We start from the raw sequence: 178,938 nt of genomic DNA on the forward strand, positions 1-178,938 counted from the left end.
AAGTTTTACTACCGTATGCGCAATGCGGGTCATCATTTCAATCATAAGCGAGTGCATCGGGTGTATGTTCAGATGGGACTTTCTATTCGTAGAAAGGCTAAAAAACGTCTTGTGGCTAGAGTAAAAGAGCCCTTAGAAGTTCCCCAAAGCTTTACTCAAACTTGGAGCATAGATTTCATGAGTGATGTTTTGAGCAATGGGCGTTCATTCCGAAGCTTTAATGTGATAGATGATTACAATCGAGAAGTACTTTTCATAGAGACAGACTACTCGCTCAAGAGTAGTAGGGTGATTTATATTCTTCGTCATTTGGTGAACAAATATGGCAAGCCTACTAAGATTCGAATGGATAACGGACCAGAATTTGTAGCAAAGCTATCGCAAGAATGGAGTCAGATGAATGACATCGTTTTTCACTATATTCAGCCAGGGAAACCAACGCAAAACGCCTACATTGAGCGATTTAACCAAACTTACCGCAGACATGTATTAGATGCTTATGTGTTTGATTCTTTGGAGGAAGTACGCCAAGAAACAGATCTATGGCTGAGGGACTATAATTTCGTTCGCCCGCATGTCTCTTTAGGTGGTATGAGCCCAGTAGATTATAGAATGAAAAAACAGAACACCCTTCTTGGGCTTCGTTCCGCTACGCTACACTCAGCCCAAGAAGGGTTAAAAACATAATCAAAGTAGACAGATTATGTATATTTTTAAACTGTACTAAAAATGGGAAGCCGACAAATCCTCTAAGTCCAGAACTGAAATGTCTCCATTCAGATATTTGTAAAATTGAATTTTATTGTTGTCTGAAATTATACTCATAGTATGGATGCCAACGAGCGTATAATTACCATACACTCCTTTTTTAAATTATTTATGGCAGTTATATTTCATGTGTATGAACCTATTTTAGCTTTTCGTTTCAGTATATTTCTAAGAATAAGTATTTTTCTAAATGTCCAATTTACCTAAAGGGCTTCTATTTGATTAAAACAGGTAATCTCATCGAAGTGAATAAGTATAAACAAGCAAAGTTGTTTTAAAAGATATGAGTTTAGCTTTTGTGAAAAATGAAACAGCTTGACTAAATGTGACCTAGGTTAATAACCTACTTTTATTGATTCTTGATTCTCAAAATACTATATCTTATGGCTTCTTCATCGTTTTGAATATAGTTTTCTTTTATCATAAGTGTGTTATTATTGATCCATTTGGCGTCTTCTATTCCTTTGGTTTTGAGCGCAACTTCTGCATGTTTAATAATTTTATGATCTTTGATTTCGAATAACATAAAACCATTGTAATTGTATTGGGCAATTAAATCGGAAGATACACTTATAAGCCACTTTTGGTCTGGCGAAATAATTGGAGTGCTTACCAAATCTACTTTTTCTCCCGTATTTTTATTTACTAGAGTAAACATTCCTCCTTCATAAAAATTTACCTTAAATACCCAATAGGGCAGATTTTTAACAGAACCTACATATTCATAAATGACAAAATTGTCAGAATTTTCATTGTCATTGCCAGAAAGCACAAGCTTCTCATTGCCATCTATATCTTTAGCATACCAATTCAAACCCTCGTGCCGAAGTCCAGAACTGTCAACAACATGAAAGGATTTAGTTGGGTACTGATTGTAATTTTTTTTAGTAGATGGCTCAAAAGTAAATGTAAATTGCCCTGATTGAATTTGACGCTCGTTGGTATCGGTTGATGCTAAAACTTGGGCTAGGACTTTAGAAGAATGATTTACTGTTGAATCGGTATTTGTATCAATAGTATCATTCTTTCGAGGTCCGCAATTCCAAATAAAAAATAGAGGAAATGATATAACTAGCAGGTTGAGTAAAATCGGTTTTGAACGCATGAGATAGATATAGAATAAGTTTTTGAGGTAACTATTAAAAATATTTCAAAGATATAGGTTTACACAGTATTTCAAAGCTTATACATAAAATTAGCCACAAGCTTTTATAGATTATTCATTCTATAAGAGCTTGTGGCTAAATAACGAATCGTATAAGCTAACCCCTAATGCCTTACCCCTCAAGCCTCTTTCCTAAATCTGTTCGGAGTCATACACAATTACCTTCTCCCAAAGGTGTGAATAGTCCTCTACAAATTTGAGGTGAATAGGGTGTTTTTGATAGATTTCTTCTTCTTCCAAATTATCAAAAAATAACATCCAAGATACCGAATACCCTCGCTCAATTACACTGCGGTTGGTACTTGCAGGTGTACCGATATGATGAAAACGAATGGTTGGAACTTTCGATAATCCTGTCAAACCTTCAATGAGTTTGTTTTTGTCGGCCTCACTTGAGGGGTTTTTTAACCAAAAATAAACATGATGGATAAAGATTTTTTTCTTGGGTTTAGCTTCTGTATGTAGGGCAACTGCTGTTAATGCCGAAGCTGTTGCAGCTTTGGTTAAGAATGAACGTCTTTCTAATTTTTTCATGATTGTGTAATGTTTTGAAGTGATGAGCTAATAAAATGTATATTTCCATTATGCTCTTTATTGATAGATTAAGCTTTTTGTTTACTATTTAATGTTGATTATAAGTAGTTTATCGTAATTTTTATGCTGAAATACTAAAACTTTGATACAAAACTACAAATGATTTTTTCTAGATAATGGTAAAAATCCATTATATCTTGGTAGATAATAAGTAAAATTTCAACAATTCATGAAACGCTATATTTTACATACTTCTTTCAATATTTATCGTTTTGAGGTCTTGCAATGGGAACATTCAGTGCATAAGCATACGTATTTTGAAATTATTTTTATTCTGCGAGGCGAGGGCGTTCATAATCTCAATGGCAACTCTTTTGCCTATAGTGAAGGAGATGTGTTTTTAGTAGGACCAGAAGATTTTCATGATTTTGAAATAGCGACTCTGACTGAGTTTTGTTTTATTAGGTTTAATGAATCTTTTTTGAAACAGCAAGCTCATGATGGCAATACTTGGCAACAGATTGTAGAAACCTTGCTTTACACCTCCTCGCAAAGCCGTGGCTCGATTGTCCATGATTTAGTGGAAAAACAAAAACTCCATCATTTATTACAGGTACTTGAAAGCGAATATCAAAACCCTGAATCTTCGTATTTTGAAATTATTCGAGATAACCTTATGCGAAGTATGATGATGATTTTAGCGAGAAATTTATTAGGACAAAGTTCTGCCTCAATTGCCTCAAACGATTCGGTGGAGGCAATTTTACGCTATATTAAACAGCATATCTATCAACCCGATTTTTTGACAATCGAGCATTTGGCTGAGGTTTTTCATTATTCTCCAGCCTATATCAGCATTTTCTTCAAAAGACATACAGGCGAGCCATTGAAGCAATATATTACTAAGCTAAAAATGAGTTTAATAGAAGCACGGCTACAATTTAGCCAGCACTCTTTGACCGAAATAGCAGATGAATTTGGGTTTACAGATGAAAGCCATTTTTGTAAACAATTCAGGAAATATACAGGGAAAACCCCGACCGCCTTTCGGAAAAAACGCCTAATCTCGTCTTGAAATAAAGCTATTTATCCAGACTTTACCCCATAGAATTGGAGTATAAAAATAGGTTTTCCTCTTAAATTTAAGACGGAAGAGCATTTACTTACCCCTTGTGCTTGTTCTCTGTTTTCGGATTTACCCAATTTTCACTCTTAAAATCAATTCTAAAACTTTGAAAAAAATCGTTTCTATTCCCTGTATTCTTTTAAGTTTAGCCAGTTCTAGCTTTGCTCAAACAGGAAGTGTGGCAGAACCTGTGCGTTTTGTCGGTGCTCAAACCGTAGATCCTAGTGTGCACGAAGGTCGATTACGATATGCCATTGGTACCGAAAACCGTCAGACAATGCGTGCAAACCGTACTCATCCCGAATATGCAGATGGCTTTGGCTGGACATACAACCATGCTTCAAATCTTTGTTACTGGAATAATACGTTTTATCAGCAGTATTTGAGTAACCCAGCCGACGAGCATGTAGCTCCTGGTCAAACCTTAATCATTAAATCCAAAGATGGGCGCCATTGGGAAAAACCTGAAGTGGTATTTCCTCCTTATAAAGCTCCAGAAGGCGTGAAAATTCCTGCGGGTTATCATGGCTATATGATGCACCAACGTATGGGGTTTTATGTTGCTCCTGATGGTCGTTTGTTGGTATTGGCGTTTTATGGTCATACCGACGATCCCTTCGGAAAGGGTGGTATTGGTCGTGTAGTGCGTGAAGCCTACAAAGATGGTTCTTATGGACCAATCTATTTTATTCGTTACGAAAGTGAGGCTAACTGGAATGAAAGTAATACATCTTATCCATTTTATAAAAAATCTACCGACATAGGTTTTGTGACCGCCTGCGATGCTTTACTGAAAGATAAACTAAAGACTTTTCAATGGTATGACGAAGACCACGGGATAGATGGTTTTTATAATGGAAACAAGTCTGGACAAGCTTTATCATACTATCATCGTAAGGATGGCAAGGTGGTTGCTCTTTGGAAAAAATCCTTAGTTGCACTTTCGGAAGATGAAGGCAAAACATTCTCTGAACCAATAAAAGTACCTACTTTTTTGATGTCAGGTGGTAAACAATGGGGGCAAAAGACTGAAGATGGTCGTTATGCGATTAGTTATAACCCTATCGAACAAACTCAGTATCGTTTTCCATTGGTAGTAGTTACGGGCGAGGACGGGATTTTGTATGACAATATGCTTCTGATTCAAGGCGAAGTGCCTGTGCGTAGATTTACGGGTCGTTGGAAAGATTTTGGTCCATGTTATATGCGTGGTATTGCAGAAGGAAATGGTAACCCTCCTGGCAATGATATGTGGATGACTTATACGGTAAACAAAGAAGACGTATGGGTGAGTCGTACCCCTGTGCCTGTACAATATGCGGTAAAGGGTCTTGTCTCAGATAATTTTGATATATTAGACTCAGAAGGAGCTATTCCTAATTGGAATATTTATGCACCTAAATGGGCTCCAATTGAGGTAGTAAAAGCTCCCAATAGAACAGGAAAAGCCTTACAGCTGTCGGATACCGATTTGTATGATTATGCTCGTGCGATTAGGGTATTTCAGGAGGGTACCAAAGCACATACTAGCTTAGATATATTTGCAGATGCTACCAATACAGGAAGACTAGAAATAGATTTGACGGATCGATATGGGAATCGTCCTGTAAGAGTACGTTTCCATGAAAATGGACAAATAGTTGCTACTGATGGGAGTACTGAAAAAGTCCTTTTGGCGTATCAGAAGGGACAGTGGTATAAAGTAGAGATTTTGACAGAAGCCAACCTACATGGTAAATATACCCTGTTGATTAATGGAAAAAAGGTTTTAGAAAATGCTCAGTTGGCAGAGTCAGTGAAGTCGATTGAAAGATTATCGTTACGCACAGGAACTTATCGTAATTTTCCAACTCGTCAGACTCCAAATGAAACTAATGAACCACCGCTGAAAGATGCCGACGAACCATGTTCGCCAACAGTATTTTATGTAGATAATGTAATTTTAAAAGGAAATTAAGACATATATTCATCAAAAAGGCTACCAAATTTTGGTAGCCTTTTTGATGAATATATGAATGGAATAATCAGATAAACTCTTATGACCTAGAATTTTACTGCGCGTTTGGCAGGGAAATACGAGGCACATAGTGTCATAATGATTACAACGATTGCAGTAAAAAAGAAATCATTAAAGCGCATTTCTACAGGATAGGCATCTACCAAAGAACCCACAATACCCATTGACACAAAACCATAAACTTCCTGAAGCCAACATATCGTAAAGCCTAAAATCAAGCCTACCAATGCACCACTAAATGCTACAATAGCACCTTCGTACAAGAAAATACGTTTGATTACATTTCTCGAAGCCCCCATAGCACGAAGAGTTTTGACATCTGGTTTTTTCTCAATAGCCAGCATCGAAAGTGAGAAAAAGATGTTAAAGCTGGCAATACCAATAATAAATGAAAGTGTAAGGAATACAAATAGCTTTTCGATTTTGATGGCACGCAATAAACTGGCGTGTTGCTCGTCTTGGTTTTGCACAACAAAATCCTCTCCCAACAAGTCCTGAATTTCACTTTGAATTTGAGGAATTTGTTTAGGGTCTTTCACTTGTATTTCCAATGAAGTGCGCTTGTTGCCATATTCAAATAGCTCTTGAGCAAAACTAAGAGGCACAAACACAAAATTATTGTCATATTCTTGTTCAATAGCAAAAATACCCGTCGGTAATAGGTTCAAACGATTGAAAGCATCTGTCGAATTAAAATCGATAGTTTTACTATGATTGTTACGAGGATACCACGTTTCGAGGGGATAAAAAGCATCTACATCAATACCAAGGGTAAAAGCTACACCAGAGCCAACAACTGCATAAGAAATGCCTTGACCGCCTAATTTTAGCTCACCGTCAATAATACTTGATTTGAGGCGTTGTTGCTTGAGAAAATTGTCATCAACTCCTTTTAAAGTTACCACCATTTGGGCTTCTTTATATCTAATTAAAGCACTTTCTTGGATTACTTGCGTAATGGTATTTACGCCATTTACAGCTTGAAGTTTGGCAAGAAAGGCAGGAGTGCATATAAAGTTTTTCCCTTTTTTAGCACTGATTTTCAATTCGGCATCGAAAGTACGAAAAAGTCCTTTTTGGAAAGCCTCTAGTCCATTGAACACCGACAAAACAATCACCAACGCCATTGTACCAACGCAAACGCCGAGCATTGAAATCCAAGAAATAAGAGAAATAAAGGAAGTCTTTTTTCGAGCAATGAAATATCGTTTCGCAACAAAGAAAGGCAAATTCATGATAGAGTGCTCTTAGAGATAAAATAAACAAATAGAGAAGAAAATTTGAATAAAAAGAGGTGGAAGTGCTAAAACGTAAATTTCATTTCTTAAAATTCACGTTTTAGTCTTGTGATTGTACTTTCAAAATTAGTAATCCATCATTCCACATAATATTGTTTAAAACCCAATATTAATCCTCAATCTCTTCACCTTCTTTCAAAGGTGGAATGTCTAAGCTCGAAATCAAGCGATCCATTTTGGCAGCATATTCGGCGGTGTCGTCCAAAAAGAATTCTAAATCAGGAATAATACGAGCTTGGTGACGAATTCTTTGTCCCAAAACGCCTCTGATTTGTTTAGTTTTTTCACGAATCTCCTGCATCAAACCTTGTTTGTCGTTGGCAAGCATAAAGCTTAGGTAGATACGTGCAATAGATAAATCTGGAGTTACTTTTACATCAGTAATAGTGATAAAAGCATTACCAAAAGCATTACGCATATCTTTTTGAAAAATCTCACTCAAATCTTTTTGAATCTGACGAGAAAATTTTTGTTGTCTTTTCGAATCCATTTCCGCTAGTCTTTACAAATTGGCATATTTTGCCTTCTATGAATAAATAAACCAATAGCACTGGTTATCATAGCGATTTTCTGAATGTGCTATTGTAATATTACTGCAAATTTCGGGAATTTAATTTGATTAACCGTAATTTCGTGGAAAATACCTTTCAATTAAAGTAGCAGTTATGTTAAGTTTTTTCAGGGTAAATGCCCTCTACCAAATATTTAGTTTATTAATATTATTAATTGTTTCTCGCTTACCTATCTTTCTTAATGGGGCGCCAGAGCTAATTCCCGAATTGCAATGGATGCTTGTTGGGGAGCAAATCAACAAGGGTTTTGTGATGTATTCTGATATTTGGGATAATACTGCACCTTTGTCTGCGATGGTATATGCTGGTATCGATAGCATTGTTGGGCGTTCGCCAATTGCTTATCAATTTTTGGCATTTTTTGTAGCCGCTTTTCAGGTAATTTATTTCAATGTTGTGATTAATAACAGGGATATTTTTCCGAAAAGAACCTATTTGCCTGGTTTAATGTATGTTATCTTTTTGAACATTTCGATTGACTGTGCCACGCTTTCGCCTGTGCTTATGGGTACAAGCTTTTTGCTTTTGGCTTTTGGAACAATTGTCAAACAGGTTAATCGACTTGAAGCTACCGACGAAGTGTTTGAATTAGGCTTTTTGATTGGGGTTGCTACACTGTTTTATCCTCCAGCGTGCGTTTTTATTTTGTGGGCAATCGCTTCATTATTATTCTTTAGTGGTGCTACTTTGAGACAGCATTCATTGGCTATATTTGGTTTCTTGTTTCCTTTATTTTTGACTGGGCTTTTCTTTTATTTGGATGGTACTTATGATGACTTTTTCCAAATCTTTATCTCATCGGTATTCCAAATTCGTCAGTATAACCTCAATGATTTTCGTACTCTGATTGCTACCTTATTCTTGCCCTTTACTTTTGCTATTTTTGGTTTTTTGAGATTAGTTAATGCTACAGGGTTTGTCAATTTTCAGCTACGTTGCCAGCAAGTAATGATGCTTTGGGGGGTGACAGGATTTCTTTCGATTGGTTTAATGCCCTTTTTGGCTCCAATGCAGTTTATTATTTTTGTGCCAGCTTTGGCATTTTTTGCGACAAACTTTTTTAGTAGTTTCAAAAAACAATGGATGGCCGAAATGCTGTTTATGGGTAGTCTTGCTGTAATGACTTTCTTTTATTTTCAAGGAGCCAACGATAGTGATGAGTCTTTTGCGAAACTAAATAATTTGAAAATTAAGAGAAATAGCTCTTTTCCCTTCAAAAGTAAAAAAGTGTTGGTTTTAGGAAATGGAATGGAGGAGTACTTAGATAACTATGCTGCCACGCCTTATCTCAACTGGAATTTGGCCAAATATGAATTAGAAAACTTAGATAATTACGAAAATGTGATAAGTATCTTAAGAAATTTTGAAAAAGATACGCCAGAAGTCATTATTGATAAAGCGAATTTAGTGCCTAAACTTTTTAAAAGAATCCCCGCACTGGCCCGTCGCTATCATGCCGATGGCAAAGGAGTATATCTATTGAATTCGTGAAAAATAGCGTTGTTTTATTTATTTTAGTTAAATTGATATTACAGTTTCAACGATAAAAGCATTTGCTGTACGAAAATGTCGAAATATATCAATCCATACACTGATTTTGGATTCAAAAAAATATTTGGAGAAGAGGCAAACAAAGACCTTCTAATTGACTTTTTGAATCAACTGTTACCTCCGCATCATCAAATTGCAAATTTGCAATTTCGAAATGGGGAAGTTATGGGAGAACTATCTCAGGATAGGAAAGCTATTTTTGATATTCATTGCCAGTCTACAGAAGGAGAAAGGTTTATCGTTGAAATGCAAAAAGCAAAAGTTAATTTCTTGAAAGATAGGTCTTTATTTTACGCAACTATTCCTATTCGAGAACAAGCTAAAAGAGGTGATTGGAATTTTAAATTGACACCTATCTACATGATTGCTATTTTGGACTTTCAGTATGATGAACAGGAAGAAATACAAAAGTTTTTAAGATCTGTGAAATTGAAAGATCAAGATGGAGATGTATTTTATGATAATTTGACTTTTAAGTTTATCCAAATGCCTCTGTTTGATAAGGACGCTTCGGAATTAGAAACACATTTTGACAAGTGGATTTACTTTTTGAAAAACTTAGAAACATTCGATTCTATTCCTCATATTTTAGAAGAAGATATTTTTGAAAAAGCCTTTAGTGTTGCTGAATTAGCCAAAATGACTCCTGAACAATACGAGCAATATCAAGAAAGTTTACTGACTTACATTGAAGTGAAAGAGGTAGTGAAAACTGCTGAAGAAGAAGGTCGGAAAAAAGAAAAAATATTAGTCGCTCAAAAAATGAAACAAATAGGCTTATCTATTGAGCAGATTTGTAATATAACTGGCTTAAGTGAAAAAGAAATAAAACACATAATAAGCTAGGTTATTTCTTCTTAAGCATGAGTCATCTTGAATTTTAGAATTTGGGTTATTCTTCAAATTTTCATCAAAAAAGCGTTCGGAAATTATTTTCCGAACGCTTTTTTGATAATATATTTCAAAATGACACCTCTTTAGACGCAATGCATTGCATCTCTACTAATATTTAAAAAGAATAATCACTCAATCAATCACAAATCACTAAATTAAGGATACCACTACCTTTTTCTACCTCTCAAATACTCTTCCATTTCAGATAGACTCAAAGCATTAAAAGTCATATCTGCTGTTAAGCCACCTTTGCGTGCATTGGCTACACCAAAGTGCATATCAAAATAACCTTCTTTTTCGTGGGCATCAGGATTAATAGACAGCTTGACGTTTTTCTCTAACGCATATTGAATATATCTCCAATCCAAATCCAAACGATATGGACTTGCATTGATTTCAATTACTACGCCATTGGCAGCACAAGCGTCAATCAGCTTGTAGTGGTCGACAGGGTAGCCTGCTCTGGATAATAATAACCTTCCAGTTGGATGTCCCAAAATTGTTGTATAGGGATTTTCGATGGCTTTTATCAAACGATACATGGCCTTTTCTTCGGTCATTTTCAGGTTTTGATGCACGGACGCTACGATATAATCAAAGCTCTTTAAAACCTCCTCATCATAATCCAAAGAGCCGTCTCCCAGAATATCTGATTCAATTCCTTTCAAAATCTTAAAAGGTTTGTCGCCTTGTGCGTATTGCGCATTAAGCAGATCTATTTCGGCATGTTGTTCAGCAACACGGATTTCGTTCAGCCCTCTGGCATAGGATGCAGTTTTTGAGTGGTCTGCAATACCTAGATATTCAAAACCCAATTCACGGCAATAATTGGCCATTTCTGCCAACGTATTTTTACCATCAGAATAAGTGGAGTGATTGTGTAAAATACCTTTTAGCGAATCCCAAGTTACTAATTGGTCGTTACTATGTTTTTTTATCCAGTCAAACTCAAATTCTCCCTCACGCATTTCTGGAATAATATACGGAATACCTACTTTAGCATAAATAGCCTCCTCAGAGTCAAAAGTTTGACTTTGAACGGTTTGATAAATATGATGTTTGGCTAAATGCTTTGGCGAAGCACTGAATATAAAGCCTTGATTAACAAATTGTTTTTCAGGGCAAATAATCACTTCGATAGGAATCTGTTTGCCTTCGATATTGCCACGCCAAGTAAATGGTGACGAATCTTTTTCGTTTTGTTGTAGGGTAGGAGTAGCGTTGAGTAATTGTTGTACCTCCCAAGGCTGGTCGTGTCCTACCACCAATTGAATAGACTCAACCACTTCATTTTTACGACGAATATCTCCAACAATTTGAACGTGCTCAAAAACGGGCTCAATAATATCTAGGATAAAATCGGCAATTTCTTGCCCTTTTTCCATTCTTAGTTTACCCGAATTGGACTGATTATAAAGAATAGATTGTTTGATACTTTCTTGAATTTTGTCTCCAAAACCTTTGAGTTTGGCTACTTCGCCATTTTCGCAAGCTAGTAGTAGTTCACGAGTATCGGTAATCCCCAATTCCTGCCAAATCATGCGCACTTTTTTGGGGCCTATTCCTTTGATTTTGAACATCTCCAAAATACCCTCTGGAGTTTTGTTCAAAAGGTCGTTCAACTCAGAAAGTTGTCCTGTGGTACGAATTTCTTCGATTTTTGAAGCAGTACTTTTTCCTACCCCTTGAATAGCCGCCAATTGAGCTATAGGAGTAGTGATAAAGTCCTCAGTAGCTTTGTCTAATGCTCGGATAGCAAAGCCTAGGTTCTTTATTTTAAATTCATTCTCATCATGAAGTTCTAACAACTTAACTGTCAGTTCGAGAATATCCAGAATATCTTGATTGTTCATATCGTAAAAATTAAAACGCAAGGATACTATAAAGTTATGAGGTTTAAATTTTGAATGGCGAGTTTACACTACTTCTTAATACATGTATTGGTTAGATAATTGCTTTTATTCAAAAATAACAAAAGGGTACAAAACAGCGATTGTGTATGTACCCTTTTATTAGAATTTCTCAAGCAATTAAGCTTGTTGATTTGCTTCTTGTTCAGCTAGTACCTCTGCTACTGGACGAAAGTTACCTTTTTTGAGCATTTCATTTTCGGGCTCATAAGGGCATACTTCTAAGATAGTCGTAAGGTTGATATCGGTAATCTGGTAATCGTTAAGATTTCCCAGATTCTTTTTTAGTAAAGTATATACCTCACCTGGGTCATTAGCATTGATAAGCATCATGTGTGCTGTTTTCTTCTCCTTCTGTGATTTTTCATCAAAAGAAATATACTGCACTTTTGCTTTAAACCAAGTTTCGGCATTGTTATCCTCAAAAAACACCTCGCTCAATTTCATTTTAGTAAGGTTGGTAATTTGAAATTCAGGTGTGTTGCTAGCTACAATCTCGAAAACTCTAGCCTCTGCATCGGTGTAAGATACTGCATCAATCAAATACGCTTCGTTGATGGTTTTTAATGAGCCTGCCTCGTCCTCACGCTGGTAACGAATTTTGGCCAAATACCAAGTTGCCATAATTTAATCTGTTTTATTTTTATGCTTGCAAAACTATCAAGACTTTCTTAATATTCCGCTAAGCACGCCACAAACATTTTCGAATGAATCCCACATGTTTAGCTAAGAAGTTATTTTTTTCTTCTACTTCGAACCAATGTCGATTGATGTAGCGTAAATTTGGATATTGGGCTGGGAAATTATTTCAGATTTGCTCATTTTTCATCTCAACTAAGAATCTTATGAAAAAAATAGTACTCGTACTTACCTGCTTATGCGAATTATTTTTGGGGTTTTCACAAAAGAAATCTACAGCAGTTACCTCAACGCTTTACTATCCTGAGGCAAAAGAGTGGCAAATAAAATCTCCTGAGAGCTTGGGTTTGAAACCTGATAAAATTCAGGCTGCAATTGAGTTTGCAAAGTCTCATGAAATCAAAAATCCTCGAAATATGGAGGTTAGCCATTATCAAACTTTTGGTAAAGAGCCTTATGGAATAGGCATAGGACCTTTTGCCGAAAGAGGCGAACCCACAGGCGTAATTATTTATAAAGGATATGTGGTGGCGACTTGGGGTGAGCCCTTGCGATGTGATATGACACATTCAGTAACCAAAAGTTTTTTGTCGACAGTGGTAGGCTTAGCTGTAGAGAATGGACTTATTGGTTCTGTCAATGATACGGTGTATAAATATGTTCCTCCGATTGAGATTTATGGAAGTCCAGTTGCTAGACCAGCCGAGGATTATGGTAAGCCCGAATTACTCAAGCCATTTGATACGCCACACAATCGTAAAATTACTTGGGATCATTTGTTGCGTCAGACGAGCGATTGGGAAGGAACACTTTGGGGTAAACCCGAGTGGGCAGATCGCCCAAGTGCTAATCCAGCAGAATGGACTACTCGACCACGTAATACGCCAGGTGCAGTATATGAGTATAACGACGTACGAGTAAATGCCTTGGCATTGGCGGCTACTAGTGTTTGGCGAAAACCGTTGCCACAGGTACTCAAAGCTATGGTTATGGATCCAATTGGTGCTTCGAATACATGGCGCTGGACGGGATATCGTAATTCTTGGATTGTACTAGACGGACAGCCTGTACAATCGGTAAGTGGAGGCGGACATTGGGGTGGAGGTATGTTTATCAATGCCTATGATATGGCCAGATTTGGGTTACTTTGTTTAAGAAAAGGTCGTTGGAAAGACCAACAACTTATTTCGGAAAATTGGATTAAACAAGCTTTAACTCCAACATCGGCCGAACCAACGTATGGATATATGAACTGGTTTTTGAATACAAATCAAAAGCTTTTACCTAGTGCATCATCCAATGTGTATTATCATTTGGGCAATGGCACCAATATGGTCTATGTTGACCCAGATCACGACTTGGTGATGGTGGTAAGGTGGATTGATAATAAATCTTTAGATGGAATAGTAAAGGCAGTATTGGAAGCTTTTTAAGACTATAAAAAGTTTGTTTAGAAAATACTCAAAAAAATATAGTGAGTAAAAATACTTATTTTTAAAAGAGATTCTTTTTTATTTATAATCTCCCATTTAAAAAGTACTATAAAATTGCTATTTTCAAAATATTGTTTGGTAAATCAATTTTGAAACAAAATATAATTTTAATAAATTAGGTTTTGCGTTCTGAACAAAACACTAAAAGAAAGCCTATGAACTTTAGCTTCAACAATTACAATACAGAAGGATTTTACGATGAAATGTTCGATGCAGAAGGAAATGTACGAATCGGATATGAGGCCTTCAAAGAACGTGCCGAGCAATTGGGCGTAGAAGAGTTTCTTCGTCGTCATCAGGCGGCCGAGCGGTCATTGATGGCCTTGGGCATTACTTTTAACGTGTATTCTGAAAACGAAGGTACTGAGCGCATTATGCCAGTGGATATTATTCCACGTGTAGTGGCGGCCGATGATTGGGCAAAAACTGAAAAAGGCTTAATACAGCGTATCACAGCATTAAATTTGTTTTTGGACGATATTTATAACGACCAAAAAATCCTAAATGATGGTGTTGTGCCTCGTGAACTAATCGAGTCTTCCAAAAACTTCTTGAAACCTTGTATTGGGCTAAAACCACCCAAAGGTATTTGGATTCATATTACTGGTACCGATTTGATTAGAGGTGACGATGGACAGTTTATGGTTTTGGAGGATAACCTTCGTTGTCCTTCGGGGGTAAGCTATATGCTCGAAAACCGTGAACTCCTCAAACGTACTTTTCCTGAGGTGCTAGGTAAAACAAGAGTTCAGCCTATTTCGGATTACCCAACGCGCTTGTTGCAAATGTTACAATACATCAGCGACCGCCCAAATCCAACGATTGTGGTACTTACGCCTGGGATTTATAACTCAGCGTATTTTGAGCATTCATATTTGGCACAGCAAATGGGAGTGGAGTTGGTTGATACTCGTGACTTGGTAGTACACGATGGTTATGTAAAAATGCGCACAACTAAGGGCTTCCAGATTGTTGATGTGATTTACCGTCGTATCGATGATACCTTTTTAGACCCACAAACTTTTAATCCTCATTCATTAATCGGTATTCCAGGCTTGATGGATGTGTACAAGGCAGGGCGTGTTGCTTTGGCTAACGCACCAGGAACAGGAGTTGCCGATGATAAGGTTATATATGCTTATGTGCCTCGTATTATCAAATACTATTTAGGCGAAGACCCAATTATTCCAAATGTTGAAACATACATTTGTGGCGAGGACGATGATTGTAAATACGTTTTAGAAAATATTGAAAAATTAGTAGTTAAAGAAGCTAACGAAGCAGGTGGTTATGGTATGTTGATTGGACCGAAATCTACTAAGGAAGAGCAAGAGTTGTTTAAGAAACGTATCAAGGAAAATCCAAGAAATTATATTGCACAACCAACAATTTCATTGTCGCGTGTGCCTTGTTTTATCGATGATCATACCGAAGGTCGCCATGTAGACTTACGTCCGTATATTCTCTATGGAAATGGTGTACAGGTAATTCCAGGAGGTTTGACTCGTGTGGCATTGCGCAAAGGTTCATTGGTTGTTAACTCTTCGCAAGGAGGAGGCTCGAAAGATACGTGGGTGCTTTACTAAAATAGTGAGTTGTAATAAGTATAAATTTAGGGTGTGTATGGAATAAAATTAACTTTGATTTTGCCCAATACAAACCCTAAATTCTAAATAATTAATAAAAATATAATACGCCTTTTACCTTAAGTCTGTATTTTTTGTGTAGTATTTACTACTTGAATCTATACTATTACTTCCCCTGAAAGTTAGCAGGTCTTTTCTGTAAAAATGCTGATACTCCTTCTATAAAATCATGGCTTTGTACCGCTTGATCTTGGTGAATTGCCTCAAGTTCCAACATTTGTTCTAGCGAAGAGTGTGAAGACTGATTCAACACTTTTTTGATTAAACCAATCGCCTTGGTTGGTGCTTTGGCATATTGTTGCGCTACCCCTTCTAAGATTGCTCTAAACTCATCTGCTGGTACTACTTTTGATACCAAACCTAAATCCAAACACTCCTGAGCGCTCAAACGTCTGCCTGTAGAACACAATTCAAAAGCCCGCTGTGAGCCTACTATTCGTGGTAAGAAATATGATGACCCTGCATCAATAATCAACCCAATACTGACAAAAATCTCTGACATAGCTGCATTTTCTGAAGCTATCAATATATCACAAGCCAAAGCTAGCGAACATCCTGCGCCTGCGGCAATTCCATTTAATCCACCAATGATAGGTTTGGGTGAATTGCGCATAGCTAGCACCATCGGATTATAGTTTTTACGAAGAGATTCACTTGGTAATTTTATATCACCTAAACCTTCTTTTAAGTCTGCTCCAGAGCAGAAAGCCTTTGTTCCTTCTGCCGTTAATACAATCACACGAACGATAGTGTCTTCGGAAGCGGTATTGACAGCTTTGGTGATTTCTTGAATCAAGGCAGGATTTAAGGCATGATATACCTCTGGGCGATTGAGTGTGATGAATGCAATGGCATTTTTTACTTCGTATTTTAGTAATTCAAACATAAATTTTCTGTTAAAAAGGTTTTACAATCAATGTTTGAAGTTCTAAAAAAATAATTTGTTATGCAAGCATACTATTTGATTTTAGTTTTGACATAAATATAGTAATTAGTCTCAGTAGTATGTTTTCTATAACAGCAGTAAAGTGGCAGATAAGCTAATAGCTAAGCCTAATGCTACTCCTGCAATAATTTGAGAGAGTGTATGTGCTGCTAATTGTAATCGAGCAGAGAGTAAAAAACCCGCTAAAAGGATTAGAACGGTGAGTGTTATAAACAAATGTGCTTCTGGAAAATGGATGGAGATTCCTAAAATGGCACCTATTGTACCCGATATACCAACAGCATGAGCGGATATTTTCCAATACAAACTAATAAAAGATACTATTGCTATAGAAAATGTAATACTGCTCATAAGCACAGCAACTTCAGGAAATTGTCTAATGGATTTTGTATAAAATGCGGTGATAATGGTATAAATAATCACAGTGAGCAAATAGGGCAAGCGTCTGTCACGAAGTGTTTGCATATCAAGTGTTTTGATATAGCCTAAACGATAAACGAAATAAATAGTGAGAGCAGGTACAAGAAAAGTTTGAAGAAATATGAGAATCAGAAGTCCCAATTTTAGACTGAGCATTCCAACTTTTGCCGCACCGTTAAAAAGTTCTAAGTTGGCGATGGCAGTAGGTGCTTGATAAAAAACAATCCCAAACAACAAGGTTGGCATAACTAAGGGATGGAGTACAACTGAAAGGATATATGCGAGACGAGAGTTCAAAGTCGAAAAAAATAAAAGTGAATGATAAATAATTTTCTTGCAATAGCAAATTTAAAACTATTCATCATTCACTTATGATAGATTCGAAATTAAAGTTGTTTACGAAGGCGGGCCACTGGTATATTTAATTGTTCTCGATACTTAGCTACCGTTCTACGGGCAATATTATAACCTTTTTCGTTTAAGTATTTTTCTAGTTTATCATCCGAAAGTGGGTTTTTCTTTGGTTCATTTTCAATCAACTCTCTCAAGATATTTTTCACTTCACGACTTGAAGCATCTTCGCCAGATTCGGTCGAAATACCTTCTGAGAAAAAGTATTTTAATAAATATAAGCCAAATTCTGTTTGTACAGATTTGCTACTAGCTACCCTCGATACAGTAGAAATATCCATCTCGATTTCGTTTGCAATATCTTTCAAAATCATTGGCTTGAGTTTGGATTCATCGCCTGAGAGAAAAAACTCTTTTTGATAATCCACAATTGCCTGCATGGTTTTTAGAAGTGTTTGCTGGCGTTGTTTAATAGCGTCAATAAACCATTTAGCCGAATCTAGCTTTTGTTTAATAAAAGTTACAGTTTCTTTAATGGATTTATTGTTTTTATCGCTTTTATCATAGGTTTCGAGCATCTCGTGAAATGAAGTACTCACACGCAATTCAGGTGCATTTTTTGAATTCAAGAAAATTTCCAACTTCCCATTGTTATTCGTCAGGATAAAGTCGGGCATTAAGAACTGCGTCACACTCGAATCATCATCCGAAGCTCCAGGTTTGGGATTCAATTTAGTAATCAACGAAATGGCGTCCTTCATTGCTTCATCGCTGATATTGAGTCGTTTCTGTATTTTTTCGTAGTGCTTTTTTGAAAATTCCTCAAAGTACTCATCTATTATACGTATAGCATCTTGTACACGCGATTCACTTTGTGATTTACGGTCTAGTTGAAGAAGTAAACATTCTTTTAGGTCTCTGGCTGCTATACCGGCAGGGTCAAATGTCTGTATGGCACGCAGAACCTCCTCGACTTCTTCAATGCTGGTATAAACACCTTGTGTAAAAGCAAGGTCGTTTACGATGGCCTGCAAAGGACGTCGAATATAGCCATCGGCTTCAATAGAACCGATGATTTGTTTGCCAATAGTTTCTTTTGTTTCGTCTAACCGAAGAAAACCGAGTTGAGTATTGAGATGGTCTGTCAAGCTCTCCATCATCATAATGGGCATTTCTTTATCTTCTTCCTCACCACCGTTTCCATCACCCTGCATTTTGTAGCCATTGTAATCATCATGAAGATAAGAGTCTATATCTAAATCTCTATCTTCATAATCGGCAAACTCATCCTCGTTAAAATCATCGAATTCTTCGTCAAACTCATCCTTCTGCTCTTGAACATCATTGTCCATCTCCATGCCTTCTTCTAAAGCTGGATTTATCTCAAGCTCCTCTTCAATTCTAGCCGCTAGCTCAAACGTTGGGATTTGTAAGAGCTTTATAAACTGAATCTGTTGTGGTGATAGTCGCTGCTGAAGCGACTGGTTTAAGGATAGTTTTTGCATATTTTATGAGTTGTAAGGATTACTGTAGAAACATCCATCAAGATTGGTATGAGGTTTGATGACGGTCTTTCGCTTCACCCTCTATCAACAATCTTGCCAAATTGTTGTATAAAAATAATTAAGATGTTTGATAAATCCCAAACACAAATAATCATTTAGAGTAAATGGTTAAAAAACAAATACTTATATTTTAATTTTTTTTTCACCCTTTTATGAAAAACTTATGAAAAGTAATTCTTCATTCGGTATTTGACAGAATTGTAAGTAATTTTGAATAGTAGGTAACCAAAATGGCAATCCTATTTACTAAAATACCTCCGTATTGAAGTATAAAGAAGATTTATTCAAATACATTTTGTAAAACTAGACAATGCAAATCAAACAAATCTTAGCAGAAGCGGCTGTAGGCTCAGAAATTACAGTAAAAGGCTGGGTAAGAACCAAGCGTGAATCTAAAAACGTTACTTTCATTAATATAAATGATGGTTCGGTTATTCACAATATCCAGGCTGTGGCTGAGGCAGGTGTTTTGAATGAGGAAACTCAAAAACTCATTACTACGGGTGCATGTGTAGCCATTACAGGAACTTTAATCGAGTCACAAGGTTCAGGTCAAAAGGTAGAATTACAAGTAAAATCAGCACTTGTATATGGTACTGCTGACCCTGAGAAATATCCATTACAACCTAAAAAACACTCATTGGAGTTTTTGAGAGAAATTGGTCACTTGCGTCCTCGTACAAATACATTCTCAGCAATACTTCGTGTTCGTCATACTTTGGCTTATGCTATTCATAAATACTTCAACGACAATGGTTTCTTCTATCTTCATACTCCAATCATTACTGGTTCGGATGCTGAAGGTGCAGGCGAAATGTTTCGTGTTACTACGCTCGACCCTAAGAATCCGCCATTGAACGAAGATGGTTCTGTAAACTATAAAGAAGACTTCTTTGGTCGTGAAACAAACCTAACGGTTTCGGGTCAGTTGGAAGGTGAATTAGGCGCTATGGCTTTATCAAAAGTTTATACTTTTGGCCCTACGTTCCGTGCTGAAAACTCAAACACTGCTCGTCACTTAGCTGAGTTCTGGATGATTGAGCCAGAAGTGGCGTTCTATGAATTAGAAGATAACATGGCTTTGGCAGAAGATTTCACTAAATATGTTATCAGATATGCCCTTGAAAACTGCTATGATGACTTGGTATTCTTGGAAGGTCGCTTGAAAGAAGAAGAGAAAAACAAGAAACAAGAAGAGCGTTCTGAATTAGCGCTTATCGAAAAATTGAAATTTGTGATTGACAACGACTATGTCAAGTTGACATATACCGAAGCAATTCAAATTTTGTTGAGCTCAAAACGTCATAAAGAAGGTAAATTCCAATATCCTGTAGCTTGGGGTATCGACTTGCAATCTGAGCATGAGCGTTATTTGGTAGAAAAACACTTCAAAAAACCAGTTATCTTAACCAACTATCCGAAAGACATCAAGGCTTTCTATATGAAACTAGATGAAGTTTCTGATGATGTTCCAGGGCAAACTGTACGTGCTATGGACGTATTATTCCCAGGTATTGGTGAAATCATTGGTGGTTCACAACGTGAAGATAACTACGAAAAATTGGCACAACGTTGTCAAGAAGTAGGTATCCCTATCGAATCTATTTGGTGGTATTTGGAAACTCGTCAGTTTGGTACAGCACCACACGCTGGTTTCGGTATTGGTTTCGAACGTTTGGTGATGTTTGTTACAGGTATGACTAATATTCGTGACGTAATTCCTTTCCCTCGTACGCCAAAAACTGCTGAGTTCTAGGAAATAGTTAGTAGTTATACGTATATCTGTTATTAGAAGATAATCAGAATGATATATCTTGTATGCTACAGAAATAAACAATTTTAAAGGTTGTGTTGATATTTGTAAAAATGTCGACACAACCTTTTTTATTATTCTACATTGGTATTGTATTTCTACCTTTATGGTAAAATGATTGAAAATGAATATCTTTATTTGAGAATACACTTCAAAATCAACATACGCATTTAAACTCTTTTTTGATATGAAAAAAATTATATTAACCTTCTCCATCATCCTAGGTATTACGGCATCTCTATCTGCTCAGTCGGCTGATGAAACTGCTGTGAAAGCGGTAATCGACCAGCTATTTACGGGTATGCAAAAACATGATACCACTATGATTAAAGCGGTTTTTCACTCATCTATCCGAATGCAGTCGATAGGAATGAGTCGTAAAACCCAGCAAATAGAGCTTACAACCGAACACGGAATTGCCGATTTTGTCAAACAAATTGGCTCGCTACCTGCCAGTTTGGCAATTGAAGAAAGATTATTGAGCTATGAAATCAGAATCGATGGGCAGATGGCAACTGCTTGGACGCCTTATGAGTTTTATGCCAATGGAAAATTCAGTCATTGTGGCGTCGATGCCTTCCAGCTTTTCAAAACCCCAGAAGGTTGGAAAATCATCGCACTAGCTGATACTCGTAGAAAAGATTGTGGCAAGTAATATTGAGTGATTGGTGATTTAGTGATTAAAAAATCTAATTCCTTTTTACTAGCTATTAGTCCAGCTTTAAAAAATAAGTTCAAGACTAAGCCTTGAACTAGGCATTTGCCATTTAGGCATGTTAAAGCATTAATTTAGTAGGTCAGTTCAAGGGACTGGCCTTTTTTTAGTTATTTTGCGAGGAAAATATCCATTACCATGAAGCTAACAGAACTACATATCAAAGACTATAATCAATTTGAAGATTTCAAATTAGACCTCACCTATCCTGAAGGACACCGAAAAGCAGGTCAAGCCTTAGATAAAGTATGTTTTATTGGTCAAAGTGGTACTGGGAAGACGAGTTTGATAGAGTTGATAGGAAAAACCCTTGACTCTATAATATCGACATCTCAAAAGGGGAATGAATTTTCCTATACTAAAATAAGTACAGAGTTACAGATTAAATTTGATAATGGTATTGTTGCAACAATTAAACTAGATCATCAACAACCACTTATCTCCTTCATAGGTGAGAAAACATACATGCTATATCTCAGTAAAGCAAATAATCCTCTATCAAACATTAATACTAATAAATTTTACTTATCCAAAATATATTATTTTCCTGATTATGTACCATTACAAAAACAAGTTCTTGATGAAAAAACTTCTTTCAACAAAGATGCTAACTTCATTAATTTCGGAGAGGTAGATTTTAAAGAGAATTGGTCACTAATCAACGACGCCATTATAAAAGACCGTGAACTAGAAATAAAAAATAGTCTTGAAACATCCAAAGCGCTGCAAAATTCAGAATTATCAAATGATGACATTCTTAAAATAAGACAAAACTATATAAACTGGCGTAAAAGCTCACCAAATCCAATTGTCGACCTTGCAGAAAACTTTCTAGATAAAATATTAAATCGCTTTAATCTAAAGGTAAAGACCGAGCTTGATTTTGAGAGGAAAGAAGATATAGAAACTATCAAAATTCAAACTCGTCAAGGCGAGGATATACCTTTTGATGCCCTCAGTACAGGTACAAAACAAGTGATACTTACGGCATTGCCTCTTTATGGTCTAAAACCTGAAAAAGCAATTATTCTTTTTGATGAGCCTGAAAGGTCATTATATCCTGACATTCAAAAAGAAATTGTTGATTTTTATACGAGTATGGCAAAAGATAGTCAATTCTTTTTTGCTACGCACTCACCACTTATTGCCTCCTCATTTGAACCGTGGGAAATTATAGAATTAAAATTTAACGAGAAAGGTAAGGTATATCAAGAGAAATATTATGAAGGAGAGAAACATGTCGATAACTACACTATTAATCCTCAGTATTTGACATGGACAGGTATTTTACAAAAGGTTTTTGACTTAGAACAAGAAAGTAATCCACTAAGAGATAGACAATTGATAGAGTTAGCAACCTTGGAAAGTAAGTTAAAGCATAACTCATTGACCCCTGAAAAGAAAAAGGAAACCTTTGAGAAATATCAAAAACTAGCTACACTATTAAATTGGGAATTGAAATAAGATGAAAAGAATAGACAAATCAGTCATACTATCTACTGCCTATAAAAAATGGGAAGAAAATCTGGAAGCTCATCAGTGTCCACATCCTGCATATAATTCATCAAAAGGAATGTTCTATCATGACATAATCATGAATCTATATCATTGTCAAAATGGATTATGTGCATACACAGAAAAATCACTCATTCTAACAGGTTTAGAAAACCATTGTTGGAATCAACAAGGACGCTATTCAGCAGATTTACCATCTCATTTTGGAGAATTAGAGCACTTTGATGAAAGGTTAAAATCCAATAAAGGTTGGCTATGGGATAATTTATTTATGGTTGATGGAAAAGTTAATCGTAAAAAAAGTTCGAGGGGAGTAAATAATATTTTAAAGCCTGATTTACCAGAATATGACCCCTTTTTATTACTTTCTTATGACCACAAAAAACATATCTTTTTTGCCAATACACAGAATACAGATTTAACAGAAGAAGATATCAATAGCATCAATGATATGATAGATATTCTTGGTATAAACTACGTCAAAGATTGGAGACGAAAGGAAATAACCTCAAGAATAAAAGCCTTAGAATTTGGTCTTGAACCTGCTCCACTTACTGAATATCATACGGCATTCGAAATGACCAAACGAAATTTAGGTTTAGTATAATTGTTAAACCAATACCATTAGACATTATCCCATGATTCAATTCCCTAAATTTTTTAAAAGCCTCAGTTATGCTTTTCAGGGCTTAGGAATGTTGCTGAAAGAAAATAACTTTCGGATACATCTGCTTATCTTCGGTTTTGGGCTTTTATTTGGTTGGTTTTTCGATATTACCGTTACGGAGTGGCTATTTGTGGTATTGGGTAATGGACTAGCTATTGCATCGGAAGGGTTTAATTCTGCCATTGAAGCGGTTGTAGATTTGGCTTCTCCAGACTTTCATCCTTTGGCCAAAAAAGCTAAAGATATTGCTGCTGGCTCAGTTTGGATTACAGCGATGGCTTCTATGATTTGTCATATTATTATCTTTTTGCCTAAAATTATTACTTTTGTAGAAAACCTATTATAGAAGAGGGAGCATAAAATACGCCCCCTTTCTTTATCGCTCATTCATTTATCCATAAAATGCTTATTTCTTCTTTCTCACATTTTTCCAAATAAAAAATCCTCCTAAAAGCACCATTATCACAATTGCTCCTATGGCTAACTTTGTCCAAACTAACGGATTTACATGTTCTTCTTCGGTTATGACTATTAGTTGATTGGCTTTCTGATTTTTGAGTACTTGCTTATATCCTCCCGTCCAATGCACAATGATTTCATCGACCTGAGTTGCATTTCCGAGCCCGAAATGAGCAAAAGTGGCATTTTGTGATAAATGGCTTGACCCTCCTCCGTCTATTTCACGAATTTGATGCTTGCCATTAACAACTATCTCTACTTTAGAACCCAAACCATGCGTTTCGGCTTGAATACCTTTCAAGGCAATTTTTATCCAATTCCCTTTTGCCCCATCATTTCGGTATAAATGAGTGACCGATTCTGCTGGAAAATTGGGTAATACAGGCTTCTGATTAACTACTAATAAATCCAAGTCGCCATCATTGTCATAATCTAACACGACAGAACCACGTCCAAGTCCATAATCATTTACGCCTTTGAGTCCTGCCAAGTCGGTAAACTTACCATTGTTATTTTCGAAATAGAAATCGGCCATTGGTACACAATTGGGATTCAAATCGCCATTGACCACAAACAAATCTAGGTCACCATCGTGGTCAAAATCGGCAAAATTTGCGCCCCAGCTAATTGTAATTGTATTAAGACCCACCTCCGCAGTTTTGTCAGAAAAAGGCTTGCCTGCCCCATTATTGACCATGAACTTATTAAAACGAATATTGGTGAAAAAGTAATCCAACAATCCGTCATCGTTATAATCGCCAATGGCAGTTCCCATCGAATTAATTTTCAAGTCCATCCCTAATTTAGGTGCTACGTCATTGAAATAACTCATAGGATATTGGTTGTCCAATAATAGGTTAGGGGTTTTTTTATACCCAAAATCATGGTTGACTATCAAATCTTGGTCACCATCGTTGTCATAATCTGTAAAAACGCCTCCAAAACCAAAGCCTTTGTGCGAAAGTCCATAGTTTTTATATTCATCTTTAAAACCCTTTCCTTGTTGGTTAATCAGTAAATTTCCTTCTCCAATTTGATTAGCTCCAACAATCATCGAAGCATTGATAGTACTCAAATCGCCAGGGTATTGAGTAAAATAATTTCCTACATATAAATCTGGATAACCATCGGCATTGACATCGCCAAAATTGGCTCCTGTACTAAAAGTGTGTAGTTTACCCAACCCATATTCTTTGGTAGCATCTCTGAAAGTATTGTTTTGGTTATTCAAAAAAAGCAGATTGATTTCTCGCGGAATCACTTTTTTTGTTCCTTTTGACGTAATAGTTGTGATATATAAATCTACCCAGCCATCACGATTTACGTCGGCTGCTACGGCTCCTTGTGTTAAGAACTTTCGGGTTTTGATAAGTCCTGAGCTTAAATAGATATTCGTAAAAGTGCCATTTCGATTATTGAGATACAAAACGTCATTAGCTTTTCCGCCTGCGATAAAAATATCGTCAAACCCATCGTTATTAATGTCTAACACACATGCACCTCCTCCCAAAAAGCCTTCGAATACTTCGAATTGGTGATTGATGCCTGCTTGTATTGAAACATCAGTAAACATTTTTTGCGCTTGCATAATAGTAGTGCTCGCAAGAAACACTAGTCCTAATTTTAGTAAAGGGTTAATCATAGAAATTTGCTTAAAGAGATAAAAGAGAATAGTCACTTGAACGTTGATATGGCTAATGATGCAACTCATCATCAGGCGTATTTCGTCCAGTAGGACACAAAAAGAAAACCCTTGCAATTGTATAACTGCAAAACATAATCTATCCTTAAAATCAGTAGAGCGCCAAAGCTGGCCAATTGAGCATCATGAATGAGCGCAAAAGTCTCATTCAAATATCAAGTAGTATAACAATAGCTCATAGGGATATAGTGGTAGGTGTCAAACTTGAGCTATGTTAGATATTTTAGTATTAATACTTGTAGGTTTTAGTAGTAAAATGACTTAAAATTGGTGAGTTTTACATTGATTTACTATCTGTAAAGTCAATTATAAGGCACACTCTTTCCAGTTTCTATTATTCTTTTTTATAGAGGCTTTTTTGCCAAACTAGGCTATTGATATTTTCTCCTATTTCTTTTCCTTTTTGCAAGCCTGCGTTGTTGTCCATTGGTGTGTGAATACCTCCGTAAAAGCGTGAGTTGGCAACTTCGTTGGCAATATCCCAAAGGGCATTAAATGTACGAGCTTTAAACTCTACATGTCTCAGACCATCGGGTTTGCGCCCTACATGCAAATCGTCTACGATCGTAATCGAATTGCCATACAAGTTACCTAAAACTGTTGCTGTTGCAGCCGCTTGAATGGCATGCCCAGATGGAAAAGCAGGAAATGGGGGATCTGGCCAAAATGACTCCCAAAACTTATCTATATATTTAGGAATAAAGGTATTGGGACGTTCTGTAAAAAACTGATATTTCCATTTCCAACAATTAGTAAAAGCGTCAGCCACTCCCATACCGACCCGAGCATAGGTTTCGGCACATTTAATGAGTGGAGGATTGATTTTCTTAATCACTAAGGTGGCTATGTAATAAGAGTGTCCAGGAGGTGTAACTGTTTCGTCTGGGTCATCGCCCCACCATACAGCAGCTTCTTTCTGTTGTTGACTCAAAGCATTTCTTTGACGATAGACTGCCAAAAATTGCTGATAATATTCGGATTGAGGCACCGAGTCAAAAGGAATTGGTTTTGGGGCTACAATTTTATGATTTGCCAGTAAGAAAGTTCGGTTTTTGCCCCAATCAGGGTGTAATGGCGAACGACTAAATGATTGGCTGTAAAGCGGGGGTTGCCATCCTCCTAATTTTTGAGGATAGACTCTTTTTTTATCAAAATTATTAAAATAACCTTCATTACCACCATCGGTTTTTGCCCACTCTATAATTTTTTCGGCTACTGCACGACCATAAGCGATAGATCGTTTTGTTATTTGAGAATCAGTAGTATTGACCGAGCGTGCTTCTAATAAAGCATTTTCAAGTGAATCTATTTTTGTTTTATTGTCATCAGAAGTTTGCTTGTAAAGAGCTTTGATAATATATGCCTGTGAGGCATTGAGCGAAATTAACCAATCATAAGACTGATTAGACTCAGGCATAGGCAAGCTACTTAGACTATCTAGCTGACCTGCCATTGAGGCATACGTTTCGTCGCTATGTACAACGGATTCGTACATCGTAAGGCCAATATAACCAAGACATCTGGAGGCATAAGTTGGCGAATTGCCAGGGGTGTTTTTGGTAATGTACAGAGCCATATCTGACCAGCGAGTGGCATAGTCTTGCTCTGTAATTTTTTTTTGAAAAAACTGACAACTTATACAAAAGCCAACCAAAGCAACCGCTACTATCCCGTTGAGAATACCCAAGCTTTTAATGGAAGATTTCATGTTTTATAAATTTATGTTGAAAGAGGAAAAGTCAATCGCTTTCTACCTAATTGTACAACTCTGATATTATCTGATTAGTGCACAATATATGTATATTTTATATAGGTAAAGTTACAAAATAAAATAAATCATTTAATTAGTGGTCAAGTACATCCAGAGATACAAAACGATTTAACCAAATTAGGCAGTCATTTCTGACTGCCTAAAAGGTATTTGATTAGGGATAGGATTAATTCGTATGCCCAGGGTTTTGCACCAATTTGGTATTACGCAACACCTCGTTACGACTCAAAGCACGATAGTACATTTTGTCGTTCCAAGTACGAGTCTCGTTAGAAGTATTATCCTCCACTGTGTAATTATAGTTATAACGATTTTTGTCATATTTATAAACAGCAGGAGCGGTCATACCTGATTTAAGTTTAGCCTCCACATGGATAGATTTTACTCCACGTCCTACTGTAGAAGCAGCAATCATCCAACGACGAGCATCGTGATAGCGGTGTTCTTCATAAGACAATTCGATACGTCTTTCATTTCTCAAACGATCACGCAAAGCAGTTCCTTTATCATTTACGGCAGGCATACCTGAGCGGAAACGAATTTTGTTAATCCATTTCAATGCTTCGGCTTCATCACCTGTTTCGATACTTGCTTCTGCATAACTCAAGGCCATTTCGGTATAACGAATAAATGGCCAAGGAATCACCTGTGCTGAAGATTGGTTATCAGCCAATGCTGGGTTTGGATCAATAAACTTACGAGTATAGTAGTGCGTACGGCTACCATTCCAGTTTTCAACGGCTGACTCACGAGTGTCGATACCATTTATCATTCCACCTTTACCATCGTCATAATAACCTGTTTGAATTTGGTTAGCAGGGTCTAATGCAGTAACGTCCGCAGGGCGAGGCTTCCAAGGGGCACCATCGTACAATACAGAAGCATAGAAACGAGGGTCACGGTTTTCGTAAGGAGCGGCTTTATGAGTAGGATTGCTCCAATCAAATTTTGTACCATCCATCATTTCGTAATCATCTACCAATTGTTGGATTGGTGTATTACCTGCCCAGTTGTGATAACCGTTTGGTCCATTGTTGATACCATAGTGGATACCACCCAAAGGCCAGTTATCTTCCTGTGTGTACAAGGCAGTATGCGTACGCTGGAACAATAATTCTGATGCAGCAGCAGGATCAGCTACGGCACTTTGACCGCCCATTGCAATGGCATTGTAGTTGCTTTTCCCTTCTTCAACAGATACTGGTGCTGTCAAATTCAACTTGTAACCTGTAGTAGCATCCAAAACTGCTTTTGCAGCAGCTTTAGCTGCTTGCCAACGAGCCGCACGGTCACCAGAAGGATACGCCAACAAATCAATGTTTTGATATGAGGCTAATACTGGAGATTTTGCTTTTGCCGTAGGTCCATCATGTAAATCACTAGCTGCATACAACAATACACGTGCTTTTAATGCCATAGCCGATAATTTAGTAGCACGACCTGGTGTTGCAGGTTTTCCATCCAAGAACTTGATAGCATTGTCTAGGTCACTCACAATAAACTTTACACATTCATCATAAGAGCTTCTAGCAATGGTATAATCTTCATTCAAACCATAAGACTTGCTGATAAGAGGTACACCACCATAGAAGCGTAATAGTTGCTGATAGTAGTAAGCACGCAAGAAATATGATTCGCCCAACAAGCGATCTTTCAATGTAGCATTGGTAAACGTTGCAGTTGGTAGATTTTCAAGGGCTACGTTTGCTTCACGGATAGCTAAGTACATTCTATCCCAACCATAAGTATCACTTGTCCATGCTATGTTGTTTGGACTTTCGGTACCTTCTGTAAAAGTGTTGATATTACGACCAGCGTGTGTAAACATCGCTTCGTCGGTATAGGCAGCCAAAGCTTGCTCTTCAAAACCACCATATCCTAAGAACGAGTACACATTAAACACAAAAGCTTCCGAAAGTGGTCCATCGGCCCATGTTGCTGCACTCGATATTTTATCTAAGGGTTTGGTATTCAAAAATTCTTGATCACAAGATAAAGTAAGCCCCATCAGAGCAGCGAATAAGCCTACTTTTATACTAAATTTCTTCATGTTAAATTACGTTTTTAGAAGGTTAGACTCAAACCTGCATTTATCACACGTGATTGTGGGTAGTACACACCACCTTGAGCAGTCGCCTCTGGGTCAAAGATTTTGTTTTTATCAATTGTCAACAAATTCAACGCATTGACATAAACTCTCAAACTTCCTAATTTTAACTTCTCAGTAATATTACTTGGAAAATTATAGCCTAATTCGATGTTCTTCAAACGAACATAGTTTTTACTAAATAGATAATAGGTGTTGTTACCATAGTTACCACCAGTAAAGTAGGTATCACCTCTACTTGCTAAACGTGGATCTACGCTACTTGGATTATCTACCGACCATCTGTGGTCATACGAGTATTTCAAATAGTTACCGATGTCACCTGATTCTGTTTGAATACGGATAGAAGCTCCCATAGCACCTTGGAAAAGCGCACTTACATCAAATCCTTTGTAGCGAATATCAATAGTAGCACCAAAGTTGAAGGTTGGCGTAGAGTTTTGGTCTAATCTTACTTGGTCATCACCATTGATTTTACCATCACCATTAACGTCTTTAAACTTCATGTCGCCCGGTATCAATTTTGATGTTACCGATGAGTAATCCAATTTGTTGGCATCAATTTCTGCTGTGTTTTTGAATACACCATCATATTCATATACCAAATATCCATTGATTGGTTTACCTTCTTGCAATTGGTAGCTTGGAGCACCTGGCACTTCGTCCATAAAGATTACCTTGTTTTTAGCATAACCTCCGTTTACTGAAGCTCTGAAAGTCAAATCTTTCGATGCTTTTCCGTTGTAAGCTACGTTGAATTCAAAACCACGGTTGTCAACAATACCTGCGTTTACAGGAGGCAACAATGAATTGATACCTGAAGATGCTGGCGTTGAACCTGTTTTTTGAATCAAGATTTGATCTCTTCTATTGTAGAAATACTCCAATGTTAGGTTGATTTTGTTGTTCAAGAATGAACCATCGATACCTACGTTGTAGTTATTAGCACGTTCCCAAGTAAAGTTAGGGTTAGCCAAAACAGTTTCTCTCAAAGTCGTTACAACTTGATTGTTGATTGGGTACTGACCAAAGCCAAATGTAGACAAGTAAGCATATTCTTGAAGTTGGTTATTGAAGAATACTTGGTCGTTACCCATTTGACCATAAGAAGCACGAAGTTTCAAATTGTCAATACCTTTTACTTTGAAGAAATCTTCGTTAGAAATATTCCAACCTACCAATACACCTGGGAAGAATCCAAAACGATGCGCCTCAGGGAAGATATAAGAACCATCATAACGCCAGATATATTCTAACAAATATCTCTCTTTGTAGTTATACTGAACACGACCATAATAACCCAAACGAGCACGGTTGTAAGCACTACCACCTGTATTTTGTTGTAATGAACCACCTGCAAACAATTGGTCAACTGCTGATGAAATATAGTTACGTCTATAAGCAAAGAAGTTGTCACCATCGAATGTCTCGCGAGTTACACCAGCCAAGAAACTCAAGTTATGATCTGCACCAAATTTCTTGTCGTAGTTGATCATCGCTGTCAAGTTGGTATTCAAGACATTGCTATAAGATTGAGTCAAACGTGGGTCTGTAAAGTTTGAGCGAATCGCTCCAACCAATTGAGGTGTTACACCATCAGATTGATAGGTCTGTTTGTCCCAATAGTACAACATCCAAGGTGTTTGCCAAGTCTTACTTGTTTGGCTATTTTTATCGATAGCTCCCGACAAAGTTACTTTCAAACCATCCACCCAAGGGTTAGTCAAAATTACTGAACCGTTTGATTGCACATAGTCAGTTGGGTTATCTACATACCCTGTAGCATTGGTTGTAATCACATAAGGGTTTTGACCATTTTCAATATCTGGACCTGGCATTCCGTTTGGCCAAACCTCTGGCTCAGTCGGACGACCACGCATCAACATACGGAAGATAGAACCCGCACTTTCAGTCGGATATCTACGTTGTTCACGACGCACCATGATACCCAAGTTAGCACTGATGTACTTATTGATTTTGGCATCAAGGTTTGTTCTGAAGTTATATTGGTGATAATTAGTCGCAGAGTTTTTGTAGTATGCATCTTGTGAAACATAGCCCAATGAAGCCATATAACGCATATTTTCAGAACCACCCGATAATTGCAAGTTGTGACGTGTTTGAGGCGTCCAAGTTTTAAAGGCATCACCAAACCAGTCAGTATTAGGATAACGCCAAGGGTCTGAACCATCAGCATATTTCTTCACAGCATCTGGGCTATAGTTTGCGTTGATTGTACCTATACCTGCGGTTGGAGACTTGTAAGTACCAGTACTTTGGATACTTTGCCATGCGGCGCCCCATTCTCCTGCTGGAATATTTTTATAGATAGGTAGCTCATTCATAATTTGAGCATATTCTGCAGCACTAGACATTTGAGGTACTCTTGTTGGCTGAGCCCAACCAAGGTTCATGTCATAAGTAATAGTTGGCTTACCAGTTTTACCTCTTTTGGTAGTTACCAAAATGGCACCATTTGCAGCACGAGCACCATAAATCGCAGCCGAAGCATCTTTCAATACCGAAATCGATTCGATATCACGTGGGTTCAAACGACCCAAACCACCATCACGGTCAGGAATACCATCGATTACAACAAGTGGACTACTGTTTCCGAGTGTATTTGTACCACGAATCGAGATACTTGCACCGTCGTTTCCAGGCTCACCACTTTGTTGGATAACCACCAACCCTGGCAAGCGACCTGCCAATGAGTTTGATAAGTCCACTGCTGGAGATTTCAAAATTTTCTCTCCTTGTACTGCAACAACAGCACCTGTTACAGTTACTTTTTTCTGAGTACCATAACCTACTACAACAACCTCTTCAAGAGATTTCACATCTGTAGCAAGTGAGACGTCAACAACAGAACGACTATTCACAGATACTTCTTGGGAAATAAACCCAACTGAGGTAATGACCAACGTAGCAGATTTACCAGCATTGACTGAATAGACACCATTTACGTCGGAAGTAGTACCAACGCTAGTGCCTTTCACCAAAATGTTGACTCCTGGTAAACCTTGACCTTTGTCATCAGTGATTTTTCCTTTTACACTTTGGGCAAGTGTATTAGCAAAAATCATAAAAATGAACCCCAAAGTCAGAAAACAAATTCTCCGACTCTGATGCTTCCACTGAGTAGAATTAATCATAATTTTTTATGTTATGGAATTGTAATGGGATTGGAATAAATACACGTAGGTATTGAGGCAATGCTCAATCTTGAACACGCAGTCGTCCGAAATTTTCATAGTTATAATTACTTTAGATAGAATATGGTCAAGCCATCATGTACAAGCTCGCCTGTTGTATGACAGTGGGGTCTAAGCACAGCCATACTTTTAACAAATTAAGAAATAGTTGTACTTTTTATACCCATACGATTCTGTATAAAACTGAGAATAATTTTGTTTTTTCTGGTTTTTTAAAGAAATACGCCTGTGCAAACATTTGCACAAAAAGAATAAAATTTATCACAAAATACTCAATCAGTCTGCATACTTATTGATTAGTGTTAATATTTTACGATAAAAGAAGAATATATCTGAAAATTGCAGTAAGAAAAAGTATGTTATTCTTTGTGTGAAAACCATGATTTATGGAGTAAAATAATGAATTGTTGAAATTTTAAATTATTTTACTAAATAATCCTCCAATACCTTTTGAAGAAGTCTCAATACTCACTTCAACCGAAAAAAAATCTTAGTGCAAGTACTTTTCAACTCTCATTAGTGCACTACCAACAAAGTATGAAAAGACCAGATATTTTCCTTTTTTTTATCTCTGTCTTCTTTAAAATATTCGAGAAAATTGGGTAGTTTTCAGTAGTTATAACTCTTAAGCAATAAAGAACATGTCAATCCAAAGTGGCAAAATGGCTCATTAATTCACAAAATCTAAATCAAGCAGACCCTTTAAAATTGTCTATTTAACAAGCATGAAAATTATTTCCTATTCAACTCTTCTTATACTCTGTACAAGTATTCTCCTTAGTTGTACAGATACCTCTAAAGCTCCCTCGGAAGATGAATCTCCTGAAGGACTTTTTACGTTACTTCCTTCCGAAAAAACTCATGTTGATTTCCAAAATGTGATAGAAGAAGGTCTCAACACCAATGTACTTATGTATGAATACTTCTATAATGGTGGAGGTGTTGCTGTGGGTGATGTCAATGGAGATGGATACGATGATTTGTATTTTACAAGTAATATGAAAGAAAACAAACTCTATTTGAATAAAACCCAAATGGAGTTTCAAGATATTACAGCTCAAGCTGGAGTAACTGGTCGTCAAGGACCTTGGAAGACTGGCGTAACAATGGTAGATATCAATGGCGATGGTAAACTGGACATTTACGTTTGTCATTCGGGAAATCTTCGTCCAGACAAAAAGGCTAATGAGCTTTTTATTAATCAAGGAAATGATGCCAATGGTATTCCTACATTTTTGGAGGAGGCTGCAAAATATGGTTTAGATAGCCCTGCTTCAAGTACAAATGCCTATTTCTTCGATGCCGACAAAGATGGTGACCTCGACCTTTTTCTCCTAAATCATAATATCAAGTCCCTTCCAGTACTCAATCTGGCTGATACTGCCGAATTACTCAAGGTAGATGACTCAGTGAGTGGTTCAAGATTTTATACCAATGATAAGGGATATTTTAAAGATATCACGGGTCAGGCGGGTATTCAAAGCTCAGCACTTTCGTATGGCTTAGGAGCTGGAATCGCAGATTTTAACCAAGATGGTTGGCCAGATATTTATGTAAGCAATGACTATGCTGTACCAGATAGGTTGTATCTCAATAATCAAAAAGGTGGGTTCAAGGAGGTAAGTCTTGAACAATTGGGACATACATCTAACTTTTCAATGGGCAATGATGTAGCCGATATTAACAATGATTTGCTGCCAGATATTTTTACCTTGGATATGTTGCCAGAGGATAATCGTCGTCAAAAATTATTGATGGCTCCTGACAACTATTACAAGTTTGATTTGAGCGTACAATCGGGTTTTCACCATCAGTATATGCGCAATATGTTGCACCTAAACAATGGTAATGGCTCTTTTAGTGAAATCGGGCAGGTATCAGGTATTTCAAATACTGACTGGAGTTGGTCGGCATTATTTGCTGATTATGATAACGATGGCTGGAAAGACCTTTATGTAACAAACGGCTATTTGCATGATTATACCAATTTGGACTTTTTGAAATATATGGATGATTTTATTAAGACCAAACAAGGTGGTTTTCAGCGTGAAGATGTATTAGAATTAGTCAAAAAAATGCCTTCTTCTAATGTCAGTAACTATATGTTCCGTAATAAAGGCAATCTACAATTTGCCAATTTGTCTGACAAATGGGGCTTAAGCCGACCTTCTAATAGTAGTGGTGCTGCCTACAGCGACCTCGATAAAGATGGTGATTTGGATTTAGTGGTCAATAATATAAATCTCCCAGCATTTATTTATCAAAACGAAAGTAAGCAGAAGTCTGAAAATCACTACCTCAACATACAATTCAAAGGAAATGCGCCTAACACTATGGGAATCGGAGCAACTGTTGAGATATACGCTTCGGGGAATTCGCAACATCAAGAGCAAATGCCAACTCGTGGTTTTCAATCAAATGTGAGTTTTGAGCTACACTTCGGCTTAGGAAAATCACAAACAATTGATTATCTGAAAGTTACTTGGGCAAGTGGTAGGATTCAAGTTTTGAAAAATCTTAAAGCAGATCAAGCGTTAGTTTTGGAAGAAAAAAATGCGATAGATATTACCCCAAAACAATCGGAGGTTAATACCTATTTGGTAGAAGTCAATTCTCCTATTCAAAGCACACCAGCTACGATTATTCAAAATGATTTTAAACGTCAGTCATTACTTACACAGTCTATGTCTTTTGTAGGACCAGTAATGATTAAAGCCGATGTTAATCAAGATGGATTGGAAGATGTATTTGTGGGAGGTTGTTTTGGAAAAAGTAGCGAGTTATTTATCCAAAATAAATCCAATGGCTTCAGCAAACAAAGTATTGCTACCAAAGCCAATGCAGATATAAGCGATGCTGTTTTCTTCGATGCCAATGGTGATGGTAAAGTCGACTTGTATGTAGCGTATGGAGGTTATCGCAATTTCACCGAAAATGATCTATTGCTTCAAGATCAGCTATTTATCAATAATGGTAAAGGTGTATTTTCGTTGAGTAGTGTTGCTTTACCTACTATGCTTGTAAGTACGGGTTGTGTACGTGTGGGCGATGTCAATCAAGATGGCAAACCTGATTTGTTTGTAGGAGGTAGAGTGATTCCTGGCAGATACCCAGAAACTCCTCGAAGCTACGTTCTTATCAATCAGGGCAATGGTACATTTAAAGATCAAACGCCAGTAGAACTACAAAAAATTGGCATGGTTACAGATGCTGCTTTTGTGGATTTGAATCAAGATAAAAAATCAGAATTACTTGTAGTTGGCGAATGGATGCCCATTTCAGCATTTTCGATTCAGGGTAATACTGTTGAAAACCAGACTAATAAGTACTTTGATAAAAACTATCAAGGTTGGTGGAACAAACTTGTGGTAGAAGACTTAAATGACGATGGTAAACCTGAGATTTTAGTGGGAAATCAAGGGCTGAATAGCCAATGTAAAGTGAGTTTCAAAGAACCAGCAGAGTTATATTTTAAAGATTTTGACCAAAATGGTACCGTTGAGCCAATTTTGTGTACTTATATTCAAGGTAAATCTTATCCATATCTTACACGTGACGAATTGCTTGAACAGCTTACCATCAAGCGTAAAAAATTTACGAGCTATGATAGCTACGGAGATGCAACTTTGAAAGATATTTTTGATGAAAAGGAACTAGAAGGTGCCGAAAAATTGACGGCTAATTATCTCAAGACAGGCTATTTTGCTTTAAATGCACAAGGTAAATTTGAAGAAAAAGCTTTACCTATTGAAGCTCAATTTGCACCAATCTACAATCTTTTGGTATTTGACTACAACAAAGATGGTAAAAAGGATTTATTGCTAGCGGGTAACCAAAATATTACTAGACTCAAATTTGGTAAAGCCGATGCTAACTATGGCTTACTTTTACAAGGTGATGGAAAAGGTAACTTTGTAACGATTTCACAAAAAAAATCTGGACTCAAAATCAAAGGCGATGTTCGATCAGTAATACAGCTAAATCAAACAGTAGTTTTTGGTATCAACCAGCAAGCACCAAAAGCTTATAAGATTCAGTAACAAACATGAGTTATTCCGAATTTAGTGATTGGAGATTTAGTGCATGAGTGATTATGCTAAAATTTGTATTCTAGTTGTAGAGACGAAAGGCATAGTAGTATCAAAAAAAGCGGTCGAAAATTGTTTTTCGACCGCTTTTTAATGAAATTTATAGAATCTCCCTAGTTCCCAAATTCAGGATGACTCATCATTGAGAAATAAACTATTTCCAACGCACTGCAACTCCTTTAATATTAAAGTCTGTTACATCAAGCCGAATAACGGCATTAGCCCCATAATTTGCTGCCATTTTTTTCAGAATAACTAGGTTTTTATTCTCTGCCTCAGAATTATTATTTCTTGTTCTTACATATAGAATGCCTATTTCCTGATAAGGTCTTGATGGTAATTGAGTAATATATAACTGCACAGAATCAGTTGGAGTAGGGCTAAAGTGTTCCTTTGGGTTTAATGAGATAAAGGAATCTGGAAACAATTGATTGTTGCAACCGAATCCTAAAAAAGACAGAAAAGCAAATAATAATACCGCTTTATAAAATCTTGATTTTCGATGATACTGATGAGCCTTTAACATGTAGTCCTATTTTTATCGTAATATGAATAGTGTAACTTATAATAAATACGTTGAATGACTTGTGATATTATATCCATTGGAGGTACAATCATCTGGGAAGGGTTAAATAATGCAAAATTAACTCTATCAATTATACAACGTAGCTATGCCTGATTATTAGGTTTTTTTAGAATCCCATCTTTTCATCAGCTTTGTAGGAGCTTTTATAAAGGAAATTTAATCAATCTCAAGTGTAAAATATTGATAATTAGTCTTTAGAGAAAGAGAGTCAATAGAAAGAAATAGGTATAAAATTAGAAAAGTCAAGAGCATCACTCTTGACTTTTTCTGTAACCCGAACCCATAAAAAAATAATCTAATAAAAGATTACTTAGTTAGTATTTTGAATGCTTACGCAATTGAATATCTATGTTAATTGTTGATTAAAATCTTGGTCAAGTGATGCCTTTAATGCTTATTGGACGCAATGAGGATGAGCCGAGCTTATAACTCAGAAACAAGTATGAAGAAATTAGCTTTAAATTAAGTAAGGTTATAATTTACACTAATTATATCATATCGTCATCACATTTAGCGGTATGTTTTGAAGACATCTATAACAACAGCAATTTGCATTAGAATTGTTGAAATAGCAATAGTTTTTTTAAATATTTTTCATGAAAAATCTGTATTTTTTTGAAAGTTTATATTTTCACCGTTGAAAAAACATGATTTTCGAAAAAATAAAGTGATTGAATTTGGATTAATCCCGAATATTCATTCATTTTATAATGGTTTCAAAGAGTTGTTATTCAACATATTTGGAGGATAGTTTTATTTGCCTAATTTTCAAGATAATGTTATTTATTATTCTACTTACGTTTTCTTTAGCTTCCCAGATTGCTTATATATTTATTAGAGAATAATACTTTAACTCAAACATAAAGGACAGTGTTGTCACTAATATTGAACCTGACTTTATTGTGGCAATAAATGAAGTAAGAGCTCGTTGCTCAAATGAACTTTTCTCAAAAGAGCTTCTTTATACAATAAAGCTGCGCACTTTTACAAGGATTTGAAGAATATACCCCGATGTTTTAACATTTATTGAGTAATTTGCAGAGTAAATAGAAATAGCAATCAAGTTCTTTAGTTTACGATAGCTTTTGTGTGAAAATAAGGACTTGTATGGTGTTGAAAAACTCTCAAAATAATTAAATCAATGTGGTATATTGGATTAAAGTTTAGCAATCCTTCCGCATAGCGCTTACACGGTAATGAATAGAAACCTTACTGACGGTCTGAATTTTATCTCAAAACTTACATGGAAGCGTTTCTGGAATGCTACTCAGGTGTTGGCGAGCTACTATTTTTCTAAATTTACAGGCAACGTTCATCATTGGGGTCTTCCTATTAGTATTTCATTTGAACCAACTACTTCTTGTAATCTAAGATGCCCCGAATGCCCAAGTGGACTTCGTTCTTTTACCAGACCAACAGGGATGCTTTCTGACGAAATGTTTCGTCAAACAATCGACGAGCTTTCGGATACTTTATCGTATCTGATTTTTTATTTTCAAGGAGAGCCCTATCTTCATCCACAATTTTTGGAATTGGTGCAGTATGCTGCTCATAAGAAGATTTATACGGCTACTTCGACCAACGCTCATTATTTGAGTGATGCCCAAGCCCAAAAAACCGTAGAGTCAGGGCTTGATAGACTGATTATTTCGATTGATGGAACTACGCAAGAGGTATACGAACAATATCGAGTTGGTGGAAAGCTACATAAAGTGATTGAAGGCACAAAGAATATTGTCAAATGGAAAAAAACGCTTAAGTCTTCCACGCCACATATCGTATTTCAGTTTTTGGTGGTACGTCCCAACGAGCACCAAATCGAGGAAGTAAAGCAATTGGCGAAAGAGTTAGAGGTAGATGAAGTTGCTTTAAAGACAGCTCAAATTTATGATTATGAGCAAGGTTCGGACTTGATACCGACGATAGAAAAATATGCTCGCTATCAACAGCAAGCAGACGGTAGTTATCAAATCAAGAATCATTTGCTCAATCACTGTTGGAAAATGTGGCATTCGTGCGTGATTACTTGGGATGGACTGGTAGTGCCATGTTGTTTTGATAAAGATGCTGAGCACAGACTGGGTGATTTGACTCAAACGACATTTAAAACTCTCTGGAAAGCAGAATCTTATCAAAACTTTAGAAAAGTTGTTTTGAAATCTAGGAGTGAGATTGAAATGTGTAAAAATTGTACTGAAGGTACACAAGTATGGGCTTAAAGCCTTTATATAAACAAGATTTTGAGACCAAAATGTTATTAGAAGGAATATTAAGAAAATATGATTTTGCCTCAGTTGTGCCTTTTGATTTGTCGAAAGATACACTGCTAAAAATCGACCTTACCGCTGAAAATACTGACTTAGAAAAAATAGACTTAGCCGATACTGCTGTTTTTACAGAATATGTATTTGCCAAAATTCAAGAGGCTCAGGCTGTTTGTGCGATAGGAGGGTACTTCGAAAATAGGTATATTTATCGCAGAAGTGAGCATTTTCAACAGACTGAAGAACCTCGTTCTATCCATTTGGGGGTGGATATTTGGGCTGCCACTGGTACGGCAGTATTTGCACCACTATCAGGAAAGATTCATAGTTTTGCCAATAATGATAACTTTGGAGATTATGGCCCAACCATAATTTTAGAACACGAACTTGAAGGACATATTTTTTATACTTTATATGGACATTTGAGTGTTCCTTCCTTAGAGGGGCTAGCTGTTAATCAAGTAATCAATAAGGGGCAGCGTATAGCAGAATTCGGCAATTTTCCTGAGAATGGTAACTGGCCTCCACATTTACATTTTCAGGTGATGACTGATATGTTGGGTAAACAAGGAGATTTTCCTGGGGTATGTGAACCATCCAAAATTGATTTTTATCGAGCTATTTGTCCTAATGCTCATATCTTACTAAAAACCGACACTTTATATTAATACTTTAATCGCAAAAACCTTAAAACTGTATGCACATTGGCTTTTTAAATATTGATTTTATAGATGTAGTTGATGTATTACTGGTAGCTTTCTTGCTCTATCAGATATACCGACTTATTCAGGGGAGTATTGCGAATAAGATATTTTTTGGCTTTATCATCGTATATGTTGTTTATCTGTTGGCAACAGCCTTTGGAATGGAGTTACTTTCTGCCATTCTGGGGCAATTTATGAATGTTGGGGTATTGGCACTTTTGATTATTTTCCAACAAGAAATTCGTCGTTTTTTATTGATGTTAGGGCGTTCGACTTCTGTTCAGGAAAATGCTATTTTGAAAAGATTTTATACACCAAAAATTTCCAAAGATAAAGTATCCAATCTTCAAGCTATCGTAGAAGCAACTCGTACAATGGCGGCTACCCATACAGGTGCGCTGATTGTTATTGAAAAAGAAGATGATTTGAAAAAATTCATCGAATCTGGCGACGAAATAGACTCTCAGGTATCCAAAAGATTATTATTGACCATTTTTCATAAAAACTCACCATTACACGATGGCGCCGTTATTATCAAAAATAGTCGTTTGGCTGCGGCCCGCTGTATGCTTCCTATCTCAGAAAGTGGTACGATTTCGCCAACTTTGGGTTTCAGACACCGTGCTGCATTTGGGATGAGTGAGCAAACCGATGCGGCAGTGATTGTGGTTTCTGAGGAAAAAGGAGAGGTTTCATTTGTATCTCATGGTGGAATTTTTAGAAATATGTCTACCAAAGATTTAGAAGCAAAATTGAGTGAGTACTTATTGAATTAGCTAGTTACTAGTTAATCGTATATCCGTTATTTGAAGGTGCTCACAACTCATAATTCGGCATTAATAGTGATACATAAAAACAAAAAGGCTGTTTCAAATTTGAAACAGCCTTTTTGTTTTTATGATGAGTAAAAAGCCTTAACTGGTTAATAATAGGAGAACATCTATTGTTGAAGTAGATAATCTCTGATAACAATTATACTAATAACCAATAACTTTTACTTACAAGATAAATCTAGTTGACAAGAAGTTAGATTCTTGATTTTCAACAATTTGGTTTACCAAAGCTTTGTTCTCAGCAGTTTGTTTTGTTGCTACAACCGTACGTATCGAGAACGAACGAAGGGCAGCTGTTACAGACAAAGTACCTTCAGCAGAGTCTTTACGACCTGTGAATGGGAATGTATCTGGTCCACGTTGACATTGAGCATTGATATTCACACGAGAAACTTGGTTTACTGCTGCATCAATCAATTCAGAAATCTGATTTACATCCGTTCCGAAAATAGATACTTGCTGACCGTGTGATGAATTGGTAATATATTCGATTGGTTCTTCAATGTTGTTGAAAGGTACCACCGGAACTACAGGACCAAATTGTTCTTCATGCCAGATTTTCATTTGGCTAGTTACTGGTGAAAGTAAAGCAGGGAATACGAATGATTTGAAGCTTTCGCCACCGTTTTCGTTAATCACTTTAGCACCGTGCAATTTAGCATCTTCGATAAGTTCTTTCAAATAAGCAGGCTTATTTGGCTCAGGAAGTGGCGTAATGTTTACACCTTTTTCCCACATCAAACCTAATTTCAATTTGCCAATTTCTTCAGCCATACGTTGGTTAAACTTCTCAATCAATGTGTCGTGAACGAACATGATTTTGAGTGCAGTACAACGCTGACCATTGAATGACAATGAGCCTAGCATACATTCTTTAACGGCTAATTCAAGGTCTGAACTTTCTGTCACGATAGCTGCATTTTTAGCATCCAAACCTAAGATTGCTCTCAAACGGTTTACTTTAGGGTGCATTTTTTTCAACTTATCGGCTACTTTCGATGAACCAATTAACGTCAATACATCGATTTTACCTGACTCCATCAAGCTAGGAATAACCGAGTTTCCACGACCATAAACAGTGTTGATTACACCAGCTGGGAATGAATCACGGAATGCCTCTAACAATGGGTAGTGCAATAAAGTACCGTGTTTCGGAGGCTTAAACAACAACGTATTTCCCATAATCAAAGCAGGAATCAATGTTGTGAAAGTTTCATTCAATGGATAGTTGAATGGTCCCATACACAATACAACTCCTAGTGGCGAGCGACGTACCTGACCAATAATGCCTTCTTCAATCAAGAAAGTAGAAGAGTTACGGTCGATATCCTTAAGCGCATCAATTGTATCGTAGATATATTGAACGGTACGGTCAAATTCTTTTTGAGAATCACCTAAAGACTTACCGATTTCCCACATCAACAATTTAACAACCTCGTCACGTTTCTGGATCATTTTTTGAGTGAAACGCTCAACACATTCGATACGTTGTTTTACACTCATCGATGGCCATTCGCCACGACCGTTGTTGTAAGCTTTCACAGCTGCATACAACACTTCAATGGCATCTGGGGCATCAGTGATAGGGTAAGAACCAATACGTTTTTGTTCTAAACCTTTCTCAGTTTTTACATAAACAGGAGACCATACATCTTGGGTTTTACCAGTCCATTGACGCATCTCGCCATTTACCAAGTATTCACGTTGCTCAATCGGCTCAGTGATATTATATTCTGCTGGAATATCAACCTCCGCAGGAAACAAATTTTCGAGTTGGGATGTGTTCATAATACGCTAAAAAATAATTGGCTTGAGATTAATTTTTGTTTCAGTTAACAGTTTTACTATAGTGTTTGAATATGCTACGAATTGTACAATTTTCGCTGATTGATTTCTTGTCAAAGTTCAATAAAAAGCTAATTTCATCCGTCAAGCTTCGTTGATTTATTGAAATTTTACAATGTTGGATTAGTTTTATTCAAAAAAAATCTTTTCAGCTTTGATAAATGGCCTTATTATTATAAGCTATTTTATCTACTCTGAGTTCCTGTTTTGTTGACTTTGTATATTGTTTTTGGGTAGATATAAAGCAAAAAAAATACCTTCAACACTTACTATCACAAAGTCGTGTTGAAGGTATTTTTACTCTATTGAAAGATATATTCGTGTGACTAAATGCTCAAAATTAGTATGTCACTACTGGAGCTAAAGTTTTTGCGTGCTCGATAAATCCTTCTACTTGAGACAAGCTTGGAACGCGTCCACTTAAGCCTTTTGCTTCATTTGTTTCTAACATTTTAGCATGCAAGTTAGCTGCATTACGAGTTGCTAATTCTTTTACAGTATCTACACCAGCAGCTTCCAAAAGGTCTGATGTTTCTTCTGCTACTCCTTTGATTCTGAACAAATCAGCCATGTTTACCCAACGAAGGATGCGTTTTTCATCGATTCCTGTTTCATTTGCTAATGAAGAGCGACCTTTTTTAGTAGCACCCACTTCTAAAAGTTGTTCAACAGTTTTGATATTTACTGCACCTAATTTTTCAGCGTAAACTGGACCAATTCCTTCGATGTCTAAGATGTTATAAGCCATTTTTTTCTAAAAGTTAAATAATTGATTATTAGATTGTTGTTTTGATTTTACTCCAATCCTCAATCGATTAAAGAAAGAGAGTTATTGAGTAAAGATTATTTTAAATTTATGACAAAAACTTCGTGCAAGCACAAATACAAGTCTTTTACACAAACTTAATAGACAAGAAAAGCTAGATAGAATTTTGATGCTAAGCTACAATCAAGCTATTGATTTTGAAAGTAAATTTTCGAGGAGTCAGAAACTCAACTATCCAAAGTTATAGCAAGATGATACAAATGAAAAAGGGGCAAAAAAACAGCTACCAAGGTTATATCTTTTTGTGAGTAAATTTAGAAATATATCTATAAAAAAAACAAGGATTATTAAGCTTTTTTCTATTCTAATGGCTTAAAATCCTTGTTTTGTGAAATATGAATCAAAATGACTCAATGATCTATTTGAGGAAAATCAATAAAATTATTTGAGTATTTAGAAAAATCGTTACCCGAACAAATAACACTCTCATTTTTGAAGGCAAAATAGAAAATTATGTTACCATTACTTTCGGTCCCTACATGGCTATTTTCAAAATAATCGAGTAAATAGTCTTGTCTAATAACCAAAGGCTTCGACCAATTATGATTGTGCCTAACCAAAAAGATATAGTGAACTAATACATTTGAAATATTTCTTAAATTTTTAAGAGGAACACTAAACTGGGCACTGAATCCATCTTTACGAATTTTTGAGGTAGATGTTTTTACTTGTACTCTTCTTAATGTCCCACTATCATCCTGAACCACGAAGATATCATCGCCAATATCAACCTCTGGGATGGCGACATTCCACCCTAACATTAAAAACTCTGACATGATAAATAGGTGTCCGGCTTTGCCGAGATATTGATTAAATTTTTTCGTCACGAGGTGTTACTTTGTGTAAAACATTTCCTGTCTTGTTATCTACAAACTCAATTTCATCCAGCATTTTGAGGTCACTATTTTTATCAACTCCTAAAAGTGCAGGGTAAATGTAATTTTCTAAGGTACCAAAATATATTTCAAAATCACTTTTGGTATCGTATCCTACAAAAATATTATTAGCAGGATGTGCATTGGGAAATAGCTTTTTGATAAAATCCCTTATCGAAGGGGCTATACTGAAAGAATACCCATCTATCTGTTTATTTACATTGATTCTAACAGTGTTCATAATGAGTCGGTTATAACTTATATAATATTTTGAGAATGAAGTATAAACAGCACTCTATCTACACATTACGCAAACTGCTTCAGCATATACTTACGACGAAGTTGGTTTATTAAAAACTTCTTCTGCGCTGTAAAGCCATCAGGGTGCATTTCATTAAAAATCTTTTTCAATTCTGCGAAATGCTTTGGATTGTCCCATAAAAACATTTCAGCATTGATATTTTTTTCTTCGAGATATTGCTCAAATACCATGATTTTGTGATTTAAACTTTAAGCAGCAAGGTGCTTTTTCTGATTCTTACGTAATATTACTAAATACACCAAACTTACCAAAGACAATACCGCTGCAATGATGTACGAATAGGGGAGGTTTTCAACTTTACCTTGGTAAAGTTTTCCTGCCACAACTGCTCCTATACCAATGCCTGCTTCAAGGGCAATATACATGGTTGCCATCGCACGACCTCGGTATCGCTCGTCAGACAAATCTACAGTCCAAGCTGTTAGGGTAGGAGTGTTAAAGCCCCATGAGAAACCAAACAGAATAGAAGCTAACATCAAGGCTGTAAAGTTATTGGCATATCCTAAAATCAGCATAGCTACAGCCAATAAGACACTTGAAATAATAAGTACAGGAATTCGTCCGTATTTATCTGAGCTTTTGGCAAAAAACATCCTAACCACTAAAGATGCAATCGTATAAACTGTAAAGAATATTCCTTTGTTGCTCATGCCGAGCATCTTGGTTTGATCGGGAATGAGTGTTAAGATTACGCCCGACGAAAACGAAACTAATAACATGACCAAAAAAGTAGGAATTACTCTCGGTTCGAAGACGTCGACCCAGCCTATTTTGAAAAGTTTTAGAGAAAAAGGCTGTTTTTGTTCTTTGGGAAGGGTTTCTTTCATATTTACCAAAATCAAAATCGATAATAAGGCAAATGAAGAAGAAGTATAAAACATGGTATTTATCGAGAATAACTCAGTGAGATAGCCTCCAATGGTCGGTCCCATCGACATACCTGTGGCGGTAAAAATGCCTAACATTCCTTGTGCCTCGCCACGACGATCTTCGGGAATAATATCGGCAACATAAGCTGAGGTAGCCGTAGGTTTAGTTCCTGTAGACATCCCATGAATAAATCTTAGGAAAAGGAATGTTGCTACGCCACTTACCCAAGGGTAAATACCACCACAGATAAAACATACCACAGAACCGAATGCCATAATTGGTACACGGCCAATAGTATCAGTAAGCTTGCCTGAAAATGGTCGAGAAATACCAGCGGTTAGTGTAAATAAAGCAATGATATAGCCAATATACTCTTTGCCACCCATAGATGCCAAATAGTCGGGCAACTCTGGAATCATCATTTGGAAACTGGCTGAAAAAAGAAAATTACTTAAACATAAAAGCCAAAATTGAAGGGTGTAAATGGAATTTGTTTTTGTCATGTTACTAAATGGATTGTGTCAAAAACTCATAAGTCACAGAAATACAACTTATGAGAGTGTATTAGGAATATATCGACTTTTCAAAAAGCTTTAATAGCTCAAGAGCCGCCTTGATGGGTAATTTTTGTCCTTCTGTTACCGCCGATTCTATACTCGAAAGCTCTTGTTGAATCTGTGGGTTTTGGTAAAACCTTTCTTCTAGTGTCTGCTTGATAAAATCGTGCATCCAAGCTAGATTTTGTTGCTTGCGGTTATTAAAGAAATATCCATTTTGTTGTAAAAGTTCACGATGAGAAAGGATAGTTTTCCAAATGTCATCTATGCCTGTTTGTGTCACAGCTGAACACGTCAACACTTTTGGATACCAGCCGCTACCACTAGCTGGGAATAAATGTAAAGCATTTTCATACGAAACTTTCGCCTGACGAGCTTGTAGTTCATTGCCCGAATCAGACTTGGTAATTGCCACCAAATCAGCCATTTCCATAATGCCTTTTTTGATGCCTTGAAGCTCGTCGCCAGCACCAGCTAACATTAGCAATAGGAAAAAATCTACCATACCATGAACAAACGTTTCTGATTGCCCAACTCCAACAGTTTCTATAATAATCACTTCAAAACCCGCTGCTTCGCAAAGCAACATCGTTTCTCTTGTTTTATGTGTTACGCCTCCCAATGAGATACCCGCTGGCGAAGGTCGTATATATGCCAAAGGGTCTCTCGAAAGTTCTTCCATACGTGTCTTATCGCCAAGAATACTGCCTTTCGAAATTTGACTACTTGGGTCGATCGCCAGCACAGCAATCTTTTTCCCTTGATTGGTCAAGTGTTTTCCAAAGGTCTCAATAAAAGTACTTTTGCCAACGCCAGGGACGCCTGTAATGCCTAAACGGACTGAGTTTCCTGTATGTGGCAAGAGTGTTTCGAGTACTTCTCTGGCTAGTGCCTTATCTGTATCGAGCTGACTTTCGATTAAGGTAATTGCTCTGCTCAGTATCATTCGGTTGCCTTCTAATACTCCAGCAACGTATTCTTCCTTGCTAAGTCGTTTTCTCATTTGGTTTTTATATGGGGTTTTGTTTTGTTTTTTGTTAGTGAACAGGGGCAGAGGCACAGAGGCACAAAGTGTTTTTAGGGGATAGGGGTGAGGGTATAGTTTTTTTGAAAAAAGAGGGGAAAAGTAGGTTAGAAGTGAGTAGATGGCGTGTGGGATTTTATTTACCCTAATCCCTAATCCCTAATCCCTAATCCCTAATCCCTAATCCCTAATCCCTAATCCCTAATCCCTAATCCCTAATCCCTAATCCCTAATCCCTAATCCCTAATCCCTAATCCCTGTATTTCTCTAAAAGCATATTTGCAAACAACAAATCTTCTGGAGTTGTAATTTTGATATTTTCGTAGGAACCGTCTATCAAATGAATCGGAAAGCCTGCTGCTTCTACTACACTAGCATCGTCGGTAAATGTGCTTAGTTCTTCTGTTTCAAAAGCTTTTTTCAATATACTTACTTGAAATGTCTGTGGTGTCTGAATCAAACGTACTGTGGCACGGTCCACGGCGACTCCATTGACTCTCACCGAATCTTTGGATGGAACGCTTACCACGGCACTACCCAATGTCTGTGCTGTTTGGTAACTATTTTGAATAACTGTTGCCTCTACAAACGGACGAACACCGTCATGAATGCTGACCAACCCATCGCCTTCGATGCGAGCAAGACCGTTTTGAGAAGATTGAAAACGAGTTTGACCGCCATCCACCAACCAATGAGGAACTTGCTGGGCTACAGCTGCATGTTTTTCACAAAGAGATTGCCAGTATGCTTGATGTGCTTTGGGTAATACCAAAATCAATTGGATACTTTCGTCTGCTTTTTTGAAGCGTAAAAGGGTATGAAAAAGTATTGGTAAACCATCTAACTCAATAAATTGCTTAGGAAGCTGACTTTGCATGCGACTACCACTTCCGCCTGCAACAACGATGGCATATTTGTTTGAAGACATAATGATGATATAAATTAGGAAACAGCCTTTAAACAAGAAGTCGTAAGAAATTTGTGTTGAAACAAACTCTTACGACTTCTCAAAGTATTGCTAATTCTTATGCTGGAAAGAAATGGATTAGATAATCAACATTGCATCGCCGTAGCTGAAGAATTTGTATTTTTCTTTAATCGCAATTTCGTATGCTTCTTTGATTAATTCATAACCACCAAATGCACTTGTCATCATAATAAGAATAGACTCAGGCAAGTGGAAATTAGTTAAAAGAGCATTTGGAATACGGAAATCGTAAGGAGGGAAGATAAATTTATCTGTCCAACCTTCAATTGGTTTTAAGTGACCATCTGCCGATACAGAAGATTCTAACGCTTTCAAGGCTGTTGTACCAATAGCACAAATACGCTTGTTGGTATCAATACCGTTATTGACCAACTTACAAGTATCTTCAGGAATAAAGAAATTCTCTGAATCTGTTTTGTGCTTGGTAAGGTCTTCTACATCTACCTGACGGAAAGTTCCTAAACCTACGTGCAAAGTCAGCGGTGTAAATGCTACGCCTTTCAACTCCATACGTTTCATGATGATTTTGTTGAAGTGCAAACCTGCCGTTGGAGCAGCCACAGCACCTACATGCTCAGCATAAATGGTTTGATAACGTTCTTCGTCACTTGTTTCTACCTTACGTTTAAAACGAATTTCGTCAGGAAGTGGCGTTTCTCCTAGCTCATGAATCGCTTTCATTAAGGCATCATGATCGCCATCATACAAGAAACGAATTGTACGACCACGAGAAGTAGTGTTGTCAATTACCTCAGCTACTAAGTCACTGTCACCAAAATATAATTTGTTACCAACACGAATTTTACGAGCTGGGTCTACCAAGACGTCCCACAAGCGGTGCTCACGGTTCAATTCACGAAGTAAGAAAACTTCAATTTTAGCACCTGTTTTTTCTTTTTGTCCAAACAAACGTGCAGGAAATACTTTTGTATTGTTAGTTACCATTACATCACCATCTTCAAAGTAGTGGATGATGTCGGAAAACATCTTATGTTCAATTTGTTTTGTCTTGCGATTTACAACCATCAAGCGAGACTCTCCACGGTTTTCTGATGGATAAAGTGCAATCAAGCTCTGTGGCAGGTCAAATCTAAATTCCGAAAGTTTCATTATGCTATTTATTGCTGTTTATGTTCTATCAAAAGACAACAAATGACCTATGCTAATACTCTATTAGTACGGGCAAAGTTGTCTGTTTGAAAGCGATTCTTGCAAATATACAATTTTACTATAGGCCTTGTCAATACATTTTCTATTGTAATATGGTAATTTTTGTTAGTTTATTAGATTTTTCTAACGCTTGTGCCCAAGTTATTTACTCCAAAAAGTACAAAAAAGTGCTTTTAAAGCTTTGAGATGATATGTTCTGAAATTTCTCATTGAATTAATGAGTGGATAAAGAAAAAAAGTTTTACAGATATAAAATCTTCATTGTTTCAAAAATAAATAGCAAGTTTTACTGGAGATACTGTGGTGGGGCACAAATGTATTACTTAAAATGTTTTGAAATCCTGTAGTTGAGGCACTTGTGAGATGAGAAAATGTACAAAGGTAAGTAAGGTGGTGCATGGATAAGGCTTTGGTTCATAGTTGAAGGTTTTAAATTATATCTTGAGAAAATTACATTTTTTTTAGCCCATTCCCCAAATTTTCTTAAGGTAATCTTCAAACAATTTTAGCAAGTGGTGAGTTTAGTTAAGATAATCAAATTTTACTATGTCAAAATACACCCTTTTTTGGTTTAGAAGAGACCTACGTTTACATGATAATGCAGGCTTGTACCGAGCTTTGCGTAACCACTCGAACGTATTGCCCATTTTTATTTTTGATAAAAACATTCTTGATAAACTTGATGATAAAAAAGACCGAAGAGTAGAGTTTATACATCAAACAATCACCGATTTGGATATACAACTCAAAGCACTTGGAAGTGGTTTGTTGGTAAAATATGGTACGCCTGAAACGGTGTTTCCTGAGCTTTTATTAAATTACGATATTGAGGCTGTTTATACCAATCATGACTTTGAAAGTTATGCCATCGAGCGTGATAATATGGTACATGAATACTTGCAATCGGAAGGGATTGACTTTCGTACCTTTAAAGATCATGTAATTTTTGAAAAAAATGAAGTCCTTTCAGGGAGTAAAACACCTTACACGGTATTTACGCCTTACAGCCGTAAGTGGAAAGAAACCCTCAATGATTTCTATGTAAAGTCATATCCAACGGAAAAATATTTTTCTAATTTCTCCAAAATAAATTTACCTAATCCTCCAAGTCTTGAGTCGATGGGATTTCAGCCTATTGGTATGAATTTTCCTGTCAAAGAAGTGAAGGACTTACTCGTCAAAAATTATGCAGAAAAACGGGATTTTCCTGCGATTTTAGGTACTTCTCGATTATCTGTACATTTGCGTTTTGGGACTGTAAGTATTCGAGAATTGGTGAAAAAAGCGCAAAATTTATCAGAAACGTGGTTGAATGAGTTAATTTGGCGTGATTTTTATTTTAATGTTGTCTATCATTTTCCTCACATTTGTCAGGGGCATTCTTTCCGAAAAGAGTATGATTTGATTCAGTGGCGAAACAACCAGCAGGAGTTTGAAGCATGGTGCAAAGGCCAAACGGGGTATCCGATTGTAGATGCGGGTATGCGAGAATTGAATGCGACAGGCTTTATGCACAACCGTGTGAGGATGATTGTGGCAAGCTTTTTGACGAAGCATTTGTTGATAGATTGGCGATGGGGAGAGGCGTATTTTGCTAAAAAGCTATTAGATTTCGATTTTGCGGCAAACAATGGAGGATGGCAGTGGGCTTCGGGTAGTGGTTGTGATGCTGCGCCCTATTTTAGGGTATTTAATCCGACGCTTCAAACTCAAAAGTTCGATAAGCAATTAGAATATACTAAAAGGTGGGTGCCTGAGCTAAATTCATTAGATTATCCTCAACCGATAGTAAATCATGAAATAGCTCGTAAAAGAGTATTGGAAGTGTATAAAAATGCTTTACAAAAGTAAATCTTCAAAAAAAAACGATTCATTTTATGACTTTTTTATAGAATATATGTCATAACATCACTTGCGTTGAAATTAGGTAGCCATTGTTAATGGTGATTAAGATTATATAATGTTGTGTAGATTTCGAGAAAGGTGAGAGGCAGTTGCTCTCACCTTCTTTGTTTTATGAGTGTTATCTTTTAGTTATTATCAAACTTCAAATCTTGCTTTAAGCCACTATAACTTCGTAAGTCGAGAGCCAATGCGCCAATTTTTAAGCCTATTTCTACACGGATTGGAATTTTGTTTGCATCGTTCGATACCCAAATAATCACCGATTCTTCGTCTACAAAGAAATTGTTTTTAGGTAGCATTGGGATAATTTTATATGTTTCAATCTTTCCAAATTTGGTTTTAATAGTTTCTTTTCCTTTAAATTTTAATCTCATATTATAGATTTTATTATCAAAGAAAAAAGAAAGTGGATAGCTTTCGCCAGGTTTCGTTTTATTGAAATCCATTGCTCTAACATAATAATAGCTACTTACCACATCTTGAATACCGTCGGGGATACTTAGCGTTTTCTTTTCTTTGTCATCAATCAACTCAAAGGTTTTGGCTACATTTTGTTGATGGTCGAATATGACTTTTTCTTCAGCTTTATAATTGCCTTCTTGCTTTTTCATATAAAACTGATGAGGCATAATTTTCTCACTGTCGATATGCGACGCCCATGTATCACGTACTCTCGTTACCCAATCGGTTACGCCTGTGGTACGTCCATTGACAACCACTTTATAGCAAGGTCGACCATTAGCCATTTGAAATTTGTCGTCTACATCTACCACAGCTTCTGCAGCATTTACAAATCCATAATGTACTCTATATTCGATATGTTCGCCTTTAACCAAGCTTGTGGAGTCAACAATTTTATTGTTTTCCTGAAAAAAGCTAAAAGCTGTCAAGGATAGCAAGATTGTTACTCCAATAAGAATTTTTTTCATGTTACTTGAGAAGTTTGTGGTTGTTGGCTGATTGGTTTCGCTATCTGAGATTTTGAAAGATTGTTAGATTTTAATCTATTTTATTATCAACAATCCATTTATCTAAAGTGATATTTATTCAAATCGTTTCTTTAAATACTCTAAAAATTTACGAAAGTCACCACGAAATTGTTTTTCAAAAATCTGCTCAAATTCATTTTGCTTTGAATGGTAGGTTTTAAAGCTTACAAAATACGCATTGTTGGGTAAATCTTCATTTTTTAACTTACTGGAAAGTAATGGTTTATGTGATAACTGTGCATAAAGACTATCTTCTTTTGCTACTATTTTTCTGATAAACGTATATTTTAAAGAATCCTTGTATTTATTAGAGTATTCTGGTTTGAAAGTTTTGTATAAACTATCCAACGCTAAGGTAGATTTGTTAAGATGTGTCACCAAAGTTTTGCGCCATTCTTTTCCACGAGTAAACTTTTGATATTCTTCAGATTCACTTCCATATTTAGCTTTGAGATATCGTTTAGCACCATATTCTCCGATGAAATTGGCTAAGTTCTCGCTGGTTTCATGCTCATTTTTGACAAAAATTGTTCCGTGAGTCATTTCATGAATGATAAGACTTGCCAGTTTGCCTTCCGAATAAAATAGCATACTCGACAAGATAGGTTCAGGAAGCCATCCCAACGTTGAATAGGCAATACCTTGTCCCAAATCGGTATCATAACCCTTTTGTTGCCAAATTTTTAGCTCTTGAGTAGCCATCGTAGAATCAAAAAAACCTTTGTAAGTAAAATTACCAATAATTGGAAAATGAAATTCTACGGCTTCCATTTTGTAGGGCTCTGCTGCCGTAACGAGATAGACCAGTGGTTTGCCCTGTTGGTCGAATAGCGTTTGATATACGTCTGGATTATCTTTGAGCCCTAGCGAGTCGATAGCATATTGTTTTATTTCACCAATTAAACGAATGCGAGCTTTGAGTGAGTCGGGGACTGTGGGGTCGTCTAAGACTTTGCTGAGAGGGCGAGTGTTAAAGGCAACATTCAATCCGCCTTTGGCTTGGGCGTATAAGTAAATTGTCCAATCCCATTGCCACAGCGAAATACCAAATAGAACGGCAACTGATATGAGCAACCAATATCTTTTTTTCTTAAATGTGTTTTTCATTTTATAGATTGTCAGAGTTTAAAGGTACGAATTTTCTGAAAACAGATACTTTAGACCCGATAGCCAAGCGTTTTTAAATTCCATTTTGTGTACATTTTTTATTTTTATATAAAAATAATAGCCAATTTGGTAGAAAATATTTTTATGAAGATTACTTTTTTTGCACAAAAGCTTGTAAATTCACATTCCGAAATTGTAGTAGTCTTGTACTTTGGTAGATATCAATTGCGATAACCATCAATCAGAAAAAAAACTATTATGTTGTAACTCATTGAAGTTTTTTGTGTAAATTTTGCCCCGAATCTCTAGGTAAATAAAATAGATAAGTCTATTTGATTAACCTAAGTCATAAAAATAACAAAATCTGTTACCTACGTTAATTTTTACGTAACAACCCTAGAATTATTCTTAAATAGTACCATTTATTAGTTCTTTTATAGATAATTCATTCAAATAAAGTCATTCTTTTTTATCTTATATTTATACAACATGGCAAAGCAACAAGCTGAAGCAAGTAATCCTGCAGCAGAGAAACTCAAAGCCCTACAAACTACGCTTGAGCGTTTGGATAAAACTTACGGTAAAGGTACTGTAATGCGTTTGTCTGACAGTAAAGTTATAGACGTTCCAGTGATTTCTACAGGCTCATTGGGCTTAGATTTGGCACTAGGTATTGGTGGTGTACCTCGTGGAAGAATTGTAGAAGTTTACGGACCAGAATCTTCTGGTAAAACAACCTTGGCAATGCACTGTATTGCAGAGGCACAAAAAGGAGGAGGTTTGGCCGCATTTGTTGATGCCGAGCACGCCTTTGACCGTGCGTATGCCGAAAAACTTGGTATTGACACTAGCCAACTGTTGATTTCTCAACCTGATAATGGTGAGCAAGCCCTCGAAATCGCAGAACAATTAATTAGCTCAGGAGCTATCGATATTTGTGTAATTGACTCCGTAGCAGCTCTAGTGCCCAAAGCCGAACTTGAAGGTGATATGGGTGATTCAAAAATGGGTCTACAGGCTCGTTTGATGTCTCAAGCACTTCGTAAGTTAACGGGGGTTATTAACAAAACAGGTTGTTGCTGTATCTTTATCAACCAGCTTCGTGATAAAATCGGGGTGATGTTTGGTAACCCAGAAACAACAACGGGTGGTAATGCCTTGAAATTCTACGCTTCTGTACGTTTGGATATTCGTCGTATTGGACAAATCAAAGAAGGTGCTGATAATATTATCGGTAACCGTACAAAAGTGAAGGTGGTGAAAAACAAATTGGCACCTCCATTCAAAGTAATCGAGTTTGATATTATGTATGGCGAAGGTATCTCAAAATCTGGTGAGGTGCTTGACTTAGCGGTGGAACTCGACATCGTAAAAAAATCAGGTTCTTGGTTTAGCTACGATGGCAACCGTTTAGGACAAGGTCGTGACGCTGTAAAAGAGATGATTCGCGATAATCCTGAATTGTTGGATGAGCTTGAACGCAAAATTAAGGATAAAGTAAAAGGTGATGATGGCGCATTGTTAGACCCAGAAGGTGGTGTAGCAGATGACGGTGAGCCGGACGAAAGCTTATAATTCTCTCTTTAATAAAGTGACAAAAGAGAATGCCGAAAGGTATTCTCTTTTTTTGTGAAAAAACATCAATAATCCTAAAAGTGGACTTATTCTACTCCTAAAAGCATTGATACTCTATGCAATATTTGAAAAAATGAGTATTTTGAGAAAGTTTTATTTAACACCCTAAACCGTTTGGAGTTTTGTCCCCTTTTCCTGTTGATTTCCTCTCAACGGTACATCACAAACCTTTAACTTATTCAAAATGTCGATACACAAAAATCGTCGTAAAGTAGAAGTCTGCCATAACTGCCATCATATCCTAAAACCAGAAGATAATTTCTGCGCAAATTGTGGTCAAGAAAACCATGATTTAAAAGTGGGCGTTGGACAATTATTATATGATGTTTTTGAAGGCATCACCAATTTTGATACAAAATTTTATAACACAGCAAAATCAATTTTTTCACAACCTGGCAAAATCACCAAAGACTTTTTGGAGGGAAGAAGGGCGCGCTATGTGCCACCCATTCGTCTATATTTTATTGTATCTTTTGTGTTTTTTATTGCTTTTGATGAGCTAGTTGAAATGGGCTTAAATTCTACAAATGGTTTTGCTTCTGGTATCATAGATGGATTGAAAGGAGATTCGAAACGTACTGATAAAAGTGGAGATGAGGAACAAGATAGTAACAAAAAAGAGGATAAATCTATACAAAATCAAGCCCTGAAAGCCGTAATACAAAAACGAGAGGAGAAGAGTAAGGAAATCGCAAATCTGAATATAGAACTTGATTCGGCTATTGCTAGAGAAGATACAACTTTACGACATACCTTAGAAAAGAAGATTGCCAGAGACGAAAAGCAATTAAAAGCGCTGGACAAACAAACCAAATTAGCTTCTCAGGCAAAAGGGTTTATTGACTATGTATCGAATTTTGATATTTCGACTGATGAGATTTTGGACGAAATGAATATAGAAAGAGAGGATACTTTAAGGACTATCATTGATTCTTTACCTGAGTATAAGCAACGTCCCGTATTAATTGAAATACAAAAGCAACTAGCTTTAGACTCGATACATACCGAGGCTATCAGCGAACCCGCTGAAGACTTAAAGGCATATTTTACAGAAAGAATGGGGAAAAAGGGAAAGATTGAGTACACCCTAATTTTACATTCATTGAAGAACAATGTAAAAGTACCTGTATGGATTGAGGGGGTAAAGGTATTCACTAAAAGTAGTGATGGAAGTCTTCAAAATAGAACGTATAAAAAACGTTTACTTGATATGAGTAATGAAGATTTAGACAGTTTGATAGTAAAAGAGGAGGGTAGTAAAAGTGCTCTTGCTTTTTTGAAAAGGGGTTTACGTCGTAACGTCACCTATTATGAATTGGCATTTGACGAAGATGCCGAAAAGGCGATTGGAGAAATGGTTCACTTTGGTGTAAATGTAATCTCTTTCATGATGTTTATCTTGATGCCATTGGTAGCGCTGATGCTTAAAATTAGCTACAGTAAGCGTGTTCATAGCATAATGTGGTACCCTTTCAAATGGTTATCTTACAGCTTTCGATTATTGAAATATACCTTGACAGGTGGTTTTATGCGCCAGAAGCCTTTCCCTGCTCTTCCAAAGCTTTTTGACGGACAGACTAGATTTTATTATGAGCACTTGATTTTTTCAATACATATTCATTCAATTTTCATGCTCATGCTCATGATATTTGTTGGAATAGGCTTGCTGGTGGGTCATTGGAATATCTCATTGAGCGTTGCGATGATAGTTTTTATGATTTATTTCGCCATGTCACTCAAAGTAGTGTATCGACAATCTTGGCTAAAAACTATTTGGAAGTCTATGGTCTTATTTTGTATGTACTGCTTTACGTTTACTATGGTACTCGGAATTACAGGCGCTATTAAATTTGCCTTGCAATAAAACAATAGTTGAGTGATTATATTAAAAATCTATATTGAGCTTAAGATGCAATACTTTTCGCCTTAAGCAGAGTTATATCTAGCTTAGTAGCATCAAAAAAAGCGGTCAGAAATTATTTTCCGACCGCTTTTTTGTAATATTTGATGACTAAGCTTTTAAAATAATCACTCATTCGCTCAATCACAAATCACTAAATTTGTTTATTAGTTGTCTTTTTTGATGTAAGACTTGTTACCGTTTGAGTTGATATAATAACGACCACCTTTTGGTCCTTCATAAACAGTACGGCCTTTATCGTCTTTACCTACAACTTTATCATCGCCAGCAGCAGCTTTTTCAGTTTTCTTGTCAACTTTTTTCAGCTCAGGCTTTACTGTAGGGTTTTTATCATCAGCTTTTTTAGCTTCTTTTTCTTTTTTCTTAGCGTCTTTCTCTGCTTTTTTATCTTCTTTCGCAGCCTTATCTTCATTTACTTTTTTGTCTTCTTTCGCAGCTTTATCTTCTTTAGCTTTTTTGTCTTCTTTTACAGCTTTTTCGTCCTTAGCTTTCTTGTCCTTTTTATCGGTTTTGTCAGCTTTTTCTTCTTTATCCTTTTTGTCTTTCTTTTCTTTTTTCTCTTTTTTAGCGTCTTTAGTTTCGTCTTTAGGTTTTTGAGCATTAGCATCCCAAACTAATACATTAGCCAACAAAAGGGCAAGGGCAAGTAACTTCTTCATTTTTTTACGATTGTTGAAATGGTTAAAACTGGTTTTTGTTAAGCAGGTCTATGTTGCTAGACTTGTAATCTTGCGTAAGATAGCAAAATTTTCTATTCCGACTATATATACGAATTAAGTCACTTTTTATTGAAGAAAAAACCAAGCATTTTCTTCAATAAATGGACAGGAAAAAGAAGCTAATCATCAATCATAAATACTCATTAAAGCACCTCCGAAAACGGGATATATAGATATGTTGCCATATCCCAAATGTAGATATTAGATAGGATTCGGGATAGAATCCTGTTTGATGTAAGACAGATGAATAACAAAAATCATATAATTCTTATGCCATTCGTTGTACCTTTGTAATCACTTTTGAGTACAACTAATGGCAATTCAATACAACTATAGGGCACTTTTTCTTTTCATCATTTTGACTTTCAGAATGTTGTCCTTTCTATTAGTGTATCTCGACTATAACTTAAGAAAGGATTACATTGCCAAAAACCTTTGCCAAAATCGTAATCGCCCTAGTATGCACTGTAATGGCAAATGCTATCTTTCTAAGCAACTAGCCAAAGCTGCCGAACAAAAAGAAGCGCAACAAAAGTATGCTAGTCAATCTGTGGATTTGTATTGTTCCACTATGCCACAGATTACGGCGAGTATGTTTAATACGTACTTCTATATTGTTTCAAAATATTTTTTTATTGGCAACGGCTATCTACAAAACTTCTACTCCAAGGTTTTTAAGCCTCCAACCTTTTCTTCTGTGCATTGATTGATGGTTTTGGCATAATTGTAAACTTAGCGTATTTCTTAAGAATAGGCTAAGAGTGTTTTGCTATGTGTCAAAATCAAGTTTTAAAGATTCTATATACTTTGGAAGTATTGACGACTTCCTTTTCTAATGATAAACACATGAAGAAGATAATTTTTCTCACCATATTTTTTAGCAATATTTTTGACTCTCAAGCACAACAAAAAGACTCAACTATATTAAAAAACACAGACCTGCACGAAGTAATTGTTCATGGTGTGAATAGCTCAGCTGATGTTGCAAGTGAATATTCGTCAAGAATACCTTTGAAGAATTTAGAAAACGCACAGATTACGCATTCAGTAAATAGCAAATTGATAATGAACCGTAATTATTTTGTGCAATACAACATGTTATCAAATGTAACGGGAGTATCGCCAAGTTGGGCTGGTGTTTCGCCCTATTATACAGTAAGAGGATTTCGCACTCGTTCTAACTTCAGAAATGGTATATTAGGATATGTAGCCTCAGATATTGATCCAGTAAATGTTGCTCAATTGGATGTGGTAAAGGGGCCAAGCGGAACCTTGTTTGGAAGTTCAATGACAGTATTTGGAGGTGTAATCAACCGTGTGACGGTCAAACCACAAGATGATACTTTTACAAGTATTACTTTGGCAGGAGGTAATAACAATTTTCAACGGGCTACTTTTGATGTCAATGCAAAGTTAGACGTACAATCAAAAGGTTTGATGCGTGTAACTGGTGCTTATACCAACAAAGAAAGTTTTCAAGACCAAGGAATTTATCAAAACTTATTTTTAGCACCGAGCTTTACTTATAAAGCATCGGATAAATTAAGAATTGATGCTGAGGCAGAAATTTTGAGAAGAGTTTCGACAAATAATTTGTTATTGACTCCTATGAACCCACTCAAAAGTGGTGTGTTGACTTATGCCGAAAGTCCAAGTGGATTGAATTTAGATTATTATAAATCTTATACAGACAATAGTGTTTTGTATAAAACAACGGCGGTGAACTTGTACGGAAAGATTAGCTATATTCTGTCGAACCGATGGAAATCTGAGACAAATTTGATGAGTTCTAATAGTGAATCTTATGGCAATTATCAGACGATGATAATGACTAATAGTAATGCTTCGATTGTGCGTAGAATTGTCAATTATGCACCTGAAACTATTATTAACCAACAAATCCAACAAAACTTTATTGGAGATATAACCACTGCTTCAGTACGCCACAGAGTATTATTAGGCGCAGATTATTATCGCTATGTATATGGTACTACTGCCAATGGTTTGGATGGCTCAAAGGCTAATGCTGCCAATGGTGTGGCACGACCAACTTTTGATACAGTTGCAGTTGCTACAAAAAATGTTAATTATGGGCTACTAAATGAAAGCGAAATCAACAGTAGGTTGTTAGGTAAAGTACCAGCTATTACTAAAACCATACTTACGACCTATTCGATATATGCTTCAGATGTGATTAACCCTACTAAAAACTTGACTTTGATGTTAAGTGCTAGAGTAGATTTCTTACAAAATTCAGGTACTTATAATAAAACAACAGATACTTGGATAGGTGCATACAACCAAACTGCATTTTCGCCAAAGGTAGGTTTGACGTATCAGCTATTACCTGAACAATTAGCATTTTTTGCCAGTTATATGAACGGTTTCCAAAACGTGGCACCAGTAAGTCAGGTAGATGGAACAGTAGCGAACTTTAAACCTCAGTATGGAAATCAGTTTGAAACAGGGTTTAAATATGCTCACGAAAAACATTTGTTAGATGCGAGCTTGAGTTTGTATGATATTCAAATTAGCAATACTGTGCGTTCAAATCCTGAAAATATTTCTATGTTTATTCAAAATGGGAAGCAGTATAGTCGTGGAGTAGAATTAGACTTGCAAAGTCGCCCTGTAGAAGGTCTATACATACATGCTGGTTTGGCTTATAATGATAGTAAATTAACTGCCGCCGATACCAATACCGAAGGTTTACGACCTATAAATTCTGGTCCAGAATGGATGAGCAATTGGTATGCTAATTATTGTTTTCAGCAAGGTGGTTTAAAAGGGTTTGCTCTTGGTTTGGGAGGAAATTATTATGGGAAAGACAATATTATCAACAGTAAATCAGCAGGAACTTTTGCTACGGATGCGTACACTTTATTCAATGCGGTGGTGAGTTATTCTCAAAAAGCATATACGTTGTCATTGAGTGGAGATAACATTTTTGATACAAAGTATTATTACGGAGGTCGAGGGTTTATTACACCCGGTAATTTGCGTCAAGTGATTCTTTCATTGAAATTGAATTTATAAGCTGATTAATCCTGAAACAAATTTTTATCATTGCTTGTGTACAATTGATGATGAATATTACGCTTAGAATTTTTATATTGAGATATTTATATCGTTAAACCAATTTCGAATAAAATATGGAAGAGCAACATTTGGAGAGTTCAGATTTTTTGAAAGATATAGTAATTGGCATGTCCGACGGACTGACAGTCCCCTTTGCTTTAGCAGCGGGTTTGTCAGGAGCAGTAGCTGATACATCAATTGTGACTACGGCGGGTATTGCCGAAATTGTAGCAGGTGCTATTGCTATGGGCTTGGGAGGGTATTTGGCTGGGCAAACCGAGGTAGAACATTACGAAGCTGAATTGAAACGTGAATACGAAGAAGTAGAAAGAGTACCCGAACGAGAAAAAGAAGAAGTGCGAGAAGTATTTGCAGATTATGGTCTTGATGCCAATATGCAAGAAGCGATTGTGGAGGCATTAGCAAAAGACAAAGACAAATGGGTGCACTTCATGATGAAATTTGAATTGGGCTTAGAAAAACCAGATATCAATCGTGCTAGGAATTCTGCTGTAACAATTGGTATATCTTATGCAATAGGTGGAATTATTCCTTTGAGCCCTTATTTTTTTGTGGATGATGCTATTTTAGGCTTGAAGATTTCTGTAGTTATCACATTATTAGCCTTATTTGTTTTCGGTTTCTTCAAAAGCAAAATCACAGGACAACACCCTTGGATGGGAGCTATAAAGGTTACATCTATTGGTGCAGCCGCGGCAGCAGCAGCTTTTGGAGTAGCTAAATTGTTTGGATAAATTACCTAATGTTATTGGTTACTAGTATAACTGTTATTAGAGGGGTATTTAGAAACTTTACAGCTGTTTAATGATAAAAAAGAAGATTTGAAAATGAGTAAAATCTAGTACACATTTTCAAATCTTCAAATCTCTTCATCTTCAAATCTCAAATCTAATATCCTATCGCAGTGTCGTCTGCTCTTACATCAGCACCACCTTCATATTGGCCATTGGGCAAAAGCAATATACAATCCATACGACCAATCGTGTTCTTTTGTGATTCTATTTTATAACCACGACCTAATAATTTTTGTAGAGTTTGTGGTGTAAAAGCACCTTCCTCAAATGTTGTGCGGTCGGGAAGCCACTGATGATGAAAGCGTAAAGCATCTACCGCCTGTTGCATATTCATACCATGCTCTACCACATTTAAGAATACTTGGAATACCGAAGTAATAATAGTTGAGCCTCCTGGTGTACCAAGAATCATAAACAATTTTCCATTTTTTTCTACGATTGTAGGAGTCATTGATGACAACATACGCTTATTTGGAGCAATGGCGTTAGCTTCGTTACCTACCAACCCATACGAATTGGGATGGCCAGGTTTGATAGAAAAATCATCCATTTCGTCATTAAGTAAAAAACCTCCGCCAGCTACTATGACTTTGCTACCGTACGAGTTATTCAAAGTGGTAGTAATAGACACCGCATTACCTTCTTTGTCAGCAAAAGAAGAGTGGGTTGTCTCCATGCTTTCGTAGCCAGGAATAGCGCCACCTGAAACCTTTTTACTATCTGTAGCCGCATCAAAACTAAAGTCATTCCAACGTTGCTTTAAAAAATCCTGACTTAGCAATTCTTTTTGAGGAACTTTTACAAAATCTGGGTCTCCTAGCCACTTAGCACGGTCGGCAAATACACGGCGTTCGGCTTCAATCATTACTTGAGTAGTAGAATCAGTGTGCCATCCCCATTTTTTTAGAGGATAATTCTCTACATATTTCAATAGCTGCATCAATGCAATACCGCCTGAAGAGGGAGGAGGCATAGTTATTACTTTCAAATCTTTGTACGTTTCTACAATTGCGTCACGCCAAACGGCATGGTAATTATCCAAATCTTTTTGTGTGATGATACCACCACCTTTATTCATTTCGGCTAATAAAAGTTTTGCTGTTTCGCCTTCATAAAAACCCTTACGACCTTCTGCTTGGATACGACGAAGGGTTTTTGCTAAATCTTTTTGGATTAATAGCTCACCTTCTTTCCATTCAGAACCATCAGGCTTTAAAAAGTATGTTTTGCCAGGATTATATTTCAATAAGTCATCCTTAATTCTATTCAATCCTCGAGCTTCACGTGCTGTAAGTGCTACGCCATTTTCAGCTAAATCAATAGCGGGTTGAAGGATTTGTTTCCAAGATAATTTACCAAAACGCTTGTGAGCTTGTTCGAGACCGTCGACAGCACCTGGTGTTCCGCTCGCCAAATGACCATACCAGCTTGGCTGACCTGCTTTTACATCCCCTTTTTCGTCAAGATACATATCTCTACTAGCTTTTTCAGGGGCTTTTTCACGATAGTCTAAAGTGTAGGTATTTCCTTTTTTATCACGAAATACCAAAAAACCTCCACCACCAATATTACCAGCGGCAGGGTGAACCACTGCTAAGGCAAATTGTGTTGCAATTGCTGCATCGATAGCATTTCCTCCCTTTTTCATGATTTCAACTCCCACCTTTGAAGCTTCTGGGTGAGTAGCTGCTACCATACCATTTTGTGCATAGACAGGTTCTTTTTTAGCTACAAAAGGAGAGGCGTTGGGGTCGTCATTTAAAAATTGATAAAAACCCTTATTTTCTTTGGCGTTGCTGATAGGGGAGGGCGTATTGCTAACTTGTACAGCAGGAGTTTTGCAGCTCCAGATAAGTCCTAAGGTTATCGATGAGAGTAAGATAATGTGTTTAAATTTCATCATGATGAAGATTGGTTTTTTAATTAACAAGGAGTAAGTACTAAGATGTTATACGTTTTCGGAGAGTAGTCAAAAGACCAGACTGTTTTGTTCACATGCTATTTATTTCCTGAAAAATAAATTATACCGAATCCGATAAATCATAGACTTTCTGTTTAGTTAAGGTATCATAAAATCTCTTTTTAAAAGATTCCTATATATCCTTCAAATATACAAAAAGCCCAAACTCTTTGAAGAAGTTTGGGCTTTAATTTCAATACAAAAGTGTTTTGATTGCTATTACAGAATTTTATAAATATCAACAGAGTCAATTTTGTCTTTCAACTCTTTGATATTGATACTCGATTTGATTGCGGCATCCTTCTTTTTCTTTTTAGAAGTCAAATCTTTAATCAAGTCATCATAAACCATTTGGGCATTTTTTTCGCCAACGGCTTCGATAATATTATTGCCTTTAGCCACATTAATAGCCTGCTTTACTTGGTCAAAATAACGAGTTTCGAGGTCGAAATAATTATCATGAATACCTACAAAACGATTACAAAGTGATTGCAAATAATCTAGATTGTTATTGACATGTCGTACATCTAACTCTGACTGCAACAACTCCCCAAGATTCACTTTACCGTCTTTCCCTACATACTTCTTCTCAATTTCTGTAGTTTTTTTACGCATCAATTCTGGCGTAAATTCCCCCATTACATAATTGAAATAGTCATCAATTGTTTCATCTCCACGAATCTCTCTTGGGTTGAAGCCTATCTTCTGACCGTCTTTTTTGAATTTTTCCAAGACATCAAGTTGTAGGGTTTCCAATAGGGTAACCGTTTGTGAACTCGAAGTTGCGTTGGTTAGGTTAGCTTTGTCCAAAGCATTATAAAAACCTGTATAACGTTGAAGTTCTTTTTCAAACTCCTTGATTTTATCAAAGTTTACTTTTTTGTCTTGCACACCTGCTGCGTAAGCCACATTTACAGCCGCTGTCGAAAGATTCACCGCTTGCGAAGCATACGGAATCAAACCCACGATAGGGCTATCCTTCAAGCTTTTTAAAACAGTGACAAAGCGCTCATTTTTTTCTTTTTTATCAAAAATCGCTTTGTTTTGAGCTGTTTTCAAAATAACCTCCTCAAAAGAAAAGCCTAAGGGACCTTTTTCAACACTACTGAGTTTTTTGATATAACCTTGATAATCTTGATTGATTACCTGCGACTTTAGGTCAATAATATCATCGCTTAAAATTTTATATACCTCAGCACTTTTGACCAAGTTAGTACGGATTTTTTCCCACTTTGTACGGTCAGTAAGTGATTGATTTTTAGAAATATCGTTCAAAGAAACACTTTGTAACTCGATACGTCCTTTGAGGTTTTCATTTTCGTTTTGCAGCTTAACCAGATTATTCTGAATGTTGACAATCAAGGAATCAGAATAAATTTGAGCGTTAATAGTTGTTGTTAAGCCAAAGAGGATCAAAAAAAGGAATGAGAATGTTTTCATCGTGCTTTACCAGAAATAGTTTTGGAATTTTCCCATCAAGAACGGAATGCCTATTAATTAATTGTCAAAGGTCTAAATTCCCTAGTAATTTTTATCTTGCTTTATCAAGTATTCTTATATTGATTATAAGATAAAATGGAAAAATTATATTTTGTGGCTGTTCTAATACTTTATAAATGATAATTGTTTGAAAGACATATTCCTTAAAACAAGGTCATAATTTGGCAATTTCCAAATTCCAAATGGGAGAGAAATATCTCTTTATACTTAACGATTAGATAAACGTTTTTTGTTCACTCTATAAGAATGTTTTAGTAAATGGATTCTAAAATAAGGATAGTTAGAGCTAATGTCGCATTCGTCGCATCTATTTTGAGTATAATTAAGTGACTGTTATTTAACCATTTCCTTAAAAATAAAATATTTTTAGGCATTAAATAGAAAGTAGAATGCCTAGGAAAAAGTAATAATATATTTGGGCAAAGTTATTATTGGTAAAATAAAATTTGTCCAAAAGGAGAATTGATTAATTTCTTGAAGGTAAAGGTATAAAATTACCCCGACAGAAATTAAAAAGCAGTACTGCCCCTCAAAAATGATTCTAAATAAAATACAATTATATTTGTTTATGCAAAAAACTTGGAATACCTTTGTGCCTGTTATACAAAAACATCCGCACGTCTCTGTGTTCGCTTCTTGGCATGAAGCAATTTCCAATCTCGAACTGTTATCAGTTTAAATCGGTTTCTCCAGAGCTTTAACGGATGTTTCGGGCATCATTAAAGCAAATTTTAACAATCACAATTTTGTCGTTTTTGACCAAGCCATAGATAGGGATTCTTACCATTCTGTTCGGGACGAATGAATGGATGACATCTCTGATGCCTTGTAACTAAGGTTACGTCAATTACCGACATTTCGAAAAACAATGAGTCAATTATTAAGATTCGACGAACTTTCATTATCACAAGAAGTTCAACAAGCGGTAGCAGATATGGGTTTTGAGACAGCGTCTCCAATTCAATCTGAGGCAATTCCATTTATTCTTGAAGGTCGCGATGTAATCGGGCAGGCACAAACAGGTACAGGTAAAACAGCTGCTTTTGGTATTCCAATTGTAGAAAAAGTGGTTCCTTTCGAAAAAGTAGTTCAAGGTTTGGTTCTTTGTCCTACTCGTGAGTTGGCGGTTCAAGTAACAGAAGAATTAAAGAAACTTGCAAAGCATAAAAAAGGTGTTTGGGTAACTACTGTTTATGGTGGTGACTCTATCGAACGCCAAATCAAATCTTTGAAGGCTGGTGCAAACATTGTTGTTGGTACTCCTGGTCGTGTAATTGACTTGATTGAGCGTCGTGCCTTAAAACTAGAAAATGTAAGTAAAGTAGTTCTTGACGAAGCTGATGAAATGTTAGACATGGGCTTTAGAGAGGACATTGAAAGCATTTTACAAGAAACTCCAGAAGAACGTCAAACTATTTTCTTCTCAGCAACTATGTCGAAGCCTATTATGGCCTTGACTTCTCGTTATCAAAACGATCCTAAATTGGTGAAAGTTGTGAAGAACGAAATTACTAACGCCAATATCGAACAACTTTACTATGATGTAAAAGGGAAAGCGAAAATGGAAGTTATGACTCGTTTGATGGATTTCTATTCAGTAAAATTAGCATTGGTATTCTGTAATCAGAAGAAAAGAGTTGACGAAGTAGTAGAAGAGTTGCAATTGCGTGGTTACGCTGCTGAAGGTCTTCATGGTGACTTGCGTCAAGCTCAACGTACTAATGTAATGTCTAAATTCCGTTCGGGTGTTGTAAACGTATTGGTTGCAACAGACGTAGCGGCTCGTGGTTTGGACGTAGATGACGTAGATGCAGTATTTAACTATGATGTACCTTTAGACGAAGAGTATTATGTACACCGTATTGGTCGTACAGGTCGTGCTGGTAAATCTGGTAAGGCATTTACAATGATTGTTGGTGCTGAGCGTAACCGTCTTCGTGAAATCATGAATTACACTAAAGTGAAAATTGACAAAGGTGTAATTCCTTCATTCTCGGATGTAGTAGGAGTGAAAAAAGGAATGTTTATCGATCGTGTACGTGGCGCTATTGCTGATGGTGATTTAGAATTATTCGAAGATGTATTACAGGCATTGCACCATGCAGGTTATTCTACTGAACAAGTAGTTTCTGCTTTGGTAAAAATGAATATGGGTGTCTCGAAAAATGAATTTGCTGACGAAAATCTAAGCGGTGAATTTGATCGTCGTGATCGTTTTAACAATAAAGATAGAGACAATAGTGGTCGTCGTGGTGAAGGACGTTTTGAAAGAGGTGGTCGTGATGATCGCCGTGGCGGACGTCCAGAGCGTGGTGACAGCAGAGATAGAGGTAGTCGTTCTGAAGACAGAGGGCCGCGTTCAGACAAACAAGGTCGTCCTTACCGTCGCGATGCAAACATGGTAAGAATGTTTGTTAATATTGGTTTTAACGAGAAAATCTCTCCAGCGAATATCGTAGGTGCATTTGCAGGTGAATCTGGAATTCCAGGTAACGTATTGGGTCAAATTGACATCTTTGACAAATACTCTTTTGTTGACGTTCCGAAAGAATTTGCAAACACTGTATTGAACCGTATGGAAGGAGCTTCTATCAAAGGTAAAAAAGTGAATGTAGAGATTGCGAAGCCTAATAACTAAGCATTCAATTCATATCAATTAAAGGCCGCTGTGTAAACAGCGGCCTTTTTTATTTTCTATACTTTTAGCTATACTTCTTAAAGAAAAAAAATGAAGTAAAATATGGTTATTTTGTTTAAAATTATGATTATTTTTATTGAAATATTCGCCTATTGCCTTTTTTGAACTATTGTAGGCTCAATAAAATAAAGTTTTATTTTAGCTAAATATGACTCTGTTTTTTATTTGGTAAAAATAGATACTTGTAAAATATACCATTGATTTTATTGAACTGAGTAGAATTATATTTTGAATTAAGTATAAATGCTTATGCTTGGAGAATTGTTCTTGAGTACACCAAATGTCGACAAAGAAGTGATAATTATCGATTTGTTTCAGCTAATTATATATCTGACTACTAAAAATAGAGTCAAAAATATAATAAAAGTTATTTTTCATTGCATTTTTAGAACAATTTTAAATAAGTGGCATATAAATAATTGTTAAACTAATTGTTAATGTATAATTTCACCTCAGTTTAGAAAATCAAACACATACAGAATCAAACTAAAGTCAGTTTCAATCATCAACAAATTATATTCCGTTTACTGCATGAAAGAGAGAATTCTATAACATGCTCCTACAAATCTTTGAGCATGTTAAAAATGCTTCAAAGTAGGCTTAATGTATCACCTTAACTGTTACAAAAGCTTCTCAATTGTTTTGATACTATATTCCAGATAAGTTCGGTCTTTGTTGACACAATCAAAGATACCTTAACCTGTACTTATTATTCCTTAGTATCAATTCCCCAAGTCATAAAAACTGGCAAAGCTATTTCATTCACCATTTGATGTAGCATTGATTACTCGTTGGTGTCAACGTAGTGTTTTTTGCCTCTCTTTACATTTTGGATTTAGTTTTAATAAATATAAATCAACAATTGTCAGGTAAAAACGTCAACAAGTAAAACCCTTTTATTGCATGAAAAAGAGACTTCTACTTACCATGCTGTTAGTGTTTTCTGCGAGCATAATCTTTGCTCAAAGCAAAATAACAGGTAAAGTCACAATGGCCGAAAATGGCTCAGATCTTCCAGGAGTTAGTGTATCTGTGAAAGGTACAACTCGTGGTACAACCTCAGCTGGAAATGGTAATTATACCATCAATGCTTCTCCAAACGAGACCTTGGTATTTACTTTTGTAGGTTTCAAGCCACTCTCAATCAAAGTTGGTAACCGTTCTGTCATCGATGTTCAGTTAGAATCAGATGTTTCTGAGTTGAGCGAAGTAGTAGTAATGGGTTACGGTTCACAAAGTAAAAAAGTGATTACTGGTGCTGTAACATCCGTTTCTGGTAAAGAAATTGCTACTCAACCAGTTCAATCATTTGACCAAGGTTTACAAGGTCGTGTTTCTGGTGTGAATATCACAACACCAAACGGTGTATTAAATAACGCTCCAGTTATTCGTGTACGCGGTACATCTTCAATCAACCAAAGCTCGTCGCCTTTGATTGTAATTGATGGTATGCCAATCAACTCTGGTGATGTTTCGGCAGGTGGTTATACTGTGAACAACCCTCTAGGTGATATTAACCCATCTGATATTGAATCAGTTGAAATTTTGAAAGATGCTTCAGCTACTGCTATCTACGGTTCAAGAGCTGCTGCAGGTGTAATGTTGATTACTACGAAAAAAGGTAAAGAAGGTAAAGCTAAATTGACTTACGATGCTTGGGTTGGTGCTACAGAAACATTCAGAAGATTCAAAATGTTAGATGCTCAACAATTTATGGATATCAAGAATGAAGCCTCTAGAAATGCTGGCTTGGCTGATCAATTCTTCCCTTCTTACAATGCAGATGGTAGCTTGGTAAATACAAACTGGTACGACTATATCTATCAAACTGGTTATTCGCAAAGCCACAACTTGAGCTTGAATGGTGGTAACAAAGATACGAAATACTCGTTCTCAGTAGGTTACACAGATCAAAACGGTATGTTGAAGAAAAACACATTTAGCCGTATGACTGGTCGTATGAATATTTCTCACCGTTTGACAGACTTTATCACAATTGGTTCGAATATTACTTATGCTAATTCATTCAACCAAGCACCTAACACTGGTACTACTGGGGCATTCTCAACAGGTGGTTTAGGTCGTTTGCCATTGGTATTGGCGCCAAACGTAGCACCATACAATGCTGATGGTTCATATAACATCAACAGATCAGCTAACAATTTAGGACTTGGAGCAAACAAAGTTGGTCCTGGTGGTTATTATAACCCGCTTCCAGATTTGGATTTGAGTAAATTTACTTCGGAAAATGCTCACTTGATTGCTAACATTTTTGCTGATTTCAAATTGTACAAAGGTTTGGTATTCAGAACGTCTTACGGTATGGATAACACTCAAATTGAAGATATTCAATTCTCAAACCCAATCCATGGTGAGGCAGGTACTACAAACGGTTCTGCTTATAACACATACACTAATATCAAGCAGTGGAACTGGCAAAACTATTTGACGTATGATTTCAACGTTGATAAAAACAACTTTACTGTTGTAGTTGGTACTGAAGCACAAAAATTCACTATCAACCGTTGGGGTGCTGGTCGTACAGGAGTATCTGATCCATTCTTTACTTCATTCCAAGGTAGCTTTGTAAACAACGTAGTAGGTAGCAACTACCAATCACAAAACGGTCTGTTGTCTTACTTCGGTCGTTTGAACTATGACTTCGACAAGAAATACTTAGCTTCGTTTACATTACGTAGTGATGGTTACTCTGCTTATGCAGTAGGTAACAAATGGGGTAGTTTCCCTGGAGCATCATTAGGATGGCGTTTATCAGAAGAAGCTTTCTGGAAAGGTTCTTCAATCAGCAATACAATCAATGAATTGAAATTGCGTGGTAGCTGGGGTCGTGTAGGTAATACAGGTGTAAGTGATTTCGCTTCTTTGAGTTTATTTGGTTCTGGTTTATATGGTTCTACTCCAACATGGGCATTTGCACAAGCAGGTAACCCTAACTTGAGATGGGAACAAAGTACTAAAGTTGACGTAGGTATTAGCTATGGTTTGTTTAAAGATCGTATCACTGGTGAATTGAACTACTACCAAAACAATATCACAGACCTAGTATTGGCTGAGCCACAAGCTCCTTCACGTGGTGTACCAAACAACTCAATTAACACAAACGTTGGTTCGATGGTGAATAAAGGTTTCGAATTTACGATGAACGCTTTAGTGTTAGAGAAGAAAGACTTTACTTGGAATGCTAACTTCAATATCTCAACAAACTCAAACGAAGTATCAGCCTTAGCAAACAACAATGCAGATATTATTGCATCAACTGGTGGTTTGGAAAGTTCTAACATCGTTCGTGTAGGTTATCCTGTTGGTAGTATTTTCGTAATCGAAACAAGAGGAGTTAACCCTGCAAACGGTCAACGTATTTTTGTAAATGCTAAAGGTGAGGAAGTACAATATAACCATGCTGCAAACAGTAGTAATAGATGGACTTATGTAAAAGACGGTTCTGTAGCACCAGCAATTACTGGTTCTGACAGAGTAGTTTGGGGTACTGGTATGCCTACTTTCTTCGGTGGTTTGGATAATACATTTAAGTATAAGCAATTTGATTTGGGCATTTTCATGCAATTCTCAGGTGGTAATTATATCTATAATGGTACTAAAGCTGGTTTGCGTGATCAACGTGCATGGAACAACCACGCAGAAATCTTGAATCGTTGGCAAAAAGCTGGAGATGTTACTAACATCCCACGTTTAGTATTTGGTGATAACATTTCTAACGGTTCTGCAAACCCTATTTCTGAGAACGTAGAAAAAGGAGACTTCCTTCGTATGCGTAACATCTCTTTGGGTTATACTTTCAAGAAAGGTTTGTTAGAAAAAGCAAAAATTTCAAGTGCTAGATTGTATGCTCAAGTACAAAATGCTTTCTTGATTACTGGCTACACTGGTGCTGACCCTGAAATTTCAACTAACCGTGGTTCTAATATTGCTCCAGGTGTTGACCGTAACTCTACGCCTCAAGCGCGTACTTACACAGTAGGTCTTTCGGTTAATTTCTAATTTTAAATTGATTATACGATGAAAAAATATATAAACGTAGCTTTTAAAAATGCAGGGAAGACACTCAAAGTATCGGTGGCTGCTCTCATGATGTTGACGGTAACGGTCTCTTGTACTGAAAAAGAATTGCTAGAACCAACTCCAATTACATCTCTTTCTGATTTACAGGCATTTTCTACTCCAGACCGTATTGTAGCTCAAGTATATGGCTTATATGCAAGTGCAAAATCTGGTCAGTTGTATGGTGGTCGTTATTTAATATATAACGAAATCCGTGGCGAAAACTGGTTGAACGTTACATCAAATGGTGTAACAGGTTTACAAACTTGGAACCACACCAACAACTCGTCTTCGAATGAACCAACTAACATGTGGAATACTGCCTATCTAGCCATAAACCGTGCTAATTTGTTTATGGAAGGGTTGGACAAAAATCCAAATGTTGTTGATGCAACTACTGCATCTCAATACAAAGCTGAAGCTCGTTTTGTAAGAGCATTGACTTACTTTGCTTTAGTAAATACGTATGCACAGCCTTTCAACAAAGACGCAGGTGCTAGCCTTGGTGTGCCATTGCGTTTGAAGGGGGAAGTAGGTAGTGGTAACAACAACTTGAAAAGAAGTACGGTAGCTGAAGTATATGCTCAAATCTTAGATGATTTGAATTTTGCAGAACAAAATTTGCCAGCTTCGTATTCATCACCATTGTTGAATACAACCCGTGCTCATAAAAACGCAGCTATTGCTCTAAAAACTCGTATTTACTTACAAATGAGCAGATGGAGTGATGTAGTAACAGAAGCAAACAAAATTGTTTCGACAACTGCCCCTTTCAAAGCTTCGACTGGTGTAGCAAATGCGCTTCAAGCAAATATCGCTTCGGTTTTTGCAGCTCCTTATACAACAACTGAGTCTATATTCTCATTCCCAATGGGTGATAATGACCTTCCAGGTACTCAAAATGGTTTGCATAGTTACTATGTTCCTGTAACTGGTATTGGTGACTATTCATTGAATCCAGCTGGTGTTGTAGGAAACCCTGCATTTACAGCAACTGATGCTCGTAGAACTAATTTTATCAAAAATGATATTGCTGGTGATGGTGGCCGTATCCGTTTGCTTAAATTTCCTACTGGTCCTGTTCACAAAGATTTTGTTCCAGTGATTCGTTACTCAGAGGTATTGTTGAACTTGGCTGAAGCAAAAGCTCGTTTGGCTGGTTCTGCTGTTGATGCTTCTGCGTTAGCATTGTTAAATGCAGTACGTAGCCGTTCTACTACAGCTTATGCTGCAGTAGATATTGCAACAGGTACAGCTTTAGTAAATGCAATCTTGACAGAAAGAAACATCGAGTTTTTGGGTGAAGGATTCCGTTCAATAGATTTGCAACGTAATTTGTTAGCTCTTCCTGCCAAGCCGACTGTTGTTGCGATTCCAACAACTTCGCCAGCGTATATTTGGCCAATTCCTCAGACGGAGATTAACGTTAACAAAGACTGCGTACCTAACCCATAATTAGTACCACAATTGACTCAGAAGAGGTTATTCGAAAGGATAACCTCTTTTGTTTTATAGCCTGAAAAGGTGATTTTGAATGAATCTTAGAGCCAATCGTCATAAATTCTTTTTTTCCTACTAATATTTGCGTAAAATTCGCCCTTTAAAAATAAAATCAACTTTTATGCAACAACTTCATCGATTATTGAGTGCTCTTGCGCTCCTATGTTTATTTTTTCCTGCTACAGCTCAACAGGGTATCAATTGGAATAAAGGTGGAAGTGATTATACTACCTTAGAAGCGAATCAGATTGTTCGTGTGAATCCAATTACTGGTCAAAAAGATGTAGTAATTGCCAAAAATTTACTCACCCCAAAAGGCGCTAATGACGAACTACAAGTGCGTAGCTACAGCTTTTCGGAGGACAACCAAAAAGTACTCATTTACACCAATACCAAAAGAGTATGGCGTTTGGATACCAAAGGAGACTACTGGATTTTAGACCTCAAAACCAACCAACTTTCACAACTAGGAAAAGGATTTGATGCCTCTTCTTTGATGTTTGCCAAAATTTCTCCAGATAGTAAATCAGTCGCATTTGTTTACAAAAACAATATTTATGTTGAGAATATTGCCACTCATAAAATCTCAGCATTGACCAAAGATGGTACAAAAAAACTTATCAATGGGACATTTGATTGGGCTTATGAAGAAGAGTTTTCATGTAGAGATGGTTTCCGTTGGAGTCCTGATAGTAAGTCTATTGCTTACTGGCAAATAGATGCAAATACCATCAGAGATTTTTATATGATTAATAATACGGATTCTGTTTATTCAAAAATTGTTCCAGTCGAATATCCAAAGGCTGGTCAAACACCTTCTTCATGTCGTATAGGCGTAGTGTTATTGGCAACAGCCCAAACAAAATGGATGAAACTTCCAGGAGCTACCAACAACAATTATATTCCTAAAATGGAGTGGGTACCTAATACTAATAAGCTGATTATTCAACAATTGAATCGTAAACAAAATGTATCTACTTTGTTTATTGCTGAAACACAAACTGCTGTTACTAAAGCTATCTATAAAGAAACTGATGAAGCTTGGGTTGAGTTTAACAATCGTTCAGGTGAAAGTGTAGGTTGGGATTGGCTTGAGAATGGTAAGTCATTTTTGTGGATTTCAGAAAAAGATGGTTGGAATCATGCTTACAAAATTACTTTGGATGGAAATGAACAATTATTGACTCCTGGAGACTTTGATGTGATTGACATCTTAAGTTATAGTGAACAGAACAACAAAGTGTATTACACGGCATCTCCTGATAATCCTCGTCAACGTTATCTATATAGTACAACTTTGGATGGACAAGGTAAAAGTGTACGTGTTACACCTCAAACACAAAATGGTACGCACTCATACGAAATCTCACCTGACCAAAAAATGGCTTTTCACTCCTTTAATTCAAGCCAAATTAGCCGTATGAGCGAAGTAGTAAATCTACCTGATCATAGTGTAGCAGGCGGAAAAGAAGGTATCGAAGCTAAACTATCAAAGGTACGTTTGGCTCAACGTCCTATCGAATTTTTTGATATTCCTATAGAAGGTGGCGTAAAATTGAGTGCTTGGATGGTAAAGCCTGCCAACTTTGATTCTACTAAAAAATATCCAGTTGTTTTTTATGTATATACCGAACCAGCGGGTGCTACTACCAAAGATGAATATTATACAGGTCGCAACAATTTGTATCAAGGTGATATGGGTAAAGATGGTTATATCTATGTGTCTATCGACGGACGTGGAACGCCACTTCCTAAAGGACGTGCATGGCGTAAAGGTATTTATCGTAAGATTGGTCAAATCAATATTGCTGACCAAGCAGCAGGGGCAAGTTATTTGTTGAAAAGACCTTATATGGATAGCTCACGTGTAGCCGTATGGGGATGGAGTGGTGGAGGGTCTACCACGCTAAACTTATTGTTTCAATACCCACAAATATACAAAACGGGTATTGCCGTAGCCGCTGTAGGAAACCAGTTGACTTATGACAATATTTATCAAGAAAGATACATGGGTTTACCACAAGAAAATAAAGAAGATTTTGTGAATGGTTCGCCTATTACTCATGCCAAAAATTTGCAAGGACACTTATTGTACATTCACGGAACCGGCGACGATAATGTACATTATCAAAATGCAGAAATGCTATTGAATGAATTGATTAAGTACAATAAACAATTCGAGTTTATGGCTTATCCAAACCGTTCACATGGTATTAGTGAAGGCGAAGGAACGAGCAAACACCTTTCAACACTTTACACTAATTATCTGAGAAAATATTGTCCTCCGGGCGGAAAATAAGGGCTAAGTGCATGAATATGTTAACAATAAATACGTTCTACACCTATGTAAAGTTAGTTTTTTACCAAAAAAAGCTCAAAAACTACAGTTTATCGAAATTATTGGTTGAATCCACTTAGATTAAGTAAGTTTGTTCAATTAAGGTAAAACCATTATTCTACATGGTTTCTTCATGATAAGTAAATGGGATTATCTATTTAATATTATTTAGAGATAATGGAGGTATTTAGTTTATGAATGACTTCCTAATAGGAAAGATATTATTAACCTACTGAGTTTAGATTACAATAGATATAGATAAGCAACCTAACCACTTTATAAAAAATATTGGTATTGCCAGCACTACCTAACCACTCTTAAAGTACAAGTAATAAAACAAAACCACAAAAACTTTTACCTACCAACGAAAATTGGCATTTAAGTTGTGGTATTTTAAGAAATCACAATAGTATGTATAGAATTAATTGTACAAATTTGTGAAGTGTAGCTTATTTTGATATGACCATTATTGTACCAATACTAATACAAGTAGTAACAGCAAAGTGTAGTAATGCTCCTCGCCAATTCATTAAACTGCATTATCTAATCTCTCTAATACAATGAAAATTTGTCAAAGTACCTATCGCTCAGACGCTTGGGAGAGTATAAGAATCGATGAAGGATTTTCTTCAGAAAAAGCACAATTAGTCATCGTATTTGGAGAACGTAAGTTATTCGAAAAAATGCAAGTTTATTCGAAAATGCGTGAGGATTTTCCACATGCTGAAATAGTAATAAACTCAACTGCAGGAGAAATTTTTAATACAGGAGTAGAAACACAAACAATTGTAGTTACTGCCTTGCAATTTGAGGATACTCAAATCAAAACAACACAAATAGATATTAGCGATACAAGTGAAAGTTATCAAGCCGCTTGTCAGTTAGTAGAGGCGTTACAGGCTGATGATTTGGTACATATCATCGTTATATCTGATGGTAGCGTAGTAAATGGTAGTGCGTTAGTACGTGCACTCAACGAACATACATCTCCACACGTTACTGTTACAGGTGGATTGGCTGGTGATGATGATAGATTTGAGAAAACCTTAGTAGGCCTCAATGCCGAACCTTCCGAAGGAAAAATTATTGGCATTGGTTTTTATGGTAATCATTTGCGTATAGGACACGGAACTATGGGTGGTTGGGATGTTTTTGGGCCTGAACGTGAAATTACTCAATCTCAATATAATGTCTTGTATTCTATTGGAGGAAAACCCGCTTTGGAGCTTTACAAAGAATATTTAGGTAAATATGCAAAAGATCTTCCTGGAGCAGCTTTGTTATTCCCATTATCTATGCGAGTAGACGCAGACTCTGCACCAGTAGTTCGAACAATTCTTTCGATTGACGAAAAACAACAAAGCATGACTTTTGCTGGAGAAATACCTAAGGGCGCTTTGATTCGTTTTATGAAAGCAAATTTTGATAACCTACTCGATGCCTCTTCAGAAGCTGCCGAAAATGCACTTCAATCGCTTTCATTTAAGCCCGAATTAGCGATACTAATTAGTTGTGTCGGGCGTAGGCTAGTATTAGGATATAGAACTGAAGAGGAGCTAGAAGCTGCTCGTGAAGTGTTTGGACCTGATACTTGTATTACTGGATTTTATTCGTATGGAGAAATTTCTCCGTTGATGGCCGAAGCCAAATGCGACCTTCACAACCAAACCATGACTATTACGACATTTACAGAGATTTGATTTATATGCAAAACGATCAATTACATAAACTTCTTTCAAAACAGGTAAATCGCTTCCTAAATACAGAATCACAAGTAAGAGAGGACGTGGTGAAATTTTTGAAAGTGGTTAGTGACTCCTACGTAAACTTTGATAGAGATAAAGAGCTTTTTGAGCATTCTTCGTCTCTTAATGAAAAAGAATACGCTGAAATAAATATTCGACTTAAGGATGAAATAGGTCAACGTAGACGCTCGATTGAGAAACTGATAGAGGCGATTCACTCACTTGAAACAGATAATTCTTTACCTTCGTTTGATGCAGATAATTTATTGCTTTTAGTGGATTATTTACAAAAGCAAATTGATAATCGTAAAAAAATGGAGTCAGAACTTCGCCAAGCAAAAGACGCTGCCGAAAAAGCTACACAAGCTAAGTCTGAGTTTTTGTCAATGATGAGCCACGAAATCAGAACACCACTTAATGCAATTGTCGGAATGACCTATCTGATGCAACAAGAAGAGTGTTCGCCAACGATGGCTGATAATTTAAAAACACTACAGTTTTCTACAGATAATCTACATGTGCTTATCAACGATATTCTTGACTTTAGTAAAATTGAAGCAGGTAAGGTTGATTTAGAAGCTACTCCATTCGATTTTAAACAATTAGTTTCTAATATCAAAAGAGCTAATCAGGTAAAAGCTGAGGAAAAAGGGAATAGAATTCGCCTAATGGTAGACGATGATATACCTGATTCATTAATTGGGGATCCTCTCCGTTTGGGTCAAATTTTATCTAATTTGGTTTCTAACGCAGTAAAGTTTACTATTAATGGGAATATTTCGTTAGAAATTTCTTTGGTTAGTAAGACCGACGAAGAAGCTCAAATTTATGTTTCGGTAAAGGATTCAGGTATTGGTATTCCTGTAGAAAAACAAGAATTAATTTTTGAACAGTTTACACAGGCCAATTCTGAAACAACTCGTAAGTTTGGGGGTACTGGCTTGGGATTAGTAATTACCAAAAAGCTACTTGAGTTACATGGCAGTAGGATTCAATTAGAAAGTGAAGAAGCAAAAGGTGCAAAATTTTATTTCACCCTAAAACTTAAGATTGGTAATGGTATTAAAACCATTCAAACGCCTGTTGCCGAAAGTATCAATGAGGTAAGTCTAAAAGGTGTAAAGGTTTTATTGGTAGAGGATTACCCAGTCAATGTTAAAGTTGCGTCTAAATTTTTAACACGTTGGGAGATAGATTTTGATGTTGCCGAAAATGGACTAGTGGCCGTTGAAAAATATAAAAATGGCAATTATGATGTAATTCTAATGGACTTATTGATGCCAGAAATGGATGGCTACACGGCTACTTTGCGTATTCGCGAACTTAATCCTGATATTCCAATTATTGCACTTACGGCTTCAGCAACGCTCAATAACCAAGATAGAGCCTTTGAGGTAGGAATGAATGATTATGTAACAAAACCATTTAATCCGAAGGAGTTATTCCAGAAAATTGGTAAATATAGCCGTCGTGGCTCATGATACTGGTAGGTTTTTATAAAAAAGAAGGGATAAGGTTTTATAGAACCTTATCCCTTTTATATTTTTAAGAAGGAGTTTTTGGGGCGTTGTGTCTTGATTTATAGCATATTAAGTCGATTCATTAATTCTGACTTATTAGCTCTGCTAATAGGAATAACTTTATTGGCAATCACTAAATTATTTTCTTCGATATCTACAATTTTATCAAGGTGAACAATGTAAGAGCGATGTACCCGTAAAAACTGTTTTCCTAATTTTTCTTCTAAAGACTTCATTGTAGTATGAATCACGTATGATTGCTTGCTGGTATAGATTTTTACATAGTCACCTACATTTTCTACAAACTGGATATCAGAATAAGGAAGTCGAATATATCTACCTTCATGCTTGATATAAATTTCGTTATGCTGTTGTAGAGGGCTATCTTTTTTCTGGCGTAGGTCCAAGACTTTTTCTACAGCAAGATTGAATCTTGGTCCTGTAATCGGTTTTTTTAGATAATCTGTTACTTGATATTGAAAAGCATCATAAGCATATTCAATTTTTGAAGTTGTTAAAATTACCTGAGTGGTAGTGGTGGTTATTTTTTCTAACAAATCAAAACCTGTCATTTCGGGCATTTCAACGTCAAGCCATATCAAATCAATCTCGTTTTGTTCTAGTACTTTAAGGGCTTGCTGGACGTTTTCACAAATGGCCACCAACTCTAGAGCACTATGTTGTTCGCATAGTTTTTGCAGGGATTTCCTGGCCATTATTTCATCGTCAACAATGATACATCGTAACTTCATTTTATTGGAGGTTTTGTAAGCGTTGCAACTCTTTTTCTAAAATTGGATGAATTTGGCTCAACGCTTTTTGCAATTGATCAACTCTGGCTTTTAGGTCATAGTACTCAGGCTTGTCCAAGGCTCTACGTTCGATTTCGACAAGCTGTTGTTCGAGCTGAGTCAAACCTACCATGCCTAAAGTTGGCTTGAGCTTGTGAGCTAATTTTTTCAATTCTGGAAAATTTTGTTGCTCCACGAATGGCGCCAAATCTTTAAATTCAGGATAAACATCAGATAAAAAAGTATCAAACATATCAGCTTGATATTCGATATCTCCCTCATACATTTCGTCTAGGCGCTCATAGTCAATAGGGTTTTCCACGGTATTGGTTTGCTGTGTTTTTGATTCGGTAATAGGGGCTATTTTGATTTCTTCAAAATCATCTGCTGTTTCTTCACTAGAGAGTTTTCGATATTTCTGTAGCATTTCAAACAATTGATTTGGAGCAAATGGTTTTGGCAAAAAATCGCTCATACCAACAGCCATAGCTTTTACTTTTTGGTCGAGCATTGCCGATGCAGTAAGGGCAATAATAGGTACATGCTGACTGGGTGTTTGGGTACTTCTAATAGCAATGGTAGCTTCATAGCCATCCATGTGTGGCATCTGAAGATCCATAAAAATGATATCAAACTTGTGCTTATGGATTTGTTCGACGGCTTGTCGGCCGTCAGATACAACAGTAAAATGGCGATTCCATTTATTTAAAAGACTTGAAATATATTTTTGGTTCATCAGATTGTCTTCAACTACCAAGATATGTCCATTTTCAAAATCTTTTGTTTCTGAAAGTTTGCGGCTTGAAGTAGGAGCCGTAATGATGATATTATCACTTCTTTTGTATGGCAATGAGAAGATAAAGTTGGTGCCTTTACCTTCGACACTAGTAGCGTGAATGTGCCCACCTTGAAGCTCAATAAGCTCTTTGGTGATAGCTAATCCCAAGCCTGTACCTTTGTGTTTATGTCCTTGTTGGTTGATTTGTTTGAATTTTTGGAAAATCAATTCTAGTTTTTCTGGAGAAATACCAATGCCTGTGTCTGCAATTTGAAACTCAAGCAATACCTCATCTTTGGCAATCTCTTTAACCTGACGAACTGTGATATTGATTTCGCCTTTTTCGGTAAATTTCTCAGCATTTCCAATGATATTCAAAAGAATCTGATTGAGTAATAAATCATCACCGATGTAAGTACCATGAATTTTTGAATCAATCATGACATTTACTTCAAGCGGACGGTTACCAATTTTTATTTCGAATACTTTTTGAACTGTTTTCAGCAAGCCAACTAGATCGAACTCTTTGTGGTTAACTTCAATTTTTCCTGCCTCAATTTTAGCCATATCTAACAAGTCAGAGATAAGACTATGTAAGAAATCGGCAGAGCTTCTCAAGATTTCTAGGTATTCGACTTGTTGCGATGTAGGATGGGTATCAAACAACAGGTGAGCCATACCAATGATAGCGTTCAAAGGTGTACGGATTTCGTGACTCATATTAGCCAAAAATTGTTTTTCGGCTTGTCGTGCGTCCTCAGCTATCTGTTTAGCTAAACTTAATTCCTGCTCTAGTGTTTTACGTTCTGTGAGATCATAGTGGATGCCTATTGAGCCTACAGTTACAGCATGTTCGTCAATAATCGGGGCACCACTAATGAGCGTCCATAGGATTTCTCCATCTTTTTTGAGTATGGGTAGTTCATAAGAGCTACTTCCTCCAATTTTACGAAGATTTTGTTGCTCTTCGATAACCTTGATGTATTCTTTTGGGAGAAATAGTTCTTGTGCATTTTTTCCTAAAAGTTCAGCTTCTGTATATCCAACCATTTTACAGAACTTATCGTATGCCCTTATGATAGTCTGGTCATTGTCTACTTCCAATAGCCCCAGCTCCATATTGTTCATAATACCACGATACTTTTCCTCGCTCTTACGAATGGTCTCTTGGGTATTGAAGTTTTCGGTAACATCATTATATCTCCAAAGATGACCTGTATAGTGCTCATCAATAAAAATAGGGATATAATCACGCTCTAAAATTCGCCCGTCGGCAGTTCGAACCTTTTCGTTTACGACTAATTTCTGTTCTTCAACTAAGGTATTGACGTGGCTAGCAAATTCCTCGGGATCACTAAAATAGTTTTTAAGATCATGTAATGCACTTTTACAATCAATTCCTATTAGTGATTCAGGAGGGGTAGTTAAGCCAAGTGTATCACAAAGAAACTGATTGACTAAAATAATACGACGGCTTTCGTCTTCAACCAAAATTCCTGATTGCATATTCGAAATCAGTGTCGAAAGACGGATTTGAGTGCTTTTGAGAATTTCTTCTGTTGATTTGCGGTCAGTAATATCACGTGCTACCGCTACTAGCTCGTTTATTTCACTGTTTTCTTGCATCAATCGAACAGTCTGACCAATCCAGACGATATGTCCGTTTTTGTGAAATACAGGAAACTCGTTGTAAGTACTTTCTTTTTTCGATTCTATCATCTCGTAATAAAAATTCACAAGAGACTCTCGATATTCAGGGTGTACTAATTCGGTAAAATGTCGTCCTACTATTTCACTTTCCAAATATCCCAGTCTTTGTTCAATTGTAGGGTTGACAAAGGTAAAATATCCATCAGGTGAAATTTTATAAATAATGTCTTGAACAGATTCAATAAGTTGTTTGTAACGGATTTCACTTTTACTGAGTTCAGAAACTTTTTCATTGATTTGAGCCTCTAAGCGCTGATTAAGGCGAATCAAATTTTGATTCGACTCAAATAGCTCCATAGCCTTTTCGTCCAAGATTGTTTCGGCTTGAATACGAGCAGCTCTTTCACGCTCAAGTTTAGTTTTTAGTAGCTCTATTTCGTTAGTATTCATTTATTTAGCTATAATTTCAAAACGCCCCCACAGCTATCTTTATTAAATTGTGAGGTTGGAATACCTGTTTTGGGGCTATAGTTCTCAAAGCAGTTTAGTAATTATCCTTGTGCAAAGTCTCCTTTTTGGCGGTTTGAATGATAAATTAGCACGAAATGCGCATCAGTAATATGTTGATTATCAAAATGAGATGATTATATATCAGGGACTAGTGCCTGAGCAAAGTGATGATTTTATCCAAAGCGTGCTTGAGCTTTTTCGAGAAAATTCATAAAAACTATATCTTTCATAAGTGGATGAAATATAATGGGTTATAATATGGTTAAGTAATCTATATTTGATTAGTGTTCAATATTAAGCAAGAGTTGGCGGAGGCGACTGTCTTACAACCTGGTTCTTTGCCATTAAACGAATGGTTCACTTGCAAAGATTGCCAGAAAGGTAAAGCTATGATATATTTAGCAAATTATATTAAGCAATACCAGCCTCTTTTATGGAACTTTGTTCGAACAAAATTTAGTTACATTTCCTCAAGATTATATTAGTGTGATTAGATACTCGTGTATGGGTGACTGTTATTTTATGGGTTCCTGAATTGAGGGTTTGGGCGTCAGCCGTACAGAAGTACTGTCTACTTAGAGATTGATTCCCCCTTGATTTCTCGTATGAAGAGCACATAGAGAAAACAGTTCTGGTTGAAAAATCAGAATATACATGTTGATTCAAGGGTTTCAATAATTTGGCAATAGTCTTTAAGAAAATCATTAGCAAAAATCGTGCATCTTCTTTCAATATTACACTATTTCTATTTTTTTGCTAATAATTTTATCGTTTTTTGACAATGAAAGTATTCAAATTAAATGTATATACAAATATTTATTTTGAAATACTTTTATAACGACTTAAGTGAGCCACAGACAAAAATAGTAAAGATGTGAATAGAACACATCAGGCATGAATATTCCTAGAAGTATCACGATTTTACATAACATCTATAAAAATAATATCTTCAAAATTTTTTAAGCAAATAGATGTTGCAACAGTAGAAATGTTCAATGGTTTTATGGATGGGTATGAGTGCTAAATTACAAGTTTTTAAAATAATTTTTACGCTTTTTGATAATTTTCTTAAGCCATGTACAAAATTTTTCGTATATCCTGAACGATGAAAAAAAATGTAGAATACACGATTTCCTATGCTTTGTTATTGATTACTCTCGCAGTGAATGTTTCGATGCCACTTTTTAGAGTTTACGCCCAAAATGAAGGCTTGAACAATGGACAAACAGCTTTAGTGTTGGCTTCATACATAGTTGGAATGCTTCCTTGCTATATTTTTTTGGGTGGAGTTTCCGATAAGATAGGACGTAAAAAAATCATGATAGTGAGTGTGTTATTTTCTTTGTTATCTACAACAGTGATAACTTTCTATCCAGAAGTATATGCCTTGGTCATTGCTCGCTTTTGTCAAGGAATAGCACTTGGATTGAGTATGGGTACAGGTACAGCTTATTTGACCGAAATATTGAACCTCAAACAAGAAAAGCATGCAGCCACTCAAGCGGCCAATATGGCTTCTTTTTCTACTGCCATTGGTTTTAGTGGAGGTGCTCTTACTACTACCTTACTGATTATTCATGAGTTTACTTTAGTTCCATTAAGCTATCCTATTTTGATTGGGTTAACTATTATTGGTTTGCTATTGATGTTGTTTCTGCCTGATTTGCCCCCTATTGGAGGAAAAGTGATGCGTTTACCTTTTTTTCCAGAAAATTCGCTTCCAGTCAATATTGGTATTGGAGTGTGTTGGGCGGTTACAGGCATTGTGATAGCTATTATACCTGGACAGTTGGCCGCAATTGGTTTGACTAGCTATGCGGGTTTTTGCTTGGTGTTAGTCAATTGGACTGGAGCATTTTTACAGCCATTTATCCGAAATTATAACCCTAAAAAGTCTGTACAAATCGGATATCTCTTAATTCCATTAGGTTTTGGCTTAGTAATTTTAGGATGCCACTTATCTACTTTATTCATTATTTTGATAGGGGCTTCTATTATTGGTATGGCAGCTTACGGATTTTCATATCTAGGAGGGTTGGCTATTATTTCTAATATTGGGGGAGAACAACGGGCAAGGGCGATTGCTGGATTTATGTTTGTGGGATATATTGGTTTTGGGATTCCAGCTATTTTTTTAGGATATCTGTCCGATGCCTTGGGTATTGTTCGAGCTTTAGTGATTTTTGAAGCAATTATCGTTTTAATAGGGCTCTATTTTATTCCAAAAGTAAAATATAAATAAAATGGAGTGTTAGGTAAATTTTGGTCAAATATTTATGGAGTATTGATGTTGCTAGTTGTCAGTTAATCAATTGATTGAGTGCGCAAATCATAACTTAGTATTTTAATACAAAATGCTGTTTTGCTTGTGTTTTTCTGAAAAGTATTATCCCAAATTGAAATAAATCAATGCTTATGCCTACGCTAGGGTGTTGTTTGATTTGCTCCCAAGCATCTGTCATATCCTTAGACCAATAAATATCATCAAAAATCATAATAGAATTTTCATGAACTTTTGATAAACAAATCTCAAAATAAGCTAAGGTAGGAGCTTTTCGGTGGTTGGCATCTACAAAAACAAAATCGATTGACGAAAGCCCACTCACAATTTCTTGAAGTGTAATGTCGATATTTCCTTTGATAATTGAAACATTCTTGATGCCCAACTTGCTCAGATTTTCTTGTGCAATCAAGGCCGTTTGTGGACATCCTTCAAAGCTATACACTTGTGCATTGTGACCACTTAGTGCCATATAGGCGGTGGTTAGTCCAAGCGAAGTACCTAAATCTAAAATATTAGATGGCTGAAAATAAGCCACTAAACGTGCCAAAAGTTGAGCGTATTTAGCAGGCTTTTGAGCTGTGTTATTTAAGTCTGATACTTTACGCTGATTACCAGTATAGATTTTTGAACCAGCGCCTAGTTCTGTAATTTCAATAGTCCTAGAGTCTGACTTTAACGTTTTACGAAGGGATTCGATAGTTAAAATATGGTGAGGCTTATTTTGAATACGAACTGGGGTATTGGCGTCTGGGGGTTCAACACGCACCCATTGCAAATAACGACCATCACGAGGCTTGATGGCACGATAATATAAATCAAATACAAATGGTGAATGAACCGAATGCTCATCACCTGCTTTTAGGAGGTATTTTAGGTATGGTACAATCAAAATAAATAAAAATTAATTCAAACGATAGGGTACAGTCATCGTAAAGTCAGGAATGGCAACATTAAACTTTTTTCCATCAAATACACGCTCCATGGTATAACTACCTTTCATTTTGCCGATAGAAGTATCGAAATTACAACCACTCGAATATTCATGAGATTGCCCAGGTTCTATGATGGGTTGCTGACCTACTACGCCTTCGCCAGATACTTGGCGTTCTAGCCCATTAGCATCTACAATAATCCAGTGACGATGGAGTAATTTGACGGTATATTCGCTTTCGTTTTCGATTTTTATACGATAAGAAAAAACAAAATGGGCATGAGATGGATTAGAGTATTGTGGTAGATACTCTGTTTCTACAGTTACTTTAATGCCATGTGTAATTGCCGAGACCATGCTTTTAATAATTTGGGTACGATAGAATTTACAAGTGGTGCAAAATTCTTTATCTTTTAACAGTGTAAAAATAAATATAATTCCGATTTTGCTATTGTATTAACAAATACAAAGTTAGGTTTGAAAATGTGAAAATGTGTAGTTTTGTCAAAAAAGCGCATATCAAATTTTAGAAAAATTAAATACTTTCTATAAAAACACCAAGAATGTATGGATGTAAAGATAGGGTCTTCATGGAAGACTAGACTGGCGGGCGAATTCGAAAAGCCTTATTTTACTCAATTAGTGTCGTTTGTAAAAGAAGAATACCAATCTCAAAAAATATATCCTCCTGGGAAATTGATTTTTAACGCCTTTGATAAATGCCCTTTTGATCAAACAAAAGTGGTTATTTTGGGGCAAGACCCCTATCATGGACTTAATCAGGCCATGGGTTTGTCATTTTCTGTCAACGATGGGATTGCTTTTCCTCCTTCTTTAATCAATATTTTTAAAGAAATAAAAGATGATTTAGGTACAGAAATGCCTGCTTCTGGAAATTTGGAGCGTTGGGCTACACAAGGTGTGTTATTGTTGAATGCCACCCTGACGGTAAGAGCTAATAGTGCTGGCTCGCATCAAAAAAAAGGATGGGAGCAGTTTACTGATGCTGTTATTAAGTGCTTATCTGACGAGAAAGAAGGAGTTGTTTTTTTGCTTTGGGGCAAATATGCCCAAGACAAAGGTGCTGTTATAGACACGAAAAAACATTTGGTTTTGAAATGTAAACACCCTTCGCCAATGTCGGCCAACCAAGGTGGATGGTTTGGCAATAAACATTTTTCACAAACTAATACTTATCTGACCAATAGGGGACAAAAACCAATTGAGTGGTAACAAGTGTTAGAGTATAATCGTCGCTCTTTTTGTAAAATTGTTGTAAGTAATTTATAAATGGGTAATACGCTCAAAAAGCTCTAGTTGTTCATAAAATATGCAACATATTTTAATCTGACCTAACCAAATTTTTGCTTCAATAGTTAACTATTCAATACTGATTAAAAATTAATGAGGGTTTTTGAAATTGCTAATTATTTGATTTAACTACAATCTATACTCTCACTGATATCGTTTATTATGAAAAAAATCTTGATTGTTTTGATCCTATTATGTTGTTCGATAGGTATTTGGGCACAGCAATCTGTTGTATCTTTGGACCTTATCAATACAGGAAAAGATACCTTAACTCTTACGTACGACCCGCTGTTTCTTGGTGCAAAAGCGCAAAAAGGCTTTTTTGTGGCAGCTTCAGGGATATCTGATGCTTTTCAGTTTGGCATAGCTGACGAAGGGATTGTGGATGTTATTTTCAGAGGAAAAACCTTTCATATATATTTGGAAAGAGGCAATCAGATAATAATCAAAATTGATGGAAAAAACTGGACAAAAGCCCTTCAAATAGAAGGCTCATTGAGTACCGAAAATATGTTTTTACAACAGTTTAATGAAAAATTTGCAGATAGTTTTAATACCGCAAAAGTATTTGAACAAATGAAAGACATTCCGATAGACTCATGGGAAATGACTTTGTTTGACGCTAAAAAAGCGCAATCCGATTTTTATAAAAAGACTCCAAATCTAGAGAAGTTTTCACCAAAGTTTAAACAATATATCGAAAATCAAATTCGCTGGAATTATTGGAATTACCTATTGGCATATCCTATTGTCAAAGGTAATACCAATACTGCCCTCACCAAGGTAATGGCTTTGCCCAATACTTTGATTACTGATTTGGATACTAAAAAACTACAAGACGAAGCTTTGTTGTCGGATTCATATCGAAGCTTTTTGAGCTATTATGTTACTTATTTTAATTCTAAGGCACATGATTATGAAAAATATAAGGATCAAAGTAAGTCAATGACCGATAAGCATAATTTTGCCAGAGAACATTTGCCATTACTTAGCTACCAGTATTATTTGGCATATTTACTTTATAATAATTGTGATAAAGTTTTGCCTTCTGTTGCACGGAATACCTTTGCTGCCTTGTCTGTTTCATCAACAGCCGATGCTTGGTCAAAAATTATTAAAGAAAAATGTGGTGCTGTTTTAGGATCCAAAGACGTCGAAATTTCGAAAGTGCTGGAAGCAAAAGATGGCTCATTTAGAGCTGTAAACCTGAAAGGAGATAGCATTTCTCTATCGAGTTTGAAAGGTAAAATTTTGTATATCGATTTTTGGGCTACTTGGTGTAAGCCATGTATTGAAGAGTTTCCTTATTCGAAAAAACTCATGCAGGCTATTCCGAACAAATTTAAAAAGGATATAGAATTCTTATATATATCGGTCGACGAAACAGAAGGCTTATGGAAAAGAGGTGTAGAAAAGCATGGGTTACAGGATGGACTCAATTTGTTTTCGCAAGGGGGGTGGTTTTCTGATGCTGCCAAGCGCTTTAAACTTCAGGCAATTCCAAGATATTTGATTATTAATAAGAAAGGTGAAATTTTATACGAAAATGCCAAGCGTCCTAGCGACCCTCGAACTTTAGGGGAGTTGATACAATTACTGGAAGAGAAATAAAATTCTCAATTAAGTGATTGGTGGTTGAGTGAATGAGTGGTTTTAAATTTACACTTCGCAAGTAGAGACACAAGGCCTTGTGTCTTGAGATGTGTCAAACTGAATGTTAAAATTAGGATGATGCTATAAATTTCATTAAAAAAGCGCTCGAAAAACAATTTTCGAGCGCTTTTTTGATACTACTATGCTATGTCTGACTCTGCTTGAGACGCAATGCTTTGCGTCTATACTAGAGAACAATCGCTCATTCGCTAAATTTGCAATTAAGCATCTATTTCTTGAAGCAAACTTGCAAAGAAAACATATTTTCCTCTGTAACGTGCATCAACTTTGGCTATGAGCTCATCAAAATGGATCGCCTCATAAATATCATAGTGTTGTTTGGTTTCGAAGGCATACTGAAAAGAATAGGTAGCCCCACCATTATGTACTTCTGTCAACAATTTTAAAACTTTGAAGTTAGTTGGCAAGCCTGTCGCCATGATTTCTGGAATATGTTGAGATTTCATCCATGACAAAAACTCTACCTCGGCTTGTGTATCGATATTGAAAGTTACATTTTGCAAATACATGATTCTTCTGACCTTTTACAAAGATTGACTATTGATAAAAACAAAATCCATTATCGTGGAGGATAATGGATTTTGCAAAATTACAGTAAAAAATCTTATTGGTTTGCCATTTTTCGGATTTCATCAAACTTCGTACAGTTGGTAACACAATCACCACTGCTGTTGAGTATAAACTTTCCTCCTGCGGAATCTATTAGCTCGAACTGCTTAGTAGCAGGTAAAATATTGATTTCATTGAATGAGCATGGAGCAATTTTGGCATTGAATTTATTGATAATTCCAAGCTTCCCATTACCTTTTGATACAACAGCCAAGCCATTATTGAAAGGCCGTATTTCATCATAGTCGAAGGCTATTTGAACTTTTCCTTTTTTATCGATAAAACCATATTTACCATTATCAAATTTTACTCCGTATAAACCTTCTGTCGAATATAACATTTCTTTGTAGGCTGGTTTTGCAACTACACGACCCGAAGTATCAATAAGTCCCCATTTGCCTTCTTTTAATACTGGAAACAACTGATTGGCATCAAATTTACGAATAGACTTGTATCCCTGTGCTGTTATACGACGAGCATTGGCACGTTCTACTAAATTAAATTCCATTTCGTCATCACCATCTTTGTTAGGAGTGAAGGTTTTTACTACAACATAGTTTCCATTGAAAATAGTATCTGTTGTCGCATATCGAATTCCAATTGGAGCTACCTCATTCGTTTTTCCAATAACCACAGTTCCATTTTTATCATAAACCATATCTACTTTACAGTTACCAGATGGAATGCTACAGTTTTTGGCGTTCTCTCGTACAACTACCAATCCAAATTTATTGAAATTGGCCACTTCATCATAAGCCAATGGAATTACCTCTGTTCCATCATGTTTGATATATCCACAACGAATAGCATTATTTACGTCTTTACAAGCTGAAATCAAACCATATTGGTTAAAACTCCCTAAACTACGATAAATAGGGTCAATAACCACTTTAAGGTCAGTGTTGATAAAACCGAAATACTTTCCATCTTTAATAGGAGATAAACCAAAACGGTTGAATTCTCCAATCGAAATATAAGATTTACTTGTACGAAGGTCTTTGAAATCAACTAATTTAAAGCCTGTTTCATCTTTGGCTAAGCCTAAATTTACGTTAGCAATACTTGGATCAACTGGCATTGGAATGATACTTTCAAAAATAGGTTTCAGGCGAATATTCCCTTCGGTGTCCATCAAACCCATTTTTTTATTTTGTTCAATAATCATCCATTTGCCTTGCTCGGTAGTAGCACTGAGATTATCGTAGATAGGGTCGATTTTGACAGTACCATCGTATTTGATAAGCCCAAAGAACTTCCCAACTCTAACTCTTAATAGCTCACGGTTGAAGGCCAAAATTTCATCATAGTATTCAGACAATACCTTTTTAGATTGATCGTAAGAATTGTCGATAAGCGCAAATTTACCATTTTTGAATTTCGCAACACTGATACCATATTTGAGAGCTTTCGCTTCTACTACATTTTCGAGGGCTTCGCTTTCGTTGCCATAAACATCTATAAAATACCACTCAAATTTTTTAACGAGTGCTTTTCCATCGTTAAAATTCTCTGCTTTTTCGAATTGGCATGGAATAACTTCATCACCACAGTAGTTCAAGTATCCAAACACTTGGTCTTTCTTGATACGAGCAAAACCTTGGTGATAATTTTCAACCAATCCATAGCGAGAGTTTCCTTTGAACGACTCAAGAGGGAAACCTACAATTTCTTCTCCATTAAGATCATTCATTTTGACAAAACTTCCATCATTTTTTGCAGAGAAGCATTGTGCCGAAACAACCGCTGAATGGCGGCTTTTGATTTCACTTTTCTGTTCGATTTGAAAAATATCTCTGATGTTATCTGTTTCGATACTACGAATATCCGCTTTATATTTTTTGTCTAGTTTGGCAATAAGACTAGCGAATGTTTCGGTTGTTGTAGATTTGTCGGCGGAGCTGGATACTGAAGAAAGTTCTACGACTAAGGGGTTTCGGCTATTTTTTTCCAGTACTTCTAATTTTGAACGAAGGATATTGACTGTTTGCTTACGAGCCGAACCTACAGACTCAAGTCGCTCTGTTACACGCATGTCACCAATAAAGGTATTGGTTGAATCTTTCTTGACTGCCGAAATGGCTTGTTGAGCAAAATTGTAGTGGCAATAACTAAGTAATAGCGTTAGGAGTAAATTTTTTTTCATCTTAATTAGGGCTTCTATACTTAAGGGTCGGGTTTTCGATAGTAATGTTGTATTTATGGGGCAATGAAAATAATGGGTAAATCGCTTTTGTGTTAAGTATTGTGCAAAAAAACTTGATTTTGAGCGTTATTCTCTTACAAATGTAAGTAAATGACGATTACAGGACAAGTGTTATACGTTTCTAAAAAACACCTTTAAAGATAATACAAATGGTTGAGAAACCATTTGTATTACTCAAAGATGTTTTACTAATAATAGAACAATATTCTTTTATGATAGACCAAATCTTAGGATTCGTTTAAGGCATTCCATAAAATTTCGATAGGATGCAATGCAGTTCTTCCTGTACCGTCCTTGATTTGATGACGGCAGCTAGTGCCAGGTGCTGCAATTATGACCTCTTCTGGCTGTTGACGAACAGTTGGGAAAAGTACTAGTTCTCCAATTTTCATAGAAGTTTCGTAATGTTCTTCTTCATATCCAAACGAACCTGCCATACCACAACAACCCGAAGGAATAAGTTGCACTTCAAAGTTTTTGGGTAATGAAAGAAGCTTCTTGGTTGGGACTAGCGACGACAATGCCTTTTGATGGCAGTGACCATGCAATTTGATTAAGCGTTTTTCTTTGGTAAACCAGTCGGAAGAAATATGTTTTTTATCTATTTCTTGTGCCAAAAACTCATCAATTAAGTACGTGTTGTCTGCCACAAGCTCGGCTTCAGCACGATATTCGGCAGGGACTAAATCCAGATACTCATCTCGCAAGGTGAGAATTGCTGATGGCTCAATCCCAATAATAGGGCTTTGGTCTTCGAGGGCTTTTGCCAAAAGTTTTACATTTTGAATCGCGATTTTTTGTGCCTCCCTAACCATACCTTTCGACAAGTAAGTACGTCCACTTTCGATATGCTCAGGAATGTGAACTTCGTATCCAAGGGCTGTCAGTAATTTGATAGTTACTTTGCCTAATTCGACATCATTATAGTTGGTAAATTCATCACAGAATAGATATACCTTCCCTTGCTTACGAATCTTACTTGGTTTAGTGTTAAAAGGCTTGATACTATTCTTCTGGCGTTTTTCCTGTGTTTTCAAACGATTCAATTGCCAGTTACGCAGGGTTATATTGCCGAGCGTAGGTAAGCTTCTTTCTTGGGCAAACCCTAAGGTTTTTTTGATGAATTTACTTGTTACAGCGTTCTGGGCAAAGAAATTATATATTCTTGGAAATGTCATCCCCAATGCCTGTGATTTGGTAAAACTACCAATCATTTTGGTTCTGAAAGAAATACCGTTGACATCATAATAGTGCTGAAGAAACTCAGCTTTCATTTTGGCAATATCTACTTGCGAAGGACATTCAGCTTTACAACCTTTACATGACAAACACAAATCCATTACTTCCTTGATTTCTAGATGATTAAATGGATTTTCCTGAGTAGAATTTGTGAGAAATTGACGTAAAATGTTGGCTCTGGCACGAGTAGTGTCTTTTTCTTGACGAGTTGCCATATAACTTGGACACATAGTGCCTCCAGTAACTTCCGTTTTGCGGCAGTCTCCTGATCCTGAACATTTTTCTGCTAATCGTAAAATACTTTCTTGTTTACTGAAATCGAAAATAGTATTTACCTTATTAGGAACTTTTCCTGGTTCATATCGCAAGAATTCGTTCATTGGAGGCGTATCTACAATTTTATTGGCGTTAAAAATCTTTTTCTCGTCAAAAATTCCTTTAATCTCTCTGAACAAATCATAGACTTCCTTACCCATCATGAAAGGAATAAACTCTCCACGCAAACGACCATCACCATGTTCGCCACTCAACGATCCATCGTATTTTTTGACCAAAGCTGCTGTTTCGGCCAATACCGTTCTGAATAATTGCTTTCCTTCTTCCGTTTTGAGGTTAATCATTGGTTCTACGTGCAATTCACCAGCGCCTGCGTGAGCGTAATAAGAAGCGTTCAATCCATGTTTTTCTAATAAAGCATGAAGCTCTTCAATGTAAGCAGGCAAGTGTTCAGGAGCTACGGCGCAGTCTTCGATAAGATTGACGGGTTGTGTGTCGCCAGGAAGATTTCTAATCAAACCCAAACCTGCTTTGCGGACGTCCCAAGCTGGTTTGGTGTCGGCTCCTCTGATGATTGGATGCGCATATCCCAAATTAGCTTCTTTCAAGTCCTTTATCATGTCCTCACATAGCTTAAAGAGTTGTTCCTGCGTATCGGCCATAAACTCAACCATCAAGATAGCTTGAGGATCACCTTCTATAAAAAATCTATTTTTATGATATTCGTGGTGTCCTTTTGTAAAATCTAGAATGTATTTATCTACCAATTCTGAAGCCATTGGTCGGTGTTTCAGTGCAATCAAGTTGGCATGCAGCGATTCGCCAATCGAGTTACAATGAATACATACTAATGCCGATTCGGTAGGAGGTAAGGGCAGAAGATTGATTTTGGCTTCAGTTACAAAAGCCAACGTTCCTTCAGAGCCAGAGAGTAATTTGCAAAAGTTAAAGGGCTGCGCTGATTGAGGCTGAAAAATCTCGTTATCGCTCAGCATATCCAAGGCATATCCTGTATTTCGTCGTGTTAGATTTTTGTTGGGGAAAGCCTTTTCAATAGATTCCTGAATAAAAGGATTGTTGAGCGCACGGTGTACTTCTCGATAAATATGCCCCTCTAAGGTAGTAAGTCTTGCTTTTTCGTAAAAACTTTGTCTATCCAAAGCTTTAAACTCAGTTTCGGAACCATCGCTCAGTAGAACTTTAGCTTCGAGCAAATGCGTGCGTGTATCGCCCCATACGATTGAATGAAGTCCACAAGAGTTATTACCTATCATCCCACCAATCATAGCACGACTAGATGTGGAGGTTTCTGGACCAAAAAGTAAACCGTAGGGCTTGAGAAAGGCATTAAGATCGTCACGGATTACGCCAGGTTGCACTCGCACCCAACGTTCCTCCACATTGACTTCCAAAACTTGATTGAGATATTTCGAAATATCCACGATAATACCTTTCCCAACTACCTGTCCAGCCAGCGATGTTCCAGCCGAACGAGGAATCAGCGTAACGCGATATTCGTTTGCAAAACGAATCAAAGTTTGAATATCACTTGTATTTTTGGGTATAGCTACCGCAATAGGTTTTTCTTGATAAACAGAGGCATCAGTCGAATAAATCAACTTCTGAGCTTGGTGCTCTGCCGAATTATCAAAATACAACTCGCCTGCAAAATTGACTTGCAAGTCTTGAAAATTAGAAATCGTGAGCTTTTTTGACATGCTTTTGAGCCATTAGGATTAGGATAACTAATCTTTCATGTCATTTGAACAATTATGAAAGAATTGGTTAGTGAGTAGGTAAAACCATCCGTAAATTTAGGATTTGCCTTCGCAATAATGAACAAAGTTTTCAACTTTATTTCCAGTCTTAAACTTATATTGCCACTCATGCGGTCAGAAAGTGCTATTGGTCATTTCTTGATTTGATTTCGAAGTACACTCTCGTAATTTTAAATTACCATTTATGAGAAAACTCTAAAGGGTGTCTTCATACGTTTATTCATCTTGTAGCATATATGAAGTTTCTTCGACAAATTTTTGAAAGCTTTCGCTTCGCATGGCAAGCTTTACGCACAAATCTTCTACGTACAACCCTATCATTGTTGGGTGTAACAGTGGGCATATTTTCTATTGTAGCCGTATTTACTGTGGTAGATTCAATGAATATGAACATCAGGAGCCAAATAGATTCATTTGGTAAAGGTGTAGTTTACGTAGGAAAATGGCCTTGGATTATGAGTAATAGTTATCCGTGGTGGAAGTACATCAATCGCCCCAATATGAAGTATGCCGAATACCAGTATTTGAAGGATAACTTAGAAAATGCTCAAGCGATTTCTATTATGGATGGTCGTATGACTACCCTCAAACGTAAAAATAATAGTATGGAGGTGCGATTGGCTGGTGTGAGTTATGACTATAATGCTATTTCGGACGTACCCGTGGGTGAAGGACGATATTTTATGCCAAGTGAAACAGATAATTCTGCTTTCTCAATCATTTTGGGCGCTAAGGTAAAGGCTGCTTTATTTCCGAACCAAAGTGATGTGATTGGAGAGGAAATCAAAGTGAATGGTATTAAGTTTAGGGTAATTGGAACCATGAATCTTAAAGGAGAAGATTTGATTAGTTTGGGAGGTTCGCCCGACGATAGGGCTTATATTCCCTATACTACCTATGCCAATGTTTTCCAAAAAGATCAACCCGAACCAGATATTGCTATCAAGGCTTTTGATTGGGATGCTGGTCAAGAAACACTCGAAGGAGAGGTTACAGGTTTGATGCGTGGAAGAAGAGGGTTAAAGCCTGCACAGGAGGAAAATTTTTCTATCAATAGGCTAGATGGTGCGGTAAAATTCTTTGATTCGATTTTTGCACAACTCAACGTAGGTGGTTTCTTTATTGCATTATTCTCCTTACTAGTTGGAGGTTTTGGAATTGCCAATATTATGTTTGTATCAGTAAAAGAGCGTACCAATATCATTGGTATTCAAAAATCACTAGGTGCTAAAAACTACGTTATTCTATTTCAATTCCTCTTTGAATCAGTCTTGCTTAGTTTGATTGGAGGCTTTGTGGGTATTGGTATTGTATGGTTAATTTCTTTTTTACCACTAGGGTCATTAACCTTGATTTTGAGTTTCAAAAATATTTTCTGGGGCTTATTCACCTCAACTGTTATTGGTGTTTTGTCTGGAATTATACCTGCGTGGTCGGCAGCTAGAATGGATCCTGTAACTGCAATTCGTTCAAAATAGTGTCCTTTTGAATTTATCTCGTCTGATAATTGTAAAGCTTCTTAAAGTTTCGCAAATTTGAAAAGACTATCATAATAGTCATATTTGAAAAAATAAGAGAAATTAAGAAGTAAAAATTAACAAGTAAACTATTACTTTGAACAAACAATCAGAAAGATAAATTTCACAAATAACGTCCAAACAAGTATGGCATTCAACGAACAATTCGACGCCGCAAAAAAAGTAACTAGCGCATTTTTTAGAAAATTAATCATCAGTATTGTAAGCGTAGCACTTCTAGCAGTTGTTGGGTCTTTTTTACTTACAAAAATTTCCTATTCAGAAGGAGAGCGTGCTGGAGTAGTTTCAAAATTCTCTAAAAAAGGGGTAATGTTCAAAACTTTTGAAGGAGAGCTCAACGTAGGTGCGCAAGGACAAGTGGGAAATATGGTGAATAATATGTGGGCTTTTACGGTAGATAATAACGATGAAAAAATTGTTCAACAATTAGAAGATGCTATGCTCACAGGCAAGCGTGTTCGGTTACATTATGAACAACGATATATGAAGTTTTCTTGGATGGGAGATACTGAATACTTTGTTACACGTTTAGATTTTGCTCCTTAGGTGAGATACATACTAAAATAAGTCTAATGAAAAAGGCGACTCCAAATCTGGAGTTGCCTTTTTCGTGTTTTGTTAGTTGGTAATTATATCAGAGAAAAATAACGATTCAATCTTCTTCTCTGATCACCCAACTACAAACTAAGTGTTGAAAGTACATTATTCATATTGCGAACTGCATCAGCAGATTTGCTAAACAATGCTTGTTCTTCCTCATTGAGATTATAGTCAATAATTTTTTCCCAACCTGTTTTGCCCAATACTACAGGTACACCCAAACAAATGTCTGACTGACCATATTCACCTTCAAGAAATACCGAGCAAGGAATTACACGTTTCTCATCACGGATGATTGATTCTACAACGGCTGCCGAAGCTGCTCCTGGCGCATACCAAGCCGAAGTACCTAATAAACCCGTAAGTGTAGCGCCGCCCACCATGGTATCAGCAGCTACTTTATCAAGAGTTGCACCATCTAAGTAGTTGGCTACAGGCGTACCATTCCAAGTAGCAAGACGCTTCAAAGGAATCATAGTTGTGTCGCCGTGACCACCAATTACAGTAGCATGAAGGTCATTTGGTGAAACATTCATTGCCAATGACAAATAGCACTTAAAGCGAGCCGAGTCCAAAGCACCACCCATACCAATGATACGGTTTTTAGGAAGTCCCGACGCTTTCAATGCCAAATAGGTCATTGTATCCATAGGATTTGAAACGATAACAAAAATGGCATCTGGTGAGTATTGCAAGATATTGTCGACTACCGATTTTACAATGCCAGCGTTTACTCCGATGAGCTCTTCGCGTGTCATACCTGGCTTACGTGGAAGCCCCGACGTAATTACAACTACGTCTGAATTAGCAGTTTTTGAGTAATCATTCGTAACACCAGTTAAAGTTGTGTCCCAGCCCAATAGCGCAGCTGTTTGGAACATATCTAAGGCTTTTCCTTCTGCAAACCCTTGCTTAATATCCAGCAACACGACTTCGTCTGCTAATTCTTTACGAGCAATGTTATCGGCAGTAGTAGCACCCACGGCCCCTGCACCCACGACGGTTATTTTAGACATGATGATTTTTGATTATTTTTTTGTTAAATAGAATAATTCAATCAATGCTTTCATAATGAAGAACAACGCCTTGAATTTTGCTCAAACATTAACATTTCTGCATTGTAAGTCTTTGTAGCAAGACCCCTACAAATGTAAAGCATTTAGGCATTCTGAAAACATGGATTTCTAAAATTATGTAAATTTTTTATAGGAAAGTTGCTAAATGGTATATTTGTCTTTTCAATAACTTTATTTGTAGGTATTGATAATCCAAAAACAAACAATCTTTTGATTATCAATTGATTTATGTCATCATTTATGAATAATTTAAAGGGTTTATATATCAAAAACGCCACTTATGGCGTTTTGTATTTTAGCACAAAATTAAATTTACTAACTTTCGGTAAATTTTGAGGGTAGTAATTTGTAAAAATTAGCTATACTATGTTAAGCGAAATATAGATAAATTAGTGCCCATGTTCTGTTAAATAATTTTAAAATATGGCACAAGACGATTTAGCTTCGAGAGTATTAAATTCAATATTTTTTAAGAGTGCAACTAAAAAAGCTGGCAAATATGCGATGGGAGGCTTAGCTCTTTTGGAGTTATTAAGAGAGGTACTTTCTAAGGCAAAAGATATAGCTGATAAAGAAAACAAAGGTGTTGGACAGGTCTTAACCGACAAGCTAACGACTTTGTCGAGAATGGTAAAAGCTTACGTATCGGGACAATACCGTATAGTACCGTGGCCAACAATTCTCAAAATTGTAGCAGTTTTGATTTACTTTGTGTCGCCAATCGATGTGATTCCAGATATTTTGCCAATCATTGGCTTAACGGATGATCTTGCTATTGTGTTGTGGCTTTTTAGAGCATTACACGAAGACATCGAGAACTTTGAAGCTTGGGAAAGAAATCAACTTTATCAAGACTTTAATATCGAATAAGTAAACCAGAATTCTTTAGGGCTAGAATTGCCAAAATATCGGTAACGAAAAGTCCATAATCCAAAATCATTAAGTATATTTACAAAAATTTTTAACTCAATACAGAAATGGAACTGACTTCAATCTTATTATTCTTGAACGGTTTAGGTGGCGGCGAATTATTGTTGATTGGCTTAGCTATGTTGTTATTCTTTGGTGGAAAAAAATTGCCTGAATTAATGAAAGGATTGGGTAAAGGTATCAAAGAATTCAAAGATGCTCAAAAAGACGTTCAAGAGCAAATTACAAAAGGTTTGGACGATACAAAATAGTATTGGCTTGTATTTGATTCGTATAACTAGGTTACTATAACTTAGGCTCAATCGCGGCTTAATCAAATTGCCGAAAATGGAATGTAATATCCCCATTTTCTTGTACTTATTACCTTACATAATTGCATAGTCGGGATTGCTCTCCAACCCTGACTATGCTCTTGTTTTTTTATAGTCATTACCATTTTATTTACTTTCTGTTACCTTGAAAAACTATACATCACTACAGAGTATTCAAGCTGATTTACATGCAGGATACATTACCTGTCGCCAACTCGTTGAATTTTATCTTCAAAATATAGCTGAAAAAAATACCCAATTAAATGCTTTCCTGAAAGTGTTTGACCAAGAAGCATTGGCGAAAGCTGATGAAATTGATCAAAAAATCAAAACAGGAAATGCTGGCAAATTAGCGGGTATGGTAATTGGTATCAAAGACTTATTGTGCTATAAAGACCATACATCTACAGCAGGAAGTAAAATTCTTGATGGCTTTGAATCGCAATTTAATGCTACCGCTGTTCAAAGGGTAATTGATGCCGACGCAATCATTATTGGTTCACAAAACTGTGATGAATTTGGAATGGGCTCAACCAACGAGAACTCTGCTTATGGGGCTTGTCTCAATGCTGTAGGCACAAACCGTGTAGCGGGAGGTTCTTCGGGGGGCTCGGCTGTGGCTGTGCAAGCAGATATGTGCTTGGCATCGTTGGGTACCGATACAGGTGGTTCTGTACGTATGCCAGCAGGCTTTTGTGGTTTGGTGGGCTTAAAACCAACTTATACGAGGGTATCACGCTGGGGTCTTATTGCTTATGCTTCATCATTTGATTGCATTGGTCCTATTACCAAATCAGTGGAAGATGCAGCGATATTATTAGAAATAATTGCAGGAAAAGATGAACAAGATAGTACTGTTTCAAGGCTAGAAGTTCCTCAATATTCGGCTTTTGATACGACTCATAAAACGTTGAAAATTGGGTATTTGAAAGAAGCTGTTGAAAGTGCTGGTCTTCAACCTGAAGTACGTGAGGCTACTTGGGCAAAATTAGAAGCACTCAAAGCCGCAGGTCATGTGGTAGAGGCGGTAGAGTTTCCATTGATTAAGTATTTTCTTCCAACATACTATATTTTGACAACGGCTGAAGCGAGCTCAAACCTCTCTCGTTTTGATGGAGTAAAGTATGGACATCGTTCTAATCAGGCTACAGATTTGATGTCAATGTACAAAAAATCAAGAGCAGAAGGATTTGGTAAGGAAGTAAAACGTCGTATTATGTTGGGTACTTTTGTATTGAGCGCATCCTATTACGATGCCTATTATACAAAGGCACAAAAAGTAAGAAGATTGATTAAGGACTACACAGACCAATTATTGTCTGAATATGATTTTTTGGTTTGTCCAACAACACCAACAACTGCGTATAAAATTGGAGAAAAAACGTCGGATCCTATTCAGATGTATTTAGGCGATTTGTTTACCGTACAAGCTAACGTGGTAGGTTTGCCCGCAATTTCTATTCCTAACGGTGTTGATAATGATGGTATGCCAATTGGGTTTCAAATTATGGGTGGCGCATTTCAGGAGAAAGCTTTGTTAAGTTTTGCTAAAAGCTTATATTAATATCTAACTGATAGAAATAAATACCTAATGATAAATTTTGAGGTCTAACATTAGTCTAAACCCAGATTGATGTTAGACCTTTTGTTTGGTGGTATCTTTTGGTCTACACAATTGTTTTTACACCCTATAGATACACACAGACAATGAGTTTCAAAAATCCCTCAAAATAGGAATATTCTTGATGTTTCTTGTAATAATTCAATACTTTGTTTTTGTGGTACAATAAAAATGTGGTTTACTTAGTTAAAAATCAGTAACTTTGTTTAGTGTCCAAATATGGACACCAACAAAAAGAATAAATAAACACACTGCCCATAAGAATTTAGAAAAGATAAAGTGTTTCAAAAGCTTCTCATTTTGCCCAAAGGGTTGAGCACGCATAACACATCAAAGATATTATATTCCTTAAATCCTTATTAGAGAATTAAATGACATTGACTACATTTCGTTCGATTTTGGCAGGTTCACTGTTATTGGTTGGAATAAGCAGCCAAGCACAGGTATCGGCAGCCTCATCGACTACCGAAACTCAAGGAACAGTGGACACCCTTTCGGTAAAGCCAGTGTATCCACAAGCTGCAACGCCTCCAGTAGTTGTAGAGCCTACATGGTTGATTGACCCCAACATTGTAAAGCCTCGTTTAGAAGCACTTCAAAAAGAAATTCCATTGACCTACAATAGTACAACACATCAATTTGTTGAGTATTTCGCTTTTCGTAAACCTTCATTTACTAAAACAATGCTCGAACGAAAAGATATGTACTTTCCATTGTATGAGAAATATTTGAAAAAATATGGCTTGCCCGACGAACTGAAGTACCTTTCTTTGATTGAATCTGGCTTAAATCCAAGAGCAATGTCTCGTGTAGGGGCAGGAGGGCTCTGGCAATTTATGCCTAAAACAGCAAGACTGGATTTTGGACTAAAAATTGATGATTATGTAGACGAGCGTTTCGATCCAGAAAAAGCCACAGAGGCAGCATGTCGTTATATGCGTCAATTATACAATATTTTTGGAGATTGGCACCTTGTTTTGGCAGCTTACAATACTGGTCCTGGCAATGTTCGCCGTGCGATTCGTCGTTGTAATGGAGGACAAACATTTTGGGATATTTATAATTGTTTGCCAAAAGAAACAAGAGGGTATGTGCCACAATATATTGGTATTTTGTACATGATGAACCATGCGGATTCACATGATATAGTACCTGAAAATTATGAATTAGCGATTGAGCATGATACTATCCAGATAAACTCGTACTTAGATTTAGACAAATTGGCGATTATGGCCAATATCAATTTAGAAAGTATCCAAAAGCTTAATCCTCATATTCTGACGCATATATTACCTATTAATACACGTAATTTTTCGCTGAAGCTTCCTAAAAATGAATTGGCATATTTCAGATCAAATCGTCTAATGATTATGGATTCTGCATCTAAAATGCCAACTAATATGCTAGCAACAGTAGGAGTAGAGCTAGTAGGGCAACCACAAACACGTGAAGATTCGGTACCCGTAGTTGCTGTAAATAGCAAACCAAGCGAGCAAGTCGTAGAAGATGATGTTGAAGAGGTAATCAAGCGTAAACCTAAAAAAATAACTTACAAAGTTCATAAAGGTGATAATCTTTTTGCCATTGCCGATAAGTTTAATGTGGAAGTATATGATTTGAAAGTTTGGAACAAACTACGTAAATCAGGAATTCAAACAGGGCAAACATTAGTGATTTTCAAAGAGTCCGCAGTGACAAGTTCTGAGAAATATGCTCGCTCGAACGTAAGAGAAAAAGAAGATATTCGTAAAGGGAAAGTGAAGTTTCATACCGTAGAACAAGGAGATACTCTTTGGAACATTTCGCAACGTTACGGCGGTATTTCGGTAGAAAAATTGAAAAAAATGAATGGAATTAAGGGTAATGTTGTTAAAGCTGGTATGAAGCTTCGTGTATCTTAAGTTACTTTCGCTAATATTGATTCGTTTAAAAGTCCGCATAAAGACAATTTGGCTTGTGCGGACTTTTTCTGTATTTTTGAAAGATGTATTTCTTAAGTAAAGCTATCCTCCAAGTTGTTTTTAGGCATAAAAAATGCTTGGTGTAATACAATAAACTGGTATGATTTTGTATAGTAATATTACAAGTTTGATGTTACTGTAAACAAAACTTGAGTCATATATTTCCCTAAATCTGCATGAAATACCTCTGTCTTATTTAATAGGAGTATTTTTTGCCCATTTATCAAACTTTATTATTCAAACAATTAGAATTATGATTGCCTATATAGATGGTAAACTTGCACATAAAGATCCTGCCTTTGTTATTATCGACGTCCAAGGAGTAGGATACGAAATTAAAATTTCACTACAAACTTATAGCTCACTTCAAGATGGGACAGAACGTTGCAAGCTCTACACATTTCTTAACATTCGTGAAGACGCCCACGTGCTTTATGGTTTTAAAGAGTTTGACGAAAAAACGTTGTTTTTAGATCTCATCAGTGTTTCGGGTATTGGCCCTAATACAGCCCTAATTATGCTTTCATCCTTATCATCAGGCGAAATACGTCAAGCGTTGGTTAATGAAGATGTCAAAACGATTCAAAGTATTAAAGGAATTGGTGCCAAAACTGCCCAACGTGCTATTATCGAATTGAAAGATAAGTTAAAGAAAGAAGCGTTGATAGGTGGAACACAAACTTCATTGCTAGTACCTTCGGGTAGTAAAGTTCGTGGCGAAGCTCTGGCTGCGTTAGTGACACTGGGTATTCCTAAAAATGTTGCTGAGAAAAGTTTGGATGCCATCATCAAGAAAGAAGGTGATAGCCTATCGGTTGAGCAACTTATCAAGCTTGCTTTGCGATAAATTAATATACAATTTAGCCTCAATCATGGCATAAGCTTTAAAAAAAGCCTATGCCCCAAAATATAAGAGCTTGTTGGTCGTTTTGGCTTTGTTGTGCCATTTTGAATTCACCAAGATTTTGACTTTTAAGCAATCAACTGTGCAAAGGAAAAAGTTTTACATACTTTCTGGAAGTTTTGTTTTATCGGTATTTGCTTCATTAGCATGGGAGTTCCCTTTGCGTAGTCCTGAGTCTCTTTGGACAAGCAAGCCGTTTTTAGGCGTTTCTGTACCTGCCGATACAGTACAAAAATCAGGGCGCCGTCCAAAATATAAAATCAAAGACCGTTATACTAACCGTTTTTCGGATCGTTCGCCTTCTTCTCCATTTATCATAAAGGATACCAAATCAACCTCAACAGAATTTAAGTTAGACTCGGCTGGACGTATTACCGTATATGAGAAACTTACGGGTTCTGACGCTAATTATAGACCTTCACAGCAAATCACCTTTGAGGAGTATCAAAAAGTACAGCAAAATCGCTTTGTTCGAGATTACTGGAAAAAATATGCAGCCTCACAAGATGGAAAAGATGAAACTCGAGGGCGGGGTATTTTGCCAAAAATAGAACTTCCTCCTGCCATTGACCGAATTTTTGGAGGATCGGAGATAGATTTTAAACCTAATGGAAACATCTTACTCGACATTGGATACATAGGACAGTTTATTGATAATCCAGCCATTCCTGTTCAGCAACGATATATAGGAAATTTGAATTTTAACGAGCAAGCTCAAATAAACTTTCAAGGGAAAATCGGTAATAAGTTTAATCTAAATACCAACTTTGATACCAAAGCAAGTTTTAATTTTCAAAACCAACTCAAACTTAACTGGCGCTCAAATGAAGAAGATATACTCCAAAACATCGAAGTAGGAAATACATCTTGGACTCTTAATAGCCAACTTATCCCAGGGGTTCAGAACTTGTTTGGTCTGAAAACTTTAATGCGTTTTGGCAAAGTAGATGTTACATTGGTAGCTGCACAACAGCGCTCTAAACAAGACTGTATTACCTTAAAAGGTGGTTCACAGGGTAAAACTTTCGAAATACGTGCTGATAACTATGACGAAAATCGTCACTTTTTCTTATCTACTTTTTTCCGTAACAAGTACGAAAGTTCGCTGAAAAGCGTCTCTGTGATGTCTTCGGGCGTATCAACTAACTCCCTAAATAGTACTACTTCTTCAACTGATTTATCACAAAGTTCACGTAGCACTACGAGTACCGAAACTGCCTACATTTCTTCGGGGATAACTATTACTCGTTTGGAAGTATATGTGACCAACCGCTCTCAAAACACAGAGACTCTACGCAATATTGTAGGTTTTTCTGACTTGGGTGAGGGTGCTCCAACCAATCCATATAACCCCAATAATGGTGTAGCCGCAGCTTCGGGTGCTAATGGAGGCACACCAGTGAATAACAAAAACAATACACTTTATAATAAATACTTAGACCCTAATTCGGCAAATGCCGAAATACGTAAAGCTGATCAGACTACAAGTTTGCTTGTAGCTGATGGTTTAGATAAAGGTACTGACTTTGATGTTTTGCGTGGTGCCAAAAAACTAACAGAGAGAGAATATCGTTTCAGTCCAGAGTTAGGTTATATTTCTTTGATAACTCCACTTCGTAATGATGAAGTACTTGCTGTATCTTATGAGTACACCATGAATGGACAAAAATACAAGGTAGGGGAGCTAACTGAAGATTACCAAAACCGTCAGGACAATGAAGTTTTGGTGTTAAAGCTTTTGAAATCATCTACCATTCGTAATGTTTTGAACCATCCGATGTGGAATTTGATGATGAAAAACGTTTATTCATTAAATGGTTCTCAGATTTCAAAAACAGGTTTTCAATTACGTGTTATTTACAAAGACGACAATACAGGTATCGACAATCCAAGCTTGTTGGAAGGGCGAAATGTGAAAGACACTCCATTAGTTCAAGTTTTAGGACTTGATAAAATGAATCAAAATGGTGACCGTCAAACAGATGGTAATTTTGACTTTATTGAGGGAGTTACAGTGGATAGTAGAAATGGTAAAATCATTTTTCCTGTTCTAGAACCTTTTGGAGGTACACTTAGAAAGAAATTTGATGCCGATGAGTCTCAATTAGTAGATAAGTATGTGTTTGATAAATTGTACACTTCGACATTGACTGATGCGCAACAAATTGCCAGTAAGAATAAGTTTTTCTTGAAAGGTAGTTATCAGTCGTCGCTTGGAGGTGATGTGAATTTGCCTTTAGGAGTTGATGGTAATTCTGTACAAGTAACAGCAGGGGGCGTTGCTTTAACACCTGGAGTTGACTATATCGTAGAGCCACAAGTAGGTCGTGTTAAAATCTTAAACTCAGGAATTTCTAATTCAGGACGTGAGATTAGGATTTGTTATGAAAAGCCAGATTTATTCAATAATCAAATCCGTACCCTTTTAGGCACACACATCGATTACACGTTAGGGAAAGACATTCATTTGGGTGGAACATTGCAACATCTTTCAGAAACTCCACCAAGTTTCTTGAAAAGGGTACAAATTGGCAACGAGCCGATTAATAATACTATGTTTGGTTTAGATGCTGCTATCCAAAAAAAGTCGTTGTTCTTGACACGTTTGGTTGATGCTTTACCATTGATTTCTACCAAAGAAACTTCAGCTATTGATTTTCAAGGAGAATTTGCCCGACTTATTCCAGGTGTAAATAGTGCAGTGAATAGTAATGCCTTTATTGACGATTTTGAATCTGCAAGAAATATCTTTAGCCTTAATACTCAAGCTAACTCATGGAGACCCGGGTCTGTTCCCAAAACAATTGTCCCAATTACGTCTCCTAACTCAATCGAAAGCAATTTTAATAGAGCTAAGATTTCGGCTTATACAGTCGATTATAGTTTGTACGGAACAAGTAGTTTAGAAACAGGCAGTGTTGGAATCAATTCACAAGATGTGGCGAACTACGCCTATGAGCGTGTAGTGTCGTCCCAAGCCTTATTTCCTAACCGCTCGGTGGCAAATAACATCAATGTCCCTGTTGGAATTCTAGATGTTTCCTATTTTCCTGGAGAGAGGGGAATGTATAATTATAATCCTAAACTAGACCAGTTTATCGCAAATCCGAAAAAAAACTTTGGGGCGATTACACGAGCAATTAGTTCGGATACAGACTTTGACAATGCCAACATCGAAACATTAGAATTTTGGATGATGGATCCATTTGCGGAGGTAGATGCAGGTGCAACAGCTAATTCTGGTAATAGAACAGGTATTGTACGTGCTACAGGAGATTTTGATAAAGACAAAGAGGCCAGTTTGATTCGTAATCGTACAGGTGGAAAATTAGTATTTAACCTTGGAGATATTTCTGAAGATTTTATTCCAGATGGGCGTTATAATTTTGAAAATGGACTTCCTACAGGACAAAAAATCACGCAGGGCTCTTTGGCCAATGTGGATTCAACAGTTTGGGGACTTGCACCAACACGACAATTTGTAACCAATGCTTTTGACTTGCAAAATGGGCGTGAACAGCAAGATGTTGGTTTGGACGGTTTGCCAAACAACCCGACAAGTTTTGATAATATTTGGAATGAAAAAGCGAAGTTTGCCGATTATATTCGAACCATTCAAGGTTTGAATATTGATGCAAATATGAAATCTGAAATTGAGGAAGACCCTTCAGGCGATGATTTTATTCACTATTTGAACGAACGATATAGTAGTACTTCTAGCCTTGTAAAGCGTTATAAGAATTACATGGGCTCTGAAAATAACTCACCACCTTCTTCGACAAGTACGGCATCGGGTTATACAGAAGCAAGTAATCAACAACCAGATAGAGAGGATTTGAACAATGATAATACCATTACTGACACTGACGCCTATTACGAGTATGAACTCGATATGAAAAAGGAAAAGATGGCAGTGGGACAAAATTACATTGTCGATCAAATCACTGAAGGTGGTGTAAGCTGGTATTTATTTAGAATTCCAATCAAGAGCTATTCCAATAAAGTTGGTAATATCAACGGATTTAAGTCTATGCGTTTTATCCGAATGTTTACTACTGATTGGGAAGCACCTGTGGTATTTCGTTTTGCTTCATTCCAATTATCTGGTTATCAGTATCGTACTTATACAGGTGATTTGAATCCAAGAGGATTACAAGAAGTTCCAGAGCCCTATGATGCAAATTTTAAGGTTTCTACAGTAAATATCGATGAAAATGGACCTGCCAATAAAGCAGGCAAAACAGTCCCATACGCAGTTCCTCCAGGGTTTGAACGTGATCGTGATGTAACTACAGTAAACAATGTTGCTCTAAACGAACAATCTATGTCGCTTTGCGTTGATGGCTTACGTGATGGCGATTCTCGTGCAGTTTTCAAGAATACTGTTTTTGATTTCTTGAATTATAAAAACTTAAAAATGTTTATTCATGCTGAAACTGATGATGCCAACACAAAAACAGGTGATATTTCGGCATTTGTTAGAATCGGTACTGACCAAACAGATAACTACTATGAAGTGGAGGCACGTGGGTTAACTATTACACCAAAAGGTAAAAGTTCTTATTTGCCACAAGAAGTATGGCCACTCGAAAACGAAATTGATATTCCTTTTGATGCTCTTCGTGCAGCAAAACTCAAACGAGACAATGCTCAAGTAGCTCTTACTACGCCATATCTTATGGATAGTATTGTAGGTAACAATGGACAATTGTACCGAGTACGGGTAGTAGGACGTCCTGATTTGAGCGCAGTAGTTTCCCTAATGATTGGGGTAAGAAACCCAAAATCTGCGGATGAATTACCCAAATCATTTTGTATTTGGGTCGACGAACTACGTTCAAATGGATTTGATCAAAACTCTGGTAATGCAGCTGTAGGTAAACTTGGATTGAAATTGGCAGATTTTGCCAATGTTACCTTAAACGCTTCTTACAAAGGATATGGTTTTGGAGGAGTACAATCTAAAATTTCTGAGCGATCACGTGAGACTTCTTACGCCTATGGTATTGCGGCTACGATTAATTTGGATAAGTTGTTTCCAGATAAATGGGGTTTGAGAATTCCTTTGTACATCAGCTACGACAAAAGTAATTCGACACCACATTTTAATCCGCTCGACCCTGATATTCCATTAGAACAATCACTAAATAATATCACCGATCCAGCTAAAAGAGCAATGCTTCAAAAAATCGTGGAGGATAACTCTGAGCGCCGAGCAATTAACCTTACCAATGTTCGCAAGATAAAAGTAGGTGGTGGAAAAGCACATTTATGGGATATCGAAAATATTGCTATTTCATACTCATTTGCAGAACTTACAAGAAGTAATACTTTGATTGATGCTTACAAACAAGTTTCACATCGAGGTGGTATCATGTATGCTTATGCTGGAACAAGTAAACCGATAGAGCCATTTAAAGGAATAAAGTCTGATTATCCTCTATTGAGATGGATTAAAGAGATTAATTTTTCTCCGTTACCTAACTCTATTACTGTGCGGGCAGATATGGATCGTAATTTTGTAAAAACCCAATTGCGAAATGCTGAGCTAACTACCGATGGTGTAGCGCCAATGTTTGAAAAATATTGGATGTTTACTAGACAATACAACTTAGGTTGGAATTTGACCAAATCCGTTATTGTAAACTACGCTGCCAATGCACGTGCTATTATCGACGAACCTCAAGGGGATATAGATACGCAAGCCAAAAAAGATTCTGTTTGGAGAAGCATAAAAAGCTTGGGACGTACCAAAAACTTTGATCAAAACTTTAGTGCAGTTTGGCGATTGCCTCTCAATAAATCACCATTGACCGACTGGATGTCGGCTGAGTATAGTCATAAATTTGGCTACCAGTATCTAGCAAGTTCGTATGACAGCCGTGACTCATTGGATGTTCCATTAGGAAATTTGATTAAAAATACCCGTGAAAGAGGTATCAATGGTAAGATTGACTTTGTAGCATTATACAATCGTGTGCGTGCATTACGTCTGGCGAACCAACCAAGAATAGAACGTAAAAACGTGGCACGAAGTCCTGGTGATGATGAAGATATTATGAAACCTCAGCCGACTTTTGTAAGAAGTGTAACACGTTTGTTAATGGCTATTCGTGGTATCAATGTAAGATATACCATTAATGAATCTACAACGTTGCCAGGTTTTATGCCAGGCTCAGGTATCTTGGGTATGAGTGCTGCTGATGGTTCCGCTCCTGGCTTTGGTTTTGTAACAGGTAGCCAAGACTATGATGTATTAACAAGAGCGGCAGCTAATGGGTGGCTCTCGAAAAGTATTGTTCAAAACGTACCATTTGTCCAAACCAAAACACAAAACTTTACTTATGGTAGTTCTATAGAGCCATTTAGAGATTTTAGAATACAGTTGGAAGGAAAGTGGAGTAGAACAGATAATTACCAAGAGTTTTACCGTCCAACAGAAATGGGAGGTGCTTACAAACATCAAAGTCCAGTACGTTCGGGTAATTATCAGATGACCTTCTTATCATTTTTGACGGCATTTGATAGTAACGCCCCAAATGAGACCTCGGGTATTTTTAATAGATTCAAATCTTATAGAAATATTATTAAGCAGAGATTAGAAGCGTCGAGAGTTATTACTGGAAATGAAGCCTACGATATAAACTCGCAGGATGTGTTGATTCCAGCTTTCTTTGCGGCCTATAGTGGTATTTCTCCAAACAAAGTGAGCTTCTCTCCATTTGTGAATATTCCATTGCCAAACTGGCAGTTAGACTATAATGGTTTGAGTAATGTTGGTTGGTTCAAAGAACGTTTCTCGAATATCTCGATTACGCACCGATATAGTTCGACCTACTCGGTAGGTAACTTTGTTTCATCTTTGGAATATGATAATCCATTTGAGCTGAAAATAGATAATATGCTATATCCACTTTCTAGTAAAGTAAATGAACAAGGTTATTTGATTCCTGTCTATGTAATGAGTACGATTAAATTTGAAGAGAAATTTGGGCCATTTTTAGGATTCAATGCAACGACAAAGAATAAAATCTCGCTTCGTTTGGAATATGCCCAAGATAGAAGTGTTGGACTAAACCTATCAAACTCACAAGTAGCCGAGCTAAGTAATAAAGATTTTACTTTTGGTATGGGCTTTACAAAGGCGAATATGCTAGTGCCATTTAAGGTAAATGGACGAAAAGTACGATTGCCAAATGATATGAAGTTCCAGATGAACTTGACGGTTAGAGATACAAGAACAATCCAACGAAAGCTAGATGCTGAAACAGTAGTGACCAATGGATATGTCAATTTCCAATTTAGACCACAAATAAGTTACAACGTCAACAAGCGATTGAATGTGAATATGTACGTCGACAAGATGTTTAATAATCCATGGGTATCTACCTTGTATTATCGCTCAACGATAGCGGCTGGTTTCCAAGTAAGATTTAGCTTGTCAGATTAAGCTTAAAAAGTTGCTAATCAGAAAGATATTATAACTAAGTGCTCTTTTGATTTATCGCATTAGTTTTAGCGAAACTAAATCATTGTTTGAAAGATTGTCATTTTGATGTTTTTCCAGTAAATTGCATCACAATTCTTCAACAAAATTATCAAATTACAAACTGTAAACGCATAAGAGATGAATTTCCCAGCAGAACTTCGCTATACGAAAGAGCATGAATGGATTAAGGTAGATGGAGACGTTGCCATCGTTGGTATTACTGATTTCGCGCAAGGCGAATTGGGCGATATCGTTTATGTTGAAATTGAGACGGTAGGTCAAACTTTGGCTGAAAATGATATTTTCGGAACAGTTGAGGCCGTAAAAACTGTATCTGACTTGTTCTTGCCAATCGCTGGAGAAATCCTTGAAGTAAACCAAACTGTAATAGACTCACCAGAGACTATCAACTCTGACGCTTACGGTGAAGGTTGGTTAGTAAAAATCAAACCATCAAATTTGGCTGATGTAGAAGCTTTGATGGATGTTGATACTTACAAACAACACATTGGACTTTAATTTAGATTACTATTTTGTATAAAGCCCTGTTTTTCAGGGCTTTTTTTTGACCATATCTCGAAGTGCGATTCGAGTAAATAGCACAATGAAAATTCTGATTCGTTCCGCAAAAATTATCCAAAAAGGGGCTGACCTCAATGGACAGGTCAGAGATATTTTTATCGAAAACGGTGTGATTCGCCAAATAGGCGAGCAGTTGTCTGCCGAAGCCGATGAAATTATTGAAGGTGAAAATCTATGTGTTTCCTTAGGCTGGTTCGACATGCGTGTACACGCAAAAGACCCAGGCTACGAGCACAAAGAAAGCTTATATTCACTAGAAAAAGCAGCCCTTGCGGGTGGTTTCTCTGAAATAGCATTGTTGCCTAATACCAAGCCAACGGTTCAGACTCGTGAGAGCGTTCACTATCTTCGTAAATCTGGTGATATTATCAAGTTTCACCCATTAGCGGCTGTTACTCTCAAGTGTGAAGGCAAGGATTTTACCGAAATGATTGACTTGCATCACGCAGGAGCAGTAGCATTTACAGATGGAGAGCATCCTATTCAAAATCCAGATATTTTTCTCAAAACACTTCAATATCTTTCACCCATAGGTAGCCTTTTAATTAATCGTCCAGAAGATACTGATTTGACACATTTTGGACAAATGCACGAAGGTTCTGTAAGTACGCTTATAGGAATGAAAGGCATGCCACGAATGGCAGAAGAAATCATGGTAATGCGTGATTTGAAATTGTTGGAGTATGTTGTAGAAACGCCATTTGCGGAGATTGATACTACATTGCCTCTATTACATTTTGCCTGTATTTCAAGTGCTGAATCAGTTGAGCTGATTCGTCAGGCAAAAGCAAAAGGACTTCCGGTTTCTGCGGATGTAGCTGTACATCAACTTTGCTTTACAGAAGATGACTTAATGGATTTTGACACGAACTTCAAAGTAAATCCTCCATTAAGAACACAAAAGGACGTAGCAGCTTTATGGGCAGGTTTGGCAGATGGTACTATTGATACCATTGTTTCTGACCATAATCCTCAGGATGATGAATCAAAGAACCTAGAGTTTGATATGGCTGATTTTGGAATTATTGGATTAGAGACCCTTTTTGGTGTTGCCAATACCTACAATGTGGGACTATCGCTAGAGGAATTAGTTGATAAACTAACAATTCAACCTCGTAAAATTTTACGATTGACTGTTCCTCAAATTGCAGAAGGAGCAAAGGCCAACTTAACCGTATTTGAACCTGAAAAAGAGTGGACATATTCTACTATTATTTCAAATTCTAAAAATACGCCATTTTTGGGTAAAACATTCAAAGGCAAAGCTTTGGTAGTGATTGCATAAAATCTAAAAGTTTATGTTTAACAATACATTTTGGAAAAATAGCCTCAAGTTTGGTGCCTTAGCAGGTATTGCCTGTTTGGGGTATAGCGTTATTCTTGATTTAATAGGAATTACCCCGATTTCGGGTAAGTTATTCCCCAGTAATATATTTATTTTGATAGCTTCGATTCTGGCTGTAAAAAGTTATCGAAGAAATAACCCTGATGAAACTCTTCATTTTTGGGAGGGTTTATCTATTTGTTTTATAGTTGCTTTATCTGCTTCAATTATTGTGGGAGGAGGCTTATATTTATTTTACTCAACACAGCATGGGCAAGAGCTATTGGCTAATTTTGTTGTAGAAGCTGTAAAAGAATATACCACCGCCAGACAGCAGATTATCAAAGAAACTAATCTGGAATATTTCAATAATTTGATTGCAGGAATCAAGGCAATTGATCCGATGTCTATCGCATTTACGGAGCTAAAACAGCGCCCTCTTATCGCTATTTTACCATCCATCATGATTTCTTTGTATTATCGTAGACAGTATGTTAAATAGCATTAGCAAAACGCTAGTTTGCTATTAAACCAAAGTCTAAACTTTAACAAATCAATCATGGAAAATCAAACAACTACTACAAAAGTTGCGCTTAAATGGGGGATCATCATTGGTATTTTCAGTGTAGTTTTTAGTACATTAATTATGGTACTAGGACTAATGGGAAATCAAGCCGTAGGCTTTGTTGCTTATATTGTTATTGGCATCGGGGTTTTTATGGCAATGAATGCCTACAAAAAAGAAAACAATGGCTTTATGAGCTATGGACAAGGTCTTGGTATAGGAGTTCTGATGGCCGCAGTTAGTGGTTTACTTTCAAGTGCTTATAGCTTCGTTTACATGAAATTTATAGATCCTTCTGTAATGGATCAAATCTTCAAGAAAGCAGAGGCTGACATGGAAAAGAAAGGCTTATCGGCTGAGCAGATTGACCAAGCCATGGAAATGTCCAAAGTATTTATGAGCCCCGGTGCAATGTTTGTATGGGGGGTAGTGGGAAGTATATTGTTAGGCTTTGTCTTTTCTTTGATTATTGCAGCATTTGTAAAGAAAGATAAACCAATATTTGACTAAATCTGTGCTATAAATAAGCAAACAAAAGTTGCTTATAAAGATAAAAAATGAATTTGCTAGTAAGGATACTTCTTTACTAGCAAATTCGTTTATTAGGAGTGTTCAGTTGAAATAGACTGCAAAAATATTAAATCAACTATGTTTCAAATTTTTCAAAAAGAAGTTAATTCCTTTCTAAATTCGCTAATTGGTTATATCGTAATTGGCGTATTCTTGACGGCAACAGGTCTATTTGTTTGGTTTTTCAAAGACAATGTACTCGATTATGGTTTTGCCGATTTGACCTCCTTTTTTCAAGTAGCACCATTTATTTTTCTGTTTTTGATACCAGCAATCACCATGCGTGCTTTTTCGGAGGAATTTAAAACAGGGACGATTGAGCTACTATTTACCAAACCACTTGGCGCTTGGGAAATAGTACTTGGAAAATATTTGGCAAGTTGTTGTCTGATTTTGCTGGCACTACTTCCTACACTTTTATATTATTACTCTATTTATCAATTAGGAAATCCGCAAGGAAATATTGACTCAGCAGCAGTAATTACCTCCTATATTGGTCTATTCTTTTTGGGATGTGTATTTGCCGCATTAGGAATATTTTCTTCTTCTTTGACCGATAACCAAGTAGTTGCCTTTGTTATAGGTTTTGTACTTTGTTTGATTTTGTATTATGGAATAGGCAAATTAGCAGAATTATCATTGATGGGCTCATTTGGATATATACTTGCACAAATAGGATTAGATTATCAGTTTGATGCTTTAAGTCGTGGTTTGATTGATTCTCGCAATATTCTTTATTTTGTATCTGTGATTGCTATTGCATTGTGGGGAACTACTTTGAAGGTAACGCAAAAATAAGCATACAAATATTAGGCATTTATTGACTATTAATCAAAAAAGGCGGTCGAAAACTAATTTCGACCGCCTTTTTTGATAATATATGGTACCTATTTAGACGCAAAACATTGTGTATCTATTGATGAAACGTAGATTTAATAATTACTAAATCACAATTCATTCAATGAAGAAGTTCACATTTATTTTACAATTACGCCATTGGCTACGAAGGTAATAGCCTTTTCAGGTTCAGTGATTTTTTCGATTTCTTCCTGTGTTTTGCCAGCATCTTGAGCATAATGTTTTAATTGCCCAACAGAAGTGGTTTTTACTTGAGCTAAGCCTTCAAATACTACAGTTTTCCCATCAATATCCTTTGGTACAAAGAAACCATAATCTTTGAAGGTTACACGCATACTAGAACCATCCTCCAATTTAACTTTCATCCAACAGCCTTTTACCTTGCATACCGACTCTACAACTCCAGAAACCTTTGCTTTAACTTGTTCTTTTCCATCCATTTTTTTAGCTAAGTCTGTGGTAGATATAGCTCCTTTTTCAGAGATTTTTTCGCCAAAGTTACTTTGAGCCTTTGCTCCAATCTGAATTCCAAGTACGATAGCGAAAATGATAGCTACTTTTTTCATAATCAAATTTTGTTGATTTGTTGAGAATATTTAATGATTACAAAAATAAGAATTGCTTAGGTAATCCTTTGATTTTGAAGGAATTTTTGAATAAAACGCTACAGAATCTTATCAAAAGGTTATTTGTAATCTTGGATATTAAAAATGTTGGAACAAAACTCATATTCATTTGGCTGGTTTGAGCAAATGAATAACATTCTATTATGTGAATACTTTTGAACGTTTTCAAGATACCAATTGGTAGCCTTAGCATCTAAATTAGAAGAAGGTTCGTCGAGCATCAAAATGGGCGTATCTGACCAAAACGTCAAGCCTAGTTTTACCCTTTGTTTCATGCCAGAAGAGAAATGTTTTATTGCTTTTTGGCTTGCTTTGGGTAATTCAATAAATTCAATAAAATCTTTGATAGAATACTGCTGGATCAGTGGCTTGAATCTGATATGAAATTGAAGTAGTTCTTCAAGTGTAAACTCTTCAATGAGTTCGAGATAAGGAGCTGCTATGCTGATTTCCTTATATATATTCTCAAATTCGAGCGCTTGTTGATTTTTGGATGCGAAGATTTTTCCTTCTGAAGCGGGAATAAAACCTGAAAGAATCTGTAGAAAGGTTGACTTTCCACTGCCATTTGAACCTGTAAAAGTATAAGCTTGACCTTGTTGAAAGCGAAGATTTACAGACTTGAAAATCCATTCATTTCTGAATTTCTTTCCTAGATTTTCGGTGATAATTTCCATAAAAAAAGAAGTAAGACAGCGTGGCTGTCTTACCTATTTGAATTAAATCTAAAAGCACAAAATTAGCTGATTAGAGCGGTCCTTTAATAATACCACGCTCAGCAGTACGGATAAACTCAACTATTTCGTCACGTTCAGGTGTTGCAGCAATATCTTGTTCAATATTGGCTAATGCTTCCGAAGTATTAAATCCTTTAAGGAAAATATAGCGATACACGTCTTGAATAAGATTTACTTGCTCATCATTAAAGCCATTGCGACGTAAACCAATAGAATTGACACCAACATAAGATAGTGGTTCACGTGCTGATTTAGTAAATGGAGGTACATCTTTACGAATTAAAGAGCCCCCTGAAATCATTACATGTTTACCTATTTTTACGAATTGATGGATAGCACAAGCACCGCCAATACGAGCTGATTCGCCAATATGTACGTGTCCTGCTACTTGTACACTATTAGCTATCACACAATTGTCTTCTACCAAGCAATCATGGGCAATATGTACATAAGCCATCAAGAGGCAGTTTTTGCCAACTTCAGTTTTAAATTTATCTTTTGTACCACGGTTGATAGTAACACATTCTCGAATGGTTGTGTTATCACCAATAATGGTTAGTGTTTCTTCTCCGTCAAACTTAAGGTCTTGTGGAATAGCAGAAATAACCGCTCCTGGAAAGATTCGGCAATTTTTACCAATTCTTGCACCGGGAAAGATAGTAACGTTGGGTCCAATCCAAGTTCCTTCACCAATTTCTACATCTTGATAAATTGTTGAAAAAGGCTCAACAACTACATTTTCTGCGATTTTGGCGTTTGGATGAATATATGCTAACGGTTGTGTCATGGTATTGTTTTCAGAATAATTACTTCGCTTTTGATATATGTGTTTGATTGTAATTGTGACACTGCCAGTATATGGCTAAATCTATAGGCTCAGTAATTACGGTAATCTTTGCATTGAGACTTGAAAAGAATTAGTCAAAAGTAATAAATCTTTTCTGTATAAAATTGTACTATGACGGTTTATCATAGTCAAATCTTGATAATTAGCATACAAAAAGCATATAAAAACCAAATTAAGATTTTCTACAGATAAATTCTCAATTGCTAATTGCTATAGTTTATATTAGCTCTTGCGAACCAAGCTAGCAGTCATATCTGCCTCACAAACAACTTGTCCTGCGACATAAGCTGTACCGTGCATTTTGGCAATACCTCTACGGATTGGTGAGGAAAGAGTACATTTGAAAATTACTGTATCTCCAGGAGTTACATTTTTACGGAAACGACAGTTTTCGATTGCTACCAAATACGGCCAATAATTTTCAGGATCAGGAACAGAGCTAAGTACAAGAATACCACCTGTTTGTGCCATAGCTTCTACTTGCATAACACCTGGCATAACTGGGTTGTTAGGGAAGTGTCCCATGAAGTAGTTTTCATTCATGGTTACTTGCTTGATACCTACTACGCTTTCATCATCCAGATACATGATTTTGTCAACCATTTGGAACGGATAACGATGCGGTAGTAGCTGATAAATACGCTCGTGAGTAAGGATTGGTGTTTGTTTTGGATCGTATTTTGGTACTTGATTTTTGTCAGCTTCTAGCATCAATTTCTTGATCTTTTTCGCCAAAGCAACGTTTGCTGCATGACCTGGACGAGCTGCTAAAATTTGAGCTTTGATAGGACGACCTACAAGTGCTAAGTCACCAACCATATCCAATAACTTATGGCGTGCCATTTCGTTTTTATAATGTAAACTCACGTTATTGAGTACACCAATTTCCTTAGAAACACTTACTTTTGGTTTACCCAAAACCATCGCTAAATGCTCCAATTCTTCCTCTGAATAATCACGGTCAGCAATTACTACAGCATTTGACAAATCACCGCCTTTGATAAGACCTGCATTGTAAAGTGCTTCGAGCTCATGTACAAAACAGAAGGTACGGCATTTAGCAAAATCTTCATTGAATTGCGTGATATGCGTCAAATTTGCATGTTGGCTACTCAAGAATTTTGAGTTGTAATCTACCATTACCGTTAAACGATAATCGCTGTGAGGTAAAGCAGCCAATTCTACGCCTCTTTCAAGATCTTTATATCTAACTTCTTCCGTTAATTCAAAGAATTTACGGTTAGCATCTTGTTCTTCAAGTCCAGCATCGAGGATTGCTTCTACAAACTTGATAGAACTTCCGTCCATAATTGGAGGTTCTGGTCCATCCAATTGAATCAACACATTGTCTACCTGACAGCCCACCATAGCAGCTAATACGTGCTCAACAGTGTTGATACGTGCGCCATTATGTTCGATAGTTGTACCTCTAGAAATATCAACAACATGGTCTACATCTGCATCAGCAATAGGTTGACCCGGTAAATCAACTCTTTGAAACTTGTAACCATGGTTTGGTGGAGCTGGTAAAAAAGTCATTGTTGACACAACGCCAGTGTGTAAACCAACGCCTGACAGCGTAACAGACTTTTTGATAGTGTGTTGTTTATTGTTCATTTCTCTATATGTGTGAGCAAAGTGCTCATTTGGGAGTTTTGGGATAAACTCTAAATTTTATTTCAATTTGTTTTCAACTTCTCTAAGACGTTGTTCGATAGCTGGCAACTTACGATACAAAACATGAGAGCGAAGGTTTTCTGCATTTTCTACAGCAGGAGAGCCACTTAAAACAGTTCCTTCTTTTTTGATATTTTTAGAAATGCCGCTTTGTGCCGTAATTATCGTGCGATTAGCAATTTGTAAATGACCAGCTAAACCAACCTGCCCACCAATCATACAATTTTCGCCAACTTTGCTTGAGCCAGAAATACCTGTTTGAGCAGCGATTACAGTATTTTTACCAATTTCTACATTATGAGCAATTTGTACCAAATTATCAATTTTAGCGCCTAATCTAACTACAGTGCTACCCATAGTGGCACGGTCAATACAAGTATTGGCGCCAATACTTACATGGTCTTCTAGAATTACATTGCCTAGTTGAGGAATCGTTTGATAGGTACCATCACTTTGTGGAGCAAACCCAAAGCCATCTGCACCGATTACAGCGTTGGCGTGTACTGTACAGTAATCTCCAATGACACAGCCTTCATAAATCTTTACTCCAGCATAAATGGTAGTATTATTACCAATTTTTACGTTGTCACCAATGTAAGCATGAGGATACACTTTTACATTTTCGCCAATTGTCACATTGCTACCAATATACGCAAAAGCACCTACATAATGATTCACACCGAGTGTTGAACCCTCAGTGATAAAGCTTGGTTGTTCGATTCCCTTTTTGCTTCCAGCTATCAGTTTCTGGTATTCTTGAAGAAGCGTTGTAAACGCTGCGTAAGCATTCTCTACTAAAATTAGGGTAGGAGAGTATGCTTTTTTAGGCTCAAATGATTTATCTACAATTACAGCAGAAGCCTTGGTCGTATAGAGATACTGTTCATATTTGAGGTTCGCTAGAAAAGAGATTGTTCCTTCTGTTCCTTCTTCTATTTTAGCTAATTGGCTTACTTTTAGTGACTTGTCACCTTTTACTTCGCCATTTAGCATATAAGCAATTTGTTCAACGGTAAATTCCATGTAATCAATTATGAGTGGTAAGTCGTTTACCTATGCTTGTGGTTTAAGACAAAAAAATTATGAAACCAATTTACTGCATTAATGGTTTTGGACTATTTAGTTTGCAAATATACATTCTTTGCCCAACATATATAATATTTTTTGACGATGTTGCTCAAGGCCTTTATTGTAGGTAAGTCAGATGCTTCGGCTATATCCTTGACTTTTTTGTCTTTGGTCAAAATATTAATACTTTGTTTTTCAGAAAGGTAAGCCGCATTGGTAATATGACCTTGTACCATCAGATAAGGAATGTCTTCAGGATAGACATTTTCTTGGCTTAGCAAATCGATTTGAATTTTTTCAAGAAAAGAATCTGAAATAGGTTCGTCAAGCAACATAATTTTATAGAGCTTACGATCTAAAAGCATTTGACTAATACTCGACAGGAGTTTATCAGGGTGCTTTGCCCAAACTTTTATGCAACCCCAAACATCAGTATCGTCCATTTCAGTGAATGCTTGAATGTATTTTGGATTAGATTTGAATTCCTCAAGAGAGATATCTTCTTTTAGGAAAATCCCAAATGCTGGTGTAACAAAAACATCCTTTCCGTACTTGATTAATTCTTTGGCTCTTTTGATAATTTGTATCAACATTGTTTCGGCACAAATACAGGTTTTGTGAAGGTACACCTGCCAATACATTAAGCGTCTTGCTGTTAGAAAATTCTCAATAGAATAAATACCTTTTTGTTCCACTACCAATTCATTGTCAACAATATCTAGCATTTTCAAAATACGGTCTGCTCCAATAAAACCTTCTCGCACTCCTGTAAAAAAGCTATCACGATTGAGATAATCCATGCGGTCAACATCTAGCTGACTCGAAATAAGTTGATGAAAAAAACGACGAGAATAGGTATCGTTAAACATCTGAATAGCCATACTGAGTGCACCGTCGAACTGTCGGTTGAGTTCTTGCATCAACAAAAGTGAAATTTCTTCATGCGGAACATGGTTTAAAATCGTATGTTCTAAAACATGAGAAAATGGCCCGTGACCAATATCATGTAATAAAATTGCCATTTGAGCTGATTCAAACTCTTCATCAGATATATCATGTCCTTTATATTTGAGTGCGTTGAGGGCTTCTTGCATCAAGTGCATAGCACCAAGAGCATGATGAAATCGAGTATGCAAAGCACCAGGATATACATAATCGGCAGTACCAAGTTGTTTTATACGTCGTAAGCGTTGGTAATAAGGATGTTCGATAAGGTCGAAAATAAGAGGAGACGTAATATTGATAAAACCATAAACGGGGTCATTTACAATTTTGCGTTTGTTCATAATATAGGGAAGCTTATTGAGGATTAAAAATAGAAAAAAATCTCAAGTTCTTAATCGCTGAGTATGACTGTATTATCAGTGATTGAGTACAAAAGTAGGAGATAATTTGCTGAAATCTTCCTTAGACTACTTGCAATATTATGAGTATTTCATTAATTTTGCAGTATTACAGAAAAGCAGTAACATGCGAATTTGTAGGGACTTGTAGCTCAGCTGGTTAGAGCACCTGACTCATAATCAGGGGGTCCATGGTTCGAGCCCATGCTGGTCCACTATCACGGAAATGAGGTAACTGAAAGGCAATACATAAGTATTGCCTTTTTTGTTTTATATCGTTTATTATCAGCAAAATACGCCTAAATCTCATCTAAACACGTTTTTTCCCCGCACTTACAATCTTACTTACACGTGTAATTTTCTACTTACATCACTTTTTCGAACTAGTGTTTTTGAGCATTTTTGAAGCTTAATTTTTTAAAAAACCTACACAAATGCCAAAAAAACGCTCTTAAAGCAAGTTAACTACATGCAAATTAACTACTGGTTTCGTAAGTCTACAAAGAATCCAGAATTGGGAAATCTACAAGCGGTAATTAAAATTGATGGGGTAGAGTCCAAACCTTTCAGTACTGGAATTGACTGCGAAAAAAAAAATTGGAATCATGACCACAAATGTTTTGAGGGAAAGGGTAGTGCCCAAAAAGAAAAAGCGCTACACAATTTTGAGCAACGAATGCGTATGATTCTTACTACGCTAGAAGCCGAAAATCCAAATCAGTTCATTCACCCTTCAAAAATGATTGAATTACACCGTAATGACAAAGCTTCGAGGAAAAAACCTCAAGAAATTTTTACCATGCCCGATGCCATTAGGTTCTACAATGACTTAAGAAAAGAACTTAATAAAGCAGGTCAGCTCGATGATGAAACATTAGAGAACGACACAAAGTATGCCAACAACGTTTTGAAGTTCTTGAGAGAAAAGAATCGAATAACCAAAGCCGCTGTAGATTTTGATTTGTCAGTCATGGATGAGTTTATTCATTACATGAAAGTGCTTGGTCGAAAACCTTATTATATCAATAGGCATATTATGTGGATTAAATCAGTGCACAAGCAAGCCTACAAAAGAAACAAGATAAGTTTCAAGCCTGTAGAAGATATGGACTTGCTCAAGGTGAAACAAGAATTACCGAAGGTACTTGAACCTTGGGAGGTGGATAAAGTCTATGAGTATAAATTCAAAAAGTCTTTGCAGGAAGTTGCCGACGCTTGGGTATTCTGTCAAGAGACATCTTTTTCGTATGCAGACTATATCTCCCTTAGAGATGAGTTTTTAAACGTGGATGATGAAGGGATATATTGGATTATTTTTCCAAGAGATAAGGTGGAAGAAAATAATTATATGACCCCATTGAGTGCCCGTGCACTTGAAATAATAGACAAGTATGGAGGTTCGCTGGAAGGACTTCCTAAACGTTCAAATCAAACTATGAATGCCAGCCTAAAAGAAATAGCCAAATATGCAGGGGTAAACTCGAAGCTACATTTCCACATGGCCAGAAAATCATACGTTCACAACGCCCTTAACTATAAAGGCATGAGAGATGTCACTATTGCACAAACGGTTGGGTGGTCTGATACTAAGATGCTCAAGGTATATGCAAGGATTAATAGGAACGCAATAATTAAGGAGTTCTTTAAGAAGTAGTATTCACTTGAGTTATAGCCCTGCAATTGTGGGGCTATTTTATTTGAATGGAAGATTTACAAAATTTTATAAAAAATAAGTGCTACACAAGCGTTATTTAAATAACGCTTGTGGTTTCGTCCTGAAAAACAAACTAAACATCGAAAAAAGTAAATTTAATTAGTTTTTCATGTTTTAACTACTTTGATTTGTCATAAGAATCACGTAAATCTGGCGTAACAGTAACGTAATTCTGGCGTATAATTCACGTAAAACAGGTGTACAAAACAGGTAATTCTGGTATACGGTTAGCGTAATAGCGTCATTAAACTGGGTTTTATTTTCCACTCTTCTCCAAGGAAAAAAGTCCATATCCTATCATACTTAATTATTAAAATTATAAAGCTTATGGCTGCTACCACTCAATGTCATCCAGTGCCAGCTCAGGCAGTGGTGAATTTTGTGAGTCAAGGTTTTTCAAAGAATAGAGCTGCGCACTTTGACTATTATTACTCTAGTCAAAAGAGCAATATTCCAGATACGTTTTTCTACGAAGACTTTGCTCAAATTGATGCTTCTGAAGCAAGCAGAGAGGACAAAACAAAAATATCAAAGGATTTAATTGCCTACATTAAGTTTATTAATGAGGTTACTATAAAGGCTAAAGAAGAATTTCTAAAAGATTTAAATATTAGTCGTACTCACTATAGGACATACAAATCAATTCACGCTTCATTAATAGATTTACTGGGTGAATTAGACAGAGCTGTTTCTGTTTTTGAATCTTGTCAACTCGACAAGAATGATACTCTTAATGTATTGATTGGAGTTGTTGTCAATGATTTGTCACAATTAAGACTACTTTTTACAGATTTTGAAGCCAAACTCGGCGCAGCTCTGATAAAGAATAATCGACCTAAAGATGGGACTTATTTTAAGATAAGATCCTCGTCTGAATTGCATGCACTTAGAAATAAATCTTATGAATATTTTATTTAAATGTTTGACTCACATTATCCTATAACCCACCAACATCATCAAGTAAATCAAGAAAATCCCTCAATCACCACCTATTACCGTTATTTTGAATGTGGATTGGGAAACAGGTATATGATTTTAGTTGATAAATATCCTGAAGGTTTTTTTGTTATACAGTTCTGTTTACGGAAATATAGAAAGGAACCAGATAGATATTTAAAAACAGCGAATGCTGACTTTGCAAATGTCAAAGTGATATCAACCTGCTTTTATGTACTTAGGATGTTTTTAAATGAGTATCCGAATGCTTCCTTTGCATTTCAGGGTATATATGATACCAAAGAAGAGCAAAAAGAAATTTGTAGAAACCATATTAAATCACAGCGATTTCGTATTTATGAGTATATGGTTGTAAGCAGGATATCAGAAAATATTTTTAATCATTCTGTTTATGATAAGGAAAATGCTTACTTACTGATAAACAAAAGGGATAAAAGGGAAGATGTAGTTCAAATTATGGAAGAAAGATTCATCTCACTATTAAGATAGAAAAAGCCACACGATAAAGTGTGGCTTTTTTATTTCTAAATAATCAGAATGTATTGTTTTAACAATCTAATGCACAATCATACATTCTTTTTACGAAATCTTCATAAGGTCTTGGGTTGTTCCAAGGTGCTTCTTTCAACATGTTTTTTATTTCAGACATTTGAGGCAATCTGGGTACTAAATATTCGAAAGCCTTTTCTTGTAAGAAACTTTTACTGACTTTAAACTCGAACAAAGTGTAATCGGGGCAAATCATTTGCTTTTGAAGCTCCTTGGGAACAAAGGGGGCACCAATTCTATATTGAGTTGCGATGGATATTGCATCAAGTTCATTGTATCTACTTCCAAGATATTTCTGGGTATAATTATAGAACTCCCAAAAGTCCTTAAACTGAAATGGTAGGACATTATACAATTTGATAGTATTATTAGTGTGATCCATAACATCAATTTTGATTATTGTTTGTATCAAAATTGTAGGCTTACATAGCCCAAATAAAAGACAAAAAAGCCACAGGATAACACCCTGTGGCTTTTTGATTAAAATAGTTCTACACCTATTAATACGAAAATATATCATGGATTATAAAATTCCTAATTATTAATAATAAGAGACGGATTAGTTGTAAAATCATCCCCTACAAAAGCCAACTATCCAATCGAACAACCCAAAAACACAAAAAAAATCTATCCATTTTGAAAATGGATAGACTTTTGATAACTTTACGCTTGGATGAACTAAGAAATACTAAAATGTGCTACTTCGAAATATTACATTTAAGTTAACTAGTCTATCCCGTACATATATAAAACAAAAAATTATGTTTTCAACAAAAGAGTTGGAGGTTATCTCCATGATTGCAAGCTCACCATATTTTTGGAGAGCAATTATTTTGCTTGTTACTTGTAGTGTATTCTACGGTTTAACAGCAAAAGGTTATTCATTATTTCTTAAGAGTACCTTAGATGCTCTTGAACGTCTAATAAAATTGTTTAGGCATAAGAAATAACAAACTTGTTTATTCACATTAAGGGATTAGCAGTGTCATCTGTTAATCCTTTTTATTATCGTGACATTTGACTTCTACAAAGATATAATAAAGAAATGTTATACAAAAATTTGTAAACTTTTTTTTAATTAATTTTAATTATAAGCCCAATCTCAGAAAACGAAATGTAGAGTTTTCCTTGAAAGGAATTTTCTTTTCTATTTCAGTAATGAAAAAATGTACATGGTAGGCGTGGTACATTTCCGAAATATTGAGTGCTGGGGTTGTGTAAGTATTGAGGTTTAGGGTTGCTTCAAACTCTTCAGCGTTCTGTAAGAAATTAAATAAGCTGTTATTACAGGCATAGAGTCCTTTGTCTCCAGTAATTTGGATATCCATTTCGTTTCCAGTTGTGGACAATGCCAAAACTCCATCTTTCCAGCCTTTTGCATAGAAGATCCTATGCTCAATAATATTGTTCTATTGTTGCATTCTATAATCTACTGGGCTCATACCACCTAAAGAGACATGCGGGCGAACGAAATTATAATCCCTAATCCATAAAACTGTTTCTTGGCGTATTTTATCCAATTTGATTTATCTGTTTTTTAATGTTATCTAAAATAATTCTCAAACTGTCATTTTCATTTCTTAGTTGAGATATTCTAGACTCAAGTATTTGGTTGTCATTTTTTTGAACATCGATTGTCTTTTCTAATTCTACTATCTTTTGTTCTAAAGAAAAGACGTTGGTTTCTTCTAAACCTGATAGTCTTTTCAATTCAGGAATTAGTTTTCTTAGAATATTTATACCTGAGCCTGCTATAGTCTCAAACTTTAGAAAATTAAGATTTCCATTTTTATCTAGTATTTTTGCTTTTAATTGACAATTAGCACCATACACCCTTTCTTCGGGGCCTAATTCTATACATTGGTAATCCCCGATTGATATAAAATCTCTTTTGCCTAGCTCATTAATTATTGAATACTTGTAGTAGACATAGTGATTGCTAAAAGAAGTTGTATGTTCTGTATGGGGTTGTTGAAGTATTAGATATTTACGATGAGGTATTGCCAATGCAAGCTCAAAAGAATCCTCGTTAACAAATTCTCCATTTTCAAACACTACAAAATAGGTTTCCTTTTTTTTCATGATGCACTCAATTTAATAACTTTATTTCAAAATTCTCAAATAATTGAATCAATATACCTAGGCATTCCATCATTTTAAAAGCTTCTCTTTTACTCTTCGCTTTTGTTTGATTAAATTGATTTTAATTTTGTCCAAAAATAGAACTATTTTTGGATATATATAAAATTTAGGAACTCCTAATCGTCATAATACTGCATGAATTTTACTACGGGGCAAAGAATATCTACAAGAGGAGAAGATTTCATCATCACAAATACCTATACAAACTATGACAATAGTTATTTATTGGAGGTAGAAGGCATCAGCGAACTGGTCAAAGGAAAACGATTTTCTTTTGATACTCGTTTGGATAATGATATACAACAGCTTGAACCGAATGCTACAAAATTAGTACCTGATACCGATAGCGGTTATCGAAAAACGAAGCTTTTCTTAGAAACACAAATTCGGAACGCTGCCATATTTTCCGAAAAAATTGCTATTGCAGATAAGGCGGCAATTAATGCGGCCGATTACCAGCTAACGCCTACCCTAAAGGCTTTGCAATTGCCTCGCCCAAGACTGCTGATTGCCGATGGCGTAGGACTTGGAAAGACGGTCGAAGTGGGTATTTTTCTTGCCGAAATGATTAAAAGAGGCAAAGGGAAAAGGATCATGGTTTTAGCACCTAAATCTATTTTAGCCCAATTTCAACAGGAAATTTGGAACCGTTTTGCTATTCCTTTAGTAAGATTAGATTCTGAAGGAATTGCAAAAATAAAATCGCAACTGCCTGCCAATAAAAACCCTTTTGAGTATTACGACAAAACGATTATTTCAATAGATACCTTAAAAAACAATGCAAAATTTAGGCACTATCTTGAAAAATCCCGTTGGGATGTGGTCGTTATTGACGAATGTCATACCGTAGCAAATGATAAAAGCCAAAAAGGAGATTTAGCTCAGTTTATCGCTAAAAGATGTGAATCGCTGATTCTTACGTCGGCTACACCCCATAATGGTAGAAAAGAAAACTTTGCGAACCTCATCAACATGATAGAGCCTACTGCCATTCCTAAAAATGGTGATTATAGCAAAACTCATGTTGAACCTTACTATGTGCGTCGCTTTAAAAATGATATTTTAGACGAAAGCGTAAGAGCTAATTTCCAAGAAAGAGAAATCGTTAGGCTATCGGCTCAATTAAGTAGCTTGGAAATAGACTTCCTAACTGAGCAACAAAACCTCAAGTTTCAGGCGATTGAGGATGTAAACAATGGCAAATCGAAAGAAGATTTTCTGTTTTCAATTGGTATTTTCAAGGCTTTTATGTCGTCGCCTATGGCAGCATTGGAGAGTATCAACCGTCGTATTGAAAAGGTAGGGTTGCTTCATGAAAGTTATGCTATACTCCTTTCGCTCAAAAATCGCTTAGAAGCTATCATCAAAGCAAAAGCTGATTCAAAATATACCACACTCAAAAATACCTTAATGGATTTGGGCTGGTCGGGCAAAAAACACGACGACCGTTTTGTGATTTTTGCGGAAAGAATTCATACGCTCGAATACTTGCAGGAAAACCTTAGCCGTGACTTTAAGCTATCTCAACAAGCTGTTCAGTTTTTTCATGGTAGCTTATCTGATAGCGAACAACAGGCTATTATTGAAGACTTCGGTAAGCAAGATAGCGACGTGAAGATTCTTCTATGTTCTGATGCTGGTTCTCAAGGAGTTAATTTACATTATTTCTGTAACCGAATGTTTAATTATGATATTCCGTGGTCGCTGATTACCCTTGAACAACGAAACGGACGTATCGACAGATACGGACAGAAAAAAGTACCTTATATTTATTATCTCATTGCCGAATCGGATATTGAGGGGCTTAAAACAGATTTACATATTGTTGAAAGGCTTACCGAAAAAGAAGAAGAGGTATATAAAACACTGGGGGATGCAGGTTCAGTGATGAAACTGTATGATACCCAACAAGAAGAAGCATTCATCGAAGAGGCTTTTCTCCAACAAAATGAAGATTTCTTAAATACTGAGACCGTCGAAGCGTCGTTCGACTTCTCGATGCTTTTTGATGACGATGATGAAACTACGCAGGCGACAATTACAGAAAATCCTTACGAAAAAGTAGTGTCAATTTACCATAATGAAGCACTTTTTTACAAAGATTTGTTTGAACAACTCACTTCTCATGACAGACTTCAAGCCAATGAAGTAATGGTAAATGGTGATTATATCGAGATTGTCAATCACCCCGAATTGGATACTATTTTATATGATTTACCTGCCGAATCGAAACCTAAAAAAGGCGAACTTTTTAAATTGTCTTTAGATAAAGAACTAATCAAAAGGGCTATTGAACAAGCTCGTACTAAAAAAGGAGCATGGGCTGAGTTCCAGATTTTGTATGAATTACACCCTGTAATGAGGTACTATATGACCAAGCTCGAAGCCAGTATTGATAAAGATGTGGCATTGATAGCAAAAGTAAAAGTACTACCCCCGAATACAGCTTGGTATGTATTTCAAGGACAGGTTTCTAATAACCTAGGGCAACCACTCGTTGCTGATTTCTTTGTGGTGGGGCTTACGGATGGACGTGCTTTTCAGAAACCTTTTCCACTCGAAGATTTTATTGAACAATATAAGCTAAAAGAGGAACTCTATCCTGTGAATATCGAAGCGGTAGAAATCCAAAGGCTTCAAAACGACTTAGCTAATGCTGTTCTTTGGGGTGAATCATACATGCTTGAACAACAACAAAAATTAGAAGCAAGCATGGAAAGTAAACTAGAAGCCTATAAAAAGAAATTGGAAGATTGGCGTGAGGATGCGCTACAACAACTTACGCTTGATTTTGGAGAAAAAATTCAAACCGATTACTGGTCAAGAATCAAAGATTCAAAAGAGCGTGAAATCGAAACTATCCTGAGCGATTCGGCTCAATACCAAAAGGATTATAGCTCGCTCAAAGGCGAACCCTATTTGAAAGTTTTAGCCGTCTTTTTTCATTAATTTATACCAAAGCCGTTTTTTACTCTTTGCACATCATGATTAAGTTTATACATAATATTGGCGACTACTTTTCTTCAAATTATTTTGATGAAAACTTTACCTCTAAAGTAGTCCAAAAATCAGGTTTCGCACTTGAAGACATCAAAAACTTCAATAAAAAAATTACGCCATTAAAAGACCGCTATTTTAAACTAAAACAGCTTATAATCGAAGGGAGATTGCGTACCAAAGATAAAATTTTTGAAACGCATACTTTTCATACGACTGTGCTCAATGCCTTGGGCTATGATGGGCAAGCCACCGAATACCAACAACAAAAGTTCTTCCACCTTTCTGAGTTTGAGGTGATTCCTGTCAGACATATTTTATACAGGGGTTCGCAGCCGCATTTGATGATTATGGAAATGCAGGCACTTATCAAAGAAGATGACAAAGACCCCGATGGGCTTTTTGAACAACGCTATAATATTGAGGAAGAGGAGCTTAGTTCGCCACCACAACGCTATCACCGTAGCCAATGGGAGCGTATTTTTGCACTTCCTAACGAATTGAAAATTTCGCCTATTATCATTAATAAAGCTGTTTCTGCTTTGTTTTTGCTTGAGCCTCACTTACGTCCAAAGTATATTTTACTCTTGGCAGGAAACATGATTTTCTTGCTCGAACAAGAAAAATGGTTTCGAGGTAGTTATCTACAACTCGATTTAGAAGAGCTCTTCAACGAGGCTACTGCCAACCGTAATGCCAATTATTACGCCTTGTTTTATTTCTTGCTTGGAAAAGAAACCTTAGCACCTGAAAGCGAAATGGTGCTACTCGACCAACTCGACGAAGATAGCCACAAATCAGCTTATGAAGTAACCAAAGACCTCAAAGAGGGTATCATTCATGCCGTGGAAGCCTTGGCAAATGAGGCTATTTTTTATAAAAAAGAAACCAATCACGAAGTATTCGACGAAACGGATGACCTTTTCGAGCAACAAATGAAAGACGACTGTCTTACCATCATTTACCGTTTGCTCTTTATTTTTTATGCCGAATCTAGGGAAGATTTGGATATTCTCCCCAGCAACGACGCTATCTATAACCGTGGATATTCGTTGGAGATGCTTCGTGAATTAGAACAAGTGCCGCTCTTGTCGGATAGTAGTCTCAATGGCTACTTTTTTCACCAGTCGCTCCAACAATTGTTTGGTGTATTGGCCAATGGCTACCGTGAAAACGACAACGGACAGAACAAAAGCTTTAAAGTAAGGCATATCGACTCGCCGCTTTTTGATGATACCAAACTCAACCCTTTGCGTGGAGTGAAGTTCCGCAATAAGGTATGGCAAGATATTATCTGCCGCTTGTCGTTGTCGAAAGAGAAAAAAGGTAAAACCCGTGGGCGTATTTCTTATGCCAATTTAGGTATTAACCAGTTGGGTAGTGTGTACGAAAGCTTATTGGCTTATCGGGGCTTTTATGCTGAACAAGATTATATCGAGGTACACAAAGCTGGGAAACCAGAAGAGGGTACTTTCCTCGTGCCAAGAAGTCGCCGTGATGATTTTACCGATAAAGAAGTCCTCAAAGATGAAAAAGGCAATGCCGTTATTGTACCCAAAGGCACTTTTGTGTATCGCCTGAGCGGACGTGACCGCCAGAAGTCGGCTTCCTATTATACGCCAGAGATACTTACCGAGTGCACCGTAAAATATACCTTGAAGCCCATTCTTGAAAAACTCGAAAACAAGCAAATGAAAGCCTCGGAGCTTCTCGACCTCAAATTGCTTGAACCTGCTATGGGGGCGGCGGCTTTTCATAACGAAATGATTAACCAATTGGCAGAAGCCTACTTAAGCTACCGCCAAAAGGAAATGGGTAAGCGAGTTGCTCCCGACCGATACCAAGAAGAACGCCAAAAAGTAAAAGCCTATATTGCTACCAACAATGTGTATGGCGTGGACTTGAACCCTACGGCTATCGAACTGGGCAAACTCTCGCTTTGGCTCAATGTGATTCATAAAGACATGGAAACGCCCTTTTTTAGTAACCGTATCGGAGTTGGAAATGCCGTGGTTGGGGCTTGGCTCAAGGTGTATCCCGAAAAAGACCTCATTGCCGAAGACCATGTTATCACAGATGCTAAAGGTAAACCCAAACGTGTGCCGCTCAAAAAGGAGTGGTGGGAAAAAGCTCCTAAACAACTGACCTTCAAGCCCAGTACCAATTATGATAAAATTCAACACAATAGAAAAGAAGATGAAATTTATCATTTCTTGTTGCCCGATAAAAATATGGTGGCTTCGGCAGCTATCAAATTGCTGAAAAGCGAACACGAAGCCGAAAGCAAACGGGTTAGCGAATGGAAACGTGACTGGACAAAACCGCTTGGTAATCAAGAGATAACGCAAGTAAAACTTATTTCTGAGAAAATAGACGAGCTGCTGATACAGCATTACCGTTTTCAGCGAAATATCAATGTACAAACGGCCATGCCCAAAAATGTGTTTGGCGCCGAGGCGGTACAAACGCATATTAAATCTTACACAGAAAAAGAAAAACTGGCCGACGAACGCAATCGCCATGCTGCACCGTATTTCAAGCTAAAAATGGTGATGGACTACTGGTGTAGTCTTTGGTTTTGGGATGTGCGTAATGCCGTTGAATTGCCCAGTCGTCAACAATTTTGGCAGGATATTCAGCAGATTTTACAAATGGATTTGGCAGAAAAATACGCCATTCATACAGAGGCACGGAGAAAAGAGCTTTCGAATACAAGCCATGCCGCCGAGTTTCAAATGAATCTTTTTGCAGCAAATGAACCTGCTATTTCTACTGAAAAAGTAAACGAAACCATTATTGCCGAAACTGAAAAGAAGGATATTTTCGACCAAAACGAACGCCTACAATTGGTGCAAGCTTTGGCCAAACAATACTTTTTCTTTCATCCGCAATTAGAATTTTTAGAGGTATTTTGGGAACGCTCAGGCTTCGACCTGATTGCGGGGAATCCGCCGTGGTTGAAATTGCAATTTGAAGAAAGTGGGATTATCTCCGAAAAATTTCCAGAAATAGCCATTCGTAGCGAATCTGCCCCCAAAGTACGGGCTTTACAAGCCGACTTTTTGGCTGATATAAGCCTCAAAGAAATGTACTTGGGCGAAGCCATCGGTACAGAGGCTACCTCGGTGTTTTTGAACGCCCACCAAAATTATCCGCTGTTGGCTGGGCAACAAACCAACCTCTATAAATGTGTATTGGAAAATGGCTTTAGCCTTTTAGGCAAACAGGGCTTTATGGGCTTAATCCACCCCGAAAGTATTTATGACGACCCAAACGGACAGCCACTACGAAAAGAAGTATATCAGCGGTTAAAATATCATTTTCAGTTTCAGAATGAAATGTCATTATTTGCAGAAGTCCATCACAACATGAGTTATGGAGTTCAAGTATTTTCAGGTACGAAAGGAGGTGTATCTTTTACATCTATTTCTAACTTATTCCACCCCTCAACCATAAGCGGCTCATTTTTAAATACAAGCTTTGGCGTTTCGGGAGGAATTAAAATAAAAGATGAAGTGTCGGGTAAATTCATTTGGAACATAAAGCCTCATTCTGACCGTATTGTTCGCTTTACAGAAAAAGAGTTGTTGGTTCTTGCAAAAACTTTTGAAAATTCTACGGCTTGGGATTCGGCAAAATTAGTATCTATACACTCTGCTTCAATTCTTACCATTCTCGAAAAATTAAGCTCTTTTAAAGGTGCTGTTGAACATTATGAAACGAGAATTACGGTTTGCTTCGACGAAACATTAGATGTTAATAATGGTACAATCAAACGAAATACACAAGTTCCTGATATAGAAGCCCATGAAATGATTTATAGTGGGCCACATTTTTATGTTTCAAATCCAATTTATAAAACACCTTTGGAAAAATGTATTCTTAGTTCTGATTACGACATAATTGACCATAGTTTAGTAGATGCCCATTTTGTAGCCAGAACCAACTATATACCTGCTGGTGATATAGAGAGCTTTCCTGATTTGATAAAAGGCTTTAAAATTACCAACGATGACGACCAAGAAATGTATGACCGTTGGATTGATTATTATAAAGTTGGCTTTAGAAAAATGTTAGGACAACCCAATGAAAGAACTTTAATTTCTGCTATTTTACCGCCTAAAACGAGTCATACTCATGGTGTAGTGTCGATAATTTATAGAAATACATCTCTTTTAGTAGAAACACAAGCAATTTGTTCTTCATTAATTCTTGATTTTTTTATTAAAACAGTTGGAGCTGCTAATTTAAGTGATAGCAGGATGACGGCTTTCCCTTTGGGTATTTCCGAAAAATACAAGCCTTATTTATTTAGTAGAACCCTGTTGCTCAACTGTTTAAACAAATATTACGCTCCACTTTGGGAGGAAAACTACCGAGCCGAGTTTAGTCAAGACCAATGGAGCAAAACAGACAGCCGTCTGAAGCCTTTTGCCGACTTAACCGCCATCTGGACGTGGAACACACCACTCCGCAATTGGTACGAGCGTAGGCAAGCTTTGGTAGAAATAGACGTGCTTACGGCAATGGCATTGGGGCTAAGTTTATCAGAATTGATTTTGATTTACAACGTACAGTTTCCTGTTTTACAACAAAACGAAGACGATACTTGGTACGACCAACGAGGCAATATTGTGTTTACTTGTAGCAAGGGGCTCACAGGCGTAGGCGTTGACCGCCCCGTATGGGAAAAAATCAGAAACCTATCGGCAGGCGATACCTACGAACATACCATTGAGAAAAGCGAGCTTTACGCTGGGCAAACCGTGCTATATTATGCTCCTTTTGAAAAATGCGATAGAGTAGCAGATTATGAAAAAGCTTGGGCATGGTTTGAGCAATTGTAAGTAAATTTGAGGTATGGAAGAACTTCTTCTCCCAAAAAACAAATCCAAAGTAACCCATTCCGCCCTTGCAGGAGACAACTCCAGCAAGGGCGGAAATTATTGCTCACAATTCAGCATTTACAAATTAAAATTTAAAAAGCTCCCTATTGATAAATGTTACCATTACAACAAGCCTCCGAAGTAAAAGAATCTATACTCGAATATATCAAAGCTACTTTTGGGTTTAAGAACCAAAGAGTACACCAAGCCTTTTATCAATTTGTGAACAACCCAACAGAAGGGATGTTCAAAGGGCCTTATTTGTCGGTGAAATTACCCTTTGTAAAAGCTACCTCGCATCAGGAAATCCCCCTCACAGTAAAACCCAATTTTCCACCATACGACCACCAGTATAAAGCATTTCAACGGCTTACGAGTGCGGGGCAAATGCCACAATCGACCCTTATCACTACAGGAACGTCGTCGGGTAAAACTGAGTGTTTTATGTATCCTGTTTTAGATTTTTGTTACCAAAATCTACACCGCAGGGGCATCAAAGTCATCATCATGTATCCGATGAACGCCTTAGCCACTGACCAAGCCAAACGCTTAGCAGAAACCATTTGGGCCGACGAACGCCTCAAAGGAAAACTCACCGTAGGTTTATTTATAGGCGAAGGCAAAGACCGTAAGAAGTTCCCCAACCACATGGGCGAACAGCACGTTATAGAAAACAAACAACTGATTGTAGATAGTCCACCAGATATTTTATTGACTAACTTCAAAATGTTAGATTATTCGTTGATGCGCAACGAGTATCATAACCTCTGGAATTTTAATTTACAGGACTCATCGCTCTTACAGTTTTTGGTATTAGATGAACTTCATACCTACGACGGGGCACAAGGCACCGATGTAGCCAACCTAATCCGTCGATTAAAGTTGAAATTAGGGATAGAAAAAGGGCAACTTTGTGCAGTAGGAACATCGGCAACGATAGGAACAGGAGAGGCTTCGAAACAATTATTGACACAATATGCCGAAAAAGTATTTGGCGAGCATTTCGACGATCAAGCCATTATTACCGAAAACCGAGAAACCGTACAAGACTTTTTTGGTTTACAAGACCTAGACGACTATTTGCCCCGAATCAAAGGCATAAAAGACAGCCGAATAGCTGCACAAGATAGTTATGAGAGCTATATCCAGCGCCAAAAGCGCCTTTGGCAGATTTCGGAGTATAGCGATGCCGTACAATTAGGCGTAGAGCTAAAAGGGCTAAAAATAGTGAAAGACCTTTTAGCAATTTGTTCTAAAAAAATAAAAGCCCTAGATGAAGTCCTATCTGAGCTAGCGTGCATCAATCCATCATTTAGCCGCATACCCGAATGGGATGCACTTGGGGGCTTTAACCCACGGGAAGAAATAGTCAATTCGCTTTTGGCACTTATCAGCGAAGCCAAAGTGGGTACAGGTCGTCATTTCCCATTTTTGTATGTACAAGTACAAATTTGGATACGAGAACTCAGTGGCGTATTACGCACAGTAGCCACCACACCCGTATTTACTTGGAAAGATAAGGCAGGCGATAAATTAGACCCCAAGTCGTTACCTTCGTACTATTGTCGGGAATGTGGTGTAAGCGGATGGTTGGGTGTCAAAGACGATAATAAAAATCATTTTTATGCCGACCCCAAGCAGGTGTATGATTATTTTTTTGATAATCATAAAAACCTCTATTTTATCAATACCGAAGAGCATCCTGCTGTTGAAGAGTACGAAGCCACTACCGCTGAAAACCGTTATTTGCACCCTGTAACCTTAGCACTTAGCGATAGACCAGACACCGATTCATTTAAAATACAAGCCCTAAGAAAACTCGATGACCGCAATCGCAGCCGATACATCTGCCCTTGCTGTAATGCCGAAAATAGCATTGGCATTATCGGAACACGCATAGCCACAATGTCGTCGGTCACTGTCAGCCAGTTATTGGCTTCTGACCTTGATCCACGCAAAGACCAGCAGCGAAAAGTATTAGCCTTTACCAACAGCGTACAAGACGCGGCACATCAGGCTGGTTTTGTGGAAGCCCGAAATTATCGTTTTACCTTTCGTTCCTCCTTACAAAAAGTTATCAATCAACAGCAAGGTCTTACCGACATCAGTACTTTACAACAAGCCTTTTTGGATTATTGGAAAAACCATGCCGATGAGTCTGGCAACCATCATGAAGAAGCCTACTTTTTCCGTTTTTTTCCAGCCGATTACGTAGGCAAAGTAGATATACACCACGACTATCGAAAAGGTAAAAAATTTACAGAAGCATTTGTAAAAGAGTTTGACCTACGCATCAGATGGGAAATTATGGCCGAATTTGGCTACAATGCTATTATCGGTAGAACCCTTGAAAAAACAGGAGCATCAGCCATCACCTTTGACCCTACCAAACTCGCAGCCATTTACCCAGCGATGGAAAAATGGCTCGAAGACAATAACCTTGGCATGATTCAGAACGAAGCATTACAAGCTTTTGTCAATGGTATTTTGCACCGCATACGCAGAAGAGGGGGCATCGACCATCCCTATTTAAGCAAATTCAGAGAAAATGGACTAGAAATAAGAGACCTCAATTGGTGGGGCGATAATCGCCATTTTCTCAACAAACTCTTTCATCCTAGAAGCCGTTTTCCTAAGCTTCTCAGCAGTCAGCCACATAGTAGAGGGGTTTTAGATACCACTTTTACAACAAGTAATAACTGGTTTAAAAGCTATTTTACGAAGTCGTTTCAGATAGCACCCAACTATCATGCCCTTGTCAATGACTTTTACAAGAAACTGCTCGAAGTAATGGAGCAAACTGGCTTGATGAACCAAGCAGGTAATGACTCAACGCTCAATTACAGCATAGAGCCAGCATCGGTATGGGTACAAAACAAAGTAAAGCAACATCAATGTGATACTTGCGGTGCTGTTTTATCTGTAGCTCAGAGCGATACCATAACCCAACACAGCAAATGTTTGGTATATGACTGTTCTGGAACCTATCAGCCACAAGCAGAAGTCTCAAAAAACTATTATCAAGCCGTTTATAACAGAAGTCGTTCGCCTCGCATTTATGCCAGCGAACACACAGGCGTATTAGAGAGAAAAGACCGAGAGCGAAAAGAAAACGACTTTAAAGAACGTCCCTTTTTCAACTCACTCAATACGATTGTTGCCACTTCTACTTTAGAAATGGGTATCGATATTGGTACTCTCAATACCGCCATAAACAACGCTGTTCCACCCCTAAGTGCCAATTTTTTGCAACGAGTAGGGCGAGCTGGGCGAGCATCTGGAGCGGCACTTATCAATAATTTTGCTTCTAATAAAGCCCATGAATTATATTATTTCGAAGAACCACTTGATATGATGGATGGGGAAATAGCAACACCGGGGTGTTATCTGGAAGCCAAAGATATTTTGTATAGACATTTTTTGGCCTATTGCTTAGATAATTGGTCTAGCCAAGACCCTCAGAATAATGCTATTCCTCGGATTTTAATGAGCCTTCGATTGATGAGTACAGACCTCAGTTCAGTCGATTTCTTTGCCAATCGTATCATCTCATTTATCAAGTCTAAAGAAAGCCTACTACTGAGTCGGTTTGTCGATTTTTATAAGCCAGACCTCAATGACTCCAAAGTATTGGAAGGGTTAGTTCAATATTTGTCAGACGAGAGTTTTTTCCTAAGAATCAAAAGTGTTTTTCAGAAACTTAAACAAGAATATGTAACTATTCAAGAGAAAAGGCAGGAAATAGATAACCAAATAAAAGCGCTTAGACTAGCCGCTACTGATGATGAGCGAAAGCTATTAGAAGCAGAGAAAAAAGCACTTTGGGGTTTGAAACGATTATTGGATAAAAGAGCAGTATTAGAGCATTTGACCAATGTAGGGCTATTGCCCAACTATGCCTTTCCAGAAACGGGCGTAACCCTAAACGCATGGGTGAAATCGTATAAGGCAAAAGCCAGCGATAGTATTCCAACGGATCAGCAGTTTGAGATAGTTCGTTCGTCGAATACTGCTTTGAGAGAATTTGCTCCTAACAATTATTTCTATTCACAAGGGTATAAGTTTGCTATTTCGGGCATCAATACTTTCGACTGGAAAGATGCAGGCGTGTTGCTGAGCAAACGATTTTGTTCCAACTGTGATCACCTCGCCGATAGCGTCATTACCAATGAAACACATTGCCCAAAATGCCAAGATCCATCATGGGCGTCTATCAAAAATCAGCATACTTTTGTTAAGCTCAACAGCGTAAAGTCTGTCAATACTCGTGAAAACTCGACTCTCGACGATAGCAGCGATGACCGTGATGCTGAGTATTATCGTATTACAAAACATATTCACTTTGATGTGCGAAGTCTTCAAGGGGCTTGGGGTATGAAAGATATTCCTTTTGGCATTGAGTATGTTAAAAACGTTGTTATCACAGAAGTTAATTTAGGTTTAGCCTCAGAAATTGATGCTAACAAGATTACCATCAATCAGCAAACAGACGTTCCTTATCATGGTTTTATTACCTGTAAATATTGTGGTAAAAGCTCTTCAAAACGCCAAAATACAGATTGGCATTTTGGCTATTGTAAGCACAAAACAAGAAACTATATAGGGAAGTCCGATGACGTTTTTGAAGAAGTATATTTATTCAGAGAAATTAAGACAGAGGCACTTAAAGTACTATTACCTGTTCAGGAGTTTGAAAATGATGCCACAGTAAATATGTTTAAAGCTGGCTTATTATTAGGCTTGAAGCGATACTATAAAGGCAATCCCCAACACATATCCATCAGCAACTATTCGGAATACAACTTGCATAGCCAACGGTTTGACCGATACCTTGTGTTATATGATACCATCCCTGGAGGAACAGGTTATTTAGAAAAGCTTTTTAATCCAGAAGAATTCAGGATTGTATTATTAGAAGCATACTTAGCTATACGAGATTGCGGCTGCCAGCATGTAGGTAAAGATGGTTGCTATCGATGCATTTATACGTATGCGAATCAGTACAATCAAGAGGAACTTAGCAGAACTAGGGCAGAACAATTATTCAAGAGAATTGCCGAAAAATCAAATGCTTGGGAATCATACAACAACGGTTTAGGCACATTGGCAGGTAGCGGACAAATAGAAGAAAGTGAATTAGAAGACCGATTTATCAGAAGTTTAAGAAACTATCTCTTACAAGATTATGGCAAAGGAAATAAATTTGAAGAAATAAAACAGGATGGTGTTATCAACTATCAACTAAAAATAGTAGAGAAAGACTATGTCTACTATTATATGATTCGTCCTCAATTTAACCTAGGTAAATCGGAAGGCGTAGAGTTTAATACTCGTTCAGACTTTTATATTAGTTTAACAACAGCAGAAAAAGCAGGGCGTACTTTATCAGAAGAAGAAGTTTTTACTGCCAAAAGCATAGCTATCTACATGGATGGTTATCAGTATCATGCTTCCAAAGAACATAATAATTTTTTCAACGACTTTGAAAAACGTAAAAGTATTGTAAAATCTAACGATAAAATTACGTGGACTCTTACTTGGGAAGATATAGAACTATTTGACATGGTTGTTAAAGACAATGATGCAAGAGCGTTTGAGGCTAAAAAAGACTACTTAGCACTTGATAAAACACAATATGCCAAAACGATAGAAAAATACAAAAAGACACCTCATTTGCGTAATTGTAGCGATGAGTTGCTGGAAAGCAACAACTCATTTGAACGCCTTTTGTGGTATTTGAAAAATCCGTTAGATGCAAACCGAGCAAAAAAAGTCGCCTTGCTGTTAGCAATGCGTCAATCCAAATTTGCGAATCCCTCTGTTGATGCACCAGAACTCAATAAAGTATTGTCTCAACATTTTGTGAAGACACCACATAATCAACAAGCAAAGAACCTTAACGATTGCTATGTATTACCAGAAATTGAGCAAATTACGGATTTTTCATCTGTGAATTTGGCCATACATTTAGCTACTTTAGACCTCAAAAGTAGCGTTCTAATTAAAACCCAAAATAGTGCCTTAGATAAAAAGCAATGGCAAAATTTCTGGCGACTTTACAACTTAGTTCAAGAATCTTTGGTGTCTTTAGACGAAGCACCAGAGCCAACGGTTGAGAATCTGAGTAAAGATTATAGTTGCTTGGCTTATTTTGAAGAAAGTTTTCATCCATTGATTCAATATTTGATAGAGCATGACATCTACTTTGAGCGAGAAGGCAGTTTCTTTGTTGAGTATGATGGGCTGTTTGCTGAGGCAATGTTGGGTTTTGAAAAGCAAAAGCTTTTCTTCAATCCTATTTCATTAGCAGATAAAGACATTTTTGAGAAAGCAGGATATACACAAGTTGAGATAACCGATTTTAACCCATCTACCTTATTATCATGAGAATTTACATACATGACAAGTGCATGGAACAATTGTTCGATTTGCCAAAAAATATTCAAAAAAAGGTATTGGAATTTCAGAAAAAATTTAGAGAAAACTCTAAAGCTGAAGCCATACATCTCGAACCCATCAATACCTTTAAAGACCCGTATTTACGTACAGCACGAATTGATGGTAAGTATAGAGCTATTGTAAAAGTACCACAAACGGGAGAGGATTACTTTTTGCTCTGGGTAGATAACCATGACGAGGCCATGAACTGGGCTAAGAACAAAGTGTTTTATTGGAATGAAAATACACAAACGGCCCAACTGTTTACAGTATTAACAGAAGATGTTGTGGAACAACCCAGCAGTGCTACGACAGAACATACTTCATTGTTTGCAGCTTATTCAGAGCAACAACTCATAGACTTAGGCGTGCCTGAATTATTACTTACCTTGGTACATAAAATTTTGGATTTAAACCAATTAGAAGCGTTAGAGCAAAATCTTCCAGTGGACGTGTATGAACGCCTATTTTACTTAATCGATGGTGTTCCTTACATGCAGTTACTGGCAGAAATAGAAGAGGGTAAGATTCAAGCCAATAGCTCGATTGACCCCGTACAAAGTAACAATAACAAACGAAGCTTTGTAGAAGTAGATGATACTTTAATGAATGAAATTATCAATGGAGAACTCAGCAAGTGGCAAATTTTTCTGCATCCATCTCAACGTAAATTGGTAGAATCGTCTTTCAAAGGGTCTGTAAAAGTAACAGGAGGAGCCGGTACAGGAAAAACGGTGGTGGCATTACACAGACTGCACTTTTTGGCAAAGCAGAAGAGTGAAGATGATACAAGACCTATCGCATTTGTTACTTTTACCAATGCTTTGACTGAGAATATCCATCGATTAGCCCAAAAGCTGGGCGTTAATATGGTAAAAGTTATCATTAAGAATATAGACGCTCTAGCAAAAGAATTGGCATTGAGTTATGGGCTTATTCCTACAGGAATCAGAATTTTGGATACTTATAATTCTAAAAGTAGCTTAGAATTATGGGATAATGTTTTAGAACAAACTCTATCAGAGTTCGATTCAACTTTTCTTTCAATAGAGTATCAAAGTGTAAAACTTTTTAACAACTTAAAAACAAAGGAAGAATACCTCAGTACTAGTAGAATTGGAAGAGGTAAACCTATCACTCGTAAACAGCGAATTGATATATGGGCATTGTTTGATTTGTATGAACAAAAAAAACATGAAGAGGCATATTTAGATAGATTAGAACTATTTAATATTGTATGTACACACCTGCAAGATAAAAATAAGCCTTTCAAATATGTAATAGCTGATGAAATTCAAGATTTTTCAAATGTTGAATTACGATTTTTACGGGGACTTGTAGAAGAAAAGAATGATGATTTGTTTTTGGTAGGTGACCCATACCAAAAGATATATGCACGTAAAATTAATTTTACTGCAGCTGGGATTTCGGTTAGGGGCAACAGAAGTAAACAATTGAGGATTAACTATCGTACTTCCGAGGAAATTAAGCGATTAGCTGTGAGTGCGATACAGGGGATGTCTTATGATGATTTTGATGGAGAGGCTGAAAAACTCAAAGGCTATCACTCTCTTTTTCACGGGGAAAAACCCGTTTATCAATCTTTCAAAACAAAAGAAGAAGAAATTACCTATTTGATAGAATGTATAAAAGCATTGAGAGCAAGTGGGTATCATTATAGCGATGTGGCCATAGGAACAAGAACCAAGGATGCGATGAGAGAGATAAAGACTTATTTACACAAACAAAAAATTCCTTATCAAGAAAATAATAGGAATGACGCTAGTCAAAATGATAGTGTAGTGCTCTCAACATTTCATAACTTAAAGGGCTTAGAATTTAAAGCCGTCATTTTGGCTGATGTAAATAACAGAACCGCTCCGCTCTATTTTCAAAAAATTGAAGAAATGTCTTTATTAGAAAAAGAAGCATATCTGCACAGCGAAAAATCGCTTTTGTATGTTGCAATGACAAGAGCGATTAGTATTTTGAAGATTATGGGAACAGGTATAAAATCTGACTTAATAAGTATTTAACGTCGATAAATACAGGTCACTGTAATAAAAAGTGTGATACTTGAAATATTTCCTAAAATAGCAAGGGTTAATGGTTTGATAATTTCATGTTCACAACAAAGCCACTTTGCTATTTTAGGGAAATATAAAACTTAATTAACAACTTTTTCAACATTGAAGAGTATTAATCCAACGCAAAATACCCATGGCGATTCAATCAAACTCACAGTAAGAATGTGTTAAATCTTTGTGTTGATGTTTCTTGGGCGAAAAGTACTCCTACAAACTGATTATAAACTGAACTAAGAAAAAGATGCTGACACTCAGACCTATTGGTTTAATTACCATTGATAATATTCCCCCTGTTTATAGACAGGTCTGCCATCATAAAGGTATCCATATTCATTAGTTTTGTTAGTATCCATTTTATAGGCATAAATATCATTGCCAGCGTAAACAGAAAGTACCATGTTGTTGGTTTCCCATTTTTAGGCAAGCTTACACATATTTTAAAAAGGAACATCTGATCCACATCTAACATTAAAATTACAAAGAATTAAAAGTTTATTATTTGTAGTTCAACTCTTCGGTTAGTTATTCGATTTTTTTCTGAATTATTCGGAACTTTGGGTCTGGATGAACCATAACCGATGGTAGTAATACGTCTATCTGCATCAGTAATTTGTTTCATTAAATATTGTTTGCATACCTCAGCACGTTGATTGGAAAGCTTTCTATTTTCGTATTCGTCTCCTTCATTAGATGTGTGCCCTGATAATTCAATAACAAGCGACGTATTTTGTTGTAGTAATTTCACCACCTGATCGAGTGCCTTTTTCCCATCAGGTAGCAAATCACTCAAACCTTGCTCAAATTGAATATTATCTAGTACTACAGTTTCTCCTTTTTTGAGAATTTTACCCTCAAAAGTGATTGAAGGTAAAATAGAAGTATTACTTTTTGGCTTAGGAGTTAAGAAAAAGTTTTTAGTTAGCTGGTCTTTATCAATAGAAATACTTTCATTTAATGGTTCATAACCCTCAGCATTGATAGCAATATGACAAATATCATTCGGTAAGGATTCGTACCTATATTGACCATCTGAAGACGTAGAAATTGATTGCATTGTAGTTTTATCTCCAACAATTTTAATTATAGTTTTCACAGGAGTTAGAGATTCTTTATCAAATACTTTACCTTGAACAATTGATTTCGTCTCAGCTTGCTTTATCTGAGGTACTGCCAGTTCAACTGCATATGCCCAAATATTTGCAAAAAGTATATCATTTGAATTTTGTATTCTACTACCAGAGGAGATACCGCCTAAATCAGTAAGTATATCTATATCCCCAAGAATAATATCATTGGTAGGCTTATCAAAAGCAATTGTAACTCTGTTTTCATTATCAGTTGAAAGCGGTATAAAATTTTCTCCTGCAATTGAACCTTGATAACCACCACCTTGATCAAAAAATGTCACTTTCCCAAATGGTCCATTGAATATCCTTGAAGTTCGTCCCTGAAATGTCGGCTTATTTGGGTTTGCATTTCCATTGATATTATAGTAACCCCATACACCAACTTCGCTCTGCGAAACAATAACTAAGTTGGTGTTTTTTTCAATTGACCAGTTTCTGATAGTATTTAATTCAGGTACTGCTAAAGCGGAACCTTGAAGGGTTGAACCATCCCAATAACCAAAACCACCAACTAGGATGGCTCCACAGTTTGCTTTACGTATGGTATTTGGTGTGATTGGGTTATCATTTAGTGGTACAGTAACGATAGAAGTTTTAACCACTCCTTCAGGTCCAAAATTTGATGGATCCGTTAATTTTACAGTAGAATGATTTATCATATGTAATCCATCAAATGTATATCCATCGTCACTACCACTGTTACTTTGCGACCGATAATTGGGGATATAGCACACTCTTAAAATTTGAGAGAATGTAACACTGGAGTATAAGAGTAAAACAATTATTGTTACGTAAGTTTTCATTTGTTTATTTATTTTAGATTTCTTTTAAAGAACAGGTTTGAATGCTAACTAAATTATTGTGGCAGGAGATAAGCTACAACGTAACTTTCTGATGATATAGCTTTTATAGTTTATTATCAGGTTTTATAAACCATAGTACATGCAGAGAATTCAATTGATTTGCATAGTGAAAATTATAATTTCGCAAATTGGAGGTATAAAAATATTACTTTCAATCCATGCTAATTTTTAAAGTTAAATGTTTTTCTCTTTATTAAGCTTAAACTTAGTCAAATACAATAGTATTTTATTATTCGGTATTAAAAAGACTGTAAATTAGCATTTAAGTGAACATTTTTCTTTCAAAGACAGTAGTCCAGAGGAACCTCTAAAATCGTTGAGGTTTAATGCCATTACATTCCCCTATTATTTCAAGTTTCTGTGTCGCTGGTCTCATAACTACATAAGATCATCTTAGTTATCTAATTAACCGTTCTATTACCATTGATAATATTCCCCCTGTTTATAGACAGGTCTACCATCATACAGGTATCCATACTCACTGGTTTTGCTGATATCCATTTTATAGGCATAAATGTCATTGCCAGCATAAATAGCAAGTATTGTATTCGTATCTACTCCATATTCATTATAGTTGTATGTATATGAAGCTGTAAATGGCTCTGTATCATATACCCATTCGCCATAAATTTTGTACTTGTAGACCATTGTACCATCTTCTAAAAAACCTATTGCCATAGAATGATATTTTTGTGCTGTTTTTCCGTCCTTTTTTTCATACACAGTTTTACCATCCCAGTTATCCATGATGGTTGCTAAATCTACTCCATACTCATTGACACTGGAATCAAGGTTTCTAATTTTGTTGTTAAGTTTAGTATTTGATGACTTCTTTTCTACTGTATTAGATGAATCGGCGGGAGAAAATAAATTCCACCATCCTTTGGACTTTCCAATGAAGTAGGTGATTACTGCTAGTACAATTGTTGCGATAATGAAGAGTGTCTTTTTCATTTTAGTGGTTTTGGTAGCAATGGTTAGATTAATAATTCTTGATATCGTCCTGCTCAGGCAAAGCTTGAGAAATTTTTGGTAGCAACAACAACTATAACAGTTGTCTGCAGTAGAGCTGTCCAATACCTTTTTGCTACCAAAAAATAAAAATTTAATACTATTGTGACGATGTTTGCTTTAATTCGTTTTAAATAAAATAGGTGTAGAACTATTAATTAGAAAGTCCTTCGGTTTTACTGGAGGGTTTTTCTTATTTGTAATACTTTGTACTTTAATCGACCCTTATATGGTACATGAACTTTGCATTATATGAGTCTTATTTAGTCCTTATAAAATCGAAATAAAACTTGTACCAATTACCAAAGTTTTATTTTACTTGCTTTGTTGATTTTGTGAACGAATCAAACTGGTAGCAAAACACAAATTCCCTGGTTAAATATTGTCCGTAAGAAGTTGGTTTTTGCTACCAATTCGTTCCTGGCATTCACTGTTAATTCATGCCCGGGTTTCCTTTTTTGGTAGCAAGATTAATTATCCCACCAGTGTTTAAATCTATCAATCAATGATACGTTTTTCTTTGTGCCTGAAATGGCTTGAGGAACTCCTGAAAGACTTTGCTTCTTAGGTTTTGGTTTAGACTTTTTGAAATCCAATCCTATACGTAAGGCAATAGCTTTGAAATCCGATGTATCTCCTTTGATTAGATTCTTATAGAATTTTCTTTTGCCCTTTAAGATTTGAATTTGCTCTTCCAAGGTTAACTCTTTTTGGTTTTTGGTTAATACCCCTGATAATCCTGTTTGGCTCACTTTCAGAAACTTTCTTAATTCTGCTGCTATCTTTTCTTTGAATTGAGCATTTGCAATCACGGTTGCTTTTAACTCTTCTACTTCCTTTTCGAGATTGTCTCTTTCCAAGGTTTGTTTCTCGACCTTTTGTTGTGCTCTTTTGTCAACCGAGTTGGTGACTTTTTTCTTACTTGGAGCTTTTGTAGTTGTCGATTTTGGCTTTTCCTGTTTTTGAAAGATACCTACTGCTTCTGCGGTTTGGATTAGTGCGTCTAAGGTTTCTTCTGCTTCGGTTGAAATTGAGAACAAAGTATCAAAATCTGAAAATCCCTCAGTATCCTCTTTTAGTAGTTGATAGTTCTCCTGTGAAACTTTATCTAGTTGAGCTAACTGAGAAGCTGTGATACTTTTTACTAATTCGATGTTTTTTGAAGTATTCATGTTATGTATTTTGAGAGTGAATGTTATTATTTAAGTTTTTGTAATTCCATTTGCTGGAGTTGTAATCTTAATCGATAGGTGTATTTCTTCGAGATAATCTTAGGGTCTTTTTCGTCTATTTTCTCCAGTTTATCCAATTCAGCTTTTTGAGAAAAAATAATGGTAGCATTTCCATAATCTTTGAGATTGACATCAATTCTCACACTTTTTTGACTTTTCACCTTGAGGTAGATATATTTTACCTGCTGTGATTTAAGCAACTTTAAAATTGGTAGAATAGTCGCATTGATTAAAGTGACGCTATTTGTTTCAGATGGTGAGACAAAATGTCCACTGGTCTGTATTCCCTCTGCCCATTTCAGATTGGTACTGGAGTTGACTCGAACGCTAAACCTAGTTCCAGAAATAGTGACTCTTGGGTGTTCAACTTCTTCAGCTACATCGATTCTGTTGAACTTTTCGACGATACTGAGCAACTCAGCTACATTGATTCCAAAGGTGTGTTTTTCAATGTCTGGTACACCTCTTAAGTAGTTGGGTGGCCACTTCACATCGAACTTTAGACCATGCTCTGTATAATGCCCTCTTTGTGAACCCTTGGTATGAATCCAAATCATGGAAAAGTGATTGGCACTGAATACCCCGTCATCTGAAAAGCATATTCCATAGTCTTGTGATATGGAACTCTTGTCGAGAAACTTTGCCATGAATTTCATGAACTTTGGATTAGATGGACTAATCAATTCATTGGGTTCTGGCTTAAGAGCTTCTTCTCCTTCGATTCTATAAATCAAGTTTGAGAGCTGATATGGATTGAAGGTAACCGATGAATTGTCACTTAGTGTAACCTTCAGTTTAAGAATACTATTTTCAAAAACAGCCTCAACGGAGTTAACCTCGAAGTTTTTTCTGATATAGTCAGCTAGTTCTTGGACACTCAAGAACGGAATTGCATTTCCATCGATTTTATCACCAGAGATTCCTGTACTTTTAAAGTATTTCCAAAGTTCTACCAAAAACCTTTCTCTCTGACTGTAGAGAGAAAGGGGAAGTTTTCCAATTGTGCTATCTTTACCCATTTTGTAATAGCTTGTTTCTTTCAAGAATTTGTAACTGCAACCTTAAACGATATTTATACTTGAGTGTGAGAACTCGTTTAGCATCATCATTCTTGGGCTGCTCCTGTACTAGAGTTGGACTGTTAAATACGGGTAACTCCTGAAGCTCATCACTAAACTGGTTTTCAAGGTTTACTTCATCAGCAATAATTTTAAATTGCTCAGGGCTTAGCTCTGCACTTACTTTTAGTTTGCTGCCTAAAGTATTGAGGACTTTACTGAGGTTACTAACATGGACTAATGCCGTCATGCTAGCAGAAACCTTTTCGAAAGAGTTTCCAACAATAGCAGAAAGAATATCTTCATCTAAGTACACATTTCCAGCCACCTGTTTACTGGCTGAAACAATCAGTTTAAAGTGATAAGGGTCTTTTCTGAAAATAGACAAAGTATTAGAACACTGTAACGATTGATTGGTCATAATACTTGAGACAATCTTCAAGCACTTATTGATAGGTACACTTACTTTCTGTGTTGAGGTTCTACTTAACTTTTGAATGTAGTTCTCTGGAAGAAGGATTCCTTTTCTAACTTTATTTTCAAGAGTGGTAAACTGAACTAATCGCCCTGAAAAATTATCGTTACGGTATGCTTGAATTAAATTACCAGTAACGATGTATCTAATACTTCTATCCTTTAAGTTATTCGAAATAGCAGTCTCCCATTTAGGCAAAAGCTCTTTAACGAAAGAGTAATTTTGAGGCATTTTTTGAGAGGTTCCTTTGATAGAAAAAATCCTTTCCGAATTACTTCCTGAGATGGACGGAAATGAGAGTAATCTTCTCGAGGAAGCTATTGCAATACGAAGCCCTATATTGGATGGTGAAAATGGTTTATCTTTTGTTGGATTAATTCTAACTCCTAAACAAGTGGCTAATACTCTCGTTACGCTTCCATTTTCGAAATTATTTTCAGGAAATAATAGAGGCATTCCAACTTGGAAGAAGCTTACAATTTCTTTAACGTAAGATAATTCATTTGCCGATTTTCTTTTACAATCATTGATGGATGATTCTTCAGCCTCTTCAAGCTCAATCAGCCTGCTTTGAACATAAGAATCTAAAGCAGCAGGTATTCCTTTTTCTGCTTTTTCTTGGTAAGCTTTCTCAGAAGTAATTCTTTCTCTTTTTAAGGCATAACTTTTCTCTATTTTCTCAATGTCTCTTTTAAGAATTAGAGCAAAGGAGTTTTCAGCCTGTAGAATAATCTCTTGAGTAATTTGCTCAGGTCTTTTACCATCTAATGATGCTTTTAACTCGTCGTGTAACTCAGAGACACTCATGGGCTTTCTTAATACATTTACTTCACAACGTTCGATAAATGTATTGTCAGAAAATGGGCTTCTACCTCCTGTACCTACTTGTACGATAGTTCTTTCCAATGTTTTAGCACGCAGATCCTGTGTTTCAACCTCAAGGTCAAACTTGTCATCTTCGATTAACTGTTTGATATGTTCTTGGTAGCGCTCCAAAATCTCAGTATAAAACTTTTCCTGTTCAAGTACTGGTAATACAGCAACTCGACCAGAAACTTTACTGGCTGCTCCAATTTGGATCGGGTCTTTATCTTCTTCGAACAAATTAAGAGGGTCATCAAGTTGTAAGCAAAGGTCTGTATTCTCTTGCATGTATTTAAACACAATCTCATCACCATACTTGTTCAAAAAATCTTCTGATTTCATCAAAGATTCAGAGTTCTTTTGGTTAGCTGTTGTGTTAGCATCTAATGATTTTAGCTTCTTTTGAAGCATCATCATAAGTCTTTTTTCAGCAGGAATCGAGGAAATAAGATAATCGTAAATAGGCTTCTTAATCTGCCCCGTTCTGTTTATTCGCCCCCTTTTTTGTACTTCAGTATTAATATCCAATTCAGCTTGTAGAACAATCATAACCCTTTGTTTGACCTTTTCCGCAGGTACTTTAGCCGTGATGATGGCATGAGCTGAAGCGCCAGTAGAACCACTTTGGTTAATCATCAAGACATCTATTTCATTGTCATTGAATCTTCTAAAGGCATCATTTACATTTTCCGCTTTTCTTCGAGAGACCACTCCGACAAAATTTTGAGTAGTTTTTTCAGACAATCTTTCACCAAGACCATTGAGTGATACGTTGTTAAAATTGATAGAAAGATTTACTTCCAATTTACGTCCTGTAACCTCAGCTACCTTATAGCCATAGGCTTCTATTTTTTGCTTGATGTAGTCAATGGGTGAAATACATAGCGAGCGTGAAGCATTTTGAATTTTATTGAAAATACGGAAATACTCATCACGAGCATCCATGGACATGGCTTCAATATCGAACGCATTTTTTTGGTGTTTCCCCACCTCATCCTTGATTGAATAGGTTAGTACCGCATTAAGGGACTTTAGGAGAACATTACTAAACGAAGCTGAAATAGTAGAACCATCTGAGACCATTGTACCTTCTTCATCCTCCATATTTTCTAAGAAAGACCCCATCGTTGAAGAAAAGGCTATAACTGGCTTTTTACCCTCTTTCAATCTCAATATAGCACGGTTTGCCACATCATCAGCTTTTAGTGCAAAAAGCATTTGGTTGACCAACATAAACACCTTTGAAAAGGCAGGAGAAGCATCAACACCAGCACGTTTAGTACCATTTTCAATAATTGCTTGGGCTTGACTATCACGAACCTGTTTGTCGAGTTGTTGAACTTCAGGAATAATATACTCCTTTTGAAAATCAATGATGTCTCTAACAATTTCAGTAAACTCATCTGCTATTTTTCTATCTCTTAAAGCGTTTTTCTCAAGATTGATATAGTTTACTTCAATGCCTTCATACAATCGCTCACGACGAATGAGTTGTCCCTGACTAGCCAATTGAGATGCTACAACTTCTTGCAGTGCCACACCACCCTGTTTGAAGGCACTTACGAGAGATTCTGTATCAATGGCAGCTTCCGAAATACAAGTTTTCATAGCATACAGTGGCATATTATCAGGTCTTTTCGCAAAAGTCGCTGAAAGGAATGTGACCCCTTTGGCTTGGGCACAAGCATTCATCAGGATTTGGCCTGTGTTAGATACTCCAGAGGCGTTATGAGCTTCATCAAGAATCAAGATAGAGCCTTTTGCTACGCTCGTTAAGAATTCAATTTTGGGAGATCCTTTTGAGTCTGATACCTGAGAGTAGGTTAGCATTACAAGGTCATATTCTCTTGGAAGAATTCCAGATTTGATAATGCTATCTTGTTCCGATTTCATTGGGGGAGCATACAGCAAGTCTCCGTTTCGGTCTTTGATTTGGGTCTTTGCATCACGAGCATTCACAATAAAAGGATTTAGTGACTTGCTTCCAATGTCGTCCATATCTCGATACAAATCAGAAAATAGATTTGGTTTCTCTGTAATAAAAACGGGTCTATATCCTTGTTTGGTAGCATATCTAATCATTGCAGCAGCGATACGCCCTTTACCTATTCCAGTCTGGTCAGCGATGATAATCCCTTGATTTTTTGCTTCAATGTTGTAGATAGCAAGTGCAGTTGCATCAATCTGCTCAGCAGAAAGCGCTTTGTAAAGAGCAGCTTTAGTGAGATATTTCAAACGACCTTGTACGAAGGTATCTACATCACCGCCGATGGCTTGTTTGAGATTTTGTAGCGCTTGATTGATTTCAAACGCCATAGAATCGGGTGTGTCCACATCAAGAGATTGTCCCTGAGAAAGTACAGGGTACTTCATGCCAAGGGCAATATCCATCAATTTTTTAGTTTTTTTCATGTAGTGGTACTGATGAAAGTGACTTCGACTGTAATTGAAGCCTTAGTCTATATTTGTATTTAATTTTGAGAGTGCTAGTTGTTACTTGACTAAAATTGGAAGTAACTCTTTCGTAAAGCTCTTCGAAAGTATTAATTACCTCGCTTCTGGCTTGTTCCTGGAGTGGCGCAAATCCCTCAGCTACTTCTTTTATACCAGAAATAAGAATAAGTCGAATATCAATGCTTGTTCCTTGTCTGGAGTAAAGGTCGCCATTGATGTTAATTACGTCATCTACCTTAAAATAGCGGTGTAGATAGCTTAAGAAAACTCTATTTTTACCTGCCTGAACCCTGCCTTCACTATCGTAATGAGTATGCCCACCGATGATAATGGCACATCGACCATTGGGTTTTAGATTGTTAAGCGCATAATAGCTAAGAATATGGTCAAGGTCTTTTAGAATGTATTTATTGTCAATCTTTAGATAATCCCTTTGGTCAACGGATCCAAATGGAGGGTTTGTAATGACTCCATCAAACTTCTCGTTAGGCGTGTTGTAGATAGCATTGATTTGAGTTGCTTTTCTAAAACCTTGGGTTAATAAATTCTTGTATCTGGTATCATCTATTTCGTTGACGGTGCATTGCTCAGGACGAAAAGCAATGGTCATCATGCCATTGCCAGCAGTTGGTTCAAAAATTTGACCTTGATAATTTTGTATTCCATTTTTCAGATACAAGCCAGCCAAAAACGCAATTGGGGAGGCTGTTGAGTACTGTTGTAATAGAATCGAAATACTGGTTCTATGTGAAAGTATTACCTGATTTCGGTAGGTTTCAAGAATACTAAGGTACTTTTCATAATCGCTCGTATTCTTATCATTGGCAATCTTTCTACAAACATTAACAATGGCTAATTCTGTGAGCTCTTTAATGTCAGTTTTGTCGATAATGCCAAACTTGCTAGCAAGCTTTTCAATACTTCTTTTGTTATGTTTCTCGTTCCGCTCAAGCTCTAATTGTACCTGTTGAACGAACTGCTTTTCACTCGAAGTGATACTCAAGCTTCTACCTATGGAACCTAAGGAAGCGAAGTCAAAATCATACTCACGAGCTGTTTCATATGAGTCCTCATAATCGAATTTATCTTGAACTGGGTCAAGTACTACATCTCCAACAACCACATAGATATGTTGCCATCCTTGCCCAAAATCAACCATCTTAATCGTGTGGTTAACTTTGAGATTGTGTAAAATAGAAGAGATGAAAATGGTAAAATCTTCGCAGTCTACGCCCTTTTGTCTATCAGCCCAAGTACGTCTGGGTAATCTGATTTGTTCAGTACCTTCTTTGTCGAAACGGTAATTGATATACGCTCTACAAAACTCGTAAATTTTTTGACAAAGAACAACACCTGAGTAAAGTTTAAATTGATTAGATAGAACGATGGTTTGTTCAATGGATTTGGGAATAAGATTTTGTGTAATTAGGTCGAATGTATCATCCCCCGAATAATAATTGATTAATTCAATATAATCATTCTTTTGGGGCTGTTGTAAAAGTAAGCTCTGATTCATATAGAAAGGCATAAATACCTAGATTTTCAATGAGTGGTTGGTATTGCTGGTAGAACTCCTTGGCTCTTTGAATTGACAGAGCACTTAAATCCTGCTCAGCACAGTTTGAGCAGGATTGTGCTTCTTTAAATCCAAGATTATAGAAGCTTGCAAACATCTTGATGAACGCTTGTTGTGTGTCCATTATAGCCCAAAGGATTTTTTGACCTCTGATTCAATGTACTCAGCACCTTGGTTGATGGCGTCCTTGATATCGTCAGGACTCGGATTAGGTCCGTTGAAGAGTACCTGTGTCACTCTGGCATCTTGAATGACTAAGGATACCTTTTGGTTTCTTGAATGAAAGAAGTAAGTCTGGCTTTTGAGCTTATTGTAAATCTCAATTAGCTTGAATAGTTTGAACATTGTTAGTGGCTGGTTTTGGTGTGATTACTTGCTTTGGTTTAGAACCAAGTAGGTACTTGAATACGACAAAGATGATTCCCAAGGCGAATACAAGAACACCTAAGAAAATCAGCATATTGTTGGTGGCTGTTTGTTTAGCTTTGTCAGCCGCAGTTTGCAATTGCTGTTGTTTAGTCTTTACTTTTTCCTGTAAAACCTTGTATAACTCTTGGTCAGCCTTGGCATCTTCAGCTTCAACTTGAAGTTGCTGAGCTTCTACTTGGAGTCTAGCAACTTCCTTTTTTGAATCTGCATTGACGAAGGCTTGAACTACGCCTGACACTGAGCCTACAATGGCGCTTACTGGGTCAGCACTCATTCCTACACTGATATTGCTTGAGGTGTCAAATCCGCTTCCAAGTAAGCTACTTAATGCCGTTTGATTATTGGTGCTCGAATTGCTTGAGCTATTTGATGTGGATGTCTTCTGGTTAGTTGAAGAGCTGTTTCCACTTTGTTTTGAGAACCCCATAGTGTTTTTTACCTGCTAATTGAATTTGCTCCCTGTTTTTTGACTTGAATAGAAGTACACCCATGATGATGATGGCAATAAATCCCAACACAATCGCTAGTAGCTTTGTGATATTAAGGGATTGTGTATTATCATTGTTTCCTTCTATACCTGCGAAAGAATTATCGTTCTCTTCAATTGTATCTAAGACTTTCTGAGTTGCTTTGTCTTTGGCAACCTGCTTGGCGTTTATTCTCTCGTTTAATAACTTGTCGGCTTCTTGTTTATCGTCTGTCACGTCAGTTGATAATACCCATGCTTCACTTTCTTCGTTGTTATACACTCCCGCTCCTAAATCAAACCAACCACCTTTTTCACGTCTTTGGGTGGTGATTTTAACTTTGTAGTAGAGTTTATTTCCAACTGCTTTCGTCTCACCAAGAGTTACCCCAACTCTTTCACCTGAGAGATATAGTTTTGTTTTGGGAGGTTCTGCTGCTCCACCCGTCTGACCGTAAAATGTTTTAACGGTAACAAGCTCACTGGGGAAGCCAGACCTGTTTTCATAACATATAGCTCCATTGAGCTGTATGCTAAATAATTCTGTTCCTGCTTGTGCTGCCATTTTTGTAAGGTTTAAAGCCTTGCGAAAGTTAATTCGCAAGGCTACAGAATTAAAACAGTTCTAAAAGTCTAAACTTGATCATGTTGGTCATCACTTCATCTGACTCGATGAATTTTTTGAGGATTTCTTTGTCCACTGGGTCAAGAGAAATTTCTTTCCCTTCATAGAGTTGAAACCCGATATACATGAGCTTTTGAGAGTTTGGTGAGTTTGAGTAGGCAATACGTTGCGAGAGAATGTATCCTAAATTGATTACGTTTCCGTTCTCCTGAACTGGTTGACCATCAAACCCTTTGAATGGAACATCAAAATTGATTGCGATTTTAGACATTTTAGATTACTGTTTTAATGAAACTGAAACATGGAATTAATTGAGATTACTGTGCTGAAGGATTTGACTTGACAGTATTGTATTGTCCAGTCATAATATCAAGTTTCTGAATCTCTGTGAATTGGAAACCAAGTGATTGCAACATCGTCTCGATAAGCAATGTATCCTGATTGTTATACCATGCTTGGAACTCGTCCGTAGTTGCATCCCAACTCTTAGGTACAGATGACATACCTTCAGCCTGAGGGAATTTACGGGTGTCTGCGATTTTCGAGATGTCGATTTTTTCGACATAGTTGACATTGGCAGTTTGGCGAGTTTCTGAAATTACATCGTAGTTCATTTCTACTTCAGAGATACCTTTTGGGTTTGGAGCTAATTGTGCTTTGTACATTGTTGTTTATTATTTAGTGTTAAAAAATTAATTAATTGAATGAGTTGACGAAAACGACTCTATTTCCATTGAGTGTTAAATAGCCACTAGGGGCACTTGACTTCGCATAATTGGGTGTGTTGTTAAGACGAAGTTCATTGGTTGTTACCGCATTAGAGCTTATTACTTCTGAATTGATATTTCCAATGTAGTTCATACCTTCCATTACACTACCATTTTTGGAGTTGAACCAGTAGTTGGTTGAAACTGAAGAACCATTGAAATCAAAGGGTTTACCATCAATGTTATTCCAATGGTGATTGTGCCCAGTTGGATTAAACTCAGAGGGTTTTCCTGAAATACTATCCCAACTGTGTCCATGTCCCCAATCGGCTTTACCATCTAGCTTACTTTTGACGAGGTTAGTTGCTACGGGATTGGTACACCAATCAGCCCAACGAGAATTATCCGTCACGACATCGCAGTGATACCTAACTGTATTTCCATCCACTTGGATAATATTGTAAGTTCCTGCCGAGAAATTAATTGCTGAAGAGACAGTTTTGTCAGCTCCATTTTCTCTAAGGAGTACATTGAAAGCACCGGGCTTTTCAGCAATGCTATCCCAGTGATGGCTGTGACCTGTTGGGTTGAACTCTGTGGGTTTTCCCGAAATACTGTCCCAACTATGTCCATGTCCCCAATCTGCTTTGCCGTCTAACTTACTTTTGACGAGATTGGTTGCTACAGGGTTGGTGACAGTATCCAACCAACGGGAGTTATCAGTAACTACGTCCACATTGTATCTGATTTCTTTTCCCACTACAGAAACTACCGCATACGCTCCGCTACTGAAGTTAATGGCTGTATTACCAGTGGACTTTGAGGTACCATTTTCCTCTAACGAGATACCCGATATTTTGGCATTCCAGCTTGATATTTGACTATCTGTTACAAATCTCTTATCAGTTGATTCAGTCACAAATGCCGCAGAAATGGCTTTCTTAGCTAATGTGCCATCGGCAAGCGAAACAACAGGTACATCTGCAACTCCAGTGAAAAAATCTGATACCTGAATTTTCTTAGTCTGAATTTTCCCAGCTCTGGTATCAAATACGATACTTACCGTATTGTAGCAAGTATCTTTGAAGGCAATTCCATACCAAGAAGCTATTTCTACATTGTAAGTGGTTGTGCTAGCACCATCCCCCGTACCTTTTCCTATAGAATTTTGGCCGTAGGTATTAAACCGAAGTAATCCAGTCATAAAGCCTCCTGCCAGCGGAAGATAATTAGCTAAATCAGTGGTATTAACCTTGGCATTCCAAGTAGATATTTGCGCATCTGTGACGAATTTGTTATTGGTGTTTTGAGCAATTAAAGTTGGACTTAGACTACCGTCGGCAAGAGCAGAGGTAACCATTGCCTGTGAGAGTGTTTTCCACGAAGCATCACCATCGGCTGATGAACTCTTGACCAAAATTTGGTCAAGAGTTCCTGCATTGGGTAGGAAGGCAAGGGTTTTCACCTTACCTCTACCAGCAGTTGCATTCCATGTTACAATTTTCTCAGCGGGCATCTTACAATTCTGTAACGAGTGTACCGATTTCAAAAAGAATGGTGTTGGCTGTAAGAGCCGTTCCAATTACTTGACTGTAGGTATCTGTACCTGCCACAGGTGTGGTTGATTTGGGTAAACCAGCCGTATTGGATAAGAACACATCAGCCCCAGGCGTAAGTCCCGTGTAACCTCCGTTAATGCCTCCAAAGAAAACCTCAGCATTGGCAGAAGCAGCTACCGCTGCTTTTACAAAGCCCATGGCTGTTTTGGATGTTGAAGTTGAAACGGCTTTAACGGCTTTACCAGTGTTGTCTAGCGAAACGATATCGTTAGCTGCTAGAGCCTCAGCCGCAACAACTATAACGCTATTCACGGCAACACCGTTAGGCATTAAGGATACGTCTAGTTTACCACTACCATTTAATTCTGGTACTTTGGCAGCTTGTGAGGCTGTACCTCCTGTTACTACAGTAGGTAAAAGGGTTTTGTCCACTTTACCTGAGGCATCTAATTCAGGTAATTTACCAGCGTCTCCAGCACCTGCTGAGGTAGTCACTGATTTGACAACTTTCTGTCTACCAGAAGTGGAGTCTCTTGAGATAATGTCTTTAGGCATTGTCTTCGTTGTTTAAGATTATTGGATTTGAAAAATTAATATTAAGCTCGTCGGTTGAAATGGAGTTTCCTGCTGATTGAGAAAGCCCTTGCACAGGTGCTGTAGCAGTTAATTGTCCGTTGGATCCGATGAACATGAGTTGATTCGGAGTGAGCCCCCAGTCGGGAATCTCAGCCGTTCCTTCTACTTGTACGAAACATTCTTGACCTGCAGTAGCCGAGTGAAGTGCAATACCTGTTGCAAGTCCATAGTTTTCGATATCGAGTGGGTCATACGTATAGCATTGGTCAATACCTGCATTTTCAGCGATTCTAACAACATGACCTCTAGCGATATTTTGCATGGCGATTGTTCTTTTCCAACCAATCCCTTTCAAAATGATGTTATTGCCATTTTGATTGACAATCTGTTTTGTAGAGTTTTCAATCTTTTGCTGAACAAGCTCCAATAGCTCTTTTTTGAGGTCTTGATTTCCTTGAGAAAGACTGGTTGTAAGCTCAGTAATGGTTTTCTGTGGTGAAGTCTTGGTAATGTATTCGACAAGCTTCTTTTTGAAAACCAAGGCAAGTATTACCACTCCGAACAACGCAAAGGCTATAATGCTGATGGTTTTGTTACTTTTTTTCATGTTGCTACCAATACTTTTTGTTTGTCCTGAGTAAGGTTGATAAGCGCTAAGGTTTTGCTACCAAAAATGAAAACCCGGGAATCATTTGTAGAGCTGTCGCTTTGTATTTTTGCTACCAAAAAGTTTGATTGCTTTTCGTGCAAAAAACAGTAGAAAACCTAAAATCAAAGCCCCAATAATTATCTGCAGAACCTTTTTGCTTTCCTCGTTTTCTAAGGGTACACCTTCTGAACTTTTCCTTACCACTATTTTCCCTTGTACCATAAAAGCTTTGAACCATTGCCCAGCTCTACGAAAGATTTGATAGCTTCTATCGAAGAGGTCTAATGGCCTTTTGAGAAGTCCCAAATGGTCGTATTTTGTACCATCTACATGGGTCACATTGAAATACGATGGATAAATGAAATTGGTAACAAAGATGTCGTTGATGTAATAGCCGATCGATGGATTCGCTATGGGATCAGCTAGTTCAACTAAGAATTCAACCTCTTTGGTACTATCCTCAAAATCCTTTCCTCTCACGATTCTTTGTCCATAAGGGTCAATGCACATTTCGATGATTTCCTCAGAAAGAACCTTCGTTAGATGGTTTTGTGAGTATTCTTGTGTAACCCAATCTGTTAGTCTTGCTTGAGCATAGGGAATATTTGTCGTAGAATCATACCAATGGGTTCCGTTGAACTTATTTTCCGTTTCCTCGACAACTGTTACTGTCCAAAACCCTGCTGGTATTTCTCCAAATGTTCGAAAAGCTCTTACCTCACCTGATACGTCCCATTTGGGTGAAACATCTCTCTGGAGTTGAATTTGAATAGCCTTAGCAATTTGCTCGAGTAATTCGAAAGAGATTTTATCCGTTTTATCCAGTAGTGCTATTCTTCTATACTGCATTTGAAATTGGTGGTGTTAATGATGGTTTTTTCATCTTTCGAATGGCCCATCTCATTAACCAGAATAGCAGAATGGGAACTAGGATAACTGTAGGAAGAAACCAAACGATGTTCTTTTTGAGGAAAGCTAGATACTTGTTTTCTTGCTCTTCTGGTGGAGTACCTTCTGTATCACTACTTGAGTCAGCTTCTGAATCTTTTGTGTCTGTTGCAACCGTTTTGTTACTACCCCCACCAAGGATTCCAAACAACCCTTTTGCTACATCTAAGATTTTTCCAAAAGTGTTCCCTGAAGAATTGTTATTCGTATTGGTGTTTGTCCCTCCAAATACAGTTGGTTTGTCGTCTTTTAAACTATCTAAGCTTTCCCAATATGGAAGCGTACTAACGACATAGTAGGTCTCTCCATCTTTTGCTTTGAATTCTAAGAAAGTGTTTTTGTCTCCAGAAATTCCTTGAACGGTTCGACCAGTGAGCTCACCAAGGTACGCACCATAATAGGCAGCATAGGCAAGGGATGAAATATCGGGAGCGATGAAGTATTCTGCATAAGCGACATCCTCCTTTACATATAAGTGTTTTGCCATTTTTGTGGTGATTAAATGGGGCTACAACTTTTACTTGTAGCCCTACAAGTGTCATTGGTTAAGTGTTTGTAAAACAATGTATTACTTTGATGTTTTTTCAGGAAAAAGTTGTAACCCTATGAATTTTGATAAACAAGAGGTTTGTATCCTAGCCCTCTAATTAACCTTCTTAACTGCAAGGGACTAATCAATCGAGCATCGACTTTCGGCAATGGAAATTGTGCTTGAGTAAGTGCTTCATAACACACTTCTGAGCAAAACTTGTGCTCAGGGTTGTCCAGCACGGCAGTTCTGTACACCATACCTACCACGCCAATGGCATCATACTTTTTACCTTCGTTTTCTACAAAATACTGATAGGCTTTTTCCCAATTCCGTGACCCGATTTGATACACTTCATATCTTTTCGGGTCAATGGGTTCAAACGCTCGAAAACCAACCCCTTGACTGAGCCATGCAGAACCTCGTCTCCAAGCTTTTTCATCAAACAGGATTTCGCAGTGAACCCATTCTCCTTTGCCTCCCACTGCCATCATTCGTTGCCAGAGGTACGAATCCTGATTGCGGAAGCTTTCGAACAGTAGATACATTAGACTAAAATTCCTAAATCGTTTGTGACAATATCAAAACCACCGTGTTTGCCTAGCGTGCGAAGGATGTAATCATGTGCCTCTCCACTCGTGTTTGCTAGAGCGTATTTCAAACTCTTACCAGCAATACCATATTTGGTTTTTGCCGTTGCATCTCCTTTGTTGTAAGAAACGACCACAGAAGCTAAATCATCAGCACCGTAGATATCCAAAAGGTTTGCTAGTTTTAGAGCTCCAATGTGAATATTCAATTCTGCATTGTAGAGGTCGTTTAGGCTTGATTTCTTAGAGATTTCAACTAGACTTCTATCGAATTTGTCGACGGCATCAATGATTTTTTCCGCACGGGTTTCACCAAGGTTTTTCTTTAAAATAGCCTCATGAGCATCAGGAACATAGTTCTTATACTTCTTTGCAACTACAATGGTATCGGTGGCGGTGATAGGCATCAATTGCATGGCACCTCTCGCACCACTGGTAGATTTTGAGTATTCGAGTTTGTCTGGGTCGATTTCTGTGACCATAACACCCCAAATCATCCATGTGGGTACTTTGGTTAGCTCCGAGGCGTGCGCCACGTAAGAGCCAAATTTGGGCATCAACACATCTTTGATGAAATTCGCCCATTTCTGACGTGAGGCTGCGTTAAACTTTGAGGCATCTGAATCGTCAACAAGCGGGAATGTACCTGCAACAGTTGGATTGGCAAATCCAGAAAAACCGATTGCCAGACTATTTTCTACAGCACGATTGATGTTGAAAGTATGTACGGTATCAGCATTGTCAGCATACTGCAGGTAGAAAGCATCATCTGTTTTGGCTAATGTTTCTGCCTCCGTTTTCTTTCGATTCAAGAAATAGTATCCACCGATGGCTAAAAGAAAAACGGTAAGAACGACGATAAGAATTTTTGTTACTTTGTTCATTTTAATGATTGGTATGGTGGTTAGGTATCGGATAACTACTTGTTTCTAGCTTCTTGGAAAGCAATCCTTTTTGCCTCCTTACGAGATAGGTTATACGTAGTGACCTTTTTGACCTCTTTTACTCCAGAGCGACGTTGAAGCTCTTTGGCTCGCTCATCTACGTCTGAAATAGAGATAGGCTTGTCAACAGAGCCTAGCCCTTTGGCTTTTTTCAAGACCGAGAGTGTGAATAGTTCCGTTTTAGCGCCTTTTTTGCATTTGTACACTTCTTTATCATCTTCATGTTTACGTGAGATGACTTTGTATGTACCTTTCTTTGATTTTAGCTCACCGATGTACTCTACTTGTTCATCAATGTCAAATCGGAAGCCTTTTTTCTTTTTTCCTAAAGAGAACATGATTTTTAAGGTATTTAGTGATTTGATTTTTCTTAAAATAATATACTATACCAACCAGCATCGCTAATCCAAAAAACAGACCTGCAAGGATATACTTGAGTTCAATGTTTGCCAGATAAATTCTTGATGAATCCTCAGGAGTGAAAAGCAACTCTTTGTCATACAAGAGTGGTAAGCGCTTATCAAAGAATTGATTCATTTCTTTTACTGTAACGGCACCATCTGCATTGTAATCTAAAGCGCTATTACCTGAGTAAGCATCAGAGCCTCTTCGATAGAGTACATAGTTCTCAGCCTTTTTGAATGCGACTGGATAATGCACCAGTGCGTAAAGCTCGTAGGCGGAATCAGGTGCTCCATATTGTTTCACTCGCATTCGTAAGTATTTGCGAACATAGTACAGGTACTCAATCGGACTTAGCGTTTTCAGGTGCTCCACTGTGGTTTGCAAATCCTTTGCTGTGGACTTTGTAATTTGAATGTAGCCTACTGCACCAATACGATTCACATTCGGAAACTTCATACTGGATTCGGCATTGAAGACAAGCGTTAACCAGTTAGGGTTTTTGATACGAATTAGCGGATCGGAACAAATATCCCTAACCTCTTTTTCGAATGCGACTTTATCGACATTCCAACCTAGTTTGTTTAGACAGATTAGGGACATTTTACAATTGTAATTTTTAAAATGTTGCGTTAATACGCTTATTTCGATGTTTTTTAGGTTAAAGTCTAAAAGTTAGCTTAAAAAGTTTTACGTTTAGGTTTTCCCCATAACCCGAAAAAAACACCTGCTTGATAAGATACCCACACAATCGAAATCAGACCTGAAGTCATTGAAACGATGATAGAAGCGTATTGCAACTTTTGAGAAACTAGCTCTTTTTCTTCCATAATTATTTGGCTGAAGTAGCGGCTAAAACGGTTACTAATGCAGGGACAATAATCTTAGTAAGGTCGAGTACATTAGACCAAAAATCTCCTCGTTTCATGAATTTCTTCTTTTTTACTGGAGCTTTTTGAGGCTTTGGCTTCTTGGCATTTTGTGGCGCTTGTGGTTGAAAATCGGCAGAATCACATACGTAATTTTGCTGGATGACAACCACCACACTAGGAGGTGATAAGGTATCTTGACTGAGGGTTTGTGAAAAACCTAGCATCGGAATAAATCCGAATAGTAAGCAAAAGATGAGTTTTTTCATGCTATTTTAACTGCTTTAGAATTTCGTTATTTTGACTTGAGAGATGGTTGAATTGAGCCGTGAAGTCAGCCTTTTGTTCCTTGAGCGCTTGTTTAAGTTCGTTGATACCATTTTGCTGGTTAAGAGAATCTTTCTCTAGTACCGCAATACGTTCACCATGCTTGTTTTGCCTCTCTTGAATGTCTTTGATTTCTTCCTGTCTTGCGTCAATTCTTTCCTTCGTCTCTTCAGTTTTAGTTCTAAAAATCCACACCACCAGAGCAACTATTCCAGATACAACAATCGGTGTGAAAATTTGCTCATAATTAACTTGTAGTAACATATTAGTGGTTAGTAGAATCGTACATTTGAGCTATCTTTCTTTTTGCCTCTTCAAAGGCTTTTTCTATTTCGCTATCTGAGCGCATGGACAATCGGTCTCTGGGTCTTCGATACTGTTTTCTTGGTGGCGTAGATGGATTGTGTGTTTTTGGTGTTTTTTCTTCCAATCTAGCGAATGCCGTATCCGTCGCATCAAAATAGTCCAGCGTTCCGAATTCAGGGACTGTATCTAGTTCGGATAGCTTCAAGTCAGCCTTGTCAATATCGACTGTATCCTTTTTCTCTGGTGTTTCAATGCCCAACAAATGATCAACTACTTGATATTGGGCATCAGAACAGGAGAGTAAACTAATGCCGATGAATGAGCCAATGATTAAGAGCTTTGACTTCTTTGCTGTTGAGCCTCCAGAACTCTTGATAGTTGAGGATGATTGCATCTTGTTTTCGTCTTAGATGTGGGAAAATACCTTGTTTCCTTCGTTTGGGGTCGTAGGGAGAACCTGTATTGAAGCCTCCAGTACGAAACCTTGTTTTGTCACCTGAAATATTCCATTGTGTGACCACTTCAACGTGCCACTGATTCCCTTTCCAATTGAAAAGAGCGATATCACCTTTGACCACAGGCTCAGTGGTGATAGCCTTACCATGTTGCCGTTTAATAGCTGACCTCTTGAGCCATGAGAGTGCTCGTGGTGTGGCCGTGACAGGAAGCTTATTGCATTTACCAATATAGATAATTCCGCCTGAGCAATAGGCTGAGCCTTTTGGCGCACCTGCCGTTTTGTTGATTTTGTCGATAAGAAAGCCTCTATTATTGGGTTTTTCCAGATTATGATAGAGGCTTTTCATCGTGTCTACTACAGCCTGTCTAATTACGAATTGGTGATTGGACTGGCTAGATACATGATGGCAAATGAGAAAGCTTTGGCATATACCAAATACAAGGCTTGCTTTACCTGAAATTCGTCTGAGCAATTGAGAAACCATTTCGATATTAAGTTATGTTCGGGTGCTTCGTGATTGTTTCTGAATCGATACACAACGCTCCAGTTGATAAGCAAGGAGACGTCTACAATGAGCCACATAATTGACCAATGATTGAGCTTGATAATGAAGTCAATCCAAGCCGACCGCACTGCCATTGAGATGTCTGTTCCCTCAAGCTTGACAAGGTGATTGAGATAGCTTGAAATAGCAAAGAGTGCCAAAGTGAATAGTGTGGTAAGAATCCATCGTCTTGCTACCGAGTACCCTTTGCCAAAAAATGGCTCAGTTGGTAGTTCTGTTTCAAGTTCTTCGGATTGTTCTCCCTCTATCACGATTTCATTTGCCAGTTTTTTAGCATCCTCAGCAAATCCCTTGAGCGTTTCCGCCTTTGTGAGATTTCCTAAAAGAGCCTCTTGTCTTGACTGAGCCATGAAGGTTGCAACGTTGTCGAGAAGAGCCTGCCTTTCATCTATTTTTTGCTGTTTCTCAGCTTCTTTTTGTTCTTGTTGCAGTTGTTCGACTCGTTGCAACTCTAGCTCAGCATCTTGCTTTCTTTTTTCCGCTTGTGCCTTGAGTTCTTCGATATTGATATTTTTATCCAAATTCTTTCCCATTGCCATTGAGGGTTTAATTTTTGAAGGATGATAGGGCAAACTTCATTGCCCAAAACATGAGGAATGCTAGGATGATAGCAAATCCTCCGAGTGCCAGAAACAAATAGAATGCGACATTCTTAATTGTTTCAGTTTCCATCTCTACGTTGGTATTCACCGTGATTTCAGGCTTTTTCTTGCCTGTAATGAAATCCTTAATTTCGTCGGTAGAAAGGATGTTGGCAAGGGTATCTAAGATGTTTGCCATTACTTTGCCTTGAGTTTTGTGAGCCTAGTAAGTACACTATCGTAGGCTGCGGTTGCGTAGAGCTTATGGTCAATAAACTCAGTTAAGAATGTCCCATCTTTGAAGTATTTTCGGTTGTAGTCGTTAGCTATCCAAATCAACTCCTTGTCAGTTAGTTCCTTGAGAGTATGACATAAATCACGCATTTCTCCATACCATACCTTGCTATACCATGCTGTAAAATAGTTGTGAGCCTGTTCTACAATTACTTTTCCTGTGGTCTTTGTCCATTCCTCGAAGACTGACTTTTCCTGAGCCGTTGGAGGCTGGTATTCAGGAGATGGTGCATCACTTGGAGGAGTGTTTAAGCCTTTGTCTTTACCAAGATTGAAAATAAAGTATCCGATAAGTCCAATGGGCACAAGAAACAAAAGGATGGCTGTGATGGGCTTTGTGACCAATAAGGTCTTATACCAGTTTAGCTTTTCTTTCATTTTTTTTGTCTTTATAAGCACGATACATAGAATAGAAGAACAGACTAAAAAGCAAAAAGAAAAAGCCATACAAAACCACTTTCAAAATCCCAGCTCCAGTTGAATCGGAGATTCCAGATTGAGGGTCATCATCTTGGCTAACAATTACAGAGCTTGACTCTCCAGAGGAATCGACTTTTGGAAGGGCTTTTGACTGTGGCTTGCTATAAGATACGTAATCACTAGCAACCCACCCGATTGCCTTTCCTTTGGCATCAAATACCTTCAAAAAGGTAATGGTGAGGTATTTCTTGGTGCTTTTGTCGGTGTATCCTACAATGTTACCATAGCTAACGATTTTCAATTCCTTCTTGAGTGTATTAGCTTCTGGTCGAAGTTTTACCCCTGAGGTGGTATTGCAATACAGTGGAACTAACTCAGTTTTGTTGTCTGCCCTTGGTTGTTCACCATTATCCGCAAATTCAAGTTCAGTAGGTTTGAACCATAAGTAAGTCAAGTACTTTTGGTTTACTGCATCAACCAGTAAGGGTTCGTCCAAATCTACAGCCGTGTAAGCAACTGTTTTCTTCGTGGTTTTATCTACTACTGTAGTGGTTTGTCTAATCCTTCCTAACAAAGCGCCTTTGGGATACGTAATCACGCTTGGCTTGGCATCTGAAAAGATAAATGTCAATCCGTAAGCGGTTGTAGCAGAGACTTTCACAAGCCTTCCCTGCGCCTGCCTCGTGTCAGCAGTGGTCAGGGTGGTGAGATAATCGAGAAAGTTCATACTATTCATCCTTTTTTAGTTTGGGGAAAAGTTTTGAAAAAAGCTTAGAAAAACCTCTTACACCAAAAACTACGATGGTTACAAAGAGCGCCATGAATATGGCACCAATTACGAAGTCAATGAACGTGTAAGCTTTTTCCTTAGCTTCTTCCTTGAGAGTTTCCCTTACTTCATCTTTAGTCATCATGAGAAGATTTAAGGGTGAGAGAGCAAAGTCTTATAAAATCAGGAGAGTACTTTGCTGACTCTCCTGACTTCAAATTTTTCTACTAGAATTTTTACCTTTCAATCGGCTTCTTTTTCTTTCCGCCAAAGAGTTTTTTAGCGATATATACACCACCAACGACAATCACAGCACCAATCCCTGCTGCCCAATACCAAGCCATACCAAGGATAGTTTTGGTTGCTGCATCCGTAGAAGCGTTAGCAGTGCCAGGATTATTGCTAGAGCCTGAACCAGAGCCAGAGCCATTACCCGAACCAGAATCGCTTGAACCTGAAGTATCAGTAATTTTAGTGACAGAAGTGATAGTAGTATCACCCAACGCCGTTGCATTTGTGCTAGTGAAAAGGACTTGAGACGAACCAAAGATGTTTGCAACAACAGTATTGTCAAGCGCTCCCAATTCAGACGCATTAGCAAATTTGTTAGCAATCTCCTCAGATGCACCGATTTGAGTAAGGTATTCCTTGGTTTTGAAAAACCATTTTTTAGAAGGGTTGTACTGTGTACGAGGGTCAAAAACAATCGCAACAGGGTCTTCAATATTGGCAACTTTAAGGGCTGCCACCTGATAGTTTACTGCTGGATCGTTAGCCAAATTGGCAATGAAAATCAGCTCCCCTTCTTTAATATCAGTAGAAGGGTGCTTTTTGTTAAGAGTTAACGACATTTTGCTATTAAATTTAAAATGAGAGTGAATTCGTGTTTATATTGAGATACAAAGGTTGTTTAACTCCATTAATTCCTGACGCTAGTTTTCGCTCAAATACGCTGTAATACGCTCGAATACGATGGAGTCGGCTGTAGTTCCGTGAAATCAGCTCTTATACCTTCGATTTTTGATAGCACCAATCCATTCAAGCCATTCATAGAACTTCCCTTCGTCCTTCATAGAGTTGATTTCGAAGTCTGAGGGGTTGAGTTCTCTACAGAGGTGTACGACCCATGCAGGGAGACACTTTCCTTTATAATCGTTGAGATTTAGTTGGTATTCATGCAATAGATAGTCTGCATAAACCGCCATTAAATCCATGTAGGACCTTAAATGCAGATTATGTTCCTTAGCTAATGTTGAAAGATAAACTAGGTCTTTGCGTGACACGATTATTTGTATAGGTTCCTAATAAATTGATGAATGTTGAAATCGGATTGTTCTACAATATCAACATCCTGCCAGTCGTCATGATATTCAGGGGGAATCCAGAAATAGCCCAAATAATTGATTCTAAATCGTCTATTACAGGGTGTTCTGAATTCCCTAAGAATGGCTCTTTGCATGCCAATTTGGTCATATTCCTTGTTTTTGATTTTGCGAGCTACCTCCGAAACTTCGTCTAGTTTAGTTGTGGTGGATGTAGGGGAACAATCTCCAAGGGCTTTGTTCGAGGTCTGATTGTTCTTTTTTTTTTGAGCTTCTTGAGTAATTTGCTTTTCTCTATCCTCAAGGTCTTTTTTCGTGACATTCTTGCTGATAAGTTTCAAAAAGACATATACACCCAACAACGAACCTAAACCAATAGCAATCACCAGCATACAAAAGGTAAAAAAGTAGAATCCAAATTTTTTCATAAGTCAATTATTTGGTCTTGTAACAGAAGATATTCGTTCCCACTTTCGTCGGTGGCGATAAAGTAGCCATTGTCCTCTTTGAAACTTAGATTTTCGTTCGGTAGAAGTATCCTGTAAGCCAAATTCATTTTGTTGGGAAATATCCTTTCTTTATTTTCCAAGGTGACTTCTTTTTGTGCTTGGATATACAAATCACGTGGGTAAATGTCATCCGAAAACTTCTGTTCATTGGACTGTTTGACAATGGCTCTTTGGAAATATTGCCAAAATGAGGGCGGAACGTACTTATATTGATGATAGATAAGAAACACATCATTGCAGTTAATTCGATTGTAGGCCAGTAGGTCGATGTACTGTGGAAAATTTCTTACGTTCCCAGTTATACGAGAGCCCACATCGTCCAAAATAGTAATGGCATTCTTCAACGTAAGTGCCTCCTGACAAAAGTCCTGAACCCTGCTGCCTCTATCTCTTACTACTGCCCAACAGTAATAATCCTCCTTACTAGCACCATAACTTTGAATTTCATCGACTGTAATGACTTTGTAGTTCGGTAGCACAAAATTGGGGTTGATGAAACCTATGGCTTTCCTAATACCTGCTGGCTCAAAAGACTCATGAAACATAGGATCATATATCAGCACCTTTTTGATAAGTTTCATCTGCATTGCCATTGCTTGGATGATATAGGCAAGCTGAAGCACTGTGGTGGTCTTAGCTGTTTTTTGAGCGCCCACAACAAGCCAGTTGAAGGCTTGTTGTTCAGCGTTAGGAGGACTATTGGACAGGGCTTCTTGTATGCGTTTGTACAAGTGATAGTCCATAATTGTCTTAGCTACCAAGTAGCTGGTTTTTGAGTTCTTGTCTGAATATCTTAGGTACTGTTTCTAAAAGAGCATCAATATTAGTCTCGAAGTATTCTTTTTTTGTGTGATTCAATTTTTCGAAACATTGATTGATGGCGTCTTTTACTTGCTCATGTGAATGTTTTTCAACATCAAAGTATAAATCTTTGACTTTATTCGCAGTAACTATCACACAAACACCACTGGAGTGTTCATGAGAAACTTCCATATTGATATAATGCTCCTGAATATTCTTTGTTTTTTCTTGCAGAGCTGATAGGTCTAATCCAAACATAGTTTTAGATAATATGTGTTAAAATGAGTTCGATAAATTGTCCAAGCTTCTCCATGTTAGGTTTTCTTGTTGGTGAATTTTTCTAAGAGTTGCTTACCATATTCCAGAGCGGGCTTTTTGTATTTGAGCGCCTTATCCACCAACATATCTGCACCCAATTCATAGATTGGCGTAGTCATAATGGTTGTGTACATACTAATGATATCCATTTCCGAAATCATCTGATGTTTACCAGCCATATACTCCAGTCGGTACTTTTGGAAAAGAGTATCCTCTAAAAGCTCCAGTAAATCTTCTTCAATGTTAGTCGTGAGCTTAGTGAACTCTTTAAGTTTCATCTTGTTTTGCAGAGCGACTCTAATCTCGTCAGGCAAATCAGATATTTCATCGATTTCATCAATGTCGTTTTCCTTTTCGTACTCCTCAAGCTTTTTCTCTTCATCCAAATCCTTTACTACCATCGTAAACAGTACACGCATGGTCACACCCTTTTGGCGTAGCACTGAACAGATTCTTCGAGCGTTAATCTTTGCTTCTTGTCGAAGGTTCTTTTCCACCTGCTCGATGGGAGCTGCGAATGTAGGTTGTACTGGAGCAATGGTTGCTTGCTGGTAATTAACAGTTGTCGTCTCTTGATATGGATAACTCTGCTGAGGAATTTCGTTTGTTTGTTGTGGAGTACCCGCCAAACCAAATAGCCCAGGACCTTGTGCAATGGCATTGATATTTTGAGCGAATTGTTGTGTGGATTCAATTGCGCTTTTGCCCTTATTGAAAGTATTTTTTAGATTCTCAAACATGATGATTTTATTTTTTGTCTAGTCTTTCGAATGTCTCTATAATAGCTTTTCCGATTCGCGTACTCTTTATAAACCTCTTACCCCACAGCATGCTAGCCGTCCAGAGATTTTCCTTAAGCCTTGATTGAAAAGCCGAAGATGCTTGTAGATATTTTTCCTCCAGTTGCTTGGTTTTCTTCTTTCTCCAACTCCAGCGAAACTTGGTCTGAGCATAATGCTTTTCCACTGAGTGCATAATCAATGGTTCTAGCTGAAGCCCTTGAGTAGTGAGCACCCCTTGCTTGATAAGCATCTCGAAAAGCGCCTTTAGATGGACTTGATTGAACTCCTCTGTCTTGGAAATCTGATTACGATATTGGAGGTTATTAAGTGCCTCTTGAAAAAACGAATCCCAAAACGCCGTGTCTCCTTCATCGTATATTTTGCATACCTCCAAGGGTGCATGAGTGGTATCATCTATGTCAATTACCGCTAGTACTTTCATGTTTTTCTAAGAGTTCGGCAAAGTATTCTGGAGTATAATCTCTCTCCCTAAAATGAGGCTCATTAGCAAGTTCTGCCGCTATTCCAAAGACATATTCCAAGCTCTTGAGTAGTTCATCAAACTTTATGGACAATGCTTGATAGCTTGCCGTGTTCTCCTGTTGAGAAGCTTGTACAAGCGATAGTTTTTCGTACTGACTGCGATAATAAATTGCTTCCTGTTGTGCTTGCTGAAGCTGTGTTTCGAGTTCTTCAAGACGAAGCTTAATAGCGAACGAGCTTTGCGTCTGAATTTCTGGTTTTTTATCTGGTTGTTCCCCATCATATTGGTAGTCGTTAACGGCGTTAACGCCATGTTTTACTTCGTTAACGCTAGCGTTAACACGTGTAAACGGCTGGTTAACAGCGTTTACACTATTTTCACAACTTTGAGTGAGAGGGTGGGGGTGCGTTAACGCCATTTTGGCTAAACCTGTAAAAAAGACCTCCTTCAAAAAGTCTTGAAAATCCAGTTTTTGGCTTTCATTTTGTCCTTTTTCTCGATTTTGAACTACCTCGTATAACTCCGAAAGTTCACTTTCAGACAGACAGATATGTACTTTGTGAGCGTCATAATCAAGCCTGTTGATGTAGAGAATGCTTCTGTTTGAAATTAGATAATTGAGCAAGGATGATAGCCCTTCAAATCCTAGAATTCCAGCCTCTATTTCAAGACTCCTTTTGGTAAGTTCAGGTACTCTTGCCCCAATGCCGACACGTGCGATATCCTCCATTGTCAGTAAGGTTTTGAGATTTCAGCAATGAGTGTTATAGGATTTGAAATGACATTATTGTCTTCATCTTCAGTGTCAAAAATATTGACAGCAAGACCTAAATCATTCAATTCTTTGGAGAGTGTATTGATAGCAGAGAGGTGTTGTCTTAATTGTTCAGACTTGTGATTTCTGATTGCTTCATTTTGAGCATTTACTACAATATCAGTCATGTTCGTAGTTGTTTAGAAGAGAGAAAAAGTGTATTTTTGATAGTCTTTTCCAGAGATACCACAAAAACCTCACTCATCCTCTCTTTAGTTAGCATCTGCCTTTTGTTTTTGTAAAGGTGTGATGGCTACACTTCGTACGCAAGCCCTGATACACTATTGAAACACTAATGAAACGCTTTTGAAACAATTCTAACTTTAGACCGATGAGAGGTATTACAAAAAAAGAAATTAGGACTATACTTAATTGCGAAAGTAGAGCTACATTTAATCGCCACATCAACAGAGGGGGACTCCGCACAAAGCTCCCATCATTTTTCTATGAACGTAACACTTTTTATGGGGAGGAGATAGTGATATTGGAGAGGGTGTTTAGGGTGAAGCTTGGGTGAGGTTATATATTTTAGGGAACTTTATAAGATAAATAATCATATTATAGCTAAAATTTAGGTACTTCCACAAGTTTGAAATTAATATCCACAAAATACGCCCAGACCTCCTTTGAATCGCTTTAAAAGAGGTCTGGAAGTTTATTACAAAAGCGTATTTTTAGAAAAAATGAATTGTGAATCAATTACCTGTTTGTGCGGTTTGTACTAAACTCGCTATTAGTTTTTTTCATAGTCAATTTTAAAGAATGGATTTCCGTAGAGATGCATACTCGCCCAAGCCGCTGGAGTTGGATATGATTCATAAACAGCTTTGTTAGCTTGATAAACTGCTTCACTAACTTCTTTACCTTCGTCAATTAGTGTCATAAATACTGGCAGCCATATAGGCGGAATATCAATGTGCAACGCCCAAAATGGTGCGATTACAGCTTCATATCCATTAGTTAAGTATCTTTTAATTAGAGAAGCAATTTCATTTCTAAAGAAAAATTCTTGTGTTGAACCTGAATGGCAAACAAGTAATACCAATATTTTCCCCGCCCCCAAAATACCATTTAAATTATAAATTACATTGTTTTCGTTAGGATAGAATACCTGCGTAGATGAGATGTCTTTGTTACCGTGAGATGAAACAATATTGATTGTTGAATTTATTGGCGAAAAATCCGTTAGCGAAGTTGATGTTATTACAGAATGCTCCCTCAATGTTTCTTTGATTGATTCATAAAGCATGTTAATAGTTAAATCTCCTCCTTCGATAGGAATGTATATTGCTTTATCTTTTGCTGTTGTTTGGTTATTTTCTTTTAACTTAGAATTGAGCCATTCGACAGAAAATATATTCGTTATGCTTGTATATAATGCAAGTAATTCTCTTTCTTCGTTCAGTAAAAAATTGTGAGGTAGTTCGCTTACCGCCATATCTTTTACAAGTAATATTTTTTTGATACCAGAAGTATTCAGTATTCCTGGAAATGAAACATCCTTGACTATTTTTTTAGATTGCAGTTCATAATCTTCTTTGAAAAAACTTCTGACAGTTCCACGATTATCTTTGCCCGCTGTATCAAAATCCATTTTGGGCAATTTTTCTTCATACCATTTTTGAAAGTCTATTCTATTCCAGTTTACCAACTGATTTAATTCAAAATCTGATTTGTTGTAGGTTAGTTGATAAAGTTTATCTTCTGAATTTATTATCCAAATTACCGCATCTGTTTCTCTTAATGGAATTTTTTTTAAATTGTCAATTGGGTTTTCATAAGTTTCGTAAAATAATGCTTGATCTATTTCTGTCAAATCAAGAGGTACTAATTCTTGACTTTCTTTGTCAATAAAATTTACACTAAAGTCTGATTTAACAAGCATTGAAAGCAAAATTGCTTCAACGTCTTTCTTACTAAAACTTTCCTCAATCAATCTACTTGCAATCAATATCGCTCTGTCATTATCATATACAAAGTCAGACCTATTTCTTGTTCTTGATAATTTCAGTAAAGACTCTTTGAGTTGATTTTTAAGTTGGTCGGAATTACCAGTTACTATGTTTTTTAAATTTTCAATTTTTTCACGTTGCACAATGCTTTCAAATAAAGTAATGTAAAATCCCAAACCCGAATCGTCAAAACTCCATACTTGATTAAATCTCTTTATATTGTAGAGCGTAATTAACCACGGACGACAACCATTTTCGCCTTCTGCTAAAATACTTTCCCTTTCTTTGTTTAGATAGTCGTACAAATTTGTTGTTAAACTTTTATCATTCATTCCAAGTTTACAAGTAAAGTAACTACTATCAAGAGAGTGTCTTTCGTAGGAAGTAAGAGAAAGGTTGGTGGGAATATTTTCATAAACTTCAATAGCCCACGGATATAATTTGCAATTCCTGAAAAATTTCAAGTATTGCCAAATTATTTCAAACTGAAATCTGTTACTCGGAATAGTTTGTTTTTTTCTAATGGCATTTAAAAACAAATTTCCATATAACAAAGCGACCTGAATACTTGCTTGATTTGAGTAGACTCTAAAGCAAATGAAATATCCATATTCAATAAGATTATCCTTAAAAGAAGCAATGAGAATTTCTTCACTCAAATCTCTTGTTTCTTGATGGAACTCTGATGTAAAAAGCCTGTCAACACAAAGATTACTTACATAATAAAATAACTCTGTTTCTTCAACTTTGACACAAAGAGCTCTTAGGTAAACTAAGTCCAATATTATCGATTCTACTTGCCTTATGTCCCAACTTAGACTTTGAATAGATGTATATTGAACCTTATCTATGAGAAAACTAATTACTTCTTTTATTTCAACATCTGAAAAATCGTTAGTGTTTAACTCAAAGTCAGAAATTCTAAGTATTTCATTCTTGGACAAGCTACTTTCCAAAATCTTGTTGAAATTCTCAACACTTTTGTCTGTGGGCTTGATGCCTGTAATACTATTGTCAAATTCTCTTTTTATTGGAAGATTTGCAACTTGAGAATATAGTTGAAAATAAATGTGAAGAGAGTATGCTAAAGATTTAGTGTAATACTTTTCAAAAGTATGTAAAATATGGGGTGATAAACTTCTATATGAACCATAATCCTCTAACCAATGGTCTAAAACGGAATAATATGTGTTTAAAATTTCTGCTTCGTGAATATTTGAATCAGCGACCGTTTCAAACAAGATATGCTCTCTTAGTTTGTCGAGTTTTTCTTCCAATTTAATAGTCTATTTTATGTTTAGTATTGTTCCTCAGTATGACTGCCAATGGCTGTCTGTGAAAAAACTTAAATTAATAAAAAAATTGTAATATTATTATCTTAGGAGGCCTTTAGGTGCTTTCTGAGAGGCTCTGTTTTCTAGGTAACTTGTTTCCAATCATTTTCTTTATTCGGTGCAATCAGGCTTAAAATAGCTATTTCATTGCCAAAATAGTTTGTTTTGGCATAGTCTGAATCTCATAGCGCTTTTCCATTAATGTAGATATAGCCATGAGGTACAGACTACGTTTGATGTTGTGAACTGTCATGATTAATGCCATTTCTCTTTTGACCTTGCTCAAGCTTCCCAGATACACCAAGCGAAAGGTACAAATACGTAGTAGAACCGTCGAACCTGTGACATGTACACTTGTGAATTTTATGAACATGAAACGAGTGCACACACGAGGCATCAAATCTACCAACAAACTCGTATTAATGGCAAGTTTAGTTTACAACTTGCAGAAATAACTACTCTTCATTGTGAATAAACCAAGCATATTATTGCCCTTCCTGAAGGGATAATTTATGCCTCTCTTAAAAGTGTATCAGTCGTCATTCATAACCCAATTGTGAGCGCTTCAAGTTTGAGTATGCTTTTCAAAAACTGAAAAACAAACCTATCTTAAATCGCTTTAAAAGAGGTCTGGATGCATTCAGTAAGAGGGTTTTTAGAGAAAAAGAGTTGAGCACCAGCTACGCCTGTTAGCTGTAGTGCTTATCAAGTTCAATTCTGTTTGTTGTTTTCTGATTGTCATACTCATACACTACATCAGGATAATAATTTTTCGGGTCAATTGTTCCTGTGAAACCTAGTGGAATATTTTTAATTAAATTATATTTTGTTATTAGTTTATTGTTATTTTCAGTTTGTCCTACTTCCCAAGGTTTACCGAGGTTTGACAATGAATTATATAGAAAAATAGCTTGTTCGTGTGTTGATAATTGTGCTCTTAATGTTTTTACGTAAAAATACTTATCCTTGTATGTCAATAGGCGAGAAGGTTGTTCATCTATAAATTTTACAGTTTGAAACAGATGTCTAAAATAATGACCCAAGCGTGATTGATGACCATCGTGGTCAATAAACCTTTTTTGTTCTTTTGGCTTATCTTTATTTTCTTTTCTTCGTTTAATATGATCATCACACATCGACTTTAGTGCAAAGCTGAACTCTCTGTCAAAGAAATTGTCATTTGATATTATAGTCTTTATTTGTTGTAAAAGGTTGTCTGTAGTTTTGTTTCCAATACCAAAAAAAGTTATGAGATAAGCAACCTGAGAACATCTTTTATTCCATTCTACTTGGTCAGTGAGTTCAGATTTTTCAAAGGTATACCAAGCCTTAACAAACTCAAATAATTCATTAAATTCGTCATAAATGTCAATAACTACTGATTTTCCGAATTTCCCTTTTGAGTAAAAATCTTTTACATTCTCTCTTTGAATTTTTAATAGTTCAAAAAATCTTGACTCAATATTTTGTAATTCATTCTGTTTTTCTTGTTCATTGATTGATTGAATTACAAGTAAAATGCTTATTAAACTAAAAATTGCTGCTAATATTCCACCTACAAGAGTTCCATAGTCTGCAAGAATTGAACTTTCAATAGGAAGTTTTGTGTCAAGTTCTGTTGTCTTGAAAATAAATAATGCTAAGGTTAATATCGCAAATATTATACTTGCAGTAATTGTTCTTAAAGCTATTTTTCTATAGTCCATTATTATCATTTTGCTTGCTTATTGAAATTGCATTATTAACCAACTTAGTCGTTCCAAAATAGGCGGTGTCATTGCATTACCCGCAACTCCGATTAAAATTCCATTTACAACTTTGAGTGCCTCATTAATGATTGGATATTTTGGGTGTTGTCTGCTTAATTGGGTTTCAATTCTTGAAATTTCATTAATTATGTCTTTCTTATCGTCCATCATAAGTTGGAGATTATCTAATTGAAGTTTCAATTCTTCAATAAATTTGGAAAGTTCTTGTTGAGCTTCAACATTTATGGTCTGATTAACTTTTTCTCCCTTAGCGACATTGAGTTTAGCATTGCCACCTGTGCTGACTGCCTGAACATTGTCCGTACCTATTGAAATGTTTATTGTTTCACCGCTTAGATTTCCAATTGTTTTATCAAACAAATTATCAAATTTTTTCTTATGTTCCATAATATCAATATTTTCGTTTTCACCTATTTCGTCAGCAAGTTCTAGTAGAAAAGTAAGGAGATTGTATTTGATTGCACTTATTATTCCTTCTATACTATTTAAGCTGATTTTTTGCCAAGCAGAGTCAACTACCCAATCATTAGAAAGTAGTTTAGTTATTTCTCTATGAATGAGGTGAGGAATGTTAATTTGATACTCTCCACCTTTTTCTATCATATGCTCCAACTCAGAAACAGAAGAATTTATTGCAACGCTCATCATTGCATCCCGAAGGTCTTTTTCTAAATACTCTATTGGGAGAGCGTGATGATTTCTTGTCATCATCCTACCAAACCCTCTGTCTTGAATAAGATTACCAAAAACCGCAGAGGGTATTTTTCTATATGAAGGAACCTCTTTACCATTGAAACCATTTAATTCATTGTCAACCCATTCTTTTAGTTTATTGTTCTTAATCTTGAAAGCAAGAACCTGAACTTTAAGTAAAGTATCTTTAAGTTTTGCTTGAGGGTCAACAAGCTCTTAAATTACAGTATTTATCCAATCTATCGTTTGGTTCATTATTTATTTTTTATCATTTCATTTCTTTCTTTTAGTCTAAACCTAAACGGTCTGTTTAGCATTACCGCTAACGATTATATAACCGCAATATAATTGAATTTTATTTCGCCTATCCAACTTGCTTTAAGTATGAACGAATATTTGGCAAGAAGTAAGTGTTTTTTAACCAAAGTCAATATAACTTTTTACCACATATTTATAAACAATAGACCCCTGATAGAAATCAATTGGAGTATTTCTATCAGGGGTTAGTTAGATGAGTAAATAAAGGGTTAGATTTTCTTCGAATAATACTGTTTAAAAATTAAGATTAGAGAAATTCTTTGATATTTAATTCGTATTATATTGTGGAAACCTTATGTCGGCTTCCCATTTTTAGTACAGTTTAAAAATATACATAATCTGTCTACTTTGATTATGTTTTAGACCCTTCTTGGGCTGAGTGTAGCGTAGCGGAACGAAGCCCAAGAAGGGTGTT

General features: G+C 36.8%; 141 protein-coding genes, 1 tRNA gene and 2 pseudogenes. 53 read left to right on the top strand and 91 right to left on the bottom strand.

Going from position 1 to position 178,938, the window contains the following annotated elements:
- A pseudogene (locus QM491_RS15180) lies at positions 1-609 on the top strand (IS3 family transposase); the annotation flags it as partial.
- A gap of 508 nt (positions 610-1,117) precedes the next feature.
- Here QM491_RS15180 and QM491_RS15185 read toward each other — a convergent pair.
- Together QM491_RS15185 and QM491_RS15190 are read right to left on the bottom strand one after the other, a co-directional pair.
- Positions 1,118-1,873 carry a hypothetical protein gene (locus tag QM491_RS15185; protein WP_283328334.1) on the bottom strand — a complete coding sequence of 252 codons (756 nt, stop codon included), beginning with the start codon at positions 1,871-1,873 and terminating at the stop codon, positions 1,118-1,120.
- A 192-nt stretch (positions 1,874-2,065) separates the two neighbouring features.
- Positions 2,066-2,467, bottom strand: a complete 402-nt coding sequence (locus QM491_RS15190; protein WP_283328335.1) for a Dabb family protein — start codon at positions 2,465-2,467, stop codon at positions 2,066-2,068.
- Between the two features lie 229 nt (positions 2,468-2,696).
- Between QM491_RS15190 and QM491_RS15195 the strand changes: the two genes are divergently transcribed.
- The gene (locus tag QM491_RS15195) at positions 2,697-3,542 is read left to right on the top strand and encodes a helix-turn-helix transcriptional regulator (RefSeq protein WP_283328336.1); all 846 of its coding nucleotides are present in this window, start codon (positions 2,697-2,699) and stop codon (positions 3,540-3,542) included.
- Positions 3,543-3,699: 157 nt separating this feature from the next.
- Positions 3,700-5,550 carry a sialidase/neuraminidase family protein gene (locus tag QM491_RS15200; protein WP_283328337.1) on the top strand — a complete coding sequence of 617 codons (1,851 nt, stop codon included), beginning with the start codon at positions 3,700-3,702 and terminating at the stop codon, positions 5,548-5,550.
- A gap of 86 nt (positions 5,551-5,636) precedes the next feature.
- Here the strand turns inward: QM491_RS15200 and QM491_RS15205 are convergent, their stop codons facing one another.
- Both QM491_RS15205 and rbfA read right to left on the bottom strand, forming a co-directional pair.
- Positions 5,637-6,845 carry an FtsX-like permease family protein gene (locus QM491_RS15205; RefSeq protein ID WP_283328338.1) on the bottom strand — a complete coding sequence of 403 codons (1,209 nt, stop codon included), beginning with the start codon at positions 6,843-6,845 and terminating at the stop codon, positions 5,637-5,639.
- 172 nt (positions 6,846-7,017) lie between these two features.
- Complete coding sequence (gene rbfA / locus QM491_RS15210) at positions 7,018-7,398, bottom strand: 30S ribosome-binding factor RbfA (RefSeq protein WP_283328339.1); 381 nt, start codon at positions 7,396-7,398, stop codon at positions 7,018-7,020.
- 175 nt (positions 7,399-7,573) lie between these two features.
- On the opposite strand from rbfA, the gene QM491_RS15215 reads away from it, so the two are divergent.
- Both QM491_RS15215 and QM491_RS15220 read left to right on the top strand, forming a co-directional pair.
- Positions 7,574-8,971, top strand: a complete 1,398-nt coding sequence (locus QM491_RS15215) for a hypothetical protein (RefSeq protein ID WP_283328340.1) — start codon at positions 7,574-7,576, stop codon at positions 8,969-8,971.
- Positions 8,972-9,046: 75 nt separating this feature from the next.
- Entirely contained in the window at positions 9,047-9,877 is an 831-nt protein-coding gene (locus QM491_RS15220; RefSeq protein ID WP_283328341.1) for an Rpn family recombination-promoting nuclease/putative transposase, read from the top strand.
- A gap of 215 nt (positions 9,878-10,092) precedes the next feature.
- Here the strand turns inward: QM491_RS15220 and QM491_RS15225 are convergent, their stop codons facing one another.
- Together QM491_RS15225 and QM491_RS15230 are read right to left on the bottom strand one after the other, a co-directional pair.
- Positions 10,093-11,778, bottom strand: a complete 1,686-nt coding sequence (locus QM491_RS15225) for a PHP domain-containing protein (protein WP_283328342.1) — start codon at positions 11,776-11,778, stop codon at positions 10,093-10,095.
- A 177-nt stretch (positions 11,779-11,955) separates the two neighbouring features.
- Positions 11,956-12,459: a DUF4494 domain-containing protein gene (locus QM491_RS15230; protein ID WP_283328343.1), complete on the bottom strand. Its 504-nt coding sequence runs from the start codon at positions 12,457-12,459 to the stop codon at positions 11,956-11,958.
- Positions 12,460-12,680: 221 nt separating this feature from the next.
- Here QM491_RS15230 and QM491_RS15235 point away from each other — a divergent pair, with 221 nt between their 5' ends.
- On the top strand, positions 12,681-13,907 hold the full coding sequence (locus QM491_RS15235; RefSeq protein ID WP_283328344.1) for a serine hydrolase domain-containing protein: 1,227 nt from the start codon (positions 12,681-12,683) through the stop codon (positions 13,905-13,907).
- A 215-nt stretch (positions 13,908-14,122) separates the two neighbouring features.
- On the top strand, positions 14,123-15,553 hold the full coding sequence (locus tag QM491_RS15240) for a circularly permuted type 2 ATP-grasp protein (RefSeq protein ID WP_283328345.1): 1,431 nt from the start codon (positions 14,123-14,125) through the stop codon (positions 15,551-15,553).
- Between the two features lie 166 nt (positions 15,554-15,719).
- On the opposite strand, the gene QM491_RS15245 is transcribed toward QM491_RS15240, so the two are convergent.
- The 3 genes from QM491_RS15245 to rpoN form a co-directional block, all read right to left on the bottom strand.
- The gene (locus tag QM491_RS15245) at positions 15,720-16,499 is read right to left on the bottom strand and encodes an enoyl-CoA hydratase/isomerase family protein (RefSeq protein WP_283328347.1); all 780 of its coding nucleotides are present in this window, start codon (positions 16,497-16,499) and stop codon (positions 15,720-15,722) included.
- A gap of 126 nt (positions 16,500-16,625) precedes the next feature.
- Positions 16,626-17,276 (bottom strand): hypothetical protein, encoded by a 651-nt coding sequence (locus QM491_RS15250; protein WP_283328348.1) that lies wholly within the window; start codon positions 17,274-17,276, stop codon positions 16,626-16,628.
- 89 nt (positions 17,277-17,365) lie between these two features.
- Entirely contained in the window at positions 17,366-18,835 is a 1,470-nt protein-coding gene (gene rpoN, locus QM491_RS15255; RefSeq protein WP_283328349.1) for an RNA polymerase factor sigma-54, read from the bottom strand.
- 370 nt (positions 18,836-19,205) lie between these two features.
- On the opposite strand from rpoN, the gene asnS reads away from it, so the two are divergent.
- The 5 genes from asnS (at position 19,206) to QM491_RS15280 (ending at position 23,951) form a co-directional block, all read left to right on the top strand.
- On the top strand, positions 19,206-20,651 hold the full coding sequence (gene asnS / locus QM491_RS15260; RefSeq protein WP_283328350.1) for an asparagine--tRNA ligase: 1,446 nt from the start codon (positions 19,206-19,208) through the stop codon (positions 20,649-20,651).
- Positions 20,652-20,895: 244 nt separating this feature from the next.
- On the top strand, positions 20,896-21,363 hold the full coding sequence (locus QM491_RS15265; protein ID WP_283328351.1) for a nuclear transport factor 2 family protein: 468 nt from the start codon (positions 20,896-20,898) through the stop codon (positions 21,361-21,363).
- A gap of 198 nt (positions 21,364-21,561) precedes the next feature.
- Positions 21,562-22,887, top strand: a complete 1,326-nt coding sequence (locus QM491_RS15270) for an AAA family ATPase (protein ID WP_283328352.1) — start codon at positions 21,562-21,564, stop codon at positions 22,885-22,887.
- Position 22,888: 1 nt separating this feature from the next.
- Positions 22,889-23,545 (top strand): hypothetical protein, encoded by a 657-nt coding sequence (locus QM491_RS15275; RefSeq protein ID WP_283328354.1) that lies wholly within the window; start codon positions 22,889-22,891, stop codon positions 23,543-23,545.
- 31 nt (positions 23,546-23,576) lie between these two features.
- Positions 23,577-23,951, top strand: coding sequence for a diacylglycerol kinase family protein (locus tag QM491_RS15280; protein ID WP_283328355.1), 375 nt, complete (start codon positions 23,577-23,579; stop codon positions 23,949-23,951).
- Positions 23,952-24,011: 60 nt separating this feature from the next.
- On the opposite strand, the gene QM491_RS15285 is transcribed toward QM491_RS15280, so the two are convergent.
- From QM491_RS15285 to QM491_RS15300, 4 genes are all read right to left on the bottom strand, one after another.
- Positions 24,012-25,706, bottom strand: coding sequence for a CRTAC1 family protein (locus QM491_RS15285; RefSeq protein ID WP_283328356.1), 1,695 nt, complete (start codon positions 25,704-25,706; stop codon positions 24,012-24,014).
- A gap of 394 nt (positions 25,707-26,100) precedes the next feature.
- On the bottom strand, positions 26,101-27,474 hold the full coding sequence (locus tag QM491_RS15290) for a vanadium-dependent haloperoxidase (RefSeq protein WP_283328357.1): 1,374 nt from the start codon (positions 27,472-27,474) through the stop codon (positions 26,101-26,103).
- 229 nt (positions 27,475-27,703) lie between these two features.
- Positions 27,704-29,587 carry a RagB/SusD family nutrient uptake outer membrane protein gene (locus QM491_RS15295; RefSeq protein ID WP_283328358.1) on the bottom strand — a complete coding sequence of 628 codons (1,884 nt, stop codon included), beginning with the start codon at positions 29,585-29,587 and terminating at the stop codon, positions 27,704-27,706.
- Positions 29,588-29,601: 14 nt separating this feature from the next.
- Positions 29,602-32,799, bottom strand: a complete 3,198-nt coding sequence (locus tag QM491_RS15300; protein ID WP_283328360.1) for a SusC/RagA family TonB-linked outer membrane protein — start codon at positions 32,797-32,799, stop codon at positions 29,602-29,604.
- A gap of 785 nt (positions 32,800-33,584) precedes the next feature.
- On the opposite strand from QM491_RS15300, the gene QM491_RS15305 reads away from it, so the two are divergent.
- The gene (locus tag QM491_RS15305) at positions 33,585-36,899 is read left to right on the top strand and encodes a VCBS repeat-containing protein (RefSeq protein WP_283328362.1); all 3,315 of its coding nucleotides are present in this window, start codon (positions 33,585-33,587) and stop codon (positions 36,897-36,899) included.
- A 202-nt stretch (positions 36,900-37,101) separates the two neighbouring features.
- Here QM491_RS15305 and QM491_RS15310 read toward each other — a convergent pair whose 3' ends face one another.
- On the bottom strand, positions 37,102-37,473 hold the full coding sequence (locus QM491_RS15310; RefSeq protein ID WP_283328363.1) for a hypothetical protein: 372 nt from the start codon (positions 37,471-37,473) through the stop codon (positions 37,102-37,104).
- 1,256 nt (positions 37,474-38,729) lie between these two features.
- Between QM491_RS15310 and QM491_RS15315 the strand changes: the two genes are divergently transcribed.
- The 3 genes from QM491_RS15315 to cdaA are packed head-to-tail and all read left to right on the top strand — an operon-like array spanning position 38,730 to position 41,277.
- Entirely contained in the window at positions 38,730-39,752 is a 1,023-nt protein-coding gene (locus QM491_RS15315; RefSeq protein ID WP_283328364.1) for an SPASM domain-containing protein, read from the top strand.
- Positions 39,743-40,465: a peptidoglycan DD-metalloendopeptidase family protein gene (locus QM491_RS15320; RefSeq protein ID WP_283328365.1), complete on the top strand. Its 723-nt coding sequence runs from the start codon at positions 39,743-39,745 to the stop codon at positions 40,463-40,465. Before QM491_RS15315 ends, QM491_RS15320 begins: the two co-directional genes overlap by 10 nt.
- A gap of 29 nt (positions 40,466-40,494) precedes the next feature.
- Positions 40,495-41,277: a diadenylate cyclase CdaA gene (gene cdaA / locus QM491_RS15325; protein WP_283328366.1), complete on the top strand. Its 783-nt coding sequence runs from the start codon at positions 40,495-40,497 to the stop codon at positions 41,275-41,277.
- A gap of 222 nt (positions 41,278-41,499) precedes the next feature.
- Here cdaA and QM491_RS15330 read toward each other — a convergent pair whose 3' ends face one another.
- From QM491_RS15330 to queA, 9 genes are all read right to left on the bottom strand, one after another.
- Positions 41,500-43,122 carry an NADP-dependent glyceraldehyde-3-phosphate dehydrogenase gene (locus QM491_RS15330; protein WP_283328367.1) on the bottom strand — a complete coding sequence of 541 codons (1,623 nt, stop codon included), beginning with the start codon at positions 43,120-43,122 and terminating at the stop codon, positions 41,500-41,502.
- A gap of 397 nt (positions 43,123-43,519) precedes the next feature.
- Entirely contained in the window at positions 43,520-43,927 is a 408-nt protein-coding gene (locus tag QM491_RS15335; protein WP_166552998.1) for a DUF4332 domain-containing protein, read from the bottom strand.
- Positions 43,928-44,355: 428 nt separating this feature from the next.
- Positions 44,356-44,781 (bottom strand): hypothetical protein, encoded by a 426-nt coding sequence (locus QM491_RS15340; RefSeq protein WP_283328368.1) that lies wholly within the window; start codon positions 44,779-44,781, stop codon positions 44,356-44,358.
- Positions 44,782-44,815: 34 nt separating this feature from the next.
- Positions 44,816-45,121 carry a hypothetical protein gene (locus QM491_RS15345; protein ID WP_166552996.1) on the bottom strand — a complete coding sequence of 102 codons (306 nt, stop codon included), beginning with the start codon at positions 45,119-45,121 and terminating at the stop codon, positions 44,816-44,818.
- Between the two features lie 65 nt (positions 45,122-45,186).
- Positions 45,187-45,372 (bottom strand): hypothetical protein, encoded by a 186-nt coding sequence (locus tag QM491_RS15350; protein ID WP_166552995.1) that lies wholly within the window; start codon positions 45,370-45,372, stop codon positions 45,187-45,189.
- 18 nt (positions 45,373-45,390) lie between these two features.
- Positions 45,391-46,575: an MFS transporter gene (locus QM491_RS15355; RefSeq protein WP_283328369.1), complete on the bottom strand. Its 1,185-nt coding sequence runs from the start codon at positions 46,573-46,575 to the stop codon at positions 45,391-45,393.
- A gap of 61 nt (positions 46,576-46,636) precedes the next feature.
- Positions 46,637-47,632 (bottom strand): methylmalonyl Co-A mutase-associated GTPase MeaB, encoded by a 996-nt coding sequence (gene meaB / locus QM491_RS15360; RefSeq protein WP_283328371.1) that lies wholly within the window; start codon positions 47,630-47,632, stop codon positions 46,637-46,639.
- Positions 47,633-47,903: 271 nt separating this feature from the next.
- The gene (locus QM491_RS15365; protein WP_166552185.1) at positions 47,904-48,581 is read right to left on the bottom strand and encodes a 2-C-methyl-D-erythritol 4-phosphate cytidylyltransferase; all 678 of its coding nucleotides are present in this window, start codon (positions 48,579-48,581) and stop codon (positions 47,904-47,906) included.
- A 117-nt stretch (positions 48,582-48,698) separates the two neighbouring features.
- A complete protein-coding gene (gene queA, locus QM491_RS15370; protein ID WP_283328373.1) occupies positions 48,699-49,751 on the bottom strand; it encodes a tRNA preQ1(34) S-adenosylmethionine ribosyltransferase-isomerase QueA in 1,053 nt (350 codons plus the stop codon).
- A gap of 606 nt (positions 49,752-50,357) precedes the next feature.
- Between queA and QM491_RS15375 the strand changes: the two genes are divergently transcribed.
- Positions 50,358-51,662, top strand: coding sequence for a cryptochrome/photolyase family protein (locus QM491_RS15375; protein ID WP_283328374.1), 1,305 nt, complete (start codon positions 50,358-50,360; stop codon positions 51,660-51,662).
- Positions 51,663-51,841: 179 nt separating this feature from the next.
- Here the strand turns inward: QM491_RS15375 and QM491_RS15380 are convergent, their stop codons facing one another.
- The gene (locus QM491_RS15380; protein WP_283328376.1) at positions 51,842-52,645 is read right to left on the bottom strand and encodes a DUF3108 domain-containing protein; all 804 of its coding nucleotides are present in this window, start codon (positions 52,643-52,645) and stop codon (positions 51,842-51,844) included.
- A 114-nt stretch (positions 52,646-52,759) separates the two neighbouring features.
- Positions 52,760-53,812, bottom strand: coding sequence for an aminopeptidase (locus tag QM491_RS15385; RefSeq protein WP_283328377.1), 1,053 nt, complete (start codon positions 53,810-53,812; stop codon positions 52,760-52,762).
- Between the two features lie 489 nt (positions 53,813-54,301).
- Between QM491_RS15385 and recA the strand changes: the two genes are divergently transcribed.
- Together recA and QM491_RS15395 are read left to right on the top strand one after the other, a co-directional pair.
- Complete coding sequence (gene recA / locus QM491_RS15390) at positions 54,302-55,387, top strand: recombinase RecA (protein WP_283328378.1); 1,086 nt, start codon at positions 54,302-54,304, stop codon at positions 55,385-55,387.
- Positions 55,388-55,631: 244 nt separating this feature from the next.
- On the top strand, positions 55,632-57,311 hold the full coding sequence (locus tag QM491_RS15395; protein WP_283328380.1) for a DUF3667 domain-containing protein: 1,680 nt from the start codon (positions 55,632-55,634) through the stop codon (positions 57,309-57,311).
- A gap of 203 nt (positions 57,312-57,514) precedes the next feature.
- Here QM491_RS15395 and QM491_RS15400 read toward each other — a convergent pair whose 3' ends face one another.
- Positions 57,515-58,027, bottom strand: coding sequence for a hypothetical protein (locus tag QM491_RS15400; RefSeq protein WP_283328381.1), 513 nt, complete (start codon positions 58,025-58,027; stop codon positions 57,515-57,517).
- Positions 58,028-58,400: 373 nt separating this feature from the next.
- On the opposite strand from QM491_RS15400, the gene QM491_RS15405 reads away from it, so the two are divergent.
- The 3 genes from QM491_RS15405 to QM491_RS15415 all read left to right on the top strand — a co-directional run bounded on the left by QM491_RS15405 (position 58,401) and on the right by QM491_RS15415 (position 61,920).
- Positions 58,401-58,793 carry a hypothetical protein gene (locus QM491_RS15405; protein WP_283328383.1) on the top strand — a complete coding sequence of 131 codons (393 nt, stop codon included), beginning with the start codon at positions 58,401-58,403 and terminating at the stop codon, positions 58,791-58,793.
- 140 nt (positions 58,794-58,933) lie between these two features.
- The gene (locus QM491_RS15410) at positions 58,934-61,123 is read left to right on the top strand and encodes a TonB-dependent siderophore receptor (protein WP_283328385.1); all 2,190 of its coding nucleotides are present in this window, start codon (positions 58,934-58,936) and stop codon (positions 61,121-61,123) included.
- A 116-nt stretch (positions 61,124-61,239) separates the two neighbouring features.
- Complete coding sequence (locus tag QM491_RS15415; RefSeq protein WP_283328387.1) at positions 61,240-61,920, top strand: VIT1/CCC1 transporter family protein; 681 nt, start codon at positions 61,240-61,242, stop codon at positions 61,918-61,920.
- Positions 61,921-62,074: 154 nt separating this feature from the next.
- Here QM491_RS15415 and ggt read toward each other — a convergent pair whose 3' ends face one another.
- Both ggt and QM491_RS15425 read right to left on the bottom strand, forming a co-directional pair.
- Positions 62,075-63,880 (bottom strand): gamma-glutamyltransferase, encoded by a 1,806-nt coding sequence (gene ggt / locus QM491_RS15420; RefSeq protein ID WP_374761264.1) that lies wholly within the window; start codon positions 63,878-63,880, stop codon positions 62,075-62,077.
- Positions 63,881-64,159: 279 nt separating this feature from the next.
- The gene (locus tag QM491_RS15425) at positions 64,160-65,380 is read right to left on the bottom strand and encodes a hypothetical protein (protein ID WP_283328390.1); all 1,221 of its coding nucleotides are present in this window, start codon (positions 65,378-65,380) and stop codon (positions 64,160-64,162) included.
- Between the two features lie 928 nt (positions 65,381-66,308).
- Between QM491_RS15425 and QM491_RS15430 the strand changes: the two genes are divergently transcribed.
- The 6 genes from QM491_RS15430 to QM491_RS15455 all read left to right on the top strand — a co-directional run bounded on the left by QM491_RS15430 (position 66,309) and on the right by QM491_RS15455 (position 79,282).
- A complete protein-coding gene (locus QM491_RS15430; protein ID WP_283328391.1) occupies positions 66,309-68,078 on the top strand; it encodes a DEAD/DEAH box helicase in 1,770 nt (589 codons plus the stop codon).
- Positions 68,079-69,041: 963 nt separating this feature from the next.
- Complete coding sequence (locus QM491_RS15435; protein ID WP_283328392.1) at positions 69,042-72,158, top strand: SusC/RagA family TonB-linked outer membrane protein; 3,117 nt, start codon at positions 69,042-69,044, stop codon at positions 72,156-72,158.
- A gap of 18 nt (positions 72,159-72,176) precedes the next feature.
- Positions 72,177-73,673 carry a RagB/SusD family nutrient uptake outer membrane protein gene (locus QM491_RS15440; RefSeq protein ID WP_283328393.1) on the top strand — a complete coding sequence of 499 codons (1,497 nt, stop codon included), beginning with the start codon at positions 72,177-72,179 and terminating at the stop codon, positions 73,671-73,673.
- Between the two features lie 166 nt (positions 73,674-73,839).
- Positions 73,840-76,017 (top strand): S9 family peptidase, encoded by a 2,178-nt coding sequence (locus QM491_RS15445; RefSeq protein WP_283328394.1) that lies wholly within the window; start codon positions 73,840-73,842, stop codon positions 76,015-76,017.
- A gap of 599 nt (positions 76,018-76,616) precedes the next feature.
- Entirely contained in the window at positions 76,617-77,756 is a 1,140-nt protein-coding gene (locus QM491_RS15450) for an FIST signal transduction protein (protein WP_283328395.1), read from the top strand.
- Positions 77,757-77,761: 5 nt separating this feature from the next.
- On the top strand, positions 77,762-79,282 hold the full coding sequence (locus QM491_RS15455; protein WP_283328397.1) for an ATP-binding protein: 1,521 nt from the start codon (positions 77,762-77,764) through the stop codon (positions 79,280-79,282).
- Between the two features lie 98 nt (positions 79,283-79,380).
- Here QM491_RS15455 and QM491_RS15460 read toward each other — a convergent pair whose 3' ends face one another.
- Positions 79,381-80,073, bottom strand: a complete 693-nt coding sequence (locus QM491_RS15460) for a LytR/AlgR family response regulator transcription factor (protein ID WP_283328398.1) — start codon at positions 80,071-80,073, stop codon at positions 79,381-79,383.
- A gap of 1 nt (position 80,074) precedes the next feature.
- Positions 80,075-82,990 carry a PAS domain S-box protein gene (locus tag QM491_RS15465; protein WP_283328399.1) on the bottom strand — a complete coding sequence of 972 codons (2,916 nt, stop codon included), beginning with the start codon at positions 82,988-82,990 and terminating at the stop codon, positions 80,075-80,077.
- A 1,165-nt stretch (positions 82,991-84,155) separates the two neighbouring features.
- Between QM491_RS15465 and QM491_RS15470 the strand changes: the two genes are divergently transcribed.
- Complete coding sequence (locus tag QM491_RS15470; protein ID WP_283328400.1) at positions 84,156-85,292, top strand: MFS transporter; 1,137 nt, start codon at positions 84,156-84,158, stop codon at positions 85,290-85,292.
- Positions 85,293-85,386: 94 nt separating this feature from the next.
- Here QM491_RS15470 and QM491_RS15475 read toward each other — a convergent pair whose 3' ends face one another.
- Entirely contained in the window at positions 85,387-86,223 is an 837-nt protein-coding gene (locus tag QM491_RS15475) for an O-methyltransferase (protein WP_283328401.1), read from the bottom strand.
- A 12-nt stretch (positions 86,224-86,235) separates the two neighbouring features.
- On the bottom strand, positions 86,236-86,622 hold the full coding sequence (apaG, locus tag QM491_RS15480) for a Co2+/Mg2+ efflux facilitator ApaG/CorD (RefSeq protein WP_283328402.1): 387 nt from the start codon (positions 86,620-86,622) through the stop codon (positions 86,236-86,238).
- A 210-nt stretch (positions 86,623-86,832) separates the two neighbouring features.
- Here apaG and ung point away from each other — a divergent pair, with 210 nt between their 5' ends.
- Both ung and QM491_RS15490 read left to right on the top strand, forming a co-directional pair.
- Entirely contained in the window at positions 86,833-87,498 is a 666-nt protein-coding gene (gene ung, locus QM491_RS15485) for a uracil-DNA glycosylase (protein WP_283328403.1), read from the top strand.
- A gap of 240 nt (positions 87,499-87,738) precedes the next feature.
- Positions 87,739-89,187, top strand: a complete 1,449-nt coding sequence (locus QM491_RS15490; protein WP_283328404.1) for a TlpA family protein disulfide reductase — start codon at positions 87,739-87,741, stop codon at positions 89,185-89,187.
- A gap of 263 nt (positions 89,188-89,450) precedes the next feature.
- Here the strand turns inward: QM491_RS15490 and QM491_RS15495 are convergent, their stop codons facing one another.
- The 3 genes from QM491_RS15495 to QM491_RS15505 all read right to left on the bottom strand — a co-directional run bounded on the left by QM491_RS15495 (position 89,451) and on the right by QM491_RS15505 (position 95,295).
- Positions 89,451-89,759 carry a DUF4286 family protein gene (locus tag QM491_RS15495; RefSeq protein ID WP_283328405.1) on the bottom strand — a complete coding sequence of 103 codons (309 nt, stop codon included), beginning with the start codon at positions 89,757-89,759 and terminating at the stop codon, positions 89,451-89,453.
- Between the two features lie 95 nt (positions 89,760-89,854).
- Complete coding sequence (locus QM491_RS15500) at positions 89,855-92,002, bottom strand: WG repeat-containing protein (protein WP_283328406.1); 2,148 nt, start codon at positions 92,000-92,002, stop codon at positions 89,855-89,857.
- Positions 92,003-92,289: 287 nt separating this feature from the next.
- Positions 92,290-95,295: an FAD-binding and (Fe-S)-binding domain-containing protein gene (locus QM491_RS15505; protein WP_283328408.1), complete on the bottom strand. Its 3,006-nt coding sequence runs from the start codon at positions 95,293-95,295 to the stop codon at positions 92,290-92,292.
- 296 nt (positions 95,296-95,591) lie between these two features.
- Between QM491_RS15505 and QM491_RS15510 the strand changes: the two genes are divergently transcribed.
- Together QM491_RS15510 and QM491_RS15515 are read left to right on the top strand one after the other, a co-directional pair.
- Positions 95,592-96,833 carry an ABC transporter permease gene (locus QM491_RS15510; RefSeq protein WP_283328409.1) on the top strand — a complete coding sequence of 414 codons (1,242 nt, stop codon included), beginning with the start codon at positions 95,592-95,594 and terminating at the stop codon, positions 96,831-96,833.
- A 186-nt stretch (positions 96,834-97,019) separates the two neighbouring features.
- Positions 97,020-97,439, top strand: coding sequence for a DUF8785 domain-containing protein (locus QM491_RS15515; protein ID WP_283328410.1), 420 nt, complete (start codon positions 97,020-97,022; stop codon positions 97,437-97,439).
- 131 nt (positions 97,440-97,570) lie between these two features.
- Here the strand turns inward: QM491_RS15515 and mdh are convergent, their stop codons facing one another.
- Positions 97,571-98,509 carry a malate dehydrogenase gene (gene mdh, locus QM491_RS15520; RefSeq protein ID WP_095166440.1) on the bottom strand — a complete coding sequence of 313 codons (939 nt, stop codon included), beginning with the start codon at positions 98,507-98,509 and terminating at the stop codon, positions 97,571-97,573.
- Between the two features lie 483 nt (positions 98,510-98,992).
- Here mdh and QM491_RS15525 point away from each other — a divergent pair, with 483 nt between their 5' ends.
- From QM491_RS15525 to gldF, 11 genes are all read left to right on the top strand, one after another.
- Positions 98,993-99,439, top strand: coding sequence for a YkvA family protein (locus QM491_RS15525; RefSeq protein WP_283328411.1), 447 nt, complete (start codon positions 98,993-98,995; stop codon positions 99,437-99,439).
- A gap of 107 nt (positions 99,440-99,546) precedes the next feature.
- Complete coding sequence (locus QM491_RS15530) at positions 99,547-99,750, top strand: Sec-independent protein translocase subunit TatA/TatB (protein ID WP_095166444.1); 204 nt, start codon at positions 99,547-99,549, stop codon at positions 99,748-99,750.
- 205 nt (positions 99,751-99,955) lie between these two features.
- Complete coding sequence (gene gatA, locus QM491_RS15535; protein ID WP_283328412.1) at positions 99,956-101,374, top strand: Asp-tRNA(Asn)/Glu-tRNA(Gln) amidotransferase subunit GatA; 1,419 nt, start codon at positions 99,956-99,958, stop codon at positions 101,372-101,374.
- A 428-nt stretch (positions 101,375-101,802) separates the two neighbouring features.
- Positions 101,803-103,332 carry a lytic transglycosylase domain-containing protein gene (locus QM491_RS15540; protein ID WP_283328413.1) on the top strand — a complete coding sequence of 510 codons (1,530 nt, stop codon included), beginning with the start codon at positions 101,803-101,805 and terminating at the stop codon, positions 103,330-103,332.
- 313 nt (positions 103,333-103,645) lie between these two features.
- Positions 103,646-104,239 carry a Holliday junction branch migration protein RuvA gene (gene ruvA / locus QM491_RS15545; RefSeq protein ID WP_283328415.1) on the top strand — a complete coding sequence of 198 codons (594 nt, stop codon included), beginning with the start codon at positions 103,646-103,648 and terminating at the stop codon, positions 104,237-104,239.
- 139 nt (positions 104,240-104,378) lie between these two features.
- Positions 104,379-111,746 (top strand): T9SS outer membrane translocon Sov/SprA, encoded by a 7,368-nt coding sequence (sov, locus tag QM491_RS15550; protein WP_283328416.1) that lies wholly within the window; start codon positions 104,379-104,381, stop codon positions 111,744-111,746.
- Positions 111,747-111,923: 177 nt separating this feature from the next.
- Positions 111,924-112,304 carry a glycine cleavage system protein GcvH gene (gene gcvH / locus QM491_RS15555; RefSeq protein WP_166552144.1) on the top strand — a complete coding sequence of 127 codons (381 nt, stop codon included), beginning with the start codon at positions 111,924-111,926 and terminating at the stop codon, positions 112,302-112,304.
- 85 nt (positions 112,305-112,389) lie between these two features.
- Positions 112,390-113,652: a dihydroorotase gene (locus QM491_RS15560; RefSeq protein ID WP_283328418.1), complete on the top strand. Its 1,263-nt coding sequence runs from the start codon at positions 112,390-112,392 to the stop codon at positions 113,650-113,652.
- Positions 113,653-113,665: 13 nt separating this feature from the next.
- Entirely contained in the window at positions 113,666-114,193 is a 528-nt protein-coding gene (locus QM491_RS15565; protein ID WP_283328419.1) for a DUF4199 domain-containing protein, read from the top strand.
- Between the two features lie 57 nt (positions 114,194-114,250).
- Positions 114,251-114,766, top strand: a complete 516-nt coding sequence (locus QM491_RS15570; protein WP_283328420.1) for a DUF4199 domain-containing protein — start codon at positions 114,251-114,253, stop codon at positions 114,764-114,766.
- Between the two features lie 138 nt (positions 114,767-114,904).
- Positions 114,905-115,624, top strand: coding sequence for a gliding motility-associated ABC transporter permease subunit GldF (gene gldF / locus QM491_RS15575; protein ID WP_283328421.1), 720 nt, complete (start codon positions 114,905-114,907; stop codon positions 115,622-115,624).
- 179 nt (positions 115,625-115,803) lie between these two features.
- Here the strand turns inward: gldF and QM491_RS15580 are convergent, their stop codons facing one another.
- The 6 genes from QM491_RS15580 to QM491_RS15605 form a co-directional block, all read right to left on the bottom strand.
- Complete coding sequence (locus QM491_RS15580; RefSeq protein WP_283328422.1) at positions 115,804-116,250, bottom strand: DUF4920 domain-containing protein; 447 nt, start codon at positions 116,248-116,250, stop codon at positions 115,804-115,806.
- A 119-nt stretch (positions 116,251-116,369) separates the two neighbouring features.
- The gene (locus tag QM491_RS15585; RefSeq protein ID WP_283328423.1) at positions 116,370-116,987 is read right to left on the bottom strand and encodes an ABC transporter ATP-binding protein; all 618 of its coding nucleotides are present in this window, start codon (positions 116,985-116,987) and stop codon (positions 116,370-116,372) included.
- 70 nt (positions 116,988-117,057) lie between these two features.
- Entirely contained in the window at positions 117,058-117,834 is a 777-nt protein-coding gene (lpxA, locus tag QM491_RS15590; protein WP_166552137.1) for an acyl-ACP--UDP-N-acetylglucosamine O-acyltransferase, read from the bottom strand.
- A 282-nt stretch (positions 117,835-118,116) separates the two neighbouring features.
- Complete coding sequence (locus tag QM491_RS15595; RefSeq protein WP_166552136.1) at positions 118,117-119,511, bottom strand: bifunctional UDP-3-O-[3-hydroxymyristoyl] N-acetylglucosamine deacetylase/3-hydroxyacyl-ACP dehydratase; 1,395 nt, start codon at positions 119,509-119,511, stop codon at positions 118,117-118,119.
- Between the two features lie 57 nt (positions 119,512-119,568).
- Complete coding sequence (gene lpxD, locus QM491_RS15600; RefSeq protein WP_283328424.1) at positions 119,569-120,594, bottom strand: UDP-3-O-(3-hydroxymyristoyl)glucosamine N-acyltransferase; 1,026 nt, start codon at positions 120,592-120,594, stop codon at positions 119,569-119,571.
- 92 nt (positions 120,595-120,686) lie between these two features.
- The gene (locus QM491_RS15605; protein ID WP_283328426.1) at positions 120,687-121,925 is read right to left on the bottom strand and encodes an HD domain-containing protein; all 1,239 of its coding nucleotides are present in this window, start codon (positions 121,923-121,925) and stop codon (positions 120,687-120,689) included.
- A 198-nt stretch (positions 121,926-122,123) separates the two neighbouring features.
- Between QM491_RS15605 and QM491_RS15610 the strand changes: the two genes are divergently transcribed.
- The 4 genes from QM491_RS15610 (at position 122,124) to QM491_RS15625 (ending at position 125,142) form a co-directional block, all read left to right on the top strand.
- Positions 122,124-122,197, top strand: a tRNA-Ile gene (locus tag QM491_RS15610).
- A 254-nt stretch (positions 122,198-122,451) separates the two neighbouring features.
- Positions 122,452-123,636: a tyrosine-type recombinase/integrase gene (locus tag QM491_RS15615; protein WP_283328427.1), complete on the top strand. Its 1,185-nt coding sequence runs from the start codon at positions 122,452-122,454 to the stop codon at positions 123,634-123,636.
- A gap of 387 nt (positions 123,637-124,023) precedes the next feature.
- Positions 124,024-124,614, top strand: a complete 591-nt coding sequence (locus QM491_RS15620; protein WP_283328429.1) for a hypothetical protein — start codon at positions 124,024-124,026, stop codon at positions 124,612-124,614.
- Positions 124,615-125,142, top strand: a complete 528-nt coding sequence (locus tag QM491_RS15625) for a hypothetical protein (RefSeq protein WP_283328430.1) — start codon at positions 124,615-124,617, stop codon at positions 125,140-125,142.
- Between the two features lie 58 nt (positions 125,143-125,200).
- Here the strand turns inward: QM491_RS15625 and QM491_RS15630 are convergent, their stop codons facing one another.
- The 4 genes from QM491_RS15630 to QM491_RS15640 all read right to left on the bottom strand — a co-directional run bounded on the left by QM491_RS15630 (position 125,201) and on the right by QM491_RS15640 (position 127,284).
- Positions 125,201-125,584 carry a hypothetical protein gene (locus QM491_RS15630; RefSeq protein WP_283328431.1) on the bottom strand — a complete coding sequence of 128 codons (384 nt, stop codon included), beginning with the start codon at positions 125,582-125,584 and terminating at the stop codon, positions 125,201-125,203.
- A gap of 706 nt (positions 125,585-126,290) precedes the next feature.
- On the bottom strand, positions 126,291-126,530 hold the full coding sequence (locus QM491_RS15635) for a hypothetical protein (protein WP_283328432.1): 240 nt from the start codon (positions 126,528-126,530) through the stop codon (positions 126,291-126,293).
- Between the two features lie 81 nt (positions 126,531-126,611).
- Entirely contained in the window at positions 126,612-126,722 is a 111-nt protein-coding gene (locus QM491_RS25550; protein ID WP_374761263.1) for an integrase core domain-containing protein, read from the bottom strand.
- Positions 126,715-127,284 carry a hypothetical protein gene (locus tag QM491_RS15640; RefSeq protein ID WP_283328433.1) on the bottom strand — a complete coding sequence of 190 codons (570 nt, stop codon included), beginning with the start codon at positions 127,282-127,284 and terminating at the stop codon, positions 126,715-126,717. Before QM491_RS15640 ends, QM491_RS25550 begins: the two co-directional genes overlap by 8 nt.
- 195 nt (positions 127,285-127,479) lie before the next feature.
- Here QM491_RS15640 and QM491_RS15645 point away from each other — a divergent pair, with 195 nt between their 5' ends.
- The 4 genes from QM491_RS15645 (at position 127,480) to QM491_RS15660 (ending at position 143,701) form a co-directional block, all read left to right on the top strand.
- Positions 127,480-130,293, top strand: a complete 2,814-nt coding sequence (locus QM491_RS15645; RefSeq protein ID WP_283328434.1) for a helicase-related protein — start codon at positions 127,480-127,482, stop codon at positions 130,291-130,293.
- Between the two features lie 35 nt (positions 130,294-130,328).
- Positions 130,329-135,188, top strand: coding sequence for a hypothetical protein (locus QM491_RS15650; protein ID WP_283328435.1), 4,860 nt, complete (start codon positions 130,329-130,331; stop codon positions 135,186-135,188).
- Positions 135,189-135,341: 153 nt separating this feature from the next.
- Positions 135,342-141,614 (top strand): DEAD/DEAH box helicase, encoded by a 6,273-nt coding sequence (locus tag QM491_RS15655; RefSeq protein WP_283328436.1) that lies wholly within the window; start codon positions 135,342-135,344, stop codon positions 141,612-141,614.
- A 23-nt stretch (positions 141,615-141,637) separates the two neighbouring features.
- Positions 141,638-143,701, top strand: a complete 2,064-nt coding sequence (locus QM491_RS15660; RefSeq protein WP_283328437.1) for a UvrD-helicase domain-containing protein — start codon at positions 141,638-141,640, stop codon at positions 143,699-143,701.
- Positions 143,702-144,021: 320 nt separating this feature from the next.
- Here QM491_RS15660 and QM491_RS15665 read toward each other — a convergent pair whose 3' ends face one another.
- The 43 genes from QM491_RS15665 to QM491_RS15875 all read right to left on the bottom strand — a co-directional run bounded on the left by QM491_RS15665 (position 144,022) and on the right by QM491_RS15875 (position 176,116).
- Positions 144,022-144,150 carry a hypothetical protein gene (locus QM491_RS15665; RefSeq protein ID WP_283328439.1) on the bottom strand — a complete coding sequence of 43 codons (129 nt, stop codon included), beginning with the start codon at positions 144,148-144,150 and terminating at the stop codon, positions 144,022-144,024.
- A gap of 86 nt (positions 144,151-144,236) precedes the next feature.
- Complete coding sequence (locus QM491_RS15670) at positions 144,237-145,682, bottom strand: OmpA family protein (protein ID WP_283328440.1); 1,446 nt, start codon at positions 145,680-145,682, stop codon at positions 144,237-144,239.
- Positions 145,683-146,159: 477 nt separating this feature from the next.
- Positions 146,160-146,696: a hypothetical protein gene (locus QM491_RS15675; RefSeq protein ID WP_283328441.1), complete on the bottom strand. Its 537-nt coding sequence runs from the start codon at positions 146,694-146,696 to the stop codon at positions 146,160-146,162.
- Positions 146,697-147,223: 527 nt separating this feature from the next.
- A complete protein-coding gene (locus QM491_RS15680; RefSeq protein WP_283328443.1) occupies positions 147,224-147,925 on the bottom strand; it encodes a hypothetical protein in 702 nt (233 codons plus the stop codon).
- Between the two features lie 26 nt (positions 147,926-147,951).
- On the bottom strand, positions 147,952-149,004 hold the full coding sequence (locus tag QM491_RS15685) for a hypothetical protein (protein ID WP_283328444.1): 1,053 nt from the start codon (positions 149,002-149,004) through the stop codon (positions 147,952-147,954).
- Positions 148,997-152,794, bottom strand: a complete 3,798-nt coding sequence (locus tag QM491_RS15690) for a strawberry notch-like NTP hydrolase domain-containing protein (RefSeq protein ID WP_283328445.1) — start codon at positions 152,792-152,794, stop codon at positions 148,997-148,999. Before QM491_RS15690 ends, QM491_RS15685 begins: the two co-directional genes overlap by 8 nt.
- On the bottom strand, positions 152,781-154,352 hold the full coding sequence (locus tag QM491_RS15695) for a hypothetical protein (RefSeq protein ID WP_283328446.1): 1,572 nt from the start codon (positions 154,350-154,352) through the stop codon (positions 152,781-152,783). Before QM491_RS15695 ends, QM491_RS15690 begins: the two co-directional genes overlap by 14 nt.
- On the bottom strand, positions 154,312-154,536 hold the full coding sequence (locus QM491_RS15700) for a hypothetical protein (protein WP_283328448.1): 225 nt from the start codon (positions 154,534-154,536) through the stop codon (positions 154,312-154,314). Before QM491_RS15700 ends, QM491_RS15695 begins: the two co-directional genes overlap by 41 nt.
- On the bottom strand, positions 154,536-154,757 hold the full coding sequence (locus QM491_RS15705) for a hypothetical protein (protein WP_095160441.1): 222 nt from the start codon (positions 154,755-154,757) through the stop codon (positions 154,536-154,538). Before QM491_RS15705 ends, QM491_RS15700 begins: the two co-directional genes overlap by 1 nt.
- Positions 154,732-155,268, bottom strand: a complete 537-nt coding sequence (locus QM491_RS15710; RefSeq protein WP_283328449.1) for a hypothetical protein — start codon at positions 155,266-155,268, stop codon at positions 154,732-154,734. The genes QM491_RS15705 and QM491_RS15710 overlap by 26 nt, the downstream gene beginning before the upstream one ends.
- Entirely contained in the window at positions 155,228-155,872 is a 645-nt protein-coding gene (locus QM491_RS15715; RefSeq protein ID WP_283328450.1) for a hypothetical protein, read from the bottom strand. The genes QM491_RS15710 and QM491_RS15715 overlap by 41 nt, the downstream gene beginning before the upstream one ends.
- A gap of 49 nt (positions 155,873-155,921) precedes the next feature.
- Positions 155,922-156,203 carry a hypothetical protein gene (locus tag QM491_RS15720; RefSeq protein ID WP_166552786.1) on the bottom strand — a complete coding sequence of 94 codons (282 nt, stop codon included), beginning with the start codon at positions 156,201-156,203 and terminating at the stop codon, positions 155,922-155,924.
- A gap of 46 nt (positions 156,204-156,249) precedes the next feature.
- Positions 156,250-156,597 carry a hypothetical protein gene (locus tag QM491_RS15725; RefSeq protein WP_283328451.1) on the bottom strand — a complete coding sequence of 116 codons (348 nt, stop codon included), beginning with the start codon at positions 156,595-156,597 and terminating at the stop codon, positions 156,250-156,252.
- Between the two features lie 31 nt (positions 156,598-156,628).
- On the bottom strand, positions 156,629-158,188 hold the full coding sequence (locus QM491_RS15730) for a tail fiber protein (protein ID WP_283328452.1): 1,560 nt from the start codon (positions 158,186-158,188) through the stop codon (positions 156,629-156,631).
- Complete coding sequence (locus tag QM491_RS15735) at positions 158,157-158,753, bottom strand: hypothetical protein (RefSeq protein WP_283328453.1); 597 nt, start codon at positions 158,751-158,753, stop codon at positions 158,157-158,159. Before QM491_RS15735 ends, QM491_RS15730 begins: the two co-directional genes overlap by 32 nt.
- Positions 158,746-159,381, bottom strand: a complete 636-nt coding sequence (locus QM491_RS15740) for a hypothetical protein (protein WP_283328454.1) — start codon at positions 159,379-159,381, stop codon at positions 158,746-158,748. The genes QM491_RS15735 and QM491_RS15740 overlap by 8 nt, the downstream gene beginning before the upstream one ends.
- A gap of 81 nt (positions 159,382-159,462) precedes the next feature.
- Positions 159,463-160,272 carry a hypothetical protein gene (locus QM491_RS15745; RefSeq protein WP_283328456.1) on the bottom strand — a complete coding sequence of 270 codons (810 nt, stop codon included), beginning with the start codon at positions 160,270-160,272 and terminating at the stop codon, positions 159,463-159,465.
- Positions 160,262-160,858 (bottom strand): hypothetical protein, encoded by a 597-nt coding sequence (locus QM491_RS15750; protein WP_283328457.1) that lies wholly within the window; start codon positions 160,856-160,858, stop codon positions 160,262-160,264. Before QM491_RS15750 ends, QM491_RS15745 begins: the two co-directional genes overlap by 11 nt.
- Positions 160,859-160,974: 116 nt before the next feature.
- Positions 160,975-161,448 carry a hypothetical protein gene (locus tag QM491_RS15755; protein WP_283328458.1) on the bottom strand — a complete coding sequence of 158 codons (474 nt, stop codon included), beginning with the start codon at positions 161,446-161,448 and terminating at the stop codon, positions 160,975-160,977.
- Positions 161,448-162,374 carry a transglycosylase SLT domain-containing protein gene (locus tag QM491_RS15760; protein WP_283328459.1) on the bottom strand — a complete coding sequence of 309 codons (927 nt, stop codon included), beginning with the start codon at positions 162,372-162,374 and terminating at the stop codon, positions 161,448-161,450. Before QM491_RS15760 ends, QM491_RS15755 begins: the two co-directional genes overlap by 1 nt.
- 35 nt (positions 162,375-162,409) lie before the next feature.
- Complete coding sequence (locus QM491_RS15765) at positions 162,410-162,772, bottom strand: hypothetical protein (protein ID WP_283328460.1); 363 nt, start codon at positions 162,770-162,772, stop codon at positions 162,410-162,412.
- The gene (locus QM491_RS15770) at positions 162,732-163,439 is read right to left on the bottom strand and encodes a transglycosylase SLT domain-containing protein (RefSeq protein WP_283328462.1); all 708 of its coding nucleotides are present in this window, start codon (positions 163,437-163,439) and stop codon (positions 162,732-162,734) included. The genes QM491_RS15765 and QM491_RS15770 overlap by 41 nt, the downstream gene beginning before the upstream one ends.
- Positions 163,440-163,516: 77 nt before the next feature.
- The gene (locus tag QM491_RS15775) at positions 163,517-163,666 is read right to left on the bottom strand and encodes a hypothetical protein (protein ID WP_283328463.1); all 150 of its coding nucleotides are present in this window, start codon (positions 163,664-163,666) and stop codon (positions 163,517-163,519) included.
- A 2-nt stretch (positions 163,667-163,668) separates the two neighbouring features.
- Positions 163,669-163,974, bottom strand: coding sequence for a hypothetical protein (locus QM491_RS15780; RefSeq protein ID WP_095167751.1), 306 nt, complete (start codon positions 163,972-163,974; stop codon positions 163,669-163,671).
- Between the two features lies 1 nt (position 163,975).
- Positions 163,976-164,296 (bottom strand): hypothetical protein, encoded by a 321-nt coding sequence (locus QM491_RS15785; protein WP_095160456.1) that lies wholly within the window; start codon positions 164,294-164,296, stop codon positions 163,976-163,978.
- A 1-nt stretch (position 164,297) separates the two neighbouring features.
- A complete protein-coding gene (locus QM491_RS15790; RefSeq protein WP_283328464.1) occupies positions 164,298-164,732 on the bottom strand; it encodes a hypothetical protein in 435 nt (144 codons plus the stop codon).
- On the bottom strand, positions 164,644-165,144 hold the full coding sequence (locus tag QM491_RS15795) for a hypothetical protein (protein ID WP_283328466.1): 501 nt from the start codon (positions 165,142-165,144) through the stop codon (positions 164,644-164,646). The genes QM491_RS15790 and QM491_RS15795 overlap by 89 nt, the downstream gene beginning before the upstream one ends.
- 23 nt (positions 165,145-165,167) lie before the next feature.
- On the bottom strand, positions 165,168-165,896 hold the full coding sequence (locus QM491_RS15800; protein ID WP_283328467.1) for a hypothetical protein: 729 nt from the start codon (positions 165,894-165,896) through the stop codon (positions 165,168-165,170).
- Positions 165,897-165,909: 13 nt separating this feature from the next.
- Positions 165,910-166,143: a hypothetical protein gene (locus QM491_RS15805; protein WP_095167759.1), complete on the bottom strand. Its 234-nt coding sequence runs from the start codon at positions 166,141-166,143 to the stop codon at positions 165,910-165,912.
- Positions 166,143-166,616 (bottom strand): hypothetical protein, encoded by a 474-nt coding sequence (locus tag QM491_RS15810; RefSeq protein WP_095160461.1) that lies wholly within the window; start codon positions 166,614-166,616, stop codon positions 166,143-166,145. Before QM491_RS15810 ends, QM491_RS15805 begins: the two co-directional genes overlap by 1 nt.
- Entirely contained in the window at positions 166,591-167,385 is a 795-nt protein-coding gene (locus tag QM491_RS15815) for a hypothetical protein (protein WP_283328470.1), read from the bottom strand. Before QM491_RS15815 ends, QM491_RS15810 begins: the two co-directional genes overlap by 26 nt.
- 1 nt (position 167,386) lies before the next feature.
- Positions 167,387-167,572, bottom strand: coding sequence for a hypothetical protein (locus QM491_RS15820; protein ID WP_141234674.1), 186 nt, complete (start codon positions 167,570-167,572; stop codon positions 167,387-167,389).
- Between the two features lie 91 nt (positions 167,573-167,663).
- Positions 167,664-168,278: a hypothetical protein gene (locus tag QM491_RS15825; protein ID WP_283328472.1), complete on the bottom strand. Its 615-nt coding sequence runs from the start codon at positions 168,276-168,278 to the stop codon at positions 167,664-167,666.
- 147 nt (positions 168,279-168,425) lie between these two features.
- Positions 168,426-168,710, bottom strand: a complete 285-nt coding sequence (locus QM491_RS15830) for a hypothetical protein (protein ID WP_283328473.1) — start codon at positions 168,708-168,710, stop codon at positions 168,426-168,428.
- A 2-nt stretch (positions 168,711-168,712) separates the two neighbouring features.
- A complete protein-coding gene (locus QM491_RS15835) occupies positions 168,713-169,177 on the bottom strand; it encodes a hypothetical protein (protein ID WP_283328474.1) in 465 nt (154 codons plus the stop codon).
- Positions 169,174-170,001: a hypothetical protein gene (locus QM491_RS15840; protein WP_283328475.1), complete on the bottom strand. Its 828-nt coding sequence runs from the start codon at positions 169,999-170,001 to the stop codon at positions 169,174-169,176. The genes QM491_RS15835 and QM491_RS15840 overlap by 4 nt, the downstream gene beginning before the upstream one ends.
- 7 nt (positions 170,002-170,008) lie before the next feature.
- On the bottom strand, positions 170,009-170,317 hold the full coding sequence (locus QM491_RS15845) for a hypothetical protein (protein ID WP_283328476.1): 309 nt from the start codon (positions 170,315-170,317) through the stop codon (positions 170,009-170,011).
- A 56-nt stretch (positions 170,318-170,373) separates the two neighbouring features.
- The gene (locus tag QM491_RS15850; protein ID WP_283328477.1) at positions 170,374-171,117 is read right to left on the bottom strand and encodes a hypothetical protein; all 744 of its coding nucleotides are present in this window, start codon (positions 171,115-171,117) and stop codon (positions 170,374-170,376) included.
- A 7-nt stretch (positions 171,118-171,124) separates the two neighbouring features.
- Positions 171,125-171,601 (bottom strand): hypothetical protein, encoded by a 477-nt coding sequence (locus QM491_RS15855; RefSeq protein WP_283328478.1) that lies wholly within the window; start codon positions 171,599-171,601, stop codon positions 171,125-171,127.
- Complete coding sequence (locus tag QM491_RS15860; protein WP_283328479.1) at positions 171,579-172,373, bottom strand: hypothetical protein; 795 nt, start codon at positions 172,371-172,373, stop codon at positions 171,579-171,581. The genes QM491_RS15855 and QM491_RS15860 overlap by 23 nt, the downstream gene beginning before the upstream one ends.
- A gap of 2 nt (positions 172,374-172,375) precedes the next feature.
- Complete coding sequence (locus tag QM491_RS15865) at positions 172,376-172,585, bottom strand: hypothetical protein (RefSeq protein ID WP_283328481.1); 210 nt, start codon at positions 172,583-172,585, stop codon at positions 172,376-172,378.
- A 605-nt stretch (positions 172,586-173,190) separates the two neighbouring features.
- Entirely contained in the window at positions 173,191-175,686 is a 2,496-nt protein-coding gene (locus QM491_RS15870; protein WP_283328482.1) for a hypothetical protein, read from the bottom strand.
- Between the two features lie 196 nt (positions 175,687-175,882).
- The gene (locus tag QM491_RS15875; RefSeq protein ID WP_283328484.1) at positions 175,883-176,116 is read right to left on the bottom strand and encodes a hypothetical protein; all 234 of its coding nucleotides are present in this window, start codon (positions 176,114-176,116) and stop codon (positions 175,883-175,885) included.
- Here QM491_RS15875 and QM491_RS25555 point away from each other — a divergent pair.
- Positions 176,100-176,198, top strand: coding sequence for a hypothetical protein (locus tag QM491_RS25555; protein ID WP_374761265.1), 99 nt, complete (start codon positions 176,100-176,102; stop codon positions 176,196-176,198). The genes QM491_RS15875 and QM491_RS25555 overlap by 17 nt on opposite strands.
- Before the next feature lie 234 nt (positions 176,199-176,432).
- Here QM491_RS25555 and QM491_RS15880 read toward each other — a convergent pair whose 3' ends face one another.
- Both QM491_RS15880 and QM491_RS15885 read right to left on the bottom strand, forming a co-directional pair.
- Positions 176,433-177,449 (bottom strand): putative phage abortive infection protein, encoded by a 1,017-nt coding sequence (locus QM491_RS15880; protein WP_283328485.1) that lies wholly within the window; start codon positions 177,447-177,449, stop codon positions 176,433-176,435.
- 18 nt (positions 177,450-177,467) lie between these two features.
- Positions 177,468-178,409: pseudogene (locus tag QM491_RS15885) on the bottom strand (AbiTii domain-containing protein); the annotation flags it as partial.
- Between the last annotated feature and the right edge of the window lie 529 nt (positions 178,410-178,938).

Source organism: Flectobacillus longus (genome assembly GCF_030056705.1).
GTDB lineage: Bacteria > Bacteroidota > Bacteroidia > Cytophagales > Spirosomataceae > Flectobacillus > Flectobacillus longus.

Coding starts and splice junctions, on each gene's coding strand:
- QM491_RS15185 (WP_283328334.1), bottom strand. CDS start 1,873: ATGCGTTCAAAACCGATTTTACTCAACCTGCTAGTTATATCATTTCCT.
- QM491_RS15190 (WP_283328335.1), bottom strand. CDS start 2,467: ATGAAAAAATTAGAAAGACGTTCATTCTTAACCAAAGCTGCAACAGCT.
- QM491_RS15195 (WP_283328336.1), top strand. CDS start 2,697: ATGAAACGCTATATTTTACATACTTCTTTCAATATTTATCGTTTTGAG.
- QM491_RS15205 (WP_283328338.1), bottom strand. CDS start 6,845: ATGAATTTGCCTTTCTTTGTTGCGAAACGATATTTCATTGCTCGAAAA.
- rbfA (WP_283328339.1), bottom strand. CDS start 7,398: ATGGATTCGAAAAGACAACAAAAATTTTCTCGTCAGATTCAAAAAGAT.
- QM491_RS15215 (WP_283328340.1), top strand. CDS start 7,574: ATGTTAAGTTTTTTCAGGGTAAATGCCCTCTACCAAATATTTAGTTTA.
- QM491_RS15220 (WP_283328341.1), top strand. CDS start 9,047: ATGTCGAAATATATCAATCCATACACTGATTTTGGATTCAAAAAAATA.
- QM491_RS15225 (WP_283328342.1), bottom strand. CDS start 11,778: ATGAACAATCAAGATATTCTGGATATTCTCGAACTGACAGTTAAGTTG.
- QM491_RS15230 (WP_283328343.1), bottom strand. CDS start 12,459: ATGGCAACTTGGTATTTGGCCAAAATTCGTTACCAGCGTGAGGACGAG.
- QM491_RS15235 (WP_283328344.1), top strand. CDS start 12,681: ATGAAAAAAATAGTACTCGTACTTACCTGCTTATGCGAATTATTTTTG.
- QM491_RS15240 (WP_283328345.1), top strand. CDS start 14,123: ATGAACTTTAGCTTCAACAATTACAATACAGAAGGATTTTACGATGAA.
- QM491_RS15245 (WP_283328347.1), bottom strand. CDS start 16,499: ATGTTTGAATTACTAAAATACGAAGTAAAAAATGCCATTGCATTCATC.
- rpoN (WP_283328349.1), bottom strand. CDS start 18,835: ATGCAAAAACTATCCTTAAACCAGTCGCTTCAGCAGCGACTATCACCA.
- asnS (WP_283328350.1), top strand. CDS start 19,206: ATGCAAATCAAACAAATCTTAGCAGAAGCGGCTGTAGGCTCAGAAATT.
- QM491_RS15265 (WP_283328351.1), top strand. CDS start 20,896: ATGAAAAAAATTATATTAACCTTCTCCATCATCCTAGGTATTACGGCA.
- QM491_RS15270 (WP_283328352.1), top strand. CDS start 21,562: ATGAAGCTAACAGAACTACATATCAAAGACTATAATCAATTTGAAGAT.
- QM491_RS15275 (WP_283328354.1), top strand. CDS start 22,889: ATGAAAAGAATAGACAAATCAGTCATACTATCTACTGCCTATAAAAAA.
- QM491_RS15280 (WP_283328355.1), top strand. CDS start 23,577: ATGATTCAATTCCCTAAATTTTTTAAAAGCCTCAGTTATGCTTTTCAG.
- QM491_RS15285 (WP_283328356.1), bottom strand. CDS start 25,706: ATGATTAACCCTTTACTAAAATTAGGACTAGTGTTTCTTGCGAGCACT.
- QM491_RS15290 (WP_283328357.1), bottom strand. CDS start 27,474: ATGAAATCTTCCATTAAAAGCTTGGGTATTCTCAACGGGATAGTAGCG.
- QM491_RS15295 (WP_283328358.1), bottom strand. CDS start 29,587: ATGAAGAAATTTAGTATAAAAGTAGGCTTATTCGCTGCTCTGATGGGG.
- QM491_RS15300 (WP_283328360.1), bottom strand. CDS start 32,799: ATGATTAATTCTACTCAGTGGAAGCATCAGAGTCGGAGAATTTGTTTT.
- QM491_RS15305 (WP_283328362.1), top strand. CDS start 33,585: ATGAAAATTATTTCCTATTCAACTCTTCTTATACTCTGTACAAGTATT.
- QM491_RS15310 (WP_283328363.1), bottom strand. CDS start 37,473: ATGTTAAAGGCTCATCAGTATCATCGAAAATCAAGATTTTATAAAGCG.
- QM491_RS15315 (WP_283328364.1), top strand. CDS start 38,730: ATGAATAGAAACCTTACTGACGGTCTGAATTTTATCTCAAAACTTACA.
- QM491_RS15320 (WP_283328365.1), top strand. CDS start 39,743: ATGGGCTTAAAGCCTTTATATAAACAAGATTTTGAGACCAAAATGTTA.
- cdaA (WP_283328366.1), top strand. CDS start 40,495: ATGCACATTGGCTTTTTAAATATTGATTTTATAGATGTAGTTGATGTA.
- QM491_RS15330 (WP_283328367.1), bottom strand. CDS start 43,122: ATGAACACATCCCAACTCGAAAATTTGTTTCCTGCGGAGGTTGATATT.
- QM491_RS15335 (WP_166552998.1), bottom strand. CDS start 43,927: ATGGCTTATAACATCTTAGACATCGAAGGAATTGGTCCAGTTTACGCT.
- QM491_RS15340 (WP_283328368.1), bottom strand. CDS start 44,781: ATGTCAGAGTTTTTAATGTTAGGGTGGAATGTCGCCATCCCAGAGGTT.
- QM491_RS15345 (WP_166552996.1), bottom strand. CDS start 45,121: ATGAACACTGTTAGAATCAATGTAAATAAACAGATAGATGGGTATTCT.
- QM491_RS15350 (WP_166552995.1), bottom strand. CDS start 45,372: ATGGTATTTGAGCAATATCTCGAAGAAAAAAATATCAATGCTGAAATG.
- QM491_RS15355 (WP_283328369.1), bottom strand. CDS start 46,575: ATGACAAAAACAAATTCCATTTACACCCTTCAATTTTGGCTTTTATGT.
- meaB (WP_283328371.1), bottom strand. CDS start 47,632: ATGAGAAAACGACTTAGCAAGGAAGAATACGTTGCTGGAGTATTAGAA.
- QM491_RS15365 (WP_166552185.1), bottom strand. CDS start 48,581: ATGTCTTCAAACAAATATGCCATCGTTGTTGCAGGCGGAAGTGGTAGT.
- queA (WP_283328373.1), bottom strand. CDS start 49,751: ATGAAACTTTCGGAATTTAGATTTGACCTGCCACAGAGCTTGATTGCA.
- QM491_RS15375 (WP_283328374.1), top strand. CDS start 50,358: ATGTCAAAATACACCCTTTTTTGGTTTAGAAGAGACCTACGTTTACAT.
- QM491_RS15380 (WP_283328376.1), bottom strand. CDS start 52,645: ATGAAAAAAATTCTTATTGGAGTAACAATCTTGCTATCCTTGACAGCT.
- QM491_RS15385 (WP_283328377.1), bottom strand. CDS start 53,812: ATGAAAAACACATTTAAGAAAAAAAGATATTGGTTGCTCATATCAGTT.
- recA (WP_283328378.1), top strand. CDS start 54,302: ATGGCAAAGCAACAAGCTGAAGCAAGTAATCCTGCAGCAGAGAAACTC.
- QM491_RS15395 (WP_283328380.1), top strand. CDS start 55,632: ATGTCGATACACAAAAATCGTCGTAAAGTAGAAGTCTGCCATAACTGC.
- QM491_RS15400 (WP_283328381.1), bottom strand. CDS start 58,027: ATGAAGAAGTTACTTGCCCTTGCCCTTTTGTTGGCTAATGTATTAGTT.
- QM491_RS15405 (WP_283328383.1), top strand. CDS start 58,401: ATGGCAATTCAATACAACTATAGGGCACTTTTTCTTTTCATCATTTTG.
- QM491_RS15410 (WP_283328385.1), top strand. CDS start 58,934: ATGAAGAAGATAATTTTTCTCACCATATTTTTTAGCAATATTTTTGAC.
- QM491_RS15415 (WP_283328387.1), top strand. CDS start 61,240: ATGGAAGAGCAACATTTGGAGAGTTCAGATTTTTTGAAAGATATAGTA.
- ggt (WP_374761264.1), bottom strand. CDS start 63,880: ATGAAATTTAAACACATTATCTTACTCTCATCGATAACCTTAGGACTT.
- QM491_RS15425 (WP_283328390.1), bottom strand. CDS start 65,380: ATGAAAACATTCTCATTCCTTTTTTTGATCCTCTTTGGCTTAACAACA.
- QM491_RS15430 (WP_283328391.1), top strand. CDS start 66,309: ATGAGTCAATTATTAAGATTCGACGAACTTTCATTATCACAAGAAGTT.
- QM491_RS15435 (WP_283328392.1), top strand. CDS start 69,042: ATGAAAAAGAGACTTCTACTTACCATGCTGTTAGTGTTTTCTGCGAGC.
- QM491_RS15440 (WP_283328393.1), top strand. CDS start 72,177: ATGAAAAAATATATAAACGTAGCTTTTAAAAATGCAGGGAAGACACTC.
- QM491_RS15445 (WP_283328394.1), top strand. CDS start 73,840: ATGCAACAACTTCATCGATTATTGAGTGCTCTTGCGCTCCTATGTTTA.
- QM491_RS15450 (WP_283328395.1), top strand. CDS start 76,617: ATGAAAATTTGTCAAAGTACCTATCGCTCAGACGCTTGGGAGAGTATA.
- QM491_RS15455 (WP_283328397.1), top strand. CDS start 77,762: ATGCAAAACGATCAATTACATAAACTTCTTTCAAAACAGGTAAATCGC.
- QM491_RS15460 (WP_283328398.1), bottom strand. CDS start 80,073: ATGAAGTTACGATGTATCATTGTTGACGATGAAATAATGGCCAGGAAA.
- QM491_RS15465 (WP_283328399.1), bottom strand. CDS start 82,990: ATGAATACTAACGAAATAGAGCTACTAAAAACTAAACTTGAGCGTGAA.
- QM491_RS15470 (WP_283328400.1), top strand. CDS start 84,156: ATGAAAAAAAATGTAGAATACACGATTTCCTATGCTTTGTTATTGATT.
- apaG (WP_283328402.1), bottom strand. CDS start 86,622: ATGGTCTCGGCAATTACACATGGCATTAAAGTAACTGTAGAAACAGAG.
- ung (WP_283328403.1), top strand. CDS start 86,833: ATGGATGTAAAGATAGGGTCTTCATGGAAGACTAGACTGGCGGGCGAA.
- QM491_RS15490 (WP_283328404.1), top strand. CDS start 87,739: ATGAAAAAAATCTTGATTGTTTTGATCCTATTATGTTGTTCGATAGGT.
- QM491_RS15495 (WP_283328405.1), bottom strand. CDS start 89,759: ATGTATTTGCAAAATGTAACTTTCAATATCGATACACAAGCCGAGGTA.
- QM491_RS15500 (WP_283328406.1), bottom strand. CDS start 92,002: ATGAAAAAAAATTTACTCCTAACGCTATTACTTAGTTATTGCCACTAC.
- QM491_RS15505 (WP_283328408.1), bottom strand. CDS start 95,295: ATGTCAAAAAAGCTCACGATTTCTAATTTTCAAGACTTGCAAGTCAAT.
- QM491_RS15510 (WP_283328409.1), top strand. CDS start 95,592: ATGAAGTTTCTTCGACAAATTTTTGAAAGCTTTCGCTTCGCATGGCAA.
- QM491_RS15515 (WP_283328410.1), top strand. CDS start 97,020: ATGGCATTCAACGAACAATTCGACGCCGCAAAAAAAGTAACTAGCGCA.
- mdh (WP_095166440.1), bottom strand. CDS start 98,509: ATGTCTAAAATAACCGTCGTGGGTGCAGGGGCCGTGGGTGCTACTACT.
- QM491_RS15525 (WP_283328411.1), top strand. CDS start 98,993: ATGGCACAAGACGATTTAGCTTCGAGAGTATTAAATTCAATATTTTTT.
- QM491_RS15530 (WP_095166444.1), top strand. CDS start 99,547: ATGGAACTGACTTCAATCTTATTATTCTTGAACGGTTTAGGTGGCGGC.
- QM491_RS15540 (WP_283328413.1), top strand. CDS start 101,803: ATGACATTGACTACATTTCGTTCGATTTTGGCAGGTTCACTGTTATTG.
- ruvA (WP_283328415.1), top strand. CDS start 103,646: ATGATTGCCTATATAGATGGTAAACTTGCACATAAAGATCCTGCCTTT.
- gcvH (WP_166552144.1), top strand. CDS start 111,924: ATGAATTTCCCAGCAGAACTTCGCTATACGAAAGAGCATGAATGGATT.
- QM491_RS15560 (WP_283328418.1), top strand. CDS start 112,390: ATGAAAATTCTGATTCGTTCCGCAAAAATTATCCAAAAAGGGGCTGAC.
- QM491_RS15565 (WP_283328419.1), top strand. CDS start 113,666: ATGTTTAACAATACATTTTGGAAAAATAGCCTCAAGTTTGGTGCCTTA.
- QM491_RS15570 (WP_283328420.1), top strand. CDS start 114,251: ATGGAAAATCAAACAACTACTACAAAAGTTGCGCTTAAATGGGGGATC.
- gldF (WP_283328421.1), top strand. CDS start 114,905: ATGTTTCAAATTTTTCAAAAAGAAGTTAATTCCTTTCTAAATTCGCTA.
- QM491_RS15580 (WP_283328422.1), bottom strand. CDS start 116,250: ATGAAAAAAGTAGCTATCATTTTCGCTATCGTACTTGGAATTCAGATT.
- QM491_RS15585 (WP_283328423.1), bottom strand. CDS start 116,987: ATGGAAATTATCACCGAAAATCTAGGAAAGAAATTCAGAAATGAATGG.
- lpxA (WP_166552137.1), bottom strand. CDS start 117,834: ATGACACAACCGTTAGCATATATTCATCCAAACGCCAAAATCGCAGAA.
- QM491_RS15595 (WP_166552136.1), bottom strand. CDS start 119,511: ATGAACAATAAACAACACACTATCAAAAAGTCTGTTACGCTGTCAGGC.
- lpxD (WP_283328424.1), bottom strand. CDS start 120,594: ATGGAATTTACCGTTGAACAAATTGCTTATATGCTAAATGGCGAAGTA.
- QM491_RS15605 (WP_283328426.1), bottom strand. CDS start 121,925: ATGAACAAACGCAAAATTGTAAATGACCCCGTTTATGGTTTTATCAAT.
- QM491_RS15615 (WP_283328427.1), top strand. CDS start 122,452: ATGCAAATTAACTACTGGTTTCGTAAGTCTACAAAGAATCCAGAATTG.
- QM491_RS15620 (WP_283328429.1), top strand. CDS start 124,024: ATGGCTGCTACCACTCAATGTCATCCAGTGCCAGCTCAGGCAGTGGTG.
- QM491_RS15625 (WP_283328430.1), top strand. CDS start 124,615: ATGTTTGACTCACATTATCCTATAACCCACCAACATCATCAAGTAAAT.
- QM491_RS15630 (WP_283328431.1), bottom strand. CDS start 125,584: ATGGATCACACTAATAATACTATCAAATTGTATAATGTCCTACCATTT.
- QM491_RS15635 (WP_283328432.1), bottom strand. CDS start 126,530: ATGGATATCCAAATTACTGGAGACAAAGGACTCTATGCCTGTAATAAC.
- QM491_RS15640 (WP_283328433.1), bottom strand. CDS start 127,284: ATGAAAAAAAAGGAAACCTATTTTGTAGTGTTTGAAAATGGAGAATTT.
- QM491_RS15645 (WP_283328434.1), top strand. CDS start 127,480: ATGAATTTTACTACGGGGCAAAGAATATCTACAAGAGGAGAAGATTTC.
- QM491_RS15650 (WP_283328435.1), top strand. CDS start 130,329: ATGATTAAGTTTATACATAATATTGGCGACTACTTTTCTTCAAATTAT.
- QM491_RS15655 (WP_283328436.1), top strand. CDS start 135,342: ATGTTACCATTACAACAAGCCTCCGAAGTAAAAGAATCTATACTCGAA.
- QM491_RS15660 (WP_283328437.1), top strand. CDS start 141,638: ATGGAACAATTGTTCGATTTGCCAAAAAATATTCAAAAAAAGGTATTG.
- QM491_RS15665 (WP_283328439.1), bottom strand. CDS start 144,150: ATGGTACTTTCTGTTTACGCTGGCAATGATATTTATGCCTATAAAATG.
- QM491_RS15670 (WP_283328440.1), bottom strand. CDS start 145,682: ATGAAAACTTACGTAACAATAATTGTTTTACTCTTATACTCCAGTGTT.
- QM491_RS15675 (WP_283328441.1), bottom strand. CDS start 146,696: ATGAAAAAGACACTCTTCATTATCGCAACAATTGTACTAGCAGTAATC.
- QM491_RS15680 (WP_283328443.1), bottom strand. CDS start 147,925: ATGAATACTTCAAAAAACATCGAATTAGTAAAAAGTATCACAGCTTCT.
- QM491_RS15685 (WP_283328444.1), bottom strand. CDS start 149,004: ATGGGTAAAGATAGCACAATTGGAAAACTTCCCCTTTCTCTCTACAGT.
- QM491_RS15690 (WP_283328445.1), bottom strand. CDS start 152,794: ATGAAAAAAACTAAAAAATTGATGGATATTGCCCTTGGCATGAAGTAC.
- QM491_RS15695 (WP_283328446.1), bottom strand. CDS start 154,352: ATGAATCAGAGCTTACTTTTACAACAGCCCCAAAAGAATGATTATATT.
- QM491_RS15700 (WP_283328448.1), bottom strand. CDS start 154,536: ATGGACACACAACAAGCGTTCATCAAGATGTTTGCAAGCTTCTATAAT.
- QM491_RS15705 (WP_095160441.1), bottom strand. CDS start 154,757: ATGTTCAAACTATTCAAGCTAATTGAGATTTACAATAAGCTCAAAAGC.
- QM491_RS15710 (WP_283328449.1), bottom strand. CDS start 155,268: ATGGGGTTCTCAAAACAAAGTGGAAACAGCTCTTCAACTAACCAGAAG.
- QM491_RS15715 (WP_283328450.1), bottom strand. CDS start 155,872: ATGGCAGCACAAGCAGGAACAGAATTATTTAGCATACAGCTCAATGGA.
- QM491_RS15720 (WP_166552786.1), bottom strand. CDS start 156,203: ATGTCTAAAATCGCAATCAATTTTGATGTTCCATTCAAAGGGTTTGAT.
- QM491_RS15725 (WP_283328451.1), bottom strand. CDS start 156,597: ATGTACAAAGCACAATTAGCTCCAAACCCAAAAGGTATCTCTGAAGTA.
- QM491_RS15735 (WP_283328453.1), bottom strand. CDS start 158,753: ATGCCTAAAGACATTATCTCAAGAGACTCCACTTCTGGTAGACAGAAA.
- QM491_RS15740 (WP_283328454.1), bottom strand. CDS start 159,381: ATGAAAAAAAGTAACAAAACCATCAGCATTATAGCCTTTGCGTTGTTC.
- QM491_RS15745 (WP_283328456.1), bottom strand. CDS start 160,272: ATGCAGTATAGAAGAATAGCACTACTGGATAAAACGGATAAAATCTCT.
- QM491_RS15750 (WP_283328457.1), bottom strand. CDS start 160,858: ATGGCAAAACACTTATATGTAAAGGAGGATGTCGCTTATGCAGAATAC.
- QM491_RS15755 (WP_283328458.1), bottom strand. CDS start 161,448: ATGTATCTACTGTTCGAAAGCTTCCGCAATCAGGATTCGTACCTCTGG.
- QM491_RS15760 (WP_283328459.1), bottom strand. CDS start 162,374: ATGAACAAAGTAACAAAAATTCTTATCGTCGTTCTTACCGTTTTTCTT.
- QM491_RS15765 (WP_283328460.1), bottom strand. CDS start 162,772: ATGTTCTCTTTAGGAAAAAAGAAAAAAGGCTTCCGATTTGACATTGAT.
- QM491_RS15770 (WP_283328462.1), bottom strand. CDS start 163,439: ATGTCCCTAATCTGTCTAAACAAACTAGGTTGGAATGTCGATAAAGTC.
- QM491_RS15775 (WP_283328463.1), bottom strand. CDS start 163,666: ATGGAAGAAAAAGAGCTAGTTTCTCAAAAGTTGCAATACGCTTCTATC.
- QM491_RS15780 (WP_095167751.1), bottom strand. CDS start 163,974: ATGAAAAAACTCATCTTTTGCTTACTATTCGGATTTATTCCGATGCTA.
- QM491_RS15785 (WP_095160456.1), bottom strand. CDS start 164,296: ATGTTACTACAAGTTAATTATGAGCAAATTTTCACACCGATTGTTGTA.
- QM491_RS15790 (WP_283328464.1), bottom strand. CDS start 164,732: ATGCAATCATCCTCAACTATCAAGAGTTCTGGAGGCTCAACAGCAAAG.
- QM491_RS15795 (WP_283328466.1), bottom strand. CDS start 165,144: ATGAAAAGCCTCTATCATAATCTGGAAAAACCCAATAATAGAGGCTTT.
- QM491_RS15800 (WP_283328467.1), bottom strand. CDS start 165,896: ATGGGAAAGAATTTGGATAAAAATATCAATATCGAAGAACTCAAGGCA.
- QM491_RS15805 (WP_095167759.1), bottom strand. CDS start 166,143: ATGGCAAACATCTTAGATACCCTTGCCAACATCCTTTCTACCGACGAA.
- QM491_RS15810 (WP_095160461.1), bottom strand. CDS start 166,616: ATGAAAGAAAAGCTAAACTGGTATAAGACCTTATTGGTCACAAAGCCC.
- QM491_RS15815 (WP_283328470.1), bottom strand. CDS start 167,385: ATGAACTTTCTCGATTATCTCACCACCCTGACCACTGCTGACACGAGG.
- QM491_RS15820 (WP_141234674.1), bottom strand. CDS start 167,572: ATGATGACTAAAGATGAAGTAAGGGAAACTCTCAAGGAAGAAGCTAAG.
- QM491_RS15825 (WP_283328472.1), bottom strand. CDS start 168,278: ATGTCGTTAACTCTTAACAAAAAGCACCCTTCTACTGATATTAAAGAA.
- QM491_RS15835 (WP_283328474.1), bottom strand. CDS start 169,177: ATGAAAAAATTTGGATTCTACTTTTTTACCTTTTGTATGCTGGTGATT.
- QM491_RS15840 (WP_283328475.1), bottom strand. CDS start 170,001: ATGGACTATCACTTGTACAAACGCATACAAGAAGCCCTGTCCAATAGT.
- QM491_RS15845 (WP_283328476.1), bottom strand. CDS start 170,317: ATGTTTGGATTAGACCTATCAGCTCTGCAAGAAAAAACAAAGAATATT.
- QM491_RS15850 (WP_283328477.1), bottom strand. CDS start 171,117: ATGTTTGAGAATCTAAAAAATACTTTCAATAAGGGCAAAAGCGCAATT.
- QM491_RS15855 (WP_283328478.1), bottom strand. CDS start 171,601: ATGAAAGTACTAGCGGTAATTGACATAGATGATACCACTCATGCACCC.
- QM491_RS15860 (WP_283328479.1), bottom strand. CDS start 172,373: ATGGAGGATATCGCACGTGTCGGCATTGGGGCAAGAGTACCTGAACTT.
- QM491_RS15865 (WP_283328481.1), bottom strand. CDS start 172,585: ATGACTGATATTGTAGTAAATGCTCAAAATGAAGCAATCAGAAATCAC.
- QM491_RS15875 (WP_283328484.1), bottom strand. CDS start 176,116: ATGTTCATAAAATTCACAAGTGTACATGTCACAGGTTCGACGGTTCTA.
- QM491_RS15880 (WP_283328485.1), bottom strand. CDS start 177,449: ATGGACTATAGAAAAATAGCTTTAAGAACAATTACTGCAAGTATAATA.